Genomic DNA, 226,391 nt, shown 5'->3' with positions numbered 1-226,391 from the left:
ACCTCCGCATCCAGGTCGAGGCCGGCGCGTCGGCCGTCCAGCTCTTCGACTCGTGGGCGGGTGCGCTGACCCCGGCCGACTACCGCGCGTCGGTGATGCCCCACTCGGAGCGGGTGCTCGCGGCGGCGGGGGAGCTCGGCGTGCCGCGGATCCACTTCGGCGTCGGGACCTCCAACCTCCTCGGGCTGATGGGGGAGGCCGGCGCGGACGTGGTCGGCGTGGACTGGCGTACGCCCCTCGAGCAGGCCATCCCGCTCGTCGGCGACCGCGCGGTGCAGGGCAACCTCGACCCCACCCTGGTCTTCGCTCCCACCGAGGTGATGACGCAGCGGGCGGCCGAGATCATCGATGCCGGGCGCGCGGCCAAGGGCCACATCTTCAACCTCGGCCACGGCGTGATCCCCTCGACGGACCCCGATCAGCTCAAGGCGCTCACGGAGTTCGTGCACGACTACTGATCGGCGTCACCGGTGTGAGCTCCGGCGCGGCGTCGGACGCGGTGGGCGGCAGCTCGAGCGAGGCGAGGTAGGCCCGCGCCTGGCGCACCAGCGCGGCCTGCAGGTCGCGCAGCGGCTCCGAGGTCCGCTCGGCCCGGCGGCGCAGCATCAGCAGCGTCACGGTGGTCTGGTCGGTCTGGATCGGCCGGGTGGTGAGCACCCCGGCGCTCACGAGCGGGTCGGCGGTGATCGAGAAGTCCGGCAGGATCGAGAGCCCGAGCCCCGCCGCCACCATCGCCTTGCCCATCTCCGCCCCGTCGGTGGCGTAGGTCGTCCCGGGCAGCACCCCGGCGAAGACGCGGTGGGCGTAGCGGTGCATCACGAAGCCCGGGCGCATGAGCACGTGCGGCTCGGCGCGGAGGTCGTCGACGCTCACCCGCTCCTTCGCGGCCAGCGGGTGGTCGGCGGGCAGGCAGGCGACCGGGGTCCCCTCGATCAGCCGGTCGGCCACGAGCGTCGGCGGCACCTCGTCGCCGGGTAGCACGTTGACGAGACCGAGGTCGAGCGTCCCCTCGGCGAGGCCCTGCTGGATGTCGGCCTGCCGCCCGTGGACCACCTCGACGCCGCCCGACCCGTGGCGTGCGTGGAGGTCGCGCAGGGCGGGCGCGAGCAGGCTGGACGAGGCGGTGTTGACGGTGCCGATGCGCAGGTCGCGACGGCGTACGGACTGCTGGCCGGCGGCCTGGCGCAGCCGGTCGACCGCCTCGAGGACCTCGGTCATGTTCTGCAGCAGGTCGAGGCCCTGCCGGCTGATCCGGGAGCCGGTGCGCCGACGGTCGAGCAGTGTCGCGCCGAGCTCCTTCTCCAGCTTGGTCACGGCCTCGCTGAGCGCCGGCTGGGAGATATGCATGGCCTCGCTCGCCCGGCGCAGCGACCCGTGCTCCGTCACGGCCGCGAGGTACTCCAGCTGTTCGATCCGCACGCGGTGCTCCTGCTCTCGATGGTGGCCCTGGCGAGTCCCGACCCGGGGTGGCGCCTCGGTTCCAAAGTCTACTGACAAACTATACAAAACGGTGCACGGCGCGCCGTGCGTGGGCGGGGCCCCGTGGTGGTCCGTTCTGCCTGCAAGGCGACGCCTGCCACCCCCTCGACATCCCCGCCCGGCCGGTGCCGGAGCAGCGGAGCATCCGGCTGCTACCTTTGTCTACAAGATCGATAGAGATAGCGATGTACGCCCGGTGCGCGGCGGTCGTCCCCGCCGGGCGGCTCCCCTGGCCGACCCGGACCGACAGCGAGAGGACTGAGATGAAGTTCCACTGGTTCCTGCCCACCAACGGAGGCGACGGCCGCCAGGTCGTGAGCGGGGGGCACGGCGTCGAGCACGGCGCGGCCGGCCGGCCGGCCAGCGTCCCCTACCTCGGCCAGATCGCCCGCAGCGCCGAGCAGCTCGGCTTCGAGGCCGCCCTCACGCCGACCGGTGCCTGGTGCGAGGACGCGTGGCTGACCACGGCGATGCTCGCCCCGCTGTCCGAGCGGCTGCAGTTCCTGGTCGCCTTCCGTCCCGGGCTCACGTCCCCGACGCTGGCCGCGCAGATGGCCGCGACCTTCCAGAACCTCTCGGGCGGACGACTGCTGCTCAACGTCGTCACCGGCGGTGAGTCGCACGAGCAGCGCGCCTACGGCGACTTCCTCGACAAGGACGCCCGCTACGAGCGCTGCGGCGAGTTCCTGAGCATCGTGCGCCGACTCTGGGCGGGGGAGGAGGTCACCTTCGCCGGGCGCCACCTGCGCGTCGACCAGGCGCGGCTGCAGCAGCTGCCCGACCCGATCCCGCAGATCTACTTCGGCGGCTCCTCGCCCGCAGCCGGCCTGGTCGCGGCCGAGCACGCCGACGTCTACCTGACCTGGGGCGAGCCGCCGTCGGCCGTGGCGAAGAAGGTTGCCTGGATCCGTGAGCTCGCCGAGAAGCAGGGTCGCGAGATGACCTTCGGGCTCCGCGTGCACACCATCACCCGCGACACCTCCGAGGAGGCGTGGGCCGAGGCGGACCGGCTGCTGGCCGGGATCTCCGACGAGGACATCCGGCGGGTCCAGGAGGGGCTCAAGCGCTCGGAGTCGGTGGGCCAGCACAACATGCTCGCGCTCAACCAGGGCAACCGCGACGGCCTCGAGATCCACCCCAACCTGTGGGCCGGTGTCGGCCTGGTGCGCGGCGGTGCCGGCACCGCGCTCGTGGGCAGCCACGAGGAGGTGGCCGACCTGATCGAGCAGTACGTCGCGGTGGGCATCGAGGAGTTCGTCCTCTCGGCCTACCCCCACCTCGAGGGTGCGTACCACTTCGGCGAGGGCGTCCTGCCCGTGCTCGAGCAGCGCGGCCTCTGGACGCACCCGGCGCCCGCGGCGGCCCGCGCGTCCGTCCCGTTCGGCTCGTCCAAGGCCGCCTCGTGAGCACCCGCGTCGCCGTCGTGGTCGGCAACCCCAAGCCGCGCTCGCGGACCTACGAGGCCGCCCTCGCCCTCGCCGACCGGCTCGGCGGCGCGGACCTCGTCGTCGACCTCGCCGACCACGCCGGCGAGCTCTTCGACTGGGGCTCCGAGACGGTGGGCGGCCTCGTCGAGGACGTCGCCTCCAGCCTCGTCGTCATCGTCGCCAGCCCGACCTACAAGGGCACCTACACCGGCCTGCTCAAGGCGTTCCTCGACCGGTTCCCGCACCAGGGTCTCGGCGGCGTGACCGCGATCCCGCTGATGCTGGGCGCCTCGCCCGCCCACACCCTCGCCGTGGACCACGGGCTGCGGCCGCTGCTCGTCGAGCTGGGGGCCTCGGTGCCCACGAAGGGCCTCTACGTCGTCGACGCCCAGCACTCGGACCCGGAGCCCTACGACGCCTGGTTCGCCACCGCGCAGCACGCCCTCCCCGCGCTGCCCGCCCCGTCCACGCCCTCCTCCCCGACCAGTCAGGCGGTGCCCGCATGACCCTCACGACCCCCAGCTCACCGGCCTCCTCGGCCTCCCCGGCGTCCCCGTCAGGTTCCATCGACCAGCGCACCCTCCGCGACGCCTTCGGCGCGTTCCCGTCGGGCGTCGTCGCCGTGGCGGCGTCCGTGAAGGGCCAGCTCACCGGCATCGCCGCGTCCTCGTTCACCTCGGTGAGCATCGACCCGCCGCTGGTGTCGTTCTCCATCGCCGCGACCAGCTCGACCTGGCCGCTGCTGCGCGAGGCCGACCGCCTCGGCATCAGCGTGCTGGCCGACCACCACGACGCCGTGTGCCGGCAGCTCGCCGGGCCGCGCGAGGAGCGGTTCTCCGGCCTCCCGTTCCGGGTCACCGGCAACGGTGCCGTCCTCCTCGACGAGGCCCTCGCGACCTACGACTGCTCGGTGCACGAGGAGGTCGTCGCCGGCGACCACGTCATCGTGCTGCTCGAGGTCCACGAGGTCGGCGCCGGCGACGGCCAGCACCCGCTCGTCTTCCACCGCTCGGCCTTCGCCAAGCTGCACCGCGACGACCTCGACCCCTCGCGTCTCGACGGCCGCATCAACGGCGCCGACGTCGACCGGGGCGCCGCGACCGCGGATGCCGGTCCGGCCGACGAGGACCTCCACAGCACCGGGACGGAGGACGCGGCATGACGCAGACGGCACCGACCTCGACGACCCCGCCGACCGCGCGCCGCGTCGCCCTCGCCTCGGCCGTCGGCGCCACCATCGAGTGGTACGACTTCTTCCTCTACGGCACGGCCGCGGCCGTGGTGTTCGACAAGCTCTACTTCAACGGCCTCGACGGGCCCGCCGCCCAGTTCGCGGCGTTCGCCACCTTCGCGGTCGGGTTCTTCGCCCGGCCCGTCGGCGGCCTGGTCTTCGGCCACTTCGGCGACCGGATCGGTCGCAAGCAGATGCTGCTGCTGACGCTCGTCATCATGGGTGTCGGCACCGCCCTCATCGGCCTGCTGCCGACCTACGACCAGATCGGCGTCTGGGCACCGGTCGCACTGGTGCTGCTGCGGGTGCTGCAGGGCATCGGCGTGGGAGGCGAGTACGGCGGCGCGGTGCTGCTGGCCGTCGAGTACGCCCCGGCCGGGCGCCGCGGCTTCTACGGCAGCTTCGCCCACATCGGCGTGCCGGGCGGGCTGGTCCTCGCGGCGGGCGCGTTCTCGCTCGCGGGCCTGCTGCCCGAGGAGTCGTTCCTCGCCTGGGGCTGGCGCGCCTGCTTCCTCGTGAGCATCCTCCTGCTCGGCATCGGCGCCTACATCCGGCTCTCGGTGATGGAGACGCCGGAGTTCGCCAAGGTCCAGGAGCGCAAGGAGATCTCCCAGCTCCCGCTGCGCGACCTGCTGGCGCAGCAGCCGCGGCCGCTGCTCCTCGGCATGGGCACCCGCTTCATCGAGGGCTTCACCTTCAACCTGTTCTCGGTCTACCTGCTCGCCTACGTCGCGACCAACCTCGAGCTGCCGCGCAGCTGGGCGCTCGACGCGATCATGGTCGGCGCCGCGCTCGGAGTCGTGCTGGTGCCGATCGCCGGCGCCCTGTCCGACCGCGTCGGCCGCAAGCCGGTCTACCGGGTCGGCGCCTGGATCGGCCTGCTGTTCGCCTTCCCGGCCGCCGCGCTCGTCCACACCGAGGAGCGGTGGGCGATCTCGCTGGTCTTCGTGGTCGGGCTGGGCGTCGTCTACGGCACCGTCTACGGCCCCCTGGCGGCGTTCTGGTCGGAGCTGTTCGACACCCGCTACCGCTACACCGCGCTGAGCACGCTCTACCAGGTCTCCGGCATCCTCGCCTCCGGCCTCACGCCGCTGATCGCGGCCTGGCTGGTCACCCGGGGCGAGGGGACGCTCTGGTGGGTCGCGGCCTACAACGTCGCGGTGGGGGTCATCTCGCTGGTGTGCGCCCACTTCCTGCCCGAGACGCGCGGCCGTTCCCTCGACCGCGAGGACGCCGACGAGCCGGACGCCCGGGAGCGCGTCACCGTCTGACCCGAGGACGCGCGGACAGGACCTTCGTCCTGGCGGTCGGCCCACGCCGGGCCGCGCCGGGTGACGGGAGCTCTGTCCGCGCGTCTACGCGGCCGGCGTCTCGGCCGCGGCGGGCGTGGTCGCACGCCGGCGGCGTACGACGACCCAGACCGGCACGCCGACGACGAGGCCGAGGACCGCGAACGGCAGCAGCGCGCCGATGACCGTGGCGGCGGCGCCGAGCACGCTCGTCAGCGCGTCCATGCCGCCGGACAGGCCGGCCACGAACCCGGCGGGCTCGTCGGCCTCGTCCTTCTTCACCGGCTTCGCCCTGTCGGCGGAGATGTCGATGGTGATGGTGGACAGGGAGGTCTGGTCGGTGAGCCACGACTGCTGCGACTTCAGCGAGTCGAGCTCGGCCTGGCGGGTGGTGAGCTGGGACTCGATCCAGATGAGGTTGCGCAGGGACGTCGCCTCCGCCAGCAGCCGCTCGACCCGCTTCAGGCTGGCCTCCTGCGCCCGCACCCGGACGTCGTTGTCGATGACCTGCGTGGTGACGTCCTCGGACCCGCGGGTGGAGGCGACGACGCCGTCGACTTCCTCGAGCGCCGCCATGGCCTCGCTGAACCTCCCGCTCGGCACCCGGACCACGAGGCGTGCGTACGACGCCTCGCCGTCCTCGTCGGTCTCCGTGCTCTCCTCGGTCACGTCACCGCCCTGGGCGTCGACGATCCGCTGCACGTCCTGCCGGGCCCCCGCGACGTCCTTGCTCGACAACGAGACCGTGCCGGTGGAGATGACCGCCCGCTCCAGCTCGGGAGTGGTGGCCACCTGCGAGCCGGAGCCGGAGGGCCGCGCGGGCCCGGACGAGCCGGAGGACTCGGAGGAGCTGGCGTCCTCCGCCGCGGCGAGCTCCCGGCTCGTCCCGCCCCCGGCCCCGTCCGACCTGGCGAGGTCCTGTCCGGTCGACCGGTCGGCCCCGGACGACGACTCGCCCAGGGCGTCGCCGCCTCCGTCGCTGGTCGAGCAGGCGGCCATCAGGACCGACATGGTGAGGGCGGTGAGGACGCCGGCGGCGCGGGTACGAGTGGTCATGCGGGTCCGACGCCGGTGTGACCGCTGCCGGTTCCGGCCGTGATGCAACCGTGACCGTCAGGACGTCGTGCCTGCAGTCTTCTTGCTCGCTGCCTTCGTGCTCGCTGCCTTCGTGCTCGCTGCCTTCTGGGCCGTGGGCTGCTGGGCTGCGGCCTTCTTGGTCGTGGACCGCCTGCGCGTCGGCGTCGCGGTGGGCGTCGCCCCGCCCTTCACCCGGACCCGCATCGGCGCCTCGTCGCTGCTGGTCTCGAGGTAGGGCTGGGCGGCCAGCAGGCCCTGCAGCCCGCGGTGCCCGTAGTTGCGCGGGTCGAGGGAGGGATGGGTGCGGCTCAGGTGCTGGCCGATCGCACCGGGCGCCGCCCAGCCGTCGTCGCCCGCGACGGCGTTGACGGCCTTCGTCAGCGCGCTGGGCAGGTTGACCTCCGGCACCGGGTCCGGCTCGGCGACCGCCGGCGCGGTCCCGGCCGCCTCGCGGACCTCCGGCTCGGGGGCCTCCCGCTCCGACTCCGGCTCGGGCTCCGCGTCCGGCTCCGCGTCCGGCTCGCCCAGCGACTCGAGCCGGATGAACTTGTTGCAGGCGTTCTGCAGGGAAGCGGGCGTCCTGGCGCCGCCGAGGCCGTAGACGACCTTGCCCGACTCGCGCAGCCGCAGCGCCAGGCTGGTGAAGTCGCTGTCGCTCGTCACCAGGGCGAAGGCCTCGACGTTGCCGGCGTAGAGCAGGTCCATGGCGTCGATGATCAGGGCCGAGTCGGTGGAGTTCTTGCCGCGGGTGAACGCCCCCTGGTGCATCCCGCGGATCGCGCGCGTGTTGAGCTCGGTCGTCCAGCCGCCCAGCCGTGGCGACGACCAGTCCCCGTAGGCACGCTTGATCGTCGGGTCGCCGTACTTCGCGATCTCGTCGAGCAGCGCCTCCGCGTAGCGGTGCGAGGTGTTGTCGGCGTCGATCAGCACCGCGATCCGGGCCGTGCTCGTGTTGGCGTCCACGTGCCCCACCCTAGAGCGGCGCCGGGCCGGTTCCCCGCCTCTGGCACGCTGGAGGGGTGAGGCGTGACGTGGTGGTCGTGGGCGGCGGCATCGCCGGCCTGGTGGCCGCTCGGGACCTGGCCGCCACCGGACGGGACGTGCTCCTGCTCGAGGGGTCGCCGCAGGTCGGCGGCAAGCTGCGCAGCGCCGAGGTGGCCGGTGTGGTCGTCGACGTCGGCGCGGAGGCGATGCTGGCCCGCCGCCCCGAGGGCGTCGCCCTGGCGGCCGAGCTGGGCGCCGAGCTGGTCCACCCCACCAGCGCCACGTCCGGCGTGTGGTCGCGCGGGGCGCTGCGCGCGCTCCCGCGGTCGCTCATGGGTGTGCCTCTCGACCTCGACCAGCTCGCCGCCAGCGGGGTGCTCAGCGCCGAGGGCCTGGCCCGCGCGAGCACCGAGACGAGCACCCCGGTCGACGGCGACGTCTCCGTCGGTGACCTGGTGGGCGCCCGCCTCGGCGACGAGGTCGTCGACCGGCTCGTCGAGCCCCTGCTCGGCGGCGTGTACGCCGGCCACGCCCGCCAGCTCTCGGCCGCGGCCGCCGTGCCGCAGCTGCTCGCCATGGCGCGCCGCGGCAGCCTCCTCGAGCAGGCCGCCGGTGTCCCGGTGTCCGCCGGTCCCGTGTTCGCCTCCCTGCCCGGCGGCATGGGACGACTGCCGGGCCTCCTCGCGTCGACCGGCGGCTTCGAGGTCCGGACCTCGGCCACGGTGCGCGCCCTGCGACGTACGACGTCGGGGTGGGCGCTGACCGTCGGACCGACCACCCGGCCCGAGACCGTCGAGGCGGCCGCGGTCGTCCTCGCCACCCCCGCCGCACCCGCCGCGCGGCTGCTCGGCGACGTCGCGCCCGCGGCCGCCGCCGACCTCGCGGCGGTCGAGACCGCCAGCGTCGCCGTGGTGACGCTCGCCCTCCGGGCGCAGGACGTGCCGGACGCACTCTTCGAGCGGTCCGGCTTCCTCGTGCCGCCGGTCGAGCAGCGCACCATCAAGGCCTCCACCTTCTCCTTCGCCAAGTGGGACTGGGTGCGGGCCCTCGACCCCGACCTGGTCGTGCTGCGCACCTCCCTGGGCCGCCACCGCGAGGAGACGACCCTGCAGGCCGGCGACGAAGGACTGGTGCGGGTCTCGCTCGCCGACCTGACGGCGATGGCCGGCGTCACGGCACGCCCGGTCGACACGCACGTGCAGCGGTGGGGCGGTGCGCTGCCGCAGTACGCCGTCGGCCACCTCGACCGGGTCGCCAGGGTCCGCGCCGAGGTCGAGGCGCTGCCCGGCCTCGCGGTCTGCGGGGCGGCGTTCGACGGGGTCGGCGTCCCCGCCGTCATCGGGTCCGCCCGGCGTGCTGTGGCCTCGGTCACCCGGGCAGAATGAGGAGCATGACGAGCGAGAAGACCAACGCGGCGCGGACCAGGGAGCTCAACGACACCATCCGCTACACCATGTGGTCGGTCTTCCGGCTCCGCGACCTCATCGGCGACGCCGACCGCGACGCCGAGGCCACCGACGTCGAGGCGCTCTTCGAGGTGCTCGCCGAGCAGGACGTGGTGGTCCGCGGCCTCTACGACGTCAGCGGCCTGCGCGCCGACGCCGACCTCATGGTCTGGTGGCACGCCGCCGACTCCGAGCAGCTGCAGGCCGCCTACAACGCCTTCCGCCGCACCGCGTTCGGCCGGCGGCTCGACCCGGTCTGGTCGCAGATGGCGCTGCACCGCCCCGCCGAGTTCAACAAGTCGCACATCCCGGCGTTCCTGGCCGACGAGGAGCCCCGCGCCCACATCTGCGTCTACCCCTTCGTCCGGTCCTACGAGTGGTACCTCCTCGACGACGCCGAGCGCCGCCGCATGCTCGCCCAGCACGGGCAGCAGGCCCGCGGCTACGCCGACGTGCGCGCCAACACGGTCGCGTCGTTCGCGCTCGGCGACTACGAGTGGATGCTGGCCTTCGAGGCCGACGAGCTGCACCGCATCGTCGACCTGATGCGCGACCTGCGCGCCTCCGACGCCCGCCGCCACGTGCGCGAGGAGGTGCCGTTCTACACCGGCGCCCGGGTCTCGCCCACCGAGCTGCTCGCCCGGCTGCCCTGAGCCGGCGGCCCTGAGCCCTCTGCCCTGAGCCGGCTGGCCTGACCTTCCGGCCCTGACGGAGATCCCGTGCGCGGGACCGCGGCGGAACGGGAATGTTCGGCAGTCGGTCAATGTAGAGTAAGTCACTCAACATTGTTCAAAGGAGCAGCCCGTGACCGCCACCTTCCCCTCACCGACCCAGCAGCGCACCTCGTCCACGCCGACCCGGCCGACGCCCACCGTCCCCACGCCCGCCAGCCGCCAGCAGGTCGCGCGCGCCGCGCTGGCCGAGCACCTCGGCTCCCACGACCCGCTGCGGTCCGTCGACCTGACCGTCCCGGAGCGGACGTGGGTGCACATCGGGGTCCGCGCCGGTGCCGACCTCTGGCTCATCACCTGGCCGCCCGGGTCCAGCACCGGCTGGCACGACCACGGCTCGGCCGGCGGGGCGTTCGTCGTCCTGCAGGGCTCGCTCACCGAGTACGTCTGGACCGGCGTCGTCACCGCGAGCACCCTGCCCGCGGCGTCCGTGCGGGAGTTCGGCGGCAGCCACATCCACGACGTGGTCAACCACGGCACGTCGACGGCGGTGTCGCTCCACGCCTACGCCCCGTCGCTCGCCGCCATGACCCGCTACGAGCTGGTCCGCGGTCGGCTCCAGGTGGCCGGCGTCGAGCAGCGCGGGGAGATGTGGTGACCGGGCCGGCCGCGACGACCGCCGCGCCGCGGCACGACGGCATCGACGCGATGCTGGCCGACGCACGCTCGAGGCTCGAGCGCGTCGACGTCGAGACGGCCTACCGGGAGGCGCTCGACGGGGCGCTCCTCGTCGACATCCGCCCGGTCGCGCAGCGCGGGGTGGAGGGCGAGGTCCACCCCGCCCTGGGCACCCTGGTCATCGAGCGCAACGTGCTCGAGTGGCGGCTCGACCCGCGCTCGGACGCCCGCCTGCCGGAAGCGGCGTACGACGCGCGCATCCTGGTGCTGTGCCAGGAGGGCTACACCTCCAGCCTGGCCGCGGACGCGCTGCGCAGCCTCGGCCTCGACGCCACGGACGTGGTGGGCGGCTTCCGGGCGTGGCGCGAGGCGCGGCTGCCCGTCGCCTGCGCCGCAGGGGAGTCCTGAGCCGGGAACGGGTCGCGGCGCAGTAGCGTCAGAGCACCATGACGTTCTCACGCACCGCCGTCGCGCTCACCGGATCGCTGCTCGGCCTCGCCGCCCTCACCGCGTGCTCGACCGAGGAGGAGATGAAGGCCGTCGACCCGGCCGTGGCCGAGGACTCCGCGAGCAGCGCTCCGTCCGACGCCGTGCCGACCCCCGTCCCGGCGGGCGAGGTCCGGACCAACGGCCTCGTCACCGTCCTCGACGCCGGCGAGGGGCCGCAGATGTGCCTCGGCGCGGTCGCCGCGTCGTACCCGCCCCAGTGCGGCGGGCCGGCCGTCGAGGGCTTCGAGTGGGGCGAGGTCGGGTTCGAGGAGGCCTCGGGGGTGCGGTGGGGGTCGTACGCCCTGACCGGCACCTTCGACGGCACCGCGTTCACCGCCTCCGACGCCGTCCCCGCGGCGCTCTACGACGCCATGGCCGAGCCCGAGGAGCAGCCGCTCGGTGCCGCCTGCGAGACGCCCGGCACCACCGACACGGCGAAGGCCACGCCGGAGGACCTCGACGCGACGCTGGCCGCCGCCGCCGCGCTGCCCGGCTACGCCACGGCCTGGCTGAGCGGCAGCACGATCAACGTCGCCGTCACCGAGGACGCGGCCAGTGCCGAGGCGGCGCTCCGCGAGACGTGGGGCGGTCCGCTGTGCGTCACGACGGTGGAGAAGACCGACGCCGACCTCAACGAGGTCAACCAGGAGCTCCAGGCCGCGCTCGGCGAGCAGCTGCTGACCAGCGGCTCGTTCGCGCCCGACTCGCTCGACGCCCAGGTCGTCTTCGACGACGGCTCGATCCAGGAGTGGGCCGACACGACGTACGGCGCCGGGCTGGTGCGGGTCAGCTCGGCCCTGACGCCCGTGGAGTGACTACTTCTCGTTGAGCGTGATGCTGATCGAGTTGATGCAGTAGCGGTCGCCGGTGGGCGTGCCGAAGCCGTCGGGGAAGACGTGGCCGAGGTGCGAGCCGCACGTGGCGCAGCGGACCTCCACCCGCTTCATGCCGTGGGACACGTCCTCGATGTACTCCACCGTGTCGGTCATCGGCTGGTAGAAGCTCGGCCAGCCGCAGCCGGAGTGGAACTTGGTGTCGCTGGTGAACAGCTCCGAGCCGCAGGCCTTGCACGAGTAGGTGCCCTCGGTCTCGGTGTCGGTGTACTCGCCGGTGAAGGCACGCTCGGTGCCGGCCTGCCGGAGCACGGCGTACTCCTCGGGGGTGAGCTCCTCGCGCCACTGCTCATCGGTCTTTTGCACGTCGTAGGCCATGCCCCGAGTTTACGGCGGCACGCCAGCCGCGCTCCCGGCTAGGGTCGAGTCATGGCGAAGGCGTCGGAGGCGTACGTCCGGGCGGGGGAGCGCGAGGTGCGCATCTCCTCGCCGGAGCGGGTGATCTACGAGGCGACCGACACGACGCCCGAGGTCACCAAGCTGATGGTCGCGGAGTACGTCGCCAGCGTCGAGGACGGCCTGATGCGCGCGCTGCGCGACCGGCCGACGGCGCTGGAGCGCTGGACGTCGGGGGTCCGGGAGGGCATGAAGCTGGCGACCGGTCCGCAGGACCGCAACGCCGACGCGTTCTACCAGAAGCGGGTCCCCAAGGGCGCTCCCGACTACCTCGAGTCGGTCGAGATCACCTTCCCCTCCGGCCGGACCGCCGACGAGATCTGCCCGACCGAGATCGCCGTGCCGGTCTGGTGCGCCCACATGGGCACGCTGACCTTCCACCCGTGGCCGGTGCGCCGCGACGACGTGGACCACCCCGACGAGCTGCGCATCGACCTCGACCCGCAGCCCGGTACGACGTTCGCGGACGCGGCCCGGGTCGCCGGGGTCGCGCGGGAGCTGCTCGCCGACCTCGGGATGACGGGCTTCGCGAAGACCTCGGGCAACCGCGGGATCCACATCTACGTCCGGATCGCACCGCAGTGGGACTTCGCGGCGGTCCGCCACGCGGCGATCGCCTTCGGGCGCGAGCTGGAGAAGCGCGACGACGGGGTCACGACGGCGTGGTGGAAGGAGGAGCGCGGCGAGCGGATCTTCGTCGACTACAACCAGAACACCCGGGACCGCACCATCGCCTCCGCCTACTCGCTGCGCCCGATCGCCGGGGCGCCGGTCTCCACGCCGGTGTCATGGGACGAGCTGGCCTGGCTTGCCTCGCCCACCGCGTTCAACCTCTTCACCGTGCCGGAGCGCCTCGCCGCCGACGGCGACCCGTGGGCGGCCATCGACGACGAGCACCACTCGCTGCAGCCGCTCCTCGACCTGTGGGACGAGCACCCCGTCGAGCTCAACTTCCCGCCCGACCACCCCAAGATGCCCGGCGAGCCGCCCCGCGTGCAGCCGTCGAAGAAGGTCGAGTCCCACTGGGACGCGGAGGGCAACCGGATCCCCGACTGACGGCGTCCGGGCTGCGTCGTCCTCACTTCTCCCAGGGCGCCGGGACCGGGAAGTACTCCTCGAGGAAGTCGTGCAGCAGCGCGTCGGCCCGCTCCTCGTCGAAGGCCGAGAGCAGGTTGTCGGCGATGCAGAAGAAGTCGCGGTCGCGCCGCAGCATCGCCCGCAGCTGGGCGGGCAGCTGCTGGTGGCCGAGGTCGACGTAGCCGTGGTGCGCGCCGGCCCGGAACGCCTGCCCGTTGATGAGGCCGTAGCCCTGCGCGAAGGACGACAGCAGCGACAGGTCGGTCGCCGAGCGGAACGGCGCCTCGGTGGTGGCCGCGACCGCGTCGGGGAAGCGGGCCGCAATCTCCTCCAGGACCGTACGCCGCTGCGGGTGCGGGCTGTGCATCATCGTGTGGGTCAGCGCGACGCCGAAGGCGTCGGCCAGCACGCGGCGGTTGTTCTGCGCGGCGGTGAGGTAGGGGCGGTCGTCGGTGCCCGGGAGGCCGACGGCGCGGTGGTCGGCCACGAAGGCGGCGTACTGCCCGCCGGGGGAGAAGAAGTGCTCGGGACGCCGGGGCCGGCCGAGGAAGACGTCGTCGTTGACGTAGACGAAGTGGTCGGCGAGGTCGGGGACGCAGTGCAGCCGGGTCTCGATGGCGTGCGAGCTGAAGGTCGGCAGCGCCGACTCGGGCAGGATCTCGCGGTGGTCGACGACCCGCACCGACGCGTGTCCGGTGTCGAGCCACGACGGCACCTGGCCGGCGGTGACGAGGTGGATCCGGCGCACCCAGGGCGCGAAGAGGTGGATGCTGCGCATCGACCAGCGCAGCTCGTCGCGGCTGCGGTAGCGCGAGGCGCCGCCGGCCCGCGCGCTCGGGGTGCCGCCGAGAGCGGTGATCCGGGCGTCCCTGGCGGCCAGCCACTCCTCGTCGTCGCCGTCGACCCAGGTGTAGACGACGTCGACGTCGAAGCGGCAGTCGTCGAGCGTCGGCAGCGCCATCAGCTCGAGCGTCGGCACGCTGACGTCCTCGACCGTGACGGTGGTGCGCGGGGTGCCCGCCGGGACGCGGTCGCCGTAGCGGTTCGGGCCGGGCGCCAGCAGGTCGCCGTCCGGCGACTCCTCCCAGAACTCCACGCCGACCTCGACGCCCTCGCCGAGCAGGCCGCCGTGCCCGCCGCGCATCGGCCACGGCTCGAGGAAGAGCGAGGCGGTGCGGGTGCGCGCGAGGTCCTCGGTCATCGCCGCGACGGTGCCGCGGCGCTCGTGCCACCCGCGCTCGGCGGGGTCGCGCACCGAGAGCCAGTCGGGGACCGCGGCGGCGGCGAGGGCGGCGAGGAAGGCGCCGCGTCGCGAGGCGGGCACGACCACGACCGGGTGCGGGTCGAGGCCGTGGGCGGGCACCACGAACCAGCCCTCCCCGGTCGCCGCGGCGGCGGAGGTGAGCGCCCGCAGGGCCGTCGTACGCGCCTGGGCGGGTGTGGTGCCCGTGGCCCCTGCGGTCTCCGGCAGGTCGCCCAGCGGGCCCGGCCGCAGCCCGTGCAGCACCCGTCGCGGCGCGAGCGGATCGGCCCGGCGGGCCACCGCGCCGCGGAACGCCTCCACCCACCGGCGGGCGAGGGTCGGGCCGTCCCAGCCGGCCGACCGCTCGAGTGCCGCCGCGCCGAGGCGGCTGCGGAGGTCGTCGTCGGTGGCGACCCTCAGCATCGCGGCGGCGAGCGCGGCCTTGGAGCCGGGCGGCACGAGCAGGCCGTCGACGTCGTGGGTGATCATCTCGCGCGGCCCGGACGGGCAGTCGTACGACACCGGTGGGACGCCGGCCGACATGGCCTCCTGCAGCACGAGGGGGTAGCCCTCGCCGCGCGAGGCGAGCACGGCCACGCTGGCCCGCGCCCACTCCGCCGCGAGGTCGTCGGTGGCCCCGGGCAGCTCGACGCGGTCCTCGAGGCCGAGCTTGCGCACCTGGGCGGCGAGGTTCTCGGCGCGCGGTCCGTCGCCCCAGATCCGCAGCGTCCAGCCCGGCACCTGCTCGTGGATGCGCCAGAAGGCGTCGACGACGTGCTCGAACTGCTTCTCCGGCGCCAGCCGGCCGGCGGTCACGAACGCCTTCTGGTCCAGCGCCGAGCGGGGCTGGGGGTGGGACGGCAGCGGGTTGGGGATGACGAGGAGCTCCGGGGCGGCCCCACCGAGCCGCCCGGCCAGCCACCGCGACATCGACTCGGTCAGCGAGACGACGACGTCGGCGCGGGGCGCGAACTCCAGCAGGGCGCCGAGGTCGTTGACGCGGCTCGAGGACGCGCGGTGCTCCTGGTGGACCAGCGCCACGTCGGCGGGGGCGAGCTGGGCCACCACGGCCAGCAGCTCGGGCGTGGTGGTGACGAGCACGTCGGCCTGGACGCTGCCCAGCGCCTCCCGCATCGTGGCGTCGGTGAGGCCGTTGTAGAGGGCGTCCCAGCTGCGCGGGACGATGACCGACTCGCGCTGCGCGAGCTCCGCCGGGTGGCGACCGCTGACCGCGGCGGGCCGCTCGCCGCGCACGTCGACGAGGTAGGTGACCTCGACCCCGTCGGCCAGCGGGTAGTGGGTCGTGGCGCCGCTGCGCGTCACGCTGAGGATGCGCACGCGGTGGCCCTCGCCCAGCCGGACCAGGGCGTTGGCCTGCTCGATGCCGGACCGGGCGGTGCCGCCCATCCCGTCGGCGTTGAAGAGGACGAAGACGATGTCGAGCGGGCCGTCGCGGCGCGTGCGGCGCATCGCCGAGCGCACCTTCCCCCCGAGCCTGTCGGTGAGTGCCACGTGTGCCTCAGTCCTGTCCGTGTGAGCGGTCCCCGATCGGATCGCCACGATCCTAGATGCCGGGCGTCGGCGGATAGGGTGACCGGCATGCCGACGTCCTCCTCCCGACCGGATGTGCAGCCGGGCACCCCGCTCGTCCTGGTCTCCGGTTCCGGTCGCAGTGGCACGAGCTCCCTGGCCGGCACGCTGAAGCGGCTCGGCCTGCACGTGCCGCAACCGGAGGTCGAGGCGTCGGAGACCAACCCGCGCGGGTTCTACGAGCCGCAGTGGGTCATCGACTTCCACAAGCGGCACCTCAAGGAGCTCGCGCTCTTCAACATCGACAGCCGGCCCGCCGCCGTCGACCTCGTGGCCGCGCACGTCGCGTCCGGGGTGCCGACCGCCGAGCTGCGCGAGTGGCTCGCGGGCCAGCTCGCCCTGCAGCGGTCGGGGGGCGAGCAGATCGTCGTCAAGGACCCGCACGCCTTCTGGTTCGCCGAGGTGTGGGAGCGGGTCAGCGCCGAGGTCGGCGCCGACCTGCGGTGGCTCACCGCGCTGCGCCACCCCGCCGAGGTCGTCGGCTCGCGCGACATCGCCTACCTCTCCAGCCAGTCCGAGGACCTGCGGCTGACCAAGGAGACCTCCAACGTCGCCGGCTGGGTCCACGCGGCGCTGCTGACCGAGCTCGCCGGACGCGACACCCGGCGCGCCTTCGTGCGCTATGCCGACCTGCTCGCCGACTGGCGCTCCGCCCTGACGCCGGTGCAGGAGCAGCTGGACCTCGAGTTCGACACCGACCTGTCCTCGACCACCCACCACCCGGTCGACGACTTCATCGAGCCGTCGATGCGCAAGTCGCAGCTCACCTGGGACGACGTCCGCACGCCCGACTGGTTGCGCGAGATGGCCGAGGAGGTCTGGCAGCTCCTGGGCGTGCTCACCGACAAGCCCCACGACGCGGCGGCCCAGCAGCGCCTCGACGAGATCCACGCGGACTACACCGCGCGGTACGCCGACGCGGTGGCGCTGACGTTCGACCACACCCGGGCCGAGGCGACGCTCGCCGGGCGCGAGGCGCGTGAGGCGCAGCGGGCGACCGTGCACCAGCTGCGACGCGACCTCGAGCGCGCCCGTCGTGCCCAGCCGCCGGCGGTCGGCGGACGTGAGGCCGCGGCGATCCTGCGCAAGGCGGTCGTGCGCAGGGTGACCCGCCGGGGCTGAGCTGCCGCCGAGCCGGGGTCGGACCCTCGACCCCGGGCCGCTCAGACGCCGCTGATGCCCTCCCCGGACCCGGAGGCCTGCTCGTCGAAGTTCTCGTGCTCGATGAGGTGCAGCACCGGCACGCCGAGCTTGCGGCGCGCCCGCGAGGTCCAGTCGATGTGAAAGAACTCAGCCACGACGTGCGGGCGGGTGAGGATGATCGCCTCGCGGGCGTCGACGGCCGTGACCAGCGCGGCGAGGGCGTCGACCGGCGGCTCGGACGTCACCTTGCCGGTGGCCTGGCCCCCGGCGGCATGGATCGCGGCGAGGGTCTTGTGGAGGTCGGAGGAGGAGCTCTCCTCGCACTCGCGCCGCAGGGCCTCGATGTCGACGTCGTTCATCGCCATGGCTGGTGCCGCCATGAGGTCCCCGGCGCCGATCGTCCCGAGGGACGCCTCGATCCGGGCCGCGGCGTCCTCGAGCGGCAGCAGGACGTGGTAGACCACCGGGTCCGCGATCTCGGTGTGGAGGGACCGGACCTGCTGGGCGTCGGCGGCGGTGAGCGCCTGCTCGACGAGCAGCACGACGTCGTAAGTGCCCCGCCCGTCGTGGATGGAGTCGCCGGTGGTGCCGTCGTCGGGGATGTTGTCGGTCGTCTCGGTCATGACTCGCCTCCGGGTTCGGTGCTGAGGATCCTGCTGAGGTCGTAGCCGGCCGGCTCGTCGAGCTGGGCGTAGCCGCAGCTCTCCGGGTCGCGGTCGGTGCGCCAGCGTTTGAAGTGGGCGGTGTGCCGGAAGCGCCGGCCCTCCATGTGGTCGTACTTCACCTCGAGCACCCGCTCGGGGCGCAGCGCCGTGAAGCCGAGGTCCTTGCCCGCGCTCCAGCGGCTCTGCGTGCCGGGGACGCGGTCGGGGTTGGCGGTGAGGAACTCGTTCCACCTGCCCCACGGGTGGTCGGCGATGTCGCACACGAGCGGCTGGAGCTCCAGCCAGAGCTCGGCCCGCCGAGCCGCGGTGAAGCTGGCCGAGACGCCGATGTGCTGCAGCTCGCCGTCGTCGTCGTAGAGCCCGAGCAGCAGCGACCCGATGAGCGGCTGCTCCGGGGTCGAGGTCTTGTGCTCGCGGTAGCCGGCCAGGACGACGTCGGCGGTGCGCTCGTGCTTGATCTTGAGCATGGTGCGCTTGTTGGGCTCGTAGGGCGAGCCGAGCGGCTTGGCGACGACGCCGTCCAGGCCGGCGCCCTCGAACTCCTCGAACCACCGCTCGGCCTCGGCGGCGTCCTCGGTGGTGCGGGTGAGGAAGCACGGCCCCTCGCCGTCGAGGTGCGCGAGCGCCTCGACCAGCGCGGCGCGGCGCTCGGACAGCGGACGGTGGAGGTAGGACTCGTCGCCCAGCGCGAGCAGGTCGAAGGCGACGAAGCCCGCGGGCGTCTCGACGGCCAGCTTGTCGACGCGGCTGGCCGCGGGGTGGATGCGCTCCTGCAGCGTCTCGAACTCCAGGCGCCAGCCCTCGGCACCCTGCAGGCCGACGAAGATCTCGCCGTCCAGCACGATGCGGTCCGGCAGCTGGCGTCGCACGGCCTCGACGACCTCGGGGAAGTAGCGGGTCAGCGGCTTGGTGTTGCGGCTGGCCAGCTCGACCTCGTCGCCGTCCTTGAAGACCAGGCAGCGGAAGCCGTCCCACTTGGGCTCGAAGCTGAGTCCGCCGTGCTTGGCCGGGTCTGGCACGCCGCTCACGCTCTTGGCGAGCATCGGCTGCACGGGCGGCATCACGGGGAGGTCCACGGCTGAAGCCTAGTGCTGGTCGCCCTCCTAGACTGCCCGCATGACACGCCCTGCCGTCGTCGGCTTCGCCGGCCGCGAGAAGTGGGGCGAGGTCCTCGTCGACCTGGTGCTCGCCGGGCTCGGTGGACTGCTCGTCGCGGTCGCCGCACCCGAGCTGTCAGCAGGCGCACCTCCCGCCCTCTGGCTGGTCGTGCTCTACACCACCTTCGCCGTCGCGGCGACCGTGCTGCTCGCGGTGGTGGTCACCACCACCTCGCGGCTGCCGACGATCGGCGAGGGCACCGTGGCGGGCCGCCCGGCGGTCGGCCTGCGGTCGTGGGCGGCACCGTGGTGGCACGCGAACGCCCTCGACCTGGGCCTCGCCGCCACGGGACTGGCGCTGCTCGCGGCGGGTCTCGCCGAGGGCGGGTCGTGGGCCGTGGTCGGAGCGGTCCCGGGCCTGGTCGGGCTCTGGTTCGCGGCGCGCGTCGCGCTGGTCGTGCTCGGCAGGCGCCGTCGGCCGGCGCTGTGGCTCACCCCCGACGAGGTGGTGGCCGACTCGCCCGTCGGGCGCGCCCGCGCCGCCCGCGGGTCCGTGCGCCGGGTCCGCAGCAGCGGCCGGCGGGTCGTCGTCGACCTCGACGACGACGCCACGTGGTTCGCCTGCCCCCGCCCGTGGCGGCGGCGGGCGCCCAGCGCCCGCGTGCTCGTGCTCGATGCCGAGGACGTCGGCCACCGCCCCGCCGAGGTCGCGGACTGGCTACGGTCGGAGCTCGACCTCGCCGACCGCACCGGCAGGATTGGGACGAGCCGTACGGGGGAAGGTGGACAGCGGGCCACGCCCCGTCCCCCTCATCATCACCACGTCCAGGAGTGACTGCTTCCGTGACCGACCTCCCGACCACCCCTGACAGGGACCGGACCGACGACCGGCCGCAGCGGCCGCAGCTGCCGCCGGTGGTCTACGTGCCCACGACCGCGGAGGCGGAGGTGGCCTCGCGCCGCGTCCTGCTCCACCACGTCGCCGACGGCCGCACCGCCCTCTACACCTACTCGGCCATCGACCGGCTCCACCGGTGGTACCTCCCGGACACCCCCTGGCTGCTCTGCGACGTCGCCGCGCTCCAGCGCATCCACGACCAGACGCCCTACGACCTGCTGTTCCTCGACGTCGACCCGGGCCTGCGCGACGACCCGGCCGCGAGCGGCGACGAGCTGCGGGAGGTGCACGGATGAGCGGCGGCATCGATGTCGACCTCGCCACCCTCGACACGATCGCGGGCGACCTCGAAGGTGCGGCCGAGGGGCTCGAGGGCCTGGCGGGGAGCGTCCCGCGCGGGGTCGACGCGGGCCCGATGACGGCCGTGGTGGCGAGCATGCTCAGCCAGGTCGTGACCAGCGCGGGCAACGTCTCCCAGGGGCTCACCGGGACGGCCGAGGGCGTCCGGCTCGCGCGCGGCTACTACCAGCGCGCCGACGCCGACGCCTCCGCCGGCATGGGTCGGATCCGCCAGGTGATGGAGCAGTGAGCATCGAGACGGAGATCCTCGGGTCACCCGGCGGCATCGAGGGGGCCGCCACGTGGCTCCGGGGCAGCCTGGAGCCGAAGCTCACGGCGGCCGCCGATGCCGCCAACGGCTCACGCCGCGACGCCGAGGCGGGGTGGGACTCCGTGGCCGGCGAGGAGTTCGCGGACATCGCCCGACGCATCCGCGACAAGTCCGACGACCTGGCGGCGGCGACGAAAAAGATGGCCGGTGACCTCGACGACTTCGCCGAGAAGCTCCGCCGTGCCCAGGACCAGATGGGCGACGTCCGGTCCACCGCGCGCGGCAAGGGGCTCACCGTGGCGGGCTTCGTGGTGGAGCACCCCGGCGCGGGTCCCGCGCGGCCCCCGGTCGGCTTCGAGGGGACACCCGAGGAGGTCGCGGAGCACAACACGCGGGTGGAGGCCTACAACGCCCACCAGGAGCTGCTGCAGGCCTACTACGACGCCGAGACCGAGGCGGCGCGCATCGACCGCTACTACGCCGCCGCGTGCCGCGAGCTGCAGGACGACTACCTCCCCGGCACGCACGCGGCCTGGATCCTCACGCTGGGCGACATCGTCGGCGACGCGGCGGCCGGTGTCATCGGCGTCAGCATCTCGCTGAACCAGTCCAAGCTGCTGACGTCCGCCGAGGACCTCGTCGACGAGGCCACCCGCGCCATCGACGACCTCCAGGCGCACCCCGAGCGCTACATGAAGCGCAAGTGGTTCTTCTTCCAGACCCTGGACGAGGCTCGGCTGGAGGCGGACCGGCTCGCCATCCAGGGCAAGCTCGACGAGGCCGAGGACCTGCTGCGCCAGTCGGGCGAGCTGGCCGACTCCCGAACCCTGCGCTACCTCGGGCGTGCCGGCAAGATCCTGGGGCCGCTCGGCCTGGGCCTCGGCGCCTACAACGACTGGCAGGAGGGGGAGACGACCGAGCAGATCATCGTCTCGCAAGGGGTCTCCGCGGGCCTCGGTGCGGCAGCAGGCTTCGGCGCCAGCGTCGGGACTGCGGCGCTCATCGGCGCCACCGCCGGCTCCGTGGTGCCCGGGGTGGGCACCGCGGTCGGTGCCGTGGTCGGGACCGTGGTCGGCGCCGGCATCGCCATCTTCGCCGACGGCGCCATCGACTCCTTCTTCGAGAACGGTCCCGACGTCGGCAAGGCCTGGGACGAAGGTGTCGACGCGCTGGAGGACACCGGCGAGGCCATCGCTGACGGCGTCTCGAGCGTCGGCGACACGATCGGTGGGTGGTTCAGCTGACCGCGCGGCGCAGGCTCGGGACCGTCTCGGCCGTGCTCGCGGGCGGCACCGGGGTGCTGGCCGTCGCCCTGGGGGTCGGACTCGTCCTCGAGGCCGACAGTGCGTTCGGTCGGGCGTGGGCGTCCGCGTTCATCGTGTTCGGGGTGGTGTGCCTCATCGGGGCCGTCGTCGGCACCCGGCCCCCCGAGCCCGGATCGCCGACGGGACGGGCCGTCGGGCTGGCCACCTTCGTGCTGCTCGGCACCTGGGCAGCCGTCACCGCCGTGGTCGGCGCGGTCGAGGAGAGCTGGCTGTGGGGCGTGCTCCTCGGCGCCGCGGCGGCGTACCTCTTCTGGGCCGCCGTACGTGTGGCGCGCAGCGGCCCTCAGCCCCGCTAGTCCTCGCCGCGGAGGGAGAACGAGCGCAGCCGGTCGCCCGCGAACCACACGCCGACCACCGTGACGACGAGGCTGGCGATGATCGCGTAGGGGAGGTTGGCGGGGTCGGGCAGCTGGTCGGAGATCTCGTGGCCGACCCGCAGGCCCCACTGGCCGATGCTCAGCCAGGCGATGCCGGAGAAGAGGTTGCCGAGCAGGCTCTCCCAGATCAGCACGAACATCAGCGACGCGATGACCGCGTGCCTGGTCACGGCCGAGATGGCGAGGAAGAGCGCGGAGTAGGTCGTCCCGGCGACGACGGCGCCGACGAAGAGCGCGACCGCCCGGGTGCTGTCGCCGGTGATGAGGGCCGCGACCAGGATCGGCAGCGCGCCGGCGACCAGCGTGGCGGCGAGGGCCACGAGCCACTTGCTGATCGCCACGCCGTAGCGGCTGACCGGCTTGGAGAGCAGGTAGGTGATCGACCCGTCGTCCACCTCCGGGCCGAGCACCGAGGAGGCCGCGAGGATCGCGACGAGGGGCAGCACGAGCGGGTAGCCCAGGCCCGGCAGGATCTCGAACGCCGCGTCGCCGTCGGTGAGCGCCGTCACCAGTGCGACCAGCCCGATCAGCAGGACCGGGAACGCGAGCAGCAGGAAGAAGCGGCGGCGGCCGAGCAGTGCCTGCAGCGCCAGCTTGGCAATGGTCACGTTGATCATCGGGCCACCAGGTAGGCGAAGACGCTCTCGAGCGACTCGTCGCTGGGGGAGAGCTCGAACAAGGTCACGTCGTGCTGCCGGGCCAGGCCCGGGAGGCTGACGGCGAAGCTGCCCAGGTCGTCGACCTGGACGTCGAGGTGGTCGCCGCGCAGGCTCACCGCGCGCACCGACTCGTGCGCCATCAGGAGCGAGGCGAGGGTGCGGTTGTCGCTGGACTGCAGGGCGTACTGCACCGGGCGGTCGGTCATCAGCCGGCGGATCGCGCCGAAGTCGCCCGACGCCGCGTGGCGGCCGGAGACGACCACCTCGATGTGGCGGGCCAGCCGCTCGACCTCCTCCAGGATGTGCGAGCTGAACAGCACGGTGCGGCCCTCGTCGCCGAGGCGCCGCAGCAGGTCCATCAGGTGCATCCGCTGGCGCGGGTCGACGCCGTTGAACGGCTCGTCGAGGAGCAGCACGGACGGCCCGTGGACGAGCGCGGCGGCGATCTTGACGCGCTGGCGCATGCCCTTGGAGTAGGTGTCGAGGCGCCGGCCCGCCGGCTCGACCATGTCGACGACCTCGAGGATCCGCTCGGTCGCGGCGGCCGCGTCGGGCATCCGGTGCAGGTCGGCGTTGGCCCGGACGAACTGGCGTCCGGTGAGGTAGCCGAAGCTCAGCTCGCGCTCGGGCACCAGCCCGATCTGGCGGTAGATCTCGGTGTTGCGCCACACCGGCTGCCCGTCGAGGGTGACGTGGCCGGCCGAGGGTGCCAGGAAGCCCGACATCATCGCCATCAGCGTCGTCTTGCCCGCGCCGTTGGGGCCGAGCAGGCCCGTCACGCCGGGGCCGATGGAGAGGGAGACGTCGTTGACCGCGACGACGTTGCCGAACCAGCGCGAGGCCGAGTCGAGGACCAGGTTGCTCATCGTGAACCCACCTTCCGGAAGCGGGCGACGAGCCCGAGCAGGCAGCCAGCCACCAGCAGCAGCGCCACCAGGGCGTACGCCGGCACCCACGCGCCGTCGACCGGGACCGGGGTCTCGATGCCGGCGTCCCAGGCGTTGGCGAGGCCGGTGAAGAGGGACCAGGGCGAGAAGAGGCCGACCGCGACCGAGGCGGAGTCGGCGTCCTCGAAGGACGCGATGTTCTGCACGACGTTGATGACGCCGGTCAGCACGATGAGGGCCATCACCGAGCCGACGACCGCGAAGCCGCGGCGCAGCGAGACCGACGAGATGAGGCCGGTGATGCCGGCGATCAGCATCGCGAGGAGCACCTGGAGGACGAGCGCCTTGAGCAGGGCGGTGACCTGGTCGCTCTTGTCGAGGCCGGCGAGCATCGCGCCGAGGAAGAGCAGGAGCGTCGGGACGGCCATGAAGAGCAGCACGGCCAGCGTGAGGGAGAACCAGCGCATGAGCGCGAAGATCGGCGCCGCCAGCGGGCGGGCGAGGTAGAGCACGATCGACCGGTAGCGCAGGTCGCGGGAGAACAGCACCGGTGCTTGCGCGGCGGCGAAGAGGCTGACGAGCAGCTGCGTCTGGTTGGTGTAGTCGGCGTAGGAGATCGGGAGGCTGTCGAGGCCGGTGAGGACGACCACGCCGACGACGATCGCCGCCGGCAGCACCGACATGCCGAGCAGCAGGAAGGGCATCACCTTGGACTTGCCCGAGCGCCCGAGCCCGTAGGCGTGGCGCAGGCCGGTGACGAACAGGGTGCGTGCGATCGCGCCGGTGCCCTCGCGCTGACCGTCGTAGTGGCGGTAGCCGAGGTCGTGGATGACACCGGTGCGACCCGGTCCGGATCCGGTCAGGTCAGACACGGGCGCCTCCTTCCAGGAAGACGTCCTCGAGGTGGCCGCGGTCGGGCTGGAGGCGCATCAGCCCCAGGCCGAGCTCGGCCGCGACGTCACGGATGAGGTCGTGGGCGGCGCCCTCGTGGGCCAGCTCCGCCGGCGGCGGGTCGACGGCCACCATCGAGCCGCGGGGGCGGCAGGTGAGTCCCCGCTGGGCCAGCGCCTCGCCCAGGCGGTCGCGCTCGGTCTCGGTGCCGACCACCTCGACGAGCAGGCTGCCGGTGATCTTGAGGAAGTCGGTGGTCGCGCTCGAGCGCAGCAGGTGGCCGCCGTCCAGCACGATGACGTGGTCGCTGACCTGCTCGAGCTCGCCGAGCAGGTGCGAGGTGACGAGGACCGCGATGCCGAACTCGCTGCCGATGCGCTGCACGAGGCGGAGCATGTCGTTGCGGGCCGCCGGGTCGAGGCCGTTGGTCGGCTCGTCGAGGAAGACCAGCTGCGGGTCGTGGGCCAGGGCCTGCGCGAGCTTGGCGCGCTGCTTCATGCCCGTGGAGTAGCCGCCCATCGGCCGGTAGCGCTCCTCGTCGAGCCCCACGTGGCGCAGCACGTCGGCCGAGCGCTCGCGGGCCGCCGCGGCGCCGAGGCCCGACATGCGCGCCATGTGGACGACGAAGTCGCTCGCGCTCACGTCGGGCGGCAGGCAGTCGTGCTCGGGCATGTAGCCCACGAGCCGGCGGATCTCCTGGCTGGACTGCTCGATGTCGTGGCCGAGCACGCTCGCCTGGCCGGCGGTCGGCTCGAGCAGGCCGAGCAGGATCTTGATGAGTGTCGACTTGCCCGCGCCGTTGGCGCCGACCAGCCCGGTCACCCCCTGGCCGACGTCGACCGTCAGGTCGGTCAGCGCGTGGACCGTCCCGTAGTGCTTGGTGAGCCCCGCGGTCGTGATGACCGGCGCCCTGCCGATGAGTTCCCCCGTCACGGGCGTCACGCTAGCGGCCGGGACCGACGTACGGCATCAGGGATCGCCCTCACACCGGGTCGAGTTCGGCGGAGGCCCGGCCGGTGGGTGCGGTCGTGCGCGCGGTCGGCATGCGGACGGGGCCGACGGTGGCGCGCACCGTAAAACGTCCCGCGGTCGGGCTCGAGGTCGGACGTGTGACGATGCGGTCGCCCCGACGACCGGTTCGTCACACGTCAGCAAAGGCGTCGGGTCTCGGCAGTCCCGCCCGAGGCGGGCCCTAGGCTTGGCGCTCTATCCCCGGTTGGTCTGCCGGGTCTCGGCAGTCCCGCCCGAGGCGGGCCCTAGGCTTGGCGGGACATTCCCCGGTTGGTCTGCCGGCAGGGCCCGCCTGACTTTGAATCAGGACTAGCGACGTAGGTTCGACTCCTACCCGGGGAGCTCCTCCTCCGTGGCGTCGGGGCGGTAGGCGAACCACCCGAGCGTGGCGCCGGTCGCCTTCGCCTCCGCGAGCCTGCGGCGGATCTCGCGCAGGGGCGTGGTGGGTGGTGTCGTGGGTGGGAGCTGCTCCCGGGTGGAGGCCACCAGCTCGCCCTCCCAGAAGACCAGGAACCGTTGGTCGCGGCACGTCGACCCGAGCAGCTCGTCGTAGAAGTCGAAGGTCCCGGTCTGCGGGATGCCGTGGCGGTCGAGCACCTGCTCCCACTGCTCGGGCGTGAAGATGACGGTCAGGTCGGTCCTCCGCCTCGCCCTCCCGGCTCATCCGCTCCAGCAGGAGGTTCCACTGCACGTCCCGCGGCGGCAGTGGACGACCCGGCGTCGGGGCGGCGCCCGGTAGCGTCGCGGGCATGGCCATCTCCGAGCTCGTCGGCGTGTACGACGCGGACGGCGGGCTGCTCGGCGAGGCGGCGTACGTCTGGGGCCGCCTCCGGGGGACCCGGCACTGCGGCCTGTGCGACATCACGCACTCGACGGTGCGCCGCAAGGCGGACTGGGACCGGATGGCGGCGAGCCTGCCGGTGCCGGTGCGGCTGCTGCACCTCAACGAGCTCGACGACGGGCTGCGGCGGGCGGTCGCGTCGACCGGTGCGCCGGTGGTGCTGGGGCGCGAGGGTGACGAGTGGCGCCAGGTCGTCGGCCGCGAGGAGCTCGACGAGATGGCCGGCTCGGTGGGGGCGCTCGAGGTCGTCCTCAGGCGACGCCTCGGGGATCCCGCCGGCGGGACCGACTGAGCGGGAGCACGTGGGCGGGACCGACACGATTGGCCAGCGCGCCCGCTGCCGGTGACAGACTGCGCCCATGGACAACCTCACCGTCATCGTCCTCGCCGCCGGCGGCGGCACCCGGATGAAGTCGAAGACCATGAAGGTGCTGCACCCCGTCGCGGGACGCTCCATGATCGGCCACGTGCTCCGTGCCGTGCAGGCCGTCGAGCCGACCCGCGTCGTCGCCGTCGTGGGGCACCAGCGCGAGCAGGTGGGCCCCCACATCAGCGAGCTCGTGCCCGACGCGGTGCTGGCGGTGCAGGAGACGCAGGAGGGCACCGGTCACGCCGTACGCGTCGCGATGGAGGCCTCGGGCACCACGACCGGCACCGTCATCGTGGCCGCCGGCGACACCCCGCTCCTGGAGGGCGAGTCGCTCAAGGCGTTCGCCGCGGAGCACGAGGCCGCGCAGCGCGCCGTGAGCATCCTGAGCGGCCGGCTGCCGGACCCGTTCGGCTACGGCCGGATCATCCGCAACCACGAGGGTGACGTCGAGGCCATCGTCGAGGAGAAGGACGCGACGCCGGAGCAGCGCGAGATCGACGAGATCAGCTCGGGCATCCTCGCCTTCGACGCCGAGTTCCTCGTCACGGCGCTCGCGCGGATCAGCAACGACAACGCCAAGGGCGAGTACTACCTCACCGACGCCGTGGGCCTCGCCCGCGAGGACGGGCTCACCGTCGGCGCGCACCTGATCGAGGACGTCGCGCAGACCGCCGGCGCCAACGACCGTGCACAGCTCGCCGACCTCGGCCGCGAGCTCAACCGCCGCATCGTGACCCGGTGGATGCAGGACGGGGTCACGGTGATGGACCCCGCGACCACCTGGATCGAGGCCGACGTGGTGCTTGAGCCCGACGCCACGATCCTGCCCGGCACCCAGCTGCTCGGCGCGACCGTCGTGCGCGAGGACGCCGTGGTGGGCCCCGACACCACGCTGAAGGACTGCGAGGTCGGCGCCGGCGCCCGCGTCGTACGCACCCACGGCGAGCTCGCGGTCGTCGGGGACGGCGCGTCGGTCGGGCCGTTCGCCTACCTCCGCCCCGGCACCCAGCTCGGCACCGGCGGCAAGATCGGCACATTCGTGGAGACCAAGAACTCGCAGATCGGCGACGGCGCCAAGGTGCCGCACCTGTCGTACGTCGGTGACGCCGAGATCGGCGAGGGCACCAACATCGGGGCCGGCACGATCTTCGCCAACTACGACGGCGTCGCCAAGCACCGCACGGTGATCGGCCGGCACGCCAAGACCGGCTCGAACAACACCTTCGTCGCGCCGGTCGCGGTCGGGGACGGGGCAGGCACCGCGGGCGGCACCGTCGTACGCCGTGACGTGCCCGCCGGCGCGCTTGCCGTGAGCAGCTCGCCGCAGCGCAACCTCGAGGGCTGGACCGAGTCGCGGCGCGCCGGGACGGCCCAGGCCGAGGCCGCCCGAACCGCACGTGAACAGCAGGAGAAGACCGAGGGGTGACCCCGAGGTTGGGGCTGGCCGGGAGGTGGGCGAGAATCCTGTGCAGCACCTCCGAACGAGCCCCCCCGAGTCAGGAGTCGCGTCGCGTGACCGGAATGAAGCGGACCACGGAGAAGAACCTCATGGTCTTCAGCGGGCGGGCCTACCCCGACCTGTCCCACGAGGTCGCCGACCTCCTCGAGTGCGGGCTCGTCCCGCAGGACGCGCGGGCCTTCGCCAACGGCGAGCTCTACGTCCGCTACGAGGAGTCCGTGCGCGGCTGCGACGCCTTCGTGATCCAGAGCCACACGGCGCCGATCAACGAGTGGATCATGGAGCACCTGATCATGGTCGACGCGCTCAAGCGCGCCTCGGCCAAGCGCATCACGGTGGTCATGCCGTTCTACGGCTATGCCCGCCAGGACAAGAAGCACCGCGGCCGCGAGCCGATCTCGGCCCGCCTGATGGCCGACCTGTTCAAGACCGCCGGCGCCGACCGGCTGATCACCGTCGACCTGCACGCCGACCAGATCCAGGGGTTCTTCGACGGCCCCGTCGACCACCTGATGGCGCTGCCGATCCTCACCGACTACGTCAAGGAGAAGTACGGCGATCAGCAGCTGGCCGTCGTCTCCCCGGACGCCGGCCGGATCAAGGTCGCCGAGCGCTGGTCGGCCCGCCTCGGCGGCGTTCCGCTGGCCTTCATCCACAAGACCCGCCGCATCGACGTGGCCAACGAGGTCGTCGCCAACCGCGTGGTCGGTGACGTGCACGGCAAGATCTGCATCCTGACCGACGACATGATCGACACCGGCGGGACGATTGTGAAGGCCGCCGAGGCGTGCATGGCCGAGGGCGCCGCCGGCGTCATCATCGCCGCGACGCACCCGATCCTGTCCGACCCCGCGGTCGACCGGCTGAAGAACTCCTCCGCGATGGAGGTCGTGGTGACCAACACCCTGCCGGTCCCCGCCGACAAGCAGTTCGACAAGCTCACGACGCTGTCCATCGCGCCGCTGATCGCCCGGGCCATCCGCGAGGTGTTCGAGGACGGGTCCGTGACGTCGATGTTCGACGGGCACGCGTAGTCGTACGGCCCGGCGCGGGTCGGGCTTTGCGCCCGAGTTCCGTGCTCAGAGGTCGAGATCTCTACCTGTAGGCACGGCGGTCACCGGATATCCGGGGACTCCAGAGACAGGCGACCCCACCCTCACAACGTCCGGTCCAGGTCGTCCAGCGCGTCGTTCCACGCCCGGGCCAGGACCGTGGGCACCTCGCCCTCGAGGGCGGAGGCGACGGCCGCGCGGAGCTCGCGGCGTACGTCCGGGGTGAGCGGCAGGCGGGGGAAGGCGTCGCCGATGACGTCGCCCATCGCCTGGCCGGACCGGCGGGCCAGGTCGAGGCCGTCGGTGACGTAGCGGGCCAGGTAGGGGTGGACCAGGTCGGCCTGCTCCCAGCCCCAGAACCCGGCGGCGACGGCGTCGAACTCATGGCTGCCGAGGTCGCCGCTCATCAGCCGCTCCCACGCCTCGGCCTTCGCCTCGGCGGTGGGCACGGCCGCGCGGGCGGTGAGGGCGGCGTGGTGGCCCGCGACGGACTTGTCGCGGTCGGCCTCGGCGTCGATGAACGACGCGTCGCCCAGCTCTGCGAGCCGGTGGACGGCCGCCCAGCGGACGGTCTGGTCGACGTCGTCGCGGCCCAGCCAGTCGGTGAGGAAGCCCGCGTCGGCGCTGAGCCGGGCGAGCACCCGTGACGCCCCCGGAGCGAGGGCAGGGTCGCCCCCCTCGACGGCACCGCGGGCGATGTCGGCCACCACGGCCAGGTGCGCGGCGACCTCCGCGGGCGCGTCGTAGCGCCGGATGACGAGCTGAAGGTTGCGCACGACCCCCTCGAAGACCAGCGGGTGGGTCTCGGGGCGCAGGTGCCGGTCGGCGAGCGCGACCAGGTCGTCGACCGGGATCACCCGCGCCTCGCAGAGGTCGATCGCGGTCCACCAGAGCATCGCCCGCGTCAGCTGCGACTCCACCGACGACAGGCCGGCGGTGATCGCCGCCCACGACTCGTCGTCGGGGCGGATCACGGCGAAGGTCTCGTCGCCGGAGTTGGGGACCACGACCCGGCCGGCGAACTCCTCGAGCCGGACCGGCTCGTCGCCCAGCTGGACGTCGCGGGAGCCGACGAGCCGCATCGCGTCGTCGTACGCCGAGACGGTGAGGCGGTGCGGCCGCGAGCCCTCGCGGGAGAGGACCGGCACGCCGCCGTCACGGGTCACGACGAGGGTGTCGAAGCCGGTCGTGCGCAGCCATGCCGCCGCCCAGGCCCGGACGTCGTGCTCCGTCGCGGAGTCGAGCGAGTCGAGGAAGGCGGCGAGGTCAGCGTTGCCGAACGCGTGGGTGGTGAGGTGCGTGTTGACCCCGGCGAGGAAGTCCTCCTCACCCAGCCAGTGGCCGAGCTGCGCGAGGGCGGAGTTGCCCTTGGCGTAGGTGATCATGTCGAAGTTGGCGAAGGCGGTGTCGACGTCGACCACCTTCTCGGTGTCCTCCGCGATCGGGTGCGTGGAGCGACGCCGGTCCGCGCGGTAGCCGGTCGGCTTGCGGGTGATCGCGGCCGAGGTCCACGCGTCGGTGTAGCCGGCCGCGCTCCCCGCGACGTCGAAGCCCATGAAGTCGGCGAACGACTCGTTGAGCCACGAGTCCTCCCACCACCTCATGGTCACCAGGTCGCCGAACCACATGTGCGCCATCTCGTGGGCGATCGTCGAGGCGACCCACTCCCGCTCGAGCTCGGTGGGCGTGCCCGGCGGGAGGTAGGCGTCGCGGAAGACCACGCACCCGGGGAACTCCATCGCACCCCAGTTGAGCCCCGGCGCGAAGACCTGCTGGTAGTCGGCGTAGGGGTACTCCGGCTCGAAGACGGTCGTGTAGTGCTGGAAGCAGGCGCTGGTGATGCGGCGCAGCTCGTCGGCGTCGCGGCGCAGCTCGCGCTCCTGCGAGGCGCGGGCGTGCCAGCCGAACGGCAGGGTGCCGCCCGGCGCGGGGGCGTACGGCTCGTCCCACGTCACCGACACCCAGGGACCGCCGACGAGGGTGAAGAGGTACGACGAGAAGGGTGGGGTGGTGGCGAACGTCCAGGTGTCGCCAGTGTCGCCCGGCTCGCGCCCCTCGAGCAGTCCGTTGGCCAGCACGGTCCAGTGCGACGGCGCCGTGACGCGCAGCGCGAACGTCGACTTGATGTCGGGCTGGTCGAAGCAGGGGACGACCTTCTGGGCGATGTCCATCGACGTGTGCGCGCACACGTAGCGCTCGCCGTCGGCGGGGTCGACCGTGACGGTCATGCCGTCGCCGTCGGTGACGTAGGGCATCCGCGCGGTGACGCGGACCGTGTTGTCCTCGCCCAGGCCGATCAGCGCGATGCGCCCGTCGGCGTAGGGAGCCGGCTCGCCGTCCAGGGTGACGTCCGAGGCGCCGTTGAGCTCCAGGAAGGAGTCGGCGCCCGGACGGGTGCAGCGGAAGGAGATCGTCGCCTCGACACCGAAGTCCTCCGTGGAGGTGAGGTCGAGGTGGAGCCGGGTGTGGACGTCGGTCAGCAGGTCGGCGCGCTCACGCGCCTCGGGGAGCATCAGGGGCACCGGGCCACCCTAGTGACCGGCTCCAGCGACGTGCTCCGGCCCGCGCCCGCGACCTGCGCGCGGCTGGCGGGCCGCTGGGGGGCGGGGATTCGACCGCGCCCGCCGTACGGTCTAGAGTTCCTGAGTTGCCTCGGCGAGGGAGCCCATCGGACGACTGGGACTCCGTGATCGACTGGGCCGGCCGCCCCATCGCGCCGCGCTCTCGATCCGGAGCGCGGCGTTCGTCGTCTTCGGAGCGCCGGGCCCCACAGCCTCCACCGACCCGACCCAGGAGAAGATGATGTCTGCCCCCGAGAAGATCGCCGCCGAGCCCCGCACCGAGTTCGGCAAGGGCGCCGCCCGCCGCATCCGCCGCGAGAACAAGATCCCCGCCGTCATCTACGGCCACGGCAACGAGCCGGTCCACGTGATCCTGCCCGGCCACCAGACGATGATGGCCCTCAAGCACGGTGGCGCCAACGCGCTGCTCGCGCTCGACGTCGACGGCTCCGAGCAGCTCGCGCTGACCAAGGACGTCCAGATCGACCCGATCCGCCGCGTCATCGAGCACCTCGACTTCGTGGCCGTCCGCCGCGGCGAGAAGGTCACCGTCGACGTCCCGATCCACGTCGTGGGCGAGGCCGCCTCCGAGACGCTGGTCGTCAACGAGAACACCGTCGTCTCCGTCGAGGCCGAGGCCACCCACATCCCCGAGTTCTTCGAGGTCTCCGTCGAGGGCGCCGCCGCCGGAACCCAGATCCTCGCCAAGGACCTGGACCTCCCCTCGGGCACCACGCTGCTCGCCGACGAGGACCTGCTCATCGTCAACGTGACCGAGCAGATCTCCGCCGAGGCCCTCGAGGCCGAGCTGGAGGAGGCCGAGGCCGACGCCGGCATCGAGCACGACGTCTCCGACGCCGAGATCGCCGAGGCGCAGGAGGAGGCCATCGCGGCCGACTCCGGCGAGTCGGCCGAGTCGGGCGACTCCGACTCCGAGTGACGTGACCGGGCACTTCGTGCCCGTGTCGACCGCCGACCGGGCGGTTCGTGCCGCTACACGGGCACGAACCGCCCGGTCGCTGCGCGTGACGGGCACGACGTGCCCGGTCGGCGCGCCGGACAGGACTGGAAGGATGACCCCATGAGTGAGGCAGCGGACGGCGTGTGGCTGGTGGTCGGCCTGGGCAACCCCGGCCCGGCCTACGCCGGGCACCGCCACAACATCGGCTACCTCGTCGCCGACGAGCTCGCGAGCCGGATGGGGAGCCCGTTCCGGAGCCACAAGACCGGCCGCGCCGACGTCGTCGAGGGCCGGCTCTCGCTGGGCGGCCCGCGCGTGGTGCTGGCCCGCGGCCGCGGCTACATGAACGAGTCCGGCGGGCCGGTGAAGGCGCTCGCCACGTTCTACAAGGTCGCCCCCGACCACGTCATCGCGATCCACGACGAGCTCGACATCGCCTTCGGGACGCTGCGGATCAAGCTCGGCGGCGGCGACAACGGCCACAACGGGCTCAAGTCCATGCGCTCCTCGCTCGGCACGGGCGACTTCTACCGGGTGCGGGCCGGCATCGGCCGCCCGCCCGGTCGCCAGGACGTGGCCGACTTCGTGCTGTCCAACTACTCCACGACCGAGCGCAAGGAGCTGCCGTTCCAGGTCTCCGACGCCGCCGACGCGGTCGAGTCGATCATCACCGACGGGCTCGAGAAGACCCAGCAGCGCTTCAACTCCTGACCCGACGGGTCGAGCCGCCCCACGGCGTGCTCCCCAATTCTGGCGATAGCCCCCGCGTGCGGGCCTCGACCGGCGTCCGGATCCACAAGATCTGACTGTGCCGGCGTGGGGTCCGGCACTCGACGTGGGGAGTTGCTGGTGGCTGTTGCGAGCGTCATCATCCCGGCGCACAACGAAGCGGCCACCATCGGGCGCAACCTGCGTGCGCTGCGGGAGGGCACGAGCGGCGCCGAGCTGGACGTGGTCGTGGTGTGCAACGGGTGCACCGACCACACCGCCGAGGCCGCCCGACAGGCCGACCCGCAGGCCCGCGTCATCGAGATCCAGCAGCCGTCCAAGGCGGAGGCGGTGCGGGTCGGCAACGCCGCGACCGACGTCTTCCCGCGGATCCACCTCGACGCCGACATCGAGCTCACCGGCGCCGCCGCGCTGCGGCTGATCGAGCCCATCACCGCCGAGCAGGTGCTGGCCACCGCCCCGCGGCGCGACGTGCCGCGCACCGGCTGCTCGCGCTGGGTGCGGTGGTACTACGACGTCTGGGAGGCGCTGCCCCAGGTCGAGTCCGGCCTCTTCGGCCGCGGCGTCGTCGTCCTGTCCGAGCAGGCGCAGGCGCGCGTCAGCGCGCTGCCCCGGATGATGAGCGACGACCTCGGCATGTCCGACTCCTTCAGCGGGACCGAGCGTCGCGTCGTGCCCGGCGCGGTCGCCGTGGTCCACCCGCCGCGCACCCTGCGCGACCTCGTACGACGCCGCGTGCGCATCGCCACCGGCAACGCCCAGGCCGGCCGGCTCGGCGTCCGCCGCCCGGCCTCGCGCACCGGCGTCCGCACCCTCCTGGGCCTGGCCGTCAGCCGGCCCGGCCTGGCCCTCCGACTCCCGGTGTTCGTGGCAGTCCACGCCGCCGCCCAGCTGGGCGCCCGCAGGGCGCTGAAGGCCGGGGACTTCACCACCTGGCAACGAGACGAGAGCTCCCGCACATGACAACGCTGTCCCATCCGAAGCCCCGCAGGGCAGGCGGCGCCTTCGTCGCCCCCACCGCCACCGTCGAGGACGGCGCCCGCGTCGGGCCCGGCTCACAGGTGTGGGACCTGTCGGTCGTCCGCGCCGGCGCCGAGGTGGGGGCCGACACGGTCCTCGGCCGCGGTGTCTACATCGGACCCGGTGCCCGCCTCGGCGAGCGCTGCAAGGTGCAGAACCAGGCGCTGGTCTACGAGCCGGCCGTGCTGGAGGACGGCGTGTTCATCGGCCCCGCCGTGGTGCTGACCAACGACACCTACCCGCGCGCCGTGACCCCCGAGGGCCGGCTCAAGGGCAGCGACGACTGGGAGGCGGTCGGAGTGACCGTGCGCGAGGGCGCCGCCGTCGGCGCCCGCGCCGTGTGCATCGCACCGGTGACCATCGGACGCTGGGCCAGCGTCGGTGCGGGAGCGGTCGTGACGCGCGACGTGCCCGACCACGCGCTCGTCGTGGGGGCCCCGGCGCGCCGGGTCGGCTGGGTCGGCCGCAGCGGAGTGCCGCTGGTGTCGGACACCCGGGACCGGTGGATCTGCCCGGTGTCGGCAGAGGTGTACGTGGAGATCGACGGACGACTGGAGGAGGCACGATGAGCGGGAGCTCGAGCAGCACGGTGGGCAGCAGGGGGAGGCTCGGCGTCGCCGTCATCGGCGCGGGCTACTGGGGACCCAACCTGGTCCGCAACTTCGGCGGCTCCGCCGACTGGGACGTCAGGCTGGTGTGCGACCTCGACCTCGAGCGCGCCCGCAAGGTCGCCGGTCCCCACATCGAGGTGACCGACAGCGTCCAGCGGGTGCTCGACGACCCGAGCGTCGACGCGGTCGCCATCGCCACCCCGGCCCGTACGCACCACGGCATCGCGCTCGAGGCGCTGCGCGCCGGCAAGCACGTCCTGGTCGAGAAGCCACTGGCCGACAGCGTGGCCAGCGGCCGCGCGATGGTCGACCTGGCCGAGGCGCAGGGCCTGGTCCTGATGACCGACCACACCTACTGCTACACCCCGGCCGTGCAGAAGATGCGCGAGCTGGTGGTGACCGGCGAGCTGGGCAAGGTCCACTTCGTCGACTCGGTGCGGATCAACCTCGGGCTGGTCCAGCCCGACATCGACGTCCTGTGGGACCTCGCGCCGCACGACCTCGCGATCCTCGACTTCGTGCTCCCGGGCGGGCTCCCGACGACGGGCATCGGCGCGACGGGCGCCGACCCGATCGGCGCGGGCCGCGCGTGCGTCGGCCACCTGACGCTGCCGCTGCCGGAGGACGGTCTCGCGCACGTGCACGTCAACTGGCTCAGCCCCACCAAGATCCGCCAGATGGTGATCGGCGGGTCCCGCCGCACCCTGGTCTGGGACGACCTCAACCCGCAGCAGCGGCTGAGCATCTACGACCGGGGCGTCGACCTCGCCCGGACGTCGGTGGGCGGCAGCGACCGCACAGCCTCGTCGGTGTCCTACCGGCTCGGCGACACCTGGTCGCCCGCCCTGCCCGAGCGCGAGGCGCTCGGCTCGATGGTCACCGAGTTCGCCGCCGCCGTCCGCGAGGGCCGCCCGGCGCTGACCGACGGCCGCTCCGGGCTCCGGGTCCTCGAGGTGCTGGAGCAGGCCTCGCACCGGCTCGCCGCGCAGGCCGGCACGACGTACGACGCCGGCGCGATGGTCCCGGCCGGACCATCGCCGTCCCCGTCCGCCGCTCCCGAGCCGGTGCTGGAGGTCGTGCGATGAGCAACCTCGACGGACGCCGCGTCCTGGTGACGGGCGGTGCCGGGTTCATCGGCAGCCAGCTCGTCACGACGCTGCTGGACACGACCGGGGCCGCCCACGTGCGGGTGCTCGACTCGCTCGCCACCGGCACGCTGGAGAACCTCGCGCACCTCCACGACCACGTCGAGGACGACCGGCTCCAGGTCCGGGTCGGCGACGTCGTCTCCGACGCCGATGAGGCGCTCGAGGACGTCGATGTCGTCTTCCACCTCGCCTGCCTCGGCGTGCGGCACAGCCTGCACGACCCGATGGGCAACCATCGCGCCAACGCCGAGGGGTCGCTGGTGCTGCTGCAGTCCGCGCTGCACCGCGACGTCGACCGGTTCGTGCACGTCAGCTCGAGCGAGGTCTACGGCACCGCCCAGTACGCCCCCATGGACGAGCTGCACCCGACGCACCCGGAGACGGTCTACGGAGGGGGCAAGCTCGCCGGCGAGGCCTACGCCCGGGCCCACTGGCGCACCTACGGCATGCCCGTCGTGGTCGCCCGGCCGTTCAACACCTACGGCCCGCGCAGCCACTTCGAGGGCGACAGCGGCGAGGTGATCCCGCGCAGCATCGTGCGCGCGCTCTGCGGCCTGCCCGCGCTGGTCTTCGGCGACGGGGAGCAGTCGCGCGACTTCACCCACGTGCGCGACACCGCGGCCGGCCTGGTTGCCCTCGCCGAGTGCGACGCCGCGGTGGGGGAGACCCTCAACCTCGGCTCGGGCTCGGAGGTGAGCATCAACGACCTCGCCACGCTCGTGGCGCGCGTCGTGGGGCTGGAGGGTCCGGCTGCCACGCACCTCGACGCACGGCCCGGCGACGTACGACGTCTCATCGTCGACGACTCACGGATGCGCTCGCTCACCGGCTGGCGGGCGAGCGTGGACTTCGCGGAGGGCGTCGAGGAGCTCGTCGCCTGGTTCCGCACCCGCCCGCAGTCGCCCGAGGAGATGCTCGCGCGCATCGAGGACCGGAACTGGGTGCCGGCATGACGGACACCGTGCAGCACCCCGTGCAGCACCCCGTGCAGCACCCCGTGGAGCCTCGGACCGAGCCCGTGCTGCACGTCATGCAGCCGTGGCTCGGCGAGGAGGAGGTGGCCGCCGTCGCGGAGGTCATCCGCTCCGGCTGGGTGGCGCAGGGACCGCGGGTGGCCGCGTTCGAGGCCGCCTTCGCCGAGAGTCAGCAGGCCGCGCACGCGGTCGCGGTCAGCAACTGCACCACTGCGCTGCACCTCGCCCTCGTGGTCGCCGGGATCGGCGCCGGCGACGAGGTGGTCGTGCCGTCCTTCTCCTTCGTCGCCACGGCCAACGCCCCGACCTACGTCGGCGCGGTCCCGGTCTTCGCCGACGTCGATCCCACGACCGGCAACGTCACCCCCGCCACGATCGCCGCGGCGGTCACCGCTCGGACGCGTGCGGTGATCGCCGTGGACCAGGGCGGGATGCCGCTCGACCTGCGCGCCATCCGGGCCTGGTGCGACCCGCTCGGCATCACCGTCATCGAGGACGCCGCCTGCGCCGCGGGATCCACGGCCCACGGCCGTCCGGCGGGGTCGGAGGCGGAGATCGCCGCCTGGTCCTTCCACCCGCGCAAGGTGCTCACGACGGGGGAGGGCGGGATGCTCACCACCTCCCGCGCCGACTGGGCCGAGCGGGCCCGCCGGCTCCGCGAGCACGCCATGAGCAGCTCGGCCGCCGAGCGGCACGCGAGCGTGCTGGCCCCACCGGAGTCCTACTCCGAGATCGGCTTCAACTTCCGGATGACCGACATCCAGGCGGCCGTCGGGCTGGTCCAGCTGTCTCGGCTGCCGGCGATGGTCGCCCGCCGCCGCGAGCTCGCCGCCCGCTACGCCGACGTGGTGGCCGAGCTGCCCGGCCTGCGGCTCGTGGCGGACCCGGCGTGGGGCACGAGCAACTTCCAGTCCTGCTGGCTCGAGGTGCTCGACGACCACCCGATGGACCGCGAGGAGCTCATGGCGCACCTGGCCGGAGCAGGCATCTCGGCGCGGCGGGGCATCATGGCCGCCCACCGGCAGCCGGCCCACGCGCACCGCGACCACGTCCCGCTCCCCGTGACCGAGCGGCTCACCGACCGCACGGTGATCCTGCCGCTGTTCCACCAGATGACCGAGTCCGAGCTCACCCGCGTCTCTGACGCGCTCGGTGCGGCGTGGCGAGCATGAGCGGCCTGGTCCTGGTCGGCGCCAGCGGACTGGCGCGCGAGGCCACCGCAGTGGCGGTCCTGACGAACCACGACGGCCCCGTCAGCATCGTGGACGACAACACGGCCACGTGGGGCACACTCCACGGCCTGACGCCCGTGCTCGGCTCCGTCGACCTGGTCCCGGGACTCGTCGACCACGAGGTCGTGCTCGCCATGGGCCGCGGCGGGCACCGGCGACGGGTCGCCACCCGGCTGGGCATGCTCGGGCTGGCCCCGGAGCGCTACACCTCGATCATCCACCCGCGGATCGTGCTGCCCGGCAGCTGCCACATCGGCACCGGCTCGATCGCCCTCGACGGGGTGGTCCTGACCGCCGACGTCGAGGTCGGCGAGCACGTGGTGCTGATGCCGCACGTCACGCTGACCCACGGCGACGTGGTGGAGGACTACGCCACCCTCTGCGCCGGGGTGTCCCTCGGCGGCGACGTCCACGTGGGAGAAGCCGCCTACATCGGCATGAACGCCTCCGTGCGCCAAGGCGTACGCATCGGCGCAGGAGCCACTGTCGGGATGGGGTCCGTGGTCCTCTCCGACGTCCCGGCAGGACAGACCTGGGTGGGCGTCCCCGCCCGCCCCATCCGGACAGGAGTCCTCGCATGAACGCGCACGTCCCCTTCGTCGACCTCGCCTCCCAGCACGCCGAGATCGCCGCCGAGGTGCAGGCCGGCATGGCCGCGGTGTTCGCTGCCACCGCCTTCGTCGACGGACCCCCGGTCGCCGACTTCGAGCACGAGTACGCCGACTTCGTCGGGGCCGAGCACTGCATCGGCGTCGGCAACGGCACCGACGCCGTGGAGCTCGCGCTGCGCGCGGTCGGCGTCGGACCCGGCGGCGAGGTGCTGCTGCCGGCCAACACGTTCGTGGCGACGGCCGAGGCCGTCTCGCGCATCGGGGCCGTCCCGGTGCCCGTGGACGTCGACGACGACCGGCTGCTGCTCGACCCCGACCGGGTGGAGGCGGCCATCACCGAGCGGACGCAGGCCGTGGTGGCGGTGCACCTCTTCGGCCAGCTGGCCCCCATGGAGCGGCTCGCCGCGATCTGCGAGGCGGCCGGGGTGCCGCTCGTCGAGGACGCCGCCCAGTCCCAGGGGGCGCGGGTGGGCGGACGCCGGGCCGGTGGCCTCGGGGCGATCGCGGCCACCAGCTTCTACCCGGGCAAGAACCTCGGCGCCGCCGGCGACGCCGGCGCCGTCACCACCGACGACGCGACGATGGCCGCCGAGGTGCGGCGGCTGCGCAACCACGGGTCCTCGACCCGCTACGTCCACGACGTGATCGGGATGAACTCGCGCCTCGACACCGTGCAGGCCGTCTACCTGCGCGCCAAGCTCGACCGGCTGGAGAAGTGGAACGAGCTGCGCGTGCGCGCCGCCGCCCGCTACGACGCCCTGCTGGCCGACGTCCCCGGCGTGCGCCGCCCGCTCCTCGGCGCGGAGGGCCAGCACGTGTGGCACCTCTACGTCGTCCGGGTCGCCGAGCGCGACCGGGTGCTCGCCGAGCTGTCCCGCGCGGGCATCGGGGCGGGCATCCACTACCCCTACCCCGTGCACCTCACCGGCGCCTACGCCCACCTCGGTCTCGGGCCCGGCACGGCGCCGGTGGCGGAGGCCGCCGCGGGCGAGATCCTCTCGCTGCCCATGCACCCGCACCTCACCGAGGCGATGCAGGACCGGGTCGTCGAGGTCCTGCGCTCGGCCGTCCGGGGGGACACCGCATGACGACGCTGCTCGTGGCCAACGACGGTGGTCATCTCATGCAGCTGCACACGCTGCGCCCTCGGCTCGGCGTGGGCGACGACGTCGTGTGGGTCACCCCACGGACGCCGCAGACGGAGTCCCTCCTCGCCGGGGAGCGCGTGCACTGGGCCATGCCCTGCCCGCCGCGCGACACCGCGGCCCTCGCCCGCAACGCCCTCGCCTGCCGCCGGCTCTTCAAGGACCACGACGTCTCGCTGGTCGTGAGCACCGGCGCGGCCCTGGCGCTCGCGGTGCTGCCGCAGGCCCGCCTGCGCGGCATCGAGACGGTCTACATCGAGAGCGCCACCAGGCTGGATGCGCCCTCCCTGTCCGGCCGCGCCCTCGCGATGGTGCCCGGGATCACCACGTTCAGCCAGTCCAGCTCGCTGACACGCGGGCACTGGCAGTACCTCGCCTCCCCGTGGGAGCTGTACGACACCGTGCCCACCGAGCCCCGCCCGGTGCGCTCGATGGTCGTCAGCCTCGGCACCCAGGAGGGCTACGGCTTCCGCCGCCTGCTGGACCGGCTGGTGGCCATCGTCCCCGCGGGCACCGAGGTGCTCTGGCAGACGGGCGGCACCGACACCACCGGCCTCGACATCGATGCCCGCACGCGGGTCCCGTCGGAGGAGATGGCCGCGGCGATCCGCGCGGCCGATGTCGTCGTGGCCCACGCCGGGACCGGCATCGCACTCATGGCCCTGGAGAACGGGCGCTGCCCCATCCTGGTGCCCCGCCGGTCGATGCACGGCGAGCACGTGGACGACCACCAGCTCACCATCGCGCTCGAGCTCGCGCTGCGCGACCTGTGCATCTCGCGCGACGCCGACAGCCTCAAGGAGCGCGACCTCGTCGCCGCCGCCGCACGGACGGTCACCAAGGTGAGCGACCCGCCGCAGCTGCGGATCACCTCCGTCCCGCTGCCGCGCCCCCGCTCGGGCGGGGCGGTCGCCGCGGCCACAGCCGCCGCAGTGGCGGCAGCCGAGGTGTGAGCCCGGCCGTGCGCCGGGTGCGGGCACCGAAAAGTGGGGATATCGCCCGCCGGCAGGCACAGGCCGGGGCTGGGGCGACCAGGATCAGGACGGCGGCACCTGCCGCGCGGTGGAGGGGTGTGTGATGGCATGGCCAGGTCGATGACGGCTCGAGTGCGTTCGTGGGGCATGCGCGCGTCGGCCCTCCTGCTCGTGGGGACGCTCAACGCACTGGTGGGCCCCGCACTCCTCGGCGGGCCCGCGCCTGCCAACGCGGCGGACCCCTGCGCTCCCGGGGGCAACAAGATCGCCTGCGAGAACCTGCAGCGCGGGACCGACCCGGACGTGTGGGACATCGACGGCGCCGGCGACCCGGAGATCCAGGGGTTCGCGACCGACATCTCGGTCAACGTCGGCCAGCGGATCGACTTCAAGATCGACACCTCCGCGTCGGCCTACACCATCGACATCTACCGCATGGGTTACTACGGCGGCCTCGGTGCCCGCAAGATCACCTCGGTGGCCCCCAGCGCCCGCCTGCCCCAGACGCAGCCCAGCTGCATCACCGACGTGCAGACCGACCTCTACGACTGCGGCAACTGGGGGGTCTCCGCCTCGTGGAACGTCCCGGCCACCGCGGTCTCGGGCGTCTACATCGCCCACCTCAAGCGCGCGACCGGCGACGGCAGCCACATCACGTTCATCGTGCGCGACGACGCCAGCACCTCCGACGTCGTCTTCCAGACCGCCGACCCGACCTGGCAGGCCTACAACACCTACGGCGGCGCGTACTTCTACGGCGGCGGCTCGCACGGGCGCGCCTACCAGGTCAGCTACAACCGCCCCATGCTCACGCGGGGCCGCGAGCACGGCCGCGACTTCTTCATGTCGGCGGAGTACGCCATGGTCCGCTTCATGGAGCGCAACGGCTACGACGTCTCCTACATCGCCGGCGTCGACACCGACCGTCGCGGCCACCTCATCAAGAACCACAAGGTGTTCTTGTCGGTGGGTCACGACGAGTACTGGAGCAAGGCCCAGCGGGCCAACATGGAGGCCGCCCGCGACGCCGGTGTGCACCTGCAGTTCCTGGCCGGCAACGAGGGCTACTGGAAGACCCGCTACCAGCCCTCGATCGACGGCAGCAACACCGCCTACCGCACCCTCACCTCCTACAAGGAGACCTGGAGCAGCGCCAAGATCGACCCGGACCCCGAGTGGACCGGCACCTTCCGCGACCCGCGGTTCGCGCCCCCGAGCCGCGGGGCCGGCGTGCCCGAGAACGCCCTGATCGGCACCCAGTACCAGGTCAACTTCAGCGACCTCGCCGTCAAGGTGAGCGCCGACGAGGGCAAGCTGCGCCTGTGGCGCCACACGCCGCTCGCCTCGATGTCCAGCGGGACGGCGACGCTCGCGCCGCACACGGTCGGCTACGAGTCCAACGAGGACGTCGACAACGGACACCGGCCCGACGGACTGGTGCGCCTGTCCACCACTGTCGGGCAGGTCCCGGAGTACCTCCAGGACTTCGGCAACACGGTGGCCGCCGGCACCACGAGGCACAACCTGACGCTCTACAAGGCGCCCAGCGGTGCGCTGGTGTTCAGCGCCGGCTCCGTGCAGTGGACGTGGGGCCTGGACGAGGAGCACGACTCGGTCTACGCCAAGGAGCCCGCCGACCCGCGTATGCAGCAGGCCCAGGTCAACCTCTTCGCCGACATGGGCGTCCAGCCGAGCACCCTGATGAGCGGCCTGGTGGCCGCCACCAAGTCGAGCGACACGACCGGTCCGACGGCGACCATCACGAGCCCCGCCGCGGGGGCCGACCAGCCCAACGGCCAGTCCGTCACGGTGACCGGCACGGCCACCGACGCGGGCGGTGGTCGCGTGGCCGGGGTCGAGGTCTCCGTCGACGGGGGTGACACCTGGAGCGCCGCCACCGGCACCACGAGCTGGACCTACACCTTCCTGCAGCGCGGCCTCGGCAGCACACCGGTCCGGGTCCGGGCGATGGACGACTCGGCCAACATCGGGCCCGTGGTCACGCGGGCGTTCAACGCCCAGTGCCCGTGCAGCATCTTCGGTGCCGAGGCGCCCAAGGTCGCCGCCGCCGACGACTCGTCCGGCGTCGAGCTGGGGGTGCGCTTCGTGGCGCTGGCCGACGGCTTCGTGACCGGGGTCCGCTTCTACAAGGGTGCGGGCAACACCGGCACCCACGTCGGGTCGCTCTGGTCGAGCTCGGGCGAGCGGCTGGGTCAGGCGACCTTCGGCAACGAGTCCGCCACCGGCTGGCAGACCGTGCAGTTCCAGACCCCCGTGACGGTCACTGCGGGGCAGTCCTACGTGGCCTCCTACACCGCCCCCAACGGCCACTACGCCCTCGAGACGTGGGGCTTCGCGGCCCGCTCGCGCGAGACGGGTGCGCTGCTGGTCGAGGGCGGCTACGGCGCTCCGGCCGGCGGCCTCTACGCCAATCCGGGGCAGTTCCCCGACGCGAGCCAGAACAACGCCAACTACTTCGTCGACGTCACCTTCACCACCACCGACAGCTCCGCGCTGCTCGCGATGAACCAGTCACCGCTGCCCGGCTCCTCGAGCACGCCGACCGGCACGACGGTCAGCGCCAAGTTCTCCAAGCCGCTCACCCCGGGCTCCGCCGGCCTGACGCTCAAGGACGCCAACGGCGCCGCCGTCGCGGGCACCACGACCTACGACGCCACGACCCGGACCGTCACCTTCACGCCGGCCGGCCCACTCGCCGGCTTCGTGAAGCACACGGCCAAGGTCACCGGCACCGACACCTCCGGCAACCCCGTCGCCTCCGGCGACACCTGGTCGTTCACGACCGTGAAGCCGCCCAACCCGCCCGGGGTGTGCCCGTGCACGCTGTTCGACGACTCGCTCACCCCGACGCTCCTCGAGGACGCCGACCGCTCCCCGGTCACCCTCGGCGTGCGGTTCACGCCGGACACCAACGGGCAGGTGACGGGCGTGCGGTTCTACAAGGGCATCAACAACACCGGGCCGCACACCGGCACGCTCTGGGGGCCTGACGGCAGTCCGATGGCGAGCGGCACGTTCGCCGACGAGTCGACGACCGGATGGCAGACGCTCACGTTCCCCTCGCCGATCTCGGTGCGCCAGGGCACGACCTACGTCGCGTCCTACCGCACGACCGTGGGCCGCTACTCCGCCACGCCCAACGCCTTCGCGGCGGCCGACCTGTCCAGGTCGCCGCTGCGCGTGGGGCCGACGGCGGGCGCCTACACCTACGACACCGGCTTCCCGGGCAGCTCGTCCTCGACCAGCTACCTCGTCGACGTCGTGTTCGAGAAGGTCGCACCGGCGATCGCGCTGACCGGACAGGACCCTGCCCCGGGAGCGATCGGCGTGCCGCGCGGCTCGAAGGTCAAGGTGGGCTTCACGAACCCCATCGGGACCGGGTGGTCCATGACCGTCAGCAGCGCGGGGTCCACCCTGCCCGGCTCCGCGGCCCTGAGCCCGTCCGGGACGGAGCTCGTGTGGACGCCCACCGGCCAGCTGCCCGCCGATGCGACGATCGCGGTGAGCCTGACCGGAGTGGTCTCCCAGGACGGCGCGGCCCTGGCACCCCAGTCATGGACGTTCCAGACCCGCAGCGCCGACTCGCTGACCGAGCAGACACTCTTCAGCGACGAGGTGCCGGCGGTCGAGTCCGCGGCCGACGGAGCCCCGGTGGAGCTCGGGGTGGCGCTGACGCCGAGCCGGAACGGCGTCATCACCGCGATCCGGTTCTACAAGGGAGCCGGCAACACCGGGACCCACACCGGTTCGCTGTGGGGCCCCGACGGCAAGCGCATCACGCAGGCGACCTTCATCGGGGAGACCGCCTCGGGATGGCAGACCGCTCTGCTGTCGCCCCCCGTGCCAGTGCAGGCAGGGACGCGCTACGTGGCGTCCTACTACGCGCCGGCTGGTCATTACTCCTACACCCAGAACTTCTTCTCCGGCCCGTGGACGTCCGGTGACCTGACTGCGCCCCAGGCCGACAACGGCCGCTACCTCTACGGCACCGGCGGAGGGTTCCCGAGCTACTCGTGGGGCGGGGCCAACTACTTCGTGGACGTGGTCTTCGAGCGCGACGCCGCCAGCATCGCCGTCGGCTCCCGCTCGCCGGCTGCCGGGGCGACCGACGTCGCCCTCACCGCGAGGCCGTCGATCACGCTCACGGCGCCGGTGGCCGACGGCTGGTCGCTGTCGCTCAGCAACGGCAGCGGCGACGTGCCGGGCGCCGCTGCGCTCTCGCCCGACGGCAGGACGATCACGTTCACCCCGACGGACCCGCTGAGTCCCGACACCGACTACACCGCGACCCTCGCGGGGGTGACCTCGACCGACGGGGCCGTCCTGCCCACGCAGACCTGGACGATGCGCACCGTCGCGGCGGGCACCACCTCGCTCTTCGACGGGTTGACGCCCGCGACGCAGGCGGTCAACGACCCGGACGCCGTGGAGCTGGGCACGGCGTTCACGGCCTCGCAGGACGGGTTGGTGACGGCTGTGAGGTTCTTCAAGGGCGCCGGCAACACGGGCACCCACACCGGGTCGCTGTGGAACGCCGAGGGCGAGCGGATCGGCCACGTGACCTTCACGGACGAGACGGCAAGCGGATGGCAGACGGCGCCGTTCACCACGCCGGTCGAGGTCGTCGCGGGGGAGACCTACGTCGTGTCCTACCACGCCCCGGACGGGCGCTACTCCGCGACGTCGGGCTACTTCTCCGAGCCCCACGTGGCCGGCCCGCTGACGGCCCCGTCCGGCAACAACGGGCGCTACCGCTACGGCTCGGGCGGCGTGGTCCCGAACCAGTCGCACGCGGCCACCAACTACTTCGTGGACGTGGTGTTCCGCGCGTCGCAGTGACGTCGGACGACGCATCCACGAGCCGACCAGGGGGCGGGCCGTGACAGTGGGGGAGACAGCAGTGGGGGACACCACCGCGCCACCAGGCGCAGCGGAGCCCGGCACCGGGAGCGAGGACGTGCGCCGGGAGGTCGGACGCGGCGTCGTCTGGGCGGCCGTCGGCAACATCGTCATGCGCGTGGCCGGCATCCTCGTGACCGCCGTCGTCGCGAGGATCCTGTCCCCGGACGAGTTCGGCGTGTTCGCCATCGCCCTGGCCGTCTTCGTAGTCGTCACGAGCCTGGCGGAGCTGGGCATGGCATCGGCGGTCGCCCGCTCGGCCCTCGAGCCGGACGAGATCGCCGGGACCGTGTCGTCGATCTCGATCCTGGTCAGCCTGGGCCTCGCCACGTCGATGGCCGTGTTCGCCGGCCCCCTCGCAGTCCTCGTCGGCATGCCCGACGCAGAGGGTCCGATCCGCGTCATGTCGATCTGCCTGGCCCTCACCGGCGTCTTCGCCGTACCCGGCGCCCAGCTGGTCCGCGACTTCCGCCAGGACCGCATCCTGCTGGGGACCCTCGCCGGGTTCGTCCCGGCCAACGTGGTCCTCGTGGTGCTGGCCCTGATGGACCAGGGAGCCATGGCGTTCGCCTGGTCGCGCGTCGTCGGCCAGGTCGTGACCGGGCTGGTGTTCGTCGCGTGCCTCCGGCGCCGCTACCGCCCCGAGTGGCGACGCGAGCACGTCGTCCCGCTGCTGCGGTTCGGGCTGCCGCTGGCCCTGGCCAACCTGATCAACTGGACGCTGCTCAACGCCGACTACCTCGTGATCGGCCGCCTGCTGACGGCCGAGCAGGTCGGCGTCTACATGATCGCCTTCACCGTCGCCAACTGGTCCACGGCCGTGCTCGGCTCGGTGCTCAACGGAGTGGTGCTGCCCGCGTTCGGCCGCGTCGGCGACGACCCCGAGCGCCTGGTCGAGTCGCTGGTGTCGGCCACCCGGCTGGTCGCGCTCGTGGCCCTGCCGGTCGCCACCTGCACCACGGCCATGGCGCCGAGCCTGGTCCGGACGGTGTTCGGCGAGACCTGGGCCGGTGCGGCGCCGGTGCTGGCCGTGCTGGCCGTCTACGGCGCCTGCTTCGCCTTCACCCTCCTCCACGTCAACCTGCTCGTGGCCATCGGCGCGACCGCCCAGCTGCTCGCGGTGCAGCTCGCCTGGGTCGCCGCCCTGGTCCCGGCCATGGTCTGGGGGATCGAGGTCGGCGGCCTGGTCGGCGCCGCGTGGGCGCACGTCGTGGTCGTGCTCGTGGTGTCGCTGCCGGGCTACCTCTGGGCGATGCGGTCCCGTCTCGGGCGGCTGCCCGCGGCCCTCGGCCTCACCCTGGTCCGCCCCGCGCTGGCCGCCGGGCTCGCCGGCGCTGCCGCCTGGCTCTGCGACCGCTGGATCCCGGATCCGGCCACCGGGCTCCTCGTCGGCGGAGCGGTGGCCGTCGGCGTCTACCTCGTCGCGGCCCGCTCCATGATCGAGCAGGACCTGCCGGAGGCCGGCCGGGTGCTGCGACGGCTCGGCGGCGCGCTGACGCGGCGCCGCACCCCGGCCGGGGGAGCGCACCGGTGACCGCGCTGCGCATCGGGTTCGTGCTGGAGGGGCTGGCGCTCGGCGGCTGCCCCATCAACGCCCTCGACCTCGCCCGCGAGCTCCGCGCCCAGGGCCACCACGTGGTCGTCATGGCGATCGACGAGCAGGTGCGGGTGTCCGTGGTGCCCTATGCCGAGCAGTCCGGCTTCGAGCTCGTCCGGATCCCGGCCGGTGCGGGACTCGTCGGCCGTGCCCGCCACCTCCGGCGGATCGCCCGCGAGCACGACCTCGACGTGCTGCACGTCTTCGCCTCGTGGCTCGGGCGCAGCGCGGTGCTGGCGTGCGGGCTGAGCAGCCGGGTCCCGGTCGTGCTCAACTGGCTGATGGACAACGAGTTCACCACCACCGCGCGCACCTCGCTCGTGGTGGGCACAGGAGGCCTGCACCGCGAGGCCGTGGCGGTCCACGGGTCGCGGTCCTACCTCCTCGAGCCTCCGGTGGACCTGGCCCGCGACCGGCCCGACGACGAGGCCGGCAGGCGCTTCCGCATCGAGCACGGACTGGGTGCGGACGAGCTGGTCCTGGTGCTCGTCAGCCGGATCGACGCGCTGTCCCCGGAGCAGGCGGCCCACGGCGTCCCGAAGCTCCCCGGCATCCTGCTCGCCATGGACGCCCTGCTGGCACCGGGTGCCCCGGCCGCGCGGCTGGTCCTGGTGGGCGACGGCAGCGGGATGGAGCAGGTGGCGGAGCGGGCGGCGGAGGTCAACCGGCTGCTCGGACGCGAGGCCGTCGTGCTCACGGGTGCGCTGGCCGACCCGCACCCCGCCTACGCCGCCGCCGACGTCGGCCTGGCCATGGGCGGGTCCGCACTGCGGGTGATGGCCCACGGGCGTCCCCTGCTGGTCCTCGGCGACCGCGGCTTCAGCCGGATCTTCAGCCCGGAGACCGTCGAGCAGTTCCTCGCCGACGGCTATTACGGCACCGTCGCACCGGCCGATCCGGTCGCGAACCTCCTCGCCCAGCTCGACCTGCTCCGCGGGGAGGGCGAGCGTCGTCGGCTCGGCGCGTGGGGCCGCGACCACGTCCGCGCACGCCACGGGCTGGAGGCGGGCGCCGACCACCTGGCGGCGATCTACCGCGAGAGCCTCGCCCACGAGGACGCGTGGTGGCAGCGGCTGGCCGACCTCGGCTACCTCACCGGACGCGACGTGCTGGGCCGCCTCAGCCGCCGCGCCGGTCCGCTCCGGGCGCTGCGCGGGGCCACCTCGTGAGCCGCGTCCTGCTCGTCAGCCACGAGGCGTCGCGCACCGGTGCTCCCCGCATCGCTGCCCTGGTGGCCCGCGGCCTCGTCGAGCAGGGCCACCGGGTGCGGATCGTCTCGCAGCGACCCGGGCCGCTCGTCGAGGACTTCGCGGCCGTCGCACCGACCCGCGTGACACCGCTGTGGCGGACGCTGCGACGGGCGTGGGCCCGCCCGGGCCGCGTACGGTCGCGTGCCGCCGCCCTGCTCGAGGTCGGTACGGCGATCGCCGTCGTCGCCGCGCACCGCCCCGACCTGGTCTACGTGAACTCGACGTCGTCCGCCGCCTACGTCCGCGCCGCGACCCTGCTCCGCCACCCCGCCGTCCTCCACGTGCACGAGTCCGGCGAGGTGCTGCGCGGCTTCCTGGGACGCGTCGGGATCGACGGGCTGCCCGGCGGCGACGTCCGGCTCGTCGCCTGCTCGCCCAGCGTCGCCGACGCCCTGGTCGGCCTCGGCGCCGCCTCCGAGGATCTCGACCTCCTGCTCTCGATCCCCGACGCCACACGGCTCGCCGGCGCCGCGCAGCAGCCGACGAAGCCGCCGCGGGCCGTGGTGGTGGGCTGCCTGGGAGCGGTGGAGCACCGCAAGGGCGTCGACCTGTGGCTGCAGGTCGCGCGGTCGCTGCTCGACTCCGCCCCGCCCGGCAGCCTGCGGTTCGTGTGGGTCGGGGGCGGTGACCCGCCCGCCGGGGCCGCCGCCCTCGCCGGGGTGGAGTTCGCGGGCGCCTCCGCCGATCCCGCCGCCGACATGGCGCGCTTCGACATCATGACCCTGCCCTCGCGCGACGACCCGTTCCCGCTCGTGGTGATGGAGGCGATGCTCCTCGGCAAGCCGGTCGTGGCCTTCGACGTCGGCGGTGTCTCCCACCAGCTCGGAGACGCGGGGGTGCTCGTCCCGCCCGAGGACGTCGAGTCCTTCGCCCGCGAGGTGGCCGCCCTGGTCGCCGACGCCGGACGCCGCGAGGAGCTCGGCGCACGCGGCCGCGAGCGCGCCGCCACCTTGTTCTCGTGGGAGTCGTTCGAGGCGGGGCTCGGCCAGGTCCTGGCCAAGGCCGCTCGCTGAGGGCCGGTCGCGCTCAGCGAGGAGGCGCCGGCGACGTCGGTGCCGACTCCGCTGACCCCTCCGGCGACGACTCCGGCGAGGGCTCGGCGGTGGACCCCGACCCGGGTGCCGTGCGCTCGGCCGCCTGCAGCCGCCGCATGGCGCCGGCGATCCCCAGGACGAGGAAGACGCAGGCCGAGGTCTGCGGGAACGCGAAGGTGTCGAAGAACGCCAGGCAGCTCGCGCCCGCCACGATGGATGCCATGACCGCGCGCGCCAGCAGACGGCCGTCGTGGTCCGTCGTCGCGAGGGCGCGTCGAGCGGCGAGGATCCCGGCGGTGAGCACGGCGAGGAACCCGAGGAGGCCCACGACGCCGCCCTCGATGAGCAGCCCGAGGTAGCCGTTGTCGAGGATCCAGTACTTCGGCAGGAAGGTCCCGAAGCCGCGGCCGATGACCGGGCTGTTGGCGACGAACTCCGAGGCGATCTCGTAGCTGCCCGTGCGCGAGGACACGCTCGGGTCCTCGTCGGCGTCGGAGAACAGGCCGAGGATCGTGCCGAGCAGGCCCGGCACGGCGAGGTACATCGCGACGGAGGCGACGCCCATGATGGCGAGCGCCTGCAGCCGCTGGCGGTTGGTCCAGGACAGGGCCATCACCATCAGCCCGACGAGGGCGCACAGGTAGGCCGACCGGGACACCGACAGGTAGATGGACAGCACCATCGGCACGAGCAGCAGCCGGAAGACCCACCGCCGGCGGTGGTCGCCGCTCGCCAGGGCGATCATGATCGGGAGCGCCATCGCGAGCACGACGCCGTACTCGATGGCGCTGGCCGAGGTGCCGCTCGGCCGGGCGAAGCCGGCCCGGGCGCCCAGCTCGACGACCGCACCCGGGGTCAGGCCGGGGATGGACAGCCGGTCGATCCACAGCTGGTGGGTGACGTACTGGACGAAGCCGAGGACCGCGACCGCCCCGGCGGCCAGGGCAAGGCGGCGCAGCAGCGCGTGCAACCGCTCCGTCGAGCTGATGCCGTCGTTGGCCGTGAGCAGGATGCCGGCCATGCCGACCAGCCGGAGGATGCCGTTGTCGGCGACGCTGATCTCGTCGCTGGGGATCGGTCCGGCCATGGCGTTGGCGTAGACCATCAGCATGATCAGCAGCCAGCCGAGCATCGCTGCGCGCACCGGCTGGAGCCCGACACCGCTCACCTCCGTGCGGCGGACGTGGAACCACACCCACCAGAAGAAGGCCGCGATGCCGAGCAGGTTGGCCGGGCTGCCGGCGCTGCCCAGCGCAGGCACGACCATGGACGACGGGATCAGCCACAGCAGCACCAGGTAGAGGGTCAGGACCGTCGTCGCGTCGGCGCCGCGACGGGTGTCGGTGCCCTCGACGCCGACGAACGCCGTCCCTGTCCCGCTCATCGGTTCTTGCCGGGGGCTCTCGTCCTCGGCCTCGTGACGGGGGTCGCCGACCACGGTCCGCGCTCCCTGGCCTGGGGACCGTTGAGGCCCATCAGGCTGGGCGGCGTCTCGCCGTTGCCGCCGCGGTGGGCGTCGCGGGCCGAGTCGCCCCTCCGGGTCGCACGGGACCACCTCGACCGGGCGGGACTCACCGCCATCTCGGAGGCCAGCGGTATCCGGTAGGTGTAGATCGGCATCGGCACCTCCTCGGCGGGCGCGTCCTCCTCGACCGGACCGTCAGCCTCGTCGGCGGTCCCGGCCTCGTCGCCCGGGTCGTCCACGCCGAGCGAGGTGACCTGCTCGACCGGCTCGTCGTCCGGTCCGTCCGGGTCCTCCTCGGCAGCGCGCGCCGCGTCCTGCTGGGCCCTGCTGCGGGCGCGCACGCCGAGCAGCGAGTCGACCAGGGCCAGCAGCAGCAGGCCGAGACCACCGGCCGCGGCTGCGGTGAGGAGGCCGGCGCGGATCTGGTTCTTGCGCACGATCGCGGGCCGCGCGTCCTGGGTGAGCTTGCGGGCCGTGACGAAGCCGTCCTCGCTGAGGCCGAGCCCCTCCTGGAGGTCGACCAGGATGAGCGGCACGCGCGCCATCAGGTCGTCCAGGGCCGCGGCGGCACCGGTCGAGGTGCCTCCCTCGACCGTGAACAGGATGATCGGGGCGCTGTTGGTGAAGTCGGGGGTGGCCTCGTAGGACATCCCGGGGAACTGCTCGCCCCAGTCTGTCTGGACGGTGCGCGACTTGAGCGTCCGGATGACCACGTCGCGCGCCTGGGCGACGCCGGCGAGCTCGAGGTAGGGGTTGCCGACCGTCTTGGTGGCTCCCTCCGACCGGATGGAGCTGGCCGGTGGGAACACCAGCGCGGACCCCTCCGCCTCATAGCTCGGCCCGACGTCGCGCACGACGTAGGCCGTTGCGGCGACCGTCAGTGCCATCACCACCAGTGAGAGGTACCAGCGCCGGCGCAGCGTGCGCCAGAAGACCTTGAGCTCCACGCTGCCCCCTTGTGCGTCTGCGTGTTCTTCCCCAAGCAGGGATGGTTCCACGCACCACGGCGGCCGACGGCGGTGAGAAGACCCTGTCCCGCATATGGGGTATGTGGTCCGCGCCCGCCCGGCGGCGGGCCCGGTCCTCCCTACTGTGGGCGCATGGTGGACGGACCCAGGGGGGTGGACGTCGCCCCCATCGGGGACGAGGACGTCGTGGCGGTCGGCGACTTCTTGCACCGGCACCTCAACAGCCGCCTCAGCAGCGAGCAGTGGGCCCGGTCGGCGATGCCGACGTGGAGCGTCGACGCACCCAACCACGGCTTCCTGCTCCGGCAGGGCGACGAGGTGGTGGGCGTCTACCTCGCCTTCTACTCCGAGCGCGTGGTCGACGGTGAGGTGCGCCGGGTGTGCAACCTCGCCGCCTGGTGCGTGCTCGAGGAGCACCGCGCGCACGGCGTACGCCTGGCGCGGGCGATGCTGCGGCAGAAGGGCTACGACTTCGTCGACCTGTCGCCGAGCGGCAACGTGGTCGAGCTCAACGCACGGCTGGGCTTCGAGTTCCTCGACACGGCCACCGCGCTGGTGCCCAACGTGCCGCTCCCGTCGCGTCGCGGCGTCCGCGTCGTGACGCGCCCCGAGGACATCGAGCGGACCCTGAGCGGCCGCGACCTCGCGGTCTACCGGGACCACCGGCACGCCGGCGCCGCCTGGCACTTCGTGGTGACGGTGGGCGGCGAGTCCTGCTACGTCATGGCGCGGCGCGACCGCCGCAGGGGCGTCGCGCTCTTCGCCACCCTGCTCCACGTCTCGGACCCCGCCGTGCTGGCGAGGGCCGGCCACGCGCCCTACCGGCACCTCCTGCTGCGCCACCGCACCCTCGTGACGCTCGCCGAGCACCGGGTCGCGGGCCGGCCGCCGCGGCTCTCCCGCGCGCAGCGCGCTCCCCGGCGACGGATGTTCCGCAGCCGGCACACGCCGGCGGGCGCGATCGACTACCTCTACAGCGAGCTGACGTGCGTGCCGTGGTGAGCACGCGGTGACGGCAGTGGGGGACACGGGGACGGACCAGCAGGTGGGGAGCAGGCGGACATGGGGGCACGGACGATGACCGGCACGACGACACGCACGACGAGCAGGACCAGGCTGCACCACCTGGTGCAGGAGCAGGCCGCGCTGCGCGGCGGCCGTACGGCGCTGAGCCACGGCGACACGTCGTTGACCTACGTGGAGCTGTGGGACCGCGTCGCCCACCTCGGCGCCGCGCTGGGCTCGCTCGGGCTGGCCCGTGGCGACCGGGTGGCGGTCTTCCTCGACAAGCGGCCGGAGACGGTCGCCGCGATCTTCGGCACCTCGGTGGCGGACGGGGTCTTCGTGCCGGTCAACCCGGTGCTCAGGTCGGCCCAGGTCTCCTACATCCTCGCCGACTGCGACGTGCGGGTGCTCGTCACGACCCGGCAGCGGTGGGAAGGCTTGCGCGAGGCCGTCAAGGAGTGCGCGGCGCTCGAGCACGTGGTGCTGGTGGACGCCGAGCCGGGACAGGCCCTGGCCTCGCACGCCCTCGCGACGCAGGACCTCGCGGTCCACGCCCTGGCGTCCTTCCCGCAGCCGGCGGCGGACGACCGGACGGAGTCGACCGTCGACCTCGACATGGCGGCCATCCTCTACACCTCGGGCAGCACCGGACGGCCCAAGGGCGTCGTGCTGAGCCACCGCAACATGCTGGTGGGCGCGGAGAGCGTCAGCGACTACCTCGCCAACACCGAGGACGACGTCATCCTGTCCGCGCTGCCGCTGAGCTTCGACGCCGGCCTGAGCCAGCTCACCACCGCGTTCGCCGTGGGCGCGCACGTCGTGCTGCTCAACTACCTGCTGCCGCGCGACGTCCCCCGGCTGTGCGCCCGCTTCGGGGTCACCGGGCTCACCTGCGTGCCGCCGCTCTGGCTGCAGCTGGTGACGGTGGACTGGCCGCCGGAGGCCACCGCCTCGATGCGCTACCTCGCCAACACCGGCGGGCGGATGCCCCGCGCGACCCTCGACCGGTTGCGCGACATCTTCCCCGCGGCGAGCCCGTTCCTGATGTACGGCCTCACCGAGGCGTTCCGCTCGACCTACCTCGACCCCGCGCAGGTCGACGCGCGGCCGGACTCGATCGGCAAGGCCATCCCCAACGCGGAGATCATGGTCGTGCAGCCCGACGGCACGCCCTGCGCGCCGGGCGAGGAGGGCGAGCTGGTGCACCGTGGCCCCCTGGTGGCCATGGGCTACTGGGGCGACGCCGAGCGGACCGCCGAGCGGTTCCGGCCCGTGCCCGGTCCGGTCACCGACTGGCGTGCGCCCGAGCTGGCCGTCTGGTCCGGTGACCGCGTGGTCGCCGACGAGGAGGGCTTCCTCTACTTCGTGGGGCGCACCGACGACATGATCAAGACCAGCGGCTACCGCGCCAGCCCGACCGAGATCGAGGAGGTCGTCTACGACACCGGCCTCGTGACCGACGCCGTCGCGCTCGGCCTCCCGGACCCCGCGCTGGGGCACCGGGTCGTCCTGGTCGTGAGCCCCTACGGGGACACCGTGGACACCGCCGAGCTGCTCGCCATCCTGCGCCGCACCCTGCCGCTCTACCTGGTGCCCGCCGAGGTCGTCGTACGCCACGAGCTGCCGCGCGGTCCCAACGGCAAGTTCGACCGGGTGCTGCTGCGCCAGCAGCTCGAGAGCACGGGCGACGCCGCCGACACCCACGACAGCTCGGAGAGCCGCGCATGAGGACCGAGGAGCACCTGGCCGCCTTCGGCCGCGACGGTGCCGCACTGGAGGTCGCGGGCATCCCGCTCGAGCGGCTCGCGGCCCGCGTCGGGTCCACGCCGTTCTTCGCCTACGACCGGGCGGCGATCACCACGCGGGTCGCCGAGGTGCGCGCGGCGCTGCCCGACCGGGTCGGGCTCGGCTACGCCGTCAAGGCCAACCCGATGCCGGCCGTGGTGCAGCACCTGTCGCGTCTCGTCGACTCGCTCGACGTCGCGTCGGCGGGCGAGCTCGCGGTCGCGCTCGACACCGGGCACGACCCGGCCCGGATCAGCTTCGCCGGTCCCGGCAAGACCGACGCCGAGCTGCGCCGGGCGGTCGCCGCCGGTGCGGTGGTCGAGATCGAGTCGCGCACCGAGCTCCAGCGCCTGGTGCGCACCGGTAAGGAGCTCGCGGTGCGCCCGCAAGCCGCCGTCCGGGTCAACCCGCCGTTCGCGGTCAAGGGCTCGGGGATGCGGATGGGCGGCGGACCGCAGCAGTTCGGCGTCGACGCCGAGATGGTGCCCTCGCTGCTCGGCGAGGTGTCGCCCGGCGACGTCGACGTCCTCGGCTTCCACGTCTTCGCCGGCTCGCAGAACCTCCGCGCCGACATCCTGGTCGAGGCACAGGCCCGCACCGTCGACCTCGTCCTCGAGCTGGCCACGCACCTGCGCGACGAGGTGCGCTACGTCAACCTCGGCGGCGGCTTCGGCATCCCCTACTTCGAGAAGGACGAGCGCCTCGACCTCGCCCTGGTCGGGCAGCGCCTCGGCGAGCTGCTCGACGAGCGCCTGGTCGAGGCCCTCCCGCACGCGGCCGTCTCGCTGGAGCTCGGTCGTTACCTCGTGGGCGAGGCCGGCGTCTACGTGACGCAGGTGGTGGACGTGAAGGAGTCCCGCGGCCAGGCCTACGCCGTGGTCGACGGCGGCATGCACCACCAGCTCGCCGCGTCCGGCAACTTCGGCCAGGTCATCCGCCGCAACTACCCGATGGCCCTGGGCAACCGCCTCGGCGACCCCGACACCGGTCCCGTGACCGTCGTCGGGTGCCTGTGCACCCCGCTCGACCTGCTCGGCGACTCCGTCGAGCTGCCCCGCCCGGACGTCGGCGACCTCGTCGTGGTGTTCCAGGCGGGCGCCTACGGCCTCACCGCCAGCCCGACGGCCTTCCTCGGCCACCCGGCGCCCGCGGAGGTCCTGCTGTGACCACCGGACCGACCCACCCGACCGACCTCACCGAACCGACCGACCTCACCGACCCGACCGACGCAGGGAGCTCCACCATGACCGCCGACACGCTCGCCACGACCACCTTGCCCGACACGACCCTCGCCGGGGTCGTCGAGGTGCTCGCGCGCACCCTCGGCATCGAGGACCGCGCCGGCTCGCTCACCCGCGAGACCGGGCTGTTCGGCGAGCTCCCGGAGCTCGACTCGCTCGGCGTGGTCGAGCTCGCGGCCGCCCTCGAGGACCGGTTCGACATCGAGATCGACGACGAGGACTTCACCGGAGAGGTGTTCGAGACGATCGGCACCCTCACCGACTTCGTCGCCTCGCGGACCTCCTGACCCGCACCGACGGCCGGAGGAGCACACCATGACGACGAGGGACCTGCTCGGCGCGGCACTGCGCCGCTGGTACGTCATGGTCGCCGGCGCGGTGCTGAGCCTCGGCTTCGTCTACGTCACCACCCACCAGCCGCCGGTCTACTGGACCCAGCTCAACGTCCTGCTCCTGGGGCCGAAGAACCCTGAGTTCCCCAACTACCTCGAGGACCCGCGCTACACCCTCTACCCGATGGTCGGCGTCGTGGTCGACGACGTCAACGGCGGCGAGGCGGCGATGGCGACCGCCTCGACGGACACCAACATGGTCGGGCAGGGCCTGACCGACGGGGTGCAGGTCCGGGTGCCCAACCTCGGCACGCAGTGGCGGCGCGACCTCACCGCCAACCACCTCGACGTCCAGGTGGCGGCCTCGACGCCGGACGAGGTGTCCCGCCGTGCCGACGCGACCGTCCAGCGGGTCGCCGCGGCGCTGCGCGAGCGGCAGGACGAGCTCGGCATCGTGCCGGGGATGCGGGTCACGTCGGTGGCCGCGACGGACGACCCGACGATCTACCAGGTGGGCGGGAGCCGGCTCCGGTCCGCCGCGGCGTCCGGGATGAGCGGCGCCGCGATGACCGTCGTGCTCGTCTACTGGCTGGAGCGGCGCCGGTCGCGCAAGCCGTCGACGGACTGACGCAGGGCAGGCACGACCGACCGTCGCGGTGCGCTCCTCGGGGCGCCCGCCGACCGGGCCCCCACCCGGTCCAGCCAGGCGGGTCCGCGCGGTGCCCGCAGCAGCGCCGGCCGGACGAGCACGCCCACCGCCGCCCGGGCGATGGCGTCGCCCCTCACGGCCCGCGTCGACTCCCGCAGGACGAGCGCGAGCCAGTAGAGCGCCGCCGCGGGGCGCGAGGAGCGCCGGGCGAAGAACCGCAGCCGGTTGGCCGTCAGCAGCGCCCACAGTCGGGGCGACGTGCCGGAGTCCCCCTCGAGGTGCGTCGCCGAGGCGGCGGCAACGTACTGCACGCCGAACCCGCGGTCACCGGCCCGGAGGTGGAAGTCCGTCTCCTCCGAGTAGAGGAAGAACGACTCGTCCCACGCGCCGCTGGCGTCCAGGCAGGCCCGGCTCACCAGCTGGGTCGAGCCCTCGGCCCAGTCCGGCCGGGCGTCGTCGGCGTAGAGGGCCGGGTCGCTCACCACCTCGCCCAGGGCCGGCCACCGACCCGCACGGGAGGCGCCGACCAGCGCGTCGGCGTACGCCCGCAGCAGGGTCGGTCGCCGTCGCATCGACAGGACCAGCTCCCCGTCGCCGTCGACGAGGCGCGGGACGGCGATGCCGGTCCCGGGCCGGTCCAGCGCCGCCACCAGCAGCGGGAGGCAGCCGGGCGCCAGCCGGACGTCCGGGTTCAGCACCAGCACCGCCGGCGCCTCGGGTGTCGCGGCGACCGCGGCGTTGACGGCAGCGGCGTAGCCGGCGTTGCGACCGGTCTGCACGACCGTCGCCTCGGGGGACAGGGCGCGCACCAGGGCGACGGTGTCGTCGCTGGAGGCATTGTCCACGACCACGAGGTGGTGGGGCACGTCGCCCGCACCCGCGCGCAACGACGCCACGAGCCCGGGCAGCACCGCGGCGCTGTTCCAGGTCACCACGGCCACCGTGACGGGCGCGCCGGACGTCATCGGCCGGCCCGCCTCATCCGACGCGGACGCGGGGGCGCCCGACCGTCAGCGGGACGGCCTGGGGGCGGCTCCACTCGACGGGCGGGTCGAGCGCCGCCGGACCGCCGAGCAGCCACACCTCGTCCCACTGGACCCCGGCGAGCCAGCGGTCGCCGCCGACGAGGTCGCTCAGCGGTGCGAGGTCCGCGATCTTCAGCCCGGTCACGAGCACGGGGGCCGCGGGGGACAGGCCGGCGAGGGTCGACCTGAGGGCTGCGAGGTCGGGCACGGCCGACATCACGAGCGGACGTCCCGCGCGCTCGAGGAGGAGCGGTCGACCACCCGGGCCGGCGAAGCCGCCGGCGCGGTCGAGGTTGACCAGCGTGAGCGGGGTCTCCGACGACCAGTCCACCAGGTCGACCTCGTGAGCGATGTCGGCCAGGACCACCGGGACACCGAGGGCCGCGCGCACGCGGGCGGCCGCCGGTGACTGGCGCAACCACCGGCGGCGCCACCCGTGCTGCTGCACGATCGGCAGCCGGCGCCACGAGGGATCGCGGGCGTCGACCGTGCCGCAGGTGGTGTGGATCGGGACGAGCGCCGGGTAGTGGTCGGCGACGTGGCGGTGCGCCTCGGCGAGCCGCGCGAGGTTGGTCGTCAGGCTGTTGTGCGTGATGGCGGTGTCGACCGCCCCCGCCGCGCGTCCCGAGGAACGCACGCGGAGGGCGTACTCGACGGCGTAGGCGTGCCAGGCCAGCTCGGGGTCCTCGCTCAGGGGTTCGGCCAGCAGGTCGTCGCGGCGGGCCATGACCAGCACCTCGTCGAGCGTGTCGACCTCCACGGGGGCCGGGGCGGGCTCGCCGATCAGGATCACCCGGTCACGCAGCCGGCCCGCCCACTGTCGCCCGGACGTCACGCCGCTGGCGCCCAGGATCCCCCAGCGGGGATCCTCGAGCGCGGCGGCCGCGGCCGCGAGCCGGTCGACGTCGTGCAGGTAGACGTCCTGGTGCACCATCACCACCACGTCGTGGTGCGCCCGGCGCACGGCGTGGTTGAGCGCCGCCCCCGCCGAGGAGAAGGCGTGGTCGGTGTTGTCGACGGGCAGGTACTCCACCTCGACAGGCCCCCGGTAGGCGTCCAGCGAGCGGTCGAGGCAGTGCCGCCGCACCTCGATGTCGTTGAAGACGCACGCGATCGTCAGTCCCACGGGCGAAGTCGACCACGGCGGGCCGTGCCCCCGAGGCGGACCGGCAGGGACATCCCCCTGTTGGGGTACGCCGGTGCAGCGGCGGACGTCAGCGCAGGCGCTTGACCGCCCCGACGGCGGCCCCCTTGGCGCGCATGGGTACGGCCGGGCGGCGCAGCACCTCGCGCTCCACGGACTCCGGGGTGTCGCCGGCGTGGATGCTGTAGCGGGGCTGGATCCAGCTGTCGGTCCGGGCCCAGCGCCGGTCGCTGGTGTGCGCCGAGCGGTAGCCGAGCCGTCGCAGCGCCCCCAGCACGTGGCGGTCGTAGCGCCCGAGGGGGCAGGCGGCGTCACGGACGGCGTGGCCCGTCACCTCGGCGAGGGCCTGCCGGGCGGCGACCAGCTCCTCCTGCTGCCGCCCCGGGTCGAGGCCGCGCCAGGGTCGGTGCGTCATGCCGTGGTTGCCGATCGTCATCCCGGCGCCGTGCAGCCGGCGGACGTCCTCGCGCGACAGGCTGCCGGGCTGGTCGAGCCGGCCCGCGACGACGAAGAAGGTGGCCGTCAGCCCGCGCTCCTGCAGGGCCGGGAGGGCGATCGAGGCGTCGGAGGCGTTGCCGTCGTCGAAGCTGAGCCGTACGTCGTCGCGGCCCGCGACCCGGTCGAGGATGCCGAGGAAGGTGTCGCGACCGGTCCAGTAGGTCTCCTCACCGGGCTCGAGGACCCGGCCGGGAGACCCGATGCCGTGGAAGCAGACGTTGACGACGCGCATGCGGCGAACAGTAGGGAGTGGCCGCGTCGCCGGGACCGGGCGGCGTCGGCAGGTCACCAATTGGGGGTATTCGGTCGGACGGTGCGCTCCACGGGCACGGGCCGGCTCCTACTGTCTGACGCGGGTGCCCGGGTGGGAGGCACACCGGGATGGGGAACGGGGACCAGGCATGGCAGTCAACGAGGGCGCCGCGGCGCGGGTGCGGCACGCGATGGTGGACGCGCCGGGTTCGCTCGGCGCGCGGATGCGAGCCCGTCGCTGGGAGCTGGTGGAGCAGTCCTTCCCCGACCTGGCGACGATGTCGGTGCTCGACCTCGGCGGCACCGTCGAGTCCTGGCGCCGCGCGCCCGTGCGCCCCAAGGACGTCACCGTCCTCAACCTCTTCGAGCCCGGGGAGTCCGACGACGCCTCGCTGCTGCCGGTGACGGGCGACGCCTGCCGCGCCCGGGAGGCGCTCGCCGCCGCCGGCGCGCCCACGTCGTACGACGTGGTGTTCTCCAACTCGCTCCTCGAGCACGTGGGCGGGCACGCCCAGCGGGTGGCGCTCGCCGCCGAGGTCCACGCGCTGGCGCCCCGGTTCTGGGTGCAGACGCCCTACCGCTACTTCCCGGTCGAGCCGCACTGGCTCTTCCCCGGCCTGCAGTTCCTCCCGATGGCCGCGCGCGCCAGGCTGGCCGCCCGCTGGCCGCTGGCGCACAGCCGCCCCGAGTCGCGTGGTGCGGCGATGTCTGAGGTGCAGTGGACGGAGCTCGTCGGCGTCGCCGAGCTGCGTGCCTACTTCCCCGGCGCGCGCGTCCATCACGAGCGGGTAGCCGGCGTCACCAAGTCGCTGGTGGCGGTCGGCGGCGGCGCCTCCTAGGCGGGGTTCACCGCGCCTCCGACATCCCAGACGTTGCCCGACCAGACGTTGCCGGCTGCTCGGCGGTCGAACGACGTGATCGGTCCGTAGACCCCGCACTTGCGGTTGGTCCCGCGCTCGAAGACGTTGTTGGTGAACCGCACGTTGGTGGCCTGGTAGGGCTTGGACGTCGAGGCCCCGCCGTAGGCGCAGTAGGAGATCGACGAGCTGTTGGCGCGCAGGAAGTTGCCGTCGACCGTGACGTTGTCGATCGGGCCGAAGTCCCCGAACAGCGACACGTCGGCCGTGCACCCGCCGTCGGTGCGGTTGAGCACCGCGGTGCAGTGGAGCGTGTTGCCGCGGATCACCATGTTGGAGCCGCCGTTCGAGATGAAGGCGTTGTTGTGGTAGCTCCCGCCGTCCGGGTTGTACTGGTCGTGGAGCCAGGACTCCGTGACCTCGCAGTTCTCGTTGCAGTGGAAGCTGTGCTGGCCGCCGGTGACGTCGACGCGCCTCGCGGTGATGTTGTAGCCCCAGAGCGCGCCGGTCGAGGTGTCGCCGCCGCGCACGTCGGAGTCGGTGACGGTCACCGAGCTGCCGCCGTCCTGGTAGATCGACTGGATGCGCGGCACGAGCGATTTCTCGATGACGACGCCCGTGGTGTGGATGAGCAGCGCGTCGCACGAGCCGGTGGCGTCGACGGCCGAGATGGTGCGCGGCGAGGTGATGGTGCACGGGCCGTTGTAGGGGGTGAGGTTCGTGCCCGCGGGGACGCCCGTGTTGTCCGGTCCCGGCCAGGAGGTCGGCACGGTCGTCGGGGTCGGCGTCGGGGTCGTGGTCGGGTCCTGGGTGTCGCCGGCCGGGACGAAGCGGACGTCGACCCAGTAGTTGGTGTCGCGAGCGGCCTCACGGTCGGGGAACCCGGCGCCGCCGGCCGCGGTCGTCAGGCCGTTGCGGTCGGCGGGCGCGCGGAGGTGCGCGTTGGCCTTCGGCGTGCGGAAGGCGCCGGAGCTGGCGGCGTGGATGCCCTTGCCGCGCGTGTGCACCGACACCACGTAGCGGCGTCCGGCGCTCAGCGTGACCGGGGCGTCGAAGGTGACCTTGCGCCAGCCCGTGCCCGTCACCGGACGCACCCGGGCGCGCGCGAGCTGCTCACCGCGCCCGGTCCACAGCGTCGCGGTGCGGGGCGTCGCGGAGCGCCACCGCATGGGCTTGTAGTAGCGCAGCCCCACGGCGGAGCCGGCGACCTTCGCGGTGAACCGCATGCCGACCTCACGGGCGGGTCCGCGCCGCACCACGACCTGCGCCCGAGGCGCACCCCCCGCGAAGAGGCCCACCTCGGCGGCGGCCCGCCGCTCGGCGTCGGGTGCTGCAGGCGACGGGCCGGTCGTCACCGTGATGGCGCCGAGCGCCGCCGCCAGCACCGCGAGCGGCACCAGCCGACGCGACCGTCGAGGTCGTGGGTGTCCGGTGCGGGAGGAGGGACGTCGGGTCGTGGGCAGGGGGAATCGCATGGGGCCTCGCTGTCACGCTGCACGGGGGTACGGCGCTTGTGCCGGGGGTGGGCAAAGACGGTCGGCATCATCCACGGGCAGCGCTCGTGCCACAAGCCGGTGGAGCGTTATCCCCCAACGGTGGGAGGTCCGCCGCCCCGACGACGGTCAGCGTGGGGCAGGTGCGAGGGTGGTGACCACCCCGCGGTGGTCGCTGCCCGCGGCCCCCGTGACGAGGTGGTCTGTGGGCACCAGGCCCCGGGTGGTGAGCACGTGGTCGAGCGCGAAGAGAGGGGGGACGGCCACGCCCATCCGCGACAGCCGGCCGTTGGCCGGCCACGTGGCGGCCAGCCCCGCGTTGAGCTGCTCGGCCACGTCGCGCAGGCCCATGTCGGACAGCGCCCGCACGGGCTCGTGGTCGAGGGTGGCGTTGAGGTCGCCGACCACGACGACGCGTCCCGTCACGGTGTCGCCGTAGGTCTCCCGGAGGTGGTCGAGCACCTGCGTCCAGTCGGCCCGCCAGCGTGCGCCTCCGTCCTGGTAGGGCGGCGTCGGGTGCAGCGCGACCACGGCCACGTCGTCCGGACCGGGCACGTCGAGCACCACGACCCGTGAGTCGCCGCCGTCGGAGACGAGGGTGTCGGACCTGATCGGATGGCGGCTCCACACGACCGACCCGGAGCTGGTGCCGGAGCTGGTGCCGGAGCCGTCGTCGAGCGTGGAGTGGGGCAGCGCGTCGCCGATCCCGGCGGCCACGACGCCCTGGACCTGGCCGCCCGGGGCGTCGGTCACCACGAGCACGTCCACCGACTGCTGCTCGACGAGCGAGGCGACCGCGCCCGCGTCGCCGGTCTCGAGGTTCTGCGTCATGACGACGAGCCGGGCGCCCGCCGGGTCGGCAGCGGGCACGTCGCCGACGAACAGGGGGGCCAGCCACCAGGCGTGGAGGGCGGCGAGGCCCAGCGCCAGCACCAGCAACGGCCGGCCCAGCGCCGGTCGGCGCCACACGAGCAGGAGGGCACCGACGACCGCGACGACGGCGGCAGGGAGCCCGGCGGGGGTGAGGGCCACGAGCTCGATGCCGCGCCGGACGCCGGGCGACAGCACCCGCGCCGCGGCGAGGGCCGCTGCGACGGCCGTCGCCGCGAGCACCACGACGACGAGGACGGCGGTGACGAGGGCGCGGCCCGCGCCCCCCGCGCGCGGTCCGTCCGGTCGGGCGCTCGTCACTGCCGCACCACGGTCGGCGACCACGCCTGCTGGATGAGCAGCTCGGGCTCCGCGTCCGCGCTGGCGTCCACCGACCACACGTCGGTGACGCCCGGCTCGTCGGCGCGGGTCAGCCCGTAGAGGAGGGTGTCGTCGTCGAGCCACTCCACCTGGTCGTCGAGCCCGCGCGGTCCGTTCTCCAGCAGGATGCGCTCGCCGGTGGCGAGGTCCTGCACGGCGACCTGCCACACCGTGCGGCTCCCGGGGTCGACGTCGACCTTGAAGGCGACGCGGGAGCCGTCCGGCGACAGCGACGGGCACTCGGCGTCCGGCGACACCGAGGTGAGGGTGCGCTCGACGAGGTCGCCCTCGACGAGCCAGGTGCGCCCCCCGGTCCCGACCGTGGCGTAGAAGGTCTGGTCGTCCACGAACGTCACGCCCCAGATGTTGCGGTCGAGCGGGTCGACGCGCCGGCCGTCGAGGACCAGCTGGAACTTCTCGAGGTTGCCCCAGCGCGTCCCGCCGCCGAACGCGTGGACCTCGGTCGCGGTGGAGAAGCCCGTCGACATGTAGGAGTGCCCGGTGACGAAGACCGTGGTGGCGACCAGCGACCCGTCCGGGGAGAGCCGGGTGCGGCTGGGGATGCCGGGGAGGTCGAGCGTCGCGACCTCCTGCCAGTCCGGGTCGAGCTCCCGCACGGCGTACGACGTCACGACGCCCTGGTCGGTGACCAGGCACGAGGCACCCTCGGCGCGGGCGGCGACGCGGTCGCAGGCCACGCCGGTGAACGCGCGGGCCCCGCCCGGGTCGTCCACCGGGACGATGGCCACGGTGCCGTACTCCCGGTCGATGCCGGTGTGCCGGAAGACGATCCGGGGTCCGTCGGCCACCTCGGTGACCGGGGCCTCCGAGGCCTCCGGCTCGGCGGCGCGCTGGGCACGGACCTCGCGTCCCTCGCGCAGGACGTAGACGCCCGCGGCCGCCACCAGGACGACGACGACGGCGACGAAGGCGAGGACCCGGACGCGGGCGTTCACGCGCGGACCACGCGGCTCGCGAGGGTCACGGCGTGACCCTCGCGCCGTCGAGGCTCCTGACGCGGGTCGCGGCGACGAGGACGGCGACCGCGAGCACCGCGGCCACCGCGGCCATCGCGACCGCCGGGCCGAGGAGCCACCACAGCAGGCCGAACCCCGCCGAGGCGAGCATCCGAGCCACCGCGACCACGGTCTGCGCCGCGGCGATGCCGCTGGTGCGCGCCTGCACCGGGACCAGACGGCCGGCGATCGCGGCGATGACGCCGTCGGTGGCGGCGTAGAACGTGCCGAGCAGCAGCAGCGTCCCGACGGTGGCCACGGCCGTCGAGCTGGGCAGCACCGAGCACAGGTAGGCGCCGACCAGCGCCAGGTGGCCCACCACCAGGGTCCGGGCCCGCCCGATGCGGTCGGCGAGGCGCCCGACCGGCACCGCCAGCAGCAGGTAGGCGACGTTGGTGCCGACGTAGAACAGGGGGAACCACGTCACGTTGAGGCCACCGTGGTCGAGCAGGGCGAGGTAGATGAAACCGTCGCCGACGGTGAGCAGGCCCAGCGTGCCGGCGACCACCAGCAACGGGCGCAGCCGGCGGTCGGCCAGGTCGCGCCAGCGGAACGGCGGTGCGGACGGCCTGCTGGCACCCGCGGCCTCCCGGGACCGCGACCGCACGTCCGGCCCGAGGAGTCCCAGGAGCGCGACGCCCGCCAGCGCGAAGGCCAGCGAGACGACGAGGACGACGGAGTAGCCGCCGGGCACCAGCGCGAGCAGCCCGAAGGCGATCAGCGGTCCCAGCGCGGCGCCGATCGTGTCGAGCATCCGGTGCACGCCGAAGGCGCGTCCGAGGTGCTCGCTGGGCGTCGAGGTGCTGATCATCGCGTCGCGGGGAGCGGTGCGGATCCCCTTGCCGATGCGGTCCGCGGTCACGACGGCCGCGATGCCCGCCGCGCCGGAGGCGAAGAGGAGGAACACGCGGGCGACCGCGGAGAGGCCGTAGCCGAGGAACGCGACCCACTTGGGGCGGTCCGTCGCGTCGGCGAGCCAGCCTCCGCCGAGCCGGACGAGGGCGCTCACGCCCTGGTAGAGGCCGTCGATGAGGCCGTACGCCACCGGTGAGAGGCCGACGACGGCGGTGAGGTAGAGCGGCAGGATCGCCGAGACCGACTCCGAGGAGACGTCGGTCAGGAGCGACACGACGCCCAGGATGATGACGACCCGGCCGACCGGCGGCCGCGCAGTCGAGCCTGATCCCGCCCCCCGGGTGTCGGAGGTGGGCCGGTCGCGGACGGAGATGTACATCCGGCTCACGCACCCCCGGCGCGCAGCGACGCGTGGACCGAGTAGGACGTGCGGGAGCCCTCGGGGGTGGCGGTGACCGTGACGGTGCTGCGCCCGCGCCGGAAGGCGACCGCCTGGGAGCCCGCCGCCGCGGCCGGTGCGGCCAGCTCCGTCAGCCCGCGGCGCGCCAGGCGCGTGCGGTAGGACATCAGGACCTCCGCGGGGTCCAACGAGGTCGAGGCCACGAGCGAGACCTGGAGCCGGTCACCGGACGGGGAGATGCTGCTGCTCTCCACGCGAGCGGCCCGCGTCGGGCGCAGGACGGCCGGGAACCGTGTCACCAGGCGGCCCGTGGCGCTGGCTGCGGCGGGGAGCGGCTCGGCCACGAGCGGCGCGGAGCCCACCTCCTCGAGCAGCTCGGACAGGCTGGTGACCTCCGGCTCGGGCTCCTCGGGCATCTCGAGACCTGCCGAGCCGTCCTCCTGCGACGTTGCGTCCTGCGACTCCTCGTCGGAGCCGGGCTCCTCGCCGGCCTCCGCGGACGGGTCGGGGGACACCGACGCCGATCCGGTGGGGGCCTCGGCGGTCGCGTCCGGGCCGGGGCTCGACGAGCCGTCCGGTCCGTCCTCGTGCCCGTCGCCGGGTGCCTGGCTCGTCGGCGGGGCCGACGGTGATCCGGACGACGAGACGGGCGACGAGCCGGTCGCCTCGTCCGGTGCCTGCCCCTCGCCCCCGCACCCGGCCAGGAGCAGGACCGTCGCCAGGCCCGCCAGTGCTCGTGTCCCCACCTGCAACGTGCTCATCTCCATGGTGTGGCCGCCCCCACGGCCGTGTGCGTGTCGTCCGGATCGTCCGGGTCGTGCGGTCAGTAGGCCCCGCGGTGGCCCAGCACGGCGCCGACCGTGCGGGCCAGGATCGAGAGGTCGAGGCGCAGCGACCAGTTGTCGACGTACTTCACGTCGAGGCGCACCGACTCCGCCCAGGTCAGGTCCGAACGGCCCGAGACCTGCCAGAGGCCGGTCAGGCCGGGCTTCACGGCGAGCCTCCGCCGCGGGTCGACGTCGTACTTGGCGACCTCGCTCGGCAGCGCCGGGCGCGGGCCGACGAGCGCCATGTCGCCGCGGACGACGTTCCACAGCTGGGGCAGCTCGTCGAGGGAGTAGCGCCGCAGGCGCCGTCCCAGCGGGGTGATGCGCGGGTCCAGCTGGATCTTGAACAGGACGGCGTCCTTCTCGTTGACCAGGGCCAGCCCGCTGCGCTCGGCCTCCGCGTCGACCCCCATCGAGCGCAGCTTCAGCATCGTGAACGGTACGCCGTCGCGGCCGATCCGCTGCTGGCGGAAGATCGCGGCGCCCGGGGACTCCAGCCGGATCGCGAGGCAGAGCACGGCGAGGACCGGCAGCGCCGCGACGAAGGCGACGAGGGCGACGGCCCGCTCGGCCACGTCCTTGAGCACCCGTCGCGGCCCGCCGAGCACGGCGGGGGCGACGTGCAGCACGTCGATGCCTCCGGTGGAGACGACGCGGGTGCGCTGCGGCGCGACGTCGAGCAGGCCGGTGCCGACGAAGAGCTCGGTGCCCGTGCCGGCCAGCGACCAGTGCAGGCGGCGCATCTCGGTCGACGAGAGCCGGGCGCCGGGCAGGACGACGAGCGCGTCCGCCTGGTGGCGGTGCGCCGCGTCCGCGGCTCCTTCGAAGCCGAGGAACGTCGGCAGGTCGCCCAGTGTCGTGGTGGTGCGGGTCAGGCACGCGGCGACCACCTCGTGGGTGCCGGTGGCCTGGACCTCGAGCATCGCCTCGCGCACGTCGCGGGGCCGGCCGGCCAGCACCACCCGGGGACGGTGCCGCCCGGCGACGAGCGACGGCACGGAGCTCGCGACGCTGAGCACCGCGACGAGCCCGGCGAGGCCGACGACGTCGACGGTCACCAGCCACGGCGAGAGGGCGAGCGCCAGCACGGCGACCTTCGCACCCGTGCCGAGCACGAGCGCGGGACGCGCCAGGCGGCCCTCGCCCAGCGTGGGGCGGCGGTAGCGGCCCACGACCAGCAGGACGAGGGGCCAGGCCAGCGCCGTGGCGACGGCGGCCGCGAGGGACACCGTGCCGAGCGCCGCTGCCCCGAAGGCGACCGCGAGCGAGACGGCGGCGTCCACGCCGGCCATCGGCCGGCCGGCGAGGCGTCGCGACCAGGGTGTGGCGGCGGGGACGACGGTGGCCGGAGCCTCGGCGGGAGGCGCCTCCGTGCCGGGCGCCTCGCGCACCACGGTCAGCTCGCGGAGCAGACCGAGGTCCCCGCCGTCAGTGATCGTCCCGCCCTCGGCGAGGTCGGTGACCATCGCCTCCGGCTCCTGGACGACCTCGCGCGGCCGTGGCACCGGTGCGGTCAGCACGGCGGCGTCCGCCCTGCTCATGCCCACAGAGATCTGCGTCATCGCTCCCCATCCCCTTGCGAGGTGCCCCCCGATGGCACTCCGTCGCTGACTGTGGTGCGAGCCTAGGAAGGCTGCAGCGTCGGGGCATGCCGCAAATCAGCGAAAGCCCTGCAGGGACTGGGTTTTCGGGCCATTTCGACGGGCGGGGAGTTACCCAGTCCGTGGGATGGGCGGCATGCCGTGCGGGACCTACGCTCGGAGAGGTGCACCACCACTGATTCGCCGCGCTCGTCCTGTCCCGCTCTGGTCCTCGTGACCTCACAGGGTGGCGAGGGACCCCCACCCCTCGACACCGCAGACGAGGCGAATCAGGAGCGGCGGTCGGGGTCCCCCCTACTCCGACCGCCGCGGCACCACCCACCCGCTGGGCGGGCGCGGCACGGCCCCCACCGTGCCGACCGCCCGTCCGGCGGGGGGCGTGCCCGGCGTGGTGCCGGGACTCAGCCCCGGCCGGGGGCCACGGGCGGGCTCGGGAGCGCGGCCGCGCGAGGACGAGGCATGGTCGGCGGGACGCCGAAGAACCGCTCGTGCCACATCTCGAGGCACAGCAACGTCCAGAGCCGGGCCTCCTCGCCGGCGCCCCGCTCGTGGCGGTCGACGAGGTCGCGCACCGTCGCCCGGTCGAACGTCTGCGCGACCCAGGAGTCGGCTCCGGTGAGGCGCTCGCGCGCGGTGTCCCGCAGCCCGCTGCGCAGCCAGGCGTCCAGCGGGACCCGGCGCGGCGCCACCTTGCGGTCGACCAGCTCGTCGGGCAGGAACGGCCGGGCGACCTCGCGCAGCACCCACCGGCTCGTGCCGGCGCGCACCTTCACCGAGGTCGGCAGCCGGAAGGCGAGCTCGACGAGGCGGTGGTCGAGGAGCGCCGGTCGCACCTCGACGGACGCGGCCATCGACATGCGGTCCGCGCGCTCGAGCAGGTGGTCGGGCAGCCAGTGCCGCAGGTCGTGGCGCAGCATCCGGTCGACCGGGTCGACGCCGAGCGCGGGCGTCGCCCGGCGCTCGGGCGGCGGGCCGCTGCCGATCAGGCGCTCGCGCTCGCCTGCGGAGAACGGTGCACCGAGCCGGCGCTCCACCTGGCCCGCCAGGCCCGAGCGCACCCGGGCCGGCAGGACCGAGCTGCGCTCGGCGAGGCGGGCGAGCCGGTGCTGCGGGTGACCGCCGAAGACCTCGTCGCCGCCGTCGCCGGACAGCACCACGCTCACGTGCTCGCGCGCGGCGCGGGCCAGGCCGAAGGCGGTGACGTCGGCCGGGTCCGAGATCGGTGCGTCGCGGTGCCAGGTGAGGGTCGACCACAGGTCCTCGAAGTCGGTGGCCCCCAGCTGCACCTCGTGGTGCCGGGTGCCGAGGACCGTGCTCACCCGCCGGGCCGTGGACAGCTCGTCGAGGTCGTCGCCGAAGCCGGCGGAGAAGGTGTGGACCGCGTCGTCGCCGCGCAGCTGCTGCACCTGGGCGACGACGAGGCTGCTGTCGAGCCCGCCGGAGAGGTACGACCCCACGGGCACGTCCGCGACCAGGGCCGAGCGGACCGCCTCACGGACGCCGTCGCTCACCGCCTCGATCGCGTCGCCGGTGCTCCACGTGCCCTCCGGGTCGGCCTCGGGCAGGGCCCAGAACTGGGTCTCCTCGAGGTGCCCGCCGGGCTGGATCGACACCCGGTGCGCGGGGCGTACCTTCTTGACGCCGTCGAACAGGGTGTCGGGCGCCGGCACGACCCGGGTGCCGAGGTAGGCGTCGAGGCTGCGGTGGTCGACGCGGGGCGCCGGGCCGAGCGCCAGCAGCGCCTTGATCTCGGAGCCGAAGGCGATGCCGCCCGGGACGTGGCGGTAGTAGAGCGGCGAGATGCCGAGCCGGTCGCGCACCAGGTGCGTGGTGTCGGTGCGCAGGTCGTGGGCCACGATCGCGAACTGGCCCTGCAGGCGCTCGACGAAGCTGATCCCCTCGAGCGAGAGCCCGGCCAGCACCACCTCGGCGTCGGTGCGCGTGCGGAACGGGTAGTCGAGGTGGGCCCGCAGGCTGTCGTGGTTGAGGATCTCCCCGTCGTGGACGAGCACCCACCGGCCGTCGACCGAGTGCATCGGCTCACGGGAGTGCTCGACGTCGACGACGGCGAGACGGGTGTGCGCCAGGCCGATGTCGGGGCCGACCCACGTGGCCGCCCCGTCCGGGCCGCGGTGGCGCAGCAGCTCGGACATCTCGCGCAGCGCGTCGCCCGCGGACGCGCCCGCCGCGAACGCGCGGACCCCGGCGATGCCGCTCATGCGCCGTGCTTCCAGCCGACCTGGTTGGCCATCCCGACCGCTGCCAGCTGGGAGGAGATCTCCAGCTTGGCGAGGATCGACTTGACCTGCGTGCGGACCGTCGCCTCGGAGACGACGCTGTCCTGCGCGATCGTGCGCACGGTGCGTCCCTCGATGAGCGAGCCGAGCACCTGCCGCTCGCGCGGCGTGAGGAGGTCGAGGCGGCGGCGGATGTCGTCGTTGGCCTGGCGGTCGCGGGCCCACGCACCGAGCAGCTCCTCGAGCTCCTCGCGGGTCACCACGGGCAGTCCCTGGTGCAGCCGGCGCACGGTGCCGAGCGCCTGCTGCAGCGCCCCGGTCTTCGGCAGCACCTTGCGCGCCCCCATCCGCATGCAGGCACCCCAGCGTCCCTCGTCCTCGGAGGCGGTGAGCACGACGACGTTGATGTTGGCCCGGGCCAGCGGCGCGATGAGGTTGACGCCGTCGCCGAAGCGTCCCAGGTCGAGGTCGAGCAGCACGGTGCGGGGGTTGGCCCGCAGGGCGAGGGATCGCAGGGTCGCCATCGAACCGCCCTCGGCAGGCAGCTCCAGCCGACGCACGTCGTAGCCCTCGAGCGAGAGCGCGAGCTCCAGGGACTCCGCGAAGAGGACGTGGTCGTCGACGATCAGGACCCGGTGGTCAGCCCGAGCGGCGCCAGGCACGGCCGTCCTCCATCGTCAGGGCGGCGCTCACCGCGTGGGTCCTCGAGCCGGTCGTCGACGGACCGGCCTCGGGCGAGCGGCGGGCCCGGGGGAGCGTGATCACGAAGGACGAGCCCACGGCCTGCGGCTCGGCCAGCCGCAGCGACCCGCCGTCCTCGGTCATCAGCCGCTGCGCCACGTGGAGGCCGATGCCCTCACCGGCGGACTGGCTGCCGCGCCGTCCCCACTCGAAGATGGAGGCGCGCTGGTCCTGCGGGATGCCGCGGCCGTAGTCGGTGACCCGGATGTCGACGTTCTCCTCGTCGCGCCGCACCACCTCGACGAGGCTGGTGTCGGCGCCGCCGTGCTTGACGGCGTTGTCCATGAGCACGTTGACCACCTCGGCGAGCGCGTCGAAGCGGGCTCGGACGACGTCGCCGTTGCTGCGGAACTCCACGCGCCGACCCTTGAGCCGCTGGAGGTCCAGGATCATGCCGAGCGCCTCGTCGAGGTCGATGTCGGTGGCGGCGTCGTCCTGCCCCGAGAGCAGTCGCTCCATCCGGTCGAGCTCGCGGCGCAGCGAGCACCAGAGGCGCTCGCGCACCTCGGCCGGGACGTCGGAGCGGTCCATCAGCTCCGAGCCCGTCACGAGGCCGGCGACGGTGCTCCGCAGCTCGTGGAGCCGCTCCTTGTGGTCGCGGGTGGCACTGACCAGGACGTGCTCGAAGTCGTTGATGCGGCGGCGGTCGCGCTCCAGGCCGCGGCGGAGGCTGACCCACGCGAGGGTGAGCCAGACGGCGCCCGTCGCGGCGCGGGCGATGGTCACGGCGGCGTCGAGCCCGGCGTGGGCCCCGGCGAAGGCGTGGACGAGCTGGCCGGCGACGACCACGAGGGCCGTCGTGACGAGGAGGGCCGACATGGCCGGCGAGAGCGCGCCCTGGCGCAGCACCAGCACCACGACGGCGACGTGCGTCGCGACGAGCACGCCGATCAGCATCTCCATGAGGGCCGACGGGGGCCGGGCGATCGGGAACTGCAGCAGCAGGTGTCCCGAGGCCACCAGGCCCATGCCGAGGCCGATGGTGAACCCCTCGTCGAGCACGTGGCCCTTGCGGTGCAGGCCGAGCAGCGGTCCGACGACGGTCGCCAGGCCGACGACGGCGGCGGCGACCAGGAGCGTCAGGCTCACCGGTCCGCGCGGCGGTGCGCTCTGCAGCGCGAGCAGCGTGACGACCAGTGCCTGCGCTGCGACGAGCGCGCCGGTCCCCACGATCCAGCCGGTCACCGGACCGGCGTGGCGACGCCACGTCACCATGGCGGCGCAGGCGGCCCCGGCGACGAAGACGCCGCTGACCACCCCGTCGCCCAGCGACGGCATCGCCGTCACGGCCGGGGACAGCTGCCACATGTGGGCGCTGCCCGATCCGACCCAGACCAGGGCCAGGAACGTGACCACCCCCGTGGTCACCGTCCCCGCCCGCTGTCTGATGTTCCCCCACTGACGTTCGAGCATGACTCCTGGAACCCCTCCCCCTTGGCCGAGCAGATGTGCGCGATGCGTCCCCGAGTGCGGTGGTCGGCTGCGCCCCATGCGCCCCGGCCACGATGTGTCCTCGCCCCGTCGTGGCCCCCCGTTCGGACCCACGCCGCGTGGCGACTTCCCGGAGTGTTGCCCCCTACCGAAATTGGGTCAAAGCCGGTCTGGTCCGCCTCTCGCAGGCATCCCGAAGACTTGGTCAAGCAGCTCTGCAGAAGCCGTGAAGAAGCCCTTCAGCAGGGCGCCAGCAAGGGACAAGATCGGGACAAGTGGGCACTGACCGGGCCCGGTGGCGGGCTGCGCCGGGTCCGGCGCCTCCCCAATTCGGTGCACGTTCGGCGTGCGTCGGGTGGGGGAGGGGCCGGGACCCGTCAGGGTTCGTCACAGGCTCGGCGCATGGGAGGTGCGATGGGTGGATCAGCACCCGACGGACCCGCGCGGGCGGCGCGGACGCCGGACGACGTCGTGACCGCCTGGGTCGTCTCGCCCCACCTGCTCGTGGCGCAGGCCGTCTCCGCTGCGCTCGCTTCCGCGGACGTCCCCGTGGAGGTCCACGCGTGGGAGAGCGTCGTGGAGGAGGCCAGGGCGGCGGCCGACGGTGGCGGCACCCGCCACGTGGTGGCGATCTTCGACGAGCCCGACAGCCTCACCGCCGTCGAGATGATCAGCGCGCTCGTGGCCGTCGGCGACGTGCGCGTGGCCGTCGTGGCCGCAGCGCCCGCAGCCGTGTGGTGGGGCGGTCTGCTCGAAGGTGCGGCGGTCGACATCGTCACCCGGACCACGTCGGTGAGCCAGCTGGTCGAGGTGGTCGAGCGGCTCACTGCCGGTGATCCCTTGATGGAACCTGAAAGACGCACCGCGGTCCGTGCCGCCTGGGCCAAGGCCCTTGACAGGCGCCAGGAGCTCATCTCGCTCATGCGCACCCTGTCGCCGCAGCAGCTGCGCGTCCTCGAGCTGCTCGCCGCGGGGCACCGTGCCCGGGAGGTCGCCGGCATCATGGGCGTCACGGTCGGCACCGTGCGCAGCCACGTGAAGGCCCTGCGCGCCAAGCTCGGCGCGAAGACGCAGCTGGAGGCCGTGGCCATGCTGCGCCGGGTCTACGAGGTGGGCGCCGGCGACCTGCTGCCGCGTCCGCGGGAGGCCCCGGGCGAGGGGACCTCGCACGGAGCGCCCGGGCGCCCGAGCGGTGCCGCCCCGGCCGACACGGGAGCACCCCGCGCGCGTCGCTAGGCTGCCGCCCATGACCTCAGCCCACGACGAGCCCCGGTTCGCTGCTCTCGCCGCGGGGAGCCCGCGATGATCGACCCCACCACGCTCGACGACCACGCCTTCGCCGTCTGGGCGGCCGAACGGGCCGGCGCCGTGCTCCTCGACGTACGCGCCGGGGCGGCGGCCGAGGGCCTGGAGGGCAAGGCCCTCAAGGACGCCGGCGACGCGGCCGCGCAGGCGGAGCTCGACCGGATCCTCACCGAGCACCGGCCAGGCGACGCCGTGCTGTCCGAGGAGGCGGCCGACGACAAGTCGCGCCTGAGCGCCGACCGGGTCTGGATCATCGACCCGCTCGACGGCACGCGGGAGTTCTCCGAGCCGCCCCGCGACGACTGGGCCGTGCACGTCGCGCTGTGGCAGGGCGGCGACCTGGTCGCCGGCGCCGTCGCGCAGCCGGCGCTGGGCGAGACCTTCAGCACCGGGCGCGCGAGCGTCGTCCCTCCCCGCACGTCGGTCCGCCCCCGGATCGCCGTCTCCCGCAGCCGCCCGCCGGCCTTCGTCGAGGCCTTGGCCGCCGAGCTCGACGCCGAGCTCGTGCCGATGGGCAGCGCGGGCGTCAAGGTCATGAGCGTGGTCCGCGACATCGCCGACGCCTACGTCCACGCCGGCGGGCAGTACCAGTGGGACAACGCGGCGCCCGTCGCGGTGGCCCGGGCCGCCGGCCTGCACTGCAGCCGCGTCGACGGCTCGCCGCTGGTCTACAACGCCGACGACACCTCGCTGCCGGACCTCATCGTGTGCCGTCCCGAGCTCGCCGACCAGATCGTCGACTTCGTCCGGCGCCACGGCACCGACTGACGCCGCTCCTCCCGAAATCGGCTTGCGGCACCGAGCCGGTGCCGCGAGCGTGGAGGCCATGACCTCCTTCGTCTCCCACACGACCGTCGACTGCCATGACGCCTACGAGCTCTCGGAGTGGTGGAAGCGCCTGCTCGGCTACGTCGACGTCGAGGACGACCCCAACGAGCCGGGCCACGACGAGTGCATGATCCTCGACCCCGGCTCGGGGCACAGCATCCTCTTCATCGAGGTGCCCGACGAGGAGCTGCCGGCCAAGCGCATCCACTTCGACCTGCGTCCCCGCACGGGCACCCGCGACGAGGAGGTCGAGCGGGTGCGCGGCCTCGGCGCCACGGAGGTCGGCGACCAGCGCGGGTCCTGGGGGCCGGGCACCGGCTGGGTCGTCTTCGCCGACCCCGAGGGCAACCAGTTCTGCATCCTGCGCTCGGAGGCAGAAGCGGCGGCGGGGGCGGAGGCGGGGGTCGACGCCGGTCCACCCCCGCCCGCCTCGTGAGCGGGGCCCCGACGCGCTAGTCGGCCAGGTCGTAGGCCGCGCAGCCGATCATCTCCATGCTGACCGTGAGCCGGTCCATGCTGATGTTGCGGGCGATGGTGTCCTCGGGGGAGTGGTACGGCGGCTCGAGCAGCGCCGGGGTCGACTCACCGCGCCAGGAGAAGTTCGCCGAGGCGATGCCCACCTCCTGGAAGGACTGGTGGTCGCTGGCGCCGCGCTGGGTCACCGGCGAGATCTGCGGCTCGTAGCCGAGCCGCGCGGCCGCCGCCTGGATGCGGTCGGTCGTCGCGTTGCCCGTGCCCGAGAAGGACAGCAGCCAGTAGCGGGTCGCGGGGCTCCAGCTGGTGCCGACCATGTCGTTCTGGAAGACGCCGCGGACGCGGTCGCGCTGGGCCTGCGTCAGCTGGGACACGTGGTGGCGCGAGCCGAGCAGCCCCTGCTCCTCCGACCCCCACAGGGCCAGCCGGATGGTCGCGTCGGCCTTCGGCAGCCTGGTCAGCACCCGGGCGAGCTCCAGGGTGAGCACGGTGCCCGACCCGTCGTCGTTGGCGCCGGGTGCGCCGATCACGGAGTCGTAGTGCCCGGAGACGTAGACGACCGAGCCGTTGCGGCCCTGGCGACCCGGGATGTCGGCGAAGACGTTGTTGCTGGTCAGCCCGCGGTGCGAGGTGGTCCCGATCGTCAGCCGCAGCGGCCGCACGGCGAGGTCCTCGCGCAGCAGCCGCTTCTGCACCTGCGCCACGCCCAGCACGGGGATCGTGGCGACGGGCGTCCACGGCGGGGCGGTCGCGCCCGAGGTCGGCACCAGCCGCGGCGAGGTCGCCGACGCCCGGCGCGGGTACTCGAGGTCGGCCGGCAGCAGCACCACGGCCGCCGCGCCACGCCGCTGCGCCTCGAGCACGAAGGCGGCGCGGAGCTCGACCCGGGTGACGGTGGACGCGTCCTGGGCGTCGTCTGCAAGGAGCACCGCGCCGGTGACGGCCGCCGGGTCGGTCGGCCACACCGGTGCGGTGGCCGCCTTCACGTCGAGCACCCGCCCGGTGACGGTGGTGTCCAGGCCGGCGTCGGGGGAGGCGCCGGCCTGCCAGCAGATGTCGTCGGGCAGCTGGCCGTCGGGGTCTCCGATGTCGGCGAGGAACTTGTCGGCCACGGCGAACGGCTCGAGGCGTACGTCGCTGCAGCCGGCGCTGCGGAAGGAGGTCAGTGCGAACTCGGCCGCCGCCTTCTCCGAGGCGGTGCCGCCGATCCGGGGGCCGATCCGCTCGGACAGCACCTCGAGGTCGGCGAGGGCGCGCGCGGGCCGGATCTTGCGCACGACCTGGTTGTCGCGCGGGCGCAGGGCCGGGCCGCGCAGGGCGCCGGGGCGGGTGGCGTCGGCGGCCCAGGCGGGCTGGCCGGCGGCGACGAGGGCGACGCCTCCGGCGGCGCCGGCGAGGAGGCGTCGGCGACTGAGGGCGCCGGAGCCGGGGGCGTCAGCGGGTGCGTCGCCGAGGGCACGGCCGAGGGCTGGGGCCGGGGCGGTGGTGGGCAGGGTGGACTGGTCTGTTCCCGAGAACTGGTTCATGCCTGGTGAACCTATGTGTCCGTCAGTCGAACGGTAAAGAGCCGCGCGTCCCGGACGTCGGGCGGCGGACCTACGGCCCGGGTCAGGAGACCCAGGTGCGCCAGGCGAAGCCGGTGCCGAGGTAGCGGGCGTCACCCTTGACGATGACGGTGTAGTACCAGGTGCCGCTGCGACGGGGCAGGGTCACCTTGTAGGCGCCGGCCCGGTCGGTCCGGATGGTCATGAACTTCTTGTAGCCCTCGTCCTGCTTCTTGCTGACCTCGATGACGATCTTCTTCTTGCGGTAGTCGGGCGTGACCTTGCCCTTCAGGACGAAGCCCGCGCTCGGGTGGGTGATCCGGCGCGACACGTCGACGCCGAAGGTGGCCGACTCGCTCGACGTGTAGGTGTCGCCCTTCGTCCGGTCCGCCTCGACGTGGCCGGCGTAGACCACCTTGTAGGTGGTGTTCATGCGCGGCCTGACGTCGAGGAAGGACGCTCCCGGCGACGTGGTGGTCGCCACCTGTGCCCACTCGGTCGCGCCCGCCCGCAACGCGAGCAGCGTCGACGTGCCGCCGGTGGGGGGGAGGCCTGTCTGGCTGTCGACGTCGACCGTGATGTCGATGGTGTCGCCGAACTCGACGGTCGTCTCGCTCGGCTCGGCGACGGTCGTGGTGGTCCAGGTGTCCCTGGCGTGCGCGGGTGCCGCGACGACGACCGACGCGGCCATGGCCGAGGCGGCGACGACGCCGGCGAGGAGACGAACGGTGCGCATGTGCGGTGATCCTCTGGGACAGGGGACGAGGCTGGTGCTCGAGCAATCCTATGACGAACGGCCGGGCGCACCGCCCGGCGAAGGACAGTGCACCCGGCCGCGTCGCCGGACGAGCGTCAGGTCACCGGATGGCGACGCGACCCGCGGAGCGGTACCGGATCGTCGAGCCCTCGGCCACCGTGGCGGCGAACTCGGCGTTGGCCTTGACCACGAAGCGCCAGTAGGTGCGCTTGCGGGAGGCGGGCAGGGTCACCTGGAAGGTGCTCTTCTTCGAGGTCTTCAGCGCGCGGAACTTCTTCCACTTCTTGCCGACCTTCTTCTGGACCACGACCTTCTTCTTCGCGTAGTCGGGCTTGATCTTGCCCTTGACGAAGGTGCCACGCGGGTTCTTGATGGTGAGGTTGCGCGAGGTCGCGATCGCGAAGGGAGCCGACTCGCTCGGGGTGTAGACGTCTCCGGTGCCGTCGACGCCACCGGGGTAGACGACCTTGTAGAGGGCGTTCGACTCCGCGACGATGTCGACGAAGTAGAGGTACGAGGCGCCGTCGTCGGACGCCAGGGGCTCCCACGTGGTGGATCCGGGACGCTGGATGTAGAGGGTGGCCGCACCCGGGGCGTACGGGTTGGCCGGGTCGGTGGTGGTCACCGCGGCGTCGAAGAAGATCGTGTCGCCGTACATGTAGGCGGCCTTCTCCGAGGTGAGCGTGGTCGCCGTCGTGACGGTCACGGCGGCCTCGGCAGACGTGGCCAGGGCCATCGGCGTGACGCCGAGAAGGGCGGCCGTCATGGTGCCGGCGATGAGACGAGTGGTGCGCATGTCCCCGTGTTTCCTCTCGATGGAAGTGCGTGGTCGACCGGCGCTCGGGCGTCGGCCGTTGTGGCAGTTGCTACCCCAGTGACGCCCGGGGCAAACCCCCCGTCGGACCCTCTTCGGTCCGGGGGCCGGCCCCTCCTCCCGCACGCGTCGCTGTCGGACAGCCCCCGTAGACTCTCAAGTCCCCCCACCCGCCCAGCGTCTGGGGTCGTTTCGCGTGCTCTCGAAGGAACTCCTCTGTGCCGTCCACGCCGCTCCTCGCCGTCGCCCGCCGCCTCGTCTCCGCTCCCACCCTGGGGGGCGCCCTGGCCGACGCGGCGGTGCAGCCCAGCCTCGACCTGACCGGCCCCGGCGCCCTCAGGCCCTTCGTGGTGCACGGCCTCGTCGAGCGCGGGCGCACCGTCCTCGCGGTGACCGCCACCTCCCGCGAGGCCGAGGACCTCGTCGAGGAGCTCGCCGACCTGGTCGACCCCGACTCGGTGGCCTACTACCCCAGCTGGGAGACGCTGCCCCACGAGCGGCTCAGCCCGCGCAGCGACACGGTGGGTCGCCGGCTCGCCGTCCTGCGGAGGCTGCGCCACCCCGGCACCGATGCCGCCAACGGCCCCCTGCGCGTCGTCGTCGCACCCATCCGCAGCCTGCTCCAGCCCCAGGTGCCCGGGCTGGCCGACATCGAGCCCGTCGAGCTCGCGCCCGGCGACTCCCGTCCGCTCGAGGACGTCGTGCGCGGCCTGGCGGACGCGGCGTACTCGCGGGTCGACATGGTCGAGCGCCGCGGCGAGTTCGCGGTGCGCGGCGGCATCGTCGACGTCTTCCCGCCCACCGAGGAGCACCCGCTGCGCGTGGAGTTCTGGGGTGACGACGTCGAGGAGATCCGGGCGTTCTCCGTCGCCGACCAGCGCACCCTCGAGACGGTGCAGCGCCTCTGGGCGCCGCCGTGCCGCGAGCTGCTGCTCACCGACGACGTACGCCGCCGCGCCGCCGAGCTCGGCCAGGCGCACCCGCAGCTGCTCGAGCTCACCGACAAGATGGCCGCCGGCATCGCCGTGGAGGGCATGGAGTCGCTCGCGCCGGTCCTGGTCGACTCGATGGAGCTGCTGGTCGACCTCATGCCCACCGACACCACCGTGCTGGTGCTCGACCCCGAGCGGGCGCGCGGCCGGGCCCACGACCTGGTCGCGACCAGCGACGAGTTCCTGAGTGCGTCGTGGGCCGCCGCGGCCGGCGGCGGCACCGCCCCCATCGACCTGGGCGCCGCCTCCTACCGCGAGATCGCCGACGTCCGGCTCCACGCGCTCGGGCTCGGGCTCGCCTGGTGGTCGGTGAGCCCGTTCGGCATCGACACCGGTGACACCGACGACGCAGCCGCCACCGGTCCCACCGCTCCCGCGGCCGCCGACGCCGGGGTGCCGAGCCGCGCCCTGCCCTCCCACCCGGCCGAGGCCTACCGCGGCGACCTGCAGCAGGCCGTCGACGACATCCGCGGCTGGGTGCGCGACGGCGTGGAGACCGTCGTGGTCCACGCCGGCCACGGCCCCGCCCAGCGCTTCGTGGAGCTGCTCGGCGAGAACGACATCGCCGCCCGGCTCGTCGAGGAGGGCGACACCGCCGGCCCCAACGTCGTGACGGTGACCTGCGGCCACCTCGTCCACGGCCTCGTCGACGACCAGGCCGGTGTCGCGGTCCTCACCGGCGACGACCTCTCCGGGCAGAAGTCCTCCACCCGCGACATGCGCCGCATGCCGACGCGGCGCAAGAAGCAGATCGACCCGCTCGAGCTCAAGGCGGGCGACTACGTCGTCCACGAGCAGCACGGCGTGGGCCGCTTCGTGGAGATGCGGCAGCGCGAGATCGGCGGCGCGGTCCGCGAGTACCTCGTGCTGGAGTACGGCCCCAGCAAGCGCGGCGGGCCCAACGACATGCTCTACGTCCCGGCCGACACCCTCGACCAGGTCACCCGCTACGTCGGCGGCGAGAACCCCAGCCTCGACCGGCTCGGCGGTGGCGACTGGACCAAGCGCAAGAACAAGGCGCGCCGCGCCGTGCGGGAGATCGCGGCCGAGCTGATCAAGCTCTACGCCGCCCGGCAGGCCACCAAGGGCCACGCCTACGGCCCGGACACCCCATGGCAGCGCGAGCTCGAGGACGCCTTCCCCTTCACCGAGACCGTCGACCAGCTGACCACCGTCGACGAGGTCAAGGCCGACATGCGCCGGGTCGTCCCGATGGACCGCCTCGTCTGCGGCGACGTCGGCTACGGCAAGACCGAGATCGCGGTCCGCGCGGCGTTCAAGGCGGTGCAGGACGGCAAGCAGGTCGCGGTGCTGGTGCCGACGACGCTGCTCGTCACCCAGCACATGTCGACCTTCTCCGAGCGGATGTCGGGCTTCCCGGTCGTCATCAAGGGCCTCTCGCGGTTCCAGACCGACAAGGAGGCCAAGGAGGTCATCGCCGGGCTCGAGGACGGGTCGGTCGACGTCGTCGTGGGCACCCACCGCCTGCTCAACCCCGACATCAAGATGAGGGACCTCGGCCTCATCATCGTCGACGAGGAGCAGCGCTTCGGTGTCGAGCACAAGGAGCAGATGAAGCGGATGCGCACGTCGGTCGACGTGCTGTCCATGAGCGCCACGCCGATCCCACGCACCCTCGAGATGGCGGTCACCGGCATCCGGGAGATGTCGACCATCACCACGCCGCCGGAGGAGCGGCACCCCGTCCTCACCTACGTCGGCGCCTACGAGGACCGCCAGGTCGTCGCCGCCGTCCGCCGCGAGCTGCTGCGCGAGGGCCAGGTCTTCTACATCCACAACCGGGTGCAGTCGATCGAGAAGGCGGCCGCGCGGATCCGCGAGCTGGTGCCCGAGGCGCGCGTGGCCACCGCCCACGGGCAGATGGGCGAGCACGCCCTCGAGCAGGTCATGCTCGACTTCTGGGAGAAGCGCTTCGACGTCCTGGTCTGCACGACCATCGTGGAGAGCGGCCTGGACGTGTCCAACGCCAACACGATGATCATCGAGCGCTCCGACACCCTCGGGCTCTCCCAGCTGCACCAGCTGCGCGGTCGCGTCGGCCGCTCCCGCGAGCGTGCCTACGCCTACTTCCTCTACCCCTCGGAGAAGCCGCTCACCGAGACCGCCCACGAGCGCCTCGCCACGCTGGCGCAGCACTCCGACCTCGGCGGCGGCATGGCGATCGCGATGAAGGACCTCGAGATCCGCGGCGCCGGCAACCTGCTCGGCGGCGAGCAGTCCGGCCACATCGCCGACGTCGGGTTCGACCTCTACGTCCGCCTCGTGGGCGAGGCCGTCGCCGACTTCAAGGGAGGGGGCGAGGACGACCAGCTCCAGGAGGTCCGCATCGAGCTGCCCGTCGACGCCCACCTGCCGCACGACTACATCCCGAGCGAGCGGCTGCGCCTCGAGATCTACAAGCGCCTGGCGGAGGTGCGCACGGACGCCGACGTCGACGAGGTCCGCGCCGAGCTCGTCGACCGCTACGGCACCCCGCCCGAGGTCGTGGAGTCGTTGCTCGTCGTCGCCCGGTTCCGTGCCCGCTGCCGCCAGGTCGGCGTGAAGGAGGTGACGGTGGCCGGCAAGTACGTCCGGTTCGCGCCGGTCGACCTCCCCGACTCCCGCGTCGTACGCCTCCAGCGCCTGCACCCGCGCAGCGTCGTCAAGGCGCCGGTCAGCACGATCCTCGTGCCGCGCCCGCAGGGCACGGGGTTCCCCGTGCGACCTGTCATGGGCGTGGCCCTGCTTGAATGGGCGCGCGGTGTGATCGACGACATCATCGCCGCGCCCGCACCCGCAGCCGTACCGCAAGGAGTGACCCCGTGAGCAAGACCCGCCTGATGACGGCCGCGACGACGGTCCTCGCAGGACTGCTGCTGACCGGGTGCGGCAGTGCCTCCCCGGGAGTCGCGGTCAAGGTCGGCGACGAGGAGCTCTCCGTCCGCGAGGTCGACGCGGCCGCGGAACGGATGTGCACGGCGCTCGGCGAGCAGTTCGAGACGCAGAGCACGGTGCTGCCGATGAGCTTCGTGCGCCAGGGCACCGTGCAGCTGATGACGCTGCGGGCCCAGGCGATGGCGATCGCCGACGACTACGGCCTGAAGCCCGGCTCCGGCTACCAGGACGGTGTCGCGGAGCAGCGCCGCCTGGCCGCCTCGATGCCCGAGGAGTCCAGGGACACCTACGTCGAGCTGACGTCGGCCAACGCGCTCGCCACCGACATCGTCAACCAGGTCGGCGCGATCGTCCTGGCCGAGCAGGGGGTCGAGGACCCGACCACCGAGGAGGTCACGCAGGCCGGCGTCGACGTCTTCAACCGGTGGCCGGACGCCAACGGCATCGAGATCGACCCGCGCTACGGTCTCGAGAGCGTCGACGGCGTGCTGACCCCCGTCGACACCAACACCTCGGTCGCGGTCGGCGAGACGGCCAAGGCCGGTCTCGCCACGGAGCCCGACACCGCGTTCGCGGAGTCGTTGCCCCTCACCCACCGCTGCGGCTGATCGGACGCCCGATGTCGGCCGACGGCTCGGCGCTGGAGGCCTTCGCCGAGCAGATGCGCCTGCTGCGGCGCGAGTGCGCCTGGAAGCGCGAGCAGACCCACACCTCGCTGGTCCCGTTCGTGCGGGAGGAGGCCGAGGAGGTCGTCGAGGCCATCGAGTCCGGTGACCCGGCGGCGCTCTGCGACGAGCTGGGCGACCTGCTGCTGCAGGTCGTGATCCACGCCGTCATCGCGGAGGAGGCCGGTGACTTCACCCTCGACGACGTCGCGCGCGGGGTGATCGCCAAGATGGAGCGCCGCAACCCGCACGTGTTCGGCGACGCGGTGGCCACCGACGCTGCCGAGGTGCTGGTGCTGTGGAACGCGGCCAAGGCCGCCGAGAAGGCCGAGAAGGCAGAGAAGGCAGCGAAGGCCGCGGCGCAGGCGCAGGCCCGGTCGTCCGAGGGGACCGGCCCGCGCCGGACGTCGTGAGGAACGCCGGCCCGGACCGGCGATCCCCCCGACGTCAGCGGCTCACCGCAGGGAGACCCTCTCGACCGTGCGCGAGCGCAGGTGCTCGTCGTCGCCGAGGTAGGTCACCACGACGGTGTGACGTCCGCGGGGCAGCCGGAGGTCGAGCACCTTGCGGGCGTCGCTCAGCCTGACGGTGCGACGCACCTCGGTCTCGCCGTCCTTCCGGACCACGATGCGTACGGCGCCGGTCGCGGTCCCCGGGCGCACCTTCGTGACCAGGCGCACCGAGCGGCCGGCGCGGTCCTCGACCCTGACCGTGACCCTCGACTTCCTGGCCTGCTGGGCGGGCGTCGGGGTCGGGGTGGTCGTCGGGGTGGTCGTCGGGGTGGCCGTCGGGGTGCTTGTGGTGGTGGGCGTGGTGGTCGGCGTGGCGGTCGGCGTGGTGGTGGTCGGCGGGGTCGTCGGCGGCGTGGTGGGCGGGACCGTGGGCTCGGGTCCGAACACCGTGGCGGCGGCGCCGAGTCGCAGGAGCTGCGTCTCGCCGGTCGCGTCGTCGAGACCGTCGTTGTCGGTCACCGCGTAGACCTCGCCGTCGGCACCGATGGTCAGGCCCTCGAGCTTCTCCTGGGTCCAGCCCCTCAGCGCCTGCATCGTCGGCAGGACGTCGACCGCGAGCTCCTTGGTGAGCGCGACGGGGGTCGTCGTGCCGCCGGCCGGCGGGAGGTCGACCGTGTAGACCCGCTTGAGCGCCGCCGTCGGACCGTTGAGCTTGTCGCGCTCGACGACCGCGAGGGTGTCGGCGTCGACCGCGGTGACCTCCGAGACGCCGATCCAGTCGCCGGTCGCGGCCGTCGTGGAGAGCGGGTAGGCGAACCAGGACCAGGTGCCCGCCGCCACGTCGTAGCGCCCGATGCGGGTGCTGTTGCCCTCGAGGGGCACCAGCGCGCCGGAGGTCGAGGTCCACAGCGGTCGCTGGAGGACGACGTGGACGACCTCGGAGGACCCGGTGCCGGTCGTGGTGACGCCCTCGAGCCCCCACTGGCGGACGTGGTCGGTCACCAACGCGGGCAGCGGGACGGTCTGCACCACCCGGCCGCGGGAGTCGGTGCGCAGGACCCGGTTGCCGGCTCCGGTGGCGCCCTCCACGGCGAGCCAGAAGCCGCCGTCCTCACGGGCGGAGACACCCTCGATGTCGAGCGCCGGCGTGGCACCGCCGTCGCTCACCTCGACGACCTTCTCGATGACGGCCGGCTCGGCGTCCACGTCGACACGGTAGATCCGGCCCGTGGCGTAGGCCGCGTCGCTGGCCGCCCACAGGTGGCCGGGGTTGCCCGGGTCGGCCGAGAGCGCACCCAGGGCGCCCCACCCGACGTGGGTGCCGTCGGCAGCGGCGTCGGAGACGATCGACGGGAAGGCCGGGGCGCCGGCACCGAGCTGGTAGACCGCGATGCTCGCACGCACCAGCGCAGCGCTGTCGTCGGTCTCGGAGGAGATCACGACCAGGTCACGCGAGGGGATCGGCAGCAGGCCCTCGGGCCCGTTGGTGGTCGGCAGCACCTGCGAGAACCGCGGCTGGGTCGGGTCGGTCATGTCGTAGACCGCCACGAAGTTGCTGCGCTCGGAGCCCACGAAGGCGTACGGCGTCCCGCCGACCTCGGCGAAGGCGAGGCCCTCGGGCTCGGTGCCCTTGTTGTCGGCGCGGTCGTCGTTGAAGAGCCCGTGCTCGACGGCGAGCTGCTCGAAGGAGCGGCCGGCGTCCCAGACCACGTCGCCGGTGGCGGCGTCGAAGACCGTCCAGCCGCGGGTGCCCCCGAGCCAGTCGCCCTCGTTGGCGGTCGCGACCAGGCCGTCGCCGACCCACTGGACGGAGTCGGGCTCGCGGGGCAGGTCGAGGTCGACGGAGAAGTCGAAGACGCCGTCGTTGTCGTCGTCGACGCCGGGGACCCGGGCGTTGCCCGCGCTGAACGCCGAGACGATGTCCTTCGACGGCAGGTCGATGACGACGAGGCCGTTGTTCTCCTGGAGGGTCAGGACGTACTGGTTGTCCGCGTTGACGTCGCCGTACTCCGGCTCGGCGTCCTCCGGGGTGTTCATCCCGGCGAGCTCGGCGGCCGGCAGGTCGACGCGCGTGGTCGTCCAGGCGGCCGGTGCCCCGGTGACCTCGATGACCTGGACGAAGCCGGCAGGCGCCTGCGGCAGGTCGCCCTCCTCCTGGCCGGCGGGGGTGACCTCCTCGTCGCGCTGGTTCTCGATCGCGACGACCGCGTAGGTCCCGTCCGGGCTGGTGGCGATGGAGTCGGGCTGGCCCTGCACGTCGATGCTGCGCACGAGCGTGCGGGTCGCCAGGTCGTAGACGTCGACGCGGCCCGACGGGTCGGCGAAGTCGCCGTCCGTGCCGTCGACCGCGACGAGCACGCGGTCACCGACCACGGCGACGGACGTCGGGGAGTCGCCGGCGCCGCCGGTGAGCGTGACGTCGATCGAGCCCGTGCCGACGGGCCGGCCGGGGTCGGTGATGTCGAGGAACCCGATCCGACGACCGGCGGCATCGGTGTAGACGACGGTGCGGCCGTCGTCGGTGACGTCCGAGATCTCCGCCACGGTCTCGTCGGCGGGGTCGACGCCGGCCGGCACGTTCTGGAAGACCGGGTAGGTCGCGAGCCGGTGGAACGACTCGGCGGGGGCCACGCTCCCCGAGGCGGCGCCGGGCGTGGTCCCGGCGACGGCCAGGAGGGACAGGGGCAGGGCGGCGCCGGCGAGGTACGCCAACGGTCGTCGTGAGTGCAATGCGATGCCTTTCGCGCGCGGTGGTCCGAGACTCAGGCGAAGGATCACGGCGGCGCGTGGCGCGGGGGTGACGGGCGCGTGAACGACGGGTCAGCGCGAGATGGCCTCGCGTGGGCCGGTCGCGAGCCAGTGCGGACCCGCGGCCCCGTCGGGGTCGGCGACCCCGGCTGCCTGCAGCCGGGTGGCCGCCAGCCGGCGGTGCGGCACCGACAGGGTGAGCAGGTGCACCACGAGGTCGGCGTGGGACGTCGTGCGCGGGCGCGGGGAGAAGGCCTCGACGAGCGCCTCGTCGAGGCGACCGGTCGCGGCCAGCCGCTCGACGGCCCGCGCCAGGTCGGCGCCGACCCGGTCGAGGCGCTCCCGCAGGGTCGCGACGGACGCGCCCCGGGCGACGGCGACGTCGCGCGGGTCCCTGTCGCCGTCGCCGTCGTCGCCGTCGGCCAGCACCACGGCGCACGCCTCGACCTGCCACACCAGGTGGGCGAGCGCACTGCGCAGGGTGCCGGCCGACCCCACCTCGCCCACCACCTCACCCGTGGAGGGCTCGTCGAGGTCCTCGTCGGGGACGTCGCGCGCCCGGTCGAGGAGCTCGCCGACCAGGCCGACGTGCTGCTCGACCATCGCGACGACCAGGTCGACGCCGTCCGTGCGGTGGCGCGCCGGCAGTCGGAGGCCGGCCGGCGGGTGGAAGTGGACCTCGGTGGGCGAGTCGATGACGTACGACGTGGGCTCGGCGCGCCACGCCGCGGGCAGCGCGCCGAGCTCGCGGCGGAACGCCCGGGCGAACACCTCGTAGCTCGGGAAGCCGCACTCCACGGCGATGTCGTGCAGCGGGCGGTCGGTCGTCAGCGCGAGGTGGGCCGCGCGCTCCAGCAGGATCCGTCCGCGCAACCGCGAGGGGGACTCGCCGGCGACCGCGCGCGCCACGCGCTCGTGCCCCGGGTCGGACAGGGCCGCCACGAAGGCGGTGAAGTGGTCGGCGGGACCGGGTGGGGCGGGAGGCGGGAGGAGAGGTGGTGAGGTCGGCACCGGTCGCACGCTAGCCGTGGCCGCGGACACCCCGGCGACGCCGGCTGCGCACGTGGCTAGGCTGGCGCCGATCCCACGTCGTCACCCACAGGAGCCCCTCCATGTCGATCATCGCTGCAGTCGGCGCCCGCGAGATCCTCGACTCGCGCGGCAACCCCACCGTCGAGGTCGAGGTTCTCCTCGAGGACGGTGCCTTCGGCCGTGCGGCCGTCCCCAGCGGCGCCTCCACCGGTGCCTTCGAGGCGGTGGAGCTGCGTGACGGCGGCTCGCGCTACCTCGGCAAGGGCGTGCAGAAGGCCGTCGACGCGGTCCTCGACACGATCTCCGGTGCGATCGTCGGCCTCGACGCCGACGACCAGCGGCTCATCGACCAGGCGATGCTCGACCTCGACGGCACCGCCAACAAGGCCAAGCTCGGCGCCAATGCGATCCTCGGCGTCTCGCTCGCCACGGCCAAGGCCGCCGCCGAGTCCGCCGGACTGCCGCTCTTCCGCTACGTGGGCGGCCCCAACGCCCACCTGCTGCCGGTGCCGATGATGAACATCCTCAACGGCGGTGCGCACGCCGACTCCAACGTCGACGTCCAGGAGTTCATGGTCGCCCCGATCGGCGCCCCGACCTTCCGTGAGGCGCTCCAGCAGGGCGCGGAGGTCTACCACGCGCTCAAGTCGGTGCTGAAGAAGAAGGGCCTCTCCACCGGCCTGGGCGACGAGGGCGGCTTCGCCCCCAACCTCGACAGCAACCGCGCCGCGCTCGACCTCATCGCCGAGGCCGTGGACGCGGCCGGCTTCACGCTCGGCAGGGACATCGGGCTGGCCATGGACGTGGCCGCCTCCGAGTTCCACGACAAGGGCAGCTACACCTTCGAGGGCAAGAAGACCTCGACCGACGAGATGGTCGCCTACTACGCCGACCTCGTCGCGTCGTACCCGATCGTCTCCGTCGAGGACCCGCTCGACGAGGAGGACTGGGACGGCTGGAAGGCCATCACCGACGAGCTCGGGACCCGGACGCAGCTCGTCGGCGACGACCTCTTCGTGACCAACGTCGAGCGCCTCCAGCGCGGCATCGACGGCGGCCAGGCCAACGCGATGCTCGTCAAGGTCAACCAGATCGGCTCGCTCACCGAGACCCTCGACGCCGTCGAGCTCGCCCACCGCGCCGGGTTCCGCAACATGATGAGCCACCGCTCCGGCGAGACCGAGGACACCACGATCGCCGACCTCGCCGTGGCCACCAACTGCGGCCAGATCAAGACCGGCGCGCCGGCCCGATCGGACCGCGTCGCCAAGTACAACCAGCTCCTCCGCATCGAGGACGAGCTGGGTGACGCGGCTCGCTACGCCGGGCGGGGCGCCTTCCCGCGATTCACGGGCTGAAGCAGGCAGACTGGGGCGCATGCCCTCCCCGCGTCGTGGTCCCCGCAGCGGGCCCGGCGCCGGTCCCGGCAGCGGGCCCGGCGCCGGACCGCGCGGACCCCGGCAGGGCACCGGCACGCACCCCGGGTCCCGCGGCTCGCGCCCGCCCAACGCCGGTGAGCGGGTGCCGCTCGCCCGTCCCGGCGACGCGACCCTCGTGCCACGTCCCGCGACGGCGCGGGCCACGCGGCGCCCCCGGTTCACCGGTCGCGCGGCGGTGCTCGTCCTGGTGCTCGCCGTGCTGACGGTGTCCTACGCCTCGTCGTTGCGCGCCTACCTCCAGCAGCGCTCCCACATCGGCGACCTCAAGGCCCAGATCGCCGAGCGCGAGGCCAGCATCGACGAGCTCGAGCGCGAGAAGAAGCGGTGGGACGACCCGGCGTACGTCAAGGCGCAGGCGCGCGAGCGCTTCGGCTACCTCATGCCGGGTGAGTCCGGCTTCGAGGTCATCGGGCCCGACGGCAAGCCGCTCGAGGCGCAGGCCTCGCTCAACGACCCGGACGACGTGCTCAAGACCCTTCCCAAGGCCTGGTGGACCGCCGCCTGGGACTCGATGGAGCTCGCCGGCAACCCGCCACCACCCGAGGAGGAGCCCGCCGACCTGGTCGACGGGACGAAGCAGTGACCGACGACCGACCTTCCCGGATCGACCCGGCCGACGAGGCCGCGATCCAGGCCCAGCTCGACCGCCGCCCGCGCGGCGTGGACTCCATCGGCCACCGTTGCCCCTGCGGCAACCCCGACGTGGTGACCACCGAGCCGCGGCTGCCCAACGGCACGCCGTTCCCGACGACCTTCTACCTCACCTGCCCGCGCGCAGCCTCGCGGATCGGCACCCTCGAGGGCTCCGGCGTGATGAAGGAGATGCAGGCGCGCCTGGCCACCGACGAGGAGCTCGCCGCCGCCTACCGCAGCGCCCACGAGCGCTACCTCGAGGCGCGCGCCGAGGTGGGCGAGCGGGCCGGGCTCGACGTGCCCGAGATCGATGGCATCTCCGCCGGCGGCATGCCCACCCGCGTGAAGTGCCTGCACGTGCTGGCCGGGCAGTCGCTCGCCATGGGCCGCGGCGTCAACCCGCTGGGCGACGAGGTCCTCGATGCGCTGGGGGAGTGGTGGGCCCCGGGGCCGTGCGTGTCCGTGGATCTGCCCGACAGCGGTGAGTGACGCAGGTTCCGCGCCCCAGGAAAGCTGCCTCACTCACCGCTCCCGCCGAGCCCTCGGCACAATGAGCGCATGAGCACTGTCGCGGCGATCGACTGCGGGACGAACTCGATCAAGATCCTCATCGGCTCACCGCCCACCGTGCTGCTGCGCGAGTCGCGCGTCGTCCGGCTCGGCCAGGGCGTCGACGAGACCGGCATGCTGGCCGAGGAGGCGCTCGAGCGCACCTTCGCGGCCGTCGACGAGTTCGCCGAGATCATCCGCCGCCACGGCGTGCCCCCGGCCCGGGTGCGATTCTGCGCCACCTCCGCCACCCGCGACGCCGGCAACGCCGACGTGTTCCGCGAGGGCGTACGCCGCCGGCTGGGCATCGAGCCGGAGGTCCTGTCCGGCGACGAGGAGGCCGCGCTGGTCTTCGACGGGGCCATCGCCGCCCAGGACCCGATGCCGCCCGAGCCGGTGCTCGTCGTCGACATCGGCGGTGGGTCGACCGAGCTGGTGCTGGGCGAGGGCGGCGAGCGGCAGGCCGTCTCCATGGACATCGGATCGGTGCGGCTCCACGAGCGGCACCTGCACAGCGACCCGCCCACGGCCGAGGAGGTCGCGGCGTGCGTGGCCGACATCGACCGGCACCTCGACGACGCGGGGATCCCGCTCGAGCGCACCCGCACCGCGATCGGGACCTCCGGCACCATCAAGACCCTCGCCTGCGGCGTGCTGGGGCTGGAGGCCTACGACCGGGAGGCCTTCGACCGCGCCGTGCTGGGCAACCCGTCCACGGCGGCCTTCGTCGACGACCTGGTCGCGATGACCGTGGCGGAGCGCCGCGCGCTGCCCTACATGCACCCCGGGCGCGCCGACGTCATCGGCGCGGGAGCGCTCATCTGGAGCCGCATCCTGGCCCGGGTCCCGGTCCCCGAGCACGTCGTGTCCGAGGCCGACATCCTGCACGGCATGGCCGCGGCCATCTCGCGATGACCATGCCCCCGGTCGCGCTGCCCCACCCCCTCGTCGGCGGGGGGTTCACCAGCCCGGTGGCGCCCGGCAGCGGCTGGCCCGACGACCCCGGAGCGCCCGACACGCCGGTGGCTCGTGACTCCGACGACGTACGACGACTCGCGCGGGACGCCACGCTCGCGGAGCTGGAGGCCCGGGTGAGCGTCTGCTCGGCGTGCCCGCGGCTCGTGGGGTGGCGCGAGGGCGTCGCGGTCGACAAGCGCGCGTCGTTCGCCGACCAGCCCTACTGGGGCCGCCCGATCCCCGGCTGGGGCGACCCCGAGGCGTCGCTGCTGGTCGTCGGCCTGGCCCCGGCCGCCAACGGCGGCAACCGGACCGGCCGGATCTTCACCGGCGACCCGAGCGCCGACTGGCTCTTCGCGAGCCTGCACCGCACCGGCTGGGCGGTGCAGGCCACCAGCGAGCACGCCGGCGACGGCCAGCGCCTGGTCGACGCGCGGATGGTGGCTACGGTGCGCTGCGCCCCGCCCGACAACAAGCCGACGGCCGTCGAGCGCGACACGTGCGCGCCGTGGATCGCCGCCGAGCTGGCCCTCCTCCCGACCGTGCGGGTGGTGGTGGCGCTCGGGTCCTTCGGCTGGGACGGCGCCGTGCGGTCGCTCGTGGCGGCCGGCGCGCCGGCACCGGCCCGGAAGCCGCGGTTCGGCCACGGCGCGGAGCTGCGGCTCGGCGACGTGACGCTGCTCGGCTCCTACCACCCCTCGCCGCACAACACCTACACCCGCAGACTCACCCGGGAGATGACCGACGAGGTCTTCGAGCGGGCCCGGGCGCTGACAGAATCGACGGTGTGACCCTGCGGTAGCTGCGCAGGGTCTCGGCCCCGGTATCCCAACCGGTAGAGGAAGCGGTCTTAAAAACCGCACAGTCTGGGTTCGAACCCCAGCCGGGGCACGTCTGCGGCGCCAGCCTGAGAAGTTGCTGTGACGGGAACAGCGCCGGCCCCACGCACGTTTGAACAGGTGTCACCCCGGCTAGAGTGGAGTGACGCAGACAGGCGCCGTCACCGCGACGGCGTCGACCCCCCGGAACCTCCGGGGGCGGCCTCCAAGGAGAGACCATGAAGAGCAACAACCCCGTGTTCAACCGTTCCGAGGAGTTCAACCGCGCCTCGTCGAACGCCTACGGCAACCAGACCTACGCCGCTGGGGGCGCTGCCTACCCCGGCTACGGCGACACCACCAGCGACCCGGCCACGTGGGGCACCGGCACGCCCGGCCAGGTGGACCAGGGCCGGATGACGGTGGACTCGGTGGTCCAGAAGACGGCGATCTCCATCGCGCTCGTCTTCGCGACCGCGTTCGCCACCTGGTGGTGGATCGGCGACATCGTCGACACCAACGTGATCGACGAGGAGGCGTGGGGCCGCGCCCTGACGCTCTCGATGCTGGGTGCCGGCGCCGCGTTCCTGCTGTCGCTGGTCAACTCCTTCAAGCGGGTCATCAGCCCCGCCCTGGTGATGCTGTTCGCCGCCGCCGAGGGTGTCGCCCTCGGTGCGATCAGCAAGGTGTTCGACGCCCAGTTCGGTGACGGCATCGTGACGCAGGCCGTCCTCGGCACGTTCGCCGCCTTCGCCGGCACGCTCGCCGCCTACAAGTTCTTCGACATCAAGGTCGGCAACAAGTTCCGCACGTTCGTCATCGCCGGCATGTTCGGCATGGTGGGCCTGGGCCTGCTGTCGCTGGTCCTGAGCTTCTTCGGCATCTCCACCGGGCTCTTCGGCTTCGGTGCCCTCGGCCTGGTGATGTCGATCGCCGGCCTCGTGCTCGGTGTCTTCATGCTGATCCTCGACTTCGACTTCGTCGAGAACGGCGTCGCCGCCGGTCTTCCCGACCGCGAGTCGTGGCGGGCCGCCTTCGGCCTGACCGTCAGCCTGGTGTGGATCTACACCAACCTGCTGCGCATCCTCGCCATCCTGCGTGGCGACTGACCCACCACCTGATCGGCGTACGTCGCCGACGTGCCGCACCGGCCCGCCCGAGTCCGCTCGGGCGGGCCGGTGTCATGTCCGGGCACGCTCTCGGCCGTCGCAGCGGTGGGTGTGGCAGGTTCTCGACGCCGAGGAACCTGCCTCACTCACCGCTCGGGGCGGTCGCCGGCGCGCCGACGACGGTCTCGGGGACCCCGTCGTGGTCCTCGTGCTGGTCCGGCGACTCCGCGGGCGTGGCGGGCCGGCGCCGGCGGTGGCGCAGCTCGACCCAGCGGCCGCGGAGGCCGCGCTGGCTGCCGCCGACCTCGGTGCCGTCGACCTCGGTGCCGGGCGTGCGCGCGGCGCGCACCGCGGCCGCGGCGACCGGGAGGATGCCCTCGCGGCGCAGCGGCTCGGGCACCGACTCGTCGTCGGGCAGCAGGTCGAGCGCCGCCAGGCACGACGGCACGAGCACGGACGCGAGCTGCTTGTAGCCGTCGGCGGACGGGTGGAACCGGTCCGGGCCGAAGAGCAGGGCCGGCGCGGCCTCGAACTCGGGCCCGAGGATGTCGCCGAGCGACACCGAGCGCCCGCCGTTCTCGACCACGGTGATGGTCTGGGCCGCGGCCAGCCGGCGCGACCACTCGCGCGCCACCTGCTTGAGCGGCGGCGGGATCGGCCGGATGGTGCCGAGGTCAGGACAGGTGCCGACCACGACGGCGACGCCGGCGTCGCGCAGGCGTCGTACGCCCTCGGCGAGGTGCCGCACCGAGGCGGAGGGCAGCACGGAGTGGGTGACGTCGTTGGCGCCGATGAGCACGACCGCGAGGTCCGGGTGGGTGCCGATCGCGGCGTCCGCCTGGCCCGCGAGCGCGCTGGACTGCGCGCCGACCTTGGCGAAGGACCGCAGGTGGACCCGGCGGCCGGCCTGAGCCGCGACACCGGTGGCGAGGTGGGCGCCGGTGGTGTCCTCCACGCGCTGCACGCCGTAGCCGGCCGCGCTGGAGTCGCCGAGCAGCGCGATGCGGATCGCGGGACCCGGTCGGCCGCGGCCGTACCAGCCGGTCGCGTCGGGAGGGACGTCGGTCGCGTTGCCGATGACCTTCCGCGCGATCTTCGCCTCGGCCACCAGGACTCCGTAGAGACCTGCGCCGAGCACCGAGAGGCCACCGCCCCCCAGAGCGGCTGCCGATGCCAGCTTGCGTGCTGCTCCCGTCGCCCCCACGGCCCCGATGGTACGCAGGCGGCGTTGCCAGTTCCGGCGCGGTAGGTCGGTAGATTGGATGGATGCAGTACGTGGACTCCCTCCTGGACCTGATCGGCAACACCCCGCTCGTCCGCCTCGGCCGGACCCTCGACCTCCCTGATGGCGGGCCGCTGGTGCTCGCCAAGGTCGAGTACCTCAACCCGGGCGGGTCGGTGAAGGACCGCATCGCCAGCCGCATGATCGAGGCGGCCGAGGCCTCCGGGGAGCTCCAGCCCGGCGGCACGATCGTCGAGCCGACCTCCGGCAACACGGGCGTCGGTCTCGCCATGGTGGCCCAGCAGAAGGGCTACAAGTGCATCTTCGTGTGCCCCGACAAGGTGAGCGAGGACAAGCGCAACGTGCTCAAGGCCTACGGCGCCGAGGTCGTGGTCTGCCCGACCGCCGTCGCGCCGGAGCACCCGGACTCCTACTACAACGTGAGCGACCGCCTCTCCAAGGAGCCGGGCGCCTGGAAGCCCGACCAGTACTCCAACCCCCACAACCCGCGCTCGCACTACGAGACGACCGGTCCCGAGATCTGGGAGCAGACCGAGGGCCGGATCACCCACTTCGTCACGGGCATGGGCACCGGCGGCACCATCAGCGGCGTCGGGCGCTACCTCAAGGAGCAGAACCCGGGCGTCGAGGTCGTCGGCGCGGACCCGTCCGGGTCGGTCTACTCCGGCGGCAGCGGCCGCCCCTACCTCGTCGAGGGCGTCGGTGAGGACTTCTGGCCCGACACCTACGACCGCGGCATCGCCGACCGCGTCATCGAGGTCTCCGACGCCGACTCGTTCGCCTTCACCCGCCGCCTCGCGCGCGAGGAGGCGATGCTGGTAGGCGGCTCGGCCGGCATGGCGGCCTTCGCCGCGCGCCAGCTCGCCCACGAGCTCGCCGCCGAGGGGCGCAGCGACGCGATCGTCGTCGTCCTCCTGCCCGACTCCGGTCGCGGCTACCTCACCAAGGTCTTCAACGACGACTGGCTCGGCCAGTACGGCTTCGCGACCGGTGCGCAGGCCGACGCCCGCACCGTCGGCGAGGTGCTGCGCGGCAAGTCCGGCCAGCTGCCCGACCTCGTGCACACCCACCCCGGCGAGACCATCGCCGAGGCCGTGCACATCCTCCAGGAGTACGGCGTCAGCCAGATGCCGGTCGTCCGCGCCGAGCCGCCGATCGTGGCCGCCGAGGTCGCCGGGTCGGTGTCGGTGTCCGCGCTCCTCGACGCGCTCTACGCCGGCACGGCGCGGCTGACCGACCGGGTCGAGGACCACATGTCCGCCGCCCTGCCGACGATCGGCTCGACCGAGGCCGCGGCCGACGCGGTGGCGTCGCTGGAGAAGGCCGACGCCGTGCTCGTCCACGAGGACGGGAAGCCCATCGGGGTGCTCACCCGGCAGGACCTCCTGACCTTCGTGGCGGCTTCGTGAGGCGCGGCTTCGTGGGGCGGGGGGCAAGCATCGTCGTCGCGCTCGCCTGCCTCGGCGCGCTCGGGGCGTGCGGCGACGACGTGGACACCAGCACCGACCCGGTGGAGGTGGAGGTCGGCGAGGCCTTCGAGTGGAACGGCTTCGCCGTCGAGGAGGGCTGGGAGCTCGAGGGCATCAAGCGCTCGGCCGGCGCCGAGGAGGTGACCACCCCGACGATCACGGGGACGATCACCAACCGCTCCGAGGAGGAGCGCGCGGCGATCTTCGAGATGGTCTTCTCCGCCGACGGCGACCCGCTGGCGACCGTCAGCTGCTCGGCGCCGACGATGACCGACGGCCAGTCCCAGCGGCTCCTCTGCCCCGGCTTGGGGGCCACCATGCCGGAGGACTACGACGCCGTCGTGGTGCAGGAGCTGGCCCGCAGCCGCGACGCGGAGTCCGGTTCGGGCAGCACCTCCGGCTGACGTGGGAGACCTGTCCCTCGAGGTCGTCCTCTTCCTGGTCCTCGCGGCCCTGGTGGCGGGCTTCGTCGACGCCGTCGTCGGCGGCGGCGGGCTCGTCCAGCTGCCGGCGCTGCTGGTCGGCCTGCCCGGCGCCTCCGTCGTCCAGATCGCGGCGACCAACAAGCTGGCGTCCTTCTGCGGCACGTCGATCAGCGCCGCGACGTACGCCCGGCGCATCCGCCCCGACCCGCGCACCTTCCTGCCGCTGATGCTGGCGGCGTTCGTCGGGTCGGCCGGCGGCGCGCTGGTGGCATCCATGCTGCCGCGCAGCGCCTTCGACCCGATCATCCTGGTCGTGCTGGTCCTGGTCGGCGGCTACGTCTGGTTCAAGCCGAGCGTCGGCGAGCTGACCAGGCTCCGCTTCCAGGGCGGCCGGCACGTCGCCGTCGTGGCGCTCACCGGCCTGACCATCGGCTTCTACGACGGCGCCATCGGCCCGGGCACCGGGTCCTTCTTCGTGTTCGCGCTGGTCGGGCTGCTGGGCAACAGCTTCCTCGAGGCCTCCGCCAAGGCCAAGCTCGCCAACTGGGCCACCAACCTCGCGGCACTGGTCGTCTTCGTCCCGCAGGGAGCGGTCATCTGGGACCTCGCCCTGGTGATGGCCGCGGCCAACGTGACAGGTGGCTACGCCGGCGCCCGGTTGGCGATGGCGCGCGGCGCGCGGTTCGTCCGCGCGTTCTTCCTGGTCGTCGTCTCCGGCTTCGTGGTGCGCCTCGGCGGGCAGCTGCTCGGCTGGTGGTGACGCCCCGCGGCGGCCCGGACCGGTAGCCTCCACCACGTGGGAGCCTTGGGTGCCGTCGACGGGTTCCAGCGCCGTCATCCCGTGCTGGGCTTCCCGCTCGCCGTGGTCTACAAGTACTTCGACGACCAGGGCCCCTACCTCGCCTCGGCGCTGACCTACTACGCGTTCATCGCGATCTTCCCGCTGATGCTGCTGGGCACCTCGATCCTGGGGCTGATCCTGCGCGGGGAGCCCCAGTGGCAGGAGCAGATCCTCAACTCGGCGCTCTCGCAGTTCCCGATCATCGGCGACGAGCTCGGCCGTCCCGACGGGCTGCAGGGCTCCCTCACGGGTGTCGCGGTCGGTGCGCTGGCCGCGCTCTACGGCGCGATGGGCCTGGGACAGGCGTTGCAGAACACCCAGCACGTCGCCTGGTCGGTGCCGCGCAACAGCCGTCCCAACCCGTTCTACGCCCGGCTCAAGACCCTCCTCCTGCTCGTCACGGCCGGCCTCTCGCTGCTCGCCGTCACGATCGTGTCCACCATCGCGAGCACCACCGACCTCTTCGGAGCCGTGGTCGCCGAGGGCCTCAAGGCGTTCCTGCCCGCGCTGACCATCCTCGTCGTGGGCACCTTCCTGACCCTGCTCTTCCGCTTCGCCGCCACCGGCCAGCACTCGTTCTGGCGGTCCGCGCCGGGCGGCTACACCCTGGCGGTCATGTGGCAGCTGCTCCAGCTCGGCGGTGCGGCCTACGTCGACAACGTGCTGGTCGACACCAGCTCGATGACCAAGACGTTCGGGCTCGTCCTCGGCCTCATCGGCTTCCTGTGGATCGGCGCCGTCATGGCCGTGCTCGCGATGGAGATCAACGTCGTGTGGTCGCGGCGGCTCTGGCCCCGCGCCCTCCTCACGCCCTTCACGGACAACGTCGAGCTGACCGACGCCGACCGCGAGGCCTACGCGCTCTACGCACGGATGCAGCGCCACAAGGGCTTCGAGAAGGTGCAGGTGGTCTGGGAGCCCGGCCCCCGCGAGCTCGAGCAGCTCCAACAGGCCGAGCGAGAGCCGGCCGCTCCCGAGCGCGCCCCCGAGCCCGCTGCCCAGCCCGACCGCCCGTCCTCCGGCACCCCTGCGTGACGTCGTACGTCACCGTGGCCCGACCGGCCACCGCCGAGGTCGAGGACCGCGGCTCGAGGTTCCTCTGCACGCTGCGTCGCGTCGACGACGAGGACCAGGCGCGTGCGCTGGTCGCCGGTCTGCGCCGCGCCCACCCGGACGCCCGCCACCACTGCTCCGCCCTCGTCCTGGGCCCGGACGGTGCCCTCCAGCGCTCGTCCGACGACGGCGAGCCCGCCGGCACGGCCGGGGCGCCCATGCTCGACGTGCTCAGGGGCGCCGGCGTCAGCGACGTGGCGGCGGTCGTGAGCCGGTGGTTCGGCGGCACGCTGCTGGGCGCCGGCGGGCTGGTGCGCGCCTACGGCGACGCCGTCCGCGGGGCGCTGGTCGAGGCCGGGACGGTCCGTCGCTCGTTGCTCACCGAGCTGGCCCTCGAGCTCGACCACGCCGACGCCGGCCGGGTCGAGGGGGAGCTGCGGGTGCGCGGCGTCACGGTCCTCGACGTGTCCCACGACGCCCGCGTGCGACTGCTGCTCGCCGCCGCGCCGAGGAGGTCGACCGGGTGGTCGACGTGGTCGCCGCGGCGACGGCGGGCCGGAGCCGGCCCGTGCCGGTGGGGGAGCGCTGGGTGGACGGTCCGCCGCGCTAGCCGTCCTGGTCGGGCACGCTGCGCGACACGTCGCCGTCGACGTACACCCAGCGTCCCGCCCGCTGCTCGAAGCGGCTCACCTCGTGCATCCGGCCGCCCTCCCACGTGGCGACGAACTCGACGGTGTCACCGTCGGCGGCGAGGACCTGCAGCCCGGTCCACGTGGTGGCGGGGTCCGGCGCCACGTCGTCGGGACGGGTGCGCGGGTGCCACGTGCGGAACAGGTGGTCGGCGTCGCCCCGCACGTGCGCGGTGTAGCGCGAGCGCATCAGCTGCTCCGGCGAGGTCGCCTGCGCGGCGTGGGCCAGCAGCGGCCCGCAGCACGCGTCGTACGACGCACCCGATCCGCACGGACAGGGTGGCTGGAGCTCGAGCATGCGAGGAGCATAAGTGGTGGCCCGATGCTTCTTATGCATGTGTGTAATCATGTAAGCAACGAAAGGAGCAGCACATGATGACACCCGACGAGCACGAGGAAGGCCGCGGCAGCCGCGGCGAAGGACGCGGCCGCGGTCGACGCGGCGAGGCGCGGGGCGAGGGGCGCGAGGGCCGCGGCCGTCGCGGGGGCTGGCAGGTCGCCGACCTGCCGTCGGCCGTCGACGCCGGCGACTGGTTCCGCGGGCGCCTGCCCGACGACTGGTTCAGCGAGGTCGACGTGCGCACCGACCGCGAGGAGATCACGGTGATGGGCACGCTGTCCGAGGACAGGGCCGCGGGGGCGGACGGCGCCGAGGCGGAGGGCCGCATCAGCCGCTTCCGCTCCGAGACCAAGGCCGAGCGCATCGAGGTCGCGCTCGAGGCCCAGGCGCGCTACCAGCGCAAGGTCTCGTGGGGCGTGCGGCTCGGCGACACCGAGGCGCTGTTCACCCACGTCGCCGCGCCGGTGATGACCCGGCTGCGCCAGCCCGAGCGGCAGGTGCTCGACACCCTCGTGGACGCCGGCGTCGCCCGGTCGCGCTCCGACGCGCTCGCGTGGTCGGTGCGACTGGTCGGCGAGCACGCCGAGGAGTGGCTGGGCCAGCTGCGCGAGGCGATGGCCGAGGTCGACAAGCTCCGGGGCGAGGGTCCCGCCCTCTGAGGCGGACGTCCGCGTCGCCTCTGCGGCGGAGACGCGCGGACAGAACCCGGGGCAGCCACCGCGCACGAGCGTGCGATGGCGCCGGAATCCGGTGTCCTGTCCGCGTGTCCACGCACTAGGTTCGCCGCCATGGCGATCCAGCGCACCGACCCACCCGTCGCCGCGGACGAGCTGACGACGCTCCGCGGCTTCCTCGACCACTTCCGCGCCACGCTGCGGCGCCAGGCCGAGGGCCTGGACGCCGAGCAGCTCACCCGCACCGTCGGCCGGAGCGACCTGGCCCTGAGCGGGATGCTCAAGCACCTCACGTTCGTCGAGCACTGGTGGTTCGAGGTGATGCTCCACGGCCGTGAGCCGAGCGGCATCTGGGCCGACGTCGACTGGGACGCCGACGAGGACTGGGACTGGCACAGCGCGGTCCACGACAGCCCGGCCGAGCTCGACGCGATGCTCGTCGAGCAGGTCGCGGCCTCGGACGCCGCGCTCGAGGAGGCCCTCGCCGACGGAGGCCTCGACCGCCTCGCGGTGCGCTCGCGGCGCGGTGAGCAGTGCAGCCTGCGCTGGATCCTGGTCCACATGGTCGAGGAGTACGCCCGCCACTGCGGGCACGCCGACCTGGTCCGGGAGTCGATCGACGGGGCGAGGGACCTGTGAGGATCCGCCCGGCGACCGAGGCCGACTGGCCGGCGATCTGGCCGTTCTGGCGCGAGATCGTCGAGGCCGGCGAGACGTACGCCTACCCGCTCGGCGCCACCTCGGAGCAGGCGCGCGGGTGGTGGTTCGACGGCAGCCACGTCGTGGTGCTGGTCGGCGACGAAGACGGACGGATCCTGGGCACGGCCAAGATGGGCCCCAACCGGCCCGGCCGCGGCTCTCACGTGGGCACCGCGTCGTTCATGGTGGACCCCTCCGCGCGCGGTCGCGGCGTCGGCCGCACGCTGGGCGCCCACGCCGTCGAGTGGCACCGGGAGCAGGGCTTCGCCGGCATCCAGTTCAACGCCGTGGTCGAGACCAACACCGCCGCCGTCCGCCTGTGGCAGGACCTCGGCTTCGTGGTCGTCGGCACGGTGCCCGGCGCCTTCGACAGCGCCAGCCACGGCCGGGTCGGGCTGCACGTGATGTACCTCGACCTGTCCTGAGGTGGGCGGGTCGGAGCGGCCCGAGGGCCTCGGCGCACCTTCGAGCGCACTCGACGTTGCGGGCCGGGTCTAGCGTGGAGGACGTGACTGCACCGACCCAGCACCCCGAAGCCAGCACCCTCGGCCAGCTCCGCGCGAGCGGCCACGAGCTCAAGACCCTCCGCCAGGAGATCCGCGACAACCTGCTGGCCCGCCTGGCCCGCGGCGAGGACCCGTGGCCGGGCCTCCACGGCTTCTCCGAGACCGTCATCCCCCAGGTCGAGCGGGCGCTGCTCGCCGGCCACGACATCGTGCTGCTCGGCGAGCGCGGGCAGGGCAAGACCCGCCTGCTGCGCTCCCTCGTCGCACTGCTCGACGAGTGGACGCCGGTCATCTCCGGCTCCGAGCTCGGCGAGCACCCCTACGAGCCGATCACCGTCACCTCGCAGCAGGCGGCCGCGACCTACGGCGACGACCTGCGCATCTCGTGGCGCCACCGCGACGAGCGCTACGCCGAGAAGCTGGCGACGCCGGACACCTCCGTCGCCGACCTCATCGGCGACGTCGACCCGATGAAGGTCGCCGAGGGCCGCCACCTCGGCGATCCGGAGACGATCCACTTCGGGCTGATCCCGCGCAGCCACCGCGGCATCGTCGCCATCAACGAGCTGCCCGACCTCGCCGAGCGGATCCAGGTCGCGATGCTCAACGTGATGGAGGAGCGCGACATCCAGATCCGCGGCTACATCCTCCGCCTGCCCCTCGACGTGCTCGTCGTCGCGAGCGCCAACCCGGAGGACTACACGAACCGCGGGCGGATCATCACCCCGCTCAAGGACCGCTTCGGCGCCGAGATCCGCACCCACTACCCGCGCGAGGTGGAGCAGGAGATCGCGGTCATCGAGCAGGAGGCCGACCTCGTCGCCGAGGTGCCGGCCTACCTGATCGAGGTGCTGGCGCGGTTCACCCGCCACCTGCGCGACTCGCAGTCGGTCGACCAGCGCTCGGGCGTCAGCGCGCGCTTCGCCATCGCGGGCGCGGAGACGATCGCCGCCGCCGCGCTGCACCGCGCGACCACCCAGGGCGAGGAGCAGGCGGTCGCCCGCGTCGTGGACCTCGAGACCGCGGTCGACGTGCTCGGCGGCAAGATCGAGTTCGAGACCGGCGAGGAGGGCCGCGAGACCGAGGTGCTGACCCACCTGCTCCGGACCGCCGTCGCCGAGACGGTGCGGGCCCACCTCGCGGGCATCGACCTGCGGCTGCTGGTCGACGCGATCGAGGAGGGCGCGATGGTGAGCACCGGCGCCAGGGTCGGTGCCCGCGACTTCCTGGCCGGACTGCCCGTCCTGGGTGAGTCCGACCTCTACGACGCGGTGTGCGACCGGCTGGGCGCGACCAACGACGGCGAGCGCGCCGCCGCGCTCGAGCTGGCCCTGGAGGGGCTCTACCTCGCCCGCAAGATCGGCAAGGACACCGACGCGGGGGAGACCGTCTATGGCTGAGACGCGCGAGCGGGTGGCCGACGCCGTCCTCCGTCCCGGCACGGTCGAGGACATCCCGGCACTGCGCGCCCTCGGCGAGGCCGTCGTGCCGCCGACCTACGGCCCGATCGACGCGGCGTACGCCCAGCTGATGCTGGACCAGTGGTGGACGCCGGAGCGCTTCGCCGACACGCTGCCGCGGGTGCGGATGCTGCTCGCCGAGCGCGACGGGCAGGTCGTCGCGATGACCAGCTTCGGACGGCTCTCGGCCTCGCACCGCGACTTCCCGCACGTGACCGGCGACCGCGAGGTGATGTGGAAGCTCTACGTCCACCCCGACCACCAGGGGCTCGGGATCGGGCGACGGCTGCTCGCGGAGGTCGAGGCGATGGTCGAGGGCGACGAGCTGTGGCTCGAGGTGGTCGACGGCAACGACCAGGCCTTCGCCTTCTACCGCGCGCACGGCTTCGAGGAGGCCGAGAGCGTGGGTGACCGTGAGTGGCCCGACGACGTCTGGATGAGGAAGAGCCTCCGATGAGCCGGTTCACGCGCTACGACGGCGGCGACCCGCTCGCCCCTCCGGTCGACCTGGCTGACGCCCTCGACGCCATCGGCCAGGACGTGATGGCCGGCTACTCGCCCGAGCACGCGATGCGCGAGTACCTGCGACGCGGCAGCGAGGACCAGGCCGGGCTCGACGAGCTCGCCCGGCGGGTGGCCGAGCGACGCCAGGAGATCCTGCAGCGCAACAATCTCGACGGCACCATGCGCGAGGTGCGCGAGCTCCTCGACAAGGCGCTCCTCGCCGAGCGTGGCCAGCTGGCCCGCGACATCACCATGGACGACGGCGACCGCGACTTCCGCGAGATGGTGCTCGACAACCTGCCGCCCTCGACCCCCGCCGCGGTGAGCGAGCTCTCGTCGTACGACTGGCAGTCGTCCGAGGCGCGCGAGTCCTACGAGCAGATCAAGGACCTGCTCGGCCGCGAGCTGCTGGACCAGCGCTTCGCCGGCATGAAGCAGGCCCTCGAGGGCGCCACCGACGAGGACCGGGCCGCGGTGCAGGAGATGCTCGGCGACCTCAACGAGCTGCTCGAGAAGCACGCGCAGTCCGACGGCTCGGACGAGGACAGGGCCGCCGTCGACGAGGCGTTCGGTGAGTTCATGGACAAGCACGGCGACTTCTTCCCCGAGGGCCCGCAGGACATCGACGAGCTGCTCGACCAGCTCGCCCAGCGCGCCGCGGCGGCCCAGCGGATGCTCAACTCGATGACCGAGGAGCAGCGCCAGGAGCTGATGGAGCTGTCGCAGCAGGCGTTCGGCTCGCCGCAGCTGATGGAGCAGCTCGCCCGCATGGACGCCAACCTCCAGGCGCTGCGCCCCGGCGAGGACTGGTCGGGCTCGGAGGGCTTCGAGGGGGAGCAGGGCATGGGCCTCGGCGACGGCACCGGCGCCTTCCAGGACCTCGCCCAGCTCGACGCGCTGGCCGACCAGCTCGCGCAGTCGCACCGCGGCGCCCGCCTCGACGACGTCGACCTCGAGGCGCTGGCCCGGCAGGTCGGCGACGACGCTGCCGTCGCCGCCAAGACGCTGCAGGAGCTCGAGCGGGCGCTGCGCGACAGCGGCTACCTCAAGCGCGGCTCCGACGGTGAGCTGCGGCTCTCGCCCAAGGCGATGCGCCAGCTCGGCAAGGCGCTGCTGCGCGACGTCGCCGACCGGATGAGCGGGCGCTCCGGCGCCCGCGAGACGCGTACGACGGGACTGGCGGGCGAGCCGTCCGGTGCGAGCCGCCGGTGGGAGTTCGGCGACACCGAGCCGTGGGACGTCTCCCGCACGATCACCAACGCGGTGCTGCGCGACGGCGGCTCGCCGGTGCGCATCCAGGTCGACGACATCGAGGTCGTCGAGACCGAGGCCCGGACCCAGGCGGCCGTCGCGCTGCTGGTCGACACCTCGTTCTCGATGGCGATGGACGGGCGCTGGGTGCCGATGAAGCGCACCGCGCTGGCGCTGCACCAGCTCATCCGGTCACGGTTCCGCGGCGACGACCTGCAGCTGATCGCCTTCGGCCGGCACGCGCAGGTGATGGAGATCGAGGAGCTGACCGGGCTGGACGCCCGGTGGGACAAGGGCACCAACCTGCACCACGGGCTGCTGCTGGCCAACCGGTTCTTCCGCAAGCACCCCAACGCCCAGCCGGTGCTGCTGGTCGTCACCGACGGCGAGCCGACCGCCCACCTCGAGAGCGACGGCGAGGTGTGGTTCTCCTACCCGCCGCACCCGCTGACGATCGCCCACTCCGTCCGCGAGCTCGACGCGGCCGCGCGGCTGGGGGCGCAGGTGACGTTCTTCCGGCTGGGGGAGGACCCCGGCCTGGCCCGGTTCATCGACTCGATGGCCCGACGGGTCGACGGCCGGATGGTGAGCCCCGAGCTCGACGACCTCGGCGCCGCGGTGGTCGGGTCCTACCTCGGGTCCCGCAGCCCCGCGTCGTCGTACCGCGAGCAGTTCGGCGACCTCTACGGCGGCCGGGGGTTCTGGGTCTAGGCCGCCTGCTCACCTCAGGAGGTAGAACCGCCAGAACCCGAAGTCCTCGATCGGCAGGACCTCCATGTCGGTGAAGCGAGCCTCGCTCGCGTACGCCTTCAGCACCGCGGGACGCATCACGGTGCCGGTCCCCGCGCTCGGCCGTCGGGACAGGCCGTCGGGGAGGCAGATGAGCAGGCTGAAGCCGTACATCAGCCGCTCGAGCTCGTCGCCGTCGGGCGCGAACGTCTCGGCGACCGCCTCGTCCATCACCACCAGGCAGCCACCCGGCGCGAGCGCCCGGCGCACGGCGGACAGGACCTCGACCGGCGCGGGCATGTCGTGGACGCACTCGAACGCGAACGCCACGTCGTAGCTGCCCGGGGCGAGGTCCGCGGCGTCGCCGTGGCGGAAGTCGACGGCCACCCCGGCAGCCGCTGCGTTGGCGCGAGCCAGCTCCACCGACGGGCGGTCGATGTCGATTCCCGACACGTCGGCCTCGGGATAGGCCCGGGCGAGGGCGATCGTCGACCACCCCCCGCCCGCCCCGACGTCCAGCACGGTGGCACCCGGCCTGCTCAGCACCTCGTGCACCCGGGGTACGTCCGCGAGGGCAGGAGCCAGCCGTGAGTCGAACCACGGGCGGTTGCCGTCGGCCTGCGACTCGCGGGCGTCGGCCCCGAGCTGCTCCCAGGACACGCCGCCGCCCGTGCGGTAGGCCTCGACCAGCTGCGGCAGGGTGGGCCCGGTCGCGGCGAACATCCGGGCGAAGGGTGCCAGGTGGTTCACGCTGGCGGTGTCGGTCATCACCTCGGCCGTTGCCGGCGGGATGGAGAACATCCGCTCGTCGGGTCCGCCGTCCTGATCGACCGTGAGGTATCCCGTGACGGCCTGCTGCTCGAGCCACTCGCGGGCATACCTGGCGTCGGTCCCGGTGCGTTCGGCGAGCGTCGGCGCGGACGCCGGACCGTCGTCGACGAGGCTGCGATACCAGCCGAGGCGGTCGCCGAGGTAGACGGACAGGACGTCGATGGTGCCCAGCAGGGAGCCGAAGAGGCGCTCGGCCAGCTGCTCGGAGGACAAGTCGGTCATCCTGCAGTGTGGCAGCGTGCGGCCCGACTGGAGCTCACACGTACGGGGTGGTCTCGCCGCCTCAGCTGTTGCTGATGAAGCAGCGTCGGATGTGCGGCTCACGGTGGTGGCGGCAGGTTGCCGTTCCGGAGGCCTCGTACGTGCGGTGTGCCGCCACCCTCAGCGCCGGCGGCCACCCCTACGAGCCCGCCGCCTCCAGCATCCGGAGCAGCTCGGCGCCCATCTGCTCGACGACGGCCTGGAGCCCCTTGGCCGGTCGCACCATCACGGTGAAGTCGGCGATCAGCCCGTCCTCGTCCCAGGTGATGATGTCGACCCCGGAGACGTCGAGGCCCCCGACCTCGGTGCGGAACTGCAGGACGGCCGAGTCCTCGCCCAGCCACTCGCGCTCGTAGGTCAGCGCGGGGCCGAGCACCGTGAAGGCGGCGGTGAGGTAGCCGACGACGGTGTCGCGGCCCTGCTGCGGGGTGTGCACCGCCGGGCTGCGGAAGACCGCGTCCTGCGCGACCAGGCCCGGCAGCCCGGCAGGGTCGCGGCTCTCGACGACGGCGTGCCAGCGGGCGAGGGAGGTGGCGGCGTCCATGCGCGTCATCGTGCCACCTCGCCCGTGACCGGGCGGTGGGCTCAGTCGAGGGCGAATCCCGGCAGCGACTCCTCGAGGATCCCGCGGAACGGCGCCGTCGCGCCGAGCTGGCTCAGCAGGCCGATGCCACCGAGCCAGGTGCGGTGGATCAGCAGGTAGGAGGTCGGCAGGTTGAGCCGGGTGTTGAGCGTGAACGTCTCCGCGCGCGGGTCGTTGACCCGCTCGAACTGCTCGCGCATCCACTCGCGGGTGAAGGTGAAGCGCTCGTGGCCGGCGGGCTCCACGAAGGGCGCGAGGTAGGACAGCACGAGGGCCGGGTCGACGTCGATGTGCTCCTTGATGAAGCCCTCCTCGCGCAGCCCGGCGACGAGCGACTCCTCGTCGGACTCGAGGGCGATCCGCATCAGCCGCCCCATCGCCGCGGGCAGGGTGCCGCCGGGCAGCCGGGCCACGGCACCGAAGTCGAGGACGCCGAGCCGGCCGGGCTCGCCGTCGGGACCGGGCAGGATGCGGAAGTTGCCGGGGTGCGGGTCGGCGTGCAGCATGCCGGTGCGGTGCGGCCCCTCGAAGAGGAAGCGGACGAACAGCTCGCCGTAGTGGTCGCGCTCCTCCTGAGTCCCCTCGCGGATGATGTGGGCGAGCGAGTAGGGCGAGTCCATCCACTCCGTGACGAGCACCTCGCCGCCCACGGCCACCACGCCGGGCACCACGATGTCGGGGTCGCCGGCGAACGCCTCGGCGTACGCCGACTGCGCCTCGGCCTCGAGCGTGTAGTCGAGCTCGTCGGCGGCCCGCGCCTGGAGCTCGGCGACGAGCGGCTTGATGTCGATCCCCGGGAAGACCGGCGCGACCCCGCGCGCGACCCGGGCGATCTGCCGCAGGTCACTCATCAGCGCCTCGCCGGCACCGGGGTACTGCACCTTGACCGCGACGTCGCGCTCGGTGCCGTCGGCGCCCGTGGCGTGGTCGACCCAGCGTCCGCGGTGGACCTGGCCGATCGACGCTGCCGCGGTCGGGGCGCCGTCGAGCCACACGAGGCGCTCGCGCCAGTCCGCGCCGAGGTGCTGGGTGAGCTGCTCGCGGACCGTCGCGGTGGGCATGGGTGGAGCCGAGTCCTGCAGCGCGGTGAGGTGCTCGCGGTAGGGGGCCGAGACCTCCTCGGGCAGCGCCGCCTCGAGCACGCTGAGCACCTGCCCGAACTTCATCGCGCCGCCCTTGAGCTCGCCGAGCGTGCGGAAGAGCTGCTCCGCCGTGCGCTGCTGGACGTCGGACAGGACGGCCTCGGCGGGCTTCCCGCCCAGCCGCCTGCCGAGGCCCCACGCCTGCCGCCCCGCATAGCCCAGGGGCAGCGCAGCGAGTCGTGCCGTACGGGCGGCGGCCTTGCGCGGCAACTCGGTCATGGGGCCATTGTCCCCTGCGGACGAAACGAGTTCTCGTACCTCGCGTGACCTGTCGCGCGTCGCGTCGTTGAGAAGGCCAGAACCCCACCTTCCAGGAGGCACCGTGCGACCCAAGATCCTGCTCGCCTGCGTCGCGAGCGTCCTCGCCGCGTCGGCGACGGCCGCCGCCGGCGGCACGGTCCCGGAGTCCCTCCTGGCCACAGTCGCAGCACTCGGATGACCCGCCAGGGCGCCGAGGGCTGAGCAAGACCCTCTCCAGGGGTGACCCACCGTGCATACAGGGGCGCGGTGGAAGGGCGGGCGGGAGCCACAGGCTCCCGCCCGCCCGGTCTTTGCGTCGGTGCCGGGGCCCGTCTCTGGGAGGCTGGAGGCATGGACGTCGAGTTCCGCGGAGAGCTGGTCGAGTGGCGCGGGCCGGCACCGTTCCACTTCGTGCGGCTCCCGCCCGACGCCGCGGACCTCGTCGACGAGGTCAAGGCGGAGGTCGTCTACTGGGGCGTGGTGCCGGTGCGGGCGCGGATCGGCGACAGCGAGTTCACCACGTCGATGTTCCCCCGCGAGGAGACGTGGTTCCTGCCGGTCAAGGTCGCGGTGCGCACCGCCGAGCGCCTCGAGCTGGGCGACGTGGTCGACGTACGCCTCTCCGTCGGTCGCTAGTCGGCCGGTCGGTCGGCAGGTCGGTCGGCCGCGCGGTCAGCCGGTCGCGGCCGCCGTACGACCACGGCGGGCGGTCAGGTAGAGGCTGAGCACGACGTAGTAGACGACGTAGGCGATCGAGATCGTCAGCCAGACCACGCCGGGGTCGGGCACCTGCGTCAGCAGCACGGCATAGCTGGCCAGCCAGAGCGTGGTGAGCACGAGCGTCGGCGTCTGCAGCGTGGCGGTGCGCGAGGGGTAGACGTAGCCGATGGGGACGAACACGAGCACGGCGCAGACCAGGAGCACCACTGCGACCGTCGCCGGCCGCAGGTCGAGCACGACGACGTAGAACGCGGCGATGTTCCAGTAGCTCGGGAAGCCGAGGAACAGGTGGTCGTCGGTCTTGGCGTCGACGCGGCAGAACTGGTAGCCCGAGGCGAGGAGCGGGATGACGGCGAGCACCGTCGCCCAGACACCCTCACCGAGGAAGCCGGCGCTCCACAGCAGCACCATCGGCATGAAGGCGTAGGTGATGTAGTCGACGATGTTGTCGAGCAGCGCCCCGTCGAACCACGGGACGTGGCGCTTCACCTGCACCCACCGCGCGAGCATGCCGTCGGTGCCGTCGACGACCATCGCGGCGAGGAAGAGCCAGAGGCCCCGGATGGTGTCGCCCTCCATCACCGCGATGACGGTGAGGAAGGCCAGCACGAGGCCCGAGGCGGTGTAGGCGTGCACCAGCCACGAGGCGGCGATCCAGAGGGGCTGCCGTCGCGACGCCACACGTCTCCTCGGTCGGTCGGGTCCTGCTGGGCATGCGGATCATGTCAGACGACGGACCGACACCAAGGATCCACAGCGCAGGAGGCGCGATGCAACCTTCTGCCCCGCAGGCGCGTCCACACCACATGAACACCTCACCGAAGACGTCCGCGCGCACCGCCGCGCGGCTGGGCGCCGCTTTCCTGGCGGCCGCCGCCCTGACCCTGACCCAGCTCGCTCCCGCCGGTGCCGACAGCATCGGCGTCGCGGACCCGAAGGACCTCGGCCACGGCGTCGACCTCCGTTCCGTCGAGGTCGAGCACGGTGCCCGCAACGTGGTCATCACCACGACGCACACCGACCTGCGCGAGTCGTTCCGCAGCGGGTCCTCCGGCTCGGTGTTCATCGACACCGACCCCACGGACACCGGGCCGGAGTACGTCTTCACCGGCGGCTTCTTCGTCGGCACGGACTACCAGCTGGTCACCACCGACGGGTTCGCCCAGGGCGCCGTGGGCCAGCCGGTGGAGGGCTCCTACCGGATGCGCATCGACTACGACCGCGAGCACGTGCGCATCCGGATCGCCCGTGACGCGATCGGCTCGCCCGCGGAGGTGCGGGTCGCCGTACGCGTGGCGGGCACGCGACCTGACGGGAGCACCACCCGGACCGACTGGCTCGGGGAGCCGCGCACCTTCACCGAGTGGGTCGCGCAGTAGACCCCCGCCTGGGGCGCCGGGTCGTCACTTGACGACCCGGACCTCCTGCGGCCAGCCACACCCCTCGGCCACCCGGGCGGCCCACATCTTGGCGGTCTCGATGTCCGGCACGTCGACGATGGTGATGCCGCCGAGGTACTCCGTGGTCTCGGTGTAGGGGCCGTCGCTGACCACCATGGTGCCGCTGGTGCCGTCAGCGCTGAACGCCTCGGCCATGTCCTCGACGAGTCCCCCCGCGAAGACGAGTACCCCGGCCTCCTCCATGTCGCGGACGACCGCCGTCGACGGCTCGACCCTGCTGAGGAACCACTCCAGGTCGTGGTCACCGACCCACTGCTGGTGGAAGTAGATGGCGTACTGAGTCATGTCGCTCCTCCGGTGCGGCCCGCCCGGTGCGGCCCGTCACCACTCTGACGGACGGGACGGGCCCGGATCGACACTCCTCGGCCAGGAATCCGTCCGGGTCCCGGGCCAGTCGACCGACGGGGAGCGGTTGCGTTCATATGCTGGCCCGGCGGGTACAGCAGCCCAGCACGAGCAACAGGTCAGAGGTGGTGGGGTCGTGAAGAAGTCGTCGAGGTCCAGCGTGGGGCTGGTGCTGGCGTTGGTGACGAGCGTGCTGGTCGGCGGGGCGGTCGCGGCCACCGCGGCCGACGCGGCAGCAGGGTCGGTCCAGCACGCTCCCGTGGCGCAGGCCGTAGGACAGGCGTCGCGCGAGGTCCGCCCTGCGGCGTCGCGCCACAAGCCCGGCAACGGCTGGCGAGCACCGAGCGGGCCGTTCTTCAACGACCCGCACCGCGCGGCCGGGCACTTCCGCATCGAGCAGAAGGTCGTCCAGACCATCAACCACACGCCGAAGGGCGCGTCGATCAGGATCGCGATCTACTCCCTCGACCGGATGCCGGTGGCGCAGGCCCTCGCCAAGGCCCACCGACGCGGGGTGCAGGTGCAGATCCTGCTGAACGACCACTGGGAGACCCCCGCGATGAAGGTGATCCGCGCGGAGATCGGCAAGGACCGCCGGCGCAACAGCTGGATCTACAAGTGCCGGCAGAGCTGCCGGGGAGCGGCCAACGAGTTCAACAACCTGCACTCGAAGTTCTACCTTTTCAGCGAGGCCGGCCGGTCCGCCGACGTCGTCGCCGTGGGGTCGGCCAACATGACCCGTAACGCCGCCGTCCACCAGTGGAACGACCTCTACTTCACCGACGGCGACCACGAGCTGTTCCGCCAGTTCGTCGGGCTCTTCAAGGACATGAGCAAGGACTACGACACCCGCCAGGAGCCGATCGGCTTCTGCGGGACGCCGCTCACCGGGGCGTGCGACGACGCCGTCGACAAGCACACCGCGGTCGCCTTCCCCCGCGTCTCGGGACCCAAGAACGACCTCGTGATCGACATGCTCGACCGCGTGCAGTGCCGGGGCACCGACCCGGTCACCGGTGAGCGCACCCGGACCCGGCTGGCCCTGTCGATGCACACGATGCGTGGCGAGCGCGGTGACTACCTGGCCGCCGCGATCCGCAAGAAGTACGTCCAGGGCTGCGACGTGCGCGTGAGCTACGGCCTGATCGGCTTCCACACCAAGGGCGTCCTCGGCGCACCGACCGCCCGCGGCCGGATCCCGCTGCGCTCGACCGGACTGGACTACGACACCGACGACAACTTCGACCTCAACAACGACGGCGTCGACGACCTCATCCTCGACTACTACAGCCACCAGAAGTACTTCGTCATCCAGGGCACCTACGCCGGTGTGCCCAACACCGAGATGGTGCTGACCGGCTCGGTGAACTGGTCGAGCCTCAGCACCGCCAACGACGAGGTGTGGTTCACCGTGCGCGGAGGCGTCGTGGCGCGGAAGTACCTCGCGAACTTCAACTACCAGTGGGACCACGCGCGCAACTCGCGCAACGCCTACACGACGACGTACGCCAACTTCCGGGTGCCGCGGACGGTGCGGGATCCCGACGGGACGGTGCGCACGATCTGGGTGACGGTGCGCCGCCCGGTCACGACCGTGGAGCGCGACCCCTACCTGCCCGGGCCCTACTGGGAAGCCGACTGAGGAGTCGCCCGAGCGCGAGCAACACTGTCAAGGTGATCTCCTTCGACCTCGCACGCCGCCTGCACGACGCGGGACTCGCGTGGTCGCCGGCCAACGGTGACCGGTTCTGGCTGCCCGACCGCGACCTCGACGAGACGGTCTTCACCGTCAGCGACATGGTGGTGGAGGTCCGCGACCAGCCCGCCGGACGCGTCTTCGCCTTCAACGGCACGACCGAGTGGGCGCTGGACGACGTGGAGGAGACCGAGGCCGTGTGGCTGCCTCGCCTGGACCAGCTCCTCGACGTCCTCGGCCCGCGCTTCGTCAGCCTCACCGCGCGCTCGGGCGGGCACGTCGTGCTCGTCGAGGCAGGCCCGCGTCGCGAGGAGCACGTCGACGTCACGGCGGACGGCGCGGCCGGGCGCGCCGTGCTGAGCCTGCTGGGGAGCAGCCTCAGGTAGTCGCGGGGAACTTCACGCCCGTGTTGGCGTGGCAGCGGTAGCCGAACGGGTTCTTCGCGAGGTACTGCTGGTGCACGTCCTCGGCGTAGAAGTACGGCGTCTCGCTGGACGGGCGGATCTCGGTGGTGATCTCCCCGAGACCGCGGCGGGCCAGCTCCTCGCCGTAGACCTTGGTCAGCTCGCGGGCGGTCTGCTCCTGCTCGGGCGTGGTCCAGTAGATCGCGGAGCGGTACTGGGTGCCCACGTCGTTGCCCTGGCGCATGCCCTGCGTGGGGTCGTGGATCTCGAAGAACGTCTTCAGCAGGTCGGCGTAGGAGACGACGGTGGGGTCGAAGACCACGCGAACCGCCTCGGTGTGGCCGGTCCGACCGCTGCACACCTCCTCGTAGGTCGGGTTCGGCGTGCTGCCGCCGGCGTAGCCGACCGACGTCGACCAGACGCCCGGCACCTGCCAGTAGATCTCCTCGGCACCCCAGAAGCAGCCGAGGCCGAGGATCGCGACCTCGTGGCCCGCCGGCGCCTCGTCGGTCACGACGGGGGTGTGCAGGACGAGGTGCTCCCCGAGGCTCCACATCGACTCGGTGCGGCCCGGGAGCGCCTGGTCGGGGGTGGGCAGGGTCGTGGGCTTGCCGAAACCGAACATGGCTCCATCATCCCTCGCAGCGCAAGGGACGTGTCCCGGGAGACCCTCCCGGCGCCTAGGTGAAATTACGCGGTCTAGTCGTGGTGCTGTCACTGATGTGCATGTGCCGTGGCGAGAGGACGGTGAAGAGATCCGCAGCACTCGTCGGAAAGGAACTGTGATGTCTTCACGTCGATCGATCCGAAGGCCACTCGTCGCCCTCCTCGTAGGCGTCCTGGTCGGGGGCGGCCTCATGGCCGTCACGCCGGCAGGCGCCGAGGTCAGCAACGCCGTGGCCACCAACTGGAACAAGATCTGGAACAAGGAGCTCAAGCCGCAGGCCGACCAGCGGTACTACACCAAGAAGAAGAGCAACAAGAGGTACTACACCAAGTCGGACTCCGACGCGAAGTACCAGGCTGCCGGCTCGGGCTACACGAAGGCCGAGTCCGACACCAAGTACCAGCCCAAGGGCAACTATGCGCTCACCGGCTCGTCGTACACCAAGGCCGAGAGTGACGCGAAGTACGCGCCGTACCCGAAGGTGTTCCGGGGGGTCTGGGCCTTCAGCTCGTCCAGCAACACGGAGGCCTCGTTCACCGAGATCACCTACCCGGAGCTCTCTGCCGAACCCACCGCCCACTTCATTCCCCTGGGTGGGGTCGTCCCGGCTGGGTGCGGGGGGACGCCTGCTGCTCCGACGGCGTCGGCCGGTCACCTGTGCGTGTTCCAGGCGTCCGACAACAATATGGGCACCGTCACCCTCACCCGAGCGACGTTCGGGACCGGGCCGGTCGGGGGTACGTTCGGCGCTGTGCTCTGGGCGTTCTCCTCGAGCGCGACCTACGGCTACACGACCGGGACCTTCGCCGTGAGCCCCCTCGCCCTGGCCGTTCCCGGCCGGACCAGCCCGTCCACCGACGCTGACGGAACCGCCGGTCGACCGTAGCGGCGGAGACCAGCTCCCCGGGCTACAGCTCAGAGGAAGGAACGTCCGCCGCATCGGGGGGTGCGGCGGCCGTTCCGCTGTCCCGGGCACCGACCGCTGGGTCTACGCTCGGAGGGTGACCCAGGAACGCGCCAACAAGGCCGGGTTCGAGACGCGTGCGATCCACGCCGGCTACGAGCCCGACGAGATGACGGGGGCGGTCATCCCGCCCATCTACGCGAGCAGCACCTACAAGCAGGACGGCGTGGGCGGCCTGCGCGGCGGCTACGAGTACAGCCGCTCGGCCAACCCGACGCGTACGGCGCTCGAGGGCGCGCTCGCGGCCGTCGAGGACGGCGAGCGGGGGTTCTCCTTCGCCTCCGGCCTCGCCGCCGAGGACACGATCATCCGCGCGCTCACCGGCGCCGGCGGGCACGTGGTGATCCCCGACGACGCCTACGGCGGGACGTTCCGCCTCTTCGACAAGGTCGCCAAGGTCTGGGGCCTCGACCACACCCCGGCCCCGGTGGCCGACACCGAGGCGATGGCCGCTGCGATCGTCCCGGGCCGCACCCGGCTCGTGTGGGTGGAGACCCCCACCAACCCGATGCTCACCATCGGCGACATCGAGGCGCTCGCCGGCGTCGCCCACGACGCCGGCGCCCTGCTCGTCGTCGACAACACCTTCGCCTCGCCCTACCTCCAGCAGCCGCTCACGCTCGGCGCGGACGTGGTCGTCCACTCCACGACCAAGTACGTCGGTGGGCACAGCGACGTCGTCGGGGGAGCGGTCGTCGTGCGCGACCACGAGCTCGCCGACAAGATCGCGTTCCACCAGAACGCCATGGGCGCGGTGTCCGGCCCGTTCGACGCGTTCCTCACCCACCGCGGCCTCAAGACCCTCGGCGTGCGGATGGACCGCCACTGCGACAACGCGGAGCGGGTGGTCGAGTTCCTCGACGGCGACCCGCGGGTCACCGAGGTCATCTACCCCGGCCTGACGTCGCACGCCGGCCACGAGGTCGCGTCGCGCCAGATGAAGCGCTTCGGCGGGATGGTCTCGTTCCGCGTCGCCGGCGGTGTCGACCGGGCGCTCGCGGTGTGCGACCGCGCCGAGGTGTTCACGCTCGCCGAGTCCCTCGGCGGCATCGAGTCCCTCATCGAGCACCCCGGCCGGATGACCCACGCCAGCGTGGCGGGCACCGACCTCGAGGTGCCCGACGACCTGGTCCGGCTCAGCGTCGGCATCGAGAGCATCGAGGACCTGGTCGCCGACCTCGACCGAGCGCTGGGGTGAGCATGCCCGAGGGTCCGGACGTCCGCTTCTCGCTGGCCAACGAACGGACCTTCCTCGCCTACCAGCGCACCGCCGTGGGCCTGGTGGCCGCAGCGCTGGCGGTGTTCCACCTGCTCGACCCGTCGTGGGCCCAGCGCCTGCTCGGCGTCCTGCTCATCGGTGCGGCGCTGGTGGCCGCCGGTGGCGGCTGGCTCCGCTTCCGTCAGGCCGACCGGGCGATCCGCGCCGGTCGTGAGCTGCCGGTCGGGAGCACGGTGCACGTCCTGGCGTTCGCGGTGGTGGCGCTCGTCGTCGTGGCCGGCATCTCGGTGGTCGTGTGAGCGTCGTCCTCTGCGTGGACTTCGGGTCGACGTTCACCAAGGCCGCCGCGGTCGACGTCCACAGCGGCGACCTGCTCGCGACCGCGAGCCACCCCACGACCCTGCCCACGACCCAGCCCGACGGTGACGGGCGCGGTGACGTCCTCGACGGGTACGACGCCTGCGTGGCCGCCCTCGTCGAGCAGGAGCCGCGGGCAGCCGACGCCGACGTGCTCGCCTGCTCCAGCGCCGGCGGTGGCCTGCGGGTCGCGGTCGTGGGCAACGAGGAGCTGGTCACCGCAGAGGCCGGCCGCCGTGTCGCGCTCTCCAGCGGCGGCAAGGTCGTCCTGGTGCTCTCCGGCGGCCTCGACGGGGCCAAGCTGGCCGAGCTGCGCGCTGCCGAGCCCGACGTGGTGCTCCTCGTCGGTGGCACCGACGGCGGCAACGCCGAGGTGCTCGAGGATGACGCCGCCTTCCTCGCCGGGGTGCCGTGGCCGGGTCCGGTCGTCGTCGCGGGCAACGTCGAGTCCCAGCCCGTCGTCCGCGCCGCGCTCGAGGAGTCGGGGACCCCGCACGTCCTCGCCGACAACGTCGTGCCCCGGATCGGCGTGCTGGCCCCCGACAGCGCGCGCCGCGCGATCCGCGAGATCTTCCTCAGCCACGTCATCGGCGGCAAGCACCTCAGCAGCCGCACCGACGCGCGCGGCCGCTCCTTCACCGACCTGGTCCGCGGCGCGACGCCGGACGTCGTGCTGACCGGGGTCGAGCTCCTCGCCCGGGGCCTCGACGAGCAGCACCGCGGGGCCGGCGACGTGGTCGTCGTCGACGTCGGCGGCGCCACGACCGACGTGCACAGCGTCGTCGAGCTCGACCCCGAGGACAGCGGCCTGGCCCGCGAGGTGGTGGCCACCACGCCCGTGACCCGCACGGTGGAGGGCGACCTCGGCATGCGGTGGTCGGCGATCTCGACGGTGGAGGCCGCCGGTCGCGACGACCTGTCCGCGGCCGCCGTACGCCGTCGCGCGCACCCCGACCTGCTGCCCGACGACGGGGCCGACGGTGACGCCGAGCGGGAGGCCGACCTGGAGATCGCGGCCGCCGCCGTGCGGATCGCCCTCGAGCGCCACGCGGGCCGCAGCAAGGTGGTCGTGAGTCCCGAGGGCCGGGTCGTGGAGCGCAGCGGCAAGGACCTCCGCGAGGTCGACCTGATGGTGGGCTCGGGCGGCGTGCTGCGCCACGGCGGGCCCGACGCGGTACGCCGGGTGCTGCTGCCGGCGACGGGCGACGCCTTCGAGGGAGGGTGGCAGCTGCCGCGCGACCCGGTGGTGGTGGTCGACCGCGACTACGTGCTGGCGGCGGCCGGGCTCCTGGCCGAGGAGCACCCGATCGCGGCGCACCGCCTGGTCAGCCGACTGCGCTCGGCCGGTGATGGGTAGCGTGGCGGGGTGAGCCAGCAGCACGCGCCCGGCAGCGACCGGGCCGACGACCGGTCCGACCTCCCCGGGGACGAGGAGTCGCGCCGACGCCGGCTCTTCGCCGCCCTCGGTCGCAGCGACGAGGAGGACCGGCTGACCGAGCGGATCCTGTCGCAGTGGGCGCAGCTGCGCGCCGAGCGCAGGGTCGAGCCGGCCTTCACGACGGGGCCGTCCAACTTCAGCCGCGCCCAGGTGCCGTGGGGTCTCGACCTCGCCGCCGCGTGGTCGTGGCGCCTCATCGTCATCGCGACGGCGGGCCTCGGCGTGCTGTGGCTGATGCGCTTCTTCGCCGTCATCACCCTGCCCATCGCCATCTCGCTCCTCGTCGCCGCGCTGGCCTCGCCGCTGGTCAGCTCGCTGCGCCGGGCCGGCCTGCCGCGCGGGGCCGCGACCGGCCTCGTGATGCTGCTCGGCATCGGGACGGTCGCGCTCCTGCTCACCTACGTCGGCCAGCAGGTCGCCCAGGGCGCCAGCGACCTCGCCGACTCGGTCGTCACCGGCCTCGACCAGGTCCGCGACTGGCTGCGCAACGGCCCGCTCAGCGTCTCCGACTCCCAGCTCGACGGCTACATCGAGGGCGTGCAGGGGGCGATCACCGACAGCACCGGCACCGACGGCATGGTCACCCGCGTCACGGAGGTCGGGACCGCGGTCGGGCACGTGGTCGCGGGCTTCTTCATCGTGCTGTTCTCGACCTACTTCTTCCTCGCCGACGGCAAGCGCATCTGGGCGTGGATGGTGCGGCTCGCGCCGCGCGCCGCCCGCGAGCGGATCGACGCGTCCGGCCAGGTGGCCTGGGTGTCGCTCACCCAGTTCGTGCGGGCGACCGTGCTGGTGGCGATGGCCGACGCGATCGGCATCATGCTCGTCGCCTACTTCCTGCAGGTGCCCTTCGTCGTCGCGATCGGCGTGCTGGTCTTCCTCGGCGCGTTCGTGCCGATGATCGGTGCCACGGTCGCGGGCTCCGTCGCGATCCTGGTGGCGCTGGTGGACCAGGGCCCCTGGACGGCGCTGCTCATGCTCGGCGGCGTCATCCTCGTCCAGCAGGTCGAGGGCCACATCCTCCAGCCGTTCCTCATGGGCCGCTTCGTCTCGCTCCACCCGCTCGGCGTCATCGTGGCGATCGGGTGCGGCGTGCTCGTCGCGGGCATCGCGGGCGCGCTCATCGCCGTACCCCTCGCCGCCGCCGGCAACGCCGTCGCGCAGCACCTGGCGAGCTACACCTCGATCGGCGACGACGAGCCCGACGACGCGCTCGACACCGACCTGGCGACCGACGGCCTGCCACCCGACGTGGTGCCCGACGACGACAGCCCGCTGGCCGGTCCGGACGCGCCGGACGACGACTCCGGCCCCCGCGACCGCCGCCCCTCCGACCAGCACGAGGACCAGCCATGACCCAGCAGGTGACGCTCGCCGACGTGCTCGAGGCCCGCAAGGCGCTGGAGGGCCTCACCGTCACGACGCCCATGGAGGAGTCGCGCTGGCTGTCCACGCTCGTGGGCGGGCCGGTCTCGCTCAAGTGTGAGAACCTCCAGCGCACCGGCTCGTTCAAGTCACGCGGGGCCTACGTCCGGATGTCGCGGCTCTCCGCGGAGGAGCGCGCCAACGGCGTCGTCGCGGCGTCGGCGGGCAACCACGCCCAGGGTGTCGCCCTCGCCGCCGCGACGCTCGGCATCCGGTCGACGGTGTTCATGCCGGAGGGCGCCCCGATCCCCAAGGAGAAGGCGACCCGGGGCTACGGCGCCGAGGTCGTCTTCCACGGCCGCTACCTCGAGGACTCGCTCGCCCGGGCGCGGGAGTTCGCCGCGGAGACCGGCGCCGTGCTGATCCACCCCTTCGACCACGTCGACATCGTCGCGGGCCAAGGGACGCTCGGCCTCGAGGTCCTCGAGCAGTCACCCGACGTGCGCACCGTGCTGGTCCCGACCGGTGGCGGGGGACTGCTGGCCGGCGTCGCGATCGCGATCAAGGGGCTGCGCCCCGACGTACGCGTGGTGGGCGTGCAGGCCGAGGGTGCCGCCGCCTACCCGGGCTCGCTGGCCGCTGGCCGGCCCGTGGCGCTGGACTCGATGACCACGATGGCCGACGGCATCGCGGTCGGCCGTCCGGGCGACATCACCTTCGCCGCGGTGCGCGACCACGTCGACGACATCATCACCGTCTCGGAGGAGTCGCTGTCCCAGGCGCTGCTGGCGCTGATCGAGCGCGCCAAGCAGGTCGTCGAGCCGGCCGGCGCGGCCGCGGTGGCCGCGATGCTCGACAGCCCGGGCGGCTTCGAGACCCCCGCCGTGGCGGTGCTGTCCGGGGGCAACATCGACCCCCTCCTGCTCAACAAGGTGATCCGGCACGGCCTGGCCGCCGCCGGGCGCTACCTCTACCTCCGCGTCTGCATCCCCGACCTCCCCGGCGGGCTCGCGTCCCTGCTGACCGAGGTCGGCGCCGAGGGCGCCAACGTGCTCGAGGTCGCCCACGAGCGCATCTCGCCGACGCTCAACCTCAACGAGGTCGAGGTCCGCATCCAGCTCGAGACGCGCGGCGAGGCGCACGCCGAGCACCTGATGGCCCGGCTGCGCGAGCGCGGCTACCGCGTCCACGACTGAGCGGGCCGCCCGCGGACGGCCGCTGCGGTTTCCCCGCATAGGCGGGGAAACCCGAACATCTGGAGGCGTACACGCCTGCAGATGTTCGAAGATCCCCGCCTATGCGGGGAAACCGAGAGCGTCCGAAACGCCGCGGAGCGGTGAGTGGTGCAGGTTCTTCGCCGGAAGAAGCTGCCTCACTCACCGCTCCTGCGGTGGTGCTCGCGAGGTGGCGCCGGGGCGCTGACCCTCAGGGCTGGTAGGGCTCCGCGTCGACGATGGTGACGGTGAGGTCCTTGCCGCTGGGCGCGGTGTAGGTGACCTCGTCGCCCTTGGACTTGCCGTTGATCGCGGCGCCCATGGCGGACTGGGGCGAGTAGACGTCGAGGTCGTCGCCCTCGGTGAGGTTCTCGCGGGCGCCGAGGAGGAACTTCTCGGTGTCGCCGCCGCCGAAGTCGACGGTCACGACCATGCCGGGCTCCACGACGCCGTCGTTGGGCGGCGTCTCACCGACCTCGGCCTTGCGGAGGATGTCCTCGAGCTGGCGGATGCGGGCCTCCTGCTTGCCCTGCTCGTCCTTGGCGGCGTGGTAGCCGCCGTTCTCCTTGAGGTCGCCCTCGTCACGGGCGGCAGAGATGCGCTCGATGATCTCCTGGCGCTTGGGACCCTTGAGGTCCTCGAGCTCGGCCTGCAGCTTGTCGTAGGCCTCCTGGGTCAGCCAGATGGTGCCCTGGTCGGTCATGTGTCTACTCCTGCTTCACGTGGTACTGGATGCGGCGGTGCCGTGGGTGTGCCTCAGCGCCCCCGCATCGGGTCGGTGGTGCGTCCTCCGTCCGATCGGAGTCGGCGCGGCAACGGACTGGGCCAGCGCACCCGGACGGGCAGAACGATCAGGTTAGCAAGCCGGGGGCGAAAGTGCAGGTCGTACGACGTCCACGGACGCGGCGCCGTACCGCGGGGCGTCCTGCGTGGGTCGTCAGCGGGGGCGGGGCTGGCCGGGTGCGGTGCACCCGAGCTTCTCGACCGTGGTGGCGCGCCGCTCGGTGCGGATGACCACCTCGTTGGTGCCGTCGACCGGCGTGAAGGCCAGCTCGCCGACCGTCGTGTGGTCCTCGGAGTAGGCACGCACCCGGCAGGTCGCCTCGACGTCGTCGGCGAGCTCGACGTTGACCCGGGAGCGGACCTCGTGGTCGCCGGTGACGTCGTAGGTGATCACCTCGGAGGTGACCGCGGGCGTGCTGTGGAACCACGCCGTCCACGCCAGCCAGGTCAGCCCGACCACGGCGACGAGGACCGCGACGCCGATGGTGACGGGGCGGCGCCACGGCGCGGGCGCGCCGTACCGTTCGGCGAGGTCGGTGGTCACGCACAGAAGCCTAAGTCGCCCCTCCTAGAATCAGCGGCATGGCCCAGCCCTCCGCAGACCGGCGCACGTCCCAGCCCCGCGCCGGACTCCGACTCATGCACGTCCACGCCCACCCCGACGACGAGTCGAGCAAGGGCGCCGCGTCCACCGCGAAGTACGTCGCCGAGGGGGTCGACGTCCACGTCGTCACCTGCACCGGCGGCGAGCGCGGCTCGGTGCTCAACGCCAAGATGGACCGCCCCGAGGTCTGGGAGAACATCACCGAGATCCGGCGCGAGGAGATGCACCGCGCCCGCGACATCCTCGGGATCCGTCAGGACTGGCTGGGCTTCGTGGACTCCGGCTGGCCCGAGGGCGACCCGCTGCCGCCGCTGCCCGAGGGCTGTTTCGCGCTCGTCCCGCTCGAGGAGGCGACCGAGCGCCTGGTGCGGCTGATCCGCGAGTTCCGCCCGCACGTCCTGACGACGTACGACGAGCGCGGGGGCTACCCCCACCCCGACCACGTCCGCTGCCACGAGGTCTCCGTCGCGGCCTATGCCGCTGCCGGCGACCCCGACCGCTTCCCCGAGGCGGGGGAGCCGTGGCAGCCGATGAAGCTCTACTACCACCACGGCTGGAGCTGGGCGAAGACCAACGCCCTGCACGAGGCGATGCTCGCCCACGACCTGGAGTCTCCCTACACCGAGCGCCTCGCGAAGTGGGAGCGTGAGCCGGAGTGGGACGACCGGATCACCACGCGCGTGCCGTGCGGCGACTGGTTCGGGGTCCGCGACCAGGCCCTGCTGGCGCACGCGACGCAGATCGACCCCGACGGCATGTGGTTCGCCATCCCGCGCGAGATCCAGCAGACCGTCTGGCCGACCGAGGACTACGAGCTGGTCGAGTCCACGGTCGAGTCGACGCTGCCGGAGGACGACCTGTTCGCCGGGATCCCGACCCCCGCGCCCTAGGGGGCGAGTGGGACACTGGAGGCATGCTCGACCTGCTGATCATCCTCCTCGTGGACGACCCCACCCCCGACAAGACGGAGGTGAAGGCCGGACCGCTCGGCTTCGCCATCTGGATCTTCCTGATCCTCGCGGTGGTCGTCCTCGGGTTCAGCCTGGTCAAGCAGCTGCGCAAGGCGCAGGCGGCCAAGGACGCCGGGCTCTACGGCGACGAGCCGGTCACCCCGGAGCAGAAGGCCGACTCGGAGGAGCAGGTCTAGGACCGCACCACCCGCACGACGCAGTCCCAGGCCGTACGCCGCTGGGCGCCGCCGTGCTCGTCGGCCGGCTGCACCTCGCGCGCGACGCGCTCGGCGCGCACCACCCCCACGTCGATCCCCGACAGGTCGGCCAGCACCTCCTCGGCCGTCATCAGCACGGCTGGGTCCTGCGGCCCGCCGGTGCCCTCGGCGAGGTTCGTCGAGTCGTGGGCGACGAGCAGCAGCGTGCCGCCGGGGCGCAGCATCCCCGCCGCTCCGCGCACCGCACGTCGCCGGTCGGCGGCGGGCAGCTGGAGGTAGGCGATGACGACGAGGTCGACCGGGTCCGGCGGCTGCCAGGTCGTCGCGTCGGCGCAGACCCACGTGACGCCGGGCCCACCGTCGAGCCCACCGTCGGGCCCACCGTCGGGCCCACCACCGAGGTCGTCCGCCAGCCGGGCGCCCTTGTCGAGCGCGACCTGGGAGAAGTCGACCGCCGTGGCCGACCAGCCGTGGGAGGCGAGCCAGAGGGCGTTGCGGCCCTCGCCGGCGCCGAGGTCGACGGCCGTCCCGGGAGGGAGGTCGGCCAGCTCGGCGGCGACCAACCGGTTCGGCTCGCGCGACCAGACCAGCTCGCTGGAGGCGTAGCGCTCGTCCCAGGCCTCGGCGTCCATGCCGGTCAGCCTAGGCGGGCGGCGGACGTCCGGGCAGCCACCAGTTCCAGCGGCCGAGGAGGGTCATCGCAGCGGGCAGCATGAGCCCGCGGACGACGGTCACGTCGAGCAGGACGGCGACCGTCATGCCGACGCCGATCTCCTTGACCGCCACGAGCTCGCCGGCGGCGAAGCCGAGGAAGACGATGCCGATCGCGACGGCGGCGAGGGTGACGACCGGCCCGGTCGCGACGATGCCCTCGAGCACGGCCGCGTCGTTGTGCGCCCGCGCCCCGGAGGTCCGTCGGCTCCGCGGGGCCTCCCACGCCTCGCGGATCCGCGCGACGAGGAAGACGTGGTAGTCCATCGACAGCCCGAAGGCGAACATGAACAGCAGCAGGGGAGTGGTCAGGTCGAGCGCTCCCCACGAGTCGAAGCCGAGCAGGGCGGAGCCCCAGCCCCACTGGAAGATCGTGACGACCACGCCGAGCGTCGCACCGAGCGACAGGAGGTTGAGCAGCACCGCCTTGACCGGGATCACCACCGACCTGCTCAGTCCCCCGAGCAGCGCCCCGGTCGCCAGCACCACGAGCAGGACTGCCAGCGGCAGCCGGTCGCCGAGCGCCGTCCGCGTGTCCACCAGCTCGGCCGCCGGCCCGCCGACCAGCACGGGGACACCGAGGTCGGCCTCGCGCAGCCGGTCGACGAGGGCCTGGGCCTGCGGGCCGTCGCTGGCGCCGGCGGGCTCGACCAGCACCTGGCTGGTGCCGTCGGGCATCGGGTCGAGGAGCAGCACGTCGGCCACCTCGGGCATCGCGCCGACGTCGGCCATGAGCGTGGCGACCTGCGGCGAGTCCGGCGCTGCGTCCGCGAGGAGCGTGAGCGGGGTCGTGCGGAGGTCCGGGTGGTCGCGGTCGACGACCTGCTGGGCGAGCCGCGGCTCGCTGTCGCGGGGCAGTGACCGGGTGTCGGAGTTGCGCAGGTCCAGCGACAGCAGGGGCGCCGCGAGCAGCAGGAGGAGTGCGGTGCACCCCACCAGGACCGGCCACGGCCGGCGCTGGGCCGTCCGGGCCAGACGGGGGAGCAGCGCGTCGGGGCTCGGGGTGCCGCCGAGCGGCCGGCCGGGGGTCGGTGGGGGGACCCGCCGGTGGGCGACCGCGAGCAGGGCGGGGACGAGGGTGAGCCCGGCGGCGGTGGCGACGCCCACGGCCACCAGCCCGCCCACGGCCATCGGCGACAGCACCGGGTCGCCGAGGAGGAGCAGGCCGGCCAGCGCGGTCCCGACGGTCAGCCCCGAGACGAGCACCGCGCGGCCGGCGGTCGCGACGGTCGTCGCGAGCGCGTCGGCGACCGCGCCCGGGCCGTCCGTACGCCGTCCCTGCCGCGCCCGTTCCTCACGGAACCGCGCCAGCACCAGCAGCGCGTAGTCGACGGCCAGGCCCAGCCCCAGGAGCGTCACCACGTTGACGGCGTACTCGCTGACCGGGGTGAGGCGGGCCAGCGACGCGAGCACGAGGAGGGCGGCCGCCACGGCGCCCAGGGCGGTGGCCACCGGGACGAGCCCGGCCACGAGGCCGCCCAGCGCGAGCGCGAGCACGACGACGAGGACGAGGACGGCGACGCCCTCGCCTCGGGCGGCGTCGGTGACGGCCTGCTCGGCGAAGGCCTCCTCCGCCAGCAGCGGTCCGCCGACCAGGACGGTCGGCACGGCGATCGTGCGCAGCCGGTCCGCCACGCGGCCGGCGACCTCCAGGGAGGCGTCGTGGTCGAGGCCGGGGTCGATCTCGACGGTCACCACGGTGCCGGTCCCGTCGGCGGAGACCAGGTCCTGCGCTCCGCTCGTCCAGGGGTCGCGCACCTCGTGCACGCCCGGCTGCTCACGCAGGTCGTACAGCACCCGGCTGGCCTGGTCGACGAGGTCGACGGCCAGGACGTCGCTGCCGGAGAGGACGGCGACGACGAGCTCGCCCTCGGGGTCGGCGGCCTCGAGGCGGTCGGCCACGAGCGCGGACTCGGCGTCCCCGCGCAGGGGGTCGGGGGTCTGCGCGAGGTCGAACACCGATCCACCGAGCACGGCGCCGAGGAGGACGAGCACGGTCCAGGTGCCGAGGACCCACCGCCGCGAGCGGTGCAGCAGGCGTCCCAGGTCCTCGAGCACAGGGCGACTGTAGTGACCAGGACGCCTTCTGACGATAGACGGACAAAAGTTGTTCACAAAGCGGCGGATTGACCCTAGGGTGAGGCACGTCACATCGTTTCCGGCCACTGGCCGGGGTCACAGGAGGTCGTCCCGGTGTCGTTGTCCCCCCTCAGTGCCCGCGGCCGCCGTGCCACCCGGGCACGCCGCTCGATCGCCGCCTCCGTGGCCGGCGTCCTCGCCGCGGGCCTCGGTGCCGCGCTCTCCACCGCCCCCGCCGCGTCCGCCGCGTCCGCCGTCCCGGTCGGCGACGAGCCGGGCGTCACCATGCGTGCCTTCCAGCTCGGCCAGCCGATCTCGGAGCTCTGCACGCTCAAGGCGGCGCAGACGCCCAACGTCGACCTGCTCAAGCCGAGCATCGACTGGGACGCGCCCGAGGACTTCGGCGGGCTGCAGGACAACTTCCTGGTCGAGGTCCTGGCCAACCTCAGCGTCGAGACCACCGGCACCTACATGTTCCGCCTCACGAGCGACGACGGCTCCGAGCTCCTCGTCGACGACCAGCTCGTCATCGACCACGACGGCCTGCACGGCGACACCTCCAAGGAGGGCAGCGTCACCCTGACCCAGGGCACCGTGCACGAGCTGCGCCTCAACTACTTCGAGGGCGGTGGCGGCGAGCGCCTCGCCCTGCAGTGGATGCGTCCCGGCGAGACGACCTTCTCCGTGGTGCCCACCTCGGTGCTCAGCACCGAGGCCGGCGTCACCCGCGTCACCGCGCCCGGCTTCAAGCAGTGCGAGGGTCAGGACGACTCCGCCGGGGACGGACTCCAGCTCGACGGGGTCAACCCCGCCTACACGCTGACCGACCTGCGCCCGGACGGCTTCGAGCCGCAGGTCACGGGCCTGGAGTGGGACGGTGACGACCTGCTCGTCCTCACCTGGGGCGGCAACGGCAACGACCAGGGCAACGTCTCCCTCGGCCAGCTCCACCGGCTCGAGGGCGTCAGGACGGCGACCGGCCCGGCCGGTGTGACCCGCACCCTCGTCGCCGACGGGCTCAAGGAGCCGCAGGGCATCAAGGTCGTCGAGGGCGACGTCTACGTCTCGGAGAAGCACCAGCTGTCCCGTCTGGTCGATGCCGGCGGGGACGGCGTGTTCGAGGGCAAGGAGACGGTCGCGACCTGGCCCTTCGACGGCAACTTCCACGAGTTCGCCTTCGGCATGCTCTACCGCGACGGCAAGTTCCACCTCAACCTGTCGGTGTCGATCAACCTCGGCGGCGCCACCACCGTGCCGCAGGGCTCACAGGACCGCGGCACGCACATCACGGTCGACCGGGAGACCGGCGAGATCGAGTTCGTCGCCGGTGGCCTGCGCACCCCGCACGGCATGGGTGAGGGCCCCAACGGCGAGATCTTCGTGACCGACAACCAGGGTGGCTGGCTGCCGGCCTCCAAGCTGGTGCAGATCCAGCCGGGCGCCTTCTACAACCACTTCACCACCGGTCCCGGCGGGACGCCCGGCCGCTTCGACAGCGAGCCCGTCACCAAGCCGGTCCTGTGGATGCCGCAGAACGAGATCGCCAACTCCCCGAGCACCCCCGTCGTCGTCGAGGAGGGCCCGTACGACGGGCAGATGTTCATCGGCGACGTCACCTACGGCGGCCTCCAGCGCGCCGACCTCGAGGAGGTCGGCGGTGCCTACCAGGGCGCGCTCTTCCGGATGACGCAGGGCCTCGAGGCGGGTGTCAGCCGGGTGCTGAAGGCCGACGGCGGGTCGCTGATCGTCGGCGGCCTCGGCGCGGGGGGCAACTGGGGCCAGACCGGCAAGCTCCGCCACGGCCTGCAGAGGCTCGACCTCTCGGGTGCGGTGCCGTTCGACATGCTGTCGATGGACGTCGTCGAGGGCGGCTTCGAGATCGAGTACACCAAGCCCCTCTCGGCCGCGACGCTCGAGGACCTCGCCTCGAAGTACCAGCTCAAGCAGTGGCGCTACCGCGCGACCGCGCAGTACGGCGGGCCCAAGCTGGACGAGGAGACGCTCGCCGTCACCAGCGCCACCGCGTCGCAGGACGGCAGGACGGTGACCCTCCAGGTCGACGGCCTCAAGCCCGACCGGGTCGTCCACCTGCGCTCGCCCCGTCCCTTCGCCTCGGCGTCGGGTGACACGCTGTGGAGCACCGAGGCCTGGTACACCCTCAACAGCTATCCCGGCTACGTCGAGCCCGACCCCGAGCCCCCGGCCGACGGGATCTACGAGCTCGAGGACGGTGCCCTCTCGGGCACCGCCGGCATCGCCACCGAGCACGCCGGCTACACCGGCTCCGGCTTCGTGGACGGCATCCAGACGATCGGCTCGGGCACCACCGTCGACGTCGTCGCTCCCCGGGCCGGTGCCTACGACCTGCAGCTGCGCTACGCCAACGGTCCGAACCCCCAGCCCAACCAGGCCAAGAAGATGAGCCTGTACGTCGGCGGGGTGCTGCAGACGATCGTGCTGCCGCCGCTCGGCGACTGGAAGACGTGGGGCACGCACACCGTCCGCGTCACCCTGCCGGCAGGCGTCACCACGGTGGAGATCGCCTACGAGACCGGTGACGACGGCAACGTCAACCTCGACCACCTCCGGGTCGTCGACCCGACCGGCGGTCGTGTCGAGGCCGAGGTCGGGACCATCACCGGGACCGGGAACCGCGTGCAGACCGAGCACGCCGGCTTCAGCGGCACCGGCTACGTCGGTGGCTTCGAGGTCGACGGCGCGTCCGTGAGCTTCGACGTGACCGCGACGGCGGCCGGCTTCCACAACGTGAGGCTCGGCTACGCCAACGGGCCGAACCCGCAGCCCGACCAGACCAAGGTGATGTCCGTCCACGTCAACGGCGTCTTCGTCAAGAAGCTGTCGCTGCCCCCGCTCGCCACCTGGAAGGACTGGGGCTCGGTCACCGACCAGCTCGAGCTGCGGGCCGGCGCCAACATCGTCACGATCCAGCGCGACGCCGGCGACAACGGCAACGTCAACATCGACTACCTCGACCTGGGCAGTCGCGAGGCGTGTGCCCCGGGGCAGGCGCCCGGCGCCGACGACGAGTTCGACGGCACCACCCTCGACACCTGTCGATGGAGCACGATCCTCAACAAGACGGCCACCGGCGTCACGCTGGCCGGCGGGCAGCTGCGCATCGACGCGCAGGGCGGTGACCTCTCCGGCGGAGCCGTCGACGCCAAGAACATCGTGCTGCAGCAGGCTCCCGCGGAGGGTGCCTGGGCAGCCGAGACCCAGTTCTCCATGACCGGCGCGGACGACTACCTCCAGGGTGGTCTCGTGGCGTGGACCAGTGCCGCCAACTACGCCAAGCTCGTGGCGATGGAGACGCCGGACGGCGACTGGGTGCTCGAGCTGGGTCGCCGGATCAACGGCGACATGGTCTACACCAACGCCGACCTGCCCGACGGCGCCGCTCCCGACGACCTGCGGCTCCAGCTGGTCTCGACCGGCACGGCGGTCCAGGGCCGCTGGTCGGTCGACCAGGGCGCGTCGTGGCAGTCCATGGGCGCGGGCTACCCGATGACCGGGCTGGCCGCCCCCAAGGTCGGTGTCGCCGCCTACAACGGCACCGGCAGCCAGGTCGGCGCGTTCGACTGGTTCAGGATGGTCGACCCGGTCGTCGGGCCCGACACCTGCGAGGCCGCCCCGGCCGACCCCGGCTACCGGAGCCTGTTCGACGGGACCGCGGCCAGCATGGCGGACTGGAGGATGGCCGGCCCCGGCGTCTTCACCCGCGAGGCCGACTGCACGCTGAAGACCAACGGCGGACTGGGCCTGCTGTGGCACTCCCAACCGCTCGAGGGCGACTACTCCCTGCAGCTGGACTGGAAGCTCACCAAGGACGACAACGGCGGCGTGTTCGTCGGGTTCCCCAATCCGGAGACGACGCCCCGTCAGGACGGCGGCACTCCCGACCCGGCCGGTGACCCGTGGGTCGCGGTCGACAGGGGGTACGAGATCCAGATCGACGCCACCGACCTGCCGGACCGCACCACGGGCGCCATCTACACGTTCCAGGGTGCCAACGCCCAGCGGGACGCGGCGCTCAAGCCGGTGAACCAGTGGAACCACTACGAGATCCGCGTGGAGGGGAAGCGCATCCGCGTCTACCTCAACGACGTGCTGGTCAACGACTTCACCGGCACCCACGCGAACCGGCTCACGTGGCCCTCCCACATCGGTCTGCAGAACCACGGCGGGGGTGAGAACGTCTACTACCGCGACGTGCAGCTCAAGGAGCTGGCCGACCCGGAGGACGTCGCCGCCACGGTGACGGTGACGCCGACGCCCGCCGAGGTCCAGCTGGGTGACACCGCCCGCGTCGAGGTCGAGGTGGACTCGCTCGCCGAGGAGACGCCCACCGGCGAGATCACCCTCACGGTCGACGGCGAGGCGCTCGACCCGGTCGACCTCCAGGACGGCGCGGCCAGCTTCACGGTCGGTCCGTTCGACGAGGCGGGGACGGTGGCGCTGTCGGCGTCGTACGCCGGTGACGTGGCGCACGAGGCCGGCGCGGGCAGTGGCTCGCTGACCGTGGCCGGGGCCACCCCGACCACCGGGCCGACCCCGACCCCCACGCCGACGCCCACGCCCACGCCGACGCCCACGCCGACCCCCACGCCGACGCCCACCCCGACGCCGCCCGCGCCCAGCGTGGCGGTGGCGCAGGGCGGCAACGTGGACGCGACGCACGACGGCCGCAGGGCGCGGCTGGTCCTGCGGTGCGGCGCGGCGGACTGCGAGGGGACGGCGGTGCTGCGGACCCGCGGCGGCAAGAAGCTGGGCGCGGGCTCCTTCGAGCTCGAGGCCGGCGAGAAGGGCACCGTGGTGGTCCGGCTGAACGCTCGGGCCCGCGCCAGGCTCGAGCGCGACCCGACCGTGCAGGCCGTGCTGGTCATCCGGTTCGACGACGGCAGCACCGACCGGGTCAGGGTGCGACTGACCCGCTGAGACGGCCGGCCCTCCCTCGGTGACCCCGGGGGAGGGCCGTTGCCTGTCGGACCCGGGCCCTCGGCGCACCGGCGACCGCGCGGGGCCCGTGCCGTCGAGGGTCAGTCGACCGCGACCACGCGCAGCACCCGTGCCTCCTCCGGGTCGAGCACGGGCAGCGCGACCCCGACCTCGTGCAGGAGCCGGCCGGGCAACTCGGCGCCGTCCGCCGACCAGGCGTCGGTCAGGTCGGCGCCACCGGGCGGTGGCGGCAGCTCCTCGGTCAGGCGGTAGGTGCGGCCGGGGTCCAGCCCCGTGACCCGCAGGGGCGCTGGGTGCTGGGTGTCGGTCGCGCCGACGGTGGCCACGACGTACCACGCCTCGGAGCGGTCCGCGGCGACGACGCCGGTGACCATCAGCGCCGGGTCGGGGTGGTCGGGGTGGACGAGCGTGCCGGTCCCGATGAGCGGCCTCACCTGCTTGTGCAGCGCGATCCAGGACCCGAGCTCGGTGAGCCCGGCCTCGTCCAGGCTCGTCATGTCCCACTCGATGCCGAACCAGTGGAGGAGGGCGGTGGCCGCGCGGTAGCGCAGCGCGTGCGTGCGCCCGGTGGTGTGCGACGTCGGGCCGCCCACGTGCGAGCCCATCAGCTCCGGCGGCACGAGCAGCGAGGTCCACCGCTGCAGGTGCTGGCGCTCCAGCGGGTCGATGGTGTCGCTGGGCCAGATGCGGTCGGTGCGCGCCAGCACCTCCGCGTCGACGCGAGCCCCGCCGGAGGAGCAGGACTCGATCTCGAGCGCCGGGTGCGCGGCGCGGAGCTCGTCGAGCAGCCGGTAGGCCGCCAGCGTCTGGCCGTGCACCGCCGGGCGGCCATCGTGCGTGGCGTCGGTGAGGTCGCGGTTGTGGTCCCACTTGAGGTAGGCGATGTCGAGCCCGTCGAGCAGCGCCAGCAGGGCCTCGCGCAGGTCCGCATACGCGCCGTCGTCCTGGAGGTCGAGCACCTGCTGGTGGCGCCACGTGATCGGCGGGTCGGCGTGGCCGCGCAGCACCCGCTCGGGGTGGTTGCGGGCCGTCTCGGAGTCCGGGTTCACCATCTCCGGCTCCACCCACAGGCCGAACTCCATGCCGACCCCGGTGACGTGGTCCACGAGCGGTCCGAGTCCCTCGGGCCACACCGTCGGGTCAACCGTCCAGTCGCCGAGGCCGGCGGTGTCGGCGCGTCGCCCCAGGAACCAGCCGTCGTCGAGGACGAAGCGCTCGACCCCGACCGACGCGGCCACGTCGGCCAGCTCGGTGAGCCGGTCGAGCGACTGGTCGAAGTAGACCGCCTCCCAGGTGTTGGCGATCACCGGCCGCTCGCCGCGGGCCCGCGGCGTGACGGCCCGCAGGTGGGCGTGGAGGCGGTGGCTCAGCGGGTCGAGCCCGGCGCCGGACCACGAGCAGAGGAGTCGGGGGGCGTCGTACGTCTCACCCGGGGCGAGCACCACCTCGCCCGGGCTCAGCAGCTCGCCGCCGCCGAGCAGGCACTCGCCCTCGGGGGTGCGCTCGGCGTACGTCGTGTGGTTGCCGCTCCAGGCCGTGTGCACCGCCCAGACCTCGCCGCGGCCGAAGGTGAACCCGGGGGTGCCGGCGACCATGAGCAGCGTCGCGTCGTGCCCGGTGCGCCCCCGGCGGCTGTCGCGTCGGTGCGTCCCCTGGACCCACGGGTGCCGCTGCGGGGTGCGCTCCTTGCACCACCGGCCGGTGAGGTCGAGCAGCTCCCCGGCGCGGGCCGGCACGGGCAGGGCGGTCAGCACGGACGCCAGGTGGAGGTCACCGTCGGCGGTGTTGGTGACGCTGGTGCGCGCGTGCAGGAGCCCGGCGTCGTCGAGGCCGAGCTCGACCTGCACCTCCCACCCGGCCTCGTCGTCGGTGGAAGTGCACGTGAGGCTCCCGTCGGCGACGTCGACGACCCAGTCGACCAGGCTCGGGGTGGCGGCCCGGGCGCTGCCGCCGACCCGGTGCCCGGCGAGGGCCGGGGTGCCCGAGAAGCCACGCGTGCCGTCGGGCACCAGCCCGGTGCGGCGGGGCAGGTCGTACGACGAGCGCGCGGCGCCCGGCTGGCGCGCCGCCATGATCGCCGTCAGGGCCGCGTCGTCGAGGTCGCCCAGGGCCGCGCCCCAGTGGAGGACGACCGGTATCCCCCCGGCGTCGCGGCCCAGCACCAGGCTGACGCCGCCGCGGCTGAGGTGGAGCGGGGCCTCGGACCGGTCGGGGCGGTCGGGGCGGTCGGTCGGCGTGGTGTCGTCGCTCATGCGTGTCCGGCTCCCAGGTCGTCGGTGTCGGGACGTGCGCTCCCGAGGCGGGGGCTGTCGAGGTCGTCGCCGTCGGCGGGGTCCACCACCACCAGCTCCCCGACGTGGTCGGCGAGGGCGCCGCTGGCGTGGGCGGACAGGCCGGAGTCGGTGACGAGCACGGCCGCCTCGGAGAGGGCGGCCATGCTGCTGAGGCCGACGACGCCCCACTTGCTGGAGTCGGCCAGCACGATGAGCCTGCGGGAGCGCTCGATCATGGCGCGGTTGGTCTCCGACTCCAGCAGGTTGGGCGTGCTGAAGCCGGCGCGCACGTCCATGCCGTGCACGCCCATGAAGAAAGCGTCGACGTGGAGGCTGCGCAGCGAGGAGACCGCGACCGGGCCGACCAGGGCGTCGGACGGCGTGCGGAGCCCGCCGGTGAGGAGCACCGACGTGGTCGCGTCTCCGGTGCGGTGCAGGACGTCGGCCACCCACACCGAGTTGGTGACGACGGTGAGGTGGGGCACCCGCGCGATGTGCTCGGTGAGGGCGTGGGTCGTGGTCCCCGCAGACACGGCGATGGCCATCCCGGTGTGCACGAGCTCGGCCGCGGCAGCCGCGATGGCCTCCTTCTCGTTGCGGTGCTGCACCGACTTGGCGGCGAAGCCCGGCTCCGAGGACGACGGCTCGGCGACGGCCAGGGCGCCGCCGTGCACCTTCTCCAGCAGGCCGTCGCGGTGCAGGGCGACGAGGTCGCGCCGTACGGTCATGTCGGAGACCCCGAGGAGCTCGACGAGGTCGGTCACGCGCACGGTGCCGTCGCGGCTGAGCTCGGCGAGGATGCGTCCGCGACGCTGGGCCGCGAGCATCAGGCCTCCCGGTCCTGCCCGGTGACGTCCTCCCTCACGACGGCGACACCGCCGGCCGGCACCACGAGGCTGCCGGTGACGTCCGCGCCTGAGACGAGCTCGACGCCGTGCACCGGCACCTCGGCCTGGGCGTGTCCGTGGTTGATCACGAAGAGCCACTGCGCGTCCTCGCCGACGCGGCGGGTCACCTCGACGAGCGGTCCTGCTCCGGGCAGGCGCTCGATCCCCGTCTCGGCGACGAGCCGCTCGACCAGCCGGTCCGTGCCGACGGCGTCGAGGCGGGTGGCGACGTACCAGGCCGTGCCCTCGCCGACCTCGCGACGGGTGACGGCCGGCAGCCCGGACGCCGGTCCGCCGAGGTGCGTCGCGACCGCCTCCGCCCCGACCAGCTCGAGGTCCTCCGCCCAGGTGTCAGCGGTGACCGTCCCGGTCCCGAGGCCGTCGACCTGCACGGTCTCGCCGGCGAGCAGCGGCAGCAGCTCGGTCGTACGCACCCCGAGCAGGTCGCGGAACGCCCCGGGGTAGCCGCCGAGGCGGACGTGGTCGTTCTCGTCGACGATGCCGCTGAAGTAGGTCACCACCACCGTCGCCCCCGCCTCCGCTGCGGCCGCGATCGCGGCGGCGTGCTCGTCGGAGACGAGGTAGAGCGTCGGCACCACGACGAGGCGGTAGCCCGACAGGTCCGTGCCCGGGTGGACGACGTCGACCCCGACGCCCTGCGCCGACAGCGCCCGGTGGAGGTCCTCGGCCCGGTCGCGGTAGCTGACGTCGATGCTCGGGTGCGAGTCGAGCTGGCACCCCCACCACGCCTCGTAGTCGAACAGGACGGCGGCCTCGTTGCGGGGCGTGCTGCCCGCGGCCTCCTCGACGGCGTCGAGGACGCGGGAGAGCTCGACGACCTCGCGCCACTGCCGGGTGTCGGTGCCGGCGTGGGGCAGGAGGCCGGAGTGGAACTTCTCGGCCCCCGCGCGCGACGCGCGCCACTGGAAGAACAGCACGGCGTCGGCGCCGTGCGCGACGTGGGCGAGGCTGTTGCGGACCATCTCGCCGGGTCGCTTGGCGCGGTTGCGCGGCTGCCAGTTCACCGCGCTGGTGGAGTGCTCCATCAGCAGCCAGGGGCGCCCGTCCGCGGTGCCCCGGGTGAGGTCGGCGCTGAACGCCAGCTCGCGGTGGCCACTCTCCTCGGCGGCGATGAGGTAGTGGTCGTTGGAGACGACGTCGAGCTCGCGTCCCCAGCGCAGGTAGTCCATCTCCATGGTCTGGCGCATCACCATGAAGTTGGTGGTGACCGGGACGCCGGGGGAGATGCGGTGCAGGACGTCGCGCTCGACGACGAAGTTGTCGAGGAGCTGGTCGGAGGAGAATCGCAGGAAGTCCAGCTGCTGCGTCGGGTTCGCGTGGGTCGGGGCGAGCCGCGGGGGGAGCACCTGCTCGAAGTCGTCGTAGCGCTGGGACCAGAACGCCGTGCCCCACGCGTCGTTGAGGCGCGCCACGTCCTCGCCGTAGCGCCGCCGCAGCCAGGTGCGGAACGCCGCCGCGCTGACGTCGCAGTAGCAGCGGGCGTTGTGGCAGCCGAGCTCGTTGGAGACGTGCCACAGCGCGAGCGCCGGGTGGTCGTGGTAGCGCTCGGCCAGCGCCGTGCACAGGGCGAGGGCGTGCTCGCGGTAGACCGGCGAGCTCGGGCAGAACGCCTGGCGGCCGCCGGGGAACAGCGTCCGCCCGTCGTGGGTCACGGGGAGCATCTCGGGGTGCCGGTGGGTCAGCCACGGCGGCGGCGAGGCGGTCGCCGTCGCCAGGTCGACCTTGATGCCGGCGGCGTGCAGGCCGTCCATCTGCTCGTCGAGCCACGCGAAGTCCCACGTGTCGGGTGTCGGCTGGAGCCAGGCCCACGAGAACACGCCCAGCGTGACCAGGTCGACGCCGGCCTCCCCCATCAGTGTGCGGTCCTCCTCGTGGGCTGCGGCGGGCCACTGCTCGGGGTTGTAGTCGCCGCCGAAGGCCAGCGCGGGCAGAGATGTGGGCATGCGGCCACTGTGGCGACCCTCACACGGCGAAGTCAACGTCCGAAGGTGGATAACAGTTCGGAAATGTTTGAACGGGTCTGATTTGTGACCTCTGCAGGGTTGACGAGTGTGTGCCGGTCGTCACATGCTGTGCCTCCTTGTTGGGTTTTGTCTCCAGGAGGCCGTTGTGTCCCGCACCACATCCAGTGCCATTCCTCGCTCCACCGTCGCCACGATGGCGGCGACGCGTCGTTCCGTCCTCCGGGGGATCGGGCTCAGCGGTCTCGCCGTGGGCGGCGCCAGCATGCTGGCCGCCTGCGGTGGCGACGACGCCGGTCCGTCCACCGGCTCCGGTGCCACCGTGAAGTTCGGCATCAACGAGGCCGAGGGCGTCGGCCCGGCCTACGACCGGCTCGCCGCGATGGCCGAGGCGTACACGAAGGAGACCGACACCAAGGTCAGCCTCAACGCGGTCGACCACAACACGTTCCAGGAGAGCATCAACACCTACCTCCAGGGCACGCCCGACGACGTCTTCACCTGGTTCGCCGGCTTCCGGATGGCCCAGTTCGCCGAGAACGGCCTGATCACCGACCTGAGCGACCAGTGGCCCATCGACGGGCTCAACGACTCGTTCAAGCAGGCGGCGACGGCGCCCGACGGCAAGCAGTACTTCGTCCCCGTGCAGTACTACCCGTGGGCGGTCTTCTACCGGAAGTCGGTCTTCGAGAAGAACGGTTGGGCGCCGCCGGAGACCAACGACGACTTCATGGCGCTGATGGAGGACATGCAGGGCAAGGGCGTCACGCCGTTCGCCTTCGGCGACAAGGACGGCTGGCCCGCGATGGGCACCTTCGACATCCTCAACATGCGCCTCAACGGCTTCGACTTCCACATGAGCCTGATGGCCGGCGACGAGGCGTGGGACGGCGACGAGGTCAAGCAGGTCTTCGAGACCTGGCGCACCCTGCTGCCCTACCACCAGGCCGACCCGCTGGGCCGGACCTGGCAGGAGGCCGCGACCGCCATGGGCAAGGGCGAGTGCGGGATGTACCTGCTCGGCGCGTTCGTCGTGGACGCGCTCGGCGAGAACGGCGAGGACCTCGACTTCTTCACCTTCCCCGAGCTCGACTCCTCGATCGGCTCCGACGCCCTCGACGCCCCCATCGACGGCTTCTGCGTCGCGTCGGCCGGGCAGAACCAGGAGGCCGGCAAGGCGATGGCGAAGTGGCTCGGCAGCGCCGCCGCCGCCGACGCGGCCAACAGCAACGCCGACGCGCCGTTCATCGCCGCCAACGAGGGCGCGAGCACCTCGACCTACAGCGACCTGCAGAAGAAGTCGGCCGAGGTCGTGGGCGCCGCGGCCAACATCGCGCAGTTCATGGACCGTGACACCAACGCCGACTTCGCCAACACGGTGATGATCCCCTCGATCCAGGCCTTCCTGAAGGACCCGGACGACATCGACGGGGTCACGGCCAGCATCCAGGAGCAGGCCGCCTCGATCTTCGGCTGAGCCATGACCCACATCGACGAGGCGCCGCGGCCCGCGGCTGCGGCGCCGCCCCGGGGCCGCGAGAAGAAGCTGCCCGGCAAGGACAGGGCGACCGTCATCACGATGGTGACGGTCCCGCTGCTCCTGGTCGTGCTCCTGGTGTGGGTGCCGGCCGTGCTGTCCTTCGTGCTGTCCTTCGGGAAGTGGAACGGGTTCGGCGACCTCGACACCATCGAGTGGGTCGGCGTCCAGAACTACGAGGACATCTTCACCATCTACCCGGCGTTCTGGCCGGCGGTGCAGCACAACCTCATCTGGCTGGCGTTCCTGTTCGTCTTCCCCACGATCCTCGGGATGCTGCTCGCGGTCGTCCTCGACCGGGAGATGAAGGGCAGCCGGCTCTACCAGACGGCGTTCTACATGCCCGTGGTGCTGTCGCTGGCGCTCATCGGCTTCATCTGGCAGCTCTTCTACTCCCGCGACCAGGGCCTCATCAACCAGGTCTTCAACACCCAGGTCGACTGGTACGGCGACCCCGACATCAACCTGTGGGCGGTGCTCGTCGCGACCGCCTGGCGGCACACCGGCTACATCATGCTCATCTACCTGGCCGGCCTGAAGGGCGTCGACGCCAGCCTGCGCGAGGCGGCCGCCGTCGACGGCGCCAACGAGGTGAAGACCTTCTTCCACGTGATCTTCCCGGTGATGCGCCCGATCAACATGGTCGTCATCGTCATCGTGGTCATCGAGTCGCTGCGCGCCTTCGACCTCGTCTGGGTGATCAACAAGGGCCGCAACGGCCTGGAGGTCATCGGCGCCCTCGTCGCGCAGAACGTCGTCGGCGAGGCGACGCGCTACGGCTTCGGCTCCGCGCTGGCCGTGATCATGATGGTCATCTCGTCGGTCTTCATCACCATCTACCTGCGGACCGTCTTCCGCGAGGAGCGTTCGCGATGACCTACGAGACCCCGGTCGCCACCCCGCCCGCCCCGGTCGTCGCGCCGACCGCGCCGGCTCGCAAGGACGGCGGCGTGATGAGCAGGCGCCGCGGCGTCGTGGCCACCGTCATCGTCGCCCTGCTCGCCCTGGCGTGGCTCTTCCCGCTGCTGTGGGCGCTGATCAACTCCTTCCGGGAGTATGACTACACCCAGGCCAACGGCTACCTCTCCTTCGGCGGGTGGACCACCAGCAACTACGAGCAGGCGTGGCAGCAGGGCAACTTCGGCGTGCACATGCGCAACTCGTTGCTCATCACCGTCCCCGCGGTGGCGCTGACGCTGTTCCTGTCGTCGATGGTCGCCTTCGTGCTGGCGCGGTTCAGCTATCGCTTCAACCTCGCCATGCTCGGCGTCTTCCTCGCCGCCAACCTGCTGCCGCCGCAGGCGCTGCTCATCCCGGTCTTCCGGATGTTCCGCGAGGTCCCGCTGCCGACGTTCATGAGCGACTCGGGCCTGCTGCTCAACAGCTTCTGGGCCCTGATCCTCGTCAACACCGCCTTCCAGCTCGGCTTCTGCACCTTCGTGCTGAGCAACTACATGAAGACGCTGCCGCACGAGATCTACGAGTCGGCCGAGCTCGACGGCGCGAGCGTGTGGCGCCAGTACTGGCAGCTCACGATGCCCCTGGTCCGCCCTGCGCTGGCGGCCCTGGCCACCCTGCAGGTCACCTGGGTCTACAACGAGTTCTTCTGGGCGACCGTGCTCATCCAGCAGGGCGACAAGCTGCCGGTCACGTCGGCGCTCAACAACCTGCGCGGGCAGTTCTTCACCGACACCAACCTCGTCGCGGCCGGGTCGATCATCGTCGCGCTGCCGGTGCTGGTGGTCTTCTTCGCGCTCCAGAAGCAGTTCGTGTCGGGGCTGACGCTGGGCTCGACGAAGGGCTGACCCCGCCGGGAGGGGTCAGCGCCGCACCCAGGCACCGGCCCGCATCACCCGGCGTACGGACAGGTCGGCGTCGAGGACCACCAGGTCGGCCCGCCGGCCGGCCTCGAGCGCGCCGACGTCGTCCAGGCCCCAGGCCCGGGCGGGTGCCGTGCTCGCGGCGTGCACGACGTCGAGGAGCGGCAGGCCGGCGGTGCGTACGGCGAAGCGGAGGGCCGCGTCCATGGTGAGCGTCGAGCCGGCGATGGCGCCGCTGCCGGTGCCGTCGGCCAGCCGGGCCACGCCGTCGCGCACCTCGATCGCCATCGGTCCCAGGCGGTAGTCGCCGTCAGGGCCGCCTGCCGCGGCCATCGCGTCGGTGACCAGGATGCAGCGGCCCGGCTTGGCGGCGAAGACGGTGCGGAGCACGGCCGGGTGCAGGTGCACGCCGTCGGCGATGAGCTCGACGTCGACGGGGGCGTCGAGGAGCGCGCCGACGGGCCCGGGGTCGCGGTGGTGCAGCGGGCGCATGGCGTTGAAGAGGTGGGTGCCCAGCCGGGCGCCGGCCTCGAGGGCCTCGCGCGCCACGTCGTACGACGCGTCGGTGTGGCCGATCGCGGCGACCGCCCCCGCGCCGCTGATCCGGCGCACCGCCTCGATACCGCCGGGCAGCTCGGGTGCCAGGGTCACCATCCGCACGGCGCCGTCGCCGGCGGCCAGCAGTGAGTCGACGGCGGCGGGGTCGGGCGCGGCGAGCGCGCCGGGCTGGTGGGCGCCCGAGCGCTCCGGGCTGAGCCAGGGGCCCTCGAGGTGGATCCCCGCGAGGCGCCCCTCCCGGACGAGCAGGGCGAGCTCCCGCACCGCCCTGCCCATCCGGTCGGGGCTGTCACTCACGATACTCCCCGCCATCGAGGTGGTTCCGTGGGCGAGGTGGGCCGAGACGACGACCTCGGCGGCCTCGGCCGTGCCGGTGTCGAACGACGCGCCGCCCCCGCCGTGGACGTGGAGGTCGACGAACCCGGGGACGACCGTCGCGTCGCCGAGCTCGAGGTCGGGCGTACGCGGTGGTGTCCCGTCGCCGACCTCGACGATGCGGTCGCCGTCGGAGAGCAGCCACCCCGGCGCGAGGACCCGCGCCGGGGTGACCACCCGGTCTGCCGTGAGGAGCACGTCAGGCCTTGTTGTCCTGCTCGAGCATCGAGGTGCCCGCCGCCGCGTCGTCGTCGTCCTCGCGACCCGGCGTGCGCAGGTTCCACCTGCGGATCACGAACCGGAAGAGGAAGTAGTAGACGGCGGCGTAGGCCAGGCCGATCGGGATGATGAGCAGCGGCTTGGTCGCGATGTTGTAGTTGAGGACGTAGTCGAACAGGCCCGCCGAGAAGCCGAAGCCGTCCTTGATGCCGAGCGCGTTGGTGAGCGCCATCGACGACCCCGTGAGGAAGGCGTGGATGACGTAGAGCGGGAACGCGACGAACATGAAGGCGAACTCGAGCGGCTCCGTGACCCCGGTGAGGAAGGCCGTCAGCGCGGCGGACAGCATGATGCCGCCGACGAGCTTCTTGTTCTGCGGCTTGGCCTCGTGCCAGATGGCGAGCGCCGCGGCCGGGAGCGCGAACATCATGATCGGGAAGAAGCCGGTCATGAACGCGCCGGCGGCGGGGTCGCCGGCCAGGAAGCGCGCGATGTCGCCGTTGACGGTCTCGCCGCCGCCGGGCGGGGTGTACTCGCCGAAGATGAACCACGGCGGGTTGTTGAGGATGTGGTGCAGGCCGAGCGGGATCAGGAGCCGGTTGAGGGTGCCGTAGACGAACCCGCCGAGCACCGCGTTCTCGGTGACCCGCTCGCCGAGGCCGGTGATGGCCCAGTCGAAGGCGGGGTAGGCGAAGCTCATCAGGACCGAGATCGCCACCGCGGCGAACGCCGTGATGATCGGGACGAAGCGCCGACCGCCGAAGAAGGCCAGGTAGGGCGGCAGCGAGATGCGGTGGTAGCGCTGCCAGAGGAAGGCGCTGACCAGGCCCATCACGATGCCGCCGAGGACGCCGTAGTCGATGAGCTCCTCGCCCTCGAGGACGTAGGGCGACATCGCGTCGCCGACCGCCTCGAAGACGAGGTAGCCGACGACGGCGGCGAGCGCCGTCGAGCCGTCCGACTTGCGGGCCATGCCGATGGCGATGCCGACCGCGAAGAGGAGCGGCAGGTTGGCGAACAGTGCGCCACCGGCCGCCCCGATGACCGCGGCGACGCTGTCCCACCCGAGGCCGTCGACCCCGAGCAGGTCGTTGGCGCCGAGGCGCAGCAGGAGCGCCGCGACGGGGAGCGCGGCGATGGGGAGCATGAGGCTGCGCCCGAACTTCTGCAGTGGCGCGAGGTTGAGCCTGCGCCGGGTGGTGGTGCCGCCCGAGGCGGCGTCCTGTGTGGTCACGAGGATCGATCCCTTCTGGTGGTGCTCGTTTTCCTGCTGGCGCCGTGGTCGGCGCCGAGGCTCATGTGGACCTGGTAGCGGTCCCCGCGATAGCGCGAGACGACGTGCTCGACCGGACGTCCCGCGGCGCTGGACACGCGGCGGAAGACCAGGAGCGGGGTGTGAACGGGCGCCTCGAGGCGGCGCGCGGTCGAGCCCTCGGCCGCCTCGCCCCACAGCGTCTGCTCGGCCGCGTCGATGACGAGGTCGTAGCGCTGGGAGAACAGGGTGTAGAGCGAGCCGGTGAGGTCCTCGGTGTCGAGGTCGGGCAGGAGCGAGCGGGGATACCAGCCCTGCTCGATCGCCATCGGCTGGCCGTCGGCGAGGCGGACCCGGTCGATCCGCCACGCGGTGCCCGTCGCGCCCAGCCGCAGGGTCGCTGCCACGTCGGACGGCGGGCGCTCCTCGTCCACGAGCATCAGCCGGGTCGACGGCGCCAGCCCGCGGCGGCGCATGTCGTCGGAGAACGACGCGAGGTGCAGACGGCTCTCCACACGGGGACGGGCGACGAAGGTGCCCTTGCCCTGGATCCGGTGGAGCAGGCCGCCCGCGACGAGGCTGTCGACGGCCTTGCGCACCGTGGCGCGCGAGACGTCGTACGTCGCCATGAGGTCGCGCTCGGACGGGATCGCGGTGTCCGGGCCGAGCTCGCGCGTGGCGAGGTCCGCCAGCACGTCGCTGAGCTGCGCGTGCTTGGGGCGGGGGCCCTGGTCGATCCTGCCGGCCACGTGACCTCCTCCTCCCAGTGGGCGCTCGACGTCTGGTCTGGCAATTGGTACGGTCTGGTACGTACCAGTCGCCGAGCATGGCTCTGCCGCCCCGACCTTGTCAAGGACACCCATGGAGACCACCGCGACCACCACTCCCACCGGCGAGACCGGCGGCCCCTCGACGCGCATGGCGTCGGAGATCGCCGAGCAGCCGGCTGCCGCCCGTCGTACGCTCGAGCACCTGCTGCCCGAGCAGCCCCGCCTGCGTGACCTCGCCGGCGACCGCCGCCGGGTGCTGCTGGTGGCGCGCGGGTCCAGCGACAACGCCGCGATCTACGGTCGCTACCTGTTGGAGGTGGCGGCCGGGGTGCCCGCCGCGCTGGCTGCTCCGAGCGTCGCCACCCACTACCGCGCCCGGCTCGACCTCTCCGACACCGTGGTGGTCTCGGTCTCGCAGTCCGGCTCCACCGCCGAGATCGTCGAGACGCAGCGGTGGGCCCGCGAGTGCGGCGCCGCGACGGTCAGCGTGACCAACGTGGCCGACTCCCCGCTGGCCGCGGCGGCCGACGTGGCGCTGGTGACCCAGGCCGGGCCCGAGGTCGCCGTGCCGGCCACGAAGACCTACCTCACCCAGATGGTGGCGCTCGCCGTCCTGGCCGACGCGCTGGCCGGCGAGGGCGCCGACGGCCTCGCCGCAGACCTCGACCGCGTGCCGGACGCCGTTGCCGGGCTCCTCGGCGCGGACGTGTCCGCCGCCTCGGAGGCGCTGGCCGGCTCCGAGCGCGTGGTCGTCTCCGGCCGCGGACTGCTGCTCGGCACCGCGCTGGAGACCGCGCTCAAGATGGAGGAGACGTGCCTGCGCCCGGTGCGCGGCTACTCCTACGCCGACCTGCGCCACGGCCCGATCTCGGTGGTCAGCGAGGGGCTGCTCGCGGTGCTCGTCGGCGCCGCCCACGGCCCGCTGGCCGAGCCGATGGCCGACCTGGTGCGCGACCTGCGGGGGCGCGGCGCGCGGGTCCTCGGCATCGGCGGCACGCCGTCGTTCGCGGACCTCTGCGACCTGCACCTGGCGGGTCCCGACCTGCCCGAGGCCGTGGAGCCCATCGCCTCGATCGTCCCCTCACAGCTGATGATCGAGCAGATGGCCCTGCGGATGGGGCTCGACCCCGACAACCCGCGCGGGCTCAACAAGGTCACCCAGACCGACGTCACCGGCTGACCCGCACCGCTGGTCGAGGAGGTTGCGCGAGCGGCCCACGAGACCAACAGTGGTCACCTCCCCACGAAAGGTTCACAGATGAGCAGCAAGGCAGAGCAGATCCTCGCCGGCCTCGGCGGCGCGGACAACGTCGTCGAGATCGAGGCGTGCATCACCCGCCTCCGCACCGAGGTCAAGGACGGGTCCCTGGTCGACCAGGCCGCCCTCAAGTCGGCCGGTGCCCACGGGGTCATGGCGAGCGGCACGGTCGTCCAGGTCGTCGTCGGGCCCGAGGCGGACAACCTCGCCGACGACATCGAGGACCTGATGTGAGCCAGTCGTCCGTGCAGGTCCTCTCACCCTGCCCCGGGAGGGTCATCGCGATGACCGACGTGCCCGACCCGGTCTTCGCCGAGGAGATGGTCGGCCCCGGCGTCGCCATCGAGCCCGACGCGGGCCGCACCACGGTGGTCGCACCGATCGCCGGCACGGTCGTCAAGGTCCTCCCGCACGCCTTCGTCGTGCTCGGCGACGGCGTGGGGGTGCTCGTCCACCTCGGCATCAACACCGTCCGCCTCGAGGGGGAGGGCTTCGAGGTCCTCGCCTCGCAGGGCGACGAGGTGTCCGCCGGGGACCCGATGATCACCTGGGACCCCTCGAGCCTGCCGGGGTCCGCGGCCGGCCTGGACGTCTCGCCGGTCGTCCCGGTCGTGCTCATGGACGCACCCAAGGGCTCGGTCACGAGCGACGCGGTCGGCGGACCCGTCGCCGCCGGCGACCTGCTCTTCACCACCGCATGACCCGGGTGTCGGCCCTGCTGCTCGACCTCGACGGCACGCTCGTCGACTCCGAGCCGCTGCACCGCCGGGGCTACGAGTCCTTCTTCGCGCACAAGGGGTGGGACGTCCCCGACCTGACGATCTTCACGGGCCGCCGAGCGGCCGACGTCTTCGCCACCGAGCCGGGGCCGTGGGCCGGCCTCGACCCCGAGGCCGTGCTCGCTGAGGTCCTGACGCACGTCCCGGACGAGGCGGCCGGCGCCGTGCCCGGGGCGCGCGAGCTGATCGAGGCGGCGCGCGCAGCCGGCGTGCCCGTCGCCATCGTGACGTCCGCCGGCCCGGCATGGGTCGAGCGCTCCCTCGTCGAGTCGCTGTCCCTCACGCTCGAGAGCGTCGACCTCGTCGTCACGGCGCGCGACGTGGCGGACGGCAAGCCGCACCCGGCGGGCTTCGCGCTGGCGTGCGAGCGGCTGGGCGCGGACCCAGCCGAGGCGCTCGCTGCCGAGGACTCGCCCGCGGGGGTCCGCGCGGCGGTCGCTGCGGGCGTACGACGCGTGCACGGCATCGCCACGACGCACGACCCGCGTGTGCTCACCGAGGCCGGTGCGGCGGAGGTGCACGACGACCTGCGGCCGCTGCTGCCCCTCGTCAGCTGAGGGTCGGCGGTCCGTCGAGGCCGGCCACGACGTCCTCGACGAACGTCGCGAGGCTCCGCGGCGGCCGGCCGGTGACCCGCTCCACCTCACCGGTGACCTCGGCGAACGCGCCCGCGCGGACCCGCTCGTAGGTCATCTCCGTCAGCTCGAGGTCGAAGCCGTCCATGCCGACGACGGCCTCGGCGACGGTCTGCCGGCGATGGGTGACCGGGCGGCCCGCGAGCGGCGACAGGAGCCCGGCGGTCTCCTCCAGGGTGAGCGCCTCCGGCCCGGTCAGCTCGAGGACGCTGCCGCGGTGGTCGCTGTCGAGCAGGGCCACCTCGGCGACCGCGGCGATGTCGCGCGCGTCGATCCAGGCCAGCCGACCGCCCCCGTCGGGGAACGGCAGCTCGGCGTCGCCGGTCACGGCGTCGCGGAAGAAGCGGGGATCCGTGAGGACCTGCATGAACCAGCTCGGCCGCAGGATGGTCCAGCTGCGGGGGCCGGAGCGCACGGCGTCCTCGCACCGCAGGCCCCAGCGGTCGAGCGCGGCGTAGTCCGCGGCGCGCTCCGAGAGCAGGACGACGTGGGCGTCCTCCGGCGCCTGGCCCAGCAGTCCGGCGATGAGCTCGGGGGCGTCGGGCCGGTCGGGCCGGACGACGAAGACGGCGTCCACGTCGCCGATGGCGCTGCCCCAGGTCGTCGGCTCGTCCCAGGAGATGGCGGTGGGCACGACGCCGGGGAGGTCGACGGTCGCCGGGTCCCTGCTCCCGCCGAGCACCTCGACACCCGGCCGCGCGACCAGCAGGCGGGCCAGCGGGTCGCCGGTCTTGGCCCGGGCTCCGGTCACGAGGATCCTGCGCTGCGGCTCCATGACGACCGAGGCTAGTCAGCCGGGCAAGACCGGACCGCTCGCACCCGTCGAGGCCTGCCGGGTGTCGGTCCGCGCCGCCAGACTGTCGCCATGCGATCTCGGGAGCGCGACGGACGGGTGGGCGCGGGCGTGGCCCAGGAGCCGCGCCGGTTCTACGACGGGGGCACCCTGCCGTCCGAGGACGGGCCCGGTGAGCCGCCGGATCCGGGGTCGGACCCCCGCATCGTGCTGGAGCGGCACGCCGAGGAGGACGTCGAGCTGTTCGAGCTCGAGCGGCGCATCGCCTACCGCGACCGCCACCTCGGCGAGCTGCTCGTGCCCGCCGACGCCCACTTCCGCACCGACCTCACCTCGGTGCCGGCGCTGTTCACCTGGCTGGTGCCCAAGACCGGCGCGCACCTGCCGGCGGCCCTGCTCCACGACGCGCTGGTGGCCGGCCGCGACGACCCGACGTCGTACGTGTCCACCGAGGGGCACGTCGTCGACCGGGTCGCGGCCGACCGGGTCTTCCGCGACGCGATGGCCGACACCGGCACCGGGGTGATCCGGCGCTGGATCGTCTGGACGGCCGTCACCGTGGCGACGGTCTTCGTGGGACGGGCCGTGCCGTGGTCGCGGGCCAAGCACTGGTCCTACCGGGTGGCGGCCGGCACCACGATCGCGACGGTCATCTACCTCGGCTACAGCGCGACCGGCGACCTCGTCGACCGGTCGTGGCCCGGGGCGGTGGACGTGCCGTGGATGGGGGAGCGCACCTGGTGGGTGGAGGCGCTCGGCGGGCTGTCCGGCGCCATCGTGCTCCCGCTCGCCCTCAGCCTGCTGTGGGGGCGGCTGCGGATGGCCGGTGCGATCGCGGGCGTCATGCTCGCGGTCCTGCTCCACGTCACCCTCGGCCTCGCGGCCATCGGCGCGACCTACCTCGCGCTCGAGCGGCTGGCCCGGCGCTCACCCGTCCTCGGCTGGACCCTCGCCGCCACCGTGGTCGTCGCCGCCATCACCACCTTCGGCCTGGTGACGTTGAGCTGAGGAAGCGCCCGAGCGGAGCGAGGGCCATCAACGCAGCGAGTACGTCGCGAGCGAGACCCCGACGTAGTGCGCGGCGAAGGCCAGCACCGTGAAGGAGTGGAACACCTCGTGGAACCCGAACCACCGGGGCGAGGGGTTGGGCCGCTTGAGGCCGTAGACCAGGCCGCCGACCGTGTAGAGGATGCCACCCGCCGCGACGAGCACGAGCGACGCGATGGCGATGTCCGAGCTGAACTTGTCGGCCCCCTGCATGAACTGGGGAATGAAGAAGACCGCCGCCCAGCCGAGCGCGATGTACATCGGCGTGTAGAGCCAACGAGGCGCGTCGGTCCAGAACACCCGGAAGAGCACCCCACCGATGGCCGCGGCCCAGACGGTGACGAGCAGCGTCGTGCGGGCGGAGCCGTGCAGGAAGAGCAGGGCGTACGGCGTGTAGGTGCCGGCGATGAGCACGAAGATGTTGGCGTGGTCGAAGCGGCGCAGGAACGCCCACGTGCGCGGCGACCAGGTGCCGCGGTGGTAGATCGCCGACACGGTGAAGACGAGGAGCGCGGACAGCGCGAAGGCCGCCGAGCCGATGCGGGTGGAGGCGGTGGGGGAGAGGGCCACGAGGACGATGCCGGCGGCGAGCGCGAGCGGTGCGGTGGCGGCGTGCAGCCAGCCCCGGAGCTTCGGCTTCACCTCGGCCATCTTGTCGGACACGACCTCGCCGGCACGCTCGACGGCGTGCTCGACGCGCTCGCGCTGCGTCATGAGGTCGTCTCCATGACTAGAAAGTACCCAAACCGGCACAAGGCACGCTGGTCTTCCCGCGAGGACTCGGTCACATCGCGGTTATCCTCGGACCGTGGTCAACGTGAAGGACGCCGTACGACGGGTGCTCTACCCGGCCTACGAGTCCCGGGTGGTGAAGTTCCTGCCCCACGACCAGATCCCGAAGCACGTGGGGGTCATGCTCGACGGCAACCGTCGGTGGGCGAAGGCCGTGGGCCTCAACACCGCCGAGGGCTACCAGGCCGGCGCCGACAACATCCGTCCGCTCCTCGGCTGGTGCGAGGAGGTGGGGGTCGAGGTCGTGACGCTGTGGCTGCTCTCGAGCGACAACCTCACCAATCGGCCGGCCGAGCAGATGACCGGCCTGCTGAAGATCATCGAGGGCGCCGTCGAGTCGCTGGCCGAGGCTGGGCGCTGGCGGATCCATCCCGTAGGAGCGCTCGACCTGCTGCCCACCGAGACCGCCGAGCGCCTCAAGGCGGCCGAGGAGGCGACCCGGCACATCGACGGGATCCTGGTCAACGTGGCCGTCGGCTACGGCGGGCGGCGCGAGATCGCCGACGCGGTCCGCGCCCTGCTCGCCGACCACGCCTCGCGCGGCACCTCGCTGGAGGAGCTGGCCGACATCATCGACGTCGAGCACATCGCCGACCACCTCTACACCAAGGGCCAGCCCGACCCCGACCTGGTGATCCGCACGTCGGGGGAGCAGCGCCTCGGCGGCTTCCTGCTGTGGCAGTCGGCCAACTCGGAGTTCTACTTCTGCGAGGCCCTCTGGCCCGACTTCAGGCGGGTCGACTTCCTCCGGGCGATTCGTGCGTACGCCGCCCGCGAGCGCCGCTTCGGCGGCTGAGCCGGCCCCCCGGCAGACGTCATCTCCTCGTCACCTCGCGTTCGGGCGTGTCGCCCCGGATCGGGTGGGCGCCGGGCGTACTTTCGCGACATCGGCAGGTGGGGAAGCCTGCTGAACCGGGAGGCAGTCCTTGAGCACTCAGATGGGAGCTCTCCGGTCCGTTGAATGACATCGGGCCGGGCGAGGAGTGCGCGCGCCGACCCGCAGCAAGGGGTTAGTCGTGGCCAGCAAGACCTCATCGCCCAGCTCCACCCGCCCGTCCACCGCATTCTCCGAGGGCCGCAGGACCTACGTCCTCGACACCAGCGTCCTGCTCGCCGATCCCGGTGCGCTCACCCGCTTCGCCGAGCACGAGGTCGTGCTGCCGGTCGTCGTCATCACCGAGCTGGAGGGGAAGCGGCACCACCCCGAGCTCGGCTACTTCGCCCGCTCCGCCCTGCGGGCCCTCGACGACCTCCGAGTCGTGCACGGCCGCCTCGACAAGCCGGTGGGGATCGGCTCCGAGGGAGGCACCCTGCGTGTCGAGCTCAACCACACCGACCCGCAGGCGCTGCCGTCCGGCTTCCGGCTCGGCGACAACGACACGCGGATCCTCGCCGTGGCGCGCAACCTCGCCGACGAGGGCCACGAGGTGACCCTGGTCTCGAAGGACCTGCCGCTGCGGATCAAGGCCTCCGCGGTCGGCCTCGACGCGCAGGAGTACCGCGCCGAGGCGATCAGCGACTCCGGCTACACCGGCATGACCGAGCTCGAGGTGCCCGCCGCCGACCTCGACGAGCTCTACGAGGACGGCGTCATCGACCTCGCCGAGGCCCGCGACCTGCCCTGCCACAACGGCCTGGTCCTGCTCTCGGATCGCGGCACGGCCCTCGGCCGGGTCGGTGCGGACAAGCGCGTGCACCTCGTGCGCGGCGACCGCGACGCGTTCGGCGTCCACGGCCGGTCCGCCGAGCAACGCGTCGCCCTCGAGATGCTGCTCGACCCGGAGGTCGGCATCGTGTCCCTCGGCGGACGCGCCGGCACGGGCAAGTCGGCGATGGCGCTCTGCGCCGGGCTCGAGGCCGTGCTGGAGCGCCGCCAGCACAAGAAGGTCGTCGTCTTCCGCCCGCTCTTCGCCGTCGGCGGCCAGGAGCTGGGCTACCTGCCGGGGTCGGAGAGCGAGAAGATGTCGCCCTGGGCGCAGGCCGTCTTCGACACCCTCGGGGCGCTCACGGGCAAGGACGTGATCGACGAGGTGATGGACCGCGGCATGCTCGAGGTGCTCCCGCTGACCCACATCCGGGGCCGGTCGCTGCACGACGCGTTCGTGATCGTCGACGAGGCGCAGTCGCTGGAGCGCAACGTGCTCCTGACGGTGCTGTCCCGCATCGGCGCCAACTCCAAGGTCGTGCTGACCCACGACGTCGCCCAGCGCGACAACCTGCGGGTCGGCCGGCACGACGGCATCGTCGCCGTCGTGGAGAAGCTCAAGGGCCACCCGCTGTTCGCGCACGTCACGCTGACCCGCTCGGAGCGCTCACCGATCGCGGCGCTGGTGACCGAGATGCTGGAGGACGTCACGCTCTGAGGCCGTCCTGACGGATCGCGCGACCCCGTGTGTCGCAGGTGACAGCACGCCGCCTGCGACACACGGGGTCTGTGCGTCCGCTGGGACGGATGTGACGCAAGGGGCACGATGAATTGTGCAGTTCGGTTTGCACGGTCACCAGCGCTCCTGCATGGTGGCTCGTGACCGTTCCGTGACATCGGTCGCCGGCAGGGCCTGGAGCACCCCCGCACCGCCCGTCCTGCTGCGCGAGTCGGCCCGGTCGCCGCACGTCAGAGCGTGAGCGACGTGCACACCCCTGCCCTCGACCCCCCGTGAGCCCCTGTGTCGAAGCCTGACAAGTACGTCCCGAAGCACCGCGCCCCCGGCAAGCACAAGGCCACGCGCGCGCCTGGTCGCGCCCTTCGCACCGGGGTGGCGCTGACCGGCCTCGCCGCCGTCGCGACGGGCGTGAGCGTCGCCGGCGGCGTGCTGGCCGGCGACACCGGCACGCTGGCGCCGGCCGCCGCCGACGTGGCCACCGAATCCAGCGCGACGTCCACCGCCACGCCGCAGACCGCTCCGACGGACGCCGCGGCCGGTGCGGCCGAGGCCCAGGCGCCGTCCTCGTCCGACGCCGCGGCGGCCCTCGAGCAGCGCTCGCAGCGCGGCACCGCCTCCCGCTCGGCCCGCCGGACGGACGCCACGAAGGCCACCGCGCTGGAGATGTCGGCCGGGTCGGCCGTGACCCGGTCGCAGAGGCTGTCCGCGGGCGACCCGCGCGACATCGCCCGGGCGCTGCTGCCGGCCTACGGCTTCTCGGCCGACCAGTTCTCCTGCCTCGACCAGCTCTACGTCAGCGAGTCCGACTGGCGCGTCGACGCGGACAACCCCACCTCGTCGGCGTACGGCATCCCGCAGGCGCTGACCCAGCTGCACGAGCTCCCCGCCGACTACATGACCTCCGCCGAGTCGCAGATCCGCTGGGGCCTGGAGTACATCCAGGACACCTACGGCACCCCCTGCAGCGCGTGGAGCTTCAAGCAGGCCAACAACTGGTACTGAGCCGCCTCCCGGCCCGGCTCCCAGCGTCCGTGGCGAGGCGTACCGTCTCGTCCTGACCCGCACGAGCCTGCCCGAGGACGCCCCCCATGCCCGAGCCCGACGCGCCTCGCGACGCGCTGTGGCTCGGTGTCGCGCTCGCCTGCGTCGTGTCCTCGCCGGCCGCCGCCTACGCCGCCCAGAAGTCCGACGGGTGGACCGAGGCGCTGCTCTTCGCGCTCCAGCTCGTCGTGACCGGCATGGCGTTCCTCATCCCGCAGGGACTCGCCATCGCGGCCAAGCGCCGTGAGCGCTCCTCCGAGCAGCGCGAGCTCGACGCACGCACCGACACCCGGGCCACGATCAACGACGCCCTCGACCCGGTGCTCCGCATCCTCGGCGAGATCTCGGCCGAGCGGAGCAAGCCCGCGCGCGAGCAGCTCATCGCCCAGGCGATCCCGTTCGTGCTCACCGCCGCCTCCAACCTCATCGGGTCGGAGCGCTCGCGCGCCTGCTGGTTCGAGCTCACCGACGGCGACCCGCCCAGCCTCGTCCCCCGCCTCGCGGCGGGTCGCTCCGGGTCGCCCACCACCACCTTCACGCCCGGTGACCCCGCCGGTGAGGCGGCGATCGCGATGGTGCTGCGGGGGGAGAACCTCCTGTGCCCCGACATCGACACGGACCCGCCACCCGGCTGGGACACCACCAAGCCGCGCGACTACAAGACCTTCATCTCGATCTCGGTCGCGACCGCCGACACCGCCTACGGGATGCTCACCCTCGACGCGCTCGAGGCAGGCGCGCTGACCAACGACGACCTGCACATGCTGGGGCTCATGGCGTCGGCGCTGGCCGCCGCACTCGCCCAGCGGACCTGACCGCTGAGCGCGTGCGGCGGACGTGTCGGAGCCGTTGTCTAGTGTGTCGCTGGAACCGTGTGGCACAGTGGAAGCAGGCTCACGGAGGTCCGTCGAAGGAGGACGCGTCATGGCGCAGAAGCTGGTCAAGCCCCGTCGCGACGACCGCATCTCCCGTGCCCTGGCCGACCCCAAGACCTACTTCGCGCAGGCCCGCGAGCGGGCGCGCAGGGAGGTCGTCGCCGAGATGGCCCAGGAGCGCGGCCGGCCCACCGACCGCCGCCGCCTCGCCTGAGCAGCCGGTTCTCGCGCCGGTTCCCGCGCCCGGTCCTCAGGGACGGGCCGGCACCTCGATCGACATCACGCAGTTCTTGAGCCCCTTGGGCCGCACGTAGGTGAAGCCGAGCCGCTCGTAGAGGCGCCGGGTGCCGTTGTAGAGGAACGACGAGGACATCTTCTTGGTCTGCTCGGTGAGGTCGTGGGGGTAGGACTCGACCACGCCGCCACCCCTGGCCGCGATGTGGTCGAGGGCGCCGCGGATCGCGAGCTCGGTGACGCCGCGCCGGCGGTGGCGCCGGTCGACGAAGACGCAGGTGATGCGGTAGTCGGGGTCGCCGGTCTTCTCCGCGTCGTACTGCTTGAGGTGGTGCAGCGTGGGCAGCTCGGCGGGCGTGCCGTACTCCGCCCAGGCGACCGCCTCGTCGCCGTCCATCACCAGTGCCGCGTGGGCCGCGCCGGCCTCGACGTAGCGCCGCTTGAGGGCGCGGTTGGCCTCCGCGCCCTGGCCGCGCTCCTCGCTGTCGGGATGGAACCAGATGCACCAGCAGCCGCCGAAGATCCCGTTGTGGCGCAGCACGAGGTCGTCGAACGCCGGCCAGGTCTCGGCCGTCAGCTCCGCGATCGTGTACGCCCCCTGGTCCGCCCCGTCGTCAGCCATGCCGCCACGCTAGACCCGGAAGCGGACGATCGGGATCCGGTTCAGTCGCCCGTCATCGAGTCCACGTCGAGCGCCGCGTCGAGCTGCTCCTCGGTGAGGTCGCCCCGCTCGACGTAGCCCATCGCGATGACCGTCTCGCGGATCGTCGCGCCCTCGGCCAGCGCCCGCTTGGCGATCTTCGCCGCCTCCTCGTAGCCGACGTGGGCGTTGAGCGGCGTGACGACCGACGGCGAGGACTCGGCGTAGCGCCGCATCCGCTCCGCGTCGGCGGTGATGCCGTCGACGCAGCGCTCGGCGAGCAGCACGGTCGAGGTGGACAGCACGTGGATCGACTCCAGCAAGGCGTGGGCCATCACGGGCATCATCACGTTGAGCTCGAAGCTCCCCGAGGCGCCCGCCCACGCGACCGTCGCGTCGTTGCCGACGACCCGGGCGCAGACCATGAGCGTCGCCTCGGGCAGCACCGGGTTCACCTTGCCCGGCATGATGCTGGAGCCCGGCTGCAGGTCGGGGAGGTGGATCTCGGCCAGGCCGGTGGTGGGGCCGGACGACATCCAGCGCAGGTCGTTGCAGATCTTGGTGAGGCCGACCGCGACGGTGCGCAGCACCCCGGACAGCTCGACGAGGGAGTCGCGGGTGCCCTGGGCCTCGAAGTGGTCGCGGGTCTCGGTGAAGGGCTGGCCGGTGCGCTCGGCGAGCGCAGTGATGGCGCGCTCGGCGAACTCGGCCGGGGTGTTGATGCCGGTGCCGACCGCGGTGCCGCCGAGCGGCAGCTCGCGGACGCGGGGGAGCACCGCCTCGAGCCGCTCGACGCCGAGCCGCAGCGTGGCGGCGTACGCCCCCATCTCCTGGCCGAGCGTCACGGGGGTGGCGTCCATCAGGTGGGTCCGCCCGGCCTTGACGTGGTCTGCGAACTCGACGGCCTTGGCCTCGAACGACGTCGCGAGCCGGTCGAGGGCCGGGACGAGGTCGTCGACCACGGCGAGCGTCGCGGCGACGTGGATGCTGGTCGGGAAGGTGTCGTTGCTGCTCTGCGACGCGTTGACGTGGTCGTTGGGGTGCACCTCGACACCGGCGCGGGCCGCGAGCGTGGCGATCACCTCGTTGGCGTTCATGTTGGAGCTGGTGCCGGAACCCGTCTGGAAGACGTCGAGCGGGAACTCGCCGTCGTGGTCGCCGGCGACGATCGCGTCGGCAGCGGCGACGACGGCGCGCGCCTGCTCGTCGCTGATCACGCCCAGGGCGGCGTTGGCCGTCGCGGCCGCCGCCTTGACGTGCGCCAATGCCTGGACGTGGCGGGGCTGGAGCGTGAGGCCGCTGATCGGGAAGTTCTCGACCGCGCGCTGCGTCTGCGCCCGCCAGAGTGCGTCGCGAGGCACCTCGACCTCGCCCATGGAGTCGTGCTCGATGCGTGTCTCGCTCATGGGTCGACGGTATCCCTTGACACATTGGTAACCAACACGTTACCAATATCGCATGGATCCGTTCGCCGCTCTCGCCGACCCGGTGCGGCGAGGCCTGGTCGCCCGGCTGGCCCGCGGACCGGCCCGCGTGGTCGACCTCGCCGCCGACCACGACGTGAGCCGTCCCGCCGTCAGCCGGCACCTGCGCCTGCTGGCCGACGCGGGGCTGGTGAGCGCCGAGGACCGGGGCCGCGAGCGGCACTACCGGTTCGAGGCGGCCGGGCTGGGCGTGGTCCGCGACTGGCTGGACGGCCTCGAGCCGGACGCCCCCTCGTCGGACGTGAGGTTCGCCGAGTCCGTCCTCGACGGCCTCGACCTCGAGGTCCGGCGCACCACGCGCGAGCGCGCCGCCGACCGACCCGACCACGCTGAGGAGACAGCATGAGCACCGGCACCACCGCACCCCACCCCACCGGACGCCGCGAGGAGCGCGACGGCGAGACGTTCCTCGTCTTCGAGCGGACCTTCCGGGCACCGATCGACGACGTGTGGGCGGCCGTGACCGAGTCCGACCGGCTCGCCCGCTGGATCGGGGTGTGGGCGGGCGACCCCGCCGCGGGGTCGGTCGCCTTCCGGATGACGGCGGAGGGCGACGACGTCCCCGAGGAGACCATCTGGGTCGACGAGTGCGTGCCGCCGCGCCGCCTGGTCATGCGCTCGGCGCAGCCCGACGACGCCGCTCGGCTGTGGGTCTGGCAGGTGGACCTCGCCGAGGCCGACGGTGTCACCACCCTCACCTTCGCCCAGGGCGTCACCGACACGGTGCTCGCCGAGAGCGTGGGGCCCGGCTGGGACTACTACCTCGACCGCCTCGTGGCGGCCGAGACGGGCGCCGACCTCACGGCCATCGACTTCGACGACTACTACCCGGCCTTCCAGGCGCACTACCGCGCGGCGCTCGCCTGAGCGCATCGCGCTGCTCGCGACCGCCTCACGACTCCCCGCCGCACGACTCCCCGCCGGTCGTCGGCGTTTGCGGGCTCGGCCTCGCCCGGCGAGGTGGAAGCATGACGCCATGCGATCACTGCGTCTCGGGGTCGGTGCCGGACTGGCCGCCGTGCTCGTCGGGGTCGGCTCCGCCTGCTCGGCGCTCGGCGGCGACGACACCGACCCGGCCGGCGACCTCGCCGACGACCTCGCGGCCGCCCTGTCGGACCACTCGCTCGGCGACGTCCCGCTGACGGACGAGGCCGACCGGGCGGCGTACGCCGAGCTGGTCGCGCCCCTCGACGAGGTGCCCGTCGAGGTCGAGGTCGTCCGCGTCGAGGAGCCGGAGGACGACGCGACCTCGGCGACCGCGACCCTGGGGTGGCGGTGGCAGGTCACGGAGGACGCGACCTGGGACTACGAGTCGAGCGTCGCCCTGGTCGAGGCCGACCCGGGATGGCGGGTCGACTGGACGCCGGAGGCGCTGGCACCGGACCTCGCCGAGGGCGACACCCTCGGCCTGCGGACGGTCACCGCGCAGCGCGGTGACATCACCGGAGCGGACGGTGCCGTGCTGGTGGCCGAGCGGCCGGTCCTGCGCTACGGCCTCGACAAGACCAAGGTCGAGGGGCCGCAGGTCGCCCGCAGCGCCCGGCGCATCGCCCGGGTCCTCGACGTGGACGAGGCGGCGTACGTCGAGCGCGCGGAGGCGATGGGCGCCGAGGCCTTCGTCGAGGCGATCGTGCTGCGCGAGGACGACGCCCTCGACGTGCTGCCCGCCTTCCGCGAGATCCCGGGCGCGCTCGCGGTGCGCGACACACTGCCGCTCGCGCCGACCCGGGAGTTCGCCGCCGCGCTGCTCGGACGCGTCGGCCCCGCCACCGCCGAGCTCGTCGAGGAGTCCGGGGGCAGCATCGCGGCCGGCGACGAGGTGGGGCTGTCCGGGCTGCAGCTGCGCTACGACGAGCAGCTGCGCGGCAGCTCCGGCACGGCCGTCGTCGCGCGCGACGCCGAGGACGAGCTGCGCACGCTCTTCGAGGTCCCCGCGACCGACGGCACGGACCTCGCCACGACGCTCGACCCCGACCTGCAGCAGCGCGCCGAGGCGGCGCTCGCCACGCTGGGCGAGTCCGCCCCGGCCGCCGCGCTGGTGGCCGTCCGGCCCTCCGACGGTGCCGTGCTCGCCACCGCCAACGGCGTCGGGACGGCCGGTGCCGACCTCGCCTCCACGGGCCAGTACGCGCCCGGCTCGACCTTCAAGGTCGTCTCCTCGCTGGCCCTGGTGCGCAGCGGGCTGTCCGTCGACGACGTCGTGTCGTGCCCCGCCACGACCGTGGTGGACGGCCGCTCCTTCAAGAACTACGACGACTACCCGGCGTCGGCGCTCGGCGACATCCCGTTCGTCCAGGCGATCGCCCAGTCGTGCAACACGGCGCTCATCGGCAACGCCGACCGGCTCGCCCCCGGCGACCTCGCCGCCGCGGCGCAGGCGCTCGGGCTCGGCACCGACCACGACCTCGGCTTCCCGGTCTACTTCGGGCAGGTGCCACCGCCCGAGACCGAGACCGGGGCCGCCGCCGACATGATCGGCCAGGGCACCGTGCTGGCCAGCCCGTTCGCGATGGCCACGGTCGCGGCGTCGGTCTCCGCCGGTCGGGCGGTGCTGCCGGTGCTCCTCCCGGACCACCAGGTGCAGCAGACGCCCCCCGAGGTGCCGCTGACACCGGTGGAGGCCGGCACCCTCCGCGGCCTGATGCGGGCCGTGGTGACCACGGGGTCGGGGCGGTTCCTGCTCGACGTGCCGGGTGAGGTCGGCGCCAAGACCGGCACGGCCGAGTACGGCCAGCCCGATGCGTCCGGGAGCCTCCCGACGCATGCCTGGATGATCGCCACCCGCGGCGACCTCGCCGTGGCGGTCTTCGTCGAGACCGGCGTCTCCGGCTCGCAGACCGCCGGCCCGGTACTGGAGGCGTTCCTGCGCTGAGGGTTCCCGCGGTCAGCGGCGGGCGAGGTAGAGGAAGTACTCCTCCGGCCGGTCCTGCAGCAGCACGTCGTGGGCCTGCTCCTCGGCCTCGCCGAACACCTCGCGCAGCGCGGTGAGCAGGCCGGGTGCGGCGCTGCCCGACCACACGACGAGGACGCCGCCGGGGCTGAGCACGTCGTGGCACCGGCGGAGGAACGGGGCCTCGTAGACCGCCTCGTTGGCCTCGTGGACGAGGTAGCCGGGGCCGTTGTCGACGTCGAGCAGCACGAGGTCGTACGTCGACCGCGCCTCCGCGATGGCCATCGCGATGTCGGCGTTGACCACGGTGGCGCGCGTGTCGGCGAGCACCGCCGGTCCGTGCGGGACGGTGCCGTCGCGCATCCAGCGGATGAGCGGCTCCTCGATCTCCACGACGACGGCGCGCTCGACGCGCGGGTCGGCCAGGACCCGCTGCAGGGTGAACCCGAGGCCGAGCCCGCCGATGAGGACGGCAGCCGGCTCCTCGACCAGGTCGAGGGCCTGCGCGGCGAGCTCGATCTCGCTGGTCGTCTCCAGCGTGTCCATGACGAACACCCCGTTGACCCGCAGCTCCACCACGTCCGCCGCCGTGTCCGACGTACGCCGCCGCAGCACGACCTCCCCGCGCTCGGACTCCGCCCGTGCGATCTCCACGCTGTCCACGGCCCCATCCTGCCGGGTGCCCGGCCCGAAAACTGTGCAGAAGTAGTGCGCCGGACGGTCCGGGCGTTGTTACGTTGGAACCGTGTACACCGTCGGGCGGGCCGCAGAGCTCACCGGCGTGCCCAGCGGGACCCTCCGCAAGTGGGAGCAGCGCTACGGCGTGGTCGTCCCGCAGCGCTCCTCGGGCAACTACCGGCTCTACGACGACGAGGCCGTGCGCCGGCTCAGCGTGATGCGCAGCCTGGTGGACGCCGGCTGGTCGGCGCAGGAGGCGGCGCGGCACGTCGCGACGGACGTGGCGGCCGCGGAGGCGGTGCTCCCGCGCCCGGCCGAGCCGCCGTTCGAGGAGCGCCACCACACGCTCGTGCAGTGCGCGCAGGACTTCGACGTGCCCGGGCTCGAGCGGCTCCTGTCGGACGGCTTCGCCGACGCCGACCTCGTCTCGGTGGTCGACGACTGGCTGCTGCCGTCGATGGTGCACCTCGGCAGGGCATGGCAGCGCGGTGAGGTGACCGTTGCCGGCGAGCACTTCGTCACCGCGTCGGTGCACCGCCGGCTCGCCCAGGCCTTCCAGTCGATCCCGTCGGCGCCGACCGGCGGTCCGCGCGTCGTCGTCGGCCTCGCCCGCGGCTCCCGCCACGAGGTCGGCATCCTGTCCTTCGCCCTGGTCCTGCGGTCCCGCGGCGTCGCGGTGACCTACCTCGGCGGCGACCTCCCGCTCGAGGCGTGGGTGAGCGCCGTACGACTCGTCGCACCCGCCGCGGTCGTCCTCGCCGCACCGACGCTCGAGGACCTGCCCGCCGTCCGGGAGGTCGTCGAGGCGGTGCGGCCGATGGCCGCGGTGCTCCTCGGCGGCGCGCACCAGGCAGAGGTCGACGGGGCCGAGCGGCTGGGCCACCTCGCCGGCGCCGCCGCCGCCTCCCTCGCCACGCGTCTGGGTGCCGTGAGCTAGCCCCTGCTCGTCCCGCCTCCGGGACGTGTGGCGATGTGGTCGCCAGGGCGACCGGATCGTCACACGTCGTTGACGAGCGCCTCTCCACAGGTGCAGGACAGGGGCTGTTGTGGGCCCCCAGTGCGGCTGGAGCCTGAGGGCATGGTCGACGCCATCGGACCACTCGACGCCCGAGCGAGAGGTGCCCGCCTCCTGTCGCGGGCCCTCCATCGCGCCGACGACCAGGGCGGCGTGCTCGGCCTCGCGCAGCTGCACGAGCTCGGGCTGACGCGCTCGCAGGTCCGGGCGCAGGTCGGGGCGAGGCGGTGGCAGCGGGTCCACACGCAGGTGGTCGCCACTCACACCGGTCCCCTCACCGAGGAGGGGACGTGGTGGGCGGCGGTGCTCGAGGGCGGGCCGCAGGCCTACCTCGACGGTGCGTCCGCGCTCACGGCCGGCGGGATGACCGGCTTCGACTGCGACACCGTCCGCGTCAGCGTGCCGCCGACCGCGAGGTCCAGGAAGGCGCCCGGCCTGCTCGTACGCCGTACGCGTCGCCACGACCCGCGCACAGTCGTGTCCTCCGGCGTGCCGCGCGCACGTCCGGAGGTCGCTGCCGTCCACGCGGCCCTGTGGGCAGCCTCGGACAAGCAGGCCGCGCTCCTGTTGACCATGCCGGTCCAGCAGCGACTCACGACGGCCGACCGGATCGGTCGGGCCCTCCTCGACGTCCGACGCCACGCGCGCCGCAGGTTCCTGCAGGCCGTCGTGCTGGACCTGCTCGACGGCGTGCGGTCGATCAGCGAGGCGGAGTTCGCGGCGGAGTGTCGCCGGCGTGGTTTGCCGAGGCCCGCCCGACAGGTCCTCCGCAGGGGGAGGGACGGGCGCTACTACCTCGACGTCTGCTGGGAGGAGTGGGGAGTGGTCGTGGAGATCGACGGGATCCACCACCTGTGGGCACCGCAGGTGGTCGCCGACGCGCTCCGCCAGAACGAGGTGACGCTCACCTCCGACGTCGTCCTGCGCCTGCCACTGCTCGGGTTGCGGGTCGCGCCGGACGAATTCTTCGCGCAGGTCGAGCGGGCGCTGCGCCAGCGCGGCTGGTCCGGAGCCGGGACGTGTGGCGATGTGGTCGCCAGGGCGACCGGATCGTCACACGTCAGGACGGCTGCTCCGCCGAGCGCACCCGGATCCCCGCCCCGGTCAGCGAGCTGAGCGGGACGGTGACGGCGCCGGAGGGGTCGGTGAAGAAGTCGTTGCCCTTGTCGTCGACGACGATGAAGGCGGGGAAGTCCTCGACCTCGATCCTCCACACCGCCTCCATGCCGAGCTCCTCGTACTCCAGCACCGACACCGACCGGATGCAGTCCTGCGCCAGGCGGGCGGCCGGGCCGCCGATGGAGCCGAGGTAGAAGCCGCCGTGGGAGGCGCACGCCTGGGTGACCTGCTGGGAGCGGTTGCCCTTGGCGAGCATGACCATCGACCCGCCGGCGGCCTGGAACTGCTCGACGTACGAGTCCATCCGGCCGGCCGTCGTCGGGCCGAAGGAGCCGGACGGCATGCCCTCGGGCGTCTTGGCAGGCCCGGCGTAGTAGACCGGGTGGTCGCGCAGGTAGGACGGCATCTCCTCACCCGCGTCGAGGCGCTCCTTGATCTTGGCGTGCGCGATGTCGCGGGCCACGACGAGCGGGCCGGTGAGGGACAGCCGCGTCTTCACCGGGTGGCGGGAGAGCTCGGCCAGGATGTCGGGCATCGGCTGGTTGAGGTCGACCTGCACGACCTCGCCCGCGGAGATGTCGTCGGAGACGCCGGCGTCGGGCATGTACTGCGCGGGGTCGGTCTCGAGCTGCTCGAGGAACACGCCCTCCGGCGTGATCTTGCCGAGCGCCTGCCGGTCGGCCGAGCAGGAGACGGCGATCGCCACCGGGCACGAGGCACCGTGGCGGGGGAGCCGGACGACGCGGACGTCGTGGCAGAAGTACTTCCCGCCGAACTGCGCGCCGATCCCGAAGGACTGCGTCAGCTCGAAGACCTGCTCCTCCAGCTCGACGTCACGGATGCCGTGGGCGGCCATCGAGCCCTCGGTCGGCAGGTCGTCGAGGTAGTGCGCCGAGGCGTACTTGGCGGTCTTCAGCGCGAACTCCGCGCTCGTGCCGCCGATGACGACGGCGAGGTGGTACGGCGGGCACGCGGCGGTGCCGAGCGAGCGGATCTTCTCGTCGAGGAACTCCATCAGCCGCGTGGGGTTGAGGACGGCCTTGGTCTCCTGGAAGAGGAACGACTTGTTGGCCGACCCGCCGCCCTTGGCCATGAAGAGGAACTTGTACTCCGGGACGTCCTTGGCGGGCGTGGAGTAGAGCTCGATCTGTGCCGGCAGGTTGGTGCCGGTGTTCTTCTCCTCGAACGTCGTCAGCGGCGCGAGCTGGGAGTAGCGGAGGTTGAGCCGGGTGTAGGCGTCGTAGACGCCGCGGCTGATGGCCTCGCCGTCGTCGGCGCCGGTGAGCACGCCCTCGGACTTCTTGCCCATCACGATCGCGGTGCCGGTGTCCTGGCACATCGGCAGCACGCCGCCGGCGGAGATGTTGACGTTCTTGAGCAGGTCGAGCGCGACGAAGCGGTCGTTGCCGGAGGCCTCCGGGTCGTCGATGATCCGGCGCAGCTGCGCGAGGTGGCCGGGCCGGAGGTAGTGGCTGATGTCGTGCATCGCCTCCTCGGTGAGCCGGCGGATCGCCTCGGGCTCGACGGTGAGGAAGGTGCGGCCCCCGACCTCGACGGTCGAGACGCCCTCGGTGGTGACGAGGCGGTAGGGGGTCTCCTCCGCGCCGTTGGAACCGGCGGTGGGAAGAGGGTCGGAGTAGTGGAACTCGGCGGCGCTCACGGCCGCAGATGCTACTCCGGGCCGGCGTCCTCGCCCGCGTCGCCCTCACGCCCGCGCCGCTCCTGCTCGCGTGCCTTGCGGCGCTGCTCCTCGGCACGCTCGCGGACCTTCTTGAGGAACTCCTCGTCGGCGCCGGGGTCGGTGGCCGCGAACCGGCCGGGGCGGTCGTACTCCGGGAACGCGGTGGCGCTGCGCTCGTGGGGACCGGGCCGCCGCGCCGCGCGCACCGGGCGGCCGGCCGCCAGCCAGGCGACCGAGCCGACGAAGGGGAAGAACAGGATGAGCACGATCCACCACACCTTCGACAGGTGGCGCACCTCGTCGTCGCGGCTCGAGATGGCCTCGACGAGGCAGTAGATGCCCAGCACGATCGGCACCAGGAAGAGGACGATGCGCATCAGACGGACCCCCGCAGGTCGGCCCTGCCGGGGCCCCGGACGACCGGGGACGACCGGCGCGGCGGCAGCGTAGCGCGAGGCGCGGGCCGTGCGCGGGCAGTTGCGGCGCGCACCCGGGATTCATCGGCAGGACGCGGGACGTCCATGCGGGAGTAGCCTCCGATCCGACGGGACCGACGAGGCTCCGCCCGGCACACCCCGCCGATCTCGGACAAGCTCTCCTGGAGGTCCACGTGAACACCCGCAAGACGCTCGTATCCCTCGCCGCGATGGCCACGCTCGCCGCGGCCGCCGGCTGCGCCGCCCCCGAGAAGGAGGCGGACACCACCACCGAGAGCGGCGTCGACGCCGCCGCCGCGACCTCCGCCGAGGACTTCGGCGGCCTGGAGGAGCTCGTCACGGCCGCGCAGGAGGAGGGCGAGCTCAACGTCATCGCCCTGCCGCCCGACTGGGCCAACTACGGCGAGGTGATCTCCACCTTCGAGGAGAAGTACGACATCGAGGTCAACTCCGACCAGCCCGACGCCGCCTCGCAGGACGAGATCAACGCCGCCAACGACCTCCAGGGCACCGACCGCGCCCCCGACGTCTTCGACCTCGGCCAGTCGGTCGCGCTCGCCAACACCGACATGTTCGCGCCCTACCAGGTGGAGACCTGGGACGACATCCCCGACGAGTTCAAGGACCCGGACGGCGCCTGGGTCAACGACTACGGCGGCTACATGTCGATCGGCTACGACTCCGCGGTCGTCCCGGACGTCACGTCGGTGAAGGACCTGCTCGGGCCGGAGTTCAAGGGCAAGGTCGCGCTCAACGGTGACCCGACCCAGGCCGGCGCGGCGTTCAGCGGCGTGGTGATGGCCTCGATCGCCAACGGCGGGTCGGCCGACGACGTCGCCCCCGGCGTCGACTTCTTCACCCAGCTCAAGGAGGCCGGCAACTTCCTCACCGTCGACCCCGACTCGACCACCATCGAGCAGGGCACCACCCCCGTCGTCATCGACTGGGACTACCTCGGTGCCGCCGCGGCCGCCAACGTCGACACGTGGAAGACGGTCGTCCCGGAGGAGGCCGTCGTGGCCGGCTACTACTTCCAGGCGATCAACGCCGACGCGCCGCACCCGGCCGCCGCACGCCTGTGGCAGGAGTTCCTCTACAGCGACGAGGGCCAGAACCTCTGGCTCAAGGGTGGCGCCCGTCCGGTCCGCGGTGACGCGATGGCCGAGGCCGGCACCATCGACGAGGAGCTGTGGGGCGCCCTGCCCGAGGTGACCGGCGAGCCGGTCATCCCGACCGACGAGCAGACGGTGACCGCCGGGGAGTACCTCGCGGCGAACTGGTCCAAGGCCATCCGCTGAGCACGACCACCAGTGGGAGTCCGGGCCGGCGGTCCGCCGTCGGCCCGGCCCTCCCGCTCCTGCCGTTCCTCCTCTTCGTCCTGGTCTTCCTCGTCGTCCCGACGCTGACCGTCGTCGTCGGTGCGTTCCAGGACGAGGACGGCCGGTTCACCCTCGGCAACCTCGACGCGCTGACCAGCGAGGCCGCCCTCTCGGCGCTGCGCGGGTCGTTGGTCCTCTCGGCGTCGACCGCCCTCATCGGCGCCGTGCTCGGCGCGCTGCTCGCCTACCTCATCGTCTCGATGCCGCCGAGCAGCCTCATGCGGCGCGCCACCCTCGCGGTGAGCGGCGTGCTCGCCCAGTTCGGTGGCGTCGTGCTGGCCTTCGCGTGGATCGCGACCATCGGCCCGGTCGGCGTGATGACCAAGGCTGCGGGGGACCTGTTCGGGGCGGACCTCTACGGCTCGGGGTGGCTCTTCGGGCTGCCAGGCCTGGTGGTCGTCTACGCCTACTTCCAGATCCCGCTCATGGTGATCGTCTTCGCCCCGGCCTTCGAGGGCCTGCGCCCGCAGTGGCGCGAGGCGGCGGTCAACCTCGGGGCGTCCACGTGGTCCTACTGGCGCCACGTCGCGCTGCCGCTGCTGACGCCGGCCTTCCTCGGCGCGCTGCTGCTGCTCTTCGCCAACGCGTTCGCCGCCTATGCCACCGCGGCCGTGCTGGTCAGCCAGGGCCAGCCGATCGTGCCGCTCATGATCCGCCAGGCCATCACCAGCGAGGTCCTCCTCGGCCAGGCCAACGTCGGCTTCGCGCTGGCGCTGGAGATGATCGTCGTGGTGACGCTGGTGATGGTGGCCTACAACCTGCTCCTGCGGCGTACGTCGAGGTGGATGCGATGACGCCCTCACCGGTCTTCCGGGTCGTCCGGGCGCTGCTGCTGCTGGCGTTCGCGGCCTACTTCTTCGTCCCCCTGCTGGCGATGTTCGACTTCTCCACCCAGGTCCGGGGCAGCGCGCCCGGCCGCACCTGGGACAACTGGGCCTTCATGGTCACCGACGAGGACCTCCGGTCCTCGATCGTCGCCTCGCTGCTGCTAGCGCTCTTCACCGTGGTGCTGATGGTCGCCCTGCTGGTGCCGACGATGGTGTGGGTGCGGCTGCGCGTCCCGCGGGCCAAGAAGCTCATCGAGTTCCTGTGCCTGCTGCCGCTCACGATCCCCGCGCTGGTGATCGTCGTCGGCATCACCAACGTCTACTCCTGGGTGACCTACCTGCTCGGCGACAACGCCCTGGTGCTGACCTTCGCCTACGTCGTGCTGGTGCTGCCCTACTCCTTCCGCGCCGTCGACGCCTCGCTCTCGGCCGTCGACGCCGCGACGCTGTCGGAGGCGGCCCGGTCGCTCGGCGCGGGCTGGTTCACCGTGATCGTGCGGATCATCATGCCCAACATCACCGGCGGCATCCTGGGTGCGGCGTTCATCGCCGTGGCCCTCGTGCTCGGCGAGTACGTCTTCGCCTCGCTGCTGCACTTCGACACCCTGCCGGTCGCGATGGCAGCGCTCTACAAGACCAACGGACCCGCCGCGATGGCCGCGGCGCTCGCCTCGATGATCCTCGTCGCGGTGCTGCTCGTGGGCCTCACCTTCCTCAGCCGTGACCGGCACAAGCAAGGAGCTTCGTCATGACCGACCAGAGGATCGCGGGCGGTCTCGCCGTCGAGCTGTCCGACCTCACCCGCGTCTACGGGTCGGTGCGCGCCCTCGACGGGCTCACGCTGCACCTCGACCCCGGCGAGCTGGTCGCCCTGCTCGGCCCGTCCGGCTGCGGCAAGACCACCGCCCTGCGGATCCTGGCCGGTCTCGACCGGGCCACCTCCGGCACCGTCGCCGTGGGCGGCAAGGACCTGACGCGGGTGCCGGCCAACAAGCGCGACATGGGCATGGTCTTCCAGGCCTACAGCCTGTTCCCGCACATGACGGTGATCGACAACGTCGCCTTCGGCCTCAAGCTGCGCGGCCGCGACGGTGCGGCGCGACGCCGGCGCGCGGGCGACATGCTCGACCTCGTCGGGCTCGGCGAGCACGCCGACCGCTACGCGCACCAGCTCTCCGGCGGCCAGCAGCAACGCGTCGCCCTCGCCCGCGCCCTCGCGATCGAGCCGTCGGTGCTGCTGCTCGACGAGCCGCTGTCGGCGCTCGACGCGAAGGTCCGCGTGCAGCTGCGCGACGAGATCCGCCGCGTCCAGATCGAGGTCGGCACGACGACCCTCTTCGTCACGCACGACCAGGAGGAGGCGCTGGCCGTCGCCGACCGGGTCGGCGTGATGAACGCCGGTCGTCTCGAGCAGCTTGCCCCCCCGGCCGAGCTCTACTCCGCGCCGGCCAGCCGGTTCGTGGGGGAGTTCGTCGGCCTCAGCAACCGGGTGCCGGCCCGCGTCACCGGCGAGGTGGCCTCCGTCCTCGGCCGCGACGTGCCCGTGCTCCCCGGGTCGGCGACGGGGGAGGGCGTCGCACTCGTCCGCCCCGAGTCGGTCTCGGTGGTCGCGGACCCGGCCGGTCCGGCCACCGTCGCGACCGTCATGTTCCTCGGGCCCCTGTCGCGGGTGACGTGCACGCTCGCCGACGGCACCGACGTGGTGTCCCAGCTCGCCAGCTCCGAAGCGCTGCGCCTCGAGCCGGGGGACCGGGTGCGGCTCGAGGTCGCGCCCGCGCCGGTGCTCGTCGTGGCCTGACCGGGGGCCGACAGCGGCGCCGTTTTTGCACCATTCGGCCTAGAGTGCAAAACTGCACTCTGTGCCCGATAGTGCAATCCACCGCCGCGGTCGGCGGACGACCGAGCTGCGCATCGTCGACGCCGCCCAGCGGCTCGCCGACGAGCACGGCAGCATCGATGGCTTCACGATGAACGACCTCGCCCTGGCCGCCGACGTCTCGCGCCGCACCCTGTTCAACTACTTCCCGAGCAAGGTCGACGCGGTGCTCGGCCCGGACGTCGTCATCGACCCGGACGCGCTGGAGACGTTCCGCACCGGCGGCCCGACCGGCGACCTGATCGAGGACCTGCAGGCCCTGCTGCTGGCGATCCTCGAGAACGAGGACGTCGACCGCGAGGTGCTCCGGCGGTTCGACCGCATCGTGCACGCCAATCCGGTCCTGCTGCTCACGCTCAAGGACCGGATGCGCCGGCTCGTCGAGCGCCTGGTCGAGGCCGCCGTCCAGCGCCCGGGCGGCGACCTGCCCGCGCGCGACGTGCACCTCGCCGTCGCGGTCCTCGGCGGCGTCACCGAGGCCGCGGTCACCGCCTTCATCGACGACCCCGAGCAGGACTTCGCCGGGCTCATCGTCTCCGGCATCGCCACCGTCCGCCGCCTCTTCGGCTGACGACGCCCCCGAACCCCCCGCCGCCACACCCACCGCACCACGTTCACCTCCCAGAAAGCAGCCCCATGGCCCGCCTCCTGTTCCGCCTCGGCCGCACGGCCTACCGCCGCTGGTACGTCTTCGTCGCCGCCTGGCTCGTCGCGCTCGTCGCGGTCGGCTTCACCGCCACCGCGATCAGCCAGCCGATGACCGACGCCTTCTCCATCCCCGGCATCGAGTCGGAGGAGGCCGCCGACCTGCAGGAGGAGCTGTTCCCCGACGCCGTCGACGCCTTCGACCAGGCGGGCATCACGGTCGTCGTGGCCGCGCCGGAGGGCAGCACGCTCGACGAGGAGCCGTACGCCGACCGCGTGGCCGCGCTGGTCGCCGAGCTCGCGGACACCCCGCAGGCACCGGCCGCCGAGACGATCCTCGACCCGGTGGCCGCCGCCGCGGGGCAGGAGCAGCAGATGGTGGACGCGGTGGTCGAGGCCGGCGGCGACGAGGCGGCGGCCCGCGAGGACTTCGCCGCGCTCTCCCCGCTGTCCGAGGACGGCCGGACCGGCACCATCAGCTACGTCCTCGACGTCGACACCGTCACGGACGTGGAGCCGGCGACCGTCGAGGCCATCAAGGACGTGGTCGCCGAGGCCGACGCCGGCGGCCTCACCGCGGAGGTCAACGGCTCGGGCCTGGTCTCCATGCCCGAGGGCGCCTCCGCCGAGCTCATCGGCATCGGCGTCGCGATCATCGTGCTGCTCATCGTCTTCGGCTCCGTCGTCGCCGCCGGCATCCCGATCATCACCGCCCTCATCGGCCTCGGCACCGGCCTGCTCGGCGTCGTCGGGTCGACCGCGTTCTTCGACATCGGCTCCAGCACGCCGATCCTGGCCAGCATGATCGGCCTCGCCGTCGGCATCGACTACGCGCTGTTCATCCTCGCCCGCTACCGCAGCGAGCTCGAGCACACCGACGACCGTGCGGAGGCGATGGGCATCGCGACCGGCACCGCCGGGTCGGCCGTCGTGTTCGCCGGACTGACGGTCCTCATCGCGCTCGCCGCGCTCTCGGTCGTCGGCATCCCGTTCCTCACCACCATGGGCCTCGCCGCCGCCGGCACGGTGCTGGTCGCCGTGCTGGTCGCGCTGACCCTGCTCCCCGCCGTGCTCGGCATGGTGAAGTCGTGGGCGTTCGGCGGACGCATCCGCCGCTACCGCCCGCAGCGCGACGAGCGCGGTCGCGTGCTCAACAACGGCGTGCGCTGGGCCAGGCTCGTCGGTCGTGCGCCCGTGGCGGCGATCCTGCTCGTCGTCGTCGGCCTCGGCGCGCTCGCTGTACCCGTCAAGGACCTGCACCTGGCGTTCCCGACGGACTCCACGGCCTCACCCGAGACCACCCAGCGCCGCGCCGCCGACCTGGTCGCCCAGGGCTTCGGCCCGGGTCGCCAGGGTCCGCTCGTCGTGGTGGTGGACGCGCGCGACGTCGCCGAGCCGGACCGCGAGGCCGCGTTCGGCGAGGTCGTCGACTGGGCGGCCGGCCAGGACGGCGTCGTCAACGCCCAGGTCGTCGCCACCAACGAGGACGGCACCGGTGCCCAGGTGCTGGTGACGCCCTCCACCGGCGCCGACGACGTTGCCACCGAGGACCTGCTGCACGCCCTGCGCGACGGCCAGCCCGCCCTCGAGTCCGCGACGGGCACGACCACCGGCGTCACCGGGATCACCGCCATCCAGGCCGACGTCTCGGAGAAGCTCGCCGACGCGCTCCCGGTCTACCTGACGGTCGTCATCGGGCTCGCCTTCCTGCTCCTCATGCTCGTCTTCCGGTCGATCCTCGTGCCGCTGACCGCCACCTTGGGCTTCCTGCTCTCCGTGCTGGCCACGCTCGGGGCCACCGTGCTGGTCTTCCAGGAGGGCATGTTCGGCCTCGTCGAGGGCGCGCCGCTCGTGTCGTTCATGCCGATCTTCCTGATCGGCGTGGTGTTCGGGCTCGCGATGGACTACCAGGTCTTCCTCGTCACCCGGATCCGCGAGGCGCACGTCCACGGTGCCTCGCCGCGCGAGGCGGTGGTCGACGGCTTCCGCAACTCCGCACGCGTCGTCGCGGCGGCCGCCGTGATCATGACCTCGGTCTTCGCGGCCTTCATGCTCACCGACGAGCCGATCATCAAGTCGATGGGGTTCGCGCTCGCCGTGGCGGTGCTCTTCGACGCCTTCGTCGTGCGGATGGTGCTCGTCCCGGCGCTGCTCTATCTGCTCGGCGAGAAGGCCTGGTGGCTGCCGCGCTGGCTCGACCGGGTCCTGCCCGTCATCGACGTCGAGGGCGAGTCGCTGGAGCGCGGCCACGCGTCCGCGCAGTGGCGCGACGAGCGCGAGCCCGAGCTGGTCGGCTGACCCGTCAGCGCCAGGGAGCGACCAGCGTGACCAGGTCCTGGGCGAGCTCCTGCATCAGCTTGGGACCGAACGTCACCCGGTGCACGCCCATCACCTGGAGGTCCTCCAGCGACCCGGCGGCGGATCCGGTGCGCGGGTTGGCGATGACGTTGACCGGACCGGAGACCGCGTCCAGCACCGCCTGGAGGGTCGCCGCGTCGGGCACGCCGACCGGGTAGACGCAGCGGGCGCCCGCCTCCTCGCACGCACGGAGGCGGGCGACGGCCTCGCCGACGGGGTCCTCGAACCGATCCTTCTTCAGGAAGACGTCGGTGCGGGCGTTGACGACGAGGTCGACGCCCGCCGCGTCGGCCGCCTGGCGGAGCCCGCCGATGTAGTCGGCGTGCTCGGCGACCGAGCGCATCCGACCGCCCTCGGAGTGCACGGTGTCCTCGATGTTGAGCCCCACCGCGCCGGCCTCCAGCAGGCGCTCGACCAGCTCCGCCGGTGCCGCGCCGTAGCCGGCCTCCATGTCGGCGGTCACGGGCACGTCGGGCACGGCGGAGCAGATGCGGCGTACGCCGTCGAGGGCGTCGTCGATCGACATGTCCTCGTTGTCGCCCTGGCCGCGGGAGTCGGCGAGCGGGTGGCTGCCGATGCTCAGCGCGGTGAACCCCGCGTCGGCGACGGACCGGGCGGACCAGGCGTCCCAGACGTTGGGGAGCACCAGCGTGGTGCCGGTGTGGTGCAGCTCGAGCAGGGTCGTGGCGCGGGTGGCGGTGTCCATGCCCCGAGGCTGCCACGGCCCCGGTCGCGGGCATAGGGGCCGTCCGCGCGGCGTTGGACCGGCATGGACGCACGCCAGCGCACGCCGCAGCCCCCGGACGAGCCGGTCCTCGACTCGGTCGTGATCGGCGCCGGGCAGGCGGGGCTCGCGGCGTCGTACTTCCTGCGCCAGCGGGGGATCGACCACGTCGTGCTCGACGCCAACCCCCAGGCGGGCGGCGCGTGGCAGCACCGGTGGGCCTCGCTCAGCATGGCCGACGTGCACGGGGTGGCGGACCTGCCCGGCTCGACCGCGCCGACCGGCTCGCAGCGCGCCGCGAACGTCGTCGTGCCCGACTACTTCGAGGACTACGAGCGGTGGCACCACCTCCCGGTGGTGCGGCCGGTGCGGGTCGAGCGCGTCGACAGCGAGGGCGACCTGCTGGTGGTCCGGTCGCCCGGGCGGACGTGGCACACCCGCACCCTCGTCAACGCCACCGGCACCTGGACGCGCCCCTTCGTCCCCTACTACCCCGGCATCGCGTCGTTCGCCGGCGAGCAGGTCCACGCCGCGCACTACCCCGGAGCCGAGCACTTCCGCGGCAGGCGGGTGCTCGTCGTGGGCGGGGGCGCCTCGGCCGTGCAGCTCCTCGGCGAGCTGGCTCCGGTGACGGGGACGCTGTGGGTGACCCGACGACCGCCGGTGTGGCGCGACGGCTTCGACGCCGAGGCCGGGCTCGCCGCCGTGACCGCGGTGGAGGAGCGCGTACGCCGCGGGCTGCCGCCGGCCAGCGTGGTCAGCGTGACCGGTCTCGCGCTCCGCCCGCAGGAGCAGGAGGCGGCCCGGCTCGGTGCCTACGACCGGCAGCCGATGTTCGAGCGGATCGAGGCCGAGGGCGTGAGGTGGGCGGACGGCCGCTTCGAGCCCGTCGACGCGATCCTGTGGGCGACCGGCTTCCGCCCTGCGGTCGACCACCTCGCGCCGCTCGACCTGCGCAGCCCCGCGGGCGGGATCGCCCTCGTCCCGGTGGTCGGCAACGTGCAGGGCGCCACGACGGCGGTGCGCGACCCGCGGGTCCAGCTGGTCGGCTACGGCCCTTCCGCCAGCACCGTCGGCGCGTCCCGTGCCGGGCGCCAGGCCGCGCTCGCGGTCAGCCGCCTGCTGGCCTCCGCGCAGCCGTCGGACCTGACTGCCTGACGCACGTCGACCCACCTTTGACGGACCTTTGACGCACGCCGGACCCCCGGTGGGGTGGTGCGAGGCACAATCGCTGCATGGACGTACGGGCGTGGGGCGGTGCGGCAGTCGCAGCCCTCGCGCTGGTGGCGTGCTCGTCGAGCCCGCCGGGTGACTCGCGGACCGGTCCGGTCCCGCCCCAGGAGCTCGCGGACGACGCCGTCGCGACCCCGGCCTCGCCACGGATCACGCTGGCCTTCGCGGGGGACGTGCACTTCGAGGCGCAGCTGCAGCGGCTCCTGCCTCGGCAGGGCGCGCTGGGGCCGGTCTCGCGTGCGTTCAAGCGCGCCGACGTGGCGATGGTGAACCTCGAGACGCCGGTCACCGACCACCCGACGCGCGACCCCAAGGAGCTGGAGGCGCCGGGCAACCGCTACCACTTCCGCACGTCGCCGCAGGCCCTCGACGTGCTCGCCGACGCGGGTGTCGACGTGGTGAGCGTCGCCAACAACCACGCGGGCGACTACGGCCAGGCCGGCCTCGCCGACACCCTGGCCGCCGGTCGCGCGAAGGGTGTCGCCATGGTGGGCGCCGGGCGCGACCTCGACGACGCCTTCACGCCCCACCGGGTCAGCGTGGACGGCGTCGACGTCGCCTTCCTGGCCGCCGACGCGGTGTTCCGCGAGGGCCGGAGCCGGGTCTGGGCGGCCGGCGCCGACACCCCCGGTCTCGCCGCCGCCCGGGAGACCCGGCCGGACGCGCTGCTGGCCGCCGTCGAGGCCGCCGCCGACGCGGGCGACGTCGTGGTGGTCTACCTCCACTGGGGCCTCGAGCAGCAGGCGTGCCCGAGCCAGCGCCAGCGGCTGCTCGCCCGCAACCTCGCGGACGCGGGCGCCGACGTGGTCGTCGGCAGCCACTCCCACGTCGTGGGCGGCTCGGGCTGGTCCGGCGACACCTACGTGGGGTACGGGCTCGGCAACTTCCTCTGGTACCACGACCGCCAGCCGGGCACCGGCGTGCTCACCCTCACGGTGGACCGCGACGGCGTGGTGGGCGACGCGTGGGCGCCGGCCCGCATCGCCCCGGGCGGCAAACCGCGCCCGCTCACCGGGACCGCCCGGTCGGCGGCGGTGGCGGCCTGGCAGGACCGACGCAGGTGCACCGGCCTGGCGGCCACCCGCGGCGAGGCGCAGGCCGAGGACCCGGCGTACTCCTCCGCGATCCAGCGCATCGACGCCGACCTCCGCCGGCGGATGCGGACCAGCCACGGCCCCGGCTGCCCCGTGCCGCTGCGCGACCTGCGCTACCTCAGGATGACCCACCGCGACTTCGACGGCCGCGCCCGCACCGGCGAGATGGTGGTCCACCGCCGCTTCGCCCGGGGGGTCACGGGCGTCTTCCGCGACCTCTACGACGCAGGCTGGCCGATCGCCCGGATGCGCCTGGTCGACGACTACGGCGGGGACGACGACCGCTCCATGGCGGCCAACAACTCCTCCGGCTTCAACTGCCGCCGCGTCGCCGGGCAGCAGGGCTGGTCCGACCACGCCTACGGCGCGGCCATCGACCTCAACCCCGTGCAGAACCCCTACGTCCGGCCGGGCTCGATCGCGCCGCCGGCCGGCCGCCGTTACGCCGCCATCGACCGCGGCAGCTCGGCCCCCGTCCCCCCGGGCGTGATCCGGGTCGAGGACCTGCCCGTCGAGGCGTTCGCACGGCTCGGGTGGGGCTGGGGCGGCTACTGGGTGTCGTCCAAGGACTGGCAGCACGTCGCTGCGCCCGTCCGTCCCGCGCCGTCCCGTCCGGCGCCACCTCCGCGTCGTGCCCGGCCCGCCGGCCGCGGCACCGGCTGACGACTGTCACGGGTCAGGTCGCGCGAGATCGCTAGGCTGGCCCCATGGGGGAGATCGAGAACCGCCCGCACGACCCGTCGCAGATGCGCATCTCCGACGCCGACCGGCAGCGCGTCGCCGACGTGCTGCGTGACGCCGCGGGGGAGGGGCGCATCGACCTCGACGAGCTCGAGGAGCGCCTCGAGCTGACCTGGCAGGCCAAGACCTACGGTGAGCTCGTCCCGATCACGCTCGACCTGCAGGCCGCCGGGCCCGTGACGCCGCCCGCCACCGCGCCGGTGCGTCGTACGCCTCCCGGACTCCCCGCGGTCGGTCACAACTCGTCCCTCGCCATCATGAGCGAGACCAAGCGCCAGGGCGTCTGGGCGGTGCCCGAGCACCACAGCGCCTTCGCGATGATGGGCTCGGTCGTGGTCGACCTGCGGCAGGCCCAGCTGTCGGGGGCCGAGACGATCATCAACGCCAGCGCCGTCATGGGCGAGGTGAAGATCATCATCCCGGCGCACATGCACGCGGTGGTCGACGGGACGCCGATCATGGGCGAGTACAGCCAGGCCAAGGACAAGGTGCCCGCCGAGCTGGGCGCCGACTCCCCGCTGGTGCGGGTGCGCGGCATGGCCCTGATGGGCTCGGTCACCGTGCAGCGGCTCCCCGCGCCGGGGACGCCGCGCAAGTACCTCGGCACCTACTGAGCCCCACCAGCCGTACGCCGCCCCACCCCGGCCGCACACCCCCGCCCGCTCCGGGGGGAGCCATCCAGCCGCGACTCCGCTACTGTGACCGCAGTCACTTCACGACGGATCGTCCGGCACGTACCTGCCGGTGAAGGAGCAAACAATGGCATCAGTGACGTTCGAAGGCGCCCAGCGGTGGTATCCCGGGGCCGATGAACCAGCAGTCCCGGGGATCGACCTCGAGATCGAGGACGGCGAGTTCATGGTCCTCGTCGGCCCGTCCGGCTGCGGCAAGTCCACGACCCTGCGCATGCTCGCGGGTCTCGAGGAGGTCAACGAGGGTCGCATCCGCATCGGGGACCGGGACGTCACCAACGTCCCGCCGAAGGACCGCGACATCGCGATGGTCTTCCAGAACTACGCGCTCTACCCCCACATGTCCGTGGAGGAGAACATGGGGTTCTCGCTCAAGATGGCCAAGGTCTCGACCGACGAGCGCAAGAAGCGCGTCGCGCAGGCGGCGGAGATGCTCGGGCTCACCGAGTTCCTCCAGCGCAAGCCGAAGGCCCTGTCGGGCGGCCAGCGCCAGCGGGTGGCGATGGGTCGCGCGATCGTGCGTCAGCCCCAGGTGTTCTGCATGGACGAGCCCCTGTCCAACCTCGACGCCAAGATGCGCGTGCAGACCCGCACCGACATCGCGCGCCTCCAGCAGGACCTCGGCATCACGACCGTCTACGTCACCCACGACCAGGTCGAGGCGATGACGATGGGCGACCGGGTCGCGGTCATGAAGCTGGGCATCCTCCAGCAGGTCGACACCCCGCTGCGGCTCTACGACAAGCCCGCCAACCTCTTCGTCGCCGGCTTCATCGGCTCCCCGCAGATGAACCTCCTCGAGGGCGTCGCCGCCGAGGACGGGACGGTGAAGGTCGGTGGCTACTCCGTGCCCGTCGACCGCACGGCGGAGCGCACCATGGCCGGCAAGGTCACGGTCGGCGTACGTCCGGAGAACTGGCGCATCGTGACGGCCGACCAGGGCGGTCTCCCCGTCATGGTGACGGTCGTCGAGCAGCTCGGCGCGGACAGCTACGTCTACGGCACCAGCGACGTGGAGGGCGTGCCCTCGACGATCATCATCCGGATGAGCGGTCGCCACGACCCCCAGAAGGGCGAGACGCTGTTCGTCACGACCGACCCCGAGCACGTGCACGTGTTCGACACCGAGTCGGGCCAGCGGCTCTCGGCCTGACGGCCGGTCGAGGTCCCGCACGAGGACCCCACGCACGAGGCGAGGCCCCGGGAGCAGCTGCTCCCGGGGCCTCGTTCCACGCCGACCTGCGGGGCCGGACATCAGGGGGGCCGTCACGGTCGTGACGGCCCGCGGGTCAGGTCGTCGCCTGGTCCGAGCCGGGCTGGACGCTGTCCTGCTGCTCGCCGACCTGCTCGGCCATCGCCATGGTGTTGCCGCCCGGCACCGTGCCGGCGCGTGACGAGTCCATGGTGAGGTTGTCGCCCGTCGACGGGTCGAACAGGTGGATCTTGCGGGCGTCGACCCAGATGGTGGCCTCGTCGCCCTCGCTGATCCGGCTGGCGCCGTCGAGGGACACCACCAGCTGGGTGCGCAGGGACTCCCCGTCGAGGTCGCGCTCGAGCTGCTGGAGCTGCTTCTGCACCTCCGGCGGCGCCTCGAACGGGACGTAGGCGTAGGCCTCGTTGCCGAGCCACTCCACGACGTCGACCTTGGCCCGGAACGTCGCCTCGTCGGTGACCTTGTCGGGGTCGACGACGCTGGCGTCCTCGAAGTGCTCGGGCCGGATGCCCGCGATGAGCAGGTCCTTGCCCTGGGCCTTCTGCGCCTTGTCGGCCGGCATCCTGACCGTGCCGAACGGCAGCTCGACCATGTCGCCGTTGACCTTGGCGGGCAGGAAGTTCATCGGCGGGGAGCCGATGAACCCCGCGACGAAGAGGTTGGCGGGGTTCTCGTAGAGCTCGCGCGGCGTGGCGAGCTGCTGGAGGATGCCGCGCTTGAGCACGGCGACCCGGTCGCCCAGCGTCATCGCCTCGGTCTGGTCGTGGGTGACGTAGACCGTGGTGATGCCGAGCCGCTTCTGCAGGCGCGAGATCTCGGTGCGCATCTGCCCGCGGAGCTTGGCGTCGAGGTTGGACAGCGGCTCGTCGAAGAGGAACGCCTCGGCCTCACGGACGATGGCGCGACCCATGGCGACGCGCTGGCGCTGCCCGCCCGAGAGGTTGCCGGGCTTGCGCTCGAGGTGCTCGTCGAGCTCCAGCGTCTTGGAGGCCTCGCGCACCTTCTGGTCGACCTCGGAGTCCGAGGCGCCGGCCAGGCGCAGCGGGAACGCGATGTTCTCGTAGACGGTGAGGTGGGGGTAGAGCGCGTAGTTCTGGAACACCATGGCGAGGTTGCGGTCGCGCGGGGCGAGGTCGTTGACCCGCTTGCCGCCGATCATCATGTCGCCGTCGGTGATGTCCTCCAGCCCGACGATCATCCGCAGCAGTGTCGACTTCCCGCATCCCGACGGTCCCACGAGGATCAGGAACTCCCCGTCCGCGACGTCGATGCTGATGTCGTTGACGGCCGGGAACCCGTCGCCGTACTTCTTGACGATGTTCTTCATCTCGATGGCGGCCATGACAGCTTCACCCCTTCACTGCGCCGGAGGTGAGGCCGGCGACGATCTTGCGCTGGAACAGCAGGACGATGACGATGATCGGGATCGTCGAGACGACGGCCCCTGCGGCCAGCAGTGACGCCGGCCGGTTGAACGGGTCGGACCCCACGAAGAACGACAGCGCGGCCGGGATCGGCCGGGCCTGCTCCGTCGAGGTGAGCGAGATGCCGAAGACGAAGTCGTTCCACGCGAAGAAGAACGTCAGGATCGCCGCGGTGAAGACACCCGGCGCCGCCAGCGGCACGATCACCTTGCGGAACGCCTGCCACGACGTGGCGCCGTCCACCTGCGCGGCCTGCTCCATCTCCCAGGGGATCTCGCGGAAGAAGGCCGACAACGTCCAGATCGCGAGGGGGAGCGTGAAGGACATGTAGGGGATGATCAGGCCCGGCCACGTGTCGTAGATGCCGAGCGTGCGCCACATGTCGAACAGCGGTCCGACGAGCGACACCACCGGGAACATCGCGATCACCAGGGCCAGGGTCAGCACCAGCTTCTTGCCGGTGAACTCGAGGCGGGCGATGGCGTACGCCGCGAGCGTGGCGATGACGACCGAGAGGAACGTCGCGATGAGCGAGATGCCGATCGAGTTGAGGATCGAGCGCAGGAACTGGTCGTCGGCCAGCACGTCGCGGTAGTTCTGCCAGCCCGCCCCGCCTCCCTCGGAGGGGAAGAAGCCCGGGCTTCCGTTGGTGATGGCCTCCTGGCTCTTGAAGGAGAGCGAGATGATCCAGGCGACCGGGAGCAGGCACCACACGAGGATGAGTGCGGCCCCGATGACGATGCCGATCTTGTTCTTGGTGGACATGCCTCAGCCCTCCTGCCGCGCTGCGGCCAGGTCGACGCGGAAGATCTTGACGATCAGGAACGCGATGAGCAGCACCGAGAGGAACAGCAGCACGGACAGCGCTGACCCGATGCCGAGCTGGAACTGCTCGATGACCTGCCGATAGGTGAGGAACGAGATGGACTCGGTGCCCTGGGCGCCGGCGGTCATCACGTAGATGTTGTCGAAGATGCGGTAGGCGTCGAGGGCGCGGAAGAGCACCGCCACCATGATCGCCGAGCGCATGTTGGGCAGGATCACCTTCCACAGCCGCTGCCACCACGTCGCGCCGTCGACCTTCGCCGCCTCGAGCATGTCCTCGGACACCTGCGCGAGGCCCGCCAGCAGCAGCAGCGACATGAACGGCGTGGTCTTCCAGATCTCGGAGACCATGATCGCCGCCATCGCCGAGCCGTACTGGCCGAACCAGTTGAACCCGTCCTCGACGAAGGGCAGCCACTCGTTGACGAAGCCGTTGTTGTTGCTGAAGGCGAACTGCCAGGCGAAGCCCGACACCACCGTGATGATGCCGTAGGGGATGAGGATCGAGGTCCGGATGATGCCGCGGGCGAAGATCACCCGGTGCATCACCATTGCGAAGGCGAAGCCGATGACGAGCTCCACCGCCACGGTCACCACCATGATGAAGACGGTGTTGAGGGTGGTCTCCCAGAACAGCGAGTCGGTCAGCGCGGTCCAGTAGTTGGAGAGCCCGACGAACTCCCGGTCGTCCGGGGCGGTCAGGCTGTAGTTGAAGACGCTCAGGTAGAGCGCCCGCAGCATGGGGAACGCCGTCACCAGCAGCATGAGGAAGATCGCCGGGGCGACCAGCCTCATGCCGAGCCGGTTCTCGGCCTTCGAACGGTCGCTCGCGGCGACCTTGTTGGCCCGACGCACGTCTCGCTTGTCGTCGGGCGCCACGGTCGTGTGCGTCACAGCAGGCTCCTTCCGGCGAGGACCTCGGTCAGGAAGTCGGCCGACTCCTGCGGGGTCGAGTCCGGCGTCACCGACGTCGGGGAGTGCCAGACCGACTGCACGGCGCTGGAGATCTGGCTGTAGAACGGGCTCTTGGGCCGCGGCCCGCCCTCGTCGACGCTGGTGCGGTAGAGGTCGAGGAGGTCCTCGGGGAACTCGCCGCTCGCCGCGACCTCGTCGTAGGCCGAGTTGGTCGACGGCATCAGGCCGTCGTTGACGGCCAGGTCGACCTGCGCGTCGGTGGAGGTGATGCACTGGCCGGCCTCCAGCGCCCACTCGGGGTGCTCGGAGTAGGCGCCCAGCCCGATGTCGATGCCGCCGATCGGCGGCTTGGACGCCTCGCCCTCGACGGTGGCGGGGTAGCGCGCCCAGCCGAGGTCCTCGAACTCCTGCTCGTCGGCGGGGCCGCCGGGGGCACCGATCAGACCCTTGTAGTTGGCGTAGACGAACGTCCAGTTGACCATGAACTCGCCGGGGCCGTCCTCGGGGAACATCTGACCGAGGCTGGTGCCCTCGTTGGAGACGGTGAGGTCGGCCTGCGCTGCCTCGCTGTCCGCGAGCTTCTGGATGATGGACGCAGCCTCGCGACCGGCGTCGCTGTCGAGCTCGACCTTGGCGTCGCGGCCGGCCTCGGTGTCGGTGACGATCGCGCCGCCGGCACCCTGCATCATCGCGTTGATCCACACGACGTAGGCCTCGTAGCGGTTGGCCTGGACGCCGACCGTGCCGCCCTGCGACGAGGCGGCCTCGATCACCTGGTCCCACGTGACGGGCTGGCTCATGTCGAGCCCGGCCGCCTCGGCGAGGGACTTGCGATACCAGAGGACCTGGGTGTTGGCCCACAGCGGGATGGCGTAGACGCCGTCGTCCCACGTGACCGTGTCGACGGCGCCCTGGAGGTAGTCGCCGCCGTCGGTGATCTCGGTGGCGAGCTCGTCGGGGATCTTCTGCAGCCATCCGGCGTTGGCGAACTCGGCGACGAACACCGGGTCGAGGTTCATGAGGTCGGTGGAGGAGTCCTCGGCCGCGAGGCGCCGGGCCAGCTGGGTGCGCTGGTCGGTCGCGCTGGACGGCAGCTGCTGCACCGCGATGTCGTACTGGTCGGTGCTGCACTCCTCGGCGTAGGTCTTGAAGGTGTCGACGCCGTCGGGGTTGACGTACCAGTTGAGCGTCGGCTTGCCGCCGTCGCCGCCGCAGGCGGCCAGCAGGCTGCTGGCGAGCGCCAGCGTGGCCACCGAGCCGGCGATCCGCTTCCCGCGTGGGCGACCCCGCTGTCGGGTCGATGATCGTGCTGCCATTGCGCACTCCTCCTTGTGACTCGGGTCACTGGTCTATCGGCTGCGACTAGGGTTTGGCAACAGCAGGTCACCCCATCGAACACACCACCAGAAAGGCCCGACGTGACGAGCTGGTTCGCGCCCGGACGGATCAACCTCATCGGCGAGCACACCGACTACAACGACGGGTTCGTGCTGCCGATGGCGCTGCCGATGGGATGTGCCACGACGCTGTCCCCGGCGACCGACGGCTGGTCCGTCGTGTCGGTGCAGGAGCCGGGCGAGGTGAGGGTCCGGCGGTCGGGGCTGAGCGGTCGCGACGACACCCCCGACTGGGCGACGTACGTCCTCGGCGCGCTGTGGCTGCTGCACGACGACGGGGTGGAGGTCCCGCCGCTGCGGATCGAGGTCGACTCCGACGTCCCCTCGGGCGCCGGGCTGTCCTCCTCGGCCGCCCTGGTCTGCTCGGTCGTGTGCGCGCTCGACGAGCGGCTCGGCCTCGACCTCGGACCGGCCGGCCTGCTCGCACTGAGCCGGCGCGTCGAGAACGACGCCGTGGGCGCGCCGACGGGAGGGATGGACCAGCTGGCCAGCCTGCGCGGCGAGGAGGGCCACGCCCTCTTCTGCGACATGCGCGACCTCACCTCCCAGTCGGTCCCGTTCGACCCGGGCGCCTCGGGGCTGGCGCTGCTGGTTGCCGACACCCGTGCTCCGCACCGGCACGCCGACGGTGAGTACGCCGCCCGGCGCCGCGGCTGCGAGCAGGCGGCCCGGCAGCTGGACGTCCCGGCCCTGCGCGACGTCGGCGCCGACGACCTCGACGCGGCGCTCGCCAGCCTGGACGACGACGAGCTGCGGCGCTACGTCCGCCACGTCGTCACCGAGGACGCCCGGGTGCTGGAGGCGGTCGACCTGCTGCGCGACGGACGGCTCGCGGACCTCGGGCCGGTCCTGTCCGCCTCGCACGCCTCGATGCGCGACGACTTCCGGATCACCGTCCCCGAGGTGGACACCGCTGTCGAGGCGCTGCTCGGTGCGGGCGCGCTCGGCGCGCGGATGACCGGCGGCGGGTTCGGCGGGTGCGTCATCGCGCTGGTGGCCGAGGGCGAGGTGGACGCCGCGGGCGACGCGGTGCGGGGCGCCTTCTCCGACGCCGGCTTCGGCGAGCCCGAGCTCTTCACCGCCTCCGCGGCACCGGGAGCGCACGCCGTCGAGGGCTGACGTCCCGCCGCGCGTACCACGGCCGGGCGGTCCTCAGGCGCGGTCGGCCGTGCGGCGGATCGCCTCGACGAAGGTCTCGAACAGGCCCGGGGGCAGGTCGTGGCCCATGCCGTCCACCAGCACGAGCTCGGCGCCGGGGATGGCGGCCGCGGTCGCGCGGCCACCGCTGACGTGCACCATCTTGTCGGCCGTGCCGTGCAGGACGAGTGCGGGCACCCGGAGGCTGCGCAGCCGCTGGGTGCGGTCCGGCTGGGTGAGGATCGCCAGCATCTGGCGCAGCACGCCGCTGGTGCTGACGCCGCGGTCGAACGTCTCGAGCGCGCGCGAGCGCAGCGCCTCGTCCTCGGTCGGGTAGCCGACCGAGCCGATGACCGCCCACATCGCGATGCTGCTCTCGACGTAGGCGTCCCGGCCCGGCCTGCGCGGGGCGATCAGCCGGGGGAGCAGGGAGGGGTGCTGCCACCCGACGGTGCGCCGTCCGGTGGTCGAGCTGATGCTCGTCAGCGACCGCACGCGCGCGGGGTGCTCGATGGCCACGGTCTGCGCGATCATGCCGCCCATCGACACCCCGACGAGGTGCGCGGACTCGATGCCGAGGTGGTCGAGCAGGGACACCGCGTCCACGGCGAGGTCGGACATGGAGTACGGCGTCTGGGCGCGCCCGGTGGCGAAGGCCCGCAGCAGCTGGTCGTGGCGCACGGGCGCCGCGATGCGTGAGGACCGGCCGGTGTCGCGGTTGTCGTAGCGCACGACGTGGAAGCCGGCGTCGGCCAGCTTCTCGCAGAAGACCTGGTCCCACCAGGTCATCGGCCCGCTGAGACCCATCACGAGGAGCAGCGGCTCGTCGTCGGGATCACCGAAGGTCTGGTAGCAGAGCTCGACCTCGTTGCCGATCGGCGCGTAGAGCTCCTCGGAGGCCACGGGCGGGCCGTTGCGGGGGGGACGTGCGGAGGACATGGCTCCAGTGAACACGATCGGGGCTCGCCCCAGCACCCGTCGTGGCGCAGGTCCCACGACCCGGTGGGGCGCTCGGCTAGGTTCGACGGTGTGACCAGGCGCACAGTGGCGGCGTTCCTCACGCCCGAGGGCTTCGCACAGCCCTCGGTCGCCGCCGTGCTGCGGGAGGGGTCGGTCGTCACCGAGGTCGGCCGCTACGCCGTGCACGCGATGGGCTCGCGCGGGTCGCGACGTCGTACGCCCTGCGGCTCGGGTCCGGTGCGGTCCGCCGAGCCGGTGCTGCTGGTGCCGGGCTTCCTCGCCGGGGACGCATCGCTGTCGGCGATGAGCCGGACGCTGCGCCGCGAGGGCTTCCGCACCTACCGGGCGGACATCCGGGCCAACGTGGGCTGCACGATCGCGGCCGCCGCGCAGCTCGAGGAGCGCCTCGAGGAGATCGCCCAGCGGCGCGGGGCGCGGGTGCGGGTCGTCGGCCACAGCCTCGGCGGGATGCTGGCGCGAGGGGTGGCCGCTCGGCGGCCCGACCTGGTGGCCGGCATCGTGACCCTCGGCAGCCCGGTGCTCGCACCGGGAGCACACCACGCCTCGCTCGCCCGCAGCGTCGACCTCCTCGTCCGGCTCCAGCGCGCGGGCCTGCGCAACCTGATGGCCGAGGACTGCGTGGCGGGCCTCTGCGCCCAGCAGAGCTTCGACCGGGCGCGCGCGCCACTGGCCGACGACGTCGACTTCACCGCCATCTTCTCCCGCCGCGACGGCATCGTGGACTGGCGCGCGTGCGTCGACCCCGCCGCCCGCGCGGTGGAGGTGCGCTCCTCCCACCTGGGGATGGGCTTCGACCCGGCGGTGATCACCGCCGTCTCGGCGGCCCTGCGCCCGGCGACGCCGCTGTCAGCTGTCGAAGTCGATCGGGGACAGAGCGCGTAGCTTCGACAGGCGGTGGTCGGCGGTGATCGAGCGCACGGTGCCGCTGCGCGAGCGCATGACGAGGGAGTGCGTCGTGACGCCGTCGCCGCGGTAGCGCACGCCCCGCATGAGCTCGCCGTCGGTGATGCCGGTGGCCACGAAGAAGGCGTCGTCGCCGGTGACGAGGTCGTCGGTGCCGAGCACGACGTCGGGGTCGAGGTCGTGGCCGGCGTCGAGCGCGCGCTGCCGCTCGTCGTCGTCCTGCGGCCACAGCCGGCCCTGGATCGTGCCGCCGAGGCACTTCATCGCGCAGGCGGCGATGATGCCCTCGGGCGTCCCGCCGATGCCGAGCAGCAGGTCGACGCCGGTGTCGGGACGAGCCGCCATGATCGCGCCGGCCACGTCGCCGTCGGTGATGTACTTGATGCGAGCGCCGGTCTCGCGGATCTCCTCGACGAGCTGCGCGTGGCGCGGCCGGTCGAGCAGCACCACGGTCACGTCGTGGGCCGAGAGGTTCTTCGCCTTGGCGACGCGGGCGATGTTCTCCTTCACCGGCAGGCGGATGTCGACGACGTCGGCGGCCTCGGGCCCGGTGACCAGCTTCTCCATGTAGAACACCGCGCTGGGGTCGTACATCGAGCCGCGGGGCGCCACCGCGAGCACCGAGATGGCGTTGCTCATGCCCTTGGCGGTCAGGGTGGTGCCGTCGATCGGGTCGACCGCGACGTCGCACTCCGCGCCGGTGCCGTCGCCCACCTCCTCGCCGTTGTAGAGCATGGGGGCGTTGTCCTTCTCGCCCTCGCCGATGACGACGGTGCCGCGCATCTCGACGGTGGAGATCATCACCCGCATCGCGTTGACCGCGACGCCGTCCGCGTCGTTCTTGTCGCCGCGACCCACCCAGCGCCCGGCCGCCATCGCGGCCGCCTCCGTGACCCGCACGAGCTCGAGGGCGAGGTTGCGTTCGGGCTTGGGGGCGCTGTCGCTCATGGCTCGCATGCTAGCGATCGCGGGGTGCCGCCCGGCCACGTGCTCCGTAGCGGCTCACGGCCGTCGCCTCGACGGAGAGCCACACCTCCCGGCCCGGCACCAGCGCGAGCTCAGTGGCGGCCGCCGGCGTGAGGTCGGCGAGCAGGTCGGGGGAGGCGTGCACCAGCAGGCGTACGGCGTCGCCGTGCGGCGCGAGCGTGCCGATCGTCCCGCGCCAGCGCAGCCGCGACGACCCCTCCGGCTCGTGGAGGGAGACCACCACGGTGTCGGGCGTGAACGCGATGAGGTCGTCGCCGTCGGCGACGAGGTTGAGACCGACGAGGCGGGCGACGTGGGCGGTGCGCGGCTCGGCCGCCACCTCGGCGGGAGGTCCCTCCTGGGCGACGCGACCCGCGTCGAGGACGAGCACGCGGTCGGCCAGGGTCAGCGCGTCGATCGCGTCGTGGGTGACCAGGAGAGCGACGCCCGCGAAGTCGCGCAGGTGCTGCCCCAGCTCGATGCGGAGCGCCATCTGCACGGAGACGTCGAGGCCGGTGAACGGCTCGTCGAGCAGGAGGACCTCGGGATCGGTGGCCAGCGCGCGGGCGATGGCGACGCGCTGCGCCTGGCCGCCGGACAGCTCGCGCGGGCGTCGGTCGGCCAGGTCGGCGATGCCGAACCGCTCGAGCCAGTCGCGCGCCGTGGCCTCGGCCGCGCGCCGGTCGCGGCCGCGGGCGCGGGGACCGAACGCGACGTTGTCGAGGGCCGACAGGTGGGGGAACAGGCTCTGGTCCTGGAAGACGTAGCCCACCCGGCGGCGTGGCACGTCGAGGTCGGTCCACTCCTCCCCGCCCACCCGGACCCGGCCGGGCTCGAGCCCGGCGACCGCGCGCAGCAGCGTCGACTTGCCGGCGCCGTTGGGCCCGATCACGACGACCACCTCGCCCGCCTCGGCGCCGACCGCGGCCTGCACCCGACCGGGCAGGTCCACCTCGACGCGCATCATCGCCCGACCGCCCAGCGCTCGCGGAGCAGCACCAGCACCGCGACGGACAGGGCGAGCAGGATGAGGCTGAGGCTGCGCGCGACGGTGGGGTCGGAGTTGAGCGCGACGTAGATGAGGCTCGGCATCGTCTGGGTGGTGCCGGGGTAGTTGCCGGCGAAGGTGATCGTGGCGCCGAACTCGCCGAGGCTCCGCGCCCAGGCCAGGGCGCTGCCCGCGAGGACGCCCGGCAGCGCGAGCGGGAGGGTGACCCGGCGGAAGGTCGTCCAACGGTCGGCACCGAGCGTCGCGGCCACGACGTCGTACGACGACCCGTGCGTGCGCAGCGCACCCTCCACGGCGAGCACGTAGAACGGCAGGGAGACGAAGGTGTGGGCCAGGACCACGCCCGCCGTCGTGTAGGGGATGGTGAAGGGCAGGTGCTGGCCGACGAGGCCGCTCCGGCCCAGGGCCGTCACCAGAGCGACGCCCGCGACGACGGGCGGCAGCACGAGGGGGACCAGCACGAGGGCGCGGACGACCCGCCGGCCGCGGAAGTCGACGCGCGCGAGCAGCCAGGCCAGGGGCGTACCGATCGCGACGCAGGCGAGGACCGTCAGCAGGCTGCTGAGGGCGGTGATGGTCAGCGCCTGCCGGACGACCTCGGAGCTCAGGTGGTCGGGCAGGGTGCGCCACGGGGTGTCGAGGACGAGGGTGACGAGGGGGACGACGAGGAGGGCCACTCCTGCGGCGGCGGGGACGAGCAGGACCGCCGGCGCCCGGCCCAGACGGGGGCCGGTCACTCGCGCACGATCCCGCCGAAGCCGGCCACGCCGAGGACCTCGGCGGCCTCGGCGCCGGTGACGAGGGCGACGAAGTCGGCGGCCAGGTCGGCGGTCGCGTCGTCGCTCCCGTCGACGCTCCCGTCGACGGCGGCGACGTAGTAGTTGTTGGCGTAGGCGGGGCCGTAGTCGTCGAGGTCGTCCGTCGCCACCTCGCGCACCGCGTCGCCGGCCGCCCGCGAGTCCGTGCGATAGACGAGCCCGGCGTCGGCCTCGCCCTGGGTCACGCGGGCGAGCACGGCCTTGACGTCGACCTCCTCGCTGGCGGGCGCGGACTGGATGCCGGCGTCGTCGAGCAGGGCGACGGCGCTGGACCCGCACGGGGCCGTCTCGGCGCAGCGGACGTAGTCGACGTCGGGGTCGTCGAGGTCGGTGAGGGACTCGATGCCGGCCGGGTTGTCGGCCGGTGCGACGAGCACGAGCCGGTTGCTCGCGAACGCCTCGGGACGTCCAGCCAGCACCCCCCCGTCCTCGGCGACCGTCATGGACGCCTCGTCGGCCGTGGCCAGCACGTCGCCGGGTGCGCCGTCGACGGCCTGCTCGGCGAGCGTGGTGGACGAGCCGAACACCAGCTCCACCTCGACGCCGGGGTGGGCCTCCTCGAAGGTGGCGGCCAGCTCGGTGAACGTCCCGGTGAGGCTGGCCGCGGCCAGCACGGTCAGCGTGGTGTCGTCGTCCCCGCCGCCGCAGGCGGTGAGGGGGAGCAGGGCGACCAGCGACAGGGCGGTCAGGACGCGCCTCACTGCGGGACCTCGACGACGACGTTGGTGGACTTCACGCTGGCGATGGCGCGGACCCCGGGCTCGAGCCCGAGCTCGTCCGCGGCGTCGGTGCTCATCAGCGAGACCACGCGGTAGGGGCCGCAGATCATCTCCACCTGCGCCATCACCGGGTCGCGCTTGACCCGGGTGACGATCCCGCTCATCCGGTTGCGGGCGCTGACCGTGCTCGCGCGGGTGCGGTCGCGCTCGGCCACCTCCGCGGACTCGGCCAGGTGCTCGGCGAGCTCGGCGAGGTCGGCGCCGGACACGGTCGTACGCCCGTCGGTGCGGCGCGAGGGCAGCCGGCCGGCGTCCACCCAGCGGCGTACGGTGTCGTCGCTCACGGCCAGGATCTCGGCCGCCTCCGCGAGTCGGTAGGTGATCACGGTGGCAGTATGCCGCACCTGCGGATCCAACCGCGCCGTTGTCTCCGCACCTGCGGTTCCGTCTGCCACCGCCCCACCCGGGTGGTCCGTGTCGAACGGCTGGTCCAGGGGGCCCGGCCACCAGCCGATTGATACGGACTATCGGGCGGCTGGGAGGATGGTGGAGTGAGTGAGCAGCCGAGCCGGTACACCCGCTCCTTCAGCGGCATGATCGGCGCCCTGATCGTCACGGTGGTGTTCGTCCTTGCGTTCGTCGCCTGGCGCGGGATCTTCCGCGCCGAGTCCGACGACCGCCCGGAACCCGTGGACTGGCAGGACAGCGTGGAGGTCGCGCAGCAGGCCGGCCTCGAGGTCGTGCACCCCCGCGAGCTGCCGGCGGGCTGGATCGCGACGAGCGTGGAGCTCGAGGCGGGCGACGACCCGCGCTGGGGGCTCGGAGTGCTGACCGACGAGGGCGACTTCGTCGGCATCCGGCAGCGCGACGCCTCGGTCGACGAGCTCGTCGAGGAGTACGTCGACGAGAAGGCCGAGGCCGGCGAGGACGCCGAGATCGAGTCCGAGATCACCGACACCTGGCAGACCTGGACCGACGAGGGCGGTGACCACGGCTTCTCGACCGAGCTCGGCGACGAGTCGCTGCTGGTCTACGGCTCGGCGCCGGTCGAGGACGTCGAGGCGTTCGTCGGGCTGCTCACGCAGTAGGGAGCATCCCGGCCGATCAGTCGTCCGGCTCGGTGCCGATCGCCCCGTCGAGCCGCTTGCGGGCGCCGTCGAGCCACTCCTGGCACAGCGTGGCCAGCGCCTCGCCGCGCTCCCACAGGGCCAGCGACTCCTCGAGGGTCGTGCCGCCCGCCTCGAGGGTGCGGACCACCTCGATGAGCTCCTCGCGGGCCTCTTCGTAGCTCGGGGCGTCACTCATCGGGGTCCTCCATCAGCGTGGCTGTGTCGATGCGGTCGGTGGTGGCGTGGATGCGGCCGTCGGCGACCCGCACCGAGACGGCGGCGCCGGCGGCGGTCTGGCCGACTGAGGTCACGACGTGCCCGTCGGCGTCCTGCAGCACGGCGTAGCCCCGCTGGAGGGTGGCCAGGGGGGAGAGTGCCTGGGCCCTCGCGCGCTGGTGGCCGATGTCGTCGGCGGCGCGGTCGAGCCGGTGCGAGAGCGTACGACGGGCGCGCGCCAGCAGCTCGTCGACCTCGTCGGAACGGACGGAGAGCAGGTTGCGCGGATCGGCCATCGCCGGGCGGGAGCGCAGCGTCAGGAGCCACTCCTGCTCGCGGGCGATGCGCTGGGTGATCACCTGCCGCAGCCGGTCGCGCGCCCACGTCACGCCCTGGACCTCCTCGGCCATGTCGGGCACGACCAGCTTGGCGGCATCGGTGGGGGTCGAGGCGCGTACGTCGGCGACGAGGTCGAGCAGCGGCTGGTCGGGCTCGTGGCCGATCGCCGAGACCACGGGGGTGCGCAGGCCGTGGACCGCTCGGACGAGGGCCTCGTCGGAGAAGGGCAGCAGGTCCTCGATGGAGCCGCCTCCGCGGGCGACCACGATGACGTCGACGTCGGGGTTGCGCTCGAGCCGGTCGAGCGCCTCCATCACCTCGGCGGCCGAGCGCTGCCCCTGCATGGCGGCGTAGGCCACCTCGAACTGCACGGCCGGCCAGCGGCGGCGCGCGTTCTCCAGGACGTCGCGCTCGGCGGCGCTGTTGGGGGCCGTGACGAGGCCGACGCGGCCCGGCAGGAACGGCAGGTCGCGCTTGAGCTCCGGCGCGAACAGGCCCTCCGCGGCGAGCAGCTGGCGGCGCCGCTCGAGGCGGGCGAGCAGCTCGCCGAGCCCGACCATCCGGATCTCCCGGGCGGCCAGCGAGAAGGAGCCCCGGTTGGCGTAGAAGCTGGGCCGGGCGTGCACCACGACGCTGGCCCCCTCGACGAGGGGAGGGTTCATCGAGTCGAAGAGCGAGCGGGCGCAGGTGAGGGTCACCGAGATGTCCGCGACGGTGTCGCGCAGGGTCATGAAGACGGTGTTGACCCCGGGGCGCCGGTTGACCTGGGCGATCTGGCCCTCGACCCACACGCCGCCGAGCTTGTCGATCCACTGCGAGACGGCGTTGGCCACGGCGCGGACCGGCGCCGGGGACTCGACCGTGGCGTCGCGGAGGGAGGGCACGCGGCGAGGATAGGCGAGCGGTCCGACGGCACCCGGCCGGGCCGTAGACTCGGACCCATGACGACCGACCTCGGCCTGCCCCCGGTGCTCGACCCCGAGAGCGCCAGGAGCGTCCTCCTCGCGGCCCCCCGCGGCTACTGCGCCGGGGTGGACCGGGCCGTGATCACGGTGGAGAAGGCGCTCGACCTCTACGGCTCGCCGGTCTACGTCCGCAAGCAGATCGTGCACAACAAGCACGTCGTGGCCGACCTCGAGGCGCGCGGGGCCATCTTCGTCGAGGAGCTCGACGAGGTGCCCGAGGGCAGGACGGTGGTGTTCTCCGCGCACGGCGTCTCGCCGGTCGTCCACGCCCAGGCCGCCGACCGCGGGCTCAAGACCATCGACGCGACGTGCCCGCTGGTGACCAAGGTCCACCACGAGGCGAAGCGCTTCGCGGGCGACGACTACGACATCCTCCTCATCGGGCACGCCGGCCACGAGGAGGTCGAGGGCACCGCGGGCGAGGCGCCCGACCACATCCAGCTCGTCGAGAGCCCGGCCGACGTCGCGGGCATCGTCGTGCGCGACCCCGCGAAGGTCGCCTGGCTCTCGCAGACCACGCTCAGCGTCGACGAGACGCTCGAGACGGTGGCCGCGATCCGCGAGAAGTTCCCGCTGCTGCTCGACCCGCCGAGCGACGACATCTGCTACGCCACCCAGAACCGCCAGCTGGCCATCAAGGAGATCTCCGCCGGCGCGGACCTCGTGATCGTGGTCGGCTCGCGCAACTCGTCGAACTCCGTGCGGCTCGTCGAGGTGGCGCTCGAGTCCGGCGCCAAGGCGTCGTACCTCGTCGACGACCACACGGAGATCGACGAGGCGTGGCTCGACGGCGTCGAGACCGTGTCGGTAACGTCCGGCGCCTCGGTGCCCGAGGACCTCGTCGAGGGCGTGCTGGCCTACCTGTCCGAGCGCGGCTACCCCGACGCCCGTGCGGTGCACTCCGCCGAGGAGTCGCTCATCTTCGCCCTGCCGCCCGAGCTGCGCCGCGACCTGCGCGCGGCCCAGAAGGCCTGAGGGACGGATCCCGACGTGGCCCGCTACCTCGACATCCACCCGGAGAACCCCCAGCCGCGGCTGGTCGGCCAGGTCGTCCAGGCGCTGCGCAACGACGAGCTGATCGCCTACCCCACCGACTCGGGGTACGCCCTCGGCGCGCAGCTCGGCAACCGCGAGGGTCGCGACCGGATCCTGCGCATCCGCGAGCTCGACGACCGCCACCACTTCACGCTGATGTGCAAGGACTTCGCCCAGCTCGGGCAGTTCGTGCACGTCGACAACTCGGCGTTCCGGGCGATCAAGGCCGCGACCCCAGGCCCCTACACCTTCATCCTCCCCGCCACCGGCGAGGTGCCGAAGCGGCTGATGCACCCCAAGAAGCGCACCGTCGGCGTGCGGATCCCCGACCACGCCCTCGTGTGCGCGCTGCTCGAGGAGCTGGGCGAGCCGATCCTCACCAGCACGCTGATCCTGCCCGGCGAGACCGAGGCGCGGACCATGGGCTGGGAGATCAAGGAGGACCTCGACCACGTCGTCGACGTCGTGGTCGAGTCGGGCGAGGTCACGGCCGAGCCCACGTCGGTGATCGACTGGTCCGAGGCGGAGCCGGTCGTCGTACGCCGCGGGGCGGGCGACGTCGAGCGCTTCGAGTCCTGAACTACACGTGACCGGGCACTTCGTGCCCGTCTTGCGCGCCGACCGGGCACTTCGTGCCCGGTCGGGGGCCGGGACGGGCAGGAACCGCCCGGTCGGCGGCTGGGACGGGCAGGAACCGCCCCGGTCAGCCGGTCTGGCCGAGCTCGCGGCTGAGCTCGGTCGCGATGTCGGCCTCGCCCTCCCGGTGCAGCCGCCAGGCGAGCCAGCCGAGGCACAGGGCGTAGCCCACGAAGAGCGCGATGCCGTGGGTGGCGACGCCGGAGACGATCGCCTGCAGCAGGCCGTCGCGGGGGTCGGCGACCGCGTCGCGGGCCACCGTCGCGACGAAGGCGAAGACGGTGGTCATCAGCAGCGGCGGCAGGACGGCCACCATGTAGAAGTCCTTGCGGCGCACCAGCGCTGCGAGGCCCAGGCACAGCGCCACGAAGCACAGGTCGAAGAAGATCGTCAGCCGCCCGGCGAGCAGCACGTCGATGCTCACCGCGGTCAGGGTGACCGCGACGCCGAGCGCGACGACCGAGCGGCCCGACTCGCGCCCGGCCTGCCACCACGCGTCGGCCCGTGTCACGGCGTCCAACCTAGGACCGATCTCAGGCGCCCTCGGCGCGGCGCGCCGGGGGTCGCGCCTGGTCGGCCAGCTCGTCGGCGAGCAGGTCGTCGAGCGTCGGGTCCCCCGCGGCGGGCGCGACGTCGTCGAGGACGGCGAGCTCCGGTGCGCCCGGCGAGCGCGGCACCGTCTCCACCTGGCGGGGCGCGGCCAGCGGCTCCGACGTCACCCCGAGCTCGGCGAAGCGGCGAGCGGAGACGAGCACCCGGCCCTCGAGCGACCCCATCGCCTGGTTGTAGGCGACGACGCTGGCGTTGAGCGAGCGGCCCACCCGGTCGAGGTGGCCGGCCATCGACCCGAGCCGCGCGTGCAGCTCCTGGCCGAGCCGCTGGACGGCTTGGGCCTGCTCGTTGAGGACCTCGTGCTGCCAGCCCTGGGCCACCGTGCGGAGCAGCGCGATCATCGTGGACGGGGTCGCGAGGACGACGTTGCGGGACGCGGCCTGCTCGACGAGGTCGGGCACCGCCTGGAGCGCGGCCTGCAGGATCGCCTCGCCCGGCAGGAAGAGCACCACGAACTCGGGCGTCGCGGGCAGCGCCTCCCAGTAGCGACGCGACCCGAGGTCGGCGACGTGCTTGCGGACGTGCTCGCCGAGCCGGGCCAGTGCCCGGTCGTGCTCGGCCGGGTCGTCGGTGCCGGTGAGGTCGAGGAAGGCGGCGAGCGGGGCCTTGGCGTCGACCGCGATCGTGCGGCCACCCGCGAGCGTGACCACCAGGTCGGGGCGCAGCCTGCCGTCGTCGAGGCGCACCTGCTCGGTGAAGTCGCAGTGGTCGACGAGCCCGGCGAGCTCGACCGTGCGGCGGAGGTGGAGCTCGCCCCACTGGCCGCGCACCTGCGGCTTGCGCAGCGCGGTGGCGAGCGTGCTGGTCTCCTGTCGGAGCGTGTCGGTGGACCGGCGCATGTCGGCCACCTGCTGGTGCAGCTGGGCCTGCCACGCGACCCGGTCGTGGGCGAGGTCGCTCAGCTGGTCCTGGAGGCGGTCGAGGCCGTCCTGCACGACGGCGTGCTCGGCGACGCGCTGCTCGAGCGCCGCGAGCGCGGTGTCGTCGCGCGGGCGGCTCCGTGACCACAGCACCCCGATCAGGGCGCCGAGCGCCAGGCCGAGGGCGAGGACCAGCGCCAGGGTCAGCAGCAGGGGGAAGGTGTCCATGGCCCCAGCATGACCGCGTGGACCGACAGTGGATGGGACCTCAGGCGTCCGTCGTCACGAGGGGAGTGACCAGAGGAGCGCCGAGAGGAGGGACGACGGGAGCGCCCCGGAACGTACGCCGGTAGGCCGAGGGCGAGACGCCGACGCTGGCGCGGAGGTGCTGGCGCAGCGACGCCGCCGTGCCCATCCCGGCTTGCGTCGCCACCTGGTCCACCGTGAGGTCGGTGGCCTCGAGCAGGTGCTGCGCGTGCCGGATCCGCTGCTGGGTGACCCACGCGCCGGGGGAGAGGCCGGTCTCGGCGCGGAACCGCCGGGTGAAGGTGCGCACGCTCATCGCTGCCTGCCGCGCGAGCGTGGCGACGTCGAGCTGCTGGTCGAGGTGCGCCTGCGCCCAGGCGCGTACGTCGCCGGTCGTCTCGTCGGCGCGGCTGGGGACGTGGCGCTCGATGTACTGCGCCTGGCCGCCGTCACGCCAGGGCGGCACCACCAGGTGCCGCGCGACGGCGTTGGCGACAGCAGTGCCGTGGTCGGTGCGGACGACATGGAGGCACAGGTCGAGGCCCGCGCTGAGCCCCGCCGACGTGAGCACTCGCCCGTCGTCGGTGAAGAGGACGTCCTCGTCGAGCGCCGCGGCGGGGTAGAGCCGGCGGAAGTCGTCGGCGTACTTCCAGTGCGTGGTGGCACGGTGCCCGTCGAGGATCCCGGCCGCGGCCAGGACGAAGGCCCCGGTGCAGATCGACACCCAGCGGGCGTCGTCCGGCACCGATGCCAGTGCCGCGCGCAGATCGTCGGGGAGGGTGCCGTCGCGCCGGGGACCGGTGACCTGGGTGCCGGGGATGACCACCGTCTGCGCGGTCGCGAGGGCCTCGGCGCCGGCGGAGGGGACGATCGCGTAGCCGCGGGAGGAGGCCACGGGCGCGCCGTCCACGCTCACCACCTGGATGTCGTAGAGCGGGTGGTCGTCGTCGTCCACCGCCTCGCAGAACACCTGCGGCGGGATCGTCAGGTCATAGCCGATCACCGGTGCGATGGCCAGGACGACGACGCGGTGCGGTGGGGGAGGGGACGGCATGGCCGGATTCTTTCACATGTTGGCATGTCGGCCACTCGTGAGCCGTGGAGCAAAGGCCCGAGACTGGTGTCCGTGACGATGACGACCCCGCCGAGCCCGCGCGGGCCCGAGGCCACCCTCGCCCGACCGCAGCCCGTCCACTGGGCCTGGATCGTGGCCTCGGTCGCGTTCGTGACCCTGGTCGGCGCCGCCGCGTTCCGCTCGGTGCCGGGCGTGCTGGTCGAGCCGCTGCACGACGAGTTCGGCTGGTCCCGCGGCCTCATCGGCTCGGCGGTCTCCCTCAACCTCATGCTCTTCGGGCTGATGTCGCCCTTCGCCGCCGCCCTGATGGACCGCTTCGGCGTGCGGCCGGTGGTGACCTTCGCGCTCGTCATGGTCGCCGTGGGCAGCGGCCTCACCGTCTTCATGACGGAGCCGTGGCAGCTCATCCTGTGCTGGGGGCTGCTCGTCGGCATCGGCACCGGGTCGATGTCGATGGCCTTCGTCGCGACCATCACCAGTCGCTGGTTCGTGGCGCGTCGCGGACTGGTGAGCGGCATCCTCACCGCCGGCAACGCCACCGGCCAGCTGATCTTCCTGCCGGTGGTCGCCTGGCTGGCGACCGAGCACGGCTGGCGCACCGCGGCGCTGCTGGCCGCCGGGGCCGCCCTCGCCGTCGTCCCGCTGGTGCTGCTCTTCCTGCGCAACCACCCCGCCGACCTGGGCCTGCGCGCCCTCGGCGCCACCGACGCCGACCCCGGCCCGCCGCCCCACCAGCAGGTGGGCTCGAGCGCCGGACGCGCCCTGTCGGTGCTCAAGGACGCCGCTCGCAGCCGTACCTTCTGGCTGCTCTCCGGCGGGTTCGCGATCTGCGGGATGACCACCAACGGCCTCATCGCGACGCACTTCGTGCCGGCCGCGCACGACCACGGGATGCCCGCCACCGCCGCGGCGTCCCTGCTCGCCGTCGTCGGGATCTTCGACGTGGTGGGCACGATCGCGTCGGGCTGGCTCACCGACAAGGTCGACCCGAGGATTCTGCTCGTCGGCTATTACGCCCTGCGCGGCGTCGGGCTGATGACGCTGCCGGCGCTGATGTCGCCGCACGTGCAGCCGAGCATGTGGGTCTTCATCATCGTCTACGGCCTCGACTGGGTCGCGACGGTGCCGCCGACGGTCGCGCTCTGCCGTGAGCACTTCGGCGCCGCCACCGGGCCGATCGTCTTCGGCTGGGTGTTCGCCAGCCACCAGGTCGGCGCGGCGGTCGCAGCGACCGGCGCCGGTGTCGTGCGCGACGTCACGGGCGGCTACGACCCGGCGTTCTACGCAGCGGCCGGGCTGTGCGCCGTCGCCGCGCTCATGTCGTACGCCGTCCGCAGGACGCCGCAGCCGACCCCGGCTCCCTCGGCCGGCGTGATGTGACGCCGCCGAGGCGGGCCTCAGTCGAGGTCGACGACCACCGGCGCGTGGTCGGACGGCGAGCCGGTGCCCTGGGCCGGGTCGCGCTCGTCGCGGTCGATGAACGCACCGCTCACCCGTGACGCGAGGGTCGGCGAGGCGAGGACGAAGTCGATCTTGAGACCGCGGTCGCGCTCGAAGCGCTGCCGGTAGTAGTCCCAGTAGGTGTAGCCCGGCGCGTGGGCGCGGGTGGTCTCGGCCCAGCCGTCGTCGAGGAACGCCTGGAACGCAGCCCGCTCCGGCGGCGTGACGTGGGTCGACTTGCGGAACTGCGCGGGGTCGAAGACGTCGTCGTCGGTGGGACAGATGTTCCAGTCACCGACCAGCGCGGTCTGCCCGTCCAGCCAGCCGCTCGCGGTGTCGCGGAGCCGCGCGAGCCAGTCGAGCTTGTAGACGTAGTGCGGGTCGTCGGGCTTGCGGCCGTTGGGGACGTAGAGCGACCAGACGCGCACCCCGCCGCAGGTGGCGCCGATGGCCCGCGACTCCGGTGCGGCAGGGTCGCCGTACGGCGGCTGGCCGGCGAAGCCGGTCTCGACGTCCTCCAGCCCGACGCGCGAGAGGATCGCGACGCCGTTCCACTGGTTGAGTCCGGCGACCGCGATGTCGTAGCCCAGCGCCTGCAGCCCCATCAGCGGCAGCTGGTCCTCGCGCGCCTTGGTCTCCTGGAGCGCCAGGACGTCGATCTCGTGCCGCTGCACGAAGGCCTCCACCCGGTCGATGCGGGAGCGGAGGGAGTTGACGTTCCAGGTCGCGATGCGCACCCCTTCACCCTAAGGAAGGCTGTACAAGGTCAGCGCGACGGGGGAGGTTCGACGGCACGCACCTGTCTCGGGAACTCGTGCCCACCTGCTCGACTCTCCGGGACGGAGTGTGCCCATCCCCTCCGCGAGAGAAGAACCAGCATGCAGCGCAGTCGACTCGGGGCGATCGCCCTCGGCACCACCGCACTCCTCGGCGCGGCCCTCGCCTCCCCGGCACTGGCCGCTCCCGACACGGACATCCCGACGTTCTCGGAGTACCAGGCCTCCGCCTACCAGGACGCGGACCGCCAGTACATCGTCAACGGCGACGAGCCGGTCGGGACCACCGGTGACCTCAAGGCCTACTACGACCGCATGGTCGAGGGCTCCGAGGAGGCCATCGAGAACGGCCTCGTGGTCAACACCGTCGGGGGCGTCGACGACAGGTGGACGGCCACCGAGGCGCGCAACCTGACCTACTGCGTGAGCACCAAGTTCGGCACCCGCTACGCCGACATCGTCAGCGCGATGGCCAGCGGCGCGCAGCTGTGGGAGGACGCCTCGGCCGTCGACTTCATCCACGTCCCGGCGCAGGACGCCAGCTGCACCACCCGCAACAAGTCGGTCGTCTTCTCCGTGGAGCCGGTCCAGACCTCGCAGTACATCGCCCGCGCGTTCTTCCCCAGCACGCCCAAGCGCTCGCGCAACGTGCTCATCGACGACTCGATCTGGACCTCGGGCTCGTGGACGCCGACCAACATCATCGGCCACGAGCTCGGTCACACGCTGGGCTTCCGCCACGAGCACACCCGTCCCGAGGCCGGCACCTGCTTCGAGGACAACAGCTGGCGCCCGCTGACGCCGTACGACTCCTCGTCGATCATGCACTACCCCCAGTGCAACGGGACGTCCGCGAACCTCAGCATGACCGCCACCGACCGCGCCGGAGTGGCCTCCCTCTACGGGGCCTGACCGCGTAGCGTCACCCTCAGGCGCGAGCGCCCCCTTCGTCCCGAGCGGAGGGGGCGTTCGTCATGTCCGGACGGGCTCGGCCGGTGCCCGGGAGACGAACGGCGTCAGCAGGCCGGGCGTCGCCCGGTCGGCCAGTGCCACCGCCACGTCCAGGCGTACGTCGCGCACGAGCACGCGCTCGTGCCCGGCGGCCGTCGTCGCGGTGAGGTCCGCGAGCCCGATCCGGCGCTGCCACCACGACTGGTCGACGACCCACCCGATGATCCCGTCGGTCTCCAGCACCGTGCGGATGCGGGCGAGCGTGCCGCTGCCCGCAACGAGGTGGCCGTCGGAGAGCGCGTGCCCGAGATGGCGGTACGACGCCTCGCCCACCGCCGCGGCCAGCACGAGCAGGACGACGGCCAGGGCCGCGACCCACCACCACGAGAAGTCGAGGAACCACCAGGCCACCGCCGCGACGACCACGACGTCCAGCGCGAGCCGCAGCTGCCGGAACCACGCGCGCCGGCGGGCCTGCGGTCCGTGCTCGGTGAGGGCGTCGGTCAGCGGCCCGCGGTGCTCGAGCACCTCCTCGCCGACGCCGACCGCGACCGCCCGCGGGCACGGCGGCAGGACCTGCGTGACACCGCTCTCGACGCCGGTGGCGAGCGTGGACAGCTCGGCGCCGCCGACGATCCGCATCAGCACCGGCTCGGTCATCTCGACCCCGCGGACCTTGGCCTCCTCCACGGTGATGGAGCGGGTGGTGAACAACCCGGAGGTGAGGTGCAGCGAGCCGTGCTCGCGGACCAGGAGGAAGCTCCACCACTGCACGACGTAGCCGGAGATCGACACGACGAGCCACAGCGCGAGGCCGCCTGCGGCGAGGACGACCGCGACCGCGGCGATGGCGAACTGGGTGACCCACTCCCACACGGAGGTGGCCGTCTCCTCGTTCCAGATCGGCAGGTCGTCGCCGAACTGCGACACCACGCCGACCGCGCCGGCCAGCAGCACGAGCCGGCTGAGGCTGAAGGGCGCGAAGCGCAGCCACGACCAGTCGATCCGGGCGAGCACCACGGGCGCGGGGGCCGGCGGAGGTGCCGGGGGAGTCGTCGGCGCCCCCGCCGGCTCCGCGCCGGCTGCCGGCACGGCGACCTCGGCCTGGGTGCGCCGGTGCAGCAGCGTCGTACGCAGGGCGTGGGCGTCGGCGGCGGCCAGCGCGTCGAGCGTGATGCGGTCGTCGTCGACGCCCGTGCCGATCTGCACCTTCTGCAGTCCGAGGACGCGATGGAGCAGCGAGGCCTCGAGGTCGACGCTGCGCACGCGGTCGAGGGGCGCGGTCGAGGTGTTCTTGTTGAGCAGCCCGCGCCGCACCTGGATCTGGGTGTCGGTGAGTCGGTAGTGCGTGGTCAGCCAGGGCAGCGCGCCGAAGAGGATCGGGCCGATGATGAGGACGGGGAAGACCAGCGGCCAGAAGCGCATGTCGCTGCGGCTGATGCCGATGAGCGCCACGACGACGGGCACCAGCGCCTGGCCGACGGCCTTGACCGGGTCGAGGAGGAGCTTGCGCGGGCTCAGCCGGGCCCAGCCCTCGCCGGGGGAGCCGGGGGCGGGGATCACGTCGCGTCGTCCTCGCTCGCCGCGGTGATCGCGGTCAGCCGGGCCACGACGTGGCGTGCGGTGTCGGCGTCGAGGCAGTCGACGGTGATCGGGCCGGCTGCGGACGCGGTGGTGACGGTGATCGAGGACAGGCCGAAGAGCCGCATGAGGGCGCCCTGGCGGGAGTCGACGGTCTGCACGCGGCTGATCGGCGCGATCCGGCTGGTCCGTCCGATCCATCCCTCTCGGGTGTGCACCGCGGTGTCGGTGACCTCCCAGCGGTGCACGCGGAAGCGGATGCGCGGCATCAGCACGACGTGGGCGACCGCGAGCACACCGATCAGCAGCACGACGAGCCCGACCCAGCCGGGGACGTCGGGGATGAAGAAGTAGGCCGCGGCGGCAGCGATGACGACCGCCGCGTCGCCCAGCAGCGCCGACACCGTCCAGAACGGGACCGCCTGCGGCGAGACCCGGTTGGCCGGCTCCCGCAGGACCGGCCCACCCCCCACGTCACTCATGCCGCCGAGTGTTGCAGGTGCGCCCCGCGCGACCGCGGTGCCCGCACGCCTCCGGCAGAAGTATGCAGTCGGTGGCAAGGATGCGTCACGCGGTGACGTTCTGCAGGTTCGTGCAGTGCACACACATGAGCCAGGAGAGGCCTTCCGCCAGGTGGTCTAGTCGGGTTGAGGTGAGCAGGCGCCATCCCCCACTCCATGACCACCAGAAGGACAACCAGATGTCACTCCGCATGATGCTGCGGGCCGCCACCGCGACCGCCGCAGCAGCCGCCCTCGCCTTCTCCCTCGCCCCCGCCGCCACCGCGGCACCGGCGCGGGACCGGGTCCCCACCTTCGGCGAGTTCCAGGCCTCGACCTACCGCGACGTCGCGGGCCAGTACGTCGTCAACGGCGACGAGACCATCGTCAGCACCAAGGAGCTCCAGGCCTTCTACGACGAGATGATCGCCGAGTACCAGGCCGGCGACGGTCCGTCGTCCGAGCTCATCATCAACCGGGTCTACGGCCGCGACGACAAGTGGTCGGCCACCCAGGCGCGCAACCTCACCTACTGCGTGTCCAACAGCTTCGGCACCCAGAAGACCAACATCGTCAACGCGATGGCCAGCGGTGCCGCGCAGTGGGAGGCCGCCTCCTCCGGAGTGAACTTCACCTACGTCCCCTCGGCCGACGCCAACTGCCGCACCACCAACAACGCGGTGCTCTTCTCGGTCGAGCCGACGACCACGACGCAGTACATCGCCCGCGCCTTCTTCCCCAGCAGCCCCGACAGCCAGCGCAACGTGCTGGTCAACGCGGCCTCGCTGATGAGCTCGGGCTCCTGGACGCCGGGCAACATCATGGCCCACGAGCTCGGCCACAGCCTCGGGTTCCGCCACGAGCACACCCGCCCCGAGGCCGGCACCTGCTTCGAGGACAACAACTGGCGCCCGCTGACGCCGTACGACTCGGCGTCGATCATGCACTACCCGCAGTGCAACGGCTCGTCGAGCAACCTCTCGATGACCACCACCGACCGGTCGGGGATCCGCGCGGTCTACGGCGCCTGACCGCCGCCTGGACGACGTCGTCCACGCGTCACGCCCACGGAGGGCCCGGCCGACCAGGCCGGGCCCTCCCGCGCTTTCGTCGGCCACCGCCGACCGCCCGTAGACTCCCGGCCCGTGGCTCTCACCATCGGCATCGTCGGTCTCCCCAACGCGGGCAAGTCGACCCTCTTCAACGCACTGACCAAGAACGACGTCCTCGCGGCGAACTACCCGTTCGCGACGATCGAGCCCAACGTCGGCGTCGTGGGCGTCCCCGACGAGCGGCTGCCGCAGCTCGCGGAGGTCTTCGAGTCGGCGAAGGTGCTGCCCGCCACGGTGGAGTTCGTCGACATCGCCGGCATCGTCCGCGGCGCCTCCCAGGGCGAGGGCCTGGGCAACAAGTTCCTCGCCCACATCCGCGAGTCGGCCGCCATCTGCCAGGTCACCCGCGTCTTCCGCGACGAGGACGTCACCCACGTCGACGGCGAGGTCAACCCGGCCAACGACATCTCGACCATCCAGACCGAGCTGATCTTCGCCGACCTCGAGACCGTCGAGAAGGCGATCGCCCGGCTCGAGAAGGAGTCGCGCAAGGTCAAGGACCTCGTCGCCAACCTCGAGGCGGCGAAGGCCGCCAAGGACGCGCTGGAGTCGGGCACCCCGATCACCGCCACCGCCATCGACCGCTCGCTCCTGCGCGAGCTGTCGCTGCTCACCGCCAAGCCGTTCATCTACGTCTTCAACTGCGACGCCGACGAGCTGGCCGACGATGAGCTCAAGGACCGGATGCGCGCGATCGTGGCGCCGGCCGAGGCGATCTTCCTCGACGCCAAGTTCGAGGCCGATCTCGCCGAGATGGACGACGACGAGATGGCGCACGAGATGCTCGCCGAGATGGGCATCACCGAGTCCGGCCTCGACCAGCTCGCCCGCGTCGGCTTCGACACCCTCGGCCTGCAGACCTACCTGACGGCGGGCCCCAAGGAGACGCGGGCCTGGACGATCCGGAAGGGCGCCACGGCCCCCGAGGCGGCCGGCGTCATCCACACCGACTTCCAGAAGGGCTTCATCAAGGCCGAGGTCGTCTCCTTCGACGACCTGATGTCCGCCGGCTCCATGCTCAAGGCCCGCGAGGCCGGCAGGGTGCGCATGGAGGGCAAGGACTACGTGATGGCCGACGGCGACGTGGTGGAGTTCCGTTTCAACGTCTGACGGTTGACGTTTCCGCAGGTCAGACGGCATTTCAGGTCCCGTCAGGCTCGGTCTGCCCTCACCGCGCCCTCATGAGAACGAACGACTTCCTCGAACAGGCTCGCTGCGGCGTCCCTCACGCGGTCCTCTGCGGACGGCCACAGGTGGGCGTAAGTGGTGAGCGTCGTGGTGGGCTTCGCGTGCCCCAAGGAACGCTGGACAGCCACCACGTCGCACCCGGAAGCGATGAGTCCGGAGGCGTAGAAGTGGCGCAGGTCGTGCATCCGCACGTCGGTGACCCCCGCGCGCTTGAGAGTGGTGCGCCACCGGTGCCCGACGGTGTTCTGGTGAGGGGGTATGTCCTCGACGTCGGCGAACAGCCAGTTGTGGGGGAGGCCCAGCGCGACGTGCTCGGACAGCATCTGCAGCAAAGCGTCAGGGACGTGGACCGTGCGCTCGGAGTTGTACTTCGGGAGCCGGATCTCGAACGAGCCGTTGAGCCGCTGGACCTGACGGCGCACGTGCACCTGACGGCGGAGGAAGTCGACATCGCCGACTTGCATCGCCGCGGTCTCACCGAGCCGGAGCCCTGCGAACGCGCACAGCCCCACAAACGCACGGAACCGCGGGTCGGCGGCTTCGAGGATGCTGCGCACCACCTCCGGCGTCGGGATCTCCATCGCCGCCTCGCGCCGGCGCAGCCGGGGGAGTCGGACCTGCGTGGTCGGGTCGACAGCGATCATCCCGTCGCGCACGGCTGCCCGGAACACCGAGCGCACGTTCACGAACCGAGTCTTGATCGTGCCCGGAGCGAGCGGACGCCTGCGCGTCGCCGTCGCGACGGTCATCGATTTCACCCACGCCTCGACGTGGCTCGGACGGATCAGGCGCAGGTCCACCTCAGCAAACGTCGTGGACTTCGCGGCCAGCGACATCGCTTGCCGAGTGTTGGCTGTCCATAGCTGGTCCGCGCTCCACGCCTCGTAGTACGCCAGGAACGAAACCTTGCCGGCCTCTGGGTCGACCCACCGTCCGCGATCTAGGGCGTCGAGCTGCTGGCGCCGCCACCGCACCGCATCGACCTGTCGGTCGAACGACCGCTCGTGCTGGCGACCTGTCTCCGGGTTTCGATACCGCGCCCGCCACGCGTCGCCGCGACGGCTGATCCCCTCAGGCATCGGTGACCTCAGCGGAGTCTGCGATGGAAGTCATGTCATCCCTCTCGACCACACGACGGTAGCTCCGCCTGCCGGCAGAGGTCGAGGTCGATGCTCGGTTGTGTCTCAACGATTGGGGTCGCTAGTGGTCAGTCGAACGACCCACCAAGACTCAGCGCGCTGTCTCCACGGTTCCAGTCCAATTAGTGGCGCGCCGGGAGGTTCTCTAACGGCATCTGTCGGCTCGCACTGGCATGATCCGGCCTATGAGCGTCGTGAGTCTGTTGGATCGTCCGACCTACGGGTTCGGCCAGGTGGACTCAATCCTTGGCCTGAAGCCTGGGACCGCTGAGCGCTGGATCGATGGTTACGAGCGCCGCGGCAAGCATTACCCGCCCGTCATCCGAGAAAGTTCTACCGGAAACGAGATTGCGACCTGGGGAGAGTTTGTTGAGACGCGCATGCTGGCCGAGTACCGAACCACCGGAGTGCCAATCCTTCGCATGCGTCCTGCGATCGAGGTTCTCCGGGACCGGCTAGAAACGCGTTACCCGCTTGCTTCCGCTCGCATGTGGCTGGGCACGGACGGCCGCGACCTGGTCCTCCAGGTTCAGGAAGAAGTGGATCTTGAAGGCGAGTTGGCGATCGTCCTCCTCAGGACGAAGCATGAAATGATCCCCGGTGCTTTAACGCCGATTCGCTGGAGCGACCGAGCCAAGTCCTTCCGCGATTCGCTCGAGTGGACGAGTGTGGCCGAAGGGGTTCAAGTACCTGAGCTCGTGAGACCAATGTCCGGGAATGACGGCGTTGTTATCGATCCCCTTCGGGGGTTCGGAGACCCTGTCATACGCGGACGCAACGTTCCGACTAGCGTGATCGCTGAACTTGTTCGCGCCGGGGACACGCCGGAGATGGTCGCGGAGCTATACGAGCTGACAGCCGGAGAGGTCACCTCAGCGATTCGATACGAGTTGTCCCTGACTCGAGCCGCGTCCTGAGACTACGCGCGCGATGACCGCCGACAAGAATCAACTCAGGTTCTTCGTTGACGAGAGTTCACTAGGTCTAGGGAAGGCTCTCGCCGCCGCGCGCAAGGACACCATTCACACTGGACACCCGTTGATCCCGGAATGTCCTTTGGGTACCCCGGACCCAGAGTGGATCCCGATTGTGGCAGAGAAGGCTCTGGTGGTTATCGGCCGCGACAAGAAGATTCGCACCCGGCCCGCAGAGTTACAGGCGATCAAGGAGGCAGGCCTTCGTGTCTTCCTGATTGGCGGCAAGGGCGATCTGCCGACGTGGGACTGGCTCACTCGGATCGTCCGGGCTTGGCCGACGATGGAAGCCATTATCGAGGAGCGACCGGACGGACCGTGGATCTATGTCATCAATGCGCACGGCTTGGTGGAGGTCAAACTGCTTAGCTGAACCTCGTTTGAGCCTCACGCTGCGATTGACCGCCCGGAAGCCTCAAAAAGTGCGTCACATCACCGCGTTACGGGCTCTCAACGCGACACGCTGGTGATGGCTTGGCCCGACACTGAAGTTGCAAGATGCGGTCAACCGCGTCGAAACTCGTTCGGACACGCCCGACAACCCTGCGCTCGAGCGAGCCTAGGGACTAGAACGGAGCAGTGGAGCCCGACAAAGAGTTGCGAAACGCCCTGTTCCTCGCGCAGTACCAGTCGGCTCGAGAGGTCGTACTTCACGCGAGGCAGATTCAGCATTCGATTGTTTCGTGGAGCAACGCCTCTGCCGGGGTGCTCATCGGCGCGGGCGCGGTCATTGCGAATGACGGCGCAGGCGCGGTCACTGAGGGGACCTCTGGCATGGCATTTCTGTTGCTCTTCGCGCTGGTGTTGCCCGGTCTCGTGGCCGGATCATTCAGTGCGTGGATCGGGGAGGTCGGACGCATGCGTCGAGCGGCGAGCTTCGTGCGAGACATCGAGTTCAGCGCCTACGCCTCAGGCGGACCTGGCGCCCCCACCACACCGGTGTACGACACGGTCGTGTCGCGGGGACCAAACGGAGAGGGCGACTCGATCACGCAGATTGGGCGCCGCGCAGTTGCGGCGCTCTACATCGGTTTGTTGACTACGTCCGCGGTCGTCGCCTCCGCATGCGTCTGGAACTTTGAATCTTCGCACTCCCACTCGACGGTTGTACGCGTCGTCGTGCAACTCCTGCTCGTAGCGGTTGTCGTGTGGTTCGGGCACGCCGTGCGAGACGGATTTCGCCGTATCGCGCCCTATGGGAGTCACCAACCGACGCTGATCGACGAGCTGTATCTCGTAGAACTCTTCGGTGATCGCGGCTGACGCAAGACTTTGTGGTCAACCGAGGTGACCACGCTGTACGAACGCTCACCGACCAGACCGTTTGGTTGACCAAGTCGTTGGCCTGAGTCATTACGCCGCTTATCGGCGTAGTTAACGCGCACCCCACCGGACGTTGGGTCGAGCCTGCGGACGGGTGCGTTGGAGCTCTTCGGCCACGGGGCTCCACCGTGCATCACTGAGCGTCCCGGAGTCGTACCTCTCGCGTAGGTCTCGGACGATTCGCCGGCATGCAGCCGGCGACGCCAGGACCGCTTGTACGTGATCGTCGAGCGAGACTTCAGCCTGGACGTACTGCGTGGCGATCGCGCCGGCGGCCGCAGCTCGGCGCTCCTCGGATCCTGCTCGGCGACACTTCGCCGAGCACCACTGACGCGGTCGCCCGGGGGAGCGCGGTCGAACATGCAGGATCGGCTCGCCACAGCGAGGGCACGAACGCTGGCCCTCGTCCTTGGTGGTCACTTCTGGTGCTCGAGCTCCACCGTCCATGCGATCACCGTCGATGCGCGCCAGCGCAGGTGCTTGCCGACACGGAAGCCAGCCGGTCCGTATCCGGTCGTTCGCCAGCAGTAGACGGTCTGCTTCGGGACGCCGAGGTAGTCGGCTACCTCGTCGATCGTCCACAATTCGCTGGCTTCAGCAGCCGCGTGGTGTTGGCGTACACCACTTCGGAAGCGCGCGTCGGGCACGCGAGGCTGAGGCACTTCGCCCCAGAGCGTCGGTTGCGCTGAACTGTCGGTGTCGTCTTTCATGTCGGGTTCTCCTCCGGTGTGTCTCGGCGCTAGCCGTCGTCGCTTGTCGACGAGGGGGAGAAGCACATGGTTGGACTGCGGATCGGACGACTCGGACGCTTCGAGTGACAGTGCCCGCGTGGTCACCAGCGCCGGAAGCCGGCCTTGCCCGAGTTTCGTCCGCCGAAACCATGGTCCGTGAATGCATGGGGTGCGAGGTACTTGGTGAGCGGTCTGACACGGGCCGACGCGTCAGGGTCGACGGACGTGGCCGAAGCGACTTGCTTTTATCTACGGCAAAGCCAGCCGAGTCTCGGGGTGACGGCGTACATGGGCATGCCGATCTGGCCTTCACGGAGGATCGCCAAGCTCGTCCGCGATGCCTGGTTCCACCTGACGCGGATCGTGGCCCGGTCGCGCCCATGACATTCGCGTACTACGCGTTGGCTGGCACGTCTGGCGAGGCTTCGTTCGCCTCGAGAGCGGCAGCGGTGAGGCTGTTCGCGATATGCGAGCACATCAGGCTTTGAGCGGCGTCGGCGTCACGATCGGTGACCAGCGCCACGAGGCGGTGGTGCTCTTCGAAGTCGCGCGTGCGGGGTTCGCCCCCTGAAGGGAGCTCGAGACCGGCTCGGCGGTAGCGGTCCGACTTGTCCCACAGGTCGTTCAGCATCCGGATCATGACTGTGTTGTGAGAGGCGGTGTAGAGCGACTGGTGGACCTCGCGGTGCGCGGCTAATGCCACCTCCCCCCACTGTCGCGTGACCGGGAGCAGGTTCTCGAGGGCGGCGTTCATGCGGGCGATGTCTGCGTCGGTCCGGCGCGCGGCCGCCAGTGCCATGGCTGCGGGTTCGAGCGCCTGTCGGGTCTCGAACAGCTGGCGAGCCTCCACGAAATCCATCACCGCCACACGGGCGTTGCGATGGCCTTCGAGCAGCACGAGCCCTTCACCGCTGAGGCGACGGATGGCCTCACGCAGCGGGGTGATGCTGATCCCCATCGACGCTGCAAGCTCGTACTGAGCAAGCGCCGAACCTGCCTCCAGCGAACCGTCCAGGATCTGCTGGCGAATCTGCGCGTAGGCGACGTCCGCCTTGCTCGTGAAGGTGTACGTAGTCACGGAGGAAGCATGACACATGTTTCTTATAAGTCAGGGTTGCGTTGTGGCTGCCGTCACATCTAGTGTGAACTCACATGCATCTTATAAGGTGCGAGCCGCCGAAGGAGCAACCATGTATCTGCGCGTCCCCCTCATCTCCGTGGCCAGTGTTGCCGTTCTGTCCCTGTCAGCCTGCGGTGGCGGCGACGCCGACCCCGCTGCTTATCCAGAGTCGGAGATCACCTTTGTGGTGCCGTTCTCCGCGGGCGGACCGACCGACACCGTGACCCGGCTGATCGCTGAGCCGATGGCCGAGGAGCTCGGCCAGCAGATCGTCGTGAAGAACGTCGAGGGCGCTGGCGGCACCGTGGCGGCGGGGCAGGTCGCCGGCGAGGACGGCGACGGCTACCAGGTGCTCATCCACCACATCGGCATGTCGACGGCGCCGGCCCTCTACCCCGACCTGGACTTCAGCCCGCTCGAGGACTTCAAGACGGTGGGCCTGATCACCGAGCTGCCGATGACGATCGTCGCCCGCCCTGACTTCGAGGCCGAGACGCTCGAGGAGCTCTTGGCCTACGTCGAGGAGAACGCGGACACGGTCACCATCGCCAACGCCGGCGTCGGTGCTGCCTCACAGCTGTGCGGACTGCTCATCGAGGAGGCCATCGGGGTCGACCTCACCGAGGTGCCCTATGACGGCACCGGCCCGGCCTTGACCGACCTCATCGGCGGTCAGGTTGACTTCATGTGCGACCAGAGCGTCAACACGGTCGCACAGATTCAGTCCGGTGAGATCAAGGGCTATGCCGTGACCACCCCCGAGCGCATCGATGCCCTCCCCGACCTGCCCACCACCGCCGAGGCCGGTCTCGATGGCGTCGAGGTCGCTTCCTTCCACGGGCTCTACGTCCCCTCTGACACCCCCGACGAGGTCGTCGAGAAGCTCACCGCCGCCCTGAAGGTCGCGCTGGCTGACAAGAAGGTCATCGACAGCTTCGCGGACCTGGGCACGGCGCCGGTGGCCGAGGACCAAGTGACGCCGGAGGCGCACACGGCCAAGCTCGAGGAGCAGATTGACGTGTGGACCCCGATCATCGAGGCCTCCGGGGTCACGGGCGAATGAGCACCGTGCCTGCGGCGCCCGGCGACTCCGCCGGGGCCCTAGGTGAGAAGCGCTCCGGACCGTCCTTCCCGGACCTGATGGCGGGCGGCACATTCGTCGTCCTCGGCCTCGCCTTCGCCATCGGCGGGTCGCAGTACGACATCGGCAGCGCGCTGCGGATGGGCTCGGGCTACGTCCCCATCGCGCTCGGGGGCACCCTGGCCGTACTGGGCGCGGTGATCGTGGTCGCGTCGTTCCGCGGCGTCGACCCGACGGTGGCCAACGCCGACCGCGGAGACATCCCCTGGCGGCGCATGGGCCTGCTCCTTGCCGCAGTGATGTTCTTCGGGTTCACGGTGGACGGTCTCGGGCTTGGCCCGAGCCTGCTCGTCACGACCTTCCTCGCGGCCCTGGCCGGGCGCGGCACCCGCCCGTCCCGCGCCGCGATCATCGCCGTAGGTCTCACTGCGGTGTGCCTGATCGTCTTCGTGGCACTCCTCCAGCTGCGGCTGCCCGTCATCGGCGACTGGCTGGGAGGCTGACATGGACGGCATCCTCCTGGGGTTCGAGGTCGCCCTCCAGCCCTCCAACATCCTGATCTGCCTGCTCGGCGTCACGCTCGGCACCGCCGTCGGCGTGCTTCCCGGCATCGGGCCGACCGCCACGGTCGCGCTGCTGCTGCCGATCACCTTCTCCTTCGACCCGGTCGCCTCGCTCATCATGCTGGCCGGCATCTACTACGGCGCCCAGTACGGCGGTTCCACGACAGCGATCCTGCTGAACCTGCCAGGAGAGTCGTCCTCCGTGGTGACAGCCCTCGACGGCCACCAGATGGCGAGACAAGGGCGGGCCGGTGCGGCTCTGGCCACCGCTGCACTCGGCTCGTTCTTCGCCGGCACCGTGGCGACCGTGGTGGTCGCGCTCTTTGCGCCACCCCTGGCGCGTGCGGCCCTCGAGTTCGGGCCAGCGGACTACTTCAGCATCGTCGTCCTCGGCCTGCTCGCCTCGATCGCCCTGGCCAGCGGGTCGGCCGTCAAGGCGCTGGCCATGATCGTGCTGGGCCTGCTGCTCGGCACCATCGGCCAGGACCAGTTCACCGGCGTCCCGCGCTTCACCTTCGGGGTCCGCGAGCTCTACGGGGGGCTGGACTTCGTGTCACTCGCGGTCGGCCTGTTCGGCATCGCCGAGATCATCCGCAACCTCGAGCAGCAGCACAATCCCAGCCTGGTCACGAAGAAGGTGCAGGGCCTCTGGCTCACCCGCGAGGACTTCCGGCGCATCCGGATGCCTGTCCTGCGTGGCACCACGCTCGGTTCGATGTTGGGCGTGCTGCCCGGTGGCGGACACGTCCTGGCCAGCTTCACGTCGTACTCGCTCGAGAAGCGGATCTCCAAGACTCCCGAGGAGTTCGGCAAGGGCGCCATCGCAGGTGTGGCGGCACCGGAGTCGGCCAACAACGCGGCCGCGCAGACGTCCTTCATCCCGCTGCTCACCCTGGGCCTGCCGGCCCACCCCGTGATGGCGCTGCTGGTGGGTGCCTTCATCATCCAAGGCATCACGCCAGGACCGAACGTCATCAACGACGAGCCCGAGCTTTTCTGGGGCCTGATCGCGTCGTTCTGGATCGGCAACGTCCTGCTGGTGATGCTCAACCTGCCGCTGATAGGGCTGTGGGTGCGGATGCTGAGCGTGCCCTACAGTGTGCTCTTCCCGGCCATCGTCGCCTTCGCGTCCATCGGCTGCTACTCCCTCGGCCTCAACCCCTGGGACGTCTTCGCCGTCGCAGCGGCCGGGCTGCTCGGCTACTTCCTCATCCGCTGGGGCTGCGAGGCCGCTCCGCTACTGCTGGGCTTCGTGCTCGGACCACTCCTCGAGGAGAACCTCCGCCGGGCGATGATCATCTCCCGAGGCGACCCCACGGTGTTCATCACCCGCCCCATCTCGGCGGCGCTGCTGGCACTCACGGTGATCATCGTGGCGATCTCGCTGCTTCCGTCCGTACGACGCAAGCGAGAGGTCGTCTTCAGCGGCGACGACGACTGACGACAAGGCCCGATCCCCGACCGGCGACCAGGAGCCACTCCTGGTGCTGTCGGTCGCACTGTCCCCAGATTCACACGTTAGAGAAAGGTTGCGGGATGAGAATCGTCTCTGCCCATGAAGGGGTCATCCCCATCAGCTCGTCGATGAGCAACGCCTTCATCGACTTCTCCACCATGGACTGCTCGATCCTGGCGCTCGTCAGCGACGTCGTGGTCGATGGCAAGCCGCTGGTCGGCTACGGCTTCAACTCCAACGGCCGCTACTCGGCCGGCGAGATCCTGCGGCGGCGCATCCTCCCTCGCCTGATGGACGCTCCGGAAGGGGCCGTCCTGGACGACGAGGGCAACCTGTCGCCCACGCTGGCGTGGGACGTGATGATGCGCAACGAGAAGCCGGGCGGTCACGGTGAGCGCTCGGTGGCCGTTGGCGTGGTCGACATGGCGCTGCACGACCTGGCCGCCAAGATCGCCGGCGTCCCCCTCTGCCGGTGGATCTCCGACCACTACGGCGACGGCGATCCGGACGACTCCGTCTTCGTCTATGCCGCCGGCGGCTACTACGCCCCGGACAAGAGCGACAGCGACCTGCAGGACGAGATGCGCCGCTTCCTCGACGCCGGGTACGACGTGGTCAAGATGAAGATCGGTGGCGCGCCCCTGGCCGAGGACCTGCGGCGCATCGAGGCCGTCCTCGAGGTCCTGGACGGCGACGGCTCGAGGCTTGCCGTCGACGTCAACGGCCGCTTCGACCTCGACACCGCCCTTGAGTACGCACGAGCGCTCGACCCGTACAACCTGTTCTGGTATGAGGAGGTCGGCGACCCGCTGGACTACCGCCTCAACGCGACCCTCTCCGAGCACTACAAGAACCCGATCGCGACCGGCGAGAACCTCTTCTCGCTGCAGGACGCCCGCAACCTCGTCAGGTACGGCGGCATGCGCCCGGACCGCGACTACATCCAGGTCGACCCGGCGCTCAGCTACGGGCTGGTGGAGTACAAGCGCATCCAGGAGATGCTCGCTCAGCACGGCTGGTCCTCACGCCGCTGCATCCCCCACGGCGGCCACCAGTTCTCCTTGCACATCGCTGCAGCGCTCAAGCTCGGCGGCAACGAGTCGTACCCGGGTGAGTTCCAGCCCACCGGCGGCTTCGCCGACGACGCGGTCGTCGAAGGCAGCCGGGTCGCGCTCGACGACCGGCCCGGGATCGGCTTCGAGGGCAAAGCCAACTTCCTCAAGGTCCTCCGCGAGCTCCACGAGTAGGAGTCAGCGGCTCGGAGGTCACATTTCGCGGTAGCGGTGTGCCTGACCGAGGGCGTCCCTAAGCACTTCCCGCGTGGTGGGTCGTCCCGACCAGTCGGGGTACGACGTGCCAGGCACGGCGTACGGAGTCACGTAGGCGCTGGTGTCGCGCTGGAATCGCCATCCCTCAGCGAGCGGGCCGACGTCGAGCGAGTCGTAGCCGATGGCATCGAAGAACTCGATAACGGTCTGCTTGGCCGCTGCGTCATCGCCCGCGAGGGCGAGCACCGATCGGTCGGGATCTCCGGACGGGCGGGCGAGGGTGGCCAGGTGGTCGACGTAGATGTTGTTGAACCCCTTGACCACGTGCGAGCCCGGCAGGCGTGCCTGCAGGAGCTCGCTGGTGGTCGTGGACTCGTCATCGAGCTCCGCGATGTGTCCGTCCCGCTCGGGGTAGTAGTTGTTGGTGTCGATCACGACCCTGCCGTTCAACGGCTCGACCGGGACCTGTCGGTAGTTCTTGAGCGGTACCGTAACGACGGCGAGGTCGGCGGCGTCGGCAGCCTCAGCAGCAGTTGCCGCACGCGCACGCGCGCCAAGCGTCTGGACCAGGTCCGCAAGTGTCTCCGGTCCCCGGCTATTGCTGAGCACCACGTCGTAGCCGGCGTCGACCGCGAGCCTTGCCACGGTGCTGCCGATGTTGCCGCTGCCGATGAGTCCGATCGTCGTCATGTCATCGTGAACGTTGGCGGAGGTAGCGGCATTCCGACCCGCGCGCAGGCTGAAAACGGATCGTCTCTCGACGCTCACAGGCGGCACTGCGACGTGTCTCGGTCAGACGGAGCAACGCGCGGGGAAGCAGATCCACACTGCGCCGATCCTGTCCCTCGCCTTGGTCGCAGTGGTCACCTTGCCGGCCATCGAGGGGAGATCCCAAGCCACCACGCTCGCGCTCGGCATCGTCATCGCTGCGGTGATCCTCCGCGGCCTGCTCGCACCGAGGCTGGTCTCCGCTCCTGGACCAGCGAACTGGACGCTGCCGATTCCCGCTCGCGAGGGTGCTCGACGTCGAGTCATCACACGACCCGCGCCCACCCGGCATGAGGCATCAGGGACGGTGACCGTTGCCCGGGCGAGTCGGGGCCCGGCAGCCCGTCGCGGCACTAAGACAGTCCGGTTGCGATGGGAACCCCTGCATTACGCAGTCCGGGAAGACTCGCTAATTGCGCGATCCGGGGGACGCCCTGGCCGAAATGTTGGGATGGGAAGCACTCTCGATGGCGGTTGGTGAGCAGGGTGGTGAGCGGTTTCGACAGGGCACCGCTCTTCCCGCAACCTGCCCTCAATCTGCCCTCACCAGACCCGAAAACGATGCCAATCGACGGTGATTACCAGAATGCTCCCCACCAGATTTTGTGCAGGTCAGAGGCATAATATGAGTGATTACGACCAGCGACCGAAACCCCCGTTTTCGTTCCGCTTCAACGTCTGACGCATCGCTGTTTGTGCAGGTCAGAGCGGGTGTGCCCCCCCAGTCCGCGAAGAGTCCGCAAAGCTTCGTCGCTCGCGCGCTGACGGCCAGTTCCGATGTGCGATCAGCGAGCGCGGGTACCGCTCGGATCCGGCTTGAGATTCACTGCATGGGCGGCGCAAAGACGAACCACTTGCGGCTACTAGGACACTGCCCGCAGTATCGGGATCTGGCCAGGCTTGGATGTCGATGCCCGTGCATCTGCGGCCGGTGTACGCCACACTCACGTCATGGGACACAGTGGTGACATCCGGACGGCCGCCCGCCGCGTGTCGTGGAAGGGTTTCGGTGCAGTTGCCGCCGTTGCCCTCTTCACTTCTTGCGCCGTCGTCGCCATGGCGACGCGCAGCTTGCCTCCCGTGCTGGCGACTATGGTCGGCGGCCTGGTCGTAGTGCTTCTCGCGGGTCTCACCCTGGACGCCCTCAAGGCACCTTTCGACCGCGCCCCTGGGCCTCGGCCCGGCTCGCGCGGCAGCTGGATCTGACTGAACGCGCGCACATCGGCAGATCTGGTCGCTCCACGAGGTAGATCGTGCGTTCGTAGGCGAGCGCTTGTAGATCCACTCAGGGACGAGGCAGTGGGGCTGGGCCGTGGCGACCCAGGCCTGGTTGCGGGTGCGCGCGGTGAGCGGTCGGATCACGCGCGAGTCGTGGAGGCGGTTGATAGCTGCGTAGCCGGTGCCGTCGGTGGAGGGGTGGATCAACTCGAGCTGCGCGTGCGCCAGTGCAGCCTGCAGCAGCACGCCGATGTCGTCACGGTTGGCGAAGGCGGGCAGGTCGTCCATGTAGGCGCCTACCGTGCGGGTACTCAACGCCCCTGACCCGCGCGAAAGCGCACGCGACTCGAGGTGAGGGGCTGATGAGCATTGCCCTGAGTGCCTAGCGGGTCTAGCCTCGAAGCGTTGCCTCACACGTGACGCTGCCCCAGTCCCGGTAGCGCGTGCCACCTGCATCGCGCACAGACCGGGATCTTCTATGACCAGCGCCACGTACGAGCCCCCTTCTCCTCAAGACCATGCGCACGATCCACCGGCGCCCGCCGATCGTTCTGGTGTTGGTCCGTCGGGAGCCGAGCTCGCTGAGACGAACCGGCAGCTCCACACAGCCATCGCGAGTCGAGAACTCATCGGGCAGGCCACAGGCATCCTGATGATCCGGCTCGACACCGACGCCGAATCTGCCTTCTCGTACTTGCGCCGGCGGTCGATGGACGAGAACCGCAAGCTCGTGCGCATCGCGAAGGACATCGTCGAGACCAGGAAGATCGCTTGACGCCCACGGGCGGTGCCGCAGCCCCTCCGCGTGAACCCGCGACAGCTGTGCCAGGGCGATTCCCACGATCGCGTGATGTCGGATGCGCCCACGTCGCTCGACCAGCGCCTGGGACTGGTGTCGCGCCATCCGGTCTACGCTGAGGTCATTCGTGATCAGGCCGGCGCGATCGCGTCTTGAGGGGAGGAACGGGTGACTGCTTCCGTGGACGCGATGAGGGCTCAGCTGAACGCCGCGGTGTCCAGCAGCCGACCCGGTCTCGCGACGGCCGACGAGTTGTGCGCCACCTGCGTCGGGTTGGTCGGAGTCGACGGAGTCGCGTTGTCGATGGTCTACAAGGGGGCATCGACTGGGACGTTCGGCGCCAGCAGCGAAGCGAGTCGCCGCCTGGACGAATATCAGTTCACCTTCGGCGAGGGACCGTGTCTGGACGCGGTGGCCACGCGAGAGGCCGTGCTCGTTCCGAACCTCGACGCTCCGCGTGAACAGCGATGGCCTCTCGTGCGAGGAGCGCTGCTCAATGACGGCATCCGGAGCGTGTTCGCCCTACCCATCGTGGTCGCGTCCGTGTGCGTCGGCGCTCTCGACCTCTTCCGCGCGGAGCCGGGGCCACTGGAAGGCGACGCCCTGGCCGGGGCGATGCTGACCGCAGAGCTCGCCTCGGCGCCGCTCCTCGATCTGATCGCAGAGGGCGTGGGTATGAACACTGACGAGGAGGCCGTCGTCACGAACATGCTGGCTGGTCCGGATCACCAGGCAGAGCTGGAACGGGTCGAGGTCTACCAGGCGACCGGGATGCTCGTGGCCGCGCTCGACGTCGACGCTGCCGAGGCCTTGGTGCGTCTTCGAGCCCATGCCATCGCAACCGGGCAGACCGCAAGCCAGGTGGCCGGCGCCATCGTCGAACGCAGGCTCATGCTGGACAAGGACACGCGCGTCGTGCGGGAGAGGCCGTCCAATGACTGAGGGCCGAGAACGAGAAGTCATCCATGCCTTCGTGGCAATGTCCAACGAGCTGGTCGACGACTACGACGTCGTCGACGTGCTCGCCCAGCTCACCGACTACTGCGCCGAGCTCCTCGACATCTCCGCCGCAGGCCTCCTGCTGGCCGACGGACGAGGAGTCCTGCACCTGGCTGCCTCGACCTCCGACCGGATGCATCACCTGGAGATGTTCCAGCTCCAACGTGACGAAGGGCCCTGCTTGGACTGCTTCCATGACGGGCAACGGGTGCTGGTCCCCGACCTGGCGGAAGCTGAGGAACGCTGGCCCCAGTTCAGCGCCGCCGCAGGCCGGGCCGGCTTCAGGTCAGTCCATGCGCTTCCCATGCGGCTCACCGGCAACGTCCTCGGTGCCCTCGGACTCTTCGGAGACCAGCCCGGCGCGCTCGACGCCGACGACCTTGCGCTCGCTCAGGCCCTGCTCCACGTCGCTTCTGTCGCGATCGTCAACGACCGATCCGCCACCGACCGGGCAACCGTGAACTCGCAGCTCCAAAAGGCACTCACCAGCCGCATCACCGTCGAGCAGGCCAAGGGCGTCATCGCCTACGCCGGGGACCTCAGCATGGACGACGCCTTCGCAGTCCTCCGCCGCTATGCCCGGGACCACGGCATCAAGCTGAGCGTCACAGCAAGTCGCGTCGTCGACCGCGACCTGAAGTACGAGCTGCTCATCCAGCACGCCCGAGCGGCCGCCGTCCTGCCGTGAGACCGTGCCGGCCTCTGGGCCGACGAGCTCTCTGAGGCGCCCGCGGCGCACTGCTGGCCGCGGGGCGTACAGCCGCTGCCATCACTCGCGAGCCGGAGCATGATGACCAGATGAGTCAGCCAGTGCCGGATCAACAGGACGACGTCGAGGCGTGGCCTTTGGCCTTTGACTGCTCCGACGTGCGAATCGCGATCTCGGAAGCGGGTACAGGAGTGCTGCACCGCACGGGTGCCAGCGTCCTCCTAGACCTCGAGACCGCTTTCTACGAGACGCAAGGACGCATCATGTCCAGTAACACCAACACCACGTCCGACCACACCACGGGACGCCGAATCAGCACGGAGACCAAGTCTTCGTACAAGACCACCGAGCTCGTCGCTTACGTCGTGGTAGCCCTGGCCGTCCTGATCGCCGCTGCGCTGACCGACGCGAGCGACTTCGGCCCCCAAGAAGCATGGTTCTACGTCACTCTCCTGACCATCGGCTACATGATCAGCCGGGGGTTGGCGAAGTCCGGTAGCCGCGACTTCTACGACGACGCCGTCCACCGCGACGACCGTTGAGCTCGATGTACGTGCGCTCTCTCGGTCACGTCGTGGGCATGTTCGCCGCCACGGCCACCCACCTGGCAGCGCAGCTGCTCCGCGCACCTCGCCGGGCGAAGAGCTAGCCGCTTCTCAACCGGCCCGACGCCCCGCCCGCCTTCTCGGGGTAGGCGAGCGGGGCTCTTGGGGCGTCTGCGATGCCCGACGGGCCTGTGGGCTGGCATGCGCGTCGTCGTCAGCGCCATGCCCGCCCTGAGCCGCCTTGTCGAACAGCCTCCGCAGCGTCTCGCGTGCGCTGACACACGGTTGGGTGTAGCCCCGTCAGGCGCGACGAACTACTGTTCCAAGGCCTCGGGTCGCCGGGGACCGGACCGAGTCCCTGGCAAGCGAGGCGAAACAATTGATCGGTGAGTTCTCAGAGCTGACGCGTGCGCTCAGTAATGCACCCGACGAGACTGCTCGCCTCCAGCTCGCCATCGAGTCGGCGGTGACACTCGTGACCCGGTGTGACCACGCGGGCATCACGCTCAACGACAAGCACGGGCAGATCATCACGAGAGTCAGCACGGACGGTGTCGTCCGACGGGCCAACGAGCTCCAGCACGAGTTGGGCGAAGGCCCATGTATCGAGCTGGACCGCGACCAGGACACATTCGTGAGCCCCGACCTGTCGCAGGAGCGCCGCTGGACACAATGGGCGCCGCGCGCGTACGAGGAGCTGGGCGTCGAGTCGATGATCTCGGTGCTCATCTTCAAGGACAAGCGGTCCTACGGCGCACTGAGCCTCTACGCCAAGCAGGGACAGCGCTTCGACGTCGACGACGTCGCAGTGGCGCACGCCCTCGCCGGTCACCTCGCCGTCGTCATGACCGCGGAGCGCGAGATCGACCATCTCGGGATCGCGCTGCTGAGCAGGATCACGATCGGCCGGGCCGAGGGCATCCTGATGGAACGCCTCGACATCACCGCCGACCAGGCGTTCGACTACCTGCGGCGTGCCTCCTCACACGCCAACCGCAAGCTCATCGACGTCGCCGAGGAGATAGCGCGCACCCGCAAGCTGCTGGACCTCGACTGAGAAGCCGCCCCATGCTCGTTCGATGAGGTGGCGGCCCCGGTGCCCGGCTTCTACAGCACCGGGGCCTAAGCCGTGAGGCAGTCCGGACTACTTCATGGCCTGCCCGTGCGTACCCGGGACCCGCGAGTCCAATGCTCGAACGAGTCAGGAGTCACGCGGTCGCAACACCACGACGTTGACCGACCGTCGTAGTCCGTGAGTTCCGCCAGCCGCACCCACTCGGCCGGGAACCAGTCGTCGTCGACCGCCCAGGCGCGCAGGAGGCCGTGGTAGGCGCCGGCTGGAGCGTCGTCCGCGGGGATGGTGAATATGACGCCGTGACGGTCCGGCGCCGACGACTACCTGCCCAAGCCGTTCGCCACCGGGTGGTCGACGCCCACGGCGTCCCCGGACCCTCGTCGGTCAGGCGAGGGCGGAGTCGGGGATCCAGTTCCCGTGGAACCCCTGCGGCACCCGCACCGGCAGGTGGACCGCCGCCACCGGATGCCCGAAGTCGTGGGCGTCGATGATCACCAGGTCGCTGGCGCCGCGCGCGGCGTCGTACACGTAGCCCATGAGCCACCCGTCGTCCTCGCCAGCCGCGCTGTCGGCCGGGACGAACACCATCTCGCTGGCGATGCGGCCGGGGCCCAGATCCATCTCGACGTTGGTGCCGCCGACGAGGTCGTGCTTGCGGACAGCTGTCCGGGGGTCGTCGCCGAGGGCGCCGAGGTCGCGCACCGAGGACGCACCGATCGTGTAGCCGTAGCGGTGGCGGAGGCCGGTGAGACGTTCGTCCCCGCGGGGGAACTCCGTGCCGCGGTCGTCGATCGTCTCGGTGAGGACCTTGCGTGCCTGCGGGTCGATCGTCCAGCGCTCCAGGCGCGGGCGGTCGGACAGGGGCTCTCCGTCCTCGGCGAAGGCGTGGTCGTGCACCACCAGGTCGATGATCACCTGGTCGCCGGCGTCGAAGGCGTTGAGGGGGTGGTAGACGAAGCACGGCTCGACGTCGATCCACACGACGTCGGACGCGGTGCCGGCGCGGGGCAGGACGCCGACCCGGGCGCCGTTGTCGGGTCGCCATCGGAAGGGCAGGGAGACCCCCTGCAGGGCGAGCTCCAGGTCGAAGACGACAGGCAGGTCGAAGAGCACGACCCGGGACGCTGTCAGGCCCATGTCGTGGAGCATGACCGGGGCGGGGAGGTCGATGTCGACCGTGCTGACGAGCTCCCCGGAGGGGTCGACCACGTGGTAGCGCAACGCGGGGCTGTCGAAGCCGTAGCTCATCACGTGCATCTCGCCGGTGCTCGGGTCGAACTTGGGGTGGGCGTTGATGCCACCGGGAAGGGGGCCGCCGAAGTTGCGCGTGGCGACCGTGTCGAGGTCGCCCGTCAGCTCGTAGGGCAGCGACCCCTCGGTCACGGCCAGGATCCGGCCGGCGTGGGCGAAGACGTTGGTGTTGCCCGAGCCGGGGTACCACCCGCCGTCCGCGCGGGGCACGGGGGACCCACCGAGGTGCGCGCTGGCCTCGGGGCTGCGCACCCAGCGGTTGCGGTACCAGCGGGGCCGCCCGCCGTGCAGGTCCACGCCGTGCACCATCCCGTCGCCCGCGAACCAGTGGTACGTGTCGGCCTCGGCTGCGAACGGGTTGGGTCCGGTGCGGATGTACCTGCCCGCCAGGCCCGGCGGGACGGCGCCCGTGACCTCGAGATCCGCCGCAGTCACCTCGGTGGCCACCGGCGCGAAGTTGCCGTCGAGGTACGTCGCTGCAGTCATCGTCTGCTCCCTGGCATCGGGCCGCCGATCCGGCCCCATCCAATACACACCCTGAGGTGCGACGCGTCAATCGCTGTCTGCTGGGGCATCCGGATCCGTCGGAAGTCGGGCATCCGCCTGGGTCGATCGCGGGTGGACCCCGTTGCCTTCCTCTGCTCGCGTCGTCAGAGAACGAGCTTCATGCGCGGAGCAGACGGCAACGCCCGGGTCGGTCGTCGGCAGCGGGCATACTGCGCCCGTGACCAGCACCCTCGCGGCCGTTCTGTGGGACATGGACGGCACGCTCATCGACAGCGAGCCGATCTGGATCGCGCAGCAGTTCGTCCTGGCGGAGCAGCACGGCGGAACGTGGTCGACCGAGCAGGGGCTGGCGCTGGTGGGTGCGGACATGCACGACACCGCGGTGGCGATGCAGTCCGCGGGCGTCGAGCTGGAGTCGGCTGAGCTGGTCGCGACGCTCGAACGCGCGGTCATCGACTCGCTGCGCGAGACCGTGCCGTGGCGCCCGGGCGTGCGTGAGCTGCTCGCGGCGTTGCGGCGCCAGGGGATCCCGTGTGCCATCGCCACCACCTCCTCCCACGAGATGGCGACACTGGTCGCGGATGCCGCGCCGGACGGCGCGATCAGTGTGGTCGTCGGGTCCGAGGACGTCGCCCAGACCAAGCCGTCGCCCGAGCCGTACCTCCGAGCGGCCGAGCTGCTCGGCGTACGCATCGAGCAGTGCGTGGCAGTCGAGGACTCACCCAACGGGCTCGCGTCGGCACTGGCGTCGGGCGCCGCGACGATCGCGGTACCGAACGATGCGGTGCTGCCTGCAACCGGCGCCTTCACCACCTGGCCGACCCTCGCGGGACGCACTGTCGCGGACCTCGCAGCGCTCCTGGGGTGATCGAGCACAGGGAAGTGGAAGCGCGGACAGCGGATCGGTGCTGCAACTGAGCTCACCGCCTGACGCCGCTGGCTGACACCGTTCAGCGACGTGTCGGCGGCATGTCCCGGCGTCCTCGGAGGTCACCACCCCGGGTGCCGACGGCTCATGCCAGCAAGGCTCTGACGAGTGCGACGCCCGCCGACTGCACGACAGCAACGTCATGGCGCAGCCTCCGACGAGCGAGACCCGCAAGGCGAGTGTCGTCCTGCTCATGGGAGGCAGTGTGCCGCCTGCGGGTCGCCCCCGACGCACATCGGGACATCGGCAGACCACCGTCGATCGCGGTCGAGGAGTGCGTGCGGGGGAGTTGGAGGGCCGCACAGCGGTCCGGTCGACCACCGGTGCAACGGCTGGGCGACACTGGGGGACCACACCGCCCGCGACCCCACCAAGGAGAGATCATGTCCCTCACCCAGGTCCCGCTCCGCCTCGCCACCGGCGCGTTCATCCTCAACTCGGGCATCAGCAAGCTGAGTGCCGACGAGGGCACGGCGCAGTTCCTCCACGGCGCCGCCGCCTCCACCTACCCCGCCCTGTTCAAGGACATGGAGGCGACCAAGTTCGCGCGCCTGCTCGCCGTCAGCGAGATCGGCGTGGGCGCCGCACTCCTGGCACCCATGGTCCCGGCCACCGTCGCGGGGGCCGCGCTGACCGGGTTCGGCGCCAGCCTGGTCGGCATGTACCTCAAGACGCCCTCCATGACGCTCGACGACGGCATCCGCCCGAGCCAGGAGGGCACCGCGGTCGCCAAGGACGTGTGGCTGGTCGGTGCCGGACTGACGCTGCTCACCCAGGGGATCGCCTCGGCTGCCAAGTCGGGTGTGAAGAGCTCGAAGCGGGCGCTCCGCAAGGCCTCGCCGCTGACCCACTGAGTACGTCGGCTCGTGGCCGGCCCGCGGTCCCTTCCGTGGGCCGGCGACGGCGCCGATGAATTACACGATTGATCTTCACTCATCGGCGTGGCGGGCTTGACTGATCGCCCATACGATCACTCATCGTGCCCCAACAGCCTCACGAGTCACAGCCGTCACAGCCCCTCCGTGCCGCCCTGCCGGCGATCCAGCGGGCCGTTCGACGTGCCGGTCGTGCGACCAAGCTGGTCACCGGTGTCCTGGCGCTCCTCCTGCTCGTCACGCCCACCACCGCTGACCGGATCAGCCTCACCACGTCGACCTACCTGTGCTCCGGGTACGCCGGCTGCGAGGCCGCCGGCTTGGGCCACGCCGGCTACCGGCAGGCCGGGTCGAAGGCCTACTGGCGCATGTACGTCGGGCACAACTGCACCAACTACGTGGCCTACCGGCTGATCCAGTCCGGCATGCCGGACGTCCGGCCCTGGGAGGGCAGCGGCAACGCCTCGAACTGGGGCACGGCGATGGCCAGCATCACCGACCAGACGCCGACGGTCGGGTCCGTCGCCTGGTACAAGTCGAACGTGGCTCCGGCGGGCGGCAACGGCCACGTCGCGTACGTCGAGCAGGTCATCTCCGACTCCGAGATCATCGTCTCGGAGGACTACTGGGGCGGCGACTTCCACTGGCGGCGCGTGACCAGGACCGGTGGGGGCTGGCCCTCGGGGTTCATCCACTTCAACGACCGCGTCGTCGCGCCGACGACCGCTCCGGCGATCGTCGGGACACCGGCAGTGGGTGCACCGCTCGAGGTGGTGCCCGGCTCGTGGTCGCCCACGCCCACCAGCATCAACGTCCGCTGGCTCGCCGACGGTGCCGCCATCCCCGGCGCCACGGCACCCGGCTACGTCCCGACGCCCGACGTGAAGGGCAAGGCCCTGACGGCCGAGGTGACGGCCCAGCTCGACGGCTACACCGCCGGCCAGGCCAGCCTCGCAACCGCTCCCGTCGCCCCCGGCGTGTTCCAGCGCACCGCAGAGGCGACGATCCAAGGGGTCGCCGAGGTCGGTCAGACCCTGACGCTCACTCCCTCGTCGTGGGCGCCGCAACCCGCCAAGGTCACGACCCAGTGGTACGCCGACGGGGTCGCCGTCGACGGAGCCACCGGTCCATCCATCGTCCTCACCCGGGACCACGTCGACCGGCGGATCAGCGCACGCGTCCAGGCGAGCGCGAGCGGCTACCGGAAGTCGAGCTCCCGAGCGGCCGAGACCACGCCCGTCCTCGCCAAGCCCGTCGTGATCACGAGCCCGTCCCGGGTGAAGGGCGCGCCCGAGGTGGGGCGCAAGCTCGTCGCCCAGGTCGGGGGGCTGAAGCCCACGGACGCCACGGCGACGTACCGCTGGTTCCGGGACGGCCAACCGATCGCCGGGACCACGAAGCCCACCTACACCGTGCGCCGCGCCGACCTCGGCCGCGCGCTGTCGGTCCGGATCACCCTGTCCCGCCGGCACTTCCGCGCCACCACTGAGTCCGTCGCCGTCGCGCCCGTCACGACGGTGCCGGAGGTCGAGGTGCGCTCCGACGCCACCAAGAAGCGCGTCGCCCTCGACATCCGCGTCAAGGCGCCTGGTGCGCCCAAGCCTGACGGGGCCATCAGCGTCAGCGTGGGCAAGCGCACGGTCGAGGCCCAGGTCGTCGGTGGCCGGGCGCGGGTCGTCGTGCGCGACGTCCGTGCGGGAACGAAGCCCGTCGTCGTGCGCTACGCGGGCACCGACGTCGTGCAGCCGGTGGTCGCGCGGTCCAGCGTCACGGTGCCGCAGCGGCGCTGACCGCGTCCGTTGGACGCCGCCGGGTCACCATCGCCACCCGGAACACGAAGAACCGCACGAGGCCCGTGCCCAGGTTGGCTGCGATCAGCACCGCCAGCTCCTGGGCCCGCGACGGCCGGGCGACGGTGGTCTCCAGCACCCACAGGGAGCCGGCGGTCACGGCCAGGCTGAAGCCGAGCAGTGCGAGCCCGAGCACCTGGTGCTGCACGGTCCGTTCGGTGCCACGAACGCCGAACGTGATGTAGCGGTGCCCGAACGTCCCGGCGATCGTGGACAGGACGAGCGCGAGAGCGTTCGCCGGCTGCGCGCTGAGCTGCTCGCGAAGGACGAGGTAGAGCAGTCCGTAGAGCACGTTGAACGCCCCGCCGACACAGGCGAAGACGACCAGCTGCACGAGGATCGACCGCCACGTGGCCGGCGAGCCGGTCGAGGACTCAGCGCCCATCGGGTCCCACCTCGCGCGTCGTGCGAGCTCTCGGCGTGCGCCATCCCGCTCGGGCTCGACGGCGGGTGACGGGCGGCATGGTGCGGACAGTGTGGCACCGCGGGCGAGCGGGACGTCGGGCCGGCGCCCCGCAGCGGTCGTCGGTGGCGTCGGTCGCCTCAGTCCAGGGTGGGGAGCTTGCGCGTCTCGGCGATGTCCTTCGCGATGTCCAGCAGCTTGCGGTTGGAGTGGGACGACACCCGCCGCAGGTAGTCGATGGCCTGCTCGGCGTCCACGCCGAGGCGCTCCATGAGGATCCCCTGGGCCTGACCGATCAGGGTACGGCTGTGCATGCCGCGGTGGAGGTGCTCGATCTCGTGCTCGGCATCGGCCAAGGTGTCGCTGACGGTGTGGACCTCGCGCCTCGATGATCGGGCGTCGTTCATACTCGCTCCTGCGGTGCTGGGTTGCCGAGTGGGCTTGCCCAAACTCTAGACATGACTGCTCAGGTTTCCCAACACCCCGTGCGTAGGATTCGTCCGGTCCCGCGGCTCCCGTGTGCACCTCGCCCGCCCCGCCGGTCGGCTCTCCATCGCGACGTACTCGGGCACACGTCGCATCGGACCCCCACCCGCTGGGTATCGAGACGCAAGCCACGACGTAGCCCGGGCTGCATCGGCGGCTGAGGCCCCGGTGCTCAAGGAGCGGGCACCGGGGCCGCCCGGCGGTCGCGCGCCCGGGGACGCGTCGCGCTGTGCTGCTCGTTGTCAGGGCTGGGCCGGCCGTCGTACGCCCGGGGTCGGGGCGTCGGTGGCTTGCCACAGGTCTAGACCTGTGGCACTGTCGAGGGTTACGCCTGCTGGAGACAACGGTGAGCGTCCTTCTGTACGGAAGGAAACATCACCATGGTTTCCGCAACAATCACGCGCGGTCACCGCGCAGATCCCGCCACCTCCCCCACGGGGAGGGTCGAGCGCCAGCGGCGCACGGACTCGATCGTGTCCCACCTGCGAGTCGCCCAGCCGCACTCCGGCGACGAGCACGGCCTGACCCAGCAGCTCATCGAGTGCAACGTCGCCATGGCCGTCACCATCGCGTCCCGCTACAAGAACCGCGGGATCGACCAGGACGACCTCGAGCAAGTGGCCCTGCTGGGGCTGACCAAGGCCGCGCAGCGTTTCGACGCCAACGCCGGTCACGACTTCATGTCCTTCGCCGTCCCGACCGTCCGCGGCGAGGTCCGTCGTCACTTCCGTGACTCGGGGTGGGTCATCAGGCCGCCGCGACGGATACAGGACCTGCAGCCGCGTATCGCGAGGGCGCACAGCGAGCTCGAGCAGACGCTCGACCGGTCACCGCGACCCAGCGAGGTCGCGGAGCACCTCGGCGAGGAGCTCGACGCCGTCGTCGAGGCGCTCACGGCCGACGGCTACTTCTCGCCCACCTCGCTGGACAACGTCGTCGGCGCCGGTACGTCCACCCTGGGCGACCTGCAAGGCGGGGAAGACCCGGCCATGCGCTCGGTCGAGGCGAAGATGCTGATCGATCCTCTCGTCCACCGGCTGTCCGACCGCGACCGCGACATCGTCCGCCTGCGGTTCTACGAGGAGCGCACGCAAGGGGAGATCGCCGAGTCCATCGGGGTCACCCAGGCGCAGGTCTCGCGCATCCTCGCGCGGATCCTGGCGCAGCTCCGGGCCGGCCTCGACGGGACGTCCGACGCAGCCTGACCGCGTCGTCCTCCGTTCGCGGAGAGCCCGGCCGACACGGCAATCGCCCCGACCCCCTCGAGGGGGTCGGGGCGATCTCGTGTCTCAGCCGACGGTGCGGCGCGCCCGAGGGCTCACTGCTGGCTGTCGCCGCGGGTGTCGTCGTCGTAGAAGTCGCGGCTGCCCGACTTGGCGAGCCCGCGGCTGACCATGTAGCCGATGGTCAGCAGCGTCACGTAGAACCACGCCTCCTGGGTGCCGAAGTCGCTGGTGTCGGTGACGGCCGACGCGACGAGGACGCCGATCGCCACGACGACGAAGGCGATGAGCTCGGTGGTCTTGTACGACGACTTGGTCTCGGTGCTGACACGACGACGGTCGGTGAGGTGGGTGTTCGTGTGCGAGTTATCGGTATGGGTGGACATGGTGTCTCCTTGCGGCTGTCAATGGGCACGGGGTGAGCCGCTCACACGGGTTCGTGTGCGCTGTCGGGTACCCGGGCCCCCCGGCGGGATGCGCCTCCCCGCGTGTGTCGTGGGTCTCCCCGGCAAAGCCGCGTCGAGCCAGCTCGCCCAGCGCGCCCGGTTGGTGCCATGGCAGGGATTGCGGCTGGCGGCGCGGCGTGCGCCATCACAGACTCCTTGTCAGAGCCGGACGTGCTCGATCACCCGGGCCCACGGCCCATCAACGAACAAGGAGCTCCATCGCATGGCAACCACGCGCACCGCAACGACGCACTGGCACGGCACCCTCCTCGAGGGCGCCGGCAAGGTGTCCCTCGACTCCTCGGGCACCGGCACCTTCGAGGTGTCCTGGCCCTCGCGGGCCGAGGAGGCCGACGGCCGGACCAGTCCCGAGGAGCTCATCGCTGCCGCGCACTCCTCCTGTTTCTCGATGGCCCTCTCGCACGGCCTGACCGAGGCCGGCACCCCGCCGACCTCGCTCCGGACGAGCGCCGTCGTCGAGCTCACCCCCGGCACGGGCATCACCGGCATCCGGCTCAGCGTGCGGGGTGTGGTCGAGAACATCACCGGTGACGAGTTCGTCGCCGCCGCCGAGGCCGCCAAGGCCGGATGCCCGGTCAGCCAGGCGCTGGCCGGCACCACGATCACCCTCGACGCCGCCCTGGGCTGACCAGCCCGGCCGCCGTAGGGGGCTGTTGCACCGGGACCACCACAGGGGAGTGGTCCGGGCGCACGAACACGGGTCCTGCGCAAAGGGGTGCGCCGGACCTTCCTCACCACGGGGAGGTGGGGACCAGGGGAGCGCGCTCCCAGGGGCACGCAGACCACCTGCTGCCCCTGGGAGCCGCTCCCCTTCTTCTGTCACTGAACAAGGGAAGGACGTCCCTCCATGTGTTGTCGCACCCACACCAGGCCCGTCGGATGAGCGGGCTCAGGGCCAAGGACGCGGACCGGGACCGCTTCGTCGAGCTCATCGAGGCGGCGTACGTCGACGGCCAGCTGGGCACTGAGGACCGCGAGCTGCGGGTGAGCCGCGCGCTCGCGGCCGAGACGCTCGGCGAGCTCGAGACGCTGACGCACGACCTGCAGCGTCCGTCCGATCGCCGCGCCGGGACCGTCGCCGCCGGGACCGTCGCCACGGGGCCCGTCCGTGCCGAGCGTCGACCGCGGCAGCCGGGCGCCTGTGCCGCCGTGCTGCTGGTGCTCGCCGTCATCACCGCATTCACGGGCGGCCTCGCCGCACTCATCCTGCTCCTCGTCGCGTGGGACCCCGGTCCGGACCCGGCCACGCCGTCCGGCGCCGCCGGCCCGGCCCGGCCCGGGACGGCGGACGAGGCGTCGGGCGAGACCGCGACGTTCGAGATGACGGCCGCGCACGTGCGGGAGCTCGTGCGCTCCTACGAGACGGAGTTCGGCACCTTGGACACCTACGAGGTCGGGCTCTACCCCGAGCGGGCCTACACCCAGGTGCCGGTGCGGGGGTCCCGCGCCCGCTCGGAGGACTGGTCGTGGGAGGGCGCGTGGCACCAGGACTCCGACGCGTCGGCGGTCGGCGGCCTCTACGAGGTGCTCGACCTCGGCGAGCTCGACGTACGACGCCTCTTCGCCAACATCGCCCTGGCCGAGCGGACCCTCGACGTGCCGGGCGGTGAGCTCACCCACGTGCTCGTGCACCGGTGGACCGACGAGGCGCCGGACGTCAGCATCCACGTCGCCAACGAGTTCGAGGAGAGCGGCTTCCTCAGGACCACGCTCTCCGGCGACGTGGTCGCCAGCCATCCCTTCGAGCCGTGACCGCCGTGCGTGCGTGCGCGGTGATCCGCTCCTCGGTGCGCTGCCGCGTGGCGCCGGGGGACCCGCACGGCGGGTCCGACCTCGACAACGACTGCCACGGCATCACCCTGCACGCCGATCTCCTTGTCGGCGCCGTGCGGCCGTTCCTAGGTTCTCGGGTCATGACCACAACACCCCGACGGCTGCGCCTCAGCGCCCCGTCCCTCGCGATCTCCCTGGCCGTCGGCCTCGTCGGCGTCCTCCACGCACCTGCCGCGGCCGACACCACCACGACCTTCGGCCAGTCGACGAAGCTCTACGTCGGCGGGAGGAACAACAACGTCGAGACCACCGGCGGGCCGCTCGTCCTCCCCAACCAGGGGCCGGCGTCGCAGTACCCGTCCACCCTCTCGGTCGCGTACCGCGGCGCGATCACCGACGTCGACGTGACCCTGCACGGGATCTCCCACACCCACCCCGACGACCTCGACGTCATGCTCGTGGGGCCGGGCGGGCAGCAGGTGACGCTGATGAGCGACGCGGCGAGCAGCAACGACCTCGTGGACGCGAACCTGACCTTCAGCGACTCGGCCGGCGCCGGGCTGCCGGACCAGTCGGCGATCACGCAGTCCGAGGCGAGGCCGACCGACTGGTCCACGGACACCGACCCCTTCCCGGCACCGGCTCCCACCAGCGACCACACCACCTCGCTGG

215 protein-coding genes, 2 tRNA genes and 1 pseudogene (2 of these 218 running past the window's edge) are annotated in these 226,391 nt (G+C 72.4%); 134 read left to right on the top strand and 84 right to left on the bottom strand.

What is annotated here, in order from left to right:
- Nucleotides 1–458: the 3' portion of a uroporphyrinogen decarboxylase gene (hemE, locus tag HN031_RS03370; RefSeq protein ID WP_367650637.1), read on the top strand. The gene continues 589 nt to the left of window position 1, outside the view; only the last 458 of its 1,047 coding nucleotides appear in the window; its start codon lies off the left edge, out of view; the stop codon is at nt 456–458.
- On the opposite strand, the gene HN031_RS03365 is transcribed toward hemE, so the two are convergent.
- A complete protein-coding gene (locus HN031_RS03365; RefSeq protein ID WP_172266330.1) occupies nt 433–1,419 on the bottom strand; it encodes a LysR family transcriptional regulator in 987 nt (328 codons plus the stop codon). The two genes, hemE and HN031_RS03365, sit on opposite strands and share 26 nt — an antisense overlap.
- A gap of 323 nt (nt 1,420–1,742) precedes the next feature.
- Between HN031_RS03365 and HN031_RS03360 the strand changes: the two genes are divergently transcribed.
- Genes HN031_RS03360 through HN031_RS03345 form a run of 4 tightly spaced genes read left to right on the top strand, consistent with a single transcriptional unit; the run spans nt 1,743 to nt 5,408 of the window.
- A complete protein-coding gene (locus tag HN031_RS03360; protein WP_172266327.1) occupies nt 1,743–2,885 on the top strand; it encodes an LLM class flavin-dependent oxidoreductase in 1,143 nt (380 codons plus the stop codon).
- A complete protein-coding gene (locus HN031_RS03355) occupies nt 2,882–3,412 on the top strand; it encodes an NAD(P)H-dependent oxidoreductase (protein WP_172266325.1) in 531 nt (176 codons plus the stop codon). Before HN031_RS03360 ends, HN031_RS03355 begins: the two co-directional genes overlap by 4 nt.
- The gene (locus HN031_RS03350; RefSeq protein WP_172266323.1) at nt 3,409–4,068 is read left to right on the top strand and encodes a flavin reductase family protein; all 660 of its coding nucleotides are present in this window, start codon (nt 3,409–3,411) and stop codon (nt 4,066–4,068) included. Before HN031_RS03355 ends, HN031_RS03350 begins: the two co-directional genes overlap by 4 nt.
- Nucleotides 4,065–5,408: an MFS transporter gene (locus tag HN031_RS03345; RefSeq protein ID WP_172266321.1), complete on the top strand. Its 1,344-nt coding sequence runs from the start codon at nt 4,065–4,067 to the stop codon at nt 5,406–5,408. Before HN031_RS03350 ends, HN031_RS03345 begins: the two co-directional genes overlap by 4 nt.
- A gap of 84 nt (nt 5,409–5,492) precedes the next feature.
- Here the strand turns inward: HN031_RS03345 and HN031_RS03340 are convergent, their stop codons facing one another.
- Both HN031_RS03340 and HN031_RS03335 read right to left on the bottom strand, forming a co-directional pair.
- Nucleotides 5,493–6,482, bottom strand: a complete 990-nt coding sequence (locus HN031_RS03340) for a DUF4349 domain-containing protein (protein WP_172266319.1) — start codon at nt 6,480–6,482, stop codon at nt 5,493–5,495.
- A gap of 57 nt (nt 6,483–6,539) precedes the next feature.
- On the bottom strand, nt 6,540–7,466 hold the full coding sequence (locus HN031_RS03335) for an NYN domain-containing protein (protein ID WP_172266317.1): 927 nt from the start codon (nt 7,464–7,466) through the stop codon (nt 6,540–6,542).
- Nucleotides 7,467–7,522: 56 nt separating this feature from the next.
- Between HN031_RS03335 and hemG the strand changes: the two genes are divergently transcribed.
- From hemG to HN031_RS03310, 5 genes are all read left to right on the top strand, one after another.
- Nucleotides 7,523–8,872 carry a protoporphyrinogen oxidase gene (gene hemG, locus HN031_RS03330; protein ID WP_172266315.1) on the top strand — a complete coding sequence of 450 codons (1,350 nt, stop codon included), beginning with the start codon at nt 7,523–7,525 and terminating at the stop codon, nt 8,870–8,872.
- 5 nt (nt 8,873–8,877) lie between these two features.
- Nucleotides 8,878–9,585 (top strand): hydrogen peroxide-dependent heme synthase, encoded by a 708-nt coding sequence (hemQ, locus tag HN031_RS03325; protein ID WP_172266313.1) that lies wholly within the window; start codon nt 8,878–8,880, stop codon nt 9,583–9,585.
- Between the two features lie 151 nt (nt 9,586–9,736).
- Nucleotides 9,737–10,261, top strand: coding sequence for a cysteine dioxygenase family protein (locus HN031_RS03320; protein ID WP_172266311.1), 525 nt, complete (start codon nt 9,737–9,739; stop codon nt 10,259–10,261).
- Nucleotides 10,258–10,689, top strand: a complete 432-nt coding sequence (locus HN031_RS03315) for a rhodanese-like domain-containing protein (protein ID WP_322920096.1) — start codon at nt 10,258–10,260, stop codon at nt 10,687–10,689. Before HN031_RS03320 ends, HN031_RS03315 begins: the two co-directional genes overlap by 4 nt.
- A 38-nt stretch (nt 10,690–10,727) precedes the next feature.
- Nucleotides 10,728–11,585, top strand: coding sequence for a hypothetical protein (locus HN031_RS03310; protein ID WP_172266308.1), 858 nt, complete (start codon nt 10,728–10,730; stop codon nt 11,583–11,585).
- Here HN031_RS03310 and msrB read toward each other — a convergent pair whose 3' ends face one another.
- Entirely contained in the window at nt 11,586–11,981 is a 396-nt protein-coding gene (gene msrB, locus HN031_RS03305; RefSeq protein WP_172266305.1) for a peptide-methionine (R)-S-oxide reductase MsrB, read from the bottom strand.
- 51 nt (nt 11,982–12,032) lie between these two features.
- Here msrB and HN031_RS03300 point away from each other — a divergent pair, with 51 nt between their 5' ends.
- Entirely contained in the window at nt 12,033–13,115 is a 1,083-nt protein-coding gene (locus tag HN031_RS03300) for a DNA polymerase domain-containing protein (protein ID WP_172266302.1), read from the top strand.
- A gap of 22 nt (nt 13,116–13,137) precedes the next feature.
- Here HN031_RS03300 and HN031_RS03295 read toward each other — a convergent pair whose 3' ends face one another.
- The gene (locus HN031_RS03295; protein WP_172266299.1) at nt 13,138–15,891 is read right to left on the bottom strand and encodes a stealth conserved region 3 domain-containing protein; all 2,754 of its coding nucleotides are present in this window, start codon (nt 15,889–15,891) and stop codon (nt 13,138–13,140) included.
- Nucleotides 15,892–15,978: 87 nt separating this feature from the next.
- Between HN031_RS03295 and HN031_RS03290 the strand changes: the two genes are divergently transcribed.
- A complete protein-coding gene (locus tag HN031_RS03290) occupies nt 15,979–17,091 on the top strand; it encodes a sulfotransferase (protein WP_172266296.1) in 1,113 nt (370 codons plus the stop codon).
- Between the two features lie 41 nt (nt 17,092–17,132).
- Here HN031_RS03290 and HN031_RS03285 read toward each other — a convergent pair whose 3' ends face one another.
- Both HN031_RS03285 and HN031_RS03280 read right to left on the bottom strand, forming a co-directional pair.
- A complete protein-coding gene (locus tag HN031_RS03285) occupies nt 17,133–17,735 on the bottom strand; it encodes a hypothetical protein (RefSeq protein ID WP_253943014.1) in 603 nt (200 codons plus the stop codon).
- A complete protein-coding gene (locus HN031_RS03280; protein ID WP_172266293.1) occupies nt 17,732–18,853 on the bottom strand; it encodes an ATP-dependent DNA ligase in 1,122 nt (373 codons plus the stop codon). Before HN031_RS03280 ends, HN031_RS03285 begins: the two co-directional genes overlap by 4 nt.
- 40 nt (nt 18,854–18,893) lie before the next feature.
- On the opposite strand from HN031_RS03280, the gene HN031_RS03275 reads away from it, so the two are divergent.
- The 5 genes from HN031_RS03275 to HN031_RS03255 are packed head-to-tail and all read left to right on the top strand — an operon-like array spanning nt 18,894 to nt 22,003.
- Nucleotides 18,894–19,709, top strand: a complete 816-nt coding sequence (locus HN031_RS03275) for a hypothetical protein (RefSeq protein WP_172266290.1) — start codon at nt 18,894–18,896, stop codon at nt 19,707–19,709.
- Nucleotides 19,710–19,717: 8 nt separating this feature from the next.
- Nucleotides 19,718–20,068: an SAV_915 family protein gene (locus HN031_RS03270; protein WP_172266287.1), complete on the top strand. Its 351-nt coding sequence runs from the start codon at nt 19,718–19,720 to the stop codon at nt 20,066–20,068.
- Nucleotides 20,065–20,361 (top strand): hypothetical protein, encoded by a 297-nt coding sequence (locus HN031_RS03265; protein WP_172266284.1) that lies wholly within the window; start codon nt 20,065–20,067, stop codon nt 20,359–20,361. The genes HN031_RS03270 and HN031_RS03265 overlap by 4 nt, the downstream gene beginning before the upstream one ends.
- Entirely contained in the window at nt 20,358–21,626 is a 1,269-nt protein-coding gene (locus HN031_RS03260) for a hypothetical protein (protein ID WP_172266281.1), read from the top strand. The genes HN031_RS03265 and HN031_RS03260 overlap by 4 nt, the downstream gene beginning before the upstream one ends.
- A complete protein-coding gene (locus HN031_RS03255) occupies nt 21,614–22,003 on the top strand; it encodes a hypothetical protein (RefSeq protein ID WP_172266278.1) in 390 nt (129 codons plus the stop codon). The genes HN031_RS03260 and HN031_RS03255 overlap by 13 nt, the downstream gene beginning before the upstream one ends.
- On the opposite strand, the gene HN031_RS03250 is transcribed toward HN031_RS03255, so the two are convergent.
- Genes HN031_RS03250 through HN031_RS03235 form a run of 4 tightly spaced genes read right to left on the bottom strand, consistent with a single transcriptional unit; the run spans nt 22,000 to nt 25,454 of the window.
- Nucleotides 22,000–22,692, bottom strand: a complete 693-nt coding sequence (locus HN031_RS03250) for an ABC transporter permease subunit (RefSeq protein WP_172266276.1) — start codon at nt 22,690–22,692, stop codon at nt 22,000–22,002. The two genes, HN031_RS03255 and HN031_RS03250, sit on opposite strands and share 4 nt — an antisense overlap.
- A gap of 5 nt (nt 22,693–22,697) precedes the next feature.
- Nucleotides 22,698–23,609 carry an ABC transporter ATP-binding protein gene (locus HN031_RS03245; RefSeq protein ID WP_172266273.1) on the bottom strand — a complete coding sequence of 304 codons (912 nt, stop codon included), beginning with the start codon at nt 23,607–23,609 and terminating at the stop codon, nt 22,698–22,700.
- On the bottom strand, nt 23,606–24,502 hold the full coding sequence (locus HN031_RS03240) for an ABC transporter permease (RefSeq protein WP_172266270.1): 897 nt from the start codon (nt 24,500–24,502) through the stop codon (nt 23,606–23,608). The genes HN031_RS03245 and HN031_RS03240 overlap by 4 nt, the downstream gene beginning before the upstream one ends.
- Nucleotides 24,495–25,454: an ABC transporter ATP-binding protein gene (locus tag HN031_RS03235; protein WP_322423061.1), complete on the bottom strand. Its 960-nt coding sequence runs from the start codon at nt 25,452–25,454 to the stop codon at nt 24,495–24,497. The genes HN031_RS03240 and HN031_RS03235 overlap by 8 nt, the downstream gene beginning before the upstream one ends.
- 341 nt (nt 25,455–25,795) lie before the next feature.
- On the opposite strand from HN031_RS03235, the gene HN031_RS03230 reads away from it, so the two are divergent.
- Nucleotides 25,796–25,874: transfer RNA gene (locus HN031_RS03230), tRNA-Gln, on the top strand.
- Here the strand turns inward: HN031_RS03230 and HN031_RS03225 are convergent.
- Nucleotides 25,863–26,129 carry a hypothetical protein gene (locus tag HN031_RS03225; RefSeq protein ID WP_172266267.1) on the bottom strand — a complete coding sequence of 89 codons (267 nt, stop codon included), beginning with the start codon at nt 26,127–26,129 and terminating at the stop codon, nt 25,863–25,865. The two genes, HN031_RS03230 and HN031_RS03225, sit on opposite strands and share 12 nt — an antisense overlap.
- Nucleotides 26,130–26,281: 152 nt before the next feature.
- Here HN031_RS03225 and HN031_RS03220 point away from each other — a divergent pair, with 152 nt between their 5' ends.
- From HN031_RS03220 to HN031_RS03210, 3 genes are all read left to right on the top strand, one after another.
- A complete protein-coding gene (locus tag HN031_RS03220; protein WP_172266264.1) occupies nt 26,282–26,665 on the top strand; it encodes a hypothetical protein in 384 nt (127 codons plus the stop codon).
- A 67-nt stretch (nt 26,666–26,732) separates the two neighbouring features.
- Entirely contained in the window at nt 26,733–28,169 is a 1,437-nt protein-coding gene (gene glmU, locus HN031_RS03215; protein WP_172266261.1) for a bifunctional UDP-N-acetylglucosamine diphosphorylase/glucosamine-1-phosphate N-acetyltransferase GlmU, read from the top strand.
- Nucleotides 28,170–28,264: 95 nt separating this feature from the next.
- Entirely contained in the window at nt 28,265–29,236 is a 972-nt protein-coding gene (locus tag HN031_RS03210; RefSeq protein WP_172271184.1) for a ribose-phosphate diphosphokinase, read from the top strand.
- Nucleotides 29,237–29,358: 122 nt separating this feature from the next.
- Here HN031_RS03210 and pepN read toward each other — a convergent pair whose 3' ends face one another.
- On the bottom strand, nt 29,359–31,767 hold the full coding sequence (gene pepN, locus HN031_RS03205; protein ID WP_253943125.1) for an aminopeptidase N: 2,409 nt from the start codon (nt 31,765–31,767) through the stop codon (nt 29,359–29,361).
- Nucleotides 31,768–32,056: 289 nt separating this feature from the next.
- On the opposite strand from pepN, the gene HN031_RS03200 reads away from it, so the two are divergent.
- The 14 genes from HN031_RS03200 (at nt 32,057) to HN031_RS03135 (ending at nt 50,000) form a co-directional block, all read left to right on the top strand.
- On the top strand, nt 32,057–32,755 hold the full coding sequence (locus HN031_RS03200; protein WP_172266255.1) for a 50S ribosomal protein L25/general stress protein Ctc: 699 nt from the start codon (nt 32,057–32,059) through the stop codon (nt 32,753–32,755).
- A gap of 141 nt (nt 32,756–32,896) precedes the next feature.
- Nucleotides 32,897–33,487, top strand: a complete 591-nt coding sequence (pth, locus tag HN031_RS03195) for an aminoacyl-tRNA hydrolase (RefSeq protein WP_172266252.1) — start codon at nt 32,897–32,899, stop codon at nt 33,485–33,487.
- 138 nt (nt 33,488–33,625) lie between these two features.
- A complete protein-coding gene (locus tag HN031_RS03190; RefSeq protein WP_172266249.1) occupies nt 33,626–34,468 on the top strand; it encodes a glycosyltransferase in 843 nt (280 codons plus the stop codon).
- Nucleotides 34,465–35,094 carry an acyltransferase gene (locus tag HN031_RS03185; RefSeq protein ID WP_172266246.1) on the top strand — a complete coding sequence of 210 codons (630 nt, stop codon included), beginning with the start codon at nt 34,465–34,467 and terminating at the stop codon, nt 35,092–35,094. Before HN031_RS03190 ends, HN031_RS03185 begins: the two co-directional genes overlap by 4 nt.
- Nucleotides 35,091–36,221, top strand: coding sequence for a Gfo/Idh/MocA family protein (locus HN031_RS03180; RefSeq protein WP_172266243.1), 1,131 nt, complete (start codon nt 35,091–35,093; stop codon nt 36,219–36,221). Before HN031_RS03185 ends, HN031_RS03180 begins: the two co-directional genes overlap by 4 nt.
- Nucleotides 36,218–37,237: a dTDP-glucose 4,6-dehydratase gene (locus HN031_RS03175; protein ID WP_172266240.1), complete on the top strand. Its 1,020-nt coding sequence runs from the start codon at nt 36,218–36,220 to the stop codon at nt 37,235–37,237. The genes HN031_RS03180 and HN031_RS03175 overlap by 4 nt, the downstream gene beginning before the upstream one ends.
- The gene (locus HN031_RS03170) at nt 37,234–38,430 is read left to right on the top strand and encodes a DegT/DnrJ/EryC1/StrS aminotransferase family protein (protein WP_216652037.1); all 1,197 of its coding nucleotides are present in this window, start codon (nt 37,234–37,236) and stop codon (nt 38,428–38,430) included. Before HN031_RS03175 ends, HN031_RS03170 begins: the two co-directional genes overlap by 4 nt.
- Nucleotides 38,427–39,071, top strand: a complete 645-nt coding sequence (locus tag HN031_RS03165) for a NeuD/PglB/VioB family sugar acetyltransferase (RefSeq protein ID WP_172266237.1) — start codon at nt 38,427–38,429, stop codon at nt 39,069–39,071. Before HN031_RS03170 ends, HN031_RS03165 begins: the two co-directional genes overlap by 4 nt.
- On the top strand, nt 39,068–40,189 hold the full coding sequence (locus tag HN031_RS03160; protein ID WP_172266234.1) for a DegT/DnrJ/EryC1/StrS aminotransferase family protein: 1,122 nt from the start codon (nt 39,068–39,070) through the stop codon (nt 40,187–40,189). The genes HN031_RS03165 and HN031_RS03160 overlap by 4 nt, the downstream gene beginning before the upstream one ends.
- Complete coding sequence (locus HN031_RS03155) at nt 40,186–41,199, top strand: glycosyltransferase (RefSeq protein ID WP_172266231.1); 1,014 nt, start codon at nt 40,186–40,188, stop codon at nt 41,197–41,199. Before HN031_RS03160 ends, HN031_RS03155 begins: the two co-directional genes overlap by 4 nt.
- Before the next feature lie 141 nt (nt 41,200–41,340).
- Entirely contained in the window at nt 41,341–46,080 is a 4,740-nt protein-coding gene (locus HN031_RS03150) for a DUF4082 domain-containing protein (protein WP_253943011.1), read from the top strand.
- Nucleotides 46,081–46,198: 118 nt separating this feature from the next.
- On the top strand, nt 46,199–47,674 hold the full coding sequence (locus HN031_RS03145; RefSeq protein ID WP_172266228.1) for an oligosaccharide flippase family protein: 1,476 nt from the start codon (nt 46,199–46,201) through the stop codon (nt 47,672–47,674).
- Complete coding sequence (locus HN031_RS03140; RefSeq protein ID WP_172266225.1) at nt 47,671–48,906, top strand: glycosyltransferase; 1,236 nt, start codon at nt 47,671–47,673, stop codon at nt 48,904–48,906. The genes HN031_RS03145 and HN031_RS03140 overlap by 4 nt, the downstream gene beginning before the upstream one ends.
- Nucleotides 48,903–50,000, top strand: a complete 1,098-nt coding sequence (locus HN031_RS03135) for a glycosyltransferase family 4 protein (protein ID WP_172266222.1) — start codon at nt 48,903–48,905, stop codon at nt 49,998–50,000. The genes HN031_RS03140 and HN031_RS03135 overlap by 4 nt, the downstream gene beginning before the upstream one ends.
- A gap of 13 nt (nt 50,001–50,013) precedes the next feature.
- Here HN031_RS03135 and HN031_RS03130 read toward each other — a convergent pair whose 3' ends face one another.
- Both HN031_RS03130 and HN031_RS03125 read right to left on the bottom strand, forming a co-directional pair.
- Nucleotides 50,014–51,405 (bottom strand): O-antigen ligase, encoded by a 1,392-nt coding sequence (locus HN031_RS03130; protein ID WP_172266219.1) that lies wholly within the window; start codon nt 51,403–51,405, stop codon nt 50,014–50,016.
- A complete protein-coding gene (locus HN031_RS03125; protein WP_172266216.1) occupies nt 51,402–52,433 on the bottom strand; it encodes a hypothetical protein in 1,032 nt (343 codons plus the stop codon). Before HN031_RS03125 ends, HN031_RS03130 begins: the two co-directional genes overlap by 4 nt.
- 153 nt (nt 52,434–52,586) lie before the next feature.
- Between HN031_RS03125 and HN031_RS03120 the strand changes: the two genes are divergently transcribed.
- From HN031_RS03120 to HN031_RS03100, 5 genes are read left to right on the top strand one after another with little or no spacing between them, the layout of a single operon-like run.
- Nucleotides 52,587–53,456, top strand: coding sequence for a hypothetical protein (locus HN031_RS03120; protein ID WP_216652036.1), 870 nt, complete (start codon nt 52,587–52,589; stop codon nt 53,454–53,456).
- Between the two features lie 60 nt (nt 53,457–53,516).
- Complete coding sequence (locus HN031_RS03115) at nt 53,517–55,187, top strand: acyl-CoA ligase (AMP-forming), exosortase A system-associated (protein WP_216652035.1); 1,671 nt, start codon at nt 53,517–53,519, stop codon at nt 55,185–55,187.
- The gene (locus HN031_RS03110) at nt 55,184–56,410 is read left to right on the top strand and encodes a pyridoxal-dependent decarboxylase, exosortase A system-associated (RefSeq protein ID WP_172266213.1); all 1,227 of its coding nucleotides are present in this window, start codon (nt 55,184–55,186) and stop codon (nt 56,408–56,410) included. Before HN031_RS03115 ends, HN031_RS03110 begins: the two co-directional genes overlap by 4 nt.
- Complete coding sequence (locus HN031_RS03105; protein WP_216652034.1) at nt 56,407–56,772, top strand: acyl carrier protein; 366 nt, start codon at nt 56,407–56,409, stop codon at nt 56,770–56,772. Before HN031_RS03110 ends, HN031_RS03105 begins: the two co-directional genes overlap by 4 nt.
- A gap of 28 nt (nt 56,773–56,800) precedes the next feature.
- Entirely contained in the window at nt 56,801–57,445 is a 645-nt protein-coding gene (locus tag HN031_RS03100; protein ID WP_172266210.1) for a FeoA family protein, read from the top strand.
- Here HN031_RS03100 and HN031_RS03095 read toward each other — a convergent pair.
- From HN031_RS03095 to HN031_RS03085, 3 genes are all read right to left on the bottom strand, one after another.
- Nucleotides 57,400–58,431, bottom strand: a complete 1,032-nt coding sequence (locus HN031_RS03095; protein WP_172266207.1) for a glycosyltransferase family 2 protein — start codon at nt 58,429–58,431, stop codon at nt 57,400–57,402. The two genes, HN031_RS03100 and HN031_RS03095, sit on opposite strands and share 46 nt — an antisense overlap.
- Before the next feature lie 13 nt (nt 58,432–58,444).
- A complete protein-coding gene (locus HN031_RS03090; protein WP_172266204.1) occupies nt 58,445–59,617 on the bottom strand; it encodes a glycosyltransferase in 1,173 nt (390 codons plus the stop codon).
- Nucleotides 59,618–59,705: 88 nt separating this feature from the next.
- Nucleotides 59,706–60,365, bottom strand: coding sequence for a polysaccharide deacetylase family protein (locus tag HN031_RS03085; RefSeq protein WP_172266201.1), 660 nt, complete (start codon nt 60,363–60,365; stop codon nt 59,706–59,708).
- 169 nt (nt 60,366–60,534) lie between these two features.
- Here HN031_RS03085 and HN031_RS03080 point away from each other — a divergent pair, with 169 nt between their 5' ends.
- Nucleotides 60,535–61,224: a methyltransferase type 11 gene (locus HN031_RS03080; protein WP_172266198.1), complete on the top strand. Its 690-nt coding sequence runs from the start codon at nt 60,535–60,537 to the stop codon at nt 61,222–61,224.
- Here the strand turns inward: HN031_RS03080 and HN031_RS03075 are convergent.
- From HN031_RS03075 to HN031_RS22155, 9 genes are all read right to left on the bottom strand, one after another.
- Nucleotides 61,221–62,639 (bottom strand): DUF4082 domain-containing protein, encoded by a 1,419-nt coding sequence (locus HN031_RS03075; RefSeq protein WP_172266195.1) that lies wholly within the window; start codon nt 62,637–62,639, stop codon nt 61,221–61,223. The genes HN031_RS03080 and HN031_RS03075 overlap by 4 nt on opposite strands.
- A gap of 225 nt (nt 62,640–62,864) precedes the next feature.
- The gene (locus HN031_RS03070) at nt 62,865–63,926 is read right to left on the bottom strand and encodes an endonuclease/exonuclease/phosphatase family protein (RefSeq protein WP_172266192.1); all 1,062 of its coding nucleotides are present in this window, start codon (nt 63,924–63,926) and stop codon (nt 62,865–62,867) included.
- A complete protein-coding gene (locus HN031_RS03065; RefSeq protein ID WP_172266189.1) occupies nt 63,923–64,942 on the bottom strand; it encodes a hypothetical protein in 1,020 nt (339 codons plus the stop codon). Before HN031_RS03065 ends, HN031_RS03070 begins: the two co-directional genes overlap by 4 nt.
- Nucleotides 64,943–64,967: 25 nt before the next feature.
- Entirely contained in the window at nt 64,968–66,131 is a 1,164-nt protein-coding gene (locus HN031_RS03060; RefSeq protein WP_367650636.1) for an MFS transporter, read from the bottom strand.
- A 110-nt stretch (nt 66,132–66,241) separates the two neighbouring features.
- Nucleotides 66,242–67,018 (bottom strand): hypothetical protein, encoded by a 777-nt coding sequence (locus tag HN031_RS03055; RefSeq protein ID WP_172266183.1) that lies wholly within the window; start codon nt 67,016–67,018, stop codon nt 66,242–66,244.
- Nucleotides 67,019–67,080: 62 nt separating this feature from the next.
- The gene (locus HN031_RS03050; protein ID WP_172266180.1) at nt 67,081–68,646 is read right to left on the bottom strand and encodes an exopolysaccharide biosynthesis polyprenyl glycosylphosphotransferase; all 1,566 of its coding nucleotides are present in this window, start codon (nt 68,644–68,646) and stop codon (nt 67,081–67,083) included.
- 440 nt (nt 68,647–69,086) lie between these two features.
- Entirely contained in the window at nt 69,087–70,904 is a 1,818-nt protein-coding gene (asnB, locus tag HN031_RS03045) for an asparagine synthase (glutamine-hydrolyzing) (protein ID WP_172266177.1), read from the bottom strand.
- Nucleotides 70,901–71,584, bottom strand: a complete 684-nt coding sequence (locus HN031_RS03040; RefSeq protein ID WP_172266174.1) for a response regulator transcription factor — start codon at nt 71,582–71,584, stop codon at nt 70,901–70,903. The genes asnB and HN031_RS03040 overlap by 4 nt, the downstream gene beginning before the upstream one ends.
- Nucleotides 71,562–73,031, bottom strand: coding sequence for a HAMP domain-containing sensor histidine kinase (locus tag HN031_RS22155; RefSeq protein ID WP_172266171.1), 1,470 nt, complete (start codon nt 73,029–73,031; stop codon nt 71,562–71,564). The genes HN031_RS03040 and HN031_RS22155 overlap by 23 nt, the downstream gene beginning before the upstream one ends.
- A gap of 477 nt (nt 73,032–73,508) precedes the next feature.
- Between HN031_RS22155 and HN031_RS03030 the strand changes: the two genes are divergently transcribed.
- The 3 genes from HN031_RS03030 to HN031_RS03020 all read left to right on the top strand — a co-directional run bounded on the left by HN031_RS03030 (nt 73,509) and on the right by HN031_RS03020 (nt 75,663).
- Complete coding sequence (locus HN031_RS03030; RefSeq protein ID WP_172266168.1) at nt 73,509–74,330, top strand: LuxR C-terminal-related transcriptional regulator; 822 nt, start codon at nt 73,509–73,511, stop codon at nt 74,328–74,330.
- A gap of 66 nt (nt 74,331–74,396) precedes the next feature.
- Nucleotides 74,397–75,167 (top strand): 3'(2'),5'-bisphosphate nucleotidase CysQ, encoded by a 771-nt coding sequence (locus tag HN031_RS03025; protein ID WP_172266165.1) that lies wholly within the window; start codon nt 74,397–74,399, stop codon nt 75,165–75,167.
- 58 nt (nt 75,168–75,225) lie between these two features.
- Complete coding sequence (locus HN031_RS03020) at nt 75,226–75,663, top strand: VOC family protein (RefSeq protein WP_172266161.1); 438 nt, start codon at nt 75,226–75,228, stop codon at nt 75,661–75,663.
- A 16-nt stretch (nt 75,664–75,679) separates the two neighbouring features.
- Here the strand turns inward: HN031_RS03020 and HN031_RS21820 are convergent, their stop codons facing one another.
- From HN031_RS21820 to HN031_RS03005, 3 genes are all read right to left on the bottom strand, one after another.
- Nucleotides 75,680–77,227: a M28 family peptidase gene (locus HN031_RS21820; protein ID WP_172266158.1), complete on the bottom strand. Its 1,548-nt coding sequence runs from the start codon at nt 77,225–77,227 to the stop codon at nt 75,680–75,682.
- An 82-nt stretch (nt 77,228–77,309) separates the two neighbouring features.
- A complete protein-coding gene (locus HN031_RS03010) occupies nt 77,310–77,981 on the bottom strand; it encodes a hypothetical protein (protein WP_172266155.1) in 672 nt (223 codons plus the stop codon).
- 121 nt (nt 77,982–78,102) lie between these two features.
- Entirely contained in the window at nt 78,103–78,798 is a 696-nt protein-coding gene (locus HN031_RS03005; protein ID WP_172266152.1) for a hypothetical protein, read from the bottom strand.
- Nucleotides 78,799–79,034: 236 nt separating this feature from the next.
- On the opposite strand from HN031_RS03005, the gene mfd reads away from it, so the two are divergent.
- From mfd to HN031_RS02990, 3 genes are read left to right on the top strand one after another with little or no spacing between them, the layout of a single operon-like run.
- A complete protein-coding gene (mfd, locus tag HN031_RS03000; RefSeq protein ID WP_367650635.1) occupies nt 79,035–82,634 on the top strand; it encodes a transcription-repair coupling factor in 3,600 nt (1,199 codons plus the stop codon).
- Nucleotides 82,631–83,311, top strand: a complete 681-nt coding sequence (locus HN031_RS02995) for a hypothetical protein (protein WP_172266149.1) — start codon at nt 82,631–82,633, stop codon at nt 83,309–83,311. The genes mfd and HN031_RS02995 overlap by 4 nt, the downstream gene beginning before the upstream one ends.
- 11 nt (nt 83,312–83,322) lie before the next feature.
- On the top strand, nt 83,323–83,781 hold the full coding sequence (locus tag HN031_RS02990) for a MazG nucleotide pyrophosphohydrolase domain-containing protein (protein WP_172266146.1): 459 nt from the start codon (nt 83,323–83,325) through the stop codon (nt 83,779–83,781).
- 42 nt (nt 83,782–83,823) lie between these two features.
- Here the strand turns inward: HN031_RS02990 and HN031_RS21815 are convergent, their stop codons facing one another.
- Together HN031_RS21815 and HN031_RS02975 are read right to left on the bottom strand one after the other, a co-directional pair.
- Nucleotides 83,824–86,532 (bottom strand): esterase-like activity of phytase family protein, encoded by a 2,709-nt coding sequence (locus tag HN031_RS21815; RefSeq protein ID WP_216652033.1) that lies wholly within the window; start codon nt 86,530–86,532, stop codon nt 83,824–83,826.
- A 108-nt stretch (nt 86,533–86,640) separates the two neighbouring features.
- On the bottom strand, nt 86,641–87,579 hold the full coding sequence (locus HN031_RS02975; protein WP_172266143.1) for a helix-turn-helix domain-containing protein: 939 nt from the start codon (nt 87,577–87,579) through the stop codon (nt 86,641–86,643).
- Nucleotides 87,580–87,680: 101 nt separating this feature from the next.
- On the opposite strand from HN031_RS02975, the gene eno reads away from it, so the two are divergent.
- The 7 genes from eno to HN031_RS02940 all read left to right on the top strand — a co-directional run bounded on the left by eno (nt 87,681) and on the right by HN031_RS02940 (nt 93,105).
- Complete coding sequence (gene eno / locus HN031_RS02970) at nt 87,681–88,958, top strand: phosphopyruvate hydratase (protein WP_172266140.1); 1,278 nt, start codon at nt 87,681–87,683, stop codon at nt 88,956–88,958.
- A 19-nt stretch (nt 88,959–88,977) separates the two neighbouring features.
- A complete protein-coding gene (locus tag HN031_RS02965; RefSeq protein ID WP_216652032.1) occupies nt 88,978–89,622 on the top strand; it encodes a septum formation initiator family protein in 645 nt (214 codons plus the stop codon).
- Entirely contained in the window at nt 89,619–90,161 is a 543-nt protein-coding gene (locus HN031_RS02960) for a DUF501 domain-containing protein (protein ID WP_172266137.1), read from the top strand. Before HN031_RS02965 ends, HN031_RS02960 begins: the two co-directional genes overlap by 4 nt.
- A gap of 69 nt (nt 90,162–90,230) precedes the next feature.
- A complete protein-coding gene (locus HN031_RS02955; protein ID WP_172266134.1) occupies nt 90,231–91,136 on the top strand; it encodes a Ppx/GppA phosphatase family protein in 906 nt (301 codons plus the stop codon).
- A gap of 2 nt (nt 91,137–91,138) precedes the next feature.
- Complete coding sequence (locus HN031_RS02950; protein ID WP_216652177.1) at nt 91,139–91,969, top strand: uracil-DNA glycosylase; 831 nt, start codon at nt 91,139–91,141, stop codon at nt 91,967–91,969.
- 26 nt (nt 91,970–91,995) lie between these two features.
- Nucleotides 91,996–92,069: transfer RNA gene (locus tag HN031_RS02945), tRNA-Leu, on the top strand.
- Between the two features lie 166 nt (nt 92,070–92,235).
- Nucleotides 92,236–93,105 carry a Bax inhibitor-1/YccA family protein gene (locus HN031_RS02940; RefSeq protein WP_172266128.1) on the top strand — a complete coding sequence of 290 codons (870 nt, stop codon included), beginning with the start codon at nt 92,236–92,238 and terminating at the stop codon, nt 93,103–93,105.
- 142 nt (nt 93,106–93,247) lie between these two features.
- Here HN031_RS02940 and HN031_RS02935 read toward each other — a convergent pair whose 3' ends face one another.
- Complete coding sequence (locus HN031_RS02935; RefSeq protein WP_172266125.1) at nt 93,248–94,309, bottom strand: GDSL-type esterase/lipase family protein; 1,062 nt, start codon at nt 94,307–94,309, stop codon at nt 93,248–93,250.
- A 62-nt stretch (nt 94,310–94,371) separates the two neighbouring features.
- Here HN031_RS02935 and HN031_RS02930 point away from each other — a divergent pair, with 62 nt between their 5' ends.
- From HN031_RS02930 to HN031_RS22150, 5 genes and pseudogenes are all read left to right on the top strand, one after another.
- Nucleotides 94,372–95,757, top strand: coding sequence for a cystathionine beta-synthase (locus HN031_RS02930; protein ID WP_172266122.1), 1,386 nt, complete (start codon nt 94,372–94,374; stop codon nt 95,755–95,757).
- An 11-nt stretch (nt 95,758–95,768) separates the two neighbouring features.
- Entirely contained in the window at nt 95,769–96,221 is a 453-nt protein-coding gene (locus HN031_RS02925) for a hypothetical protein (RefSeq protein WP_172266119.1), read from the top strand.
- A gap of 1 nt (nt 96,222) precedes the next feature.
- The gene (locus HN031_RS02920) at nt 96,223–97,002 is read left to right on the top strand and encodes a TSUP family transporter (RefSeq protein WP_172266115.1); all 780 of its coding nucleotides are present in this window, start codon (nt 96,223–96,225) and stop codon (nt 97,000–97,002) included.
- A gap of 36 nt (nt 97,003–97,038) precedes the next feature.
- Nucleotides 97,039–98,118, top strand: coding sequence for a YihY/virulence factor BrkB family protein (locus HN031_RS02915; RefSeq protein WP_172266112.1), 1,080 nt, complete (start codon nt 97,039–97,041; stop codon nt 98,116–98,118).
- Nucleotides 98,115–98,423: pseudogene (locus tag HN031_RS22150) on the top strand (YigZ family protein); the annotation flags it as partial. The gene HN031_RS02915 and the pseudogene HN031_RS22150, both read left to right, overlap by 4 nt.
- Before the next feature lie 319 nt (nt 98,424–98,742).
- On the opposite strand, the gene HN031_RS02905 reads toward HN031_RS22150, so the two are convergent.
- Complete coding sequence (locus HN031_RS02905) at nt 98,743–99,123, bottom strand: YchJ family protein (RefSeq protein WP_172266109.1); 381 nt, start codon at nt 99,121–99,123, stop codon at nt 98,743–98,745.
- A 74-nt stretch (nt 99,124–99,197) separates the two neighbouring features.
- Here HN031_RS02905 and HN031_RS02900 point away from each other — a divergent pair, with 74 nt between their 5' ends.
- The 6 genes from HN031_RS02900 to HN031_RS02875 all read left to right on the top strand — a co-directional run bounded on the left by HN031_RS02900 (nt 99,198) and on the right by HN031_RS02875 (nt 104,970).
- Nucleotides 99,198–99,824 (top strand): hypothetical protein, encoded by a 627-nt coding sequence (locus HN031_RS02900; RefSeq protein ID WP_301539397.1) that lies wholly within the window; start codon nt 99,198–99,200, stop codon nt 99,822–99,824.
- Between the two features lie 129 nt (nt 99,825–99,953).
- Nucleotides 99,954–100,478, top strand: a complete 525-nt coding sequence (locus HN031_RS02895; RefSeq protein ID WP_172266106.1) for a DinB family protein — start codon at nt 99,954–99,956, stop codon at nt 100,476–100,478.
- A complete protein-coding gene (locus HN031_RS02890; protein ID WP_172266103.1) occupies nt 100,475–100,963 on the top strand; it encodes a GNAT family N-acetyltransferase in 489 nt (162 codons plus the stop codon). The genes HN031_RS02895 and HN031_RS02890 overlap by 4 nt, the downstream gene beginning before the upstream one ends.
- A gap of 83 nt (nt 100,964–101,046) precedes the next feature.
- Nucleotides 101,047–102,444: a magnesium chelatase gene (locus tag HN031_RS02885; RefSeq protein ID WP_172266100.1), complete on the top strand. Its 1,398-nt coding sequence runs from the start codon at nt 101,047–101,049 to the stop codon at nt 102,442–102,444.
- Entirely contained in the window at nt 102,437–102,961 is a 525-nt protein-coding gene (locus HN031_RS02880; protein WP_172266097.1) for a GNAT family N-acetyltransferase, read from the top strand. The genes HN031_RS02885 and HN031_RS02880 overlap by 8 nt, the downstream gene beginning before the upstream one ends.
- On the top strand, nt 102,958–104,970 hold the full coding sequence (locus tag HN031_RS02875; RefSeq protein WP_172266094.1) for a VWA domain-containing protein: 2,013 nt from the start codon (nt 102,958–102,960) through the stop codon (nt 104,968–104,970). Before HN031_RS02880 ends, HN031_RS02875 begins: the two co-directional genes overlap by 4 nt.
- Nucleotides 104,971–104,979: 9 nt before the next feature.
- Here the strand turns inward: HN031_RS02875 and HN031_RS02870 are convergent, their stop codons facing one another.
- The 3 genes from HN031_RS02870 to HN031_RS02860 form a co-directional block, all read right to left on the bottom strand.
- Nucleotides 104,980–106,041, bottom strand: coding sequence for a class I SAM-dependent methyltransferase (locus HN031_RS02870; protein WP_172266091.1), 1,062 nt, complete (start codon nt 106,039–106,041; stop codon nt 104,980–104,982).
- 178 nt (nt 106,042–106,219) lie between these two features.
- Nucleotides 106,220–106,624: a nuclear transport factor 2 family protein gene (locus tag HN031_RS02865; protein ID WP_172266088.1), complete on the bottom strand. Its 405-nt coding sequence runs from the start codon at nt 106,622–106,624 to the stop codon at nt 106,220–106,222.
- Between the two features lie 41 nt (nt 106,625–106,665).
- Nucleotides 106,666–108,024: an AarF/ABC1/UbiB kinase family protein gene (locus tag HN031_RS02860; protein ID WP_172266085.1), complete on the bottom strand. Its 1,359-nt coding sequence runs from the start codon at nt 108,022–108,024 to the stop codon at nt 106,666–106,668.
- 372 nt (nt 108,025–108,396) lie between these two features.
- On the opposite strand from HN031_RS02860, the gene HN031_RS02855 reads away from it, so the two are divergent.
- Entirely contained in the window at nt 108,397–108,681 is a 285-nt protein-coding gene (locus HN031_RS02855) for a DUF1905 domain-containing protein (RefSeq protein WP_172266082.1), read from the top strand.
- Nucleotides 108,682–108,717: 36 nt separating this feature from the next.
- Here HN031_RS02855 and HN031_RS02850 read toward each other — a convergent pair whose 3' ends face one another.
- On the bottom strand, nt 108,718–109,446 hold the full coding sequence (locus HN031_RS02850) for a CDP-alcohol phosphatidyltransferase family protein (protein WP_172266079.1): 729 nt from the start codon (nt 109,444–109,446) through the stop codon (nt 108,718–108,720).
- 125 nt (nt 109,447–109,571) lie between these two features.
- On the opposite strand from HN031_RS02850, the gene HN031_RS02845 reads away from it, so the two are divergent.
- A complete protein-coding gene (locus HN031_RS02845) occupies nt 109,572–110,144 on the top strand; it encodes a hypothetical protein (RefSeq protein WP_172266076.1) in 573 nt (190 codons plus the stop codon).
- A gap of 24 nt (nt 110,145–110,168) precedes the next feature.
- On the opposite strand, the gene HN031_RS02840 is transcribed toward HN031_RS02845, so the two are convergent.
- Complete coding sequence (locus HN031_RS02840) at nt 110,169–110,510, bottom strand: YciI family protein (RefSeq protein ID WP_172266073.1); 342 nt, start codon at nt 110,508–110,510, stop codon at nt 110,169–110,171.
- Nucleotides 110,511–110,706: 196 nt separating this feature from the next.
- On the opposite strand from HN031_RS02840, the gene HN031_RS02835 reads away from it, so the two are divergent.
- Complete coding sequence (locus HN031_RS02835) at nt 110,707–112,212, top strand: phospholipase D-like domain-containing protein (protein WP_172266070.1); 1,506 nt, start codon at nt 110,707–110,709, stop codon at nt 112,210–112,212.
- A 32-nt stretch (nt 112,213–112,244) separates the two neighbouring features.
- Nucleotides 112,245–112,652 (top strand): pilus assembly protein CpaE, encoded by a 408-nt coding sequence (locus tag HN031_RS02830; protein WP_172266067.1) that lies wholly within the window; start codon nt 112,245–112,247, stop codon nt 112,650–112,652.
- On the opposite strand, the gene msrA is transcribed toward HN031_RS02830, so the two are convergent.
- Nucleotides 112,645–113,295 carry a peptide-methionine (S)-S-oxide reductase MsrA gene (gene msrA / locus HN031_RS02825; RefSeq protein WP_172266064.1) on the bottom strand — a complete coding sequence of 217 codons (651 nt, stop codon included), beginning with the start codon at nt 113,293–113,295 and terminating at the stop codon, nt 112,645–112,647. The genes HN031_RS02830 and msrA overlap by 8 nt on opposite strands.
- A 232-nt stretch (nt 113,296–113,527) precedes the next feature.
- Here msrA and HN031_RS02820 point away from each other — a divergent pair, with 232 nt between their 5' ends.
- The 6 genes from HN031_RS02820 to ilvA all read left to right on the top strand — a co-directional run bounded on the left by HN031_RS02820 (nt 113,528) and on the right by ilvA (nt 119,876).
- Nucleotides 113,528–114,223, top strand: coding sequence for a hypothetical protein (locus HN031_RS02820; protein WP_172265500.1), 696 nt, complete (start codon nt 113,528–113,530; stop codon nt 114,221–114,223).
- Nucleotides 114,224–114,338: 115 nt separating this feature from the next.
- Nucleotides 114,339–115,499 (top strand): cystathionine gamma-synthase, encoded by a 1,161-nt coding sequence (locus tag HN031_RS02815; RefSeq protein ID WP_172266061.1) that lies wholly within the window; start codon nt 114,339–114,341, stop codon nt 115,497–115,499.
- A gap of 2 nt (nt 115,500–115,501) precedes the next feature.
- On the top strand, nt 115,502–115,819 hold the full coding sequence (locus HN031_RS02810) for a DUF202 domain-containing protein (protein ID WP_172266059.1): 318 nt from the start codon (nt 115,502–115,504) through the stop codon (nt 115,817–115,819).
- Nucleotides 115,816–117,234, top strand: coding sequence for a glutamate mutase L (locus tag HN031_RS02805; protein ID WP_172266056.1), 1,419 nt, complete (start codon nt 115,816–115,818; stop codon nt 117,232–117,234). Before HN031_RS02810 ends, HN031_RS02805 begins: the two co-directional genes overlap by 4 nt.
- A 9-nt stretch (nt 117,235–117,243) precedes the next feature.
- A complete protein-coding gene (locus tag HN031_RS02800; protein ID WP_172266053.1) occupies nt 117,244–118,671 on the top strand; it encodes an AI-2E family transporter in 1,428 nt (475 codons plus the stop codon).
- On the top strand, nt 118,668–119,876 hold the full coding sequence (gene ilvA / locus HN031_RS02795) for a threonine ammonia-lyase (RefSeq protein ID WP_172266050.1): 1,209 nt from the start codon (nt 118,668–118,670) through the stop codon (nt 119,874–119,876). The genes HN031_RS02800 and ilvA overlap by 4 nt, the downstream gene beginning before the upstream one ends.
- Before the next feature lie 229 nt (nt 119,877–120,105).
- Here ilvA and greA read toward each other — a convergent pair whose 3' ends face one another.
- Together greA and HN031_RS02785 are read right to left on the bottom strand one after the other, a co-directional pair.
- Entirely contained in the window at nt 120,106–120,597 is a 492-nt protein-coding gene (greA, locus tag HN031_RS02790) for a transcription elongation factor GreA (RefSeq protein ID WP_172266047.1), read from the bottom strand.
- A 234-nt stretch (nt 120,598–120,831) separates the two neighbouring features.
- Nucleotides 120,832–121,221 (bottom strand): DUF4307 domain-containing protein, encoded by a 390-nt coding sequence (locus tag HN031_RS02785; protein ID WP_172266044.1) that lies wholly within the window; start codon nt 121,219–121,221, stop codon nt 120,832–120,834.
- A 38-nt stretch (nt 121,222–121,259) separates the two neighbouring features.
- On the opposite strand from HN031_RS02785, the gene mca reads away from it, so the two are divergent.
- The gene (gene mca, locus HN031_RS02780; RefSeq protein WP_172266041.1) at nt 121,260–122,171 is read left to right on the top strand and encodes a mycothiol conjugate amidase Mca; all 912 of its coding nucleotides are present in this window, start codon (nt 121,260–121,262) and stop codon (nt 122,169–122,171) included.
- 23 nt (nt 122,172–122,194) lie between these two features.
- Nucleotides 122,195–122,428: a hypothetical protein gene (locus tag HN031_RS02775; protein WP_172266038.1), complete on the top strand. Its 234-nt coding sequence runs from the start codon at nt 122,195–122,197 to the stop codon at nt 122,426–122,428.
- On the opposite strand, the gene HN031_RS02770 is transcribed toward HN031_RS02775, so the two are convergent.
- Nucleotides 122,425–123,081 (bottom strand): bifunctional 2-polyprenyl-6-hydroxyphenol methylase/3-demethylubiquinol 3-O-methyltransferase UbiG, encoded by a 657-nt coding sequence (locus HN031_RS02770; protein WP_172266035.1) that lies wholly within the window; start codon nt 123,079–123,081, stop codon nt 122,425–122,427. The genes HN031_RS02775 and HN031_RS02770 overlap by 4 nt on opposite strands.
- Before the next feature lie 10 nt (nt 123,082–123,091).
- Nucleotides 123,092–125,218, bottom strand: coding sequence for an MMPL family transporter (locus HN031_RS02765; RefSeq protein ID WP_172266032.1), 2,127 nt, complete (start codon nt 125,216–125,218; stop codon nt 123,092–123,094).
- Nucleotides 125,219–125,353: 135 nt separating this feature from the next.
- Here HN031_RS02765 and HN031_RS20990 point away from each other — a divergent pair, with 135 nt between their 5' ends.
- On the top strand, nt 125,354–130,195 hold the full coding sequence (locus tag HN031_RS20990) for a family 16 glycoside hydrolase (RefSeq protein WP_216652030.1): 4,842 nt from the start codon (nt 125,354–125,356) through the stop codon (nt 130,193–130,195).
- A 101-nt stretch (nt 130,196–130,296) separates the two neighbouring features.
- Here HN031_RS20990 and HN031_RS02740 read toward each other — a convergent pair whose 3' ends face one another.
- From HN031_RS02740 to HN031_RS02730, 3 genes are read right to left on the bottom strand one after another with little or no spacing between them, the layout of a single operon-like run.
- Complete coding sequence (locus HN031_RS02740) at nt 130,297–132,468, bottom strand: alpha-galactosidase (protein ID WP_172266029.1); 2,172 nt, start codon at nt 132,466–132,468, stop codon at nt 130,297–130,299.
- Nucleotides 132,465–133,316 carry a DeoR/GlpR family DNA-binding transcription regulator gene (locus HN031_RS02735; RefSeq protein WP_172266026.1) on the bottom strand — a complete coding sequence of 284 codons (852 nt, stop codon included), beginning with the start codon at nt 133,314–133,316 and terminating at the stop codon, nt 132,465–132,467. The genes HN031_RS02740 and HN031_RS02735 overlap by 4 nt, the downstream gene beginning before the upstream one ends.
- Complete coding sequence (locus HN031_RS02730) at nt 133,316–135,340, bottom strand: beta-galactosidase (protein ID WP_172266023.1); 2,025 nt, start codon at nt 135,338–135,340, stop codon at nt 133,316–133,318. The genes HN031_RS02735 and HN031_RS02730 overlap by 1 nt, the downstream gene beginning before the upstream one ends.
- A 214-nt stretch (nt 135,341–135,554) precedes the next feature.
- Here HN031_RS02730 and HN031_RS02725 point away from each other — a divergent pair, with 214 nt between their 5' ends.
- Genes HN031_RS02725 through HN031_RS02715 form a run of 3 tightly spaced genes read left to right on the top strand, consistent with a single transcriptional unit; the run spans nt 135,555 to nt 138,700 of the window.
- Nucleotides 135,555–136,835 (top strand): ABC transporter substrate-binding protein, encoded by a 1,281-nt coding sequence (locus tag HN031_RS02725; RefSeq protein WP_172266020.1) that lies wholly within the window; start codon nt 135,555–135,557, stop codon nt 136,833–136,835.
- Between the two features lie 3 nt (nt 136,836–136,838).
- Entirely contained in the window at nt 136,839–137,771 is a 933-nt protein-coding gene (locus HN031_RS02720; protein ID WP_172266017.1) for a carbohydrate ABC transporter permease, read from the top strand.
- The gene (locus HN031_RS02715; protein ID WP_172266014.1) at nt 137,768–138,700 is read left to right on the top strand and encodes a carbohydrate ABC transporter permease; all 933 of its coding nucleotides are present in this window, start codon (nt 137,768–137,770) and stop codon (nt 138,698–138,700) included. Before HN031_RS02720 ends, HN031_RS02715 begins: the two co-directional genes overlap by 4 nt.
- Before the next feature lie 15 nt (nt 138,701–138,715).
- Here the strand turns inward: HN031_RS02715 and nagA are convergent, their stop codons facing one another.
- The 3 genes from nagA to HN031_RS02700 are packed head-to-tail and all read right to left on the bottom strand — an operon-like array spanning nt 138,716 to nt 141,868.
- Complete coding sequence (nagA, locus tag HN031_RS02710) at nt 138,716–139,846, bottom strand: N-acetylglucosamine-6-phosphate deacetylase (protein WP_172266011.1); 1,131 nt, start codon at nt 139,844–139,846, stop codon at nt 138,716–138,718.
- Between the two features lies 1 nt (nt 139,847).
- Nucleotides 139,848–141,101 carry a PTS transporter subunit EIIC gene (locus tag HN031_RS02705; protein ID WP_367650634.1) on the bottom strand — a complete coding sequence of 418 codons (1,254 nt, stop codon included), beginning with the start codon at nt 141,099–141,101 and terminating at the stop codon, nt 139,848–139,850.
- Nucleotides 141,098–141,868 (bottom strand): GntR family transcriptional regulator, encoded by a 771-nt coding sequence (locus HN031_RS02700; RefSeq protein ID WP_367650633.1) that lies wholly within the window; start codon nt 141,866–141,868, stop codon nt 141,098–141,100. Before HN031_RS02700 ends, HN031_RS02705 begins: the two co-directional genes overlap by 4 nt.
- A gap of 112 nt (nt 141,869–141,980) precedes the next feature.
- On the opposite strand from HN031_RS02700, the gene HN031_RS02695 reads away from it, so the two are divergent.
- From HN031_RS02695 to HN031_RS02680, 4 genes are read left to right on the top strand one after another with little or no spacing between them, the layout of a single operon-like run.
- Entirely contained in the window at nt 141,981–143,069 is a 1,089-nt protein-coding gene (locus HN031_RS02695) for an SIS domain-containing protein (protein WP_253943009.1), read from the top strand.
- A 9-nt stretch (nt 143,070–143,078) separates the two neighbouring features.
- A complete protein-coding gene (locus tag HN031_RS02690) occupies nt 143,079–143,381 on the top strand; it encodes a PTS glucose/sucrose transporter subunit IIB (RefSeq protein ID WP_301539420.1) in 303 nt (100 codons plus the stop codon).
- Nucleotides 143,378–143,848, top strand: coding sequence for a PTS glucose transporter subunit IIA (locus tag HN031_RS02685; protein WP_367650632.1), 471 nt, complete (start codon nt 143,378–143,380; stop codon nt 143,846–143,848). Before HN031_RS02690 ends, HN031_RS02685 begins: the two co-directional genes overlap by 4 nt.
- Nucleotides 143,845–144,483, top strand: coding sequence for an HAD family phosphatase (locus HN031_RS02680; RefSeq protein ID WP_172265999.1), 639 nt, complete (start codon nt 143,845–143,847; stop codon nt 144,481–144,483). The genes HN031_RS02685 and HN031_RS02680 overlap by 4 nt, the downstream gene beginning before the upstream one ends.
- On the opposite strand, the gene HN031_RS02675 is transcribed toward HN031_RS02680, so the two are convergent.
- A complete protein-coding gene (locus tag HN031_RS02675) occupies nt 144,476–145,336 on the bottom strand; it encodes a nucleoside-diphosphate sugar epimerase (protein ID WP_172265996.1) in 861 nt (286 codons plus the stop codon). The two genes, HN031_RS02680 and HN031_RS02675, sit on opposite strands and share 8 nt — an antisense overlap.
- 90 nt (nt 145,337–145,426) lie before the next feature.
- Here HN031_RS02675 and HN031_RS02670 point away from each other — a divergent pair, with 90 nt between their 5' ends.
- Nucleotides 145,427–146,362 carry a DUF1353 domain-containing protein gene (locus HN031_RS02670; RefSeq protein WP_172265993.1) on the top strand — a complete coding sequence of 312 codons (936 nt, stop codon included), beginning with the start codon at nt 145,427–145,429 and terminating at the stop codon, nt 146,360–146,362.
- 27 nt (nt 146,363–146,389) lie between these two features.
- On the opposite strand, the gene HN031_RS02665 is transcribed toward HN031_RS02670, so the two are convergent.
- Entirely contained in the window at nt 146,390–147,115 is a 726-nt protein-coding gene (locus tag HN031_RS02665) for a hemolysin III family protein (RefSeq protein ID WP_172265990.1), read from the bottom strand.
- 94 nt (nt 147,116–147,209) lie between these two features.
- Here HN031_RS02665 and HN031_RS02660 point away from each other — a divergent pair, with 94 nt between their 5' ends.
- The 5 genes from HN031_RS02660 to HN031_RS02640 all read left to right on the top strand — a co-directional run bounded on the left by HN031_RS02660 (nt 147,210) and on the right by HN031_RS02640 (nt 151,707).
- Nucleotides 147,210–147,989 carry an isoprenyl transferase gene (locus tag HN031_RS02660; RefSeq protein WP_172265987.1) on the top strand — a complete coding sequence of 260 codons (780 nt, stop codon included), beginning with the start codon at nt 147,210–147,212 and terminating at the stop codon, nt 147,987–147,989.
- A gap of 220 nt (nt 147,990–148,209) precedes the next feature.
- A complete protein-coding gene (locus HN031_RS02655) occupies nt 148,210–149,556 on the top strand; it encodes a PhoH family protein (RefSeq protein ID WP_172265984.1) in 1,347 nt (448 codons plus the stop codon).
- 303 nt (nt 149,557–149,859) lie between these two features.
- The gene (locus HN031_RS02650) at nt 149,860–150,579 is read left to right on the top strand and encodes a lytic transglycosylase domain-containing protein (protein ID WP_172265981.1); all 720 of its coding nucleotides are present in this window, start codon (nt 149,860–149,862) and stop codon (nt 150,577–150,579) included.
- Between the two features lie 86 nt (nt 150,580–150,665).
- On the top strand, nt 150,666–151,433 hold the full coding sequence (locus HN031_RS02645) for a GAF domain-containing protein (RefSeq protein ID WP_172265978.1): 768 nt from the start codon (nt 150,666–150,668) through the stop codon (nt 151,431–151,433).
- Nucleotides 151,434–151,542: 109 nt separating this feature from the next.
- Nucleotides 151,543–151,707 (top strand): hypothetical protein, encoded by a 165-nt coding sequence (locus tag HN031_RS02640; protein ID WP_172265975.1) that lies wholly within the window; start codon nt 151,543–151,545, stop codon nt 151,705–151,707.
- A gap of 36 nt (nt 151,708–151,743) precedes the next feature.
- Here HN031_RS02640 and HN031_RS02635 read toward each other — a convergent pair whose 3' ends face one another.
- Both HN031_RS02635 and HN031_RS02630 read right to left on the bottom strand, forming a co-directional pair.
- On the bottom strand, nt 151,744–152,349 hold the full coding sequence (locus HN031_RS02635; protein WP_172265972.1) for a GNAT family N-acetyltransferase: 606 nt from the start codon (nt 152,347–152,349) through the stop codon (nt 151,744–151,746).
- Nucleotides 152,350–152,390: 41 nt separating this feature from the next.
- The gene (locus HN031_RS02630; protein ID WP_172265969.1) at nt 152,391–153,773 is read right to left on the bottom strand and encodes an aspartate ammonia-lyase; all 1,383 of its coding nucleotides are present in this window, start codon (nt 153,771–153,773) and stop codon (nt 152,391–152,393) included.
- A 52-nt stretch (nt 153,774–153,825) separates the two neighbouring features.
- On the opposite strand from HN031_RS02630, the gene HN031_RS02625 reads away from it, so the two are divergent.
- From HN031_RS02625 to HN031_RS02615, 3 genes are all read left to right on the top strand, one after another.
- The gene (locus HN031_RS02625) at nt 153,826–154,197 is read left to right on the top strand and encodes a helix-turn-helix transcriptional regulator (RefSeq protein WP_172265967.1); all 372 of its coding nucleotides are present in this window, start codon (nt 153,826–153,828) and stop codon (nt 154,195–154,197) included.
- Nucleotides 154,194–154,718 carry an SRPBCC family protein gene (locus tag HN031_RS02620; protein WP_172265965.1) on the top strand — a complete coding sequence of 175 codons (525 nt, stop codon included), beginning with the start codon at nt 154,194–154,196 and terminating at the stop codon, nt 154,716–154,718. The genes HN031_RS02625 and HN031_RS02620 overlap by 4 nt, the downstream gene beginning before the upstream one ends.
- A 109-nt stretch (nt 154,719–154,827) precedes the next feature.
- Entirely contained in the window at nt 154,828–156,723 is a 1,896-nt protein-coding gene (locus HN031_RS02615; protein WP_172265963.1) for a penicillin-binding transpeptidase domain-containing protein, read from the top strand.
- Between the two features lie 12 nt (nt 156,724–156,735).
- Here the strand turns inward: HN031_RS02615 and HN031_RS02610 are convergent, their stop codons facing one another.
- Nucleotides 156,736–157,404 (bottom strand): hypothetical protein, encoded by a 669-nt coding sequence (locus HN031_RS02610; RefSeq protein ID WP_172265961.1) that lies wholly within the window; start codon nt 157,402–157,404, stop codon nt 156,736–156,738.
- 82 nt (nt 157,405–157,486) lie between these two features.
- Here HN031_RS02610 and HN031_RS02605 point away from each other — a divergent pair, with 82 nt between their 5' ends.
- Together HN031_RS02605 and HN031_RS02600 are read left to right on the top strand one after the other, a co-directional pair.
- Nucleotides 157,487–158,356: a MerR family transcriptional regulator gene (locus HN031_RS02605; RefSeq protein WP_172265959.1), complete on the top strand. Its 870-nt coding sequence runs from the start codon at nt 157,487–157,489 to the stop codon at nt 158,354–158,356.
- Between the two features lie 141 nt (nt 158,357–158,497).
- On the top strand, nt 158,498–159,550 hold the full coding sequence (locus HN031_RS02600; protein ID WP_172265957.1) for a hypothetical protein: 1,053 nt from the start codon (nt 158,498–158,500) through the stop codon (nt 159,548–159,550).
- Here the strand turns inward: HN031_RS02600 and HN031_RS02595 are convergent.
- Together HN031_RS02595 and HN031_RS02590 are read right to left on the bottom strand one after the other, a co-directional pair.
- Nucleotides 159,495–161,213 (bottom strand): fumarate hydratase, encoded by a 1,719-nt coding sequence (locus tag HN031_RS02595; RefSeq protein ID WP_172265955.1) that lies wholly within the window; start codon nt 161,211–161,213, stop codon nt 159,495–159,497. The two genes, HN031_RS02600 and HN031_RS02595, sit on opposite strands and share 56 nt — an antisense overlap.
- 11 nt (nt 161,214–161,224) lie before the next feature.
- Nucleotides 161,225–161,611: a PLD nuclease N-terminal domain-containing protein gene (locus HN031_RS02590; protein ID WP_172265952.1), complete on the bottom strand. Its 387-nt coding sequence runs from the start codon at nt 161,609–161,611 to the stop codon at nt 161,225–161,227.
- 233 nt (nt 161,612–161,844) lie between these two features.
- Here HN031_RS02590 and HN031_RS02585 point away from each other — a divergent pair, with 233 nt between their 5' ends.
- The 6 genes from HN031_RS02585 to HN031_RS02560 all read left to right on the top strand — a co-directional run bounded on the left by HN031_RS02585 (nt 161,845) and on the right by HN031_RS02560 (nt 168,696).
- Nucleotides 161,845–162,969, top strand: a complete 1,125-nt coding sequence (locus HN031_RS02585; RefSeq protein ID WP_216652029.1) for an ABC transporter substrate-binding protein — start codon at nt 161,845–161,847, stop codon at nt 162,967–162,969.
- Nucleotides 162,861–163,844, top strand: coding sequence for an ABC transporter permease subunit (locus tag HN031_RS22145; RefSeq protein WP_216652028.1), 984 nt, complete (start codon nt 162,861–162,863; stop codon nt 163,842–163,844). The genes HN031_RS02585 and HN031_RS22145 overlap by 109 nt, the downstream gene beginning before the upstream one ends.
- A complete protein-coding gene (locus HN031_RS02575; protein ID WP_172265949.1) occupies nt 163,841–164,629 on the top strand; it encodes an ABC transporter permease in 789 nt (262 codons plus the stop codon). Before HN031_RS22145 ends, HN031_RS02575 begins: the two co-directional genes overlap by 4 nt.
- Entirely contained in the window at nt 164,626–165,675 is a 1,050-nt protein-coding gene (locus tag HN031_RS02570; protein ID WP_172265946.1) for an ABC transporter ATP-binding protein, read from the top strand. Before HN031_RS02575 ends, HN031_RS02570 begins: the two co-directional genes overlap by 4 nt.
- Before the next feature lie 61 nt (nt 165,676–165,736).
- Nucleotides 165,737–166,324, top strand: coding sequence for a TetR family transcriptional regulator (locus HN031_RS02565; protein WP_172265943.1), 588 nt, complete (start codon nt 165,737–165,739; stop codon nt 166,322–166,324).
- A 65-nt stretch (nt 166,325–166,389) separates the two neighbouring features.
- A complete protein-coding gene (locus HN031_RS02560) occupies nt 166,390–168,696 on the top strand; it encodes an MMPL family transporter (RefSeq protein WP_172265940.1) in 2,307 nt (768 codons plus the stop codon).
- Between the two features lie 4 nt (nt 168,697–168,700).
- Here the strand turns inward: HN031_RS02560 and HN031_RS02555 are convergent, their stop codons facing one another.
- On the bottom strand, nt 168,701–169,462 hold the full coding sequence (locus HN031_RS02555; protein ID WP_172265937.1) for an isocitrate lyase/phosphoenolpyruvate mutase family protein: 762 nt from the start codon (nt 169,460–169,462) through the stop codon (nt 168,701–168,703).
- Nucleotides 169,463–169,525: 63 nt separating this feature from the next.
- On the opposite strand from HN031_RS02555, the gene HN031_RS02550 reads away from it, so the two are divergent.
- The 4 genes from HN031_RS02550 to HN031_RS02535 all read left to right on the top strand — a co-directional run bounded on the left by HN031_RS02550 (nt 169,526) and on the right by HN031_RS02535 (nt 174,393).
- The gene (locus HN031_RS02550) at nt 169,526–170,638 is read left to right on the top strand and encodes an NAD(P)/FAD-dependent oxidoreductase (protein WP_172265934.1); all 1,113 of its coding nucleotides are present in this window, start codon (nt 169,526–169,528) and stop codon (nt 170,636–170,638) included.
- 77 nt (nt 170,639–170,715) lie between these two features.
- On the top strand, nt 170,716–172,470 hold the full coding sequence (locus tag HN031_RS02545) for a CapA family protein (RefSeq protein ID WP_172265931.1): 1,755 nt from the start codon (nt 170,716–170,718) through the stop codon (nt 172,468–172,470).
- A 44-nt stretch (nt 172,471–172,514) separates the two neighbouring features.
- Nucleotides 172,515–173,162, top strand: coding sequence for a DUF1707 domain-containing protein (locus HN031_RS02540; protein WP_172265928.1), 648 nt, complete (start codon nt 172,515–172,517; stop codon nt 173,160–173,162).
- A 145-nt stretch (nt 173,163–173,307) separates the two neighbouring features.
- Nucleotides 173,308–174,393 (top strand): ABC transporter ATP-binding protein, encoded by a 1,086-nt coding sequence (locus HN031_RS02535; protein WP_172265925.1) that lies wholly within the window; start codon nt 173,308–173,310, stop codon nt 174,391–174,393.
- Nucleotides 174,394–174,529: 136 nt separating this feature from the next.
- Here HN031_RS02535 and HN031_RS02530 read toward each other — a convergent pair whose 3' ends face one another.
- From HN031_RS02530 to HN031_RS02515, 4 genes are read right to left on the bottom strand one after another with little or no spacing between them, the layout of a single operon-like run.
- A complete protein-coding gene (locus tag HN031_RS02530) occupies nt 174,530–175,795 on the bottom strand; it encodes an ABC transporter ATP-binding protein (protein WP_172265922.1) in 1,266 nt (421 codons plus the stop codon).
- A 7-nt stretch (nt 175,796–175,802) separates the two neighbouring features.
- Nucleotides 175,803–176,642 (bottom strand): carbohydrate ABC transporter permease, encoded by an 840-nt coding sequence (locus HN031_RS02525; RefSeq protein WP_172265919.1) that lies wholly within the window; start codon nt 176,640–176,642, stop codon nt 175,803–175,805.
- A gap of 3 nt (nt 176,643–176,645) precedes the next feature.
- Nucleotides 176,646–177,596, bottom strand: coding sequence for a sugar ABC transporter permease (locus tag HN031_RS02520; RefSeq protein WP_322919976.1), 951 nt, complete (start codon nt 177,594–177,596; stop codon nt 176,646–176,648).
- On the bottom strand, nt 177,593–178,933 hold the full coding sequence (locus tag HN031_RS02515) for an extracellular solute-binding protein (RefSeq protein WP_172265916.1): 1,341 nt from the start codon (nt 178,931–178,933) through the stop codon (nt 177,593–177,595). The genes HN031_RS02520 and HN031_RS02515 overlap by 4 nt, the downstream gene beginning before the upstream one ends.
- A gap of 102 nt (nt 178,934–179,035) precedes the next feature.
- Between HN031_RS02515 and galK the strand changes: the two genes are divergently transcribed.
- Nucleotides 179,036–180,133: a galactokinase gene (gene galK / locus HN031_RS02510; RefSeq protein ID WP_367650631.1), complete on the top strand. Its 1,098-nt coding sequence runs from the start codon at nt 179,036–179,038 to the stop codon at nt 180,131–180,133.
- A gap of 33 nt (nt 180,134–180,166) precedes the next feature.
- On the opposite strand, the gene HN031_RS02505 is transcribed toward galK, so the two are convergent.
- Nucleotides 180,167–181,090, bottom strand: coding sequence for an alpha/beta fold hydrolase (locus tag HN031_RS02505; protein ID WP_172265910.1), 924 nt, complete (start codon nt 181,088–181,090; stop codon nt 180,167–180,169).
- 90 nt (nt 181,091–181,180) lie between these two features.
- Here HN031_RS02505 and HN031_RS02500 point away from each other — a divergent pair, with 90 nt between their 5' ends.
- Nucleotides 181,181–182,014: an alpha/beta fold hydrolase gene (locus tag HN031_RS02500; RefSeq protein ID WP_172265907.1), complete on the top strand. Its 834-nt coding sequence runs from the start codon at nt 181,181–181,183 to the stop codon at nt 182,012–182,014.
- Here HN031_RS02500 and glpX read toward each other — a convergent pair.
- From glpX to HN031_RS02475, 5 genes are read right to left on the bottom strand one after another with little or no spacing between them, the layout of a single operon-like run.
- Entirely contained in the window at nt 181,979–182,983 is a 1,005-nt protein-coding gene (gene glpX / locus HN031_RS02495; protein WP_216652027.1) for a class II fructose-bisphosphatase, read from the bottom strand. The two genes, HN031_RS02500 and glpX, sit on opposite strands and share 36 nt — an antisense overlap.
- A 10-nt stretch (nt 182,984–182,993) precedes the next feature.
- A complete protein-coding gene (locus HN031_RS22140) occupies nt 182,994–183,968 on the bottom strand; it encodes an ABC transporter ATP-binding protein (RefSeq protein WP_172265902.1) in 975 nt (324 codons plus the stop codon).
- Nucleotides 183,965–184,747, bottom strand: coding sequence for a molybdate ABC transporter permease subunit (modB, locus tag HN031_RS02485; protein WP_172265899.1), 783 nt, complete (start codon nt 184,745–184,747; stop codon nt 183,965–183,967). The genes HN031_RS22140 and modB overlap by 4 nt, the downstream gene beginning before the upstream one ends.
- Nucleotides 184,744–185,529, bottom strand: a complete 786-nt coding sequence (gene modA, locus HN031_RS02480; RefSeq protein WP_172265896.1) for a molybdate ABC transporter substrate-binding protein — start codon at nt 185,527–185,529, stop codon at nt 184,744–184,746. The genes modB and modA overlap by 4 nt, the downstream gene beginning before the upstream one ends.
- Entirely contained in the window at nt 185,526–185,933 is a 408-nt protein-coding gene (locus HN031_RS02475) for a TOBE domain-containing protein (protein WP_172265893.1), read from the bottom strand. Before HN031_RS02475 ends, modA begins: the two co-directional genes overlap by 4 nt.
- Before the next feature lie 165 nt (nt 185,934–186,098).
- Between HN031_RS02475 and HN031_RS02470 the strand changes: the two genes are divergently transcribed.
- On the top strand, nt 186,099–186,635 hold the full coding sequence (locus tag HN031_RS02470; protein WP_172265890.1) for a DUF4245 domain-containing protein: 537 nt from the start codon (nt 186,099–186,101) through the stop codon (nt 186,633–186,635).
- A gap of 16 nt (nt 186,636–186,651) precedes the next feature.
- On the opposite strand, the gene HN031_RS02465 is transcribed toward HN031_RS02470, so the two are convergent.
- Both HN031_RS02465 and xseA read right to left on the bottom strand, forming a co-directional pair.
- Complete coding sequence (locus HN031_RS02465; protein ID WP_172265887.1) at nt 186,652–186,852, bottom strand: exodeoxyribonuclease VII small subunit; 201 nt, start codon at nt 186,850–186,852, stop codon at nt 186,652–186,654.
- On the bottom strand, nt 186,845–188,095 hold the full coding sequence (gene xseA / locus HN031_RS02460; protein WP_172265884.1) for an exodeoxyribonuclease VII large subunit: 1,251 nt from the start codon (nt 188,093–188,095) through the stop codon (nt 186,845–186,847). Before xseA ends, HN031_RS02465 begins: the two co-directional genes overlap by 8 nt.
- A gap of 57 nt (nt 188,096–188,152) precedes the next feature.
- Here xseA and HN031_RS02455 point away from each other — a divergent pair, with 57 nt between their 5' ends.
- Nucleotides 188,153–189,151: a 4-hydroxy-3-methylbut-2-enyl diphosphate reductase gene (locus tag HN031_RS02455; RefSeq protein WP_172265881.1), complete on the top strand. Its 999-nt coding sequence runs from the start codon at nt 188,153–188,155 to the stop codon at nt 189,149–189,151.
- 15 nt (nt 189,152–189,166) lie between these two features.
- Nucleotides 189,167–189,790: an L-threonylcarbamoyladenylate synthase gene (locus HN031_RS02450; RefSeq protein ID WP_172265878.1), complete on the top strand. Its 624-nt coding sequence runs from the start codon at nt 189,167–189,169 to the stop codon at nt 189,788–189,790.
- Between the two features lie 124 nt (nt 189,791–189,914).
- Here the strand turns inward: HN031_RS02450 and HN031_RS02445 are convergent, their stop codons facing one another.
- Genes HN031_RS02445 through HN031_RS02435 form a run of 3 tightly spaced genes read right to left on the bottom strand, consistent with a single transcriptional unit; the run spans nt 189,915 to nt 192,619 of the window.
- Nucleotides 189,915–190,358, bottom strand: a complete 444-nt coding sequence (locus HN031_RS02445; RefSeq protein WP_172265875.1) for a DUF6542 domain-containing protein — start codon at nt 190,356–190,358, stop codon at nt 189,915–189,917.
- 22 nt (nt 190,359–190,380) lie between these two features.
- Complete coding sequence (locus HN031_RS02440) at nt 190,381–191,547, bottom strand: DNA recombination protein RmuC (protein ID WP_172265872.1); 1,167 nt, start codon at nt 191,545–191,547, stop codon at nt 190,381–190,383.
- A gap of 40 nt (nt 191,548–191,587) precedes the next feature.
- Nucleotides 191,588–192,619 (bottom strand): GlxA family transcriptional regulator, encoded by a 1,032-nt coding sequence (locus HN031_RS02435; protein ID WP_172265869.1) that lies wholly within the window; start codon nt 192,617–192,619, stop codon nt 191,588–191,590.
- A gap of 78 nt (nt 192,620–192,697) precedes the next feature.
- Here HN031_RS02435 and HN031_RS02430 point away from each other — a divergent pair, with 78 nt between their 5' ends.
- Complete coding sequence (locus tag HN031_RS02430) at nt 192,698–194,020, top strand: MFS transporter (protein WP_172271152.1); 1,323 nt, start codon at nt 192,698–192,700, stop codon at nt 194,018–194,020.
- 17 nt (nt 194,021–194,037) lie between these two features.
- On the opposite strand, the gene HN031_RS02425 is transcribed toward HN031_RS02430, so the two are convergent.
- Nucleotides 194,038–194,817, bottom strand: a complete 780-nt coding sequence (locus HN031_RS02425) for an exodeoxyribonuclease III (protein WP_172265866.1) — start codon at nt 194,815–194,817, stop codon at nt 194,038–194,040.
- Nucleotides 194,818–194,958: 141 nt separating this feature from the next.
- On the opposite strand from HN031_RS02425, the gene HN031_RS02420 reads away from it, so the two are divergent.
- Entirely contained in the window at nt 194,959–195,768 is an 810-nt protein-coding gene (locus HN031_RS02420) for a M57 family metalloprotease (protein ID WP_172265863.1), read from the top strand.
- 60 nt (nt 195,769–195,828) lie between these two features.
- Here HN031_RS02420 and HN031_RS02415 read toward each other — a convergent pair whose 3' ends face one another.
- Nucleotides 195,829–197,370 (bottom strand): PH domain-containing protein, encoded by a 1,542-nt coding sequence (locus HN031_RS02415; RefSeq protein ID WP_172265859.1) that lies wholly within the window; start codon nt 197,368–197,370, stop codon nt 195,829–195,831.
- On the bottom strand, nt 197,367–197,870 hold the full coding sequence (locus HN031_RS02410) for a PH domain-containing protein (protein WP_172265856.1): 504 nt from the start codon (nt 197,868–197,870) through the stop codon (nt 197,367–197,369). The genes HN031_RS02415 and HN031_RS02410 overlap by 4 nt, the downstream gene beginning before the upstream one ends.
- A gap of 218 nt (nt 197,871–198,088) precedes the next feature.
- Between HN031_RS02410 and HN031_RS02405 the strand changes: the two genes are divergently transcribed.
- Together HN031_RS02405 and ychF are read left to right on the top strand one after the other, a co-directional pair.
- Complete coding sequence (locus tag HN031_RS02405; protein WP_216652025.1) at nt 198,089–198,919, top strand: M57 family metalloprotease; 831 nt, start codon at nt 198,089–198,091, stop codon at nt 198,917–198,919.
- A gap of 114 nt (nt 198,920–199,033) precedes the next feature.
- Nucleotides 199,034–200,110: a redox-regulated ATPase YchF gene (gene ychF / locus HN031_RS02400; RefSeq protein ID WP_172265853.1), complete on the top strand. Its 1,077-nt coding sequence runs from the start codon at nt 199,034–199,036 to the stop codon at nt 200,108–200,110.
- Nucleotides 200,111–200,151: 41 nt separating this feature from the next.
- Here ychF and HN031_RS02395 read toward each other — a convergent pair whose 3' ends face one another.
- A complete protein-coding gene (locus HN031_RS02395; protein ID WP_172265850.1) occupies nt 200,152–201,267 on the bottom strand; it encodes a site-specific integrase in 1,116 nt (371 codons plus the stop codon).
- Nucleotides 201,268–201,512: 245 nt separating this feature from the next.
- On the opposite strand from HN031_RS02395, the gene HN031_RS02390 reads away from it, so the two are divergent.
- The 3 genes from HN031_RS02390 to HN031_RS02380 all read left to right on the top strand — a co-directional run bounded on the left by HN031_RS02390 (nt 201,513) and on the right by HN031_RS02380 (nt 203,564).
- Entirely contained in the window at nt 201,513–202,244 is a 732-nt protein-coding gene (locus HN031_RS02390; protein ID WP_172265847.1) for a DUF433 domain-containing protein, read from the top strand.
- Between the two features lie 13 nt (nt 202,245–202,257).
- The gene (locus tag HN031_RS02385) at nt 202,258–202,674 is read left to right on the top strand and encodes a hypothetical protein (RefSeq protein ID WP_172265844.1); all 417 of its coding nucleotides are present in this window, start codon (nt 202,258–202,260) and stop codon (nt 202,672–202,674) included.
- 206 nt (nt 202,675–202,880) lie between these two features.
- Nucleotides 202,881–203,564 carry a hypothetical protein gene (locus HN031_RS02380; protein ID WP_172265841.1) on the top strand — a complete coding sequence of 228 codons (684 nt, stop codon included), beginning with the start codon at nt 202,881–202,883 and terminating at the stop codon, nt 203,562–203,564.
- A gap of 476 nt (nt 203,565–204,040) precedes the next feature.
- On the opposite strand, the gene HN031_RS02375 is transcribed toward HN031_RS02380, so the two are convergent.
- Nucleotides 204,041–204,334: an AlpA family transcriptional regulator gene (locus tag HN031_RS02375; RefSeq protein ID WP_172265838.1), complete on the bottom strand. Its 294-nt coding sequence runs from the start codon at nt 204,332–204,334 to the stop codon at nt 204,041–204,043.
- Nucleotides 204,335–204,749: 415 nt separating this feature from the next.
- Entirely contained in the window at nt 204,750–205,433 is a 684-nt protein-coding gene (locus HN031_RS02370; RefSeq protein WP_216652024.1) for a GntR family transcriptional regulator, read from the bottom strand.
- 43 nt (nt 205,434–205,476) lie between these two features.
- Here HN031_RS02370 and HN031_RS02365 point away from each other — a divergent pair, with 43 nt between their 5' ends.
- The 4 genes from HN031_RS02365 to HN031_RS02350 all read left to right on the top strand — a co-directional run bounded on the left by HN031_RS02365 (nt 205,477) and on the right by HN031_RS02350 (nt 209,822).
- Nucleotides 205,477–206,538: a tripartite tricarboxylate transporter substrate-binding protein gene (locus HN031_RS02365; RefSeq protein WP_216652023.1), complete on the top strand. Its 1,062-nt coding sequence runs from the start codon at nt 205,477–205,479 to the stop codon at nt 206,536–206,538.
- Nucleotides 206,535–207,059 (top strand): tripartite tricarboxylate transporter TctB family protein, encoded by a 525-nt coding sequence (locus HN031_RS02360; RefSeq protein ID WP_172265831.1) that lies wholly within the window; start codon nt 206,535–206,537, stop codon nt 207,057–207,059. The genes HN031_RS02365 and HN031_RS02360 overlap by 4 nt, the downstream gene beginning before the upstream one ends.
- Nucleotide 207,060: 1 nt before the next feature.
- Nucleotides 207,061–208,560, top strand: coding sequence for a tripartite tricarboxylate transporter permease (locus HN031_RS02355; protein ID WP_172265828.1), 1,500 nt, complete (start codon nt 207,061–207,063; stop codon nt 208,558–208,560).
- Between the two features lie 95 nt (nt 208,561–208,655).
- Complete coding sequence (locus HN031_RS02350; RefSeq protein ID WP_172265825.1) at nt 208,656–209,822, top strand: mandelate racemase/muconate lactonizing enzyme family protein; 1,167 nt, start codon at nt 208,656–208,658, stop codon at nt 209,820–209,822.
- An 18-nt stretch (nt 209,823–209,840) separates the two neighbouring features.
- On the opposite strand, the gene HN031_RS02345 is transcribed toward HN031_RS02350, so the two are convergent.
- Nucleotides 209,841–210,533, bottom strand: coding sequence for an NADPH-dependent F420 reductase (locus tag HN031_RS02345; protein WP_172265822.1), 693 nt, complete (start codon nt 210,531–210,533; stop codon nt 209,841–209,843).
- A 1,774-nt stretch (nt 210,534–212,307) separates the two neighbouring features.
- On the opposite strand from HN031_RS02345, the gene HN031_RS02340 reads away from it, so the two are divergent.
- From HN031_RS02340 to HN031_RS02320, 5 genes are all read left to right on the top strand, one after another.
- A complete protein-coding gene (locus HN031_RS02340) occupies nt 212,308–212,604 on the top strand; it encodes an ANTAR domain-containing protein (protein ID WP_172265819.1) in 297 nt (98 codons plus the stop codon).
- A gap of 213 nt (nt 212,605–212,817) precedes the next feature.
- Complete coding sequence (locus HN031_RS02335) at nt 212,818–213,570, top strand: GAF and ANTAR domain-containing protein (protein ID WP_172271146.1); 753 nt, start codon at nt 212,818–212,820, stop codon at nt 213,568–213,570.
- Between the two features lie 37 nt (nt 213,571–213,607).
- A complete protein-coding gene (locus HN031_RS02330; protein WP_253943093.1) occupies nt 213,608–214,315 on the top strand; it encodes a GAF and ANTAR domain-containing protein in 708 nt (235 codons plus the stop codon).
- 110 nt (nt 214,316–214,425) lie between these two features.
- Complete coding sequence (locus HN031_RS20985; RefSeq protein ID WP_216652020.1) at nt 214,426–214,878, top strand: hypothetical protein; 453 nt, start codon at nt 214,426–214,428, stop codon at nt 214,876–214,878.
- A gap of 382 nt (nt 214,879–215,260) precedes the next feature.
- A complete protein-coding gene (locus HN031_RS02320) occupies nt 215,261–215,938 on the top strand; it encodes a GAF and ANTAR domain-containing protein (RefSeq protein WP_253943008.1) in 678 nt (225 codons plus the stop codon).
- A gap of 402 nt (nt 215,939–216,340) precedes the next feature.
- Here the strand turns inward: HN031_RS02320 and HN031_RS02315 are convergent, their stop codons facing one another.
- On the bottom strand, nt 216,341–217,693 hold the full coding sequence (locus HN031_RS02315) for a carotenoid oxygenase family protein (RefSeq protein WP_172265810.1): 1,353 nt from the start codon (nt 217,691–217,693) through the stop codon (nt 216,341–216,343).
- Between the two features lie 238 nt (nt 217,694–217,931).
- Between HN031_RS02315 and HN031_RS02310 the strand changes: the two genes are divergently transcribed.
- The 3 genes from HN031_RS02310 (at nt 217,932) to HN031_RS02300 (ending at nt 221,307) form a co-directional block, all read left to right on the top strand.
- Nucleotides 217,932–218,582, top strand: a complete 651-nt coding sequence (locus HN031_RS02310) for an HAD family phosphatase (RefSeq protein ID WP_216652019.1) — start codon at nt 217,932–217,934, stop codon at nt 218,580–218,582.
- Between the two features lie 443 nt (nt 218,583–219,025).
- Complete coding sequence (locus HN031_RS02305) at nt 219,026–219,496, top strand: hypothetical protein (protein WP_172265807.1); 471 nt, start codon at nt 219,026–219,028, stop codon at nt 219,494–219,496.
- 125 nt (nt 219,497–219,621) lie between these two features.
- Entirely contained in the window at nt 219,622–221,307 is a 1,686-nt protein-coding gene (locus HN031_RS02300; RefSeq protein WP_172265804.1) for a CHAP domain-containing protein, read from the top strand.
- Here HN031_RS02300 and HN031_RS02295 read toward each other — a convergent pair.
- Both HN031_RS02295 and HN031_RS02290 read right to left on the bottom strand, forming a co-directional pair.
- Complete coding sequence (locus tag HN031_RS02295; protein WP_172265801.1) at nt 221,285–221,752, bottom strand: GtrA family protein; 468 nt, start codon at nt 221,750–221,752, stop codon at nt 221,285–221,287. The genes HN031_RS02300 and HN031_RS02295 overlap by 23 nt on opposite strands.
- Nucleotides 221,753–221,910: 158 nt before the next feature.
- Nucleotides 221,911–222,177, bottom strand: coding sequence for an ANTAR domain-containing protein (locus tag HN031_RS02290; RefSeq protein ID WP_172265797.1), 267 nt, complete (start codon nt 222,175–222,177; stop codon nt 221,911–221,913).
- A 552-nt stretch (nt 222,178–222,729) separates the two neighbouring features.
- On the opposite strand from HN031_RS02290, the gene HN031_RS02285 reads away from it, so the two are divergent.
- Entirely contained in the window at nt 222,730–223,461 is a 732-nt protein-coding gene (locus HN031_RS02285; RefSeq protein WP_172265794.1) for a sigma-70 family RNA polymerase sigma factor, read from the top strand.
- A gap of 113 nt (nt 223,462–223,574) precedes the next feature.
- Here the strand turns inward: HN031_RS02285 and HN031_RS02280 are convergent, their stop codons facing one another.
- A complete protein-coding gene (locus tag HN031_RS02280) occupies nt 223,575–223,865 on the bottom strand; it encodes a hypothetical protein (RefSeq protein WP_172265790.1) in 291 nt (96 codons plus the stop codon).
- Between the two features lie 283 nt (nt 223,866–224,148).
- Here HN031_RS02280 and HN031_RS02275 point away from each other — a divergent pair, with 283 nt between their 5' ends.
- The 3 genes from HN031_RS02275 to HN031_RS02265 form a co-directional block, all read left to right on the top strand.
- The gene (locus HN031_RS02275) at nt 224,149–224,574 is read left to right on the top strand and encodes an OsmC family peroxiredoxin (RefSeq protein WP_172265787.1); all 426 of its coding nucleotides are present in this window, start codon (nt 224,149–224,151) and stop codon (nt 224,572–224,574) included.
- Nucleotides 224,575–224,825: 251 nt separating this feature from the next.
- A complete protein-coding gene (locus HN031_RS02270; RefSeq protein WP_172265784.1) occupies nt 224,826–225,698 on the top strand; it encodes a DUF1707 domain-containing protein in 873 nt (290 codons plus the stop codon).
- 161 nt (nt 225,699–225,859) lie between these two features.
- On the top strand, nt 225,860–226,391 hold the beginning of the coding sequence (locus HN031_RS02265; RefSeq protein ID WP_172265781.1) for a proprotein convertase P-domain-containing protein. Its footprint extends 1,202 nt past the window's final position; 532 of the gene's 1,734 nt are visible here — the first part of the coding sequence; its start codon is at nt 225,860–225,862; its stop codon lies beyond the right edge, outside the window.

It is taken from the genome of Nocardioides sp. zg-1308, from assembly GCF_013155375.1.
GTDB classification, from domain to species: domain Bacteria; phylum Actinomycetota; class Actinomycetes; order Propionibacteriales; family Nocardioidaceae; genus Nocardioides; species Nocardioides renjunii.
The sequence above is the reverse complement of the archived record's forward strand: the minus strand, read 5'-3'. Positions and strand labels throughout refer to the sequence as shown.

What these genes read in the sequence shown, in the direction of transcription:
- HN031_RS03360 (WP_172266327.1), top strand. Translation starts at nt 1,743, where the DNA reads ATGAAGTTCCACTGGTTCCTGCCCACCAACGGAGGCGACGGCCGCCAG.
- HN031_RS03350 (WP_172266323.1), top strand. Translation starts at nt 3,409, where the DNA reads ATGACCCTCACGACCCCCAGCTCACCGGCCTCCTCGGCCTCCCCGGCG.
- HN031_RS03345 (WP_172266321.1), top strand. Translation starts at nt 4,065, where the DNA reads ATGACGCAGACGGCACCGACCTCGACGACCCCGCCGACCGCGCGCCGC.
- HN031_RS03340 (WP_172266319.1), bottom strand. Translation starts at nt 6,482, where the DNA reads ATGACCACTCGTACCCGCGCCGCCGGCGTCCTCACCGCCCTCACCATG.
- hemQ (WP_172266313.1), top strand. Translation starts at nt 8,878, where the DNA reads ATGACGAGCGAGAAGACCAACGCGGCGCGGACCAGGGAGCTCAACGAC.
- HN031_RS03310 (WP_172266308.1), top strand. Translation starts at nt 10,728, where the DNA reads ATGACGTTCTCACGCACCGCCGTCGCGCTCACCGGATCGCTGCTCGGC.
- msrB (WP_172266305.1), bottom strand. Translation starts at nt 11,981, where the DNA reads ATGGCCTACGACGTGCAAAAGACCGATGAGCAGTGGCGCGAGGAGCTC.
- HN031_RS03300 (WP_172266302.1), top strand. Translation starts at nt 12,033, where the DNA reads ATGGCGAAGGCGTCGGAGGCGTACGTCCGGGCGGGGGAGCGCGAGGTG.
- HN031_RS03290 (WP_172266296.1), top strand. Translation starts at nt 15,979, where the DNA reads ATGCCGACGTCCTCCTCCCGACCGGATGTGCAGCCGGGCACCCCGCTC.
- HN031_RS03285 (WP_253943014.1), bottom strand. Translation starts at nt 17,735, where the DNA reads ATGACCGAGACGACCGACAACATCCCCGACGACGGCACCACCGGCGAC.
- HN031_RS03275 (WP_172266290.1), top strand. Translation starts at nt 18,894, where the DNA reads ATGACACGCCCTGCCGTCGTCGGCTTCGCCGGCCGCGAGAAGTGGGGC.
- HN031_RS03265 (WP_172266284.1), top strand. Translation starts at nt 20,065, where the DNA reads ATGAGCGGCGGCATCGATGTCGACCTCGCCACCCTCGACACGATCGCG.
- HN031_RS03245 (WP_172266273.1), bottom strand. Translation starts at nt 23,609, where the DNA reads ATGAGCAACCTGGTCCTCGACTCGGCCTCGCGCTGGTTCGGCAACGTC.
- HN031_RS03220 (WP_172266264.1), top strand. Translation starts at nt 26,282, where the DNA reads ATGGCCATCTCCGAGCTCGTCGGCGTGTACGACGCGGACGGCGGGCTG.
- glmU (WP_172266261.1), top strand. Translation starts at nt 26,733, where the DNA reads ATGGACAACCTCACCGTCATCGTCCTCGCCGCCGGCGGCGGCACCCGG.
- HN031_RS03210 (WP_172271184.1), top strand. Translation starts at nt 28,265, where the DNA reads ATGAAGCGGACCACGGAGAAGAACCTCATGGTCTTCAGCGGGCGGGCC.
- pepN (WP_253943125.1), bottom strand. Translation starts at nt 31,767, where the DNA reads ATGCTCCCCGAGGCGCGTGAGCGCGCCGACCTGCTGACCGACGTCCAC.
- HN031_RS03200 (WP_172266255.1), top strand. Translation starts at nt 32,057, where the DNA reads ATGTCTGCCCCCGAGAAGATCGCCGCCGAGCCCCGCACCGAGTTCGGC.
- pth (WP_172266252.1), top strand. Translation starts at nt 32,897, where the DNA reads ATGAGTGAGGCAGCGGACGGCGTGTGGCTGGTGGTCGGCCTGGGCAAC.
- HN031_RS03185 (WP_172266246.1), top strand. Translation starts at nt 34,465, where the DNA reads ATGACAACGCTGTCCCATCCGAAGCCCCGCAGGGCAGGCGGCGCCTTC.
- HN031_RS03180 (WP_172266243.1), top strand. Translation starts at nt 35,091, where the DNA reads ATGAGCGGGAGCTCGAGCAGCACGGTGGGCAGCAGGGGGAGGCTCGGC.
- HN031_RS03175 (WP_172266240.1), top strand. Translation starts at nt 36,218, where the DNA reads ATGAGCAACCTCGACGGACGCCGCGTCCTGGTGACGGGCGGTGCCGGG.
- HN031_RS03170 (WP_216652037.1), top strand. Translation starts at nt 37,234, where the DNA reads ATGACGGACACCGTGCAGCACCCCGTGCAGCACCCCGTGCAGCACCCC.
- HN031_RS03165 (WP_172266237.1), top strand. Translation starts at nt 38,427, where the DNA reads ATGAGCGGCCTGGTCCTGGTCGGCGCCAGCGGACTGGCGCGCGAGGCC.
- HN031_RS03160 (WP_172266234.1), top strand. Translation starts at nt 39,068, where the DNA reads ATGAACGCGCACGTCCCCTTCGTCGACCTCGCCTCCCAGCACGCCGAG.
- HN031_RS03155 (WP_172266231.1), top strand. Translation starts at nt 40,186, where the DNA reads ATGACGACGCTGCTCGTGGCCAACGACGGTGGTCATCTCATGCAGCTG.
- HN031_RS03150 (WP_253943011.1), top strand. Translation starts at nt 41,341, where the DNA reads ATGACGGCTCGAGTGCGTTCGTGGGGCATGCGCGCGTCGGCCCTCCTG.
- HN031_RS03130 (WP_172266219.1), bottom strand. Translation starts at nt 51,405, where the DNA reads ATGAGCGGGACAGGGACGGCGTTCGTCGGCGTCGAGGGCACCGACACC.
- HN031_RS03120 (WP_216652036.1), top strand. Translation starts at nt 52,587, where the DNA reads ATGGTGGACGGACCCAGGGGGGTGGACGTCGCCCCCATCGGGGACGAG.
- HN031_RS03115 (WP_216652035.1), top strand. Translation starts at nt 53,517, where the DNA reads ATGGGGGCACGGACGATGACCGGCACGACGACACGCACGACGAGCAGG.
- HN031_RS03110 (WP_172266213.1), top strand. Translation starts at nt 55,184, where the DNA reads ATGAGGACCGAGGAGCACCTGGCCGCCTTCGGCCGCGACGGTGCCGCA.
- HN031_RS03100 (WP_172266210.1), top strand. Translation starts at nt 56,801, where the DNA reads ATGACGACGAGGGACCTGCTCGGCGCGGCACTGCGCCGCTGGTACGTC.
- HN031_RS03095 (WP_172266207.1), bottom strand. Translation starts at nt 58,431, where the DNA reads ATGACGTCCGGCGCGCCCGTCACGGTGGCCGTGGTGACCTGGAACAGC.
- HN031_RS03085 (WP_172266201.1), bottom strand. Translation starts at nt 60,365, where the DNA reads ATGCGCGTCGTCAACGTCTGCTTCCACGGCATCGGGTCTCCCGGCCGG.
- HN031_RS03080 (WP_172266198.1), top strand. Translation starts at nt 60,535, where the DNA reads ATGGCAGTCAACGAGGGCGCCGCGGCGCGGGTGCGGCACGCGATGGTG.
- HN031_RS03055 (WP_172266183.1), bottom strand. Translation starts at nt 67,018, where the DNA reads ATGAGCACGTTGCAGGTGGGGACACGAGCACTGGCGGGCCTGGCGACG.
- HN031_RS03050 (WP_172266180.1), bottom strand. Translation starts at nt 68,646, where the DNA reads ATGACGCAGATCTCTGTGGGCATGAGCAGGGCGGACGCCGCCGTGCTG.
- asnB (WP_172266177.1), bottom strand. Translation starts at nt 70,904, where the DNA reads ATGAGCGGCATCGCCGGGGTCCGCGCGTTCGCGGCGGGCGCGTCCGCG.
- HN031_RS03030 (WP_172266168.1), top strand. Translation starts at nt 73,509, where the DNA reads ATGGGTGGATCAGCACCCGACGGACCCGCGCGGGCGGCGCGGACGCCG.
- HN031_RS03025 (WP_172266165.1), top strand. Translation starts at nt 74,397, where the DNA reads ATGATCGACCCCACCACGCTCGACGACCACGCCTTCGCCGTCTGGGCG.
- HN031_RS03020 (WP_172266161.1), top strand. Translation starts at nt 75,226, where the DNA reads ATGACCTCCTTCGTCTCCCACACGACCGTCGACTGCCATGACGCCTAC.
- HN031_RS21820 (WP_172266158.1), bottom strand. Translation starts at nt 77,227, where the DNA reads ATGAACCAGTTCTCGGGAACAGACCAGTCCACCCTGCCCACCACCGCC.
- HN031_RS03010 (WP_172266155.1), bottom strand. Translation starts at nt 77,981, where the DNA reads ATGCGCACCGTTCGTCTCCTCGCCGGCGTCGTCGCCGCCTCGGCCATG.
- HN031_RS03005 (WP_172266152.1), bottom strand. Translation starts at nt 78,798, where the DNA reads ATGCGCACCACTCGTCTCATCGCCGGCACCATGACGGCCGCCCTTCTC.
- HN031_RS02990 (WP_172266146.1), top strand. Translation starts at nt 83,323, where the DNA reads ATGTCGGCCGACGGCTCGGCGCTGGAGGCCTTCGCCGAGCAGATGCGC.
- eno (WP_172266140.1), top strand. Translation starts at nt 87,681, where the DNA reads ATGTCGATCATCGCTGCAGTCGGCGCCCGCGAGATCCTCGACTCGCGC.
- HN031_RS02965 (WP_216652032.1), top strand. Translation starts at nt 88,978, where the DNA reads ATGCCCTCCCCGCGTCGTGGTCCCCGCAGCGGGCCCGGCGCCGGTCCC.
- HN031_RS02955 (WP_172266134.1), top strand. Translation starts at nt 90,231, where the DNA reads ATGAGCACTGTCGCGGCGATCGACTGCGGGACGAACTCGATCAAGATC.
- HN031_RS02950 (WP_216652177.1), top strand. Translation starts at nt 91,139, where the DNA reads ATGCCCCCGGTCGCGCTGCCCCACCCCCTCGTCGGCGGGGGGTTCACC.
- HN031_RS02940 (WP_172266128.1), top strand. Translation starts at nt 92,236, where the DNA reads ATGAAGAGCAACAACCCCGTGTTCAACCGTTCCGAGGAGTTCAACCGC.
- HN031_RS02930 (WP_172266122.1), top strand. Translation starts at nt 94,372, where the DNA reads ATGCAGTACGTGGACTCCCTCCTGGACCTGATCGGCAACACCCCGCTC.
- HN031_RS02905 (WP_172266109.1), bottom strand. Translation starts at nt 99,123, where the DNA reads ATGCTCGAGCTCCAGCCACCCTGTCCGTGCGGATCGGGTGCGTCGTAC.
- HN031_RS02900 (WP_301539397.1), top strand. Translation starts at nt 99,198, where the DNA reads ATGATGACACCCGACGAGCACGAGGAAGGCCGCGGCAGCCGCGGCGAA.
- HN031_RS02895 (WP_172266106.1), top strand. Translation starts at nt 99,954, where the DNA reads ATGGCGATCCAGCGCACCGACCCACCCGTCGCCGCGGACGAGCTGACG.
- HN031_RS02880 (WP_172266097.1), top strand. Translation starts at nt 102,437, where the DNA reads ATGGCTGAGACGCGCGAGCGGGTGGCCGACGCCGTCCTCCGTCCCGGC.
- HN031_RS02875 (WP_172266094.1), top strand. Translation starts at nt 102,958, where the DNA reads ATGAGCCGGTTCACGCGCTACGACGGCGGCGACCCGCTCGCCCCTCCG.
- HN031_RS02870 (WP_172266091.1), bottom strand. Translation starts at nt 106,041, where the DNA reads ATGACCGACTTGTCCTCCGAGCAGCTGGCCGAGCGCCTCTTCGGCTCC.
- HN031_RS02865 (WP_172266088.1), bottom strand. Translation starts at nt 106,624, where the DNA reads ATGGACGCCGCCACCTCCCTCGCCCGCTGGCACGCCGTCGTCGAGAGC.
- HN031_RS02860 (WP_172266085.1), bottom strand. Translation starts at nt 108,024, where the DNA reads ATGACCGAGTTGCCGCGCAAGGCCGCCGCCCGTACGGCACGACTCGCT.
- HN031_RS02855 (WP_172266082.1), top strand. Translation starts at nt 108,397, where the DNA reads ATGGACGTCGAGTTCCGCGGAGAGCTGGTCGAGTGGCGCGGGCCGGCA.
- HN031_RS02845 (WP_172266076.1), top strand. Translation starts at nt 109,572, where the DNA reads ATGAACACCTCACCGAAGACGTCCGCGCGCACCGCCGCGCGGCTGGGC.
- HN031_RS02840 (WP_172266073.1), bottom strand. Translation starts at nt 110,510, where the DNA reads ATGACTCAGTACGCCATCTACTTCCACCAGCAGTGGGTCGGTGACCAC.
- msrA (WP_172266064.1), bottom strand. Translation starts at nt 113,295, where the DNA reads ATGTTCGGTTTCGGCAAGCCCACGACCCTGCCCACCCCCGACCAGGCG.
- HN031_RS02820 (WP_172265500.1), top strand. Translation starts at nt 113,528, where the DNA reads ATGGCCGTCACGCCGGCAGGCGCCGAGGTCAGCAACGCCGTGGCCACC.
- HN031_RS02810 (WP_172266059.1), top strand. Translation starts at nt 115,502, where the DNA reads ATGCCCGAGGGTCCGGACGTCCGCTTCTCGCTGGCCAACGAACGGACC.
- ilvA (WP_172266050.1), top strand. Translation starts at nt 118,668, where the DNA reads ATGACCCAGCAGGTGACGCTCGCCGACGTGCTCGAGGCCCGCAAGGCG.
- greA (WP_172266047.1), bottom strand. Translation starts at nt 120,597, where the DNA reads ATGACCGACCAGGGCACCATCTGGCTGACCCAGGAGGCCTACGACAAG.
- mca (WP_172266041.1), top strand. Translation starts at nt 121,260, where the DNA reads ATGGCCCAGCCCTCCGCAGACCGGCGCACGTCCCAGCCCCGCGCCGGA.
- HN031_RS02775 (WP_172266038.1), top strand. Translation starts at nt 122,195, where the DNA reads ATGCTCGACCTGCTGATCATCCTCCTCGTGGACGACCCCACCCCCGAC.
- HN031_RS02770 (WP_172266035.1), bottom strand. Translation starts at nt 123,081, where the DNA reads ATGGACGCCGAGGCCTGGGACGAGCGCTACGCCTCCAGCGAGCTGGTC.
- HN031_RS02740 (WP_172266029.1), bottom strand. Translation starts at nt 132,468, where the DNA reads ATGAGCGACGACACCACGCCGACCGACCGCCCCGACCGCCCCGACCGG.
- HN031_RS02735 (WP_172266026.1), bottom strand. Translation starts at nt 133,316, where the DNA reads ATGCTCGCGGCCCAGCGTCGCGGACGCATCCTCGCCGAGCTCAGCCGC.
- HN031_RS02730 (WP_172266023.1), bottom strand. Translation starts at nt 135,340, where the DNA reads ATGCCCACATCTCTGCCCGCGCTGGCCTTCGGCGGCGACTACAACCCC.
- HN031_RS02725 (WP_172266020.1), top strand. Translation starts at nt 135,555, where the DNA reads ATGGCGGCGACGCGTCGTTCCGTCCTCCGGGGGATCGGGCTCAGCGGT.
- HN031_RS02720 (WP_172266017.1), top strand. Translation starts at nt 136,839, where the DNA reads ATGACCCACATCGACGAGGCGCCGCGGCCCGCGGCTGCGGCGCCGCCC.
- HN031_RS02715 (WP_172266014.1), top strand. Translation starts at nt 137,768, where the DNA reads ATGACCTACGAGACCCCGGTCGCCACCCCGCCCGCCCCGGTCGTCGCG.
- HN031_RS02695 (WP_253943009.1), top strand. Translation starts at nt 141,981, where the DNA reads ATGGAGACCACCGCGACCACCACTCCCACCGGCGAGACCGGCGGCCCC.
- HN031_RS02680 (WP_172265999.1), top strand. Translation starts at nt 143,845, where the DNA reads ATGACCCGGGTGTCGGCCCTGCTGCTCGACCTCGACGGCACGCTCGTC.
- HN031_RS02675 (WP_172265996.1), bottom strand. Translation starts at nt 145,336, where the DNA reads ATGGAGCCGCAGCGCAGGATCCTCGTGACCGGAGCCCGGGCCAAGACC.
- HN031_RS02670 (WP_172265993.1), top strand. Translation starts at nt 145,427, where the DNA reads ATGCGATCTCGGGAGCGCGACGGACGGGTGGGCGCGGGCGTGGCCCAG.
- HN031_RS02665 (WP_172265990.1), bottom strand. Translation starts at nt 147,115, where the DNA reads ATGACGCAGCGCGAGCGCGTCGAGCACGCCGTCGAGCGTGCCGGCGAG.
- HN031_RS02645 (WP_172265978.1), top strand. Translation starts at nt 150,666, where the DNA reads ATGCCCGAGCCCGACGCGCCTCGCGACGCGCTGTGGCTCGGTGTCGCG.
- HN031_RS02640 (WP_172265975.1), top strand. Translation starts at nt 151,543, where the DNA reads ATGGCGCAGAAGCTGGTCAAGCCCCGTCGCGACGACCGCATCTCCCGT.
- HN031_RS02635 (WP_172265972.1), bottom strand. Translation starts at nt 152,349, where the DNA reads ATGGCTGACGACGGGGCGGACCAGGGGGCGTACACGATCGCGGAGCTG.
- HN031_RS02630 (WP_172265969.1), bottom strand. Translation starts at nt 153,773, where the DNA reads ATGAGCGAGACACGCATCGAGCACGACTCCATGGGCGAGGTCGAGGTG.
- HN031_RS02625 (WP_172265967.1), top strand. Translation starts at nt 153,826, where the DNA reads ATGGATCCGTTCGCCGCTCTCGCCGACCCGGTGCGGCGAGGCCTGGTC.
- HN031_RS02620 (WP_172265965.1), top strand. Translation starts at nt 154,194, where the DNA reads ATGAGCACCGGCACCACCGCACCCCACCCCACCGGACGCCGCGAGGAG.
- HN031_RS02615 (WP_172265963.1), top strand. Translation starts at nt 154,828, where the DNA reads ATGCGATCACTGCGTCTCGGGGTCGGTGCCGGACTGGCCGCCGTGCTC.
- HN031_RS02600 (WP_172265957.1), top strand. Translation starts at nt 158,498, where the DNA reads ATGGTCGACGCCATCGGACCACTCGACGCCCGAGCGAGAGGTGCCCGC.
- HN031_RS02590 (WP_172265952.1), bottom strand. Translation starts at nt 161,611, where the DNA reads ATGCGCATCGTCCTCTTCCTGGTGCCGATCGTGCTGGGCATCTACTGC.
- HN031_RS02575 (WP_172265949.1), top strand. Translation starts at nt 163,841, where the DNA reads ATGACGCCCTCACCGGTCTTCCGGGTCGTCCGGGCGCTGCTGCTGCTG.
- HN031_RS02570 (WP_172265946.1), top strand. Translation starts at nt 164,626, where the DNA reads ATGACCGACCAGAGGATCGCGGGCGGTCTCGCCGTCGAGCTGTCCGAC.
- HN031_RS02560 (WP_172265940.1), top strand. Translation starts at nt 166,390, where the DNA reads ATGGCCCGCCTCCTGTTCCGCCTCGGCCGCACGGCCTACCGCCGCTGG.
- HN031_RS02555 (WP_172265937.1), bottom strand. Translation starts at nt 169,462, where the DNA reads ATGGACACCGCCACCCGCGCCACGACCCTGCTCGAGCTGCACCACACC.
- HN031_RS02550 (WP_172265934.1), top strand. Translation starts at nt 169,526, where the DNA reads ATGGACGCACGCCAGCGCACGCCGCAGCCCCCGGACGAGCCGGTCCTC.
- HN031_RS02545 (WP_172265931.1), top strand. Translation starts at nt 170,716, where the DNA reads ATGGACGTACGGGCGTGGGGCGGTGCGGCAGTCGCAGCCCTCGCGCTG.
- HN031_RS02540 (WP_172265928.1), top strand. Translation starts at nt 172,515, where the DNA reads ATGGGGGAGATCGAGAACCGCCCGCACGACCCGTCGCAGATGCGCATC.
- HN031_RS02535 (WP_172265925.1), top strand. Translation starts at nt 173,308, where the DNA reads ATGGCATCAGTGACGTTCGAAGGCGCCCAGCGGTGGTATCCCGGGGCC.
- HN031_RS02530 (WP_172265922.1), bottom strand. Translation starts at nt 175,795, where the DNA reads ATGGCCGCCATCGAGATGAAGAACATCGTCAAGAAGTACGGCGACGGG.
- HN031_RS02525 (WP_172265919.1), bottom strand. Translation starts at nt 176,642, where the DNA reads ATGTCCACCAAGAACAAGATCGGCATCGTCATCGGGGCCGCACTCATC.
- HN031_RS02515 (WP_172265916.1), bottom strand. Translation starts at nt 178,933, where the DNA reads ATGGCAGCACGATCATCGACCCGACAGCGGGGTCGCCCACGCGGGAAG.
- HN031_RS02505 (WP_172265910.1), bottom strand. Translation starts at nt 181,090, where the DNA reads ATGTCCTCCGCACGTCCCCCCCGCAACGGCCCGCCCGTGGCCTCCGAG.
- glpX (WP_216652027.1), bottom strand. Translation starts at nt 182,983, where the DNA reads ATGAGCGACAGCGCCCCCAAGCCCGAACGCAACCTCGCCCTCGAGCTC.
- HN031_RS22140 (WP_172265902.1), bottom strand. Translation starts at nt 183,968, where the DNA reads ATGATGCGCGTCGAGGTGGACCTGCCCGGTCGGGTGCAGGCCGCGGTC.
- HN031_RS02465 (WP_172265887.1), bottom strand. Translation starts at nt 186,852, where the DNA reads ATGAGTGACGCCCCGAGCTACGAAGAGGCCCGCGAGGAGCTCATCGAG.
- HN031_RS02455 (WP_172265881.1), top strand. Translation starts at nt 188,153, where the DNA reads ATGACGACCGACCTCGGCCTGCCCCCGGTGCTCGACCCCGAGAGCGCC.
- HN031_RS02440 (WP_172265872.1), bottom strand. Translation starts at nt 191,547, where the DNA reads ATGGACACCTTCCCCCTGCTGCTGACCCTGGCGCTGGTCCTCGCCCTC.
- HN031_RS02435 (WP_172265869.1), bottom strand. Translation starts at nt 192,619, where the DNA reads ATGCCGTCCCCTCCCCCACCGCACCGCGTCGTCGTCCTGGCCATCGCA.
- HN031_RS02430 (WP_172271152.1), top strand. Translation starts at nt 192,698, where the DNA reads ATGACGACCCCGCCGAGCCCGCGCGGGCCCGAGGCCACCCTCGCCCGA.
- HN031_RS02420 (WP_172265863.1), top strand. Translation starts at nt 194,959, where the DNA reads ATGCAGCGCAGTCGACTCGGGGCGATCGCCCTCGGCACCACCGCACTC.
- HN031_RS02410 (WP_172265856.1), bottom strand. Translation starts at nt 197,870, where the DNA reads ATGAGTGACGTGGGGGGTGGGCCGGTCCTGCGGGAGCCGGCCAACCGG.
- HN031_RS02405 (WP_216652025.1), top strand. Translation starts at nt 198,089, where the DNA reads ATGTCACTCCGCATGATGCTGCGGGCCGCCACCGCGACCGCCGCAGCA.
- HN031_RS02395 (WP_172265850.1), bottom strand. Translation starts at nt 201,267, where the DNA reads ATGCCTGAGGGGATCAGCCGTCGCGGCGACGCGTGGCGGGCGCGGTAT.
- HN031_RS02390 (WP_172265847.1), top strand. Translation starts at nt 201,513, where the DNA reads ATGAGCGTCGTGAGTCTGTTGGATCGTCCGACCTACGGGTTCGGCCAG.
- HN031_RS02385 (WP_172265844.1), top strand. Translation starts at nt 202,258, where the DNA reads ATGACCGCCGACAAGAATCAACTCAGGTTCTTCGTTGACGAGAGTTCA.
- HN031_RS02375 (WP_172265838.1), bottom strand. Translation starts at nt 204,334, where the DNA reads ATGAAAGACGACACCGACAGTTCAGCGCAACCGACGCTCTGGGGCGAA.
- HN031_RS02360 (WP_172265831.1), top strand. Translation starts at nt 206,535, where the DNA reads ATGAGCACCGTGCCTGCGGCGCCCGGCGACTCCGCCGGGGCCCTAGGT.
- HN031_RS02355 (WP_172265828.1), top strand. Translation starts at nt 207,061, where the DNA reads ATGGACGGCATCCTCCTGGGGTTCGAGGTCGCCCTCCAGCCCTCCAAC.
- HN031_RS02350 (WP_172265825.1), top strand. Translation starts at nt 208,656, where the DNA reads ATGAGAATCGTCTCTGCCCATGAAGGGGTCATCCCCATCAGCTCGTCG.
- HN031_RS02345 (WP_172265822.1), bottom strand. Translation starts at nt 210,533, where the DNA reads ATGACGACGATCGGACTCATCGGCAGCGGCAACATCGGCAGCACCGTG.
- HN031_RS02340 (WP_172265819.1), top strand. Translation starts at nt 212,308, where the DNA reads ATGACCAGCGCCACGTACGAGCCCCCTTCTCCTCAAGACCATGCGCAC.
- HN031_RS02335 (WP_172271146.1), top strand. Translation starts at nt 212,818, where the DNA reads ATGAGGGCTCAGCTGAACGCCGCGGTGTCCAGCAGCCGACCCGGTCTC.
- HN031_RS02330 (WP_253943093.1), top strand. Translation starts at nt 213,608, where the DNA reads ATGTCCAACGAGCTGGTCGACGACTACGACGTCGTCGACGTGCTCGCC.
- HN031_RS20985 (WP_216652020.1), top strand. Translation starts at nt 214,426, where the DNA reads ATGAGTCAGCCAGTGCCGGATCAACAGGACGACGTCGAGGCGTGGCCT.
- HN031_RS02315 (WP_172265810.1), bottom strand. Translation starts at nt 217,693, where the DNA reads ATGACTGCAGCGACGTACCTCGACGGCAACTTCGCGCCGGTGGCCACC.
- HN031_RS02305 (WP_172265807.1), top strand. Translation starts at nt 219,026, where the DNA reads ATGTCCCTCACCCAGGTCCCGCTCCGCCTCGCCACCGGCGCGTTCATC.
- HN031_RS02295 (WP_172265801.1), bottom strand. Translation starts at nt 221,752, where the DNA reads ATGGGCGCTGAGTCCTCGACCGGCTCGCCGGCCACGTGGCGGTCGATC.
- HN031_RS02290 (WP_172265797.1), bottom strand. Translation starts at nt 222,177, where the DNA reads ATGAACGACGCCCGATCATCGAGGCGCGAGGTCCACACCGTCAGCGAC.
- HN031_RS02280 (WP_172265790.1), bottom strand. Translation starts at nt 223,865, where the DNA reads ATGTCCACCCATACCGATAACTCGCACACGAACACCCACCTCACCGAC.
- HN031_RS02275 (WP_172265787.1), top strand. Translation starts at nt 224,149, where the DNA reads ATGGCAACCACGCGCACCGCAACGACGCACTGGCACGGCACCCTCCTC.
- HN031_RS02270 (WP_172265784.1), top strand. Translation starts at nt 224,826, where the DNA reads ATGAGCGGGCTCAGGGCCAAGGACGCGGACCGGGACCGCTTCGTCGAG.